Genomic DNA, 230,686 nt, shown 5'->3' on the forward strand with positions numbered 1-230,686 from the left:
AACGCGATTGGGCGTGCGGAAGGCCAATCTGCACAGCAGGTGCTGGATAATCCACTGATTCGTAAAACCAAAGCATGGCAAAATAATCATATTATTTATCTCGATTCTGCCTCGCTCTATATTGCAGGTGGTGTGCAGAGTTATACGCAGCTGATGGATAAAATTAGCACTGTGTTGGATAAACAAGCGACAGCGCAGTAATTTTCACTAATGAAAAATCTTAGTTTTATTACAGGCTTGGTGATTTTACTGGGCCTGATGATATGCAGCCTATTTATCGGTGCCGGGAATGTCACTTTGGCTGATGTTTGGTCCGATCCGGATATGCGCGATATTTTTGTGATAAGCCGTGTGCCTCGAACATTGGCTTTGGTCTTGGCGGGCAGCGCGATGAGTGTTGCTGGCCTTATCATGCAGATGCTGACTCAAAACCGTTTTGTTGAACCCTCGATTGCCGGTACCACCCAGTCTGCCAGCCTTGGCTTATTACTGATCATGGTGTTTTACCCAGCAGCGCCCGTCATGGTCAAAATGTTGGTGGCGACGGTATTTGCCATGGGTGGCACGGCGCTCTTCATGCTGTTGCTGGCCCGAATGAGAATGAAGTCGGCGCTCATGGTCCCACTGACCGGTATTATGCTGGGGGCGGTATTTAGTGCAGTAACGACTTTTCTGGCTATGGAATTTGATCTTCTGCAATCACTGGGCAGTTGGGAATCGGGCGATTTCTCGGGTGTATTACAGGGGCGTTATGAGTTGCTGTGGATAGTTGGGGCACTGACGCTAATTGCCTGCCTGATTGCAGACCGTTTTACCGTTGCTGGAATGGGGCGAGATTTCTCGGTCAATGTAGGCCTCAATTATCAACGCGTTATGCTGATGGGGATGTCGATTATTGCCATCATTAGTGGCGTGGTGGTGGTGGTAATTGGTGTGCTGCCTTTCTTGGGGTTGATTGTGCCTAATATTGTCAGCATGGCGATGGGCGACAATTTGCGCCGCACCATTCCTTGGGTCGCGCTATGTGGTGGAGCGCTGGTGGTTTTATGCGACATTATTGGTCGGTTAATCAGCTACCCATTTGAAATACCGGCCAGCGTAATTCTGGGCGCAATTGGCGCATTCGTTTTCCTATTATTAATTGTTAGGGCAAAACGCCATGCAGGCTGATGAATATTCTCCAACAAGCTCTCTCCCACACGAGAAAAGCAAAACGCTAAGCCTACCGGCAAAGCGGCTATGGTTATTATGCTTTATTGCTCTTAGTGCGATAATTCTCTTCATGACCATTAATCTCAGGGGCAATATCCACTATGTTCTGGTACATCGTGGCCTTATTTTAGCCACCATGTTATTGGTCGCATTTGCCGCCGGTATCGCCACGGTTTTATTCCAAACCGTCACAAATAACCGTATTTTGACTCCCTCTGTCATGGGGCTTGAAGCGCTATTTATTCTGATACAAACGCTGCTGATATTTTTTGTCGATGCTGATGGATTCAGGGTCTTGGGTATCACCGGTAAGTTTCTCTGTGAATCAGCATTACTATTGCTGTTCTCGGCGTTTCTATACCGCTGGCTACTGATGGGCGTAGGTATCAATTTGCACAAGGTGCTATTGGTTGGTTTGGTGTGCGGCACCTTGTTCCGCAGTTTATCCAGTCTAATGCAACGTTTACTCTCTCCGGGGGAATTTGCCATATTACAGGGCAGGGTATTTGCCACCTTTACGCGAGCCGCACCTGAAATTATCGCGCTCTCCACTGGGATAATCGTTATCGTGGGCATTGCTGTTTGGCGCATGCGCCATTGTCTCGATATTATCGCGCTGGGTAGAAATACCGCGGTTAATCTGGGTGTTGCCTATCAGAAAAAGATCACTATTATTTTGCTGCTTGTTTCATTGCTGGTGGCTATCTCAACTGCACTTGTCGGGCCATTAACATTTTTAGGTCTACTGATCGCTAATCTGGCTTACCCTATTGTGGGCTCATTCCGACATCAATATTTGTTGCCCGGTGTTTTTCTGCTGGGAGCAATTACGTTAGTTGGCGGGCAATTAATTCTCGAACGTTTACTGAACATGTCGGGAACGCTGTCAGTGGTTATTGAGTTTGTTGGCGGCGCGCTGTTTATTTATCTTTTAATAAAAAAGGCTCCGGTGTGATTGAAATAACTGATGTTAATAAAAAATACCAGGATACTTTGGTACTCGATAATATAAATGAGCAGATTCCTTCGGGTGGAATTACCTCAATTATTGGGCCGAATGGTGCCGGAAAGTCTACGTTATTGTCGATTATGAGCCGTTTACTCACGCCCGATCTTGGGAGTGTGATGTTTAATGGGCTGGATGTGGCGAAAACTTCCGGGGATAAACTGGCCACTATCCTGTCTGTTTTGCGCCAGGAGAATCATTTCACCAGTCGGTTGACTGTCTCGGATTTGGTCGGGTTTGGGCGCTATCCTTATTCAAAAGGTAGGCTTAATGCTAATGATCGCCAACATATTGATGCGGCCATGGAGTTTCTCAATTTAATGCCGCTGAAAGATAGGTATCTTGATGAGCTCTCTGGCGGGCAACGACAACGTGCTTATGTTGCCATGGTGCTGTGCCAGGATACGAACTATATCCTGCTGGATGAGCCATTAAATAATCTGGATATGAAGCACTGTGTCGCGATGATGAAACAATTGCGGCGTGCGGCAGATGAACTGAACAAAACCATCATACTGGTGATTCACGATATCAACTTCGCTTCTGCTTATTCCGACCATATTATTGCGATGAAAGATGGCGCGGTTATTTATCGCGGGGCACCAGAAAAGATAATGCAGCCGGATATTCTGGAAGAGATTTTTGATCTAAAAATCAGAATAGAAAAAGTGCAAGACCAGCATATTGCGATTTACTACCGCTGAGATATTAAACTGTGATTTCCCGGTATTCACGGCAGATGAATGGGCTACGAATACCGGGAAAGATTAGATTGGCGCGTATTCGCCGGTGCCTTCTGGCCAAGGTGTCAGCAGGTCATAACCTGACTCCGTCACCGCAATGGTGTGTTCCCATTGCGCCGAAAGCGAGCGGTCTTTGGTGACGACTGTCCAACCGTCGGAGAGAACGCTGGTTGCTGCTTTACCGGCATTAATCATTGGCTCAATAGTAAAAATCATCCCTGCCTTGAGGCTCATCCCCACCCCTGGCGTTCCATAGTGCAATATCTGTGGATCGGTATGATATTCCTGCCCAACCCCATGACCACAATATTCCCGCACGACGGAAAACCCAGCGCTCTCTGCCACGTGTTGAATGGCGGCACCTATATCCCCAAGCGTTGCTCCTGGTCGAACGACCTTAATACCGGCAACCATGGATAAATAGGTGATATCTACCAAACGTTTAGCTCTGACTGATGGCTCCCCAACAAAGTACATTCTGCTGGTGTCGCCATACCAACCATCTTTTATAATGGCCACATCGATATTAACAATGTCACCATTTTTGAGTTTTTTGTCAGATGGAATCCCGTGGCAAACCACATGATTGACAGAGGTACAAACAGTACGGGTATAGCCGTGATAGCCAATGTTCGCAGGAATAACCTTGAGTACGTTCACAATGTAATCGTGGCATAGGCGGTCAATTTCATCTGTTGTGATGCCGGCCTGCACATAGGGCGTGATCATCTCCAACACTTTAGCAGCGGCCTGGCCAGCGGCACGAGCCATTTCAATCTCTGCTGCCGAGTGGATTTTTACTGATATCATTGTGCGTTCTCTTTTTTATCAAGCTTATGGGTTTCACTTTGGATGATTCTGGCAATATCAGCTCCGCCCTGTAATTCAGCATTTACCAAGGCTCGGGCAAGCTCATGGTGACTCAATTGGGGATATAGCTCAGCCAGCATACCCATTTTAAGCCAATGCTCAGCCTGTGCATTAATTGACCGACTCATGGCATTACTGGCGATGCGAAGGTTCTCATGCATCAGGTCGGAGATTTTAACAATGCCCATAACACACCTATACGAAACATATATGTTATGTATATTGCCATAGACGAAAATAAAATACACCTACTCAGAACAATAACGGCGACTACTCGCTTGTTCTCGTCAGGATAAGAGGGCAATCACTATTTCTGGTCAACTTTTGGCATAAAAATAAGCTGTTACGTGAGAATTTGATCTATGATCGAGAGCGCGGCCCTCTAATTATTGATTGGGGGGACAGTTCATATAGGAGAACTTTATGTCTCATATGCCATTAATCAAACCCCCTTCGACTCATTCTGAAGGCTGCCTCTGCCATAGCCCAGCGTTCGTGCGTATTAATACCGTATTTTCCCAGAAAGCAGCCCAATCAGCCCCTATCACTGCGGCAACTGTTGCGGCGGCAATACCCGGAGCGAAAGCACAAAAAAGAGATGTCGCTGCCAATGCTGTGAGGGTGATTGCGTTTATTAATGTTCGTATTTTTGATGGTGTTTCAGACCACTTGCGCGATGGATTGCGGGTATTAATTGAAGGCAACAAGATCAAGTCGGTGGAGCCGGTTGATACAGAGTTTCCGCCGGATGTGGAGCTGATTGATGGTGGTGGCGGTGTACTGATGCCGGGGCTGATTGATGCACATTGGCACGCCATTATGGCTCGTCCCTCAATGATGACCGCGATGACGGCAGATTTTAACTATATTCAGGCACTGGCCATTGCTGAGGCAGATGCCACCTTGATGCGCGGCTTCACCACGGTACGTGATATGGGGGGGCCAGTCTTTGGGCTAAAACGCGCCATTGATGAACAAATTGCTAAAGGGCCGCGCATCTTCCCGTCCGGAGCATTTATTACCCAAACTGGTGGGCATGGTGATTTTCGCCTGATTGGCGAGTTGCCCCATACACCATCGGACCCTCTGAGCTACGCCGAACGTGTTGGTATGACTGCGATTGCCGATGGTGCTGATCAGGTGTTATTACGGGCCAGAGAGCAATTGATGCGTGGGGCATCACAGCTTAAATATATGGCAGGTGGGGGGGTGGCCTCCATGTATGACTCAATCAGTGTGACCGAAGGGTCAGTGCCGGAGATCCAGGCGGCGGTGACTGCAGCCGATAACTGGGGCACCTACGTCACGGTTCATGCCTATACCGCTCGGGCTGTCACCATGGCCATCAAAGGCGGCGTTAAATGTATTGAACACGGTCAATTAGTCGATGAAGAAACGGTTCAATTGATGGCCGAAAAAGGTATCTGGTGGAGCTTGCAACCTTTCCTGGATGATGAGGATGCCGTGCCGATGGCAAGTCCTGCCTCACGTGCCAAGCAGCTCGAAATGGTCTCCGGCACCGATAATGCTTACATGCTGGCGAAGAAATACCACATCAAGACTGCCTGGGGCACTGATACACTGTTTGATGCGCGATTAGCTACCCGGCAGGGCGCGCAATTAGCCAAGCTGACCCGCTGGTATTCACCGATTGAGGTTCTCAAAATGGCGACCAGTGTTAACGCCGAACTTTGTGCCTTCTCTGGTCCAAGAAACCCTTACCCCGGTAAGTTAGGGGTGGTGGAAAATGGTGCGCTAGCGGACTTGATTCTGGTTGACGGTGACCCTCTGAATGATATCCAACTTATTGCTCATCCAGAGACTGCATTCCGGGTAATCATGAAGGATGGCCAAATATTCAAAAACACGTTAGGAAGCCACAGTTGATTTTTTTCAAAAGGTTAAGCTGCGCAAATCTAAGCTCATGGCGTGGATCATGGGTTCTGTTATTAGCGATGACTCTGAGTGGTTGTACACGCTCAGAGGCTCCCTCTTTTGCATTATTGGGCTCCTATTTCCCTTCCTGGCTGGCTTGCGCATTTATCGGGGTTATCGCGGCGGTGGTTGCACGCGTCCTGTTTATTCGTGTTGGTATTGATGAGGTGCTGCCATGGCGGCTGTTGGTCTATGTCTGCCTGGCGCTAGCTGTGGCATTTATCTGTTCCTTACTCCTATTTGCGCGATAAATTATGAAGATGAATAAGCTACAAGGGAGTGGAGGGAAGCGGCAATTGGCGCTGATTGTCGCCGGGCTGATTGTGGTCGCAGCGGTGATATCAGGCTGGCTTTCAGTGCGGCAAACCACATTGAACCCATTGGCGGAAGATGCGGAACTGGGGGCTAGTGTGGTACATGTCTCCAGCTCAGTTCCCGGTCGTATTATCTCGCTGAATGTGGAGGAAAACAGCAAAGTTCAGCGTGGTGACCTGCTGTTTTCTATCGAGCCGGATCTCTATCGTTTTCGGGTCGAACAGGCACAGGCTGAGCTAAAAATGGCGCAAGCTGCCCAAGATACTCAGCAAAGGACAGTCGTAGCCGAACAGTCAAATGCCGCCATCACCGATGAGCAAATTGTACGGGCGAGGGCCAATCTTAAGCTAGCGACGCAAACATTGGCGCGGCTACAACCTCTGTTGCCGAAAGGTTATGTGACGGTGCAACAGGTAGACGATGCGGCGACGGCGAAACACGATGCCGAGGTCAGTTTAAATCAAGCATTGAAACAGTCTCTTGCAGCAGAAGCTTTGGTGAGCACTACTGCCGCTTCTGAAGCGCTGGTAGTTGCTCGTCGTGCCGCGCTTGCTATTGCAGAACGGGAGTTGGCGAACACGCAAATACGCGCCCCTCATGATGGGCGGGTGGTGGGGTTAACTGTCTCTGCCGGGGAGTTTGTCATCCCGGATCAGGCCATTTTTACTCTCATCAATACTGAGCATTGGCACGCGTCGGCATTTTTCCGTGAAACAGAATTGAAGAATATTAGCGTGGGTGACTGTGCCACTGTGTATGTTATGGCAGACCGTCAGCGTGCGATTCAGGGGCGGGTCGAGGGGATTGGCTGGGGAGTGAGTTCAGAGGATTTGCTCAATATTCCACGTGGGTTACCTTATGTGCCAAAGTCGCTAAATTGGGTCCGTGTAGTACAACGTTTTCCGGTACGTATCAGTCTGGATAATCCACCGGAAGAACTGATGCGTGTTGGTGCTACTGCTGTAGTTGTCGTGCGAAATGACGATGGTTGCTGACGGTACACTTGACGGTATGCTCCGTCAGGCAAAAGCCGATCTGGCCTTTTTCCCTGGGCGATTTGCCATGGCATGGCGGGTTGCGGTGTTATGTGCCTTGATGGCCATGGTTGCCATGGTTTATGGCATCCCGGAATCCGCAATTAGCTGTTATCTCATTATCTTCGTCATGAAACCGGATGGCGTAGAGAGCATGGTGATGGCTATTGCTATCACGGTATTGGTTTCGCTGGTTGTCGGGCTGGTGTTTCTGCTTATCCATTTCACATTGGAAGCCGCACCACTGCGCATGGCGGCATTGATCGTCAGCTCGTTTCTGTTTCTCTATCTCGGTTCGGCGAGCAAACTTGGCCCGGCAGGCAGCATTATTGCACTGGTCATCGCTTTTGTAATGACCTTGCTCAGTGATATTCCCATGGGTGAAGTAGCAACGCGTGGGCTGCTATATGCTTGGCTAATGGCTGTTGCCCCCATGCTGTTAATTGTTGGTTTTAACCTTTTTCTTGGCCGAGCCCCGCAGCGGTTATTACGTGCCAGTTTGTCAGAGCGTTTATTGGTGGTCGGCGAGGCATTACGACAGCCCGATGCCGCTAATATGGCTAAGGTGGCAGACCTGCTAGAGGAAGGGCAAAGTGAGCATCAGCAGCGGGCGCTTTTCGTGCGTATTTTTCATCTGCGCCCCTCGGCGGAGGCACACTGGCTCGAAAGTGCGGTAAAAAGCAGCTATCGACTGCTGCTGGCAACCTCGGTTTTACCTGCCACCACCCCAGAAAATGTGCGGCTTGAACTGGCGGCTTATTGCACCGGTGCAGGCGAGGCGATTGCTGCGGGTCATCTTACCGTTGTTCCACAGTTTACTGCTGAGAATGGGGGGGATGAAATTGCTGAAATCAGAAACGCGCTAATAGCATTGTCTGATGCAGATAATGGGCCAGATCCTGATGCGCCCAAAGACTCATTCTTTGCAGCTGATGCACTCACCAATCCGGTTCATCAGCGTTTCGCACTGAAGACCACCGCCGCAGCCCTGATTTGCTACCTGGTTTACACCGCTTTGGATTGGCAGGATATTCATACCGCCATGATCACCTGCTATGTTGCGGCATTGGGGACTACCGGTGAGACTGTGCATAAACTGGTGCTGCGCATTATCGGTTGCCTGATTGGAGCCTTAATGGGGGTGCTGGCGATCGTTTTCATCATTCCATATATGAATGAGATTGGGCAATTGATGGCGCTGGTGTTTGGCGGCGTGATATTGGCCGCATGGGTATCGTGCGGCAATGAACGTATCGCTTATGCCGGTGTGCAGATAGGGCTGGCTTTCCTCCTGACGGTATTGCAAGGTTTCGGGCCGAGCACTGATATGGGCGTGGCACTCGACAGGGTGCTCGGCATACTGCTGGGTAATATGGTGGTGTATTTAATCTTCACCCGCTGGTGGCCGGTGGCGATTGCCGATACTGTGCGCATGCGAATTAGCAAGGCATTGGCAGGGCTGGCAAATTTGGCAGAGCTGCCATCTCATGCTCGCCCTGCAGCACTGAGAGAAGCCACCACTGTTGAAGCTGAGGTTACCGGCGCGCGCGAAGAGCTGGCGCTGGTCCCTTTTGAGCCAAAACAATTACGTCCCTCGCGTGAAGAGTGCGTGCGACTACAGGCAATATTGGCGGAAATCGGCAGATTAGGCCCTGCTCTGTATTTATCGAGCCAAAAATCTCCGTCAGATGCTGAGCAACTGCATCGCCTCTCGGCAAGTGGCGACGTTAGCCTGTTTTCTGAACAACAAACGCTGCATAGTGACTCTTTATGGCATGAGTCATCGCCGATTGAGATGACAATTCAACAGCGTATAAAGCGACTTGAGGAACTTCTGGGAACTTGATGACATGATGACACACGTGGTACTGACGGCCCGGATAGCCAAAATAAGTCTGACTTGCGCGGTAATAAGTCTGAGCATGCTGATAGCCGGTTGTGCTACCGACCGCTTAGACCTCGCACCCACCTCCTACTCTACCCCTTGGGTACCTGATGGGAATGCCGGAGCCTCTGTCGGCACCAGCAATTTTTCAGTGCCATCGAATCCGTTAGTGGCAGAGCTGCCGCAGTCTGCGGCAATAAAAAGTGAGCATACTTACTCATTGCCAGAGCTTATCGATATTGCCCAGAATCAGAATCCTGATACTCGCATTGCCTGGCAGCAGGCGCGACAGGCCGCACTTGCCGTGGGCATGGGCGAGGCGGTATTCCTACCGATAATTTCAGCGAGTGTTATTGGGGGTTACCAGAGCACTAGCACCCCTTTACCTTATGCTATTGGCGGTGAGAAGGATCTCAAAACCTCAGGAAGTGCTGTTGTCCCTGCACTGGCATTACAGTGGCTTATCTTTGATTTCGGGCAGCGTAGCGCATTGCTTGAAGCTGCTAAACAGACTTCTTATGCGGCCAATGTGAGTTTTAATGGCATGCACCAGAAGCTGATTTACGATGTTACCCGCACCTATTTCCAATATGGTGCTGCGCAAACTCAGACTCAAATCGCCGAGCAGACACTGAATAACAGTCTGAAGATTCAAGATGCCGCGCAGGAGCGTAGGAAAAATGGTATCGCCACGTCAGTAGAAGTCGCTCTGGCACAACAGCAAGTCGCACAATCGGAACTACGCCGAGTCGTGGCAAAAGGCACTGAACGTGACGCCTATCAGGCATTGCTTGGTGCGATGGGGGTTTCACCCACTTTGGCGATTAAGGTCAGCTATGCTAAGGCTCGGGTCCTACCCGATGTTGCCAGCCCTCCAACAGAAAGGATGATTCGTCTGGCCCTGTCCCAGCGGCCAGATGTGCTCGCCAGTTACGCAGCAGTTGAAGCGGCCACCGCCGGGGTCAAAGCTGTAGAGGCTGACTTTTTACCGAAGGTCTATCTTGCCGGGGCTGTGGCTGGGGGCGATGGGCGCTTCGATATTCAAGGTCTACCGGGAATCAGCCAGCAAACTTCATCCTCCAGCATTTTAGTCGGTGTCAGTGTTCCGATTTATGATGGTGGAATACGCGCCGCAAGGGTCAAAGAAGCCGAGTCGCGTGCGGCGGTTGCTGCTGAAGGATTTAAGAAAACGCAGGAATTGGCAGTGCGTGAAATCGTGGTCGCAGCTGATACTTTGCAATCTGCACTTGAATCCAATCAGGCAGCATTAAATCTGGTGAAAACCTCGTTTATTGCCTATGACGCCGCACTGGAATCTTACCGCAATGGTGTCGGTACCATCACAGTGGCAAACGAAGCTGCCAATGGTCTATTAAATGCTCAGCAAATGAGTACCGATGCACACGCCGCCTCGTTAGTTGCCGCCGCTAATTTGGCTTTTGTCATGGGTAAAATGACAAATTCTGCAGTGAACTGAAAATATATTCATATGCTAATTATTCATCGTTTCACTTTAATTGGAATTGAAGCGATGAATTGAAGCTTGATGGCAGGGTTATCTGGTTGGCTAGATTTTATTTATAGTTTTTTAAACTGATAATTATGATTTATTCATCCAAAATAAATCGTAATTGATGGTTTTATCCGTTATTTCTTCTGGTTTTTTATTTTCAAAAGTAGACTATTTGGTGATGTTCAATCAATTGTACCGAACAATGGTCTGACCTATTAGTAAGCTATCTTCATATTATTGTAAATTAACTGATTCATTACGATAATGGATATGCCATTTCCCACTTATATTTGTCACTATAAATCTCCGTTTCAAATCACATTTTTTAAAAAAATATTGTAGGACGAATCCTACAATTAATTTCCTACAGTATCACTTTAGATTTAATGATATTTTTTTCTCCCTTTAATAACAGCGCGTTATTGTGCTGATTCAAGAAAATTCTTATATATCAATGTGATGATCTGTTTCTAATTGTTTTTTAATTTTTACATATTGTTACATTTAAGTAATTGGTGTTGGGTGGCTAATGTTTCTAAACTGCCGCCGCTGGGTATTTAATTGATGTGCTAATGTGTGCGAAAAATACCTGCCAGAGACTGTTTTATGCCATCCGGTGAATGGGTAAGGTTATCTACGAACAATTATTTTCTTATTTCATACACCCGAGTTGTCGGTGAATTGTGGATATTGAACCAGACAGCGTAGATTATTTTTACACATCTTCTCAGGAATGGATTTTCTAAGTTTCCTTCACTCAATAAGGAACGTTGATGTCCTCTTCAAGCTTCCAGAATGAAATACCCAAAGCGCGCGTTAATATTAAATTAGATCTTCACACTGGCGGGGCTCAGAAGAAAGTTGAGCTGCCTTTGAAATTGTTGGTGATGGGGGATTATAGCAATGGTCAGGAACAGCGCCCACTGTCTGAGCGTGACAAGCTTAGTATTAACAAAAACAATTTCAACAGTGTTCTGGCTGAGTTCCAACCGAGCCTGAAATTAGCTGTGCCAGACACTCTCGCCGGGGATAACACGGATACAGCAGTGTCACTGACCTTCCGAGATATGAAAGATTTCGAACCAGAAAGCGTGGCGCGTCAAATTCCGCAATTAAGGGCTTTGTTGGCGATGCGTAATCTGCTGCGTGACCTTAAGTCTAATCTTCTGGACAACTCTACCTTCCGTCGTGAGCTGGAAAACATTCTCAAAGACGATGCATTGAGTGATGAACTTCGCGCGGAATTGGCGGCATTGGCCCCGAAAGACTGTTAATCATTGGATTGGATAGAAAAGGAACATGCTGATGTCTGTACAGGAAAATACTGCGCAAACTAGTGCTACGACGGTATTAGAAAAAAATAGCCCATCCACTCAAGGGGTTTATGCCTCACTGTTTGAAAAAATCAATCTTAACCCAGTATCATCACTGACCGAGCTTGATGCTTTCCAGAACAATGATGCACTGGCAGAAGCTACAACTGACGAACGTGTTACTGCTGCGGTCAGTGTCTTTTTAGACTTACTGAAACAGTCGTCTAGAAAAGTAGAAAAACTGGATAAAACTTTACTGGATGGCCACATTGCCGCACTGGATGACCAAATTAGTCGCCAGCTAGATGCGGTCATGCATCATCCCGATTTCCAACGTGTAGAGTCCGGCTGGCGTGGCCTGAAGTTCTTGGTTGACCGTACTGATTTTCGTCAGAATGTCAAAATTGAACTGTTGGACGTGTCAAAAGAAGACTTACGTCAGGACTTCGAAGATTGCCCGGAAATTGTCCAGAGTGGCTTATATCGTCACACCTATATTCAGGAATATGACACTCCGGGTGGTGAGCCAATCGGTTCGGTTATTTCCAACTATGAGTTTGATGCTGGCCCGCAAGATATAGCGCTATTACGCAACATTTCTAAAGTTTCTGCTGCGGCGCATATGCCATTTATCGCTTCAGTTGGCCCTAAATTCTTCCTCAAAGATTCCATGGAAGAAGTGGCAGCCATTAAAGATATCGGTAACTACTTTGACCGTGCCGAATATATTAAGTGGAAATCGTTCCGCGACTCTGACGATGCACGCTATATCGGCTTGACCATGCCGCGTGTATTAGGTCGTCTGCCTTATGGCCCTGATACTGTGCCAGTACGTAGTTTTAACTACGTCGAAGAAGTGAAAGGCCCGGATCATGAAAAATATCTGTGGGCGAATGCTTCTTTTGCCTTTGCAGCCAATATGGTGAAAAGCTTCATCAAAAATGGTTGGTGCGTGCAGATTCGAGGCCCACAAGCTGGTGGTGCCGTGACTGATTTGCCTATTCACTTGTACGATTTGGGCACCGGTAATCAGGTGAAAATCCCTTCAGAAGTGATGATCCCAGAAACCCGCGAGTTTGAATTTGCCAATCTGGGCTTTATCCCACTGTCGTACTACAAAAACCGTGATTACTCTTGCTTCTTCTCGGCTAACTCTACCCAGAAGCCTGCATTGTATGAAACGGCGGATGCGACAGCCAATAGCCGTATCAATGCCCGTCTGCCGTATATCTTCTTGTTGTCACGTATTGCTCACTACCTGAAGTTGATCCAACGCGAAAATATCGGTACCACCAAAGACCGCCGTTTGTTGGAGCTGGAACTGAACAACTGGGTGCGCAGTCTGGTCACTGAAATGACTGATCCGGGTGATGATTTACAGGCTTCTCATCCACTGCGTGATGCAAAAGTCACCGTAGAAGATATTGAAGACAACCCAGGTTTCTTCCGCGTCAAACTGTATGCCGTACCGCACTTCCAGGTTGAAGGTATGGACGTCAATCTGTCGCTAGTTTCGCAGATGCCGAAGGCTAAAGCTTAAGGCAGGAAGCACGATGAAGATTTATCGTCCTTTGTGGAACGATGGGGCCTTTTTGGCCCCGCAACAATTCCAGCAGCAGGCTCGTTGGGATGCTTATGTGGCAGACAGCGTGGCACATATGGCACTGGCATCTCCATGGGGAGTTATTGATGCGGCCTTCGACAAGGGGTCGTTGGCGCTTTCTCGTTTGAATGTACTTAAACTGGTGGTTCGCTTTCCTGATGGCACGCTAATTGATTCTGAACGGGCAGATAACCTGCCTCCTGCCTGCGATTTGTCTGCCGTTTCAGATCGTGACGCCGTGGACGTGGTGCTGGCATTACCGCTGCTGTCGGCTAACGGTGGCAATCTGGATGATGGGCAAGACAGCGCGCGCCCTCGCCGCTGGCAACAGGAGTGGGTTACCGTACAGGAGCTTGCCGGCCATGAGCGTACCGAGCTGGCGATCATGCGCCACGCAGTCACACTGCGTTTTGCTCACCAGGAGAACAGCGCCTATCTGACCTGTCCGGTGGTGCGGTTGATACGCAATGCCCAAGGGCTGTGGATGCAGGATGAGAATTTTATCCCACCGATGCTGTCATTGGCGGCAAGTCAGATTGTGTTGACGGAGCTGGGGGATCTCATTCACCGTCTGCAGGCTCGTCGACGTCGCTTGATGGCAATGCGGCGTGAAAGTAACGAGCGGATGGCCGATTTCTCGGTAGCTGATGTGTCGCTATTTTGGTTGCTGAATGCGCTAAACAGTGCCGAGCCAGTATTAGTGGAGTTGTATCAGGCACCTTCGCGCCATCCCGAACTGTTCTACCGCGAACTTGTCCGCCTTGCCGGTAGCCTGCTGACATTCTCCCTTGAGCATAAAGCTGAAGACATTCCACTTTATCAGCATGACCTACCGGAGCAGGTTTTCCCGCCGCTGTTCACCTTGCTTGAGGCTCTGCTCGAAGCCAGTCTGCCATCCCGTATGGTGGCGATTGAGCTGACTCACGAGGGCCAATTCTGGACCGGTTCTTTGCACGATGCTCGACTGCGTGAAGGGGCTGATTTCTATCTCTCTGTTCGCTCTTCGATCCCCAACCATCTGCTGCAAACCCAGTTCCCGCTGTTGTGTAAAGCCGGTAGCGTGGAGGATGTGTCAGATGTGGTCAATGTGGCACTCAACGGTGTGGCGATGAAACCTCTGTCTCACGTTCCTGCTGCTATCCCGCTACGTTTAGAGAATCAGTACTTCGCCCTTGATCTCAAGGGGGCAGCTGCGCAAGCCATGTTGGATGCGGGTAACTGTGCTTTTTACACCCCAGGTTCGCTGGGTGATATCAAACTCGAACTGTTTGCGGTGCTGCGCTCATGAGCAAAATAAATACATCTGTGGTTGATGCAGTTTTTTATCCCTGCTGGCTGATGGTTAGCCAGTTGCGTAATGGCCAGGAAATTGAAGACGGTGAGGCTTTGTATCGCCGTGCCTGTGAGTGGATTGATGGCGCACGTGAGACGCTGTCACATGCCGGTTTTAGCGAAATTAGCTGTGACCATATGTTGTATACCCAATGCGCGTTACTGGATGAAAGTGTTCTGAACCGCCAGAAGCAGGACAGCGGCTATACCAAATGGCTGAAAAACCCACTTCAGGCTCGCTACTTCAATACCCTGAATGCAGGTGAGGAATTGTGGGAACGGATCCGCACTGTGTTACAGGAGCCAGCACCGGATACCGCAGTGCTGACCTGCTTTTACCGTGCATTGACCCTGGGATTTGCCGGTCGCTATCGTGAACAGGGAGACGAGCGTAGAGAAGATGTGGTGCGTAAGTTGAGTTTGTTGGTGCCACCGTTTGCCTCTTCACAGGACACACCGCTGGTCTCGCGCTCACTGCGTCTACGATCCGGGCGCAAGACTTATTGGGTTTCCTGGGCCGCTGGCGTGGTAATACTGGTCGCATTGTGGTTTACGTTATCCAGCCAGCTTGCGCATATGGTGTCTCAACTGACAGGGATACATTAGCGGATGCGTGGATTAACACAGTTACTCCTGCTATTGCTGGGTACATGCCTGACACTGTGGCTGATCCTGGGTTTTTGGCCGCTGGGAACGGGTAGCCGTGTAGCTCTGAGTATATTGGTTGCCATTCTCAGCGGTGGTGTGGGTTATTTCCAGTGGCGTAAGCACAACCGCCATAAAGTGGCTCACGAGTCCATTGCAGATTCAACGCTGCCACCTGAAGATTTTCAGGGCGCGGTCGTGCTGGTTTGCGGTGATAGCAATGCCCTGTTTTCCTCCTCAGCTGCTTTTCGCGAAACTCATCAAGGTTGGTATCTGGCGGTGAAAATGCCAGAACAACTGCCCATATTTGCACAATATCTGGCGGCGGAACGTCCGGCACTGATTGCACAGATCTCTGTGTTACTGGCCATCGTGCCAGAGCAGCATCAGGATCTGGACGATTTTTCACAATCGCTGCGTGCCTGGCAACGGGCTATCGTGCAGTGCAAAGGATGGCTTGCGGGGATCCCACCTGTCTGGCTGGGCACCTGGCTTTCGCCGCCAGTGATTTCATCAACGCAGGCAGAGCGTTGGTACATGGTGACTCCGGGGCAGAAAGGTATTCAGGTTCAGGAAGTGGGGGCAGGGATGATGCCACTGGTTGAATGGAGCCGGCATCAAGATTCCGGTAACGGTCAGGAAAGATTGAGCTCGGTATTATGGATGGAAAGTCTTCTCTCCTGGCTTGATGAACATGTGCTGAGCATCCTGACACAACGGCAAGGGGATGTGCCTCCACTGATTCCATGCGCATGGGGTTGCTGTTTTACCCCGGTGACGGGGCGTCAGGACAATCTGTGGCAGACATACATTCGTAGCCTCACCACTCTGACCCCGGTGGCTATCCCAGAGCAAAATGACCTGCCGTTGCCAGAAGTGTTACTGCCTTATCTGCCCCGTCGTCGTGGTGTTTCTCGTCTGATGCAAACTTGGCAGATGGCGGGCATGTTATGTGGGGTATTTTTATTATTTGCCCTGCTGGCCTCTTTTATTAATAACCAGCGTCTGGTCCAGAGTGTGGGCGATCATTTGTCACTGTATAACCGACTTACCGGTACGCCACACGCCCCTAAGACTCTGGCTCAGCAACAACTGCGTACGGATGCACGCCTGTTGGATGACTGGTTACGCAGTGGTGCACCGATGCGCTTGTCACTGGGTCTGTATCAGGGCCTACGGCTTAGAGCTCCGCTTGAAATTGCAATCAATAGCTGGACACCACCACCGCCACCAGCACCGGTTATTAACAACATTATTCAGGGGCCAAAAACGCTGCGTCTGGATAGCCTGTCACTATTCGATGTGGGTCAATCAATACTCAAATCGGGTTCCACCAAAGTGCTTATCAATGCGCTGGTCGGGATTAAGGCCAAACCTGGTTGGTTGATCGTGGTTGCGGGTCACACCGATATCACGGGTGATAGTCAGTCCAACCAGATTTTGTCACTTAAGCGGGCGGAATCGGTACGCAATTGGATGCGCGATACCGGAGATATTCCGGAAAGTTGCTTTGCCGTACAGGGTTATGGCGAGAGTCGCCCGCTGAAATCTAACGATACGGAAGCGGGCCGTGCGCTCAACCGCCGTGTCGAAATCAGTCTGGTACCTCAGGCCGATGCCTGTCGCCTGCCAGGCATAAAAACAGCGTCACAGGATGAAAGTGACGTATCAACTCAAGAAATGGAGAAGTAAACCATGGCAATTCCAGTTTATCTGTGGCTGAAAGATGACGGCGGTGCGGACATTAAAGGCTCCGTCGACGTTAAAGATCGTGAAGGCAGCATCGAGATCGTGGCACAGGAACACAACCTGTATATCCCGACGGACAACAACACCGGCAAGTTGACAGGGACCCGTATTCATACCCCATTCCTGTTCACCAAAGAAATCGACTCTTCCAGCCCGTATTTGTATAAGGCTGTAACCACCGGTCAGACCCTGAAATCTGCGGAATTTAAATGGTACCGCATTAATGATGCAGGCCAGGAAGTTGAGTATTTCAACACCAAGCTTGAGAACGTGAAACTGGTGAAAGTTGCGCCGAAGATGCATGACATCAAAGATCCAGCTAAAGAGAAACACAATCACCTCGAAGCGATTGAACTGCGTTACGAAAAAATCACCTGGACTTACAAAGACGGCAACATCATTCATTCCGATTCTTGGAACGAACGTACTACCGCGTAATACCTGCAGCAGACGGTTTGCCGTCTGCTGTTTTTGTTTTTGCTGAGTCACTGTACGCGGTGGTTCAGCAAAAATTAACAACCCTTTGATGACCTTATGGGCCTCGGTTTCCTTATTTAGGATATGGCTATGGGCGGTAGCGTGCCTGACAGGGTAAATGACACACAAGGAAGAGAGTTTATGACAACGCATTCAGCACACTTATTACGTCGGTTAAATCCCTATTGCGCGCAGGCACTGGCCGGTGCTGCAACCCTGTGTCAAACCCGTGCCCATGCCGAGATCACCGTCGAACACTGGTTGTTGAAATTGCTGGAGCAGGGCGAAGGTGATATCACGGTGATTGCCCGTCGTTATGAGTGGGACATGGACAGCCTGTGGCAGGGGTTGCTGGCCCATCTGGATACTTTGCCGCGCACGGTGCAGGGCAAACCCCAGTTGTCAGCCGCGTTGCAGCAATTAATCAAAAGTGCCTGGCTGGATGCCTCGTTGCAGGAGAACGCCGATACCGTGCGTTCCGTTCATCTGCAGGCAGCGCTGATTGCCACGCCGTCATTATTAGCCGCCGATGCCGCCTGGCCATTGCTCAGCCTGAGCACCACCCAGTTACACCGCCTGTTACCGCTGCTGGACAACCAATCCGACGAACGTCCCGAGGTTCAGCAGGCGGCGGCGCTGGCAGACAGCCCGCTTAATCTGACCGATGAGGCAGCGATTACCCCCTCTGCCAGCGGCCAGCCGCAACTCAATGACGCTCTGCAAGCAGCGTTGGATAAATTCACTCTGGATGTTACCGCCAAAGCTAAAACTGGGCAGATTGACCCGGTATTTGGCCGCGATAATGAAATCCGCCAGATGGTGGATATCTTGTCGCGACGGCGTAAGAACAACCCCATTTTGGTGGGTGAACCGGGAGTAGGAAAAACGGCACTGGTTGAAGGTCTGGCATTGCGTATCGCCGAAGGCAATGTGCCGGATAGCCTAAAAGCTGTCAGCCTACGCACGCTTGACCTTGGCTTGTTGCAAGCGGGAGCTGGGGTGAAGGGGGAGTTTGAGCAACGCCTGAAAAATGTTATCGAAGCGGTGCAACAATCACCGACGCCGGTGCTGCTGTTTATCGATGAAGCCCACACCATCATCGGGGCCGGTAATCAGGCGGGTGGCGCTGATGCCGCTAATCTATTAAAGCCAGCACTGGCACGCGGTGAATTACGCACTATTGCCGCGACCACCTGGTCGGAATATAAGCAGTATTTTGAGCGCGATGCTGCATTGGAGCGCCGCTTCCAGATTGTTAAAGTCGACGAGCCGGATGACGACATGGCCTGCCTAATGTTGCGTGGCCTGAAGTCCCGTTATGCCCAACATCATGGTGTCCACATTACTGATGAGGCGGTGAAAGCAGCGGTCAGCCTGTCACGCCGTTACATCACGGGTCGCCAACTGCCAGATAAAGCAGTTGATTTACTGGATACGGCCAGTGCTCGCGTGCGCATGAGCCTTGATACTTTACCGGAAGCGTTAACCCGGCTGAAGGCGCAGATTAGCGCATTAGAGATGGAGCAACAGGCTCTGCTGGAAGACATTGCCCTCGGCAACCTTCTTAATTCTGATCGTCTGGGGCAAATTGAACAGCAAACAGCAAGTTTAGGTGAACAACTGACGGTGCTGGAGAATCAGTACATTGAGGAAAAAAACCTGACGCAACAACTGTTGGAAACCCGTCATGACATCAGCCGTCAGGCTGAGATCAATGCACTGCAACAGCAATTGAGTGAGTTGCAAGGCAGTACGCCATTGCTATCACTGGATGTCGATGTGCGTACTGTTGCCACTGTCATCGCTGATTGGACGGGGGTCCCCTTGGGCAGTTTGCTAAAAGATGAGCAAACTAACCTGCTCTCCCTGGAGAATCATTTAGCCACTCGAGTCGTAGGCCAGGATGCCGCATTGAAAGATATGGCCCAGCGGCTACGGGCAGCTAAAACCGGCTTAACCGCAGACAATGGCCCGCTGGGTGTCTTCTTGTTGGTTGGCCCAAGTGGTGTAGGGAAAACCGAGACGGCACTGGCGCTGGCCGACACACTGTTCGGTGGTGAGAAATCACTGATTACCATCAATCTGTCCGAATATCAGGAAGCACATACCGTTTCCCAACTTAAAGGCTCGCCACCGGGTTATGTCGGCTATGGGCAGGGTGGGATTTTAACCGAGGCAGTGCGCAAGCGACCTTATAGTGTGGTGCTCTTGGATGAAGTTGAGAAAGCCCATCGCGATGTGCTGAATGTGTTCTATCAAGTGTTTGATCGTGGTTTTATGCGCGACGGCGAAGGACGTGAAATCGATTTTCGCAACACGGTGATTTTGATGACTGCCAATCTGGGCAGCGACCACATCATGCAGTTATTAGACGAACAACCGCAATCTACCGATAGCGATCTGCAAGAAATGCTGCGTCCGATCCTGCGTGATCACTTCCAACCCGCACTGCTGGCCCGCTTCCAGACCTTGATCTACCGTCCACTGAATGCCGTGGCATTGAGAACCATCGTCGAAATGAAGCTAGCACAGGTGGCTAAACGCCTGCATAAACATTATGGCCTGCAATGTACGCTGGGTGACAGCCTGTATAACACCTTGGTTGCTGCCTGTTTATTGCCAGACACCGGGGCACGCAATATTGATAGCTTGCTCAATCAACAGATTTTACCGGTGCTGAGTCAACAACTGTTGCAACGGATGTCGGAACAAACACGTACCACGTCACTGACCTTGGGCTGGGATGAAGAAGAAGGGATTGTGCTGGAGTTTGGTGATTAAGGACTCAATGTTACCTAACTAAGAAAATGCTCATCTCTAAAAAAAGCGGAAACGTAGCAAGTGCGGCTAGTCTATTGCTAGGGAGAATTATACCTATGGATACGGTTGAAGAACTTAACGGTACTTATTTTTTTAATGGATTAAATAACCTGACGGCTTATGAGTTGCTGTTTTGGATATTAGTGGATGAAACTGAAAATCAACTGGGCATCAAAGATATCATTGGTGTGGCTTTTATAATTCTCGGTAATAATAGTGTCGACGTACCCGGAAAACCCAATACAGCAACGAAGGGGACATCGCATGCATCACTCTTTTTTCGCAAGCATCTTAGCTACAAATTCAAAAAGCGCATCTTACCAACACTGACAAAAAAATCTTTTTCATTAAGCGGGGTCAGAGTGTTTTGGGTTAATAATCTGGGGGCATTTGCAGGAAGAGCGGTTCCCGTTTTAGGGTGGATTATATTGGCGACGGATGTTGCCACGATAAGTTTCAAAACCGTCAGCAAATATAACACCATCGCGCGGCCGGAGGATAAAATCTGGTGAACATGACAATTGAAGACAAGGTCAGAGAGTTTGTCAAAAGCGAGTTACCGTTGGTGACTAGTTTATTCATGAAAAAAATTGATATTGACGATGATACCCCCTTACAGAATTTGCATGAAGCAGATGATATCGCTGAAATGGCGGAAAGATTTTTCTCACATTTTAATGTTCAGCCTGCCGGATTTTCCCTTAATAGCTATTACCCTTGGAAGGTGAAATCCGTATTTTCACGAAGAGCCATTAATCAAAACAAAATACCATTAACGGTGGGGATGTTTATTGAATCAGCCAAGGCCGGGTATTGGCTATATAACTGAACTGAATAATTTAAATAATAATCTCCCCTTCAAAATAAACCTGTCGGCTGTTAACTGGCTATGCGGTGTGCAAACCCATGGAATACAGGTTGTTACACGGAGTAAAACCCATGAGTATCATTGATACACTTCAAAACACGCTATCAGCCATCACCAAAACCACACTAAATCGTTACCGCCTTGATATTCCTTCTTGCCAGTCTCCTCTGGATGTGGAGGATTTTGTGGGGACGGAAGCATTGAGTGAATTGTATTGCTACACAGTCCACTTCACCAGTACAGACAAAGACATTGATGCCAGCCAGTTGCTACGCAAATCAGCCAGTCTGACGATGGGGACGGGTTTGCTACAGAACCTCTCGGAGCAGAAGGTAGTGCATGGGGTAGTGACGAGTTTTGAGCGGATCAGTGGCTCAAAAGACCAGGCAGTATACCAGATAACGCTGTCACCATTTCTGGCACTGCTGCGCAATCAGTTCCGCACGCACCGTTTCTTTGTCAACAAATCGGTACCCGAAGTGGTAGAGCAGATACTTCAGGATCATGGTTTTAAAGACTGGGAATATGAGTTTGTTCTGAAGCAGATCTATCCAAAACGTGAGCAAATAAACCAGTATCAGGAAAGTGATCTGGAATTCATTGAACGATTGCTTTCAGAGGTGGGGATATTTTACCTCTTCACCTTGCAGTCGGACACTCAGACTGAAGTGGTCCATTTTGCTGATAAGCAGAGTGCCTATGAGTTTGGAAAAACACTATCATTGAACAGCCCGTCAGGGATGAGTGACAGTGGTGCATTGTCTGTTTGGGACGTGAGTGTGCAGCACAATGTGGTACAGGCCAATGTGACCACCAAAGATTACAATCATCGTGAAGCTCAGAAAGTCCTTCAGTCTGCCAAGGTAGATATGACTCGTGGCGAGAGTGACGAGGTGACTTATGGCGAAGTGTATCATTACAAACCTCGTCATCTGGATACCGGTGATAAAACAGATCCCACTGCTGAAACAGCCAACTTCTTGGCACGCCTCGACCATGAACGTTTTTTATCGGCACAGACAACCATTGTCGGCTTGGGCAATGATGCTACCCTCAGCCCTGGGCAAGTGCTGACGATAACCGAAACCGCCATCGTTCCGACGCTCCCTACAGCTATGAACAACGGTCTTCTTATTACCGGCACCTTCTTCAGTGCCAGCCGCAAAGATGCATTAGTGGTGAACTGGATGGCAGTCCCATACAGTGAAACCCTGTGCTGGCGTCCGGCATTGCTTCCACGCCCGAAAGTCAGTGGCACCATGATGGCACGGGTGACCAGTGCCAAGTCGAACGATATCTATGCTTGGCAGGATACCTCCGGTTTGTATCGGGTGAAATTTGATGCGGATCAGGACGACAAAGCACAAGGTCAGGAGAGCATGCCGGTGCGACTCGCCAAACCTTATGGTGGCGATGTGTACGGCATTCACTTCCCACTGATACAGGGCACCGAAGTGGCTATCGCGTTTCACGACGGTGACCCGGACCGCCCATACATCGCTCATGCCCTGCACGATTCACGCCATACCGACCATGTAACCGAAAAAAATAACACCCGCAACGTGATCCGTACCCCTGCTTTCAACAAGCTGCGTATGGAAGACAAACGTGGCGAAGAGCATATCAAACTCAGCACCGAGTACGGCGGTAAAACCCAGTTGAACTTGGGGCATAACGTGGATGCTCAGCGAGTTCTCCGCGGTGAAGGTGCCGAGCTACGAACGGATGACTGGGTAGCTGTACGAGGGGGCAAAGGGGTGTTTATCAGTGCGGATAAACAGCCGTCTGCTGGGGGGGAGATGCTGGATATGAGTGAGGCGTTGGGTCAGTTACAACAAGCGCAAAGTCTGGCGGAATCTCTGAGCAGTGCAGCAGAAACAGCGAAGGCAGAGCTTGCCGACCTGCAAACGCAGAAAGCTTTATTGAGTGAAGCACTGAATGAGCTGAAGAAATCTGTATTACTGCTGTCTGCTCCTGAAGGGATAGCACAGGTAACACCGAAAACACTGCAGCTGTCAGCCGGAGAAAACATCACGGCGACGAGTGGAGGTAATACAGATTTCAGTATCATGAAAAAACTGACCGTGGCTGCGGGAGAGCGAATAAGTCTGTATGCCCAGAAGTTGGGGATAAAACTTTTTGCCAGCAAAGGGAGAGTGGAGATCCAGGCGCAGGGTGATGAGATGACACTGGACGCGCTGAAAGATATCCGGATTAGTAGCAGTGAAGGGAAAATCATCATCAGTGCGAAGAAGGAAATCATACTGACAAGCGGCGGGGGTTATATCCGCATAGCCGATGGAACTGTGGAGTGTGCAGCACCGGATAAAATAATAGAGCGCGGCGCGGTGTGGCAGAAGTTTGGTGGGCAAAGTATCAGCCAGGCGGCTCAAAAATGGGAAAGCGCCGATTTTGCGATCACACCTGAAGTCCGCTGGCCATACAGTGATTCTCCTGTCGCCGGACAGATTATCAAGTTAGTGAGTGGAGATGGAACTGTACAGACACTCACCACGGCCTCTTCCGGAAGCGCACCGAAGCAATCGGGTGTGAATATTGATTCGCTGAAAGCTTATTTACAGAATAAGGAATAAGAGATGAATGATGCGTTAGGAAATAACATTGCGGCGCAAAGTTATGATGACAGTGGTCGACAAAATTACACGGTAATAACTGACGATAAGGGAAAAGATGTAAAAGCCACCATTTACAAAACACCTGACAGGGTTATTCCGGTGATTTTTTTGCCGGGTGTAATGGGGAGTAATTTGATGGACCAATCTGGTAAGCCTATATGGCGATTAGATAGCTTAGCTGGCACAGCTTGGGATTGGGTATCGGTAGGGGCAAAAAAAAGGAAAGATTTACTTTCGCCAGAAAGAACATTTGTAGACTCAGGAGGGAAAATAGAGCCAGAGTACGAAAGTGAAGTTAAACAATTTGGCACTCGCAGGGATAGAGGGTGGGGAGAAGTGGGGTATGTGAGCTACGGTCAGTTTTTACCCTGGCTTCAGGGTGCGTTAAATGATCATGATTTAATGGAAAAAAATAAAAAAAACAATAATGGTCATCTAACTCTACGTGAACAGCTGCAGAACAAAAATCTAAATGCTGAGATTGGAGAGGAAAATCTCACTAAGGACGATATCGAACTTAGTTATAAATATTTATTTCCCGTCCATGTAGTGGGTTACAACTGGCTACAGTCAAATGAAAAATCAGCAACAGTCCTAAAAGAACGAGTAAATTCAATTGTTAGTGGGTATAGCGCCCAAAATATGCTATGTGAAAAAGTTATTATTATTACTCACTCTATGGGGGGCTTTGTTGCACGTCACTATTCTGAGAACGCAGCTGGAAAAGATAATATTCTGGGAATTGTTCATGGTGTGATGCCTACACTCGGGTCACCAATGACCTATAAAAGAATGAAAGCAGGCGAAGCAGGTAATGTAGGGCGTGTTATTGGTAGCTCAGGCTCCGAAATGACTGCTGTTTTAGCACAATCACCAGGACCCTTACAGCTCTTGCCTGGCATAAGTTATGGACTGGGATGGTTGCAGATAGAGGGGGTATCAGGTGGATTACCAAAAAGTGATCCTTTCAAAGAGATATATAGCCAGAGAACTCCTTGGTGGGCTTTATGTGAAGATCGACTAATAAATCCAAATAATAAAAAAGCCTCAGATAGTGATTGGAACAATTACATTCAGTTGTTAATACAAGATGTTAAGAGCTTTATTGAAAAGTTAGACGGGAAATTTCATAAAAATACATATGCTTTTTATGGTAATGATGGTGAGAAATACCCCTCATATGAGACTCTTTACTGGAAGGATAAGGCCGGTGGCTATTATGATAAAAACAAAGATATATCAGAAATAGCTTATAGTGGAGTAATAAAAGATCCATATAATTATGAAATAAAAAATTATCGCACTGCTAAAATGCAGATTGGTTTGGAAAAAAATATATGGAGAGAAAAAACTTATATAATCGCCCCCCCTAAAGATGCAGGCGATGGTACTGTTCCAATTAAAGGGGCGAAATTCGTTAATGATGGATTACACGGAATGTTAGGTGTAGGAGTTGATCATGAGGGAGCATTTAAAAATACTGACACAGAGAATTCACGACTATTCACTCTTCGTTCTATAATAAAAATATCTCAAGATGTGAGTAAAACTACTTTGGCCTACAATAAATGAAAATAAAAAACAACATACTAATTTATACATTAGTAGCTTTGGTTTTAGCCGGCTTTGTATTATGGTTCATGTATGGTAAAACATCCTCTTTTTTTAAAGTAAAGCTAACCGATAAAGAACAGGTAAACATGGATAATTTATTGAGTAATTTACAAACAAGATGTATTGGTCGGTATTTGATCGATTTGCCATCATCATATAGTAATTCTGGTAATGATCTAATAAAAATTAAAAACAGTAAAATAATAACTAATCGAATCTATCAACCAGCATTTGAGCAATATATACGGTTACGCGAACAAGAACTTCTTGCGACAAAAAGTACATCTAACATCGATATGCCCTACCTGAAAAATACTTACCAATTACCACATGGGCTTAAAGGCATTATTTTTGAAAGAGTTGAAAACCCAAATGTCGATGATGCCTTTAGGATGTTAGAGGCATATTTATACAGTAATGGAGTGCTTATAAAAATTGAGATCAAGCTAACAAATGGTATGGCGGACCGCTATAAAAGTGATCGTAGCTCATATCCTACTGTTTATACAGACACAACATCTGAACGGATGTCAGAGCTGAATGATCTACTGGTAAGGATCCAAGGTAGGAATGAGAATGTAATCCCGACTATGGCAGGAAGTTGTATCCCAAATGCTTTTATTGCTGATAATAAAAGCGATCAAGAGAGTATAGATACTCTGTATAAAAGCAGCAATACCAGCCAGTTACGGTTTGGTGTGTCAATAAATAATTACATTCAAGAAAATGATAGTTTATTAGACCGCAGTGGGGAAATTGAGCATAATCTCTTATCAAATGATGGTTATATATTACGAAAGGGAATGCGCAAGATTAACAAACTAGATACTGAAGAGTTACTTGCAGTAGGGAAATACTCGTCAAATGATAATCAGCGCTATGATTTTATACTCATCACCAATGAAAAAGTCGGTGGAATTAAAAAACCTGTATTTAGCTTGGAACTGCTTAATGATGAATTAACGCCATCACCTTATAGTCAGAATGAAATAGTCAATTTCTGGGATGCTATAAGCCAGACGTTAAGAGTCAGGCCCGGAGCGTTCTTGGATGAGTAATTGTCTCATTAAATGCAGAAATAACTAAGGAGAAAGGAATGCCAGGACTAGTTTGCTTAGGTGATGCTACTACCCATGGGGGAAAGGTGATCACAGCGTCATCCACCATGTTTATTAATGGAGTGCAGGTTGCATTAGTCGGTGATTTAGTTTCTTGTCCCATACAAGGGCATGGAAATAATAAAATTATTGAAGGATCACCCACTGAGACGGAAGAAGGAATTTCTGTTGTAGTGAATAACTGTCAGTGTGCTTGTGGTTGTCGAGTTATTAGTTCTCATCCTGAAAATAGTATCGAGTCATAATTATGGGATGGTCTATTCCTAAAATCCCTGAGCAATCGGTATTACCTCCGCCTCGTTATAGCTTGTGGATAATTACTTTAGTCATCATGTTGATAATGGGGGCAGGATTAGCTTTATTTATTGGCCGTTTTTCGACATATATTCCGATACTCCTTTATGGTGTATTACCAGCCCTGCTGTTGTGGTTTTGTATCTTCGGGGTAATACTTAACCGTTATGAACAGTCAGGTGCATCTGCGTTTGCCTGGCATGAAGAATCACAAAAAACGAAGTCGCAATGGCAGCAATGGAGTCGAAAGCAGCTCGCTATTGTGGGGAATGTTTTATTGACCCCAGAGATTGACGGTATTAGCTCAATTATGGGGGAGCAAGCTAAAATCCCTATGTATCCTCAAAAGGCCCGCCCGTTATCGGGAGACCAACAGACTTTACCATCACGATTAAATGAGATTGATAATAAGCTCGAAAGTCAGTCTTCAGGTTATCGTCATCATTTACATACCATATATGTATTACACTCTTCAGCACTTCATCGTGAAACAGTTCAAACTTCTATTTTCGGCCAGTGGGATCTTTTACCTGAATTTGTCTCTTCTCTTGAAGAAATCAATGAATTAAATATTGAAACTGAAATCGAGGGCATGATTTTAATTTTGTGCTTACAAAACTGGCCTAATAACATACAGCAAAAATCCAGTGAACTTATTTCAGCGCAACTGATTAGCTCACCAGAATTTATTAACGCACATGGTTATCCCGTTTTGGCAGGGCTAGGAAGGCTAATGCCATTAGCCCCCGGAAATCTGTCAGATGATCTAAATATGCTTTTTGATTACAACAAATTAGATTTTAATGAATTAGAGCATGTTTGGTTTTCGGGTGATACAGAGAATACCGCGGTGAATATCGCTTTATATGCAGATTCTCATGATTGGATATTACCTAAAAAGAAACCTGTTCATTATATTGATCTGACTTTCGGCCCTCCAGGAGAACTTATTTTGGGTCTGTCTTTGAGCATGATGGTAGAAGCAGCAAGAAAAACCTCACAAAACCAACTGATTATTTATCAAAAGCCACAATCTTCTGGTTGGATGTGTCTCATTACGAAGGAGCTATTTTCATGAACCAAGAGAAAGGATCTCGACCACTACGCTATGGTTTTTGGGGATATCTTCTTCTGATTATTGGTTTGGCCGGGGTTAGTGCTCTGCTCTTGATAGTTTTCCAGCGCCAACTGGTAGATAGAGGCGTGTTGATCTCTACTGCCTGGCTAATATGGGGGGGGATTTTTTCGGCTCTTCTGATGGGGCTTATTGGGATGGCATTTTGGTGGCGATGGAAACAAAGCATAAGGCAAATTGCGTTTAAACCAAAACTACCGACGAAACAAGAAACGGAAGCAATAAATAAAACCTCATCCAACAGTAATTTAACGTCTGATATTAAAACAAGCCTCCAGCAGCAATATGGCCATTTCTGGCCCCGCAAAGTGCGCATTCTCTTACTCACCGGCAGTGCGGCTGATGTTGAACAGCTCACCCCCGGCCTGACATCGCAATACTGGCAGGAAGACAGTGGCACTGTACTGTTGTGGGGGGGGGAACTGGGTGCGCAGGCCGATAGTGCATGGCTGGGTGCTCTGCGTAAATTGCGCCGTCGTCCGCTGGATGGCGTCGTCTGGGTCACCTCTGCTTTAGCCCGTAGCCCCCAATTGGGTCAGGAAAACGGCAAAACAACACTTTCCACTGATATGATGGACAGCGTGGCGCAGGCGTTTGCTTCACGCTATGCACTCCTCGGCTGGCGGTTGCCGCTGTATGTCTGGTCACTGCATGCCGATGATGGTGCCGAGCGCATCACGCAATCAGTCGGCTGTTTACTGCCTGCGGGTTGTAAGGCTGACGAACTGAGAGCACAGCTTGTTGGGTTGGTTCCGTCCTTGATTGAGCAGGGCACGCAACAGATTAGCAGCAACACCCAGCACCCATTTTTGTTGCAACTGGCCGATCAGTTAGCACGTCAGCCGGATTCTGTCGTAGCCCCTCTTGCGACGCTGCTGAATCCCTATCGTCCCTCACCGCTGGCGGGGATTATCTTCAGTCCGACATCTGTCAATGCAAAGCGCAGCGTGAAGCACCATTGGGGCAAGGATAATCGCTGGGATGTGTTGATTGACTCACTGTCGTCATTACCCACTGGCTTGGCCGCGAAAAAGTTGGGCTTCGCCTGGCGTAAAACACTGGGAATGACGGTTGCAGGCATTATGGTGCTGTGGGGCGCGGGAATGGTAATGTCATTCCTGGTCAATCGCGACACCATTAATACCAGTGATTCTCAGGTGAAACTGGCAGCTAACGTGCAGCAGCCCCTGCCAGCGCGTCTTCAGGCACAACTGGAACTGCAACATACACTGGACCGGCTTCAATACCGCCAACGGCAAGGTGCCCCCTGGTTCAGCCGGTTTGGTCTGAGTCAAAACGATGCTTTGCTGGCTGCACTTTGGCCTCACTATCAGGCCAGCGCCACCCCCCTATTGCGTGATGCAGCCGCCCGTCACCTTGAAGAACAACTCAACACCATGGCGCAGCTTCCCCCCGATTCTCCGTTACGTGACACGTTGGTGAAACCCGCTTATGACCAGTTAAAACTCTATCTGATGTTGGCTCGTCCGGAAAAAATGGATGCAGCATGGTTTAGCACCACGCTGCTCCGCGACTGGCCACAGCGCAATGGTGTGCCGGATAGTACCTGGCAGGGCATTGGCCCGGCTCTACTGGATTTTTATGCCCGAAATCTGTCGCTGCATCCTGCCTGGCGTCTGAAGTTGGATGAAAACTTGGTCCATCAGGTGCGTACCCGGCTGATCAGTCAGATGGGAGCCCGCAACAGTGAATCATCGCTCTACCAGAAGATGTTGGCTCAGGTCGCGCACCAGTATGCTGATTTGCGTTTGTCCGACATGACTGGCGATACCGATGCTGAGCGGATCTTTACCACCGATGCCGTCGTGCCGGGGATGTTTACCCGTAAAGCCTGGGATGACGCTGTAAAACCGGCGATTGAAAAAGTGGTCAGCGAGCGTCGGGAAGAGATGGACTGGGTGCTGAGTGACAGCAAAAATGCCGTGTTGCAGCAGGATTCTCCTGAAGCACTGCAGGCACGCCTGAAAGCGCGCTATTTTGCTGACTTCTCCACCAGTTGGCTCGACTTCCTCAACAGTCTGCACTGGCAACAGGCACAGACGCTGTCGGACTCTATCGACCAGCTCACCCTGATGGCTGACGTGCGTCAGTCCCCTTTGGTGGCACTCATGAACACTTTGAGTATACAGGGGAAAACCGGGCAAACCGGTGAGGCATTGTCGGACTCGCTGGTGAAATCAGCCAAGAATCTATTAAACCGAGAGGATCAGCCTGCTATTGATCAGCAAGCCGGTGCTCAAGGACCGCTGGATGCTACTTTCGGACCCGTGCTGGCATTGATGGACATAAAAGGTGGACAGGGTACTACCAACCTCAGTCTGCCAACCTTCCTGACCCGAGTCACTCAGGTACGTCTCAAGCTTCAGCAGGTGGTGAATGCCGCTGACCCTCAGGCCATGACACAAACTCTTGCCCAGACGGTATTTCAGGGCAAGGCGGTCGATCTGACCGAAACTCGTGATTACGGCAGTCTGGTCGCAGCCAGCCTTGGTCAGGAATGGAGTGGGTTTGGGCAGACCGTGTTTGTTCAGCCGATGGAACAGGCATGGCAGCAAGTATTAACGCCCGCAGCCCAGAGCCTGAATGCCCAGTGGCAGGCCTCTATTGTTGATGATTGGAACAGCACTTTCGGCGGGCGTTATCCCTTAAAAAATACCAGCAGTGAGGTATCACTCCCATTACTGGCGCGTTACCTCAACAGCGACAGCGGGCGGATCGCTCGCTTCCTGCAAACTCGGCTCAATGGTGTGCTGCATAAAGAGGGCAGCCATTGGGTGCCGGACAGCATTAATGCTCAGGGACTGACGTTCAACCCCGCGTTCCTAAAGGCCGTGGACCAGTTAAGTTACCTATCTGACATCGTGTTTGCCGACGGTGAAGCGGGAATTCGCTTTGAACTGCGTCCGGGTACTGCCAAGGACGTGATGCAAACCGACCTGGTGATCGACAGTCAGAAGCTCAGCTATTACAACCAATTGCCCGTTTGGAAGCGTTTCATCTGGCCCAATGACACCGAAGCACCGGGTGCCAGCCTGAGCTGGATAAGCACTCAGGCTGGTACCCGGCAGTTTGCCGATCACCCCGGAGCTTGGGGGTGGATTCGTTTACTGGAGAAAGCTCAGGTGACACCGTATCAGGGAGTGAACAGCAGTTTTAATCTCACGTGGAAAGCCCCTGATGGCAGACCGCTGAACTACACCCTACGGACCGAAGCCGGAGACGGTCCGCTGGCCTTACTGAAACTGCGCAACTTTGTGTTACCGGCACAAATATTCAGTGTGGATGCAACAAACAGTGTTCAGCGACCGGATACTACAACAGGAGAGGGCGACTGATGGCGACGTTGCACACATTACTCAATGCCTGCCATGCCGAACAGCAAGCACTTTCGCAACAGGTACAGCAACAGATCACTCTCTGGGATAAATGGCTGCTGCCGATTGCGCCGGATTCTCCGGTGGGTGATGACCCCGGTTACGACGATGATTTCCAGCAGATGCGTGAAGAGGTCAACAAACTGTCCGGCGCAGACACGAGTTTGGTCTGTGCACTGGCGGAAAAACTGCTGACGGGAGCATGTAAGGATGTGCGCGTTGCGACGTACTATATCTGGGCGCGACTGCACATCGATGGTGAAGCCGGGTTAGCGGATGGCCTGGCTCTACTGGCCGGATTGATCCAACGCTTTGGCGATGAACTGCATCCGCAACGTGGTAACAGCCGCAAACTAGCACTGGAATGGCTGGCGGGTAACCGGGTGCTGGACAGCCTGTCACTCTACCCGGAAGTGGCCAAGGCTGACTTTGAACGCATCGTGGGGGCGCTGGCGTTAACCGAAGACGGAGTGAGTTGCTGGGATGAGCCCATCCGTCCTCAGCTCGGTGGTCTTTATACCGCGCTGGAAAATAGACTGATGCAGTCCGGCGGCCCTGATGCCGTCATTCCACAAAACAGCAGTTCCTCCCGTCACGTGGCCCCTGATACTCCAGCCTTGAAAGCCGTCACCTCTGGGCGTGATTTACTCGATCAGGCAAAACTGCTGGCGGCTTTTTTGCGCGACCAGCCAAATGGCTGGCTGTCGGGCCATCATCTGATGAAAAGTATTCGTTTAGACACATTACATGAATTGCCGCCGCTGGCTGCTGATGGATGTACCCGTCTGGCCCCGCCAAAGCCAGAGAACCGTGCACTGCTGAAACGTCTTTATTTGCAACAAAGCTGGCTGGAATTGCTGGAGCAAACTGACATCCTGTTTGCGCAGGGCGTCAATCACCTGTGGCTGGATCTTCAGTGGTATACCCATCAGGCACTGATGAAAACGGGGGCACCGTATGAGCGCTGGGCTGACATCATTAAGCAGGACCTGAATGGCCTGCTGACCCGCCTGCCGGGGCTCGAAGGGCTAGCATTCAATGACGGTACCCCGTTCGCCGACGAAGTGACACTGCACTGGATAAACCAGCAGGTTATGGCAGCAGAAAGTTGGGGCAGTGAACCCGCCGCCTCCGCCAGCACCGTGGGTGATGACGATATTTTGCAACTGGAGCCGGAAGCGCTGGTACAGGCCGACAGTGAAGGTGTGGAAGCCGCGTTAAACTGGCTGCAGAACCGTCCAAATGCTCGCACGCCTCGCCATCAATGGCTGATCCGCCTGCTGATGGCTCGGGTGGCCGAGCAGTACGGCAAGAACGATATGGCATTGCATTTGCTGGGTGAACTGGAGGGCAACGCAATCCAGATGACGCTGACACAATGGGAGCCGGAACTGTTGTTTGAAGTGAAAGCCCGTCGCCTGAAACTGCTGCGAATGAAAGCCAGCCGGACAGAGTCGGACAAATCGCGTCTGTATAGCGAGATGGAAAACCTGCTCGCCGGATTAGTTGCCCTCGATCCGGCAAGGGCTGCAGTCCTGTGCGGTTAATTGATAACCCTATCCTGATAAAAAGAAAACGATGAAAGACCTGACCCTGCGTTATTACGACGCTGAAATGCGTTATCTGCGCGATGCAGCCAAAGAGTTTGCCCAAACTCACCCTGACCGGGCGGCCATGTTAGATCTGGATAAACCCGGTGCGGCTGATCCTTACGTTGAGCGTCTGTTTGAAGGTTTTGCCTTCTCCATGGGGCGACTACGTGAAAAAATTGACGACGACCTGCCGGAGTTCACCGAAGGGTTGGTGAGCATGCTGTGGCCACACTATCTGCGCACCATTCCCTCGCTGTCGGTGGTGGCGCTGACCCCGGATGTTCCGGCGATGAAAATGGCCGAAACCGTACCTGCAGGCATGGAGGTTTATTCACGGCCAATTGGGCCAAAAAACACCGTCTGTCAGTACCGAACCACCCGCGATATGGCACTCAACCCACTCGCCGTCTCAACAGTTGTGATGGCGACGGAGCCCGATGGCCGCTCTGTATTGCGTCTGCGGCTGGCATGCAGCCCGCAGGCTGACTGGTCGCAGGTGGACTTGCATCGTCTGTGTTTTTATCTGGCGGGAGAGGCGTCGGTCAGCAGTGCGTTACATCTGGCACTGACTCGGCGTCAGGCCGCACTTTATTTACGTTTGCCCAATCAGGCCGACCGGATAAAGCTGGATGGCTGGTTTTCACCCGGTGGTTTTGCAGACGAAGATCTGCTGTGGCCCAAAGGCGACAGTGCATTTAGTGGCTATCAGTTATTGCTGGAATATTTCACTTTCCGCGAGAAGTTTATGTTCGTGCACCTAAATGGACTGGATACGGTGACGTTGCCTGCGGGGATTGCCTGGTTTGATATCGAAGTGGTATTTGACAGCCAGTGGCAAAGTGACCTCCCGGTAAGGAATGACGCGCTTCACTTGCATTGTGTTCCAGTGATTAACCTGTTTTCTCTGGAAGCTGACCCGTTGACCATCAATGGGCTAGAAAGTGAGTATATGCTGCGCCCGCGGCGCCTGCAGGATGGGCACACCGAAATTTACTCCGTGGACACGGTGACCGGTTCGCAACGGACATCCGATGCCACCTATGTTCCTTTTACCAGTTTTCGCCATCGCGGCGGAATGCAGCGACGTCATGCGCCGGAACGTTATTACCATACCCGCGTAAAACGGGGAGTGACCGGATTGCATGATACCTGGTTGCTCCTTGGAGGCCAGCAGTGGGAAGCGGACAGACTGTTCAATCGCGAGGCGGTATCGCTGAAAATTACCGGTACCAATGGCCAGCTACCGCGCAAAGCATTACAGAGCACGTTGTTGGACCGTTGCGAAGCGGTGTTACAGACATCGCTGAAAGTGCGCAATCTCTGTAAGCCTACGCTACCGTCTTATCCTCCGGCGGAAGACCACTTTCAGTGGCGGGTACTGAGTCACCTAGGTTCAAGCTATCTCAACCTGATGAGCAGCGCACAAGTGCTGCGTGGGACGCTGGAGCTATACAACTGGCAGGGGGATGAACTGAATAACCGGCGTCTTGACGCCATTCAACATGTGCAGCACCACCAGACTCAGCGTTTTGAAAAGGGCTTTCTGCTGCGAGGCATCGACATTGAAGTGACATTGGATGGCAACGGTTTTACCGGTGAGGGTGACATTCATCTTTTCGGGGAGATGCTCAACCGTTTCTTTGCCCTTTACGCTGACATCCATTTGTTTAATCAACTCACCCTTATCGTCCAGCCTGCCGGGAAATGTATCCGATGGAAAGAGAATCACAATCAGCGTCTGCCCGGCTAATCGAACAACTGCGCGATAAACTGCCCTATACCCAGTTTTATCGCTTCTGTCAGTTACTGGAACAAAGCCAGCCGGATGCTCCTCCGCTGGGTAGCCACTGGCAGGTGAGGCATGACCCGGTTCGTTTTCGTCCGCATCCGGGCATGGGTTTTCCGGCCAGTGAATTTAAACGGGTGGAGATACCCGAACATGCACACCTTCCGCCGACCATTCGCACTACCTTTATGGGGCTGTATGGTGTGGAGTCACCACTGCCTACTGCGTATATCGACGATATAACCCAGCGCAGGGAAGGGTATGAGGCGGTCAGCGATTTTCTGGATATTTTCAATCACCGGTTGATCACTCAGTACTACCGTATCTGGCGTAAGTACTCTTATCCGGCCAGTTTTTCTCCCGGCGGTACGGATAAAACCTCTCAGTATCTGTTGAGCCTCTGTGGTCTGGGTATTGAGGGATGTGCACAGAATATCGCCACGCCGGTATCCCGCTTTCTGGCACTAACCGGCATGATGCGCCTGCCCACGCGAACCAGTGAGGGCATAATTGCGCTGGTTCAGTTACTGGCACCGGAAACAGAGGCCCGCGTGATAGCGCATGATCGCTGCCGTATCCCCTTGCGCAATCCACTGGCACTGAGTGCGCGCCACCCCGTCAGCATGAGTAATAGCCCGGTGATGGGCAGTCATGCTGTGGATGTTAATAGTCAGATATTACTGCGACTGAAGACGGATAACCCCGATGAAGCTAGAGCGTGGCTACCTGGTGGGCAGTTACACACGGACTTTCTGGCGTTATTGCAGGTGTATCTTGGGTCGCGGCTGAATGTGCGTTTACAGCTGTCTGTCTTACGCTCGTTGTTGCCTGATGCCCAACTTTCCTGTCAGCCGAACAGTACGGGTATTCTGTTAGGTCGAACCTCCGTGATGCGAACACAGCGCGCCACTGTGACGACACCAACTGATATTGAAATAATCACGATTAATCTGGGCCGCTATCAGCGTGTTCAGGAAAATTTTCACCGAAGGGAAACCGATGAACATGGCGATTATCGCTGGTAAAACACGTTTTGCATTACTGATGCTGGTGATGATATCTACTCTGAGTGGGTGTGGACTGACCCAGAAAGTGAGTGACAGCACCGTTGCCATGACAAAATCCATTTTTTATAAGCAGGTGAAAACACTGCATCTGGATATACAGGCACGGGACGCGGTAAACAACAATGCGACAGGCGCTCCGCTGGCCACGGTGGTGCGTATCTATCAGCTACATGATCGTAAAACGTTTGATGGCACCGATTATCCCTCTTTATTTGCCGAGGACAGCCATGCCATCAAAGCTGATCTGGTTGCCGAGAAAGACATCCGTATTCGTCCAGGCGCTGCTGTGTCCATTGATATGCCAATGGACGAAAAAGCGCAGTATGTGGCGGTGGTAGGTATGTTTCTGGCTCCCGATATTGCTAACAACACCTGGCGGGTGGTGTTGAGCCGTGATGATCTCGACCCCGATAAGGCTCGTCAGATTGAACTGAATAATCATGGGATGACACTGTTACCTTTGAAGGATAAGTAATATGTCCCAGCCTTCTCTCTATGAAATGCTGTTCGGTAACGTAGCTGGTGGCCTTGATCTCGATCAGGTGAACGAAACTCATCAGGGAATTCTATCGGTGGTCGACAATATGCAGCGCATTCTTAACTGCCGTGCTGGTACGCTCAGCCATCTGCCAGATTACGGCCTACCAGACATGAGCAAAATTCTGCAGGGGATGCCCGGCACCGCGCATTCACTGCTGACCACGCTATCTAACACATTGCTAAAATATGAGCCACGGCTGAAAAGTCTCAACGTTGTGCTGCTGCCGCAATCCTCTCCGGGGCATTTGGAGTATGGGATTGATGCCGAGCTGAAAGAGTATGGGTTGGTGCACTTTGGTACAGTGTTTATGCCAGAAGGCCGAGTGTTGATACGTCATCTTAAACAACAAAATTATCTCAATCCGGACGAGCCCTTTTAACGCCGGTTCAGGGAAGACAATCTCATGATATTGAATACTGAACGTTCGCTGAAAACTGGCGGTGACCCGCGCCACCTGGCTGAATTTAGCGCCTTACGTGACGAAATCGGCAAGCTACATCACCCTGCTCGCCCGGATGTTAATTGGGGACGAGTGGAGCATTTGTGTTTGGCACTGTTCCGCCAGAATGGGGTTGAGTTACAGACCACTGTTGATTTTACTCTGGCTCGGACTCATCTTGCGGGATTAGCAGGATTGTGTGAGGGGCTTGAGCTACTGGCGGGATTACTCTCCCATCAATGGACTGCATTGTGGCCACCGCAAACACATGCCCGGGTTGAGTTGTTGGCGTGGTTGAGTGACCGGTTGCAGCAAGTCTGGCGGACAATGACACCGTGCTACGGTGATTTGGCGCTGATTTACCGGGCAGAACGAGCTCTGGAACAGTTGTGTACTCAGCTGCAAACGCTGGAGCTTAAACACCTGAGTAAATTGGACGGTGTTCGTTTGATGTTGCATAACACCGCACTGCGTTTGGAAAGTGCCGAGGTAGCCTCTGATAGTTCCGACCGATCAAATATACCCGCGCGGCATGCTGGTATATCAGACCCACAATCTCAATCCGAACCGATATTTCCTCCGATGGCGGCCAGTGAGCCACTGGTTTATATCGTCAATGAGCCTGTCATCCCACGAGTTCAGGTCGCTTTGCCTGTGCCTCCTGCGCCTGCGGCCCCACGCTGGAATGCTAAGCACGGTTTTGTTGCTGGTTTATCATTGATGGCGGTGCTGGTGGCAGGCGGTTTCTTTATCTGGCAATCGGTATCATCCAGTCCGTTACAGGAGGCGTTGCTGGCCAGCTCTGCCCCTTTACCTGTGCCTCTGTCCAACAAATCAATCGATGAATTGAAAAAATACACTTCGGATAAAACATTGGCTGCTTTGGCTGAGCCTGTATTGCAGGGAACAGGTTCACAATTAGAGCAGCTAACACTGCTGCCACCATTGTGGTCACAGGCGCAAGGCGATGGATTGTTGTCACAGGCACAACAACTTTGGCCGGCCAGTCAAGAGGTCAAGCGGCTGAATTCTTTGTGGCAACAACAGCGAGAAGCCGCTGCTGCGCCCGTGGCTGAGTTGGAGCAATTTGCACTGGCACAAGAACGTTTACGACAACTTGCGGAACGTCTGAATGGGTTGGATGAGAAAAAAGGGCGTTACATGACAGTTTCTGAACTTAAATCAGTGGTATTTGCGATTCAACAACCGCTGGAAAAGACATTGCCACTGGAAGAGCTGCTGCGGCAGTATCAGGCACAATCCACAATAGGGCAAACTCCGCCCTCGGCACTGCGCCAACAGATAGATAGCCGGTTTACTCAGCTATTGAACCGCTATGCACTGATAGCTGACTCCGCAGATACACACTTAGTCACTCACTCATCACGAGATTAGTATTTGGTAATTATGTAACCAAAACTGGCTATCCGTTCTTTTTCTGCCGCTAGGAATGTTTAAATTCCGCAAAACAAAAAAACCAGCTTAATAGCTGGTTTTTTTGTTTTCTGGGGCTAGGATTATAATCTTTCACTATTTTGGCGTCTGCACAGATAGGACCATACTGCTAGTCTGTTAAGAGTGTCGGATTGACCGTGACAAAAAATACTTAATGCTGCATTGTAGAAAATGAAGATGACTATAATCCGCGGGACTATATCTTTTGCACATAATCTTGCTGTGCTGTATATATTTTCGTTCATTGCTGCGTTAAATATAAGACCATTCTTGGGTTATTATTTATTGAATAGAAAAAGCATATTATGTTATGCACTGAAGACTTTGTTATTGATTTGATAATCTAATGTTTTGTATTTTTAATTAAAAAACATTAGCGTGTTAATTGGTTTTTTAATGCATTGAACCCAATATTTGTGATTGAACATAAAATTTATACATTTAATTCACTCAGGGTAATTAGCTAATATGGCGCGACAATATGAAAGATATAACTAAAAAATACATTATCAACGATCTATGTATCCGTAAATTAATAGTTACAAAGAACAATAAACTGGTTGAACCTGTCTTGTTGGTATTAAAAACCACTATAACAATGTTTGATAGCATAAAAGATCGTGATATAAAGGCCTTGTACTACAGAATTTCGCTATCGGTTAAGGTTCGTTTAACTTTGTTTAACTTTTTTAATTTCGTTTATATTACGTTTAACATCACTAGTATGTTGTCTAAAACGCGTAATAGTAACAGAAAAAAGTATAGGAACAGCTCCTTATAAAGGATCAGTGAGGATATATATGAAAGGCGTGGCAATTACAATACTAATGCTAAGTACGGCTCTGATGGGTTGTACAACAAAAGCGAAGACAGAATCAGAACAACAGACAGCCGCTATCATTAAAAAAAGCACTAACGATCAGTGCGTCAATAACTTCTCTATGGTTAAAAAACTGAATGCGAATGATTTCGCTGTATTCAGAGGGCAATTTGATAAGATTAACGATATGTATGCATTCTTGGAGCAAAATAGGAATATCCTTGACAATGATCCTAAGCAGCTTATTTCGTTAGAACTAGATTCAAAACTGAAAATGGTGTGTGCCAGAGTTAGAAACACTGCTTTCAACGAAGTACAAAATAAAGTGAATTATCTTTCTCGTATTTAGTATTTTTGTGTTATGACATCTTGACCCGTTTAATCTGTTTGTACCTAATAGTGCTTATTTTCTATTGTTTTATTTTCAATGCACTTTATCGTTGCTTTAGATAAGCGGGTTTATTAGCTATTCTTATACGGAAAGATAATTAATTTTACGAGTAATTAGAGCTGTTTGGCTGGCTAAACAGCTTGTTCATTATTCGTGCGCGTTATTAAATCACACTTTTAGTGACATACCTACTTTAGGCCACAAGGATAGGTCAAACTCATCACGTGTATCGTACTGATGTTATTGGCCTTTTTGTTGCTAACGCAATGACTCTATATCTGCATCATTAGGGTTATATTGCCCATTAAAAATCGGAACTTTGAATTTATTATGAACGGTTTCTATTCATATAAATCATTTATGCGGATGGTCGCGCTAAATACTCTATTAGTGCAATTAATGCTGCCAATTGTGATTGCGTTTACCCCACTTATTTCTGCATCTGCTCGTGCTAATGAATTAGATGAGCAGATGGCGAGAATGCGCTCGTCGGGTATTCTGACGGAACCGAATACCACGGAACCTAAACGTGGCGGACAGTCCGCACCTATCTTATCTGAAAACCCATTTTTTGCGCCTTCTTTACCGTCAGAGGCTCCCTTGAATGGTTCAACGACGCCTCTTTTTGCACCGGAAGAGACATCTAAAAGTATCACTGAATTACCCGATTTAGGCAGTATTCAGAATGATATCGACGTGAACAATAAGCTTCCCGTAACAGAGGATAATGTTGCCAGTGCTGCGACTCAGCTTTGGGGCATTATGGGTAACGATAATAGCAGCCGAGCGGCAGAAAGTGCCGTCACTGGCGTTGCTGCTGGTTTGGCCTCACAGGCAGCAGCTGACTGGCTAGGTCAGTATGGTAATGCCAGAGTGCAACTCAATTCGAACAGTATCGGTAATGCCGATGTGCTGATCCCGTTAACTGAAACGCAAAATAATCTGTTATTTGGTCAGTTAGGTGTGCGTTACAACGGGGAAAGAACGACCAATAACGTCGGCCTTGGGGTGCGAAGCTTCACCGACAGTTGGATGTTTGGTGTTAACACTTTTTATGACTATGACCTGACTGGCAAAAATAGTCGTTTGGGGGTGGGCGGTGAAGCTTGGACCGACAACCTTAAATTCTCTGCTAATGGTTATTTCCGGTTGACTGACTGGCATCAGTCGGTGCTGGCTGATATGGAAGATTATAACGAACGTCCGGCGAATGGTTTTGATGTCCGCGCAGAGGCTTATCTACCTAGCTACCCACAACTGGGTGGCCGTTTAATGTATGAAAAATATTTTGGCAAAGGTGTCGCCCTGAATTCTGGTAGCACGAGCCCTGACGATTTGGGCGATTCCCCTTCGGCTTTCACTGTGGGGCTCAATTACACACCAATTCCACTATTTACTGTCGATGTGGCACATAAGAAAGGTCAAAATACCAATAACGAATTACAACTTGGCCTGAACTTTAATTACCGTTTTGGGGTGCCCTGGGTCGATCAAATTAATAAGAATGCAGTTGGCTTGATGCGCAGCCTAATGGGCAGCCGCTATGATATTGTTGATCGCAATTACAATATCGTCATGCAATATGAGAAACAGGATTTAATCAAGCTGACATTGCCAGAAACACTGGCTGCTTATGCGATTACCAATCTCTCGTTAACAGGCAATATCACTGCTAAATATGGCGCAGAGAGAATGGAATGGAGTGCTCCGGCATTAATGGCTGCTGGGGGATCAATAATACCGCTGACCATGGAGTCCGCGTCTGTCACTCTTCCGCCTTATCAACAAGTTCAAACCGCTAACAGCTATCAGATCAGTGCTGTTGCTTATGATGTGCGCGGTAATCGCTCTAATACAGCAACCACTACCCTCGTGGTGCAAGAGTCGCCGCAACAAATTTCCCTCACCCTCAGTGGTGGCAGTAATACCGCGGTTGCCGATGGTAATGCTCCGGTAAGTTATATCGCGACCGTGGTTGATACGAGTGGCACGGTAGCAACTCCATTAGCAGGGATGAATATCGCGTTTGATTCCACCGTGGGTAATGTGTTGACCCCAAATGCGGTTACGGATAATCAGGGCAAAGCGAATATTACTATCAAAAGTACGCTCGCCGGTGGCGGGCATATCCACGGTGTATTGGATAACGGTAACCGTGCGCAAGCGCCGTTGATATTTATTGCCGATAGCAGTACGGCAGAGATAGTGAGTGGCAACCTAACGGTCACAACTGACAACGCCACTGCAAATGGCAGTGACAGTAATGCGGTGCAGGTTTTGGTCACAGATGCGAATGGCAATCCTGTCTCTAACGAGATGGTCAGCTTCAGTGTGGATAATGGCAATCTGGCTAATCCGAATGCAAACACGGGCCCAGATGGTATCGCCACGATGACGTTGACCAACACTGCGGCGGGTACCACGGTGGTAACGGCGACGGTAAATGGTAGTAATGTCAGTGAGAACACCACCTTTAAGGCAGATGCGACTACGGCCGAGATTGCAGACACAGATTTCACCATCGCCAGCGGCGCGGTAGCTAATGGCAGTGCCACCAATGCACTGAGTGCTACGGTGAAAGATGCCGGGGGCAATACCGTGCCGAATGTCAGTGTCACTTTTGCAGTGACCGGTGGCGCGACTTTTGCGGGCGGTACTCAGACCAGTTTGACGGTAACTACCGACAATAGTGGGGTGGCGACAGCCAGGCTAGTGAGTCTGGTAGCCGGTGATCACCCGGTCACGGCCACCGTGGGGACGAACACTACGGCGGCGAAGAATTCGACCTTTATTGCCGATGAAACCACCGCGGTGATTGCCGCGACCGACTTTACCGTTGCCAGTGGCGCGGTAGCCAATAGCACTGCCACCAACGCGTTGAGTGCCACGGTGAAAGATGCCGGGGGCAATACTGTACCGAATATCAGCGTCACTTTTGCGGTAACCGGCGGGGCGACCTTTGCGGGCGGTACTCAGACCAGTCTGGCGGTAATTACCGACAACAACGGCGTGGCGACAGCCAATCTGGTGAGTCTGGTAGCTGGCGATCACCCGGTTACTGCCACCGTCGGGACCAATACCACCGCGGCGAAGAACGCGACCTTTATTGCCGATGAAACCACCGCGGTGATTGCCGCGACCGACTTTACCGTTGCCAGCGGAGCCGTGGCTGATAATAGTGCCACTAATGCGTTGAGTGGCACAGTGAAAGACAGTCATGGCAATACCGTGCCGAATGTCAGTGTCACTTTTGCGGTAACCGGCGGGGCGACCTTTGCGGGTGGCACCTCAACCAGTCTGACGGTGACTACCGACAATAGTGGGGTGGCGACAGCCAGGCTAGTGAGTCTGGTAGCCGGTGATCACCCGGTCACGGCCACCGTGGGGACCAATACCACGGCAGCGAAGAATTCGACCTTTATTGCCGATGAAACCACCGCCGTGATTGCGGCGACAGACTTTACCGTTGCCAGTGGCGCGGTAGCTGATAATAGTGCCACTAATGCGTTGAGTGCCACAGTGAAAGACAGCCATGGCAATACCGTGCCGAACGTCAGCGTCACTTTTGCGGTAACCGGCGGGGCGACCTTTGCGGGCGGCACCTTAACCAGTCTGGCGGTAACTACCGACAATAGTGGGGTGGCGACAGCCAGTCTGGTGAGTCTGGTAGCCGGTGATCACCCGGTCACGGTCACCGTAGGGACCAACACTACGGCGGCGAAGAACGCGACCTTTATTGCCGATGAAACCACCGCGGTGATTGCCGCGACTGACTTTACCGTTGCCAGTGGAGCCGTGGCTGATAATAGTGCCACTAATGCACTGAGTGCCACGGTGAAAGATGCCGGGGGCAATACCGTGCCGAATATCAGCGTCACTTTTGCGGTAACCGGCGGGGCGACCTTTGCGGGGGGCACCCAGACCAGTCTGGCGGTGACGACTGACAACAACGGCGTGGCGACAGCCAATCTGGTGAGTCTGGTGGCGGGCGATCACCCTGTCACAGCGACGGTGGGAACCCACACTACGGCGGCGAAGAATTCGGCCTTTATTGCCGATGAAACCACCGCGGTCATTGCGGCGACCGACTTTACCGTTGCCAGCGGAGCCGTGGCTGATAATAGTGCCACTAATGCACTGAGTGCCACAGTGAAGGACAGTCATGGCAATACCGTGCCGAACGTCAGTGTCACTTTTGCAGTAACCGGTGGGGCGACTTTTGCGGGTGGCACCTCAACCAGTCTGGCGGTGACTACTGACAACAACGGGGTGGCGACAGCCAGTCTGGTGAGTTTGGTGGCGGGCGATCACCCGGTCACGGCCACCGTCGGGACCAACACCACCGCGGCGAAGAACTCGACCTTTATTGCCGATGAAACCACCGCGGTGATTGCGGAGACCGATTTCACCGTTGCCAGCGGAGCCGTGGCTGATAATAGTGCCACTAACGCACTAAGTGCCACGGTGAAAGACAGTCATGGCAATACCGTGCCGAATGTCAGTGTTACCTTTGCAGTAACCGGCGGGGCGACCTTTGCGGGCGGCACCCAGACCAGTCTGGCGGTGACTACTGACAACAACGGCGTGGCGACAGCCAATCTGGTGAGTCTGGTGGCGGGTGACCATCCTGTCACAGCGACGGTGGGAACCAATACTACGGCGGCGAAGAATTCGGCCTTTATTGCGGATGAAACCACCGCGGTGATTGCCGCGACTGACTTTACTGTCGCCAGTGGCGCGGTAGCTGATAATAGTGCCACCAATGCGTTAAGTGCCACAGTGAAAGATGCCGGGGGCAATACCGTGTCGAACGTCAGTGTCACCTTTGCGGTAACCGGCGGGGCGACTTTTGTTGGCGGTACCCAAACCAGTCTGGCGGTAACTACCGACAATATTGGGGTGGCGACAGCCAATCTGGTGAGCCTGGTGGCGGGCGATCATCCGGTCACGGTCACCGTGGGGACGAACACTACGGCGGCGAAGAATTCGACCTTTATTGCCGATGAAACCACCGCGGTGATTGCGGCGACCGACTTTACCGTTGCCAGCGGAGCCGTGGCTGATAATAGTGCCACTAATGCACTAAGTGCCACGGTGAAAGACAGTCATGGCAATACCGTGCCGAACGTCAGTGTTACCTTTGCGGTAACCGGCGGGGCGACCTTTGCGGGTGGCACTCAGACCAGTTTGACGGCAACCACTAACAACAACGGCATAGCAACCGCTGAGCTGGTGAGTCTGGTGGCCGGTGATCACCCGGTCACGGCGACAGTGGGAACCCACACTACGGCAGCGAAGAACTCGACCTTTATTGCCGATGAAACCACCGCGGTGATTGCGGCGACCGACTTTACCGTCGCCAGTGGCGCGGTAGCTGATAATAGTGCCACTAACGCACTAAGTGCCACGGTGAAAGACAGTCATGGCAATACCGTGCCGAATGTCAGTGTTACCTTTGCGGTAACCGGTGGGGCGACCTTTGCGGGTGGCACCTCAACCAGTCTGACGGTGACGACTGACAACAACGGCATAGCAACCGCCAATCTGGTGAGTCTGGTGGCGGGCGACCACCCGGTCACGGCGACTTTGGGAACCAATACTACGGCGGCGAAGAACGCGACCTTTATCCCGGATGAGGCTACCGCGGTCATTGCGGCGACAGACTTCGCCGTTGCCAGCGGAGCCGTGGCTGATAATAGTGCCACTAACGCGCTAAGTGCCACAGTGAAAGATGCCGGGGGCAATACCGTGCCGAATATCAGTGTCACTTTTGCAGTGACCGGCGGGGCGACCTTTGCGGGCGGCACCGATACCAGTCTGATAGCAACCACTGACAACAACGGCATAGCAACCGCCGAGCTGGTGAGTCTGGTGGCCGGCGATCATCCGGTTACGGCCACCGTGGGGAGCAACACCACGGCGGCGAAGAACGCGACCTTTATTGCTGATGAAACCACTGCCGTGATTGCGGCGACCGACTTTACCGTTGCCAGCGGAGCCGTGGCTGATAATAGCGCTACCAATGCGTTGAGTGCCACGGTGAAAGATGCCGGGGGCAATACCGTGCCGAACGTCAGTGTCACTTTTGCGGTAACCGGCGGGGCGACCTTTGCGGGCGGCACCTCAACTAGTCTGGCGGTGACGACTGACAACAACGGCGTGGCGACAGCCAATCTGGTGAGTCTGGTGGCCGGTGATCATCCGGTTACGGCCACCGTGGGCACTAATACCACCGCGGCGAAGAACTCGACCTTTATTGCCGATGAAACCACCGCGGTCATTGCCGCGACTGACTTTACTGTCGCCAGCGGAGCTGTAGCCAGTGGTACTGCCACCAACGCGTTAAGTGCCACGGTGAAAGATGCCGGGGGCAATACCGTGCCAAATATCAGTGTCACTTTTGTGGTGACCGGCGGGGCGACCTTTGCGGGCGGCACCCAGACCAGTCTGGCGGTGACTACTGATAACAACGGCGTGGCGACAGCCAATCTGGTGAGCCTGGTGGCCGGCGATCATCCGGTTACGGCCACCGTGGGGACCAATACCACGGCGGCGAAGAACTCGACCTTTATCGCAGGGGATATCAGTGGTGATAATTCCACCTTATTCATTGATAAAAATATTATCCCGGCTGATGGTAGTTCATCGTTAGTTATCACATTTACCGCTAGAGATGAACACAACAATCTGGTTCAAGGGGCTAATGTTAGATTTGATATAAATGGTATCGATAGTGGTGTAACTCTGGGGCAAGTTAATGAGACTCAAGGTATCTATACGGCAACTTTAATCTCTACTAAAAAAGGTCTCGGTAATATATCCGTCTCTAATGACAATATTGTCATTGATGATATGGCGGCCTTACCCTTTGGAGTCTATAGGCCAACCCTGGAAATTTCGGTTAATTAATATTGGAAAATGGTTTATTGCCCTAAATGTTAATGGAAGTTACATCTTCTACAGGGAGATAATAGCAGGGACGCTATAATCTCTTTATCGAGGATGTTTATAACCACATAAATAAAGGATTCGTTTAAAATGAAAAAAGTAGTGCCAATTATATTGTTAAGTTTATTTTCTTTATTCTCATCAAAAACCATGGCGTTAAATTGTACGGGGGTCGGTGACGTTGTTATTGATTCCGTAGTGTTAGATAAGATGGTTTATCTCTCTAACTCTGAAAATGGAGATGTTATTTGGGAATCTGATGTCTTTACCCGAAATATCACTTGTACCTCTAGTATTACTGAGCCAGTGTATATATATGCTTATCCTAAAATGGCCTCTGAAACACTCCCCGATAATGTAGAAATGGGGTTATTTTTTGATGGTCATGACTTGGGAACGATGGATGCAACCGGAGATGTGACGAGTCGCAGGACAAATACGGGCTGGACTGTAAATGGGGGTACCCCACTCGTCAAAAATGGTGTCACATTTCAGACGTATTTAAAGAAAACAGGGGATATAAATACTGCTGGTGTAACCAATATTACCCTTTTTCAATTAGATGGCGAAGGTGGACTTAATACAATGCCTACTGCAAAGAACTATAAATTTGTAATTTCGGGTTGGAATAATGTTGGAACCTTAGATTGTCGTGAAAATATTACCGGTGGCTCTTTCTCTGTTACTTCTGAAACAGATCAAGTTGTTGCTGGTACTGCCAGTTCTCAAATTAATCATCCGACTATAGCTGTTACATGTACAGGTGATGCCTCCTCTCTTAGCATGACAAAATCGATTTCAGGACGATTAGATCTCTTGGGTTCTGGTGGTTCGTTCTCAACGAATAAAGAGGGGCTGACACTCAGTATGTTTTATGAAGGGACAGAATTAAGACCTAATGATGATATTATTGTTGATATTCCTGTTTCTTCCGGAAGTGGTAGCAAGGTTTTCAGCTTTGATGTGAAACCTGCATTATCAGTTCTTCAGCTTAATAATCCAAGCTGGCTTTTCTCTGATTCAGATGAGGCGATTAGTGCGACTATTCCGTTCTCATTTACGCCAACACGAGTGAATTTAAATTAACTAATCAAAGATGGGATTTTCCTCTTTATACATAGCATATTGATGCCTGAAAGCTTTGTTTCATGATTTTTAGTGCAGAGTATTAACTGACAGGTGTCAATATAATAAGAAATACTCAATACTATTGAGAATAATTTCATGAAGAGAGTGGAGCCTTTATTTTTTGGTGTTTTTTGGTTTTCATGGCTGTTTTGTTTTATTTCACTGATCAGTGTTGAGTTTATCCCTGATTTTGTTATCTATCTGTACTCAGTTTATTTTGGGGTTGTTTTTTTTGAAGATATTCATGGGCCTTTGATCGCCATTTTATTGTGGTCATCATTCTTTCTAACCATCGCCATTATGATGTTGATCTATTTGTTTTTTAAACGTAACAATGACGCTCAATTCTAAAGCTTAGTAAGGATTTATTTTAAATATCAATAGGGATTATTATATGGAAGAGAAAAAAATCATTATTCAACATGCCTGTCAATTTACTCGTTTCAGTATGAAAGATATTTTAAGCAATGAGTTAGCTATGGAGCCAGTTAATATTGTGGATCATGCGGAATCACTAAATGATGTTTATGATAATTTGGTTCGCTTCCCCTCTACTCATATGGTCGTTTTAAGTTTGTACGGTTGCGATTATTGTTACACTAATGCCTTTAGCTTAATTATCAATTGGTTGCAAGATAACCGAGCAACTTGTCGCGTCGTTATCATCGCCGATATATCTTATATCCGGCTATTAGAGCACTATTTTTATGGCATCGATCTTATTTATACCATGATTGCGCAAGCAGCCCCGATTAGCCACTTTGTCGATCGGTTAACACATGTCTTTTTCCAGACCACTCCAACCAAACGTTTTTTTTATCGTAAGCGCCATCTGCCACTATCGAAACGAGAACAAACAGTAATGGGATTATTGCTGCAAGGAAACTCAAATAATAACATTGCGACTATCTTGCAGTTAAGCAACAAAACCGTCAGTTACTATAAGAGAAGTGCTTTAAGTAAGCTGGGAATTCCTTCTTTACAGCCCATGTTAATCTTACCCATCAGTCGGGTAGTGCATTAATAAAATCAATTAAGCAGCAAACTGACTTTGTTCCAAGTTTGGTATTCCAGTAACCCTTTGAGGATAAATCTTCGGTGTGAAAATAATTCTATTTGACCCAACACCGCACGATGTTGGGTCTGTGCTGGAGTAGGATATTTAACTCGTACAGTGACTAACCATGCGCCAGTTGCCACTCAATACCCGAGTTTCTCCTGTTACCTTGACCAAACCAACACTACGAATATCATCGCTTGAAGCTCCAACCCGTATATCAAATTCACCGGGTTCCACCACGCGCTGGCCATCTCGACGTGTAAAGCTGAGCATATCTGTGGGAATGTGGAATGTTAATCGAGCTGATTCCCCCGGAGCCAGATAAACTCGCTGAAAAGCTTTTAGCTCTTGTACCGGACGAACCATTGAAGCCACTTTATCACGCACATACAACTGCACAACTTCACTACCTGCCCATGTACCGCTGTTGGTCACAGTCAGGCTGACTTTCACCTCCCCCCCTTCATTAACCACCTCATGACTGAGCTGTTCTAACTGCCCATAATCGAATTCCGTCCAGGTTTTACCGTAACCAAACGGATACCGCGCCCCAAAATGGAAAGCAAACGGCGTACCACCGCTTTTCAACTTATGGTTGTAGTAATACGGCATGGCACCGGCGCTTTTGGGTACAGATAGCACCAGTCGTCCACCGGGCTCGGCTTTGCCGGTCAAGACATCGGCAATAGCGTGCCCACCTTCCTGCCCTGGAGCCCAGGCCATCAGCAATGCTGCAACGTGATCTTCCTGCCCGCCGAGGTTATAAGGACGCCCACCGGTCACCACCACCACCACCGGCTTGCCGGTAGCCACCAGTTCATCGAGTAGTTGCTGTTGGACACCTGGCAGTGACAAACTATCTGTATCCGAACCTTCCCCAACCGTGCCACTTTGGAATAGACCTGCAAGATCCCCCACGCACAGAACGACCACATCACTGTGGTTGGCAAGGTGCACAGCTTCTGGGATCAGACTGGTGTCTGTTGAAACCGGCGAGCTTTGCATTGGTTTGTTGCTACTGTCGCCGGGGAATACCGGTGCACCCGCCATACGTTTCTCAATAATATGGCAGCCTTTCGCGTAGTGAACATTATCGTTACCAAGCTGTTCACGCATCGCTTGTAGCGGGGTAGTAACCTGAGTGGTTTGCTCCAACATGTCGCTGATGATCAAATGTACCGGGAAACTGTAGCCACTCAGCAGGGCCAAAGGGTCATCAGCTGTCGGGCCAATAACCGCTACCTGCGGCAGGTTTTTTAGCGGCAGAATGCCATTATTTTCCAGCAGTGTTATTGAACGAGTTGCCACATCACGGGCGATTTGACGGGTGGTGGCGCTTTGCAGTTCAATTGTATTTTCATCGGCATAAGGATGTTCAAACAGGCCGAGGTTGAATTTTTCTTTCAGTACGCGGCTAACGATTTCATCGATTTTCGCCATACTGATCAGGCCGCGATCGACGGCTTCACGTAAATGACGGGCACAGTCGTCTTTTGGCAGTTCCACATCCAGACCAGCATTAAAAGCCAGTGCTGCCGATTGCGCAGCATCATGCGACACACCATGATGCTGATGCAGCAAACTAACGCCGCCGTAATCGGCCACGATAATTCCATCAAAGCCCCATTGCTCACGCAACACCGTGGTCAGTAGGAATGAATCCGAATGGCCCGGCTGGTTATCAATATCATGATAAGCAGGCATCACCGAGCCAGCATTCGCCAGTTTTACTGCCATTTCGAATGGCAACAGAAAGGTGTCGTTGAGTTCGCAAAAACCGAGATGTACCGGCGCATGATTACGCGCGCCTTCACTAAAGGAATGGCCAACATAATGTTTGAGGGTTGCCAGTAAGTCTCGCTTCTTCCCTTGCAGGCCTTTCACATAATGTGTCGCCATCATCCCGACCAGCCATGGGTCCTCCCCAAATGTCTCTTCAGTACGTCCCCAGCGGACATCGCGGGAAACATCGAGCACCGGGGCAAGCCCTTGATGACATCCAGTTGAGCGGGCTTCCTGCCCGATGGCCGCCGCGGCGCGCTCCACAAGCTCTAGATCCCATGTTGAACCATAGTTTAGTGAGGAAGGAAATAGCGTGGCATCTTTACATAATAATCCTACCAGACACTCTTCGTGGAATAGCGCCGGGATCCCTAAGCGCGTCTCTTCAATGAGCGTTCGCTGCAATTTATTCGCGGCACGCACACCTTCTTGGGCATCAACAATATGTGTTCCCAACGGGCGAGTAATTTGCCCGATACCCAGTTTTATACGTTCCTGTAGAGAGGACTGTGCGCCAGCACCGGAAAACTCATCACTCAAATCGGTGCGCTCTTTATGCAGCCCATCAGCGGAAAGTATCAGCCAGAAAGCATGCATCTGGGCGAACTTTTCTTCATCGGTCATGCGCGACAACAGGTCGGCAACTCGTTCACTAATTGGGTATTGGGCATCCTTATAAATAACAGTCATATATTACTCCTGTGTTGCAGGGGTCAGAGACGGCGCATCATTGCGGCTTTGGCGCTTAACGGCCAGTTCGTTGGCAATATTTGTGACCAGGCGGCTATTCAATTTATAAGCAAACAGCAACAAGGCCATGGCGACAAATAGTGCTGAAGGGATAAGCGTGAATAAGACGTTAATGGTGGTCAGAACACTGGCTGATTGAGAAATCTCGCCTGGGACATAGTTCACCAGACCCAGTACCCAGCCGACGACAGCTCCACCCAATGCCAGGCCAAATTTAATGGCGAACAGTGCGGTAGAAAATACTAGCCCATCCAACCGACGGCCGGTACGGTGCTCTTCGTAGTCCACGACGTCAGAGAACATTGTCCACTGTAGCGGTGTAGTCAGGTTCTGAATAAAGCTAAAGACAATATTAACGGCTAAAATAACCCATACAGATGAAGGGGGAATAAAGAATATCGCGCTGGCAAAAAACACGAAACTCACGATAGTCCATTGATAGGCTCGCACCCGGTCAAATTTTCCTAGTAGGCGTTCAGAAAGTAATGCTCCCAAGAGAGAGGCCACCATGCCGGATACAATAAACATGAACACTAAATCCGGGCGTAAAAGAACATATTTTACGTAGTACATTGTCGCGGAGCCGCGAGTCACTACCGCGGTTAACAGCAGGATATTGAACAGGAAAACAATGCGCCACTGACTATTTTTCGTCAGCAGTTTTAAATCACCCAGCATTGAGCCTGAAGTATCATTACGTGGAGAATATCGCTCTCGAGTCATGGCAAAGCAGCAGTAAAATAACACCACGCCAAGCAGCCCCATCAGGCTCATGGCATAGAAATAACCTTTTTGCGCATTACCGTTTCCTAACCAGTCCACCAGTGGCAGGGCAATCACGGTAACAATCAAACCACCAATAAATGACAGTGCAAAGCGCCAAGATTGAATCGAATGCCGCTCACGCGGATTCAAAGTTAGCGCGCCGGGCATGGCACAATAGGGGACATTAATTGCCGAATAGACCAGACTGAGCAGGCTGTATGTGACACAGGCATAAATAATTTTCGCTGTGGGCCCAACATCTGGTACATAAAAGGTAATCAAGCAACTGACGCCGAAAGGAATAGCAAACCATAATAGCCACGGACGGAAACGACCATGCTTAGTTTGGGTGCGATCGACCATCGCGCCAATACAGGGATCAATAAAGGCATCCACCACCCGCACCAGTAAAAACATGGTGCCCATAATCGCTGCTGGCAACCCAAATACATCGGTGTAGAAATAGGCTAAAAACAGTGTGGCAGTTTGCCAGACCAGAGCGCTTGCCATATCGCCCAGGCCATAACCTATTTTATCTTTAGTACTGAGTACAAAGGCGGTATTCATTGTTGTTTCCTTTTTTGCCAGAACAAAAAAACAGATTATTCATCCCATCCGCGCAACATATTTCACGGCGTTTTTTCGTGCCAGAACCAGCACATGCTTAAAAATAGACAATGATGAAAACACTCAGTCTAATATCCTGGATATGGCAGTGGAACAGCAATTTCTAGGCGTTTTTTCATAGCGGATAATACTGGATTTATGATTAGAACCTTGTGAGGCTAATATTATTTTATTCTGTTTGTCATAGTAGGGTTTTAACGGATTTTTTGCTTTGTTATTTGTATAATGAATGCCTTTAAATTCATAAAAATAAGTCATTCTATCGCTCCAGAAATGAATGAAATCAAACAAAAATATTACGATCCAGAATCATGTTGGACTTCCCGTAGTGGTGAAGGAATTCTGTAATTTCACTCAGGAGTTATGGAATTTAACAAGTGTGAGTTATGTCTAAAAAGTGATGTGTCTGGGGAAGGGGTAGACAACAGTTCATTTTAAAAAGAACAATGCAATGAAGGGGAGTTTATGTGGTAACGGAACAGAGCGAGATATCATCTCTAAGAGATGCATTGGGGGCCGCCAGTCTGTAGATACATAGTTGTTAAACTAACAACTATGAGTGAGTGTTTTAGTTCTAATGCTCATATATATTCGCCAACGCATTTATAAAAGGGAATTTACTATAGGTCAACTCCATTCACATAATTTTCGCAATACACAGTAAGATATTAATAATGGCTTTTATAGCGAACAACCAGCACAAGCAATGTTGCAACATATTTCACAACAATCAATTTCCTCAGAGGCAGGGGATTCAACTGTTATTGGCACGGGTGATAAATCACTAGGATTATTTAAATTCACATCCTGACTAAAAGCACAAAATGATGATATCATTAACGCGATAACTATAATGATTCTTTGCATAAAACCTCCATAACTCCGTTGTGGTGTGGTACGAAAAATACGCGAGCGATATCAATGAGTAGAAAATAAAGTATCAGATTATTGAAATAAAAATCAATGTGTTATATCGACCTGGAACTTTCCTATTTTATATGTAAATACCCTTTTATAAATGCCTTGATAATAATGTGATCGTTAATGATTTCCTTGTAAATTTAAACGTCCAGATAAGTTGAGTATTATTGTCGTTAACTATATCCCCAGAGGGTATTACTATCTCCATTGATAATCACGATATGCGCGGTGGAACATCTATAATTAGTATTATGATTAAAGACTATTATTTTTAATTGTCAAATTTACGAATAATATTAATTATTTTAATTTAAATAAGTAAGCATGATTAATAATTTGCAACTTAATTAATTATTTAATTTTTTGGGTGAGTGAAAATGCTAATAAAATTAGCGTTTTCACAGCAGTCCATCCCTTAGGCTGAAGTGTATCTGATGAACTGTGTTTTTAGTCTTTAATAGCTTTAACTTGGAGTAAAAATTTCCTTAATGTGATTCTGCTCTGCCTGATAAAAAGAGTAATACAGTCTGTTATGGCAGTGTTAATGATGTAAATATCGGATTGCAATACAGCGAATATAGTATCCAGTATCGTTTTTTAGGCCGTTTATCATGATGATAATGTATCAGTGATGGTTAATCCGGAGGCGAATGTAACCAAGGTTGTATTTAATTTAATCGTGGCCTAAAAGATTGTATCTATTCCACAACTCAATAAAAGTCGAATAATTGTAAAGCACATTTGAGCACTAATAAATATTTTTATCAATATAAGAGCGTTTATCAGAACCTGGCGGTAGTTCCGTTTTCACTATCCGAACATATTCATTCTCGACGATATCCAGCATGTACAGAATTTGCTGGGTATCCAAACCTGTAGTCAACGATAGAATACATTGAAGACACTCAAAATGAGACTCAGAGTATTCATTATTGCGGTAATTAACTGATAAACCTGATTTTAACGAAAATATGCTCTGTAAGAATATTCTTACATCAAGTTCGCTTCCATTCCGATGTACGTCCATCCCTGATTGTTGTCTAATCACACCAATAAAATAAATTGATCTGTATCATTTTTCGGCGAAGTGAAAAAGCTGGATTTACATAATGAGATTGATAGCTGAGTCTTAAATTAAACTTACACTCTGGATATTCTACAGATGAAAAAGCAACTGGCCGGCCTGGCTGTTTTATCTTCTCTGATGTTGGGGATGACCGCAGCACATGCGGCACCACCGACCATTGAGTTAAAAGTTAAGGGAAAATTAGGTGTTCCCACCTGTAATGTGATGGCACCAGATGATGGTATTTATGATTTAAGTTAGATTTCAGCGACCCATATTAAAGCGGGTGTGGCAACCACGGCATTAACATCAATTTAAAAGACCTGGACTATTACCTTCGACGCTTAATTGTCTTCTATATTAATCACTTGGATGCACTATTATCGATAAGTGACCTGTTCATTCTATTTAGGATTTCTTAGTGGCACGTAAGCCCTCACTTCTTTATACCATGTGCCTACTTTTCCTTTTCCCTGTCATGGCAGTTTCTGCGACAAAAAAGGGCGCGGCGGCATTCGATATAAAAACCCTGGAAGGGTTGGGCTACTCCGCAGACTTAGCTGAGTTTTTCAGCAAACAGGATAAGTTCTTACCGGGCCAGCATGATGTCACCCTTATTATCAATGCCAATAAAACCTATCGTACTGAAGCCAGTTTTAACAGTGAGGGGCAACTGTGTGCCGACCGAAAGCTGTTAATGACATTAAAATTACATCACAAAGACAGTGGCGACAGTTGTGAAAATATTGAAACTTTGTGGCCCGGTGTCGCCGTAAAGTTGTTTCCTGGGCAATTCCGGATTGAAATGACACTACCGCAGGAGGCCTTTGACCCTGAGCTGGAAAGCAGTGATTACCAGCGGGGAGGGTATGCCGTATTGCTAAATTATAATTTATTCGGACAGCGGATAGAAAGTAACAATGATGACCTGAATTTATTCCAGGGGCAGTTTGAACCTGGTATTAACTTTAATAACTGGGTGCTGCGTAATCGCGGATCCTATACCTATAACCAGGGTATCGGCCATTATGATAATCAGGAAACCTATGCACTACGTGCCGTCGAATCACTAAAATCAGTGGTGCAACTGGGCGAATTTGGTCTGGTCGGCAATACCTATTCTGGTCTGCCAGTGGTCGGGGCTCAGTTATATTCCGATAATGCCCAGTTGAATAATACCCAGTTGACAGTGCCTATTGAAGGGATTGCCAACACCAATGCGACCATTGAAATTCGCCAGCGTGGGCGCGTGATTTATCGCACCGTGGTAGCTCCCGGCCCATTCTCGTTATCCAATATCAGTAACTTCTCCAGCGGCGTGCCGACGGACGTTAATGTGATTGAAGAAGACGGTACTCAGCAGAATTTCACGGTATCGAATGCCCTCGACCCTAATTTTGAGCAGCAGGCCACGACCTACCAATTAGCAATAGGTCGCTACCGGGACAACTTGGATAACGGTGAAAGTGATTCACCGCTACTGGCATCGGGTGAGTGGTCTTTCAGTCCGATAAATTCATTACGCACCACATCCGCCGGTTTGCTTTCCGCTGATTATCAAAATATCAGTATGCAAAATCTCTACAGCGGATTGGAGAATGCCTGGTTTTCTGGGGTTGCCAGTTACAGTAATACTAAAAGTGCCGGGCAGGGTTACCAGCTCAGTGTGCAAAATCAGGTCGCTATTAACGGAAATCTGAGTGCATCGCTGTCTACGGTATATGACTCAGTCAATTACTGGTCACCGGATAATGCCCTGAGTAATGGCAATAATCTGGAGACGCTGACGAATGGCAAGTTGAAGAATGCGACGTCTGCGGCACTGACTTGGGCCCACCCACGCTGGGGCGCATTTTCTTACGTTTTGTCTAATAATATGTATTATCAGGCAGAGAACAGTGTTTCCCATACAGTCTCTGTCAGCGAACAATTTGGTCGGGTAACGACGACGCTAAGTATTCAGTCAACATCGCAGGGCCAAAATGCAGCCTATTTTGGTCTCAGCATGCCATTGGGTAAAGGGTCACTCAGTGGACGGATGCAGCGTAACAACGGCAATATGACATTAGGTAGCACTTATCAAGGCACCTGGGATGACAATAAAGGGTACTCGGTGGGTATCACTGGCAGTGATAATCAGCGACGTGTGAATGGTGCGATGAATATAAAAACCGCTTATTCGCAATTGTCAGGCGGGGTTTCTCAAGCGACAAACAATAGCCGCTCGGCGTACCTTTCTTCTAGTGGTTCAATGGCTTATGCCAACAATACCTTTGCGACGTCAGCATCGGCTATTGGCGATACCTTTGCGGTAGTGAATGTGCCGAGCCAGTCCAATTTACGTGTGTCTTCACCGAGCAGTGGCATGGCGATAACGGATTATGCCGGCACCGCTTTATTGCCTTCTGTGATACCTTACACGGCATCAAAAGCCCAGATAAGCACCAAGACATTACCACTGAATATCCGGCTTAATAGTACCAGTGCCGATTTGATGATGACCCGGGGTACAGTCGCAACCCGTGATTTTGAAGCGACTGAAACTCGCCAGTTGTTATTGACTATCCTTGACAGTAACCGGGAGCCGATGCCTGTGGGTGCTAACGTGCTGGATGCTCAGGGAAAATTCCTGGGAACGATTATTGGGGATGGTAATTTTATGCTGGAAAACAAAACGATTGGGGCCATGCTACGTGTTAAGGCAACCAACCGGGGTGAGTGTGTTGTCAGTTATGTTGAGCCTGAGAAGTTTGACCCGGATACATTGTATGAAGTGGTTGATGCGGTATGTCATTAAGGTCAATAGAATTCCTAATATTGTCCGGTAAGCCGCTATTTTAGACAGAGGATGAGTGATGAAAAATACCATGACCAACAGTTTTAGTGTGAAGACGATGACGGAATATCCCCTGATGTTTAACCGTATGATATCGTTTTTTGTTTTCAATTTACTGGTGCTGTTAAGCTGCTGGAGTATGGCATCTTATGCATCTTTCAAATTAGAAAGTACCACCGTCATATTAAAAGAAAGTGAGGGGCGTGCGGCTTTTACCATTGATAACACCTCGGCTAACCCTATTTTACTGGTCACAAAACTGATTGATATTGATGGGAAAAGTACCAGTAAGCAGATCTTGATTTCACCGCCGGTGACACGTATTGATGCCGGGCAAAGTCAGCAAGTCAACTTTGTGTTGAAAAAAGGCACAGCGTTGGACAGTGAGGTATTGCTCAAAGCGGCATTTGAAGGTGTCGAACAGGTACCGGGGAATTCGACCGTCATGCCTATTCGCCAGGAAATTGGATTTCTTATCCAGCCGAGTTCTGTGCCACAAATTAAAAGCCCTTGGGAAGAATTGGCTTTCTCCGTATCAGGGAGTAATTTGACCATTAAGAACCCTGGCAAGCATGTGGTCCGCCTTGGCCCACAGGTGATTCTAGTCCCAAGTGGTGAAGTGGTCGCCCTGGGCAACCCGTATATTATGCCGGGCACCAGTAAACAATTCACGATTAAGTCCTCACCGACATCGGTGAAAGTCATCCCCTTGAGCCGCTATGGTTTTGTGCAGGCAGAAGTCATTATTCCCGTCTCGCGCTAGTTATTATTATTTTTATACTCAGAGGGCATCAAGAAACGATGCTTCTGAGTATGACGTCAATACCCCCTCCCCAAAAAACGGAACTAGTAGGAATAAAGTTGTAGGAATATTCTTACATCAAGTCCGCTTCCAGTCTGATGTACGGCCGCCCCCGATTATAGTTTAATCGCCCCCAATAAAATAACTTGATATAGATCATTTTTTAGTGAAATCCGAAAGTTGGGTTTACATCAAGCTATTGATAGATAAACGTTAAATTAAACTTATACTCTGGATATTCAACACATGAAAAAGCAACTGGTTGGTCTGACCGTATTATCTTCTCTGGTTTTGGGTATGACGGCTGCCCATGCAGAAGCACCAACTGCTGAATTAAAAGTTATCGGTACTCTGACGGTACCAAGCTGCACGATTGTTGCTCCAGACGAAGGGGTTTATGATTTTGGTAAACTCTCTTCATCCCTGATTAAGTCGGGTGTAGCAGTTACTCCGCTGACGGCGATGACAAAAACCTGGACGGTTAACTGTGATGCAGATACTTATCTGAACTTCACGCCAGTGGATAACCGCGCAGCATCTGCCAGTGCAGTAGCAACCACTAACTTCGGTATGGGTAACGTGAATGGCACCGGTAAAATCGGTTACTACACTGCAGTGATTAAGAACGGTACCGTAGATGGTAAAGCGTCTAACCTGTTCTCTTCAGCATCAGCGACCTTTACTGCTACCACCACCGCCAACCTGACTACCGGTCTGCGTACCGGTTGGTCATCTGCGGCTAGCACCCAGAGCACTGGTAAAGTGTTCGTGGCTGATATTACTGTGAGCCCAGTACTGGCCGGTACCACCACCATGGGTGGCCCAATTACTGAAGATGCAGAGATTGATGGCTCAATGACCATGAACTTCGCTTTCGGTATCTAATTAGCGCGAATATCAATTGACAGAATAAGGGCTGAATAATATATCAGCCCTTATTTTTAAATATATTTCTAGATGATTGCTTGTGGTTTTTTAATTATCAGGATTAGTGTCATTTTATGAAAATGCACATGGCTCAACTCATTACTCTGGCTTCTTTAATACTTTCTGTTGCGGCGCAGGCGGCAACACCAACGACAGAATTAAAGGTTAAAGGGATTATTGGTACGCCAAGCTGTACAGTGAATGCACCGGATGGCGGCATCTATAATATTGGTGAAGTGTCATCGACTAATATAAAAGCGGGCGTGGCCACCACGGTGCTGCCCTCAATAAGCAAAACCTGGACAGTGACTTGTGACAGCCAGACGTTTCTGAGTTTAACGGCATACGATAACCGTAAAGCGTCCTCCAGTGACAGCACAAGTATTCACAGTTTTGGTTTGGGTTTTGTGAATGGTAGCGGAAAAATTGGCTTCTATAGAACCACCATGAATAATGCCACAGTTGATGGCGTGAGTAGCTTTTTGTACTTTATTGATGCAAATAATGTACTCCAGGGAGGGCATACACTGGAAACATTAACGAATAACTTTCGTTTTGGTTGGTCTGAAACTACCACGACTGCAAAATCGGGCAAAATCTTCAGTGCTGACTTTACAGTAATTCCGACACTGGCGGGTGCGGCGACGATGGGGGGAGCCATCACCGAGAATATCAATATTGACGGTTCAACGACCATGAACTTTGCGTTTGCTATTTAGTCCGATAAGAATTTGACTCATACTTAAATATATTAATAACAGTGCTTCCTCTGGCTGTTATTAATTGCTTACTCTCTGTTGTATCCCACCCTAACATCACACTCTTATTTCATAAAGTGACTTTCTATACCGTAAGTCACGAGTGACTAAAAATACAATCCATTGAGTTCAATAGTAAAATAATCAACACCATCGGTTGCCGCTTTCTTGGCAAAATCTAACTGCTGAGTTCGGTTGTATTGCCCTGTTTGCCACCGCAGGGCCTCCAAATGGTATCACTTGTAAGTCATGGTAAAACTCATCATGGTATTGGCCGTGCCGGGGTTCAATCTGGACTCTGTTTGATAATACCGTGCTTTAAGCGGGATTTTGTAGTTCCCGCCAGTCGTACCGCTGTATGACGTAAGCTGCGTTGGTTTAGCAAATGGGAAGGGATTCCCCATCCCATCAAGTAGTTGCACACCAATGCCACTGGCCGTTGAACTGTTGTCCAGCGCCACAACGGATGATGCAGCATTCAGTATTGGTGTGATAGCGTCAATCTGGTAGGTAATGGTGTTAATGCCTGCCGGGCAATTGTTCAGCGCGATATCAAAACCCACCGCCGCACTAAAGGATCCCATGCCCGCCAGTTCCGACGCATCGTGTGTCCCCAGCTTCACTAACACATCTGGTGTGGTGCAACTCAGAACGGTGACACGCGTTGAAGTTATGTTGATCGTGTTGACCAGTGTTGTACTCCATTCCTCATTAATAAACATCGGTGCCTTTACTACGGTCATCGAGTTGACAGTCCCCGCACTTATCGGGCCGGTTTTGACCAGAATGGCACGAAGCTGCCCACCATTAGGCAGTAAGTACGCTGAGTTACAGGCAATACCCTGTCGAATACCAACAGGGAACCATCTCGCCTGCCAGCCACACCCATTGGCATATCCCTTGGAACCTATAGCGATACCGACACCCGCCAGATTGGTATTGAACACAGTGTAGGTCGTGCCCTCATCAGAAATAGTCAGCCCCGACGAGGGCAACATATCTGATATAAAACCGATACCGATACTTTCCTGTACAGTAGAAGAACAGGTGAACCAGTTGGGCGTAGCTGGTGTCATCGCCCAGGAGCTTAATAGTGTCCCAACGGCGGCATCACTTGGCACCGTGACCATCGCTGGCATTGGTATCGTGATAGTCTGCGGATTACCGGTACAGGTGGTCAGCGCTAGTGCACGAGGTGATAAGACCATTAGGGTGGTCCCACACAAAATTAGCAGTAACGCCAGTGCTGAGGGAACATAACCTCTGGCTGAGTTTCTCATTATCATCAATCCCCATACTGTCGACTGAAACATCAGCCAACGTAAAAAGTTAAATAAAATGTCTGGCATGGTTTAAAACGTATTCAGTTATCACGCGCTTTATCTCACTTTTATGCATTTAGCTCTGAGGCACACACGTCGAGGTAAACTGCATCATTCCTGTTATTTTGGTATTGGCCTGCTGTGGCGGCAAAATATAGCTGAGGTAACATTGTTGCCCAGCGCCTTCGCCCCAGCTCACCTGTAAACGACCTCGGGTTTCACTCACGCGTGCATAAACCTGTCCGGCCTGCCCGACAGACCCCACCACCTGGCCTTTCATATCCAGCACATCCGAACCAAAGGGGACGGGTTCGCCATCAGATTGCGTGGTATTAACCAATATCGGATAGCCCTGGGTACTCTTATATTTCACCATCACCACTGCACCGGCATGCGGAGCCACTTTCTGGCTGGTTGACTCCAGCTCGACGTCATAAGAAGTCCCTTTCGGATCGATAGTGATCTCATTCATCTGATACGCATTGAGATATGGCACCACCGCATAGCCCCGCGAATCAACTTTCACGCCAGAGTAAGAAGATACTTCAGCCCCTTCGGCGCCTTTGGCTTCCACAACTGCAAAGGTCTCACTGCTGTATGGCGTTAACGTTACGCCACCAGGGTGGGCAATCATGCTGCCGGAGATACCGACAGCGCCACTTTGATAACTACTGCCCCCGCCATAAGATGCCGTGCTGGTGGCACGGTCTCCACGATACTGACCATTCACACTGCCACTGGCACCCGAACCACCATTACTGTTCATGGCGGTGGCACCATAACTGAACTGGTTTTGTTCGCCTGCACTGCCTGAAACCGCGGCCTGTTCGCCCCAGTTCCCTTGACCATTACGGTTCATTTCCAGGCGCATTTGCGGCACATTACGTTGGTCATTACGGCCTAAAGGGAAACTTATACTGACCAGATAGGTATTTTGCATATCGCCAAATCCGGTGCGACTGCGGTTAATACTGGCCCCGTAGGTCATGCTTTTGTAGTTATTGCTGTAACCGACCTGATACTGTTGGTCACTGCCCTCTTTGTTCCAGTAATCCTGTAACGAGCCACTGATGTACATCTGACCCCAATCTTCAGGTAATCCCTGAGCCGCGGTGACGGTTAAACGATTTTTTGCCCGATAAATGAGGTCGGCATCGTTGCCTTGGCGCTCCGCATCTATCGTCTGCATCGCCGTGGCAAAATCCAGATAGCCCTGAGTGGAGAAACGGTGCGCCGCCACACTCAGGTTGCTGTTGGTTTCAGCCACCACTTTGCTGTAGCTGACCTGATAGCTCTGGCCACTTTCGGTCCCTTCCCGCAGATGGGTATTGGCTTGTGTCACATCAAATGCGACCGCCCCAATCGGGGTACTGAATGCCGTCCCAAGCTGTATGGCATAATAATCTTCACTGACCTGTGTGCCGGTATAACCCGTAATACGATTACTCAGACCACGTTGATAGGTCCCTTGATATAATCCCGGCGTAAAAGACAGTGCATTGTTACGTACTTGACCGGCGGTCAGGCTGTAGCGCTGCGAACCAGGGCGAAGTAACTGCGCCACGGCGGCAAAAGGTACTTGAAAATTCTGAGTGCTACCGTCGGCTTCACGCACGGTCACATCAAGATTGCCGCCATAGCCGGTTGGGTAGAGGTCATCGATGATAAATTCACCTGGTGCGACCGTGGTTTCATATAACACCTGGCCACTCTGGCGGATAGTTACCAGCGCATTGGTGCGTGCTATGCCACGCACTTCGGGGGCATAACCGCGTAGAGACTCAGGCAACATGCGGTCATCGGTGCTAAATTGCACGCCGGTAAACGGCACTGTGTCGAATAACTGCCCAGGCGTATTGGACTCCCCCAGCAGCACACGGCCCTGCGCGGCTGGGATATCCCGCTGCACATAGCTATTAATACTGGTGTATTTGCTTTCGCCGTTTTCCTGCCAGTTATAAGAACCGTTATGACGGAAATACCATGAACCCAAATTGAGCCCGGTGTTAATTCCCGCAAAAGCCGAGTTAAATGTCTGCCCGTTTGATGAACTGCTGTAGCCATTGAGTGAGTAACCCAACATCCCTGATGTTACGCCACTATCCCACAACGCTGGGCTCACCGTGCCGCGAGCGGTACGGAGTAACAGGGCCTGAGGGATGGCAATATCTAGCCGTTGTTCACCGTTGTCAAACACAGCTGACGTTTCAGGAATAAGCGACTGTAAGTCGACACAACCTTGCTCTTTTTTCAACGGTGCCAAAGACTCTGCAGGTAAAGCTTCCGTCTTGATATTAAGGCTGGCAATCAGAGATGAAGATAAACAGGCATACACACTTTTATCGTCGCGAGCCTTAAACTCCACATTCTCATTGCCAATAAGCGAATTATTTAAATAAACATCAGCCCGGTAAACGCCAGGAAGCACACTATTGCCGGCCGAAAAACGACTTAAATCTACACCACTGCCACTATGAGCAGTATTTAAGAAAGCATTATCAAATTCAGCAAGTTGAGGCTGGTTGATTTTGGGGGTAGCGTTGACTTCAGTTTTTTCAGAGCGATCAACAGCACAAGCCAGCGGTGATAAAAAGGCCGAAATAAGTGCAGCCGCCAGCGGAGTTAAAAAACTCACTCGATAAGACAGATCTACAGAAGACATTATTGTAGAGCGTTTCATTATTTATTTATTCCGTAGAGTATTCCCATCTTCGGACCCCCACGATATAAGCGCGGTTATCTGCTGACGTTTCTTATAACTTAATAGAAAATAATATTTGTCAGGGTTTGATAGCCTGACTCAGTTTATTCACTGCGCCGTAATCATTAACAAATTCAATATCAACTGTGGATACCGAACTATTATCTGGTAATGCAAATGTCATTGAATCATTAGGACTTATCATTTGTCCTTCAATTCGTGATGGCTTACCACCAATATTCACCCCTACGGTTACCAGCGAAATATGAAAAGGTGTAGAGTTAGTGGCTTTAAGTCCACCAGAGACTTTCGTCCAGACTAATGATTTTGCGGCATCATTAGGATTTCCTATCAACCCTTGGGGACGGAAAAATAATTTAATACGTGACCGATAAGCCATCTGTAAATAGTTTTGCTTACTGTTAGTATCAGCTTTAGCCGGTATTTCTAATACGTTAAGCCAAAAAACAGATTCTCTATCTTTTGGTAATGTCGTGCCAGTATAGCTAATACGTAATGTCTGACTTTTATTTGGCTCAACCCGGTTAATTGGCGGAGTAAGAACAAAAGGAACTTTTAATGTTTCTGGGCGAGCATTCACATCACCATTATCAATCCAGCTTTGTAATACTACAGGGCCACTGCCCATGTTAGTGACTTTTACCGTCACTTCCTTTTGGTTCTCAGGATATATAACCCGGGTTCCGCTGATCACTACACTAGCCTGAACAGAGTATCCAGTGAGTAATATTAAAAATAAGCCTGAAAATAGTGTAAAGGCCTTTCGATGAATGATGCTCATGGCAACCTCATAAGAGAGTAAAGAAGATATAGCTATCCTCATATTTTAGTTCTTGCCGTCAAAAAGGGCAGAGTTCTGCCCTTAATATTCTAGGTTTATTTGTTAATGCTTATTTGTACTGAATAGAGTAAACCACGTTACTGATAACAGTACCCGGAGTAGTTGCACTGTTAGCATAATATTGAACCGCATACGGCAGTGTTGCAGAGCCTGAGCTTGCATCAATATAGGTTGTGCTGGTTGCCTGGCTGCTGTTGCCAGCTTTAATTGAGGCCATTGCGTTAGATGCATCCAGTAATTCAAGGCTAACACCACTCGCAGTACCACTCATGTTTTTCAAGTGGCCGGTCACCACATCCACACTTGAACCCGCTTCAAAGAAAGCAGACACAGTCTTCAGCGTGCCATTACAGTTGCTCAGCGCCATATTAAAACCGGTGCTACCTGCAACCTGATTCGCCGCAGTCAGTTGGCTGGTGCTTACTGTTGGTAATATGACAGTCGCGTCTGCGCCCTGACCATCTACAGAGATATCACAGGTAGATGCTGTTAGTTCACCACTAAAATTAATGGTACCGGTAGAGGCTGCTTGAGCGAAATTAACAGAACCGAATACGGTTGCCAGAGCGACGATGATCGCTAACTTTTTCATATATACTCCTAACGTTTTAATTGAGTTATTTAAATATAAACTCAAATGGTGGTTTAATATTCACATGATGTGAGTGGTTTTCATAAAAATATAAAATAAAACCATTTAGTAGAATGGTAATATCATTATATTATTTATGGTTAATTTAATGCATCAATGTATTAATCATTTCCATTAATTTATCGACAGGTTGGCCTGATATATATTAATGATGAGTAAGAATACAATTTGAAATCAGAAATGCTACTTCCCTGAAGGCTGAGAACGTGTTTTTTAAATGTATCTCACTTTAATTTCTGCCTTATGATGAAAAAAATCATAAGTGTGCTTGCTAAATTGTTTGAGAATCATATGAGATGTTTCTTGGCTTGGGAAGTGACCATTTCTGTTGTGAATGATGCTTTTTTTAAACTTAGATTTGAATTTTCATTGAATAACAATGCGATGCTAGCATGTATGGATTAGTGCAACATAATAAAAAATATTAAAAACTGTTTTATTTTTTATTACAGATTTTTGTGTTCGGAACTAAGATTTTGCGTGTAAGAAGTTTCATTTATTTTTAGGGAATTATGGAATTATTTAGTGAGTATATTGATAATACCTCTCTAGCAAAAAAAAACAGAATATTACTCAGGTTTTGATTAACGAAGATACAGAATCAGCAAAAGAGCACAACGGCCTTCGTCTGACAAAGGTGCTATCACTTTCGATAGTTGGATTATACTTAACTATCTAGTCTTAAAAAATGATGTGAGTCAGTATGCTATGAATCGATTACCGAAATTAAGCCAATTGGAGGCGTTTCAGGCAGTAATAAACCATGGAAGTTTTCGTGCGGCGGCAGAGGCGTTAAATCAAACTCAGCCGGCACTGACCCGATCAATAAGAGAACTGGAAACAACATTGGGTGTTCCTCTATTGGTGAGAGGGGCTAAAGGGGTTGTTCTTACCGAGATGGGGAGAGTCTTCAGACCCAGAATGCAATTGATCCTGAATGAGATACAGCGGGCCACCGATGAAATAGAACAGATTCACTTATCTTCAAGCGGGACTGTCACACTCGGGTGTTCCTATTTACTTTCCTTCTCTATTCTCCCTGATGTAATAACAAAATTTCAGAACAAGTATCCACAAGTCAACATCATCATGACCGAAGGACAATTGTCAGAGTTGTTGCCTGACTTGCGTATTGGTCAGATGGATTTTTTTATTGGTATCGTTAACCCACATATATCACTTGGTAGTTTTATTGAGAAACCACTCATGACGTCGGAATTTTGTGTCGTCGCAGCTAAAGATCACCCACTTGCAATGTGTACTTCATTAGCAGAGTTGAAGGAAGCCAAGTGGTATCTACCAAAGGCTAGTGCAGGATATTACAGTGATATGAATAAATTTGTCTTTCCTAATGGTCGGGGCCAGTCAAGTTCTCTAATGATTGGTGACTCAACAATATTGGGTGAACGACTTATTCTTAATGAAGGGTACTTAACTATCGCGCCAAAAGAATTACTAAATGTTCCCTATCTTAAAGACCGGTTGTGTTCTATTCCGATTAAAGAGTCATTTCCTCAGGGGCATTATAGTTTTATTCACAACCAGCATGTGTCACTAACCCCAATGGCACAACGTTTAGTCAATGAAATTTTTCTGGCATTCGGAGAAACAGTAAATTTGCAATAAAAGGATGACGTAAAATGGCTCTGTCACATTAACAGAATAGTGTCAGTAAAATAGGTGCTGTCTGTTTTTTTACTCAGCCTGGTAGTGCTGATTTCCTCTTCTATTTTGTCGATATTGAGTGTGGCCCATGCTGCCGCTACTTTTATCGATAGTCATTACCTCAGATTCATCCTGGTACCGAATGGCCTCGCGGAAGAAAAGCAGAGCGGTTGGCGGTCAATAGTAAATCCATATTCTGGCTGTTGGGACTCATAGCCCGCCACGTTTTACCACCAATGACTAATTTGCGATGCTGAATTGTTCTACTTTCTCTCTGCCATTGGGAACTGATGATTTCAAAGCATACATATATGATATATCATATATGTAATGTAACTGTATCGAGGCAAAAGATGCTACAACCTGTACAGCTTTTCAAAATCCTGTCAGATGAAACCCGGCTGGCTATCATCATGCTTCTCAAAGAGTCCGGGGAATTATGCGTCTGTGATATCTGCGGGGCTACCTCGGAGTCACAGCCTAAAGTATCACGCCATATGGCGATATTACGTGAGGCAGAGCTGGTTCTAGACCGTCGGGAAGGTAAATGGATTCACTACCGACTTTCTCCGCATATGCCTGCGTGGGCAGCTGAAGTAATTGCAACGACCTGGCAGTGCCTGCGGGAAGATGTTCGCGGATGGTTGACACAATCAGCGACCACGCCTTGTTAGCTTACTCGTAAATATATATCTTTAATCATATGTTATGGAGTCTGAAATGTTCCTGGCAGGAAGCATCTTTTTACTAACCCTGATTCTGGTCATCTGGCAGCCTAAAGGTCTTGGCATTGGCTGGAGCGCGAGTATTGGTGCCGTGTTGGCGCTGGTCTGTGGTGTAATTCACGTCAATGACATTCCGGTAGTCTGGAATATTGTCTGGAACGCCACCGCGACGTTTATCGCCGTGATAATCATCAGCCTGTTGCTTGACGAGTCGGGCTTCTTTGAATGGGCTGCTCTGCATGTTTCTCGCTGGGGCAATGGGCGCGGGCGTTTGCTTTTCACCTGGATTGTATTGCTGGGTGCGACTGTTGCAGCCTTGTTCGCCAACGATGGTGCGGCTCTCATCCTGACGCCGATAGTTATTGCCATGTTGCTCGCGCTGGGCTTTAGCAAAGGAACAACCCTGGCCTTTGTTATGGCAGCCGGGTTTATCGCAGATACAGCCAGTCTGCCGCTTATCGTTTCAAACTTGGTGAATATTGTCTCTGCTGACTTCTTCGGGCTCGGTTTTACGGAATATGCTTCGATCATGATTCCGGTTGATATTGCTGCCATTACAGCCACATTGGTCGTGTTGCACCTCTTTTTCCGCAAGGATATCCCCGCTACCTATGACATAGCACTGCTGAAATCACCCGGCAGTGCCATTAAAGATCCTGCCACGTTTAAAGCGGGCTGGATTGTCCTTGTGTTGCTGCTCGTTGGTTTCTTTGTGCTTGAGCCGTTGGGAATTCCCGTCAGTGCGATTGCTGCAACTGGTGCCGTTGCCCTGTTTGCCGTGGCGAAAAGAGGTCATTCCATAAATACCGGGAAAGTATTACGGGGGGCACCTTGGCAGATCGTTATCTTCTCGTTGGGGATGTACCTGGTGGTCTACGGCCTGCGCAATGCAGGGCTTACGGAGTATCTTTCCGGTGTGCTGAATGTTCTGGCAGATCACGGATTATGGGCGGCAACGTTTGGAACCGGCTTCCTGACGGCATTTCTGTCGTCAGTCATGAACAATATGCCCACAGTACTGATTGGCGCTTTGTCGATTGACGGAAGCACGGCTTCCGGGGTCATCAAAGAGGCGATGGTATATGCCAATGTCATTGGTTGCGATTTAGGACCTAAAATCACGCCGATTGGCAGTCTGGCGACACTACTGTGGCTACATGTGCTTTCACAGAAAAATATGACTATCACCTGGGGATATTACTTCCGCACCGGCATTATCATGACCCTACCCGTGCTATTTGTCACTCTGGCCGCACTGGCGTTGCGGCTCTCTGTCACTTTGTAATGAGATACCGATATGAGCAACATAACCATCTATCACAACCCGGCCTGCGGTACTTCACGTAACACGCTGGAGATGATCCGCAACAGCGGCAACGAACCGACGATTATTTATTATCTCGATACCCCGCCGTCTCATGATGAATTGGTAAAACTTATTACAGATATGGGAATGACAGCGCGTGCGTTGCTGCGTAAGAACGTTGAACCTTATGAGCAGCTTGGTCTTGCTGATGAGCAGTTTACTGATGAACAACTGATTGGATTTATGTTGCAGCATCCAATTTTGATCAATCGCCCAATCGTTGTCACCCCGCTCGGTACCCGGTTGTGTCGTCCTTCAGAGGTGGTGCTGGATATCCTTCCGGAGCTGCAGAAAGGGGTATTTACGAAAGAAGATGGTGAAAAAGTGACAGATGAAGCAGGGAGGCGGCTTAAACAATAGTTCAGAAAAAGAAGCTCTGTTTCAGAGGAAACTAATCAGTGATGTGGATAAGACTATTGCTGAAAAGACAATTTAGAAATACCTAGAACCCCAAAAGAGTCCGCAATACATGGACTCTTTTCGTCGGGTCTTGTTGATATCTATCCCAGATAACTGCTTGCTGTTCTGGCGTGTAGTCAATGCGCGTTCTTTGTTTGATGGCCACGTCATTCTTATTTTATTTTTTTCCTAAACATTACCCCATTATCGTGCCAGTTCTAACAGTCTGAGTTTGGTTTTAATGCGTTTTTTAAATTTGATAATAATAGTTATAAATAATCACCGTTATTACTTGGCTTTTTATTGTCTATATTAGATGGGTCGACATGTGTCATTACATTTAAAACATGATGATTATCTAATACAGCATTTCTGGCTGTAACTGCAATGTCATGTCCTTCCTTTACCGATAAATTACCATCAATTTCTAAATGAACATCAACAATAACCAAGTCACCCATTTTTCTTGTCTTCAGATCATGAATACCGTCAACACCGGGCGTAGCCAATAACGTTGTTTTTATTTTTTCTTCAGTTTCAATGTCTACAGCCCTGTCCATTAAGTCGTGTAGTGAGTCGGACATAAATGAGTAACCCATCTTGGTCACAATCAGACCAACGATCAGCGCGGCAACTGGATCAAGGAATTTAAAACCTAATAAGTTACCAATAATCCCAAGAGAAACAACCAAAGACGAAGCAGCATCAGAACGTGCATGCCAAGCATTGGCAACTAGCATGCTGGATTTAACACGGGTAGCAACAGCCAACATATAGCGAAAAAGAAGCTCTTTGAAAACCAGAGCAGCTAAGGCCACCCAAAGTGCAATGATATGCACTTGAGGGATCGCCTCGGGGTGTTGGATTTTATTTGCTGCCGACCACAGCATCCCGATACCGACAATGAGTAATATTGCCCCCAAAATTAATGATGCGCCATTTTCGTAACGGTGGTGACCGTAATGGTGGTCATCATCGGGATCTTTTTTACTTTTGTGATTTGCAATAAGTACAACAAAGTCTGCCACTAAATCAGATAAAGAATGAATACCATCGGCTATAAGCCCTTGAGACCCAGAGAATATTCCGGTAATTACCTGCCCTAATGTCAGGAAGCAATTAACAAGTACACTTATCCAGGTGCTTTTTCGGGCTGCACGAAAACGTTCATGAGAATTATTATTAATATCATCGACAACTTTATTTTCTTGCAATTTGACACTCCAGATAACAGCTGACCGCAAATACTAATCAGATGATTAATATTATGAATTACTGCAAATAATCCAGTTTTAGGACTGGGATTGCTGTCCAGCGGAGTCGCTAATCCTCTTAATCTTTATTTATTCTGTTATTTTAATCGTGAAATGTAAATACTGAATCAGCTTAAGTTTTTCTTAAGCATCCATCATTACACTCCTTATTATCAGTACAAGGAGTGATTATGAACATGAATATTCAGGCACCTTACCAGTTGTTATTTTCTCAGAATGAGCAAGAAGAAAACGAACTGCGTCAATATATTCAGCGGGAATATAGACGTGAGTTCAATGCCACTATACCTCATTTTCTACCACATTTATTAGGACTGCATCGTGCTGATGGTGTCCTCGTGGGTGCCTGTGGCCTGAATAGTGGTGATTCAGGGTCACTCTATCTTGAGCGTTATTTGGACGCACCTATTGAGTCAGTTATTGCAATGCAAACAGGGCATTCGGTTTTACGTAGTCGTTTGGTTGAAATAGGTAACTTTGCTTGTTCGGAATCAGGAAATGCGCGAATTATGTTTGCGGCTATTTGCCGGTTGTTATGTGAGAACCAGCTTGATTACGTGGTGTTTACCGGCACCCGAAAATTACGCAATATTTTTCACCGATTAAATTTAAACCCACTAGAGCTTGCTCCTGCTCTGGCAAATCGTCTCGGCGAAGATGCTTTGGCATGGGGAGAATACTACCAGAGCCAGCCTTGTGTGATGGTTAGCGATTTAAATCAGGGCCGCCAAATTCTAAGTAAAACCAGCTTGTTACTTTCTTTGTTTGCGCCAATGCCCAGTATTTTTACATTTCAAATGAGAACACAACGATGATCCTTTTTGAACACTTAGCAAAAATGGCGATACAAGACCCTCTACGCCCTGCGCTGTGTGACAGTCATCAGGTGATTAACTACGGTGAATTACTACCAAAAATAGAGATGTTGGCAGAAAGACTCCGCCAGCAGAAAATAGCGCGACTCGCACTCTTGCTGGATAACGGCATTGATTGGGCTATTATCGATTTGGCTTGCGCATTAGCTCATATCGTTATTATACCAGTGCCCATTTTTTTCAGTAATGAACAGCAGAATTGGCTATTTGAGAGTAGCGGTGCGGATGCTCTGATTGGCCCCGCGCGTGCGGGTTGGGTCACAACCAAATCATTTGAATACGAACTGCAACGTCGTCAACCGGTATCTGTGCCCGAATTACGACCTCATACCGCAAAAATCACTTATACATCAGGAACCACGGGTCACCCCAAAGGGGTATGTCTGAGTTGGGAGCATATGATGCAAGTCAGCCTTTCGCTTATCGACAGGGTGGCGCCTGCCAACGTTCAACAGCATCTGACACTGCTGCCCCTTTCGACATTACTTGAAAACATTACCGGACTTTATGTCCCACTGCTAAGTGGCGCGTGTAGCCGTGTACCACCTCTTGCTGAAGTAGGCTTTACCGGTTCTAGCCAATTCTCTTATCAAATCTTTGCCCAAGCCATTCAACAGTGGCGTCCACACAGCTTGGTACTGGTTCCCGAACTATTACGTTTGTTGGTGATGTTGTGTGCCATAAACCCAGACCTGGCACAGAGTTTACGTTTTATTGCTGTTGGCGGTGGCAAGGTTGCAACGGATTTAGTGGCTAAATCACATCAATTAGGATTACCCGTTTATGAAGGATATGGGTTATCAGAATGTGGTTCGGTGGTTGCCCTGAATACGCAGGGAAGTATGTTGCCAGGCTCAGTGGGTAAGCCATTATCGCATTGTCAGATAAGCATCGCGCAAGATGGAGAAATTCTGATTTCTGGTTCAACCATGCTTGGCTATTTGGGCGAGCCAGCACCGGCACTTGCTCAAGCGACTGGCGATTTGGGGTATTTTGATAACCAGGGTTTCCTGCATATTACTGGCCGTAAAAAGAATGTTCAGATTACGGCGTTTGGTCGGAATTTCTCACCTGAATGGGTTGAAGCTGAAGCACAAGTTTTTCCAGCAATTTCTCGTATCGTCATCTTTGGTGATGGGTTAAGTGCCAATGTTGCCTTGATCCAACCGACACCGGGTTATGAAAATAGCCTTGCAGATCAAATATCTCAACTTAATAGCCGGTTGCCTGATTACGCGCAGGTTCACCACTATCTTCTAGCCCAACTAAGTGTAGAGAACGGGTTATTAACCAATAACGGGCGTCCAAAAAGGCAGCAAATCCTGTCGGAATATCACACCCGAATCCACCAATTAATTGCCGGGGATATTGTATGAATTTTTATCAACAATTACAGCATGATACTGCGGTGGATAGAGAAACGCTTCTTTCTGCACCGGTTATAGAGGCTTGTCGCAGTGGCAATATTAATGCCGAAATGTATATCGCCTTTTTGACCCAGGCCTTCTATCACGTTAGTCACACAGTCCCTTTATTGATGACGGCAGGTGGTCGGATGAACTCAGAGTATGAGTGGGTTCGCGGTGCTATTGCTGAATATATTGATGAAGAATATGGGCACCAGGAATGGATACTAAATGATATTCGCACTTGCGGTGGCAATGTGCAGGCCGTACGTGATGGTCAGCCGGTATTGGCGATAGAGTTAATGCTCGCCTTTCTCTACGATCATGTATCACGCCTAAACCCTATGGGTATTTTTGGTATGGTGCAGGTCCTGGAAGGGACCAGTGTTGCTATTGCAACCACGGTAGCCCAACAACTTAAACAAGGCTTGGGGTTGCCAGAAAAAGCGATGAGCTACCTCCGTTCACACGGCGAACTGGATAAAGAACACCTGGTTTTTTTTGAATCACTAATGAATAAGGTTGAAAAAATTGACGATCGGGCAGCGATTATTCACTCCGCCAAGGTGGTTTATCAGCTTTATGGGGATATGCTGCGTGGCCTGATGGGGCAACCGCAATGAAACTCAATAATAGCCGTATTCTACTGACCGGAGCCAGTGGCGGTATTGGTTGGGCACTGGCTCATGCATTGGCGAGGCAGGGCGCTTGTTTGATATTGCACGGACGCAATGAAATTGCTCTTACACAGCTTTTGAATACCTTACCCAATCCCGAGGATCATCAATTATGGGTCGCCGATCTTTGTGACTCAGCGGTATTGGCAAAACAGATTGAGGTACTTAGGGATCAACCCAGTATTGATATTTTAATCAATAATGCTGGTACCAATCACTTTGCGTGGCTTGAGGATCAAAGTGAGCAACAAATAGTACAGCAGTTATCACTGAATATTCAGGCGCCGATATTACTGACTCGAGCTTTGCTACCTTATATTAGTAAGCCCGGCATTATTATGAATATTGGTTCCAGCTTGGGTAGTATTGGTTATGCCGGATATAGCGTGTATTGCGCCAGTAAATTCGCCTTACGTGGTTTCAGTGAGGCGCTGGCCCGGGAATTAAGCGGTTCGGCCATCAATGTTCTCTATTTTGCGCCTCGAGCTACACAAACCACGCTTAATTCAACAGCTGTTTATGCCATGAATGCAGAATTAGGGACAAAAAGTGATAGTGCCGAATTTGTGGCTAAACAGGCGGTTATTGCACTTAATAAAAAAATAGCACGGCGATGGCTGGGATGGCCGGAGCAGTTCTTGGTCAAATTAAATGCAATTCTCCCCAGCGTTGTTGATAAAGCTCTCGCTAAGCAACACGCTATTATTGCCCGCCATGCTCATGCTTACAGTGATAAGAAGGATTCATAATGAAGACGTTAATATTATTATTCACTGTTCTTGGTAGTACTGAGGTTTATGCCCAGAGTGAATTGGCCGATATCCAAAATCAATGGGCTGTTTGCCAATATCAGGTGGCGGCAAAACAGAAAGAGTCCTGCCTGGAAAAACTCAGTACCGTGGCAGATAAAGCCAGTTCAGCCAACGGGTCACGTGCTGATCTATTAATTTGGTCAGCCATTATTAAAAGCAGTTGGGCAGGGGAGAAGGGGGGGCTGGGAGCATTGGATTTGGTTAAGGATGCGAAAGTTAAGCTGGAGCTGGCAATAAAACTCGATGCTAATGCGTTGGATGGATCTGCTTATACCAGCCTCGGAACCCTTTATTATCAAGTTCCCGGTTGGCCTATTGGTTTTGGTGATAAAAAACAAGCCGAACTGTTGTTAAAAAAAGCATTACAGGTGAACCCAACAGGTATAGATCCCAACTATTTCTATGGCGATTTTCTATTGGATCAAGGGCGCAAAGCGGATGCAAAAGTCTATTTACAAAAAGCACTAACTGCCCCAGTACGTTCAGGCAGAGAATTGGCAGATAAAGGCCGGCATCAGGATATTCAACAGCGGCTTGATAAACTCTGAAGTTTTACTCTAAAAGGCAGCGCTACGATGCACAGAGAACGGCATAGTATAGAAAAGATAGGCTGGCTCCGGGCTGCGGTTCTTGGTGCAAATGACGGGATTGTCTCTACCGCAAGTTTGTTATTGGGGGTCGCGTCAGCCAATGCAACACATCAGAGTATTCTTTTGACCGGCATTGCAGGTCTGGTTGCAGGTGCGATGTCGATGGCAACCGGGGAATATGTTTCTGTCTCTTCCCAGTCAGATACAGAAAAGGCCGCATTGGCGGAAGAGCAAGCGGAGCTGAACTCTGATTTCCAAGGTGAATATCGTGAGTTAACCTCGATTTATGTCCATCGTGGCCTTGATCTGGCACTGGCTAGGCAAGTGGCGGAAAAACTGATGAGTCATGATGCGTTAGGTGCTCACGCACGTGATGAACTGGGGATATCTGAAATCACCACCGCCCGCCCATTACAAGCGGCCTGGGCTTCTGCAATGAGTTTTTCTGCGGGCGCAATATTGCCCTTGTTGGTCGCGTTCATTGTCTCGGCTGACTGGGCAATTTCCGCTATTAGCCTATCAGCATTGACTTCTTTGGCTGTTCTGGGGGGGATTGCGGCGAAAGCAGGCGGAGCACCAATATGGCCAGGTATTCTTCGGATTACCTTCTGGAGTGCACTTGCTATGGGGGTATCATCGGGTGTTGGCATGCTATTTGGTTCGGTCACAAGCTGAAACCACAGTAGGACGGATCGAATAAATAGCCTTGATAATAGAGTTTTTTTATTTCAGTAGCTTAATGTTTACTTAATGTAATCGGTATAAATTGAAATATAAAAATTCAGAGGGTATGTCATGAACAAGAAATTTTCACCTAACCAAATTTTATTCCATTGGGTTATTTTTATTTTAGTTGTACTCACTTATGCCGCAATGGAATTGAAAGGATTTGCCGCCAAAGGCAGTGATATCCGTGAATTGATGATGACCCTGCATTATACGTTCGGAGTTAGCGTAATGATTTTAATGTTGGTCCGTATTATTCTAAAAATGACACATAAAGATCCTGATATCACTCCTACTCCTCCACGCTGGCAACTGGTTCTTTCAAAAGCCGTTCATGGAGTTTTATATCTTTTATTTATTAGTTTGCCATTCCTTGGTGTTTTGTCTCTGTATTATGGTCACGTCGAATGGTCATTTTTCTCGTATGCGATGCCAGTGGCAAGTGCTGAAAATAGTGTTATGCAGCATGATTTAAAAGAAATCCATGAATTTATTGCCAATGCGGGTTATTTCATTGTCGGTTTGCACGCTGCGGCAGCAATATTTCATCACTATATTATGCGCGACAATACATTGGTCAGAATTCTGCCAGGAAAACACTAAGTTATATAAAAGAGATTGTTGGGTAATCGATATTTATTCCTCTACTGCGGATATTCTTAAGCTGAATATCTGACAATTATTTTTGACAACAACCCGCTATTAATCTATTTATCGAGCACTCTTCTCCTCTACACTGTTTGCTGGTACTGCTCATTCGGTATCAGCTATTCATTCCCCAGAGAACACGTCAGCGTCCATCTAATTTCACCACCGTAATCCCTTTCGTCACTCTTTACTTAAAATTGTACAATTATTATTTTCTTGTACAACTTTACATAAATCCACTATGGTTAATCTATGGCTGTTTCAGGCAAGGTAAGTGTCATGGCGTTATATAGCATCAGTGAGGTTGCACAGCTTTGCGGTATTAACCCGGTAACATTGCGTGCCTGGCAACGGCGTTATGGCCTGTTAAAGCCTCAACGTACTGAAGGCGGACATCGACAGTTCAATGATGACGACATTAAACGTATCCGCAGTATTCTCCGCTGGATAGAACGCGGTGTGCCGGTTAGCCAGATTAAACCTCTACTCGACGGCGGCACGGTGCCTGATGACAGCACTAATTGGGTAACGCTCCAACAACAGTTGCTGGCTCTGATTCAGGCTCCTGCACCGCATAAACTCCGTAGCCGTATCTTTGAATTAGGACGCGAATATCCACCTCAGGCTCTGATTGAATATGTGCTAAGACCATTGCGTTCACAGCTTAAGAATGACCACCAATTGCTGCAGATGCTGTGTAGCCTGCTGGATGGGGTGATCATTGAGTATGCGACTTTTTGTATGCTCGGTGCACGTAAGAAGCCAGGGGAAAATGTATTGCTCTTGGGATGGGGAAATACCGATCCTACCGAGTTGTGGATGGCCGCCATCGTTCTGGCGAAAAACGATATGCATATCGATGTCTTGCCGGGATCGTTGGAATATCCACAGTTGGCAATGTTTAAGGCCGAGCGCTACTTCCTCTGCACTGATGGGGTGCTTAATACTGCCAAACGGCGGCAATTAACAGCTTGGTGCGATGCTGGTTTGAACATTACGCTTATCGATAACCATACTCCGCTAATCGTTGCTTCGGAGCACCACCATGAGTAACGCTGAAGCACTATTGGCTCGTTTTTCGCAATTCTATACCACACTGGATATAGCACGTCTGGCCAACTTATCTGATGTTTATCATCGCGATATTTACTTTGTCGATCCCGTCGGAGAACATCAGGGGTTAAGTTCACTTGAAGCTTATTTTCAGTTACTTATCAGTAATTTAAGTACCTGTAGCTTTACCCTTACGGACATCCAGCACCATGAGCAACAAGCCACTGTGTGCTGGCATATGACTTATTCCCATCCACGCCTACGCCGTGGCAGTTTGCTCAGTTTAGAGGGTATCAGCCAGCTACGTTTTGCTGAACAGCGAGTTATCTATCAGCGCGATTACTACGACCTGGGTGCGATGCTTTATGAACATATACCGCTGCTCGGCGGGGTTGTTGTCAAATTGAAGAAGAGGCTGAGAGCATGAAGCACGTGGTGATCACCGGGGCCACTTCCGGCATTGGTCAGCAACTGGCACTTGATTATGCCGCCGAGGGCTGGCTGGTGACCGCCTGTGGACGTGATGAAACTCGACTGATAGCACTTGGTGTGCATCACCCCACTATTGTAACGCGACGTTTCGATATAACCGATTTGTCTGAGACTCGCAAAGCTTTAGCGGACTGCTCGGCCGACCTGGTGATTTTATGTGCCGGAACCTGTGAATACCTTGATAACGGTGTCGTAGAGGCTGAGCGAGTTGCACGGGTGCTTAATACTAATTTTCTCGGGCCGATCAATTGTTTAGATGCTCTGTTACCACAGCTGTCGTCTGGGAGTCGGATCGCACTAGTGGGGTCAACAGCCAGCATGCTCCCTATGCCGCGGGCAGAAGCCTATGGAGCCTCAAAAGCGGCTCTTGCCTATTTTGCCCGTAGCCTGGCAGTGGATTTGGCAAAATCGGGTATTAATGTATCGCTGATATTACCTGGTTTTGTTGCCACACCGCTGACGGATCGCAATGATTTTGCCATGCCGATGATAATCACTTCTAAGCAGGCTTCGCACTATATTCGTTCTGGTCTGGCAAAAGGAGCGGCGGAAATTGCTTTTCCCCCACTGTTCGCCGCGCTGCTACGACTGGCAGGTCTACTTCCACAAGCTCTACAACGCTGGCTTGCCAAGCGTTTGGTGAGGTAATCCAATGAGAATTGCCATTATCGGTAGCGGGATTTCCGGTCTGACTTGTGCATGGAAATTAGCTAAAAAACATCAGGTTACACTGTTTGAAGCCAATGATTATCCCGGTGGGCATACCGCGACTGTAGATGTCACGTCGGAAGGGCGCAGCTACGCTATCGATACCGGATTTATTGTCTATAACGAGCGAACCTATCCGCAATTTATTGCTCTATTGGCTGAATTGGGCATCAGTGGCCAAGCCACAGAGATGAGCTTCTCGGTTACGCATCCACGTAGTGGACTGGAATATAACGGCCATACGCTTAATACTCTGTTTGCTCAGCGCCGTAACCTGCTGAATCCACGCTTTTATCGCCTTCTGGCAGAAATTGTACGCTTCAATCGCCAATGTAAGAAAAACCTGGCGAATGGCAGTGTTGTAACGCAAACGGTGGACGATTTTCTGCACCAAGAAGGTTTTTCCCACTATTTTTCTCAGCATTACTTGTTACCGATGGGGGCAGCTATCTGGTCTTCCTCCATGACTGACATGCGCCAGTTTCCATTTGCACTGTTTTTGCGTTTTTTCGATCACCATGGCCTATTGGACATCACCAACCGCCCACAGTGGTTTGTGGTGCCCGGCGGCTCGCGTGAGTATGTGCGCCGTATGTTGGCCGTGCTGGCAGATTGCATGACGCTGCACCTGAATACGCCAATCCAACGAGTTGAACGCCAATCACAAGGGGTGACACTTCATAGCTCCTTGGGGCAACAACATTTTGAACAGGTGATTTTTGCCTGCCATGCCGATCAGGCATTGTGTCTTCTGGCCGATGCCAGTCCGCAGGAACAAGGGGTTTTAGCTCAGTTGGGCTATCAAGCGAATGATGTCATTCTGCATACCGATATTCGCCTGCTGCCTCGCCAGCGCCGTGCCTGGGCCAGTTGGAATTATCGCTTACCTGTCAGCGACGAGCATGCAGAGAGCCAGCTCGCCAGCGTGACTTACAACATGAATATTCTGCAAGGCTTGGATGCGCCACAGACTTTTTGCGTCACACTCAACCCGCAACAACCGATTGAACCGGCGCTTATTCTGCGCCGCTTTAGTTACCATCACCCGGTATTCAATCAGACGACTGTACTGGCACAACAGCAGCGTTCGCTGATAAACGGGCAGCGCAATACTTGGTTCTGTGGGGCTTATTGGTATAACGGATTCCACGAGGATGGAGTACGCAGTGCGCTGGACGTCACGCAGGTTTTGTTGCAGGAGAACGCTACATGAATAGCGCCCTTTATGTTGGACATGTGCGCCATCGCCGTTTTAGTCCAGTTCAACACAGTTTTGATTATCGAATCTTTATGCCGCTGATTGATCTTGACGAACTGGCGCTGCTACCTGCTCAGGGCATTGCTTTGGAACGTTTTTCCCCTGCGTCGTTTTATCGTGGCGATTATCTGGGAGGTGGCGATATCAAGCATAAAGCCCAGGAACGTATTGCCGAATTGACCGGTGAAAGATTGGATGGTCGCGTTATGCTGCTGTGCCAGTTGCGCTATCTAGGGTGTTACTTCAATCCCGTCAACTTTTACTATTTATATAACAGTGATGACCAACTGCGCTGGTTGCTGGCCGAAGTCCGTAACACTCCGTGGAATGAACGCCATACCTACGCGGTGAATCCAGAGGGTACCTCAACCGTCGATAAAGTTTTTCATGTGTCACCGTTTAACCCGATGGACATGACCTACCACTGGCGGCTCTCAAGCCCCGCACAGCGGCTGCGCATTCATATTGAAAATCACCGCGCCTGTCGAGAATTTGACGCCACATTACTGCTTTATCGACACCCTCTTACGCGGGCAACGTTGCGCAGACAGTTATGGCTCCTGCCTTTAATGACACTGAAAACTGCCGCTGCCATTTACTGGCAGGCACTGAAATTATGGCTGAAACGTACACCCATTTACCCTCACCCCGCCGCTGGCGGCAAGGATAAACGATGAGTTCCTCAGAATACACCCTCGCCGACAGCACCCCTTTTTCGGGGCACAATAAAGGTGCACGTCGCATTATTTTTACCCTGCTACAACAGTTGCAAGGGGGAGGCTTATTACTGCGTGAAGTCGGTGTCGGTGAAATCCAGTTTGGTGATGCTCAGGCCCCCCTACAGGCTGAAATCGAGGTTGATGACCCACGGGTTTACCGCCGAATACTGTTGGGCGGCAGTATCGCTGGTGGAGAAAGCTACATTGACGGTTATTGGAATAGCCCTGACCTGACCCGCGTGCTTCAGTTGCTGGCCAGTAACATGCAGTTAGTCGATAAACTGGAGGCTCGTCTAAGTTGGCTGACTGCCCCCTGGCATCGGCTGGTGCACCTGTTGCGCGATAATAACCGGCGGCAGGTACGGCGCAATATTGCCGCACATTATGATCTGGGTAACTCGTTTTATCAGCAGTTTCTCGACAGTGAAATGCTCTACTCCAGCGCGTTGTACCGCGAAACACCGATGACGCTGGAACAGGCGCAACAGGCCAAAATGCGCCGTTTGTGCGAACAACTGGATTTACAACCGGAAGATCATCTGCTGGAGATTGGTACTGGCTGGGGAGCGTTGGCGGAATTTGCGGCGCGAGAGTATGGCTGCCGTGTCACCACCACGACTATCTCGCGGGAGCAGTACGATTATGCCCAGCAGCGTATTAAGCAAGCCGGATTAGGGGAGCGCGTGACACTACTGTTTGAGGATTACCGTGAGCTGAAGGGGCAATATGACAAACTGGTCTCGGTCGAAATGATCGAAGCGGTGGGTAAACGCTTTTTGCCTTTATTTATAAAACGGTGCCAGCAGTTACTCAAACCTAAAGGCAAAATGGTGTTACAGGCGATCACTATTACCGACCAGCGTTATCAGCAATACAGCAGCAATGTGGATTTTATCCAGCGATACGTCTTCCCTGGGGGCTTTTTGCCTTCCATAACCGCGCTGTGCAATACCCTCACGCGGCACAGTGATCTGGTGGTGTGTGATCTGTTTGATATGGGGCGAGATTATGCCCGTACGCTGCAAGAATGGCGTGAGCGTTTTGAGCAGAACTGGCCAGTATTACACCATCAAGGATTTGACGAGCGTTTTCAGCGCCAGTGGCGATTTTACCTGTGCTATTGCGAAGCCGGTTTTCTGGCGCGCTCGATCAGTACCGTACAACTAAGTGCTGAACGCCGATGAAGCCGGGCGATAATTTTATTGTCGTCCACTATCAGACTTAAGTATCCGGTTGGTTGCAGACCGTTGAGAGGTATCTGATGAATATCAAAAGTCTATTACTGGCTTTGCTGTTTTTACTGGCTGGGTGCAGTGCCGATATCAATGACTATCAAAACAATAAACCTACTTTCGATTTGTTTGGCTACTTCAGCGGCGAAACGCGCGCCTGGGGGATGTTGCAGAATTATCAGAATAAACAGACTCGCCGTTTTGAGGTGGTGATCCAAGGAGATGTTGTCGGCAATACCCTGACGCTCAACGAGAAGTTTGTTTTTGATGATGGCGAGCACCAGACTCGTATCTGGCGCATCATCAAAAAGGCGGATGGCAGTTATCAGGGGACGGCGGGGGATATCATCGGCGTGGCTCAGGGTTATACCGCGGGTAATGCTTTCAACTGGCGTTATGATATGGATGTGAAAACAGATAACGGCAGCATAAAACTGCACTTTGATGACTGGCTATATCGCCAGGACTATACCCATTTGTTCAACCAGACATCACTGCGCAAATTTGGTGTTGAAGTTGCCAAAGTGACACTGTTCTTTGAAAAGAAAAGCTAATGTCTATTGGCGGGCTTATTAGTTCTGCCCAATCTTATCGCTAGGTTATCAAATCCCCAGTTCATAGCTACTATGGGGAGAGTGATGAGGCGATATCAACAGGCTCGGCGAACCATAGAGGAACCTTTGCGAGCGCAGTTCCACAATGGAAGGTCTGGTTCGATACCAAAAATTGAGTCGGTCATCTTGTTTATCTTTTAAATTCAATTTTTAGAGGTATTGTGATTAACATTGATTTATTCCATCATTGATAGTGTTAGTTATGAGCATGTGAATCTGTAAGGTGTTATGGCATAAGAAAAAAATCTAATAGAGGACACTGTTGAATCTTTGATCATGTCCGAGTCAAATCAATGACTGGAGTGTTGACGATGATTAAGCCAGATATACCTACGAATGAAATTCTGCGGCAGTTAACCTTGGATTCGCTGTCTGTATTGGGCGCTACTGGTGTGGCAAACCTCGATCAGGTAACTCGCCTTGCAGCTAAATTTTTTGGTGTGGAAATTGCTTTAGTCTCTCTAATTGACCGTGATCGTCAGTGGTTTTTGTCGCGCGTTGGATTAGAGGCGCAAGAGACAGCAAGAGATATCTCTTTTTGTGGACATGCTATTTTGCAGTCGGGGACTTTTATTGTCCCAGATACACTGACAGATCTGCGTTTCAGTGATAATCCGCTCGTTACGGGATACCCCAATATTCGATTTTATGCCGGACAACCGTTGTTATCCCTTAAAGGCTTGCCAATGGGGACTTTGTGTCTGATTGCTCACCAACCGAGAGCTTTTTCGCCACAAGATATTGCTGACTTATGTGATTTCTCTGCAATTGTTGAAGAGTACTTACACTGCGTTGAGCGAAAAAAATACACAGCGAATTTAGAGTCTAATCTGAAGTGCAGTGAATCATTATTTGAACAAACTTTTTCTCAGGCTGCGGTTGGGATGGCCCTGGTTGCCCTTAATGGTTACTGGCTAAGAGGTAACTCGCAACTTTGTGAAATATTACGTTATTCTGAACATGAATTACTCGCACTGACCTTCCAAGATATTACGCATCCAGATGATCTGGATGCTGATTTAAAACTGCTACATCAATTATTGGCGGGCAGTATTCCATCCTATTCAATGGAAAAACGCTTTTTTCGCTCAGACAGAAAGACTGTCTGGGTGCAAATGTCTGTGGCATTGAGTCGCCAATCTGATGGTTCTCCCCATCATTTCATTACAGTAATTGTCGATATTACTGAACGTAAAGATGTTGAGGTGGCTCTGTATGCTTTGCAGGATGAACTTGAGGATAGAATAGAGCTAAGAACCAAAGAGTTAAATACTGTAGTTGATAAACTCAATCTTGAAATTGAGAGCAGGGCTATGGCGCAAAGTTTACTCAATGCAGAAAAGGAACGTTTACGCGCAATTACAGATAATATGCCAGCATTAATTAGCCAGGTTGATGCTAACGAAGTCTATCTGTTTGCCAATAATACTTTTATGAAGTGGTTTGGTTTTGATGAGGCAACACTTAAAAACATGCATCTTAGTGACTTTATGGGAGAAAAAGCCTATGACACTGCTAAGCCAATGATTGAGAAAGTATTAAATGGGCATACCGTCAGTTTTGAAAATGAACTCCGCCCGTATTTTGGTCTGATGATGGTTCGCACCACGTTAGTACCTTGTGACAATGGCGGTTTCTATATTCTGTCTATGGATATTAGCGAGCTTAAAGCACTGCAACAACGTTCAGACTATGAAGCCAATCACGATATACTCACAGGGTTGCCTAATCGTCGGGCTTTTTTATACCAGTTGGCATCAAGTATTAAGAACAATACCACGGCGGGTCAGCACATAGCGTTGTTATTCCTCGACCTAGATGACTTCAAAAAAATCAATGATACTAAAGGCCATGATTTCGGTGATTTGGTGTTAATGACTGTTGCTGATATTTTGTCTGAGAAGTTAATGTCCAAGGGCTACCTGGCCCGACTGGGGGGGGATGAGTTTACCGTGATTCTCTCAAATCTGTCTGACCCCGAGGCCCAGGTAAAGCAAGTCTGTGAAGATGTATTATCGCAATTATCAACAGTAGTGCGTGTTGGTGATACCGATATGCATTTATCCATCAGTATTGGTGCAACGATTTCCTCGGGTAGCGAGGCTGCGGGCAATGAATTGTTAGCACATGCAGATATGGCTATGTATCGTGCAAAATTAGCAGGAAAAGGTTCGTATTCAATTTATTAATATTTTTGTACAGTGACGTGACTGTTGTTGACGAGTCAATAACAGTGATGACTAGCCTCTAAGGAGGCATCGTGATTATTGGTAACATATATGCATGGCCCATGAGCAGGTTGATTTCAATCAGTCATAACAACTCATTTCTCATGCCAATATTAATAATCTTGATCTGAGTGTTTCCAATGACCAGTTGAAAACAGCCATGATGCATGTGCCGGATGGACGTATTCACTTACGTAATCTCTTCATGCCTCCTTATTTCAATCTTACGATGTCATCGTAACTGATTCCCAATGTGCTCGGCCCATCATGCTGGAACGAGTCATTCTGGTAACCCCGAGAAAAGTGATGCCAATATTATCAGTTGGTAGCCTGAAAAATAGACAGTGTAATTCAGGCTACTTTCTCGTCATTAATACGATACAACCCTTTTAATAACAGCGCTTAGCATTAATTTTGCAAGCAAGTAATGAGCGAGGGAATTGCCGGCGACAACTCTCTTTCTTGAGCTGTGTTTAGGTGTAACACGTAGAGCAGCTGCAATGCTGCTACCTGGGTATTTGACCAGTAAAATCCTTCGCCAAGACTTGCATTCCCGGAAGGCCACCCGTGCACTGTTTCAAATTGGCCGAGTGGCGTGGTAGCTTGAAGACTAATCAACTGGATTAATGTCGGCACATATACACTGCCGCCGCACAGCTGAGTAGCAGCGAAGGTATACTCGTATCGTCCCCAACTCTCATTATTGATGGTTATTGCTGACCCACCGGGCCACTCTGTCTGGAGTATAGGCCGTTTGTAGGTCCGGCTGTTCGCAATCACGGTTTCCGACATGTGGCCATACATATTTGCCAGAGGCGTGTCTGGGCTGGTCACAATGGCAAATATCACGTCCGTAGAGGCGGTTGTCGTCCCAGAAGTGGCTGTAATGGTAGTTTTTACACCCAGCCCGCCCGGTTGAGTCACCGCTATAGTCACTGTGCCATCGGGGCCGGTGACAAATAACCCTCCAAGATTGGTATTATCCAGCAACAATGGACCGCTGGTGCCTGTCCAGCCACCAGTGTTACCTTGGCGATCAACGGTAGCGGATGCCGCGAAACTGATGAAAGCGCCCGAAACAGGATTACCCCCACTGTCTCTGGCCGTTACCGTCATATTGATGACTCCTCCTTCTACATACGCCGTATTTTTATCAAGGGTTATTTCCAGCGGGTTTGTTGGCGGCACAGTGTCCACGACCAGTGCATATTCAGTTGTGTAGATCTGTGCCCCTGCCGTGGTCGGCAACCCTGTCACGCTGCTGATTGTCAGCGGTGCACTTACTGTCAGTGCTAACGTCTCGCCAGAGAAGTTGTTTCCCAACGGCGCAGCCAACTGGGCCGCCGTCAGCGCCGTTCCGTTGTGTGTCCAGGTTAGCGTAGCACCAGGGAAATCGAGTTGCTCACTCAACCCGCTATCACCGTCCGCATCCTGCAAGACCGGGTTCGTGATATCGGGTGAAACACTGAACTGATTGGGTATCAATGCTTGCCCCAGCGTGGCATTGTCTGTCACCAGCGTCGCTCCATCTGGGAGCAATGCCTGCAACGTTACCGTCCCCGTTGGCGCACGGCCCTGTATTTGTCCAGTATTATCACTCAGTACCGCCCATCCCGGAGTGACTGCCAGCCCCACCCAGATCACTAGCAGTAGTAGAGTCTCCTTCAGCCCGCGGTAATCTGGCCGGGTCTTTGTCTTTCTCATTTCAGTGTCCTTTTCTTGTCCTGACTCAGCACCCGCTTCTGCGGGGACTCAGGCAGATCCTGTCATCGATGACAGTCAACCGTCCTGAATACGGGCAGGAAAACCTGCCCATGAGGGGGGTGGGGCCATACCCTGGGATTAGTTGTAATCCACTGCTAAATTGAAGCCCTGCACGCCGTCTGCCGAGCCCGTTAGCACGGTACCTACTATATTCGTCGGTACAGTGAAGTTGCCGTTGCTCACGCTGGTGTCAAAACCGGTCCCCGGAGCAACTGTGCCCGTAGTCGCACTGGTGCCCACCAGACGCCAGTTATAAGTGACGTTGGCGGTCAGGTCCGCACCGGACACGCTGTCCGTCAGCCTGAACACATAGGACTCACCCACGCTCAGATTAGCTGTCGAGCCAATCAGGTTGGTGGTGAAGGTTGCGTCGCTGGCGAGGTAAATGCCCGGCGTGACGCCCGCGTTCGATCCGGTACCTGGAGCAACAGGCCCTGGCAGTGTCGCCGTTGGGTTCCCCGGTCCGGCAACACCGGTGTCCGCGACTGTTATCGTCTGCCCTGCTATCGGGTCACCCGATGCCGAATACTCCTGTATCACTACCTTTATCGCATTCGCACCAATGGCTGCACCTGGGATGGTCAGCACACTGGTTCCTGATGTTCCCCCGGTTGACGGGGTGTTCACAATACCGCCTGTAATCAGTGTGTCTGCACCACTATTGACGTAATACCAGCTCACATGCGTGGTCGATGCGTCGGCATCTCCGTCATTGTCGAAATAGCCATAGGTTAGGGTCACGGTATCGCCGGTAGCCAGCGTGGTACCGGTGGCGTTGCTGCTCAGGTCAATGGCATGGACTGCGTTGTTGGACGGTGCAATTAGTTCCGGAGCTGTTCCCTGAATAGTGCCGGTTGGGAGAGTTAGTACCGCATAGGCGCTGCCCATGGTGTAGCCGGCAATCGCCAGAGCCAGCACCAGTTTTTTCAGTGTGAAGGTCTTTGTACTGTGCATTGTTCTCTGTTTCCTTGGTTAGTCATCAATGATGATGGGGAGTATTACTCTGTTACGAGTCGTCACTGCCCCGGTCAGATGGTCTGTTAAAATCCGACGTCTAGTTAAAGTTCACCTTGAGGGTGAAGCCCTGGTCACCTGGGGTCGCACCGGAGCTGGACGCACTGTTAACCGGCACGGTGTAGGTGTCGCCGGTCGCCCCTGCAATGGCGTGGTTGCTCAGTGTTACCACGGTACTGCTGCCATTCGCTGTGGTGTTGCTGCCGTCCAGTTGCCACTGAATACTGCTCAGGGTGGTCGTCAGGTTGGTTTCACCCGTATCCCACACACCGTTGTTGTTGCTGTCATTCCAGGCTCGGAAGATATAGGTCGCCCCCACCTGCGGGTGAGTACCGGAACGGGCATAATCGATGGCCCCGCTGCCGGCAGCCGGTGAATCAGACTGCAGGAAGATACCGCCGGCTACATCAGCACCCGGTGCCACCGGCCCTGGTAGTGTGGGAGTTCCTCCCCCGCCGAGGCTGGTGTCGGCAACACTAATCGTGGATCCACTGACCGGGTCACCCGTGGCTGAATATTCCTGTAGGGTGACGCTGATGGCGGATGCCCCTATCGCACCGGCTGGCAAGGTAATGGTCGAGGTGCCAGTCCCCCCCGATGTCGCCGCCGGGGCATTCACCGGCGTAATGGTTACGGGTAAACCGCTGCCGGCATCAATGTAAAGCCAGACCACAGTGGTGAGTGAGTTATCTAGGTCACCGTCACTGTCGTTGTATTTATAGGTCATCACCAGCGTGTCCCCGGTGGTCAGTCTGTCCGGGCTCGCATAAGTCCCGCTGAAGTCCACCGCGGCAACAGCATTATTGGATGGAGCACTCAGGACCGGCGCACTCCCTTGGACCGACGCCGTGGCCGCGGTGCTGGCAGCTTGAGCGGCACTGAATGAAGTGCCCGTGATGGCCAGTGCCAGTGCCAGTTTCTTTAGCGTAAAATTCATTTTCATCCGTTATCTTTTCCTCTCTATCTGTCTGTTGTACTGCTTGGTGCGAAGCCAGCGTAAATTGATGAGTGTGACGCTTTGGTCTACCAGTTCACCTTCAGACCAAACCCCTGATCGCCACAGGCCACACCGCTGTTGCTGCTGCCATTGGTACGTGGCGTAAACTGATAACCCGTCACCCCGGTATCATGGTTGTTCAGGGTGATGGCGCAGCCCGCCGTATTGGTGCCATCCAGCGCCCAGTGCACCTCTGTTGCCGGAATAGTGGCCGTAATGTCGGTATTGGCTGCATCAAACAGCTTCACGGTATAGACCACCCCGACTTGGGGATGGGCTCCACTGGTCAGCAGGTCGACCCCAGATGGGTCCTGAATTTCAGCTCTGGTGACCAGTGTGGGGCCACTACTGGTAAAGCTGACTGTCTGCGGTGCAGTCACTCCGTAGACTCCCAGATCGGCCTGGACCAGGAAGGTTCCCAGCTGGGTGCTGACCAGTTCTGCCACGTAGTGGTTGATGCCACTGCGCACCTCAGTCTGAACCTGCACCATCTGAACGCAGGGCTGCGGGAGGCCCAACGCATCCACCGGACAGGAGCTTCCTGGGGCAACCCATGCCACCGGTGTCCCGCTGGTCGCATCGATCACTTGCCAGACAGGTTGTAGCTGCGGGTCATTGATCAGTTGTCCTAGGTGGTCTTCAAGGTGGGCCGCCAGCACAATGGCATCGGTCGCCAGACCGGAGGCAGGTACACTACCAGCACTCTCCAGCACCAACTGCCCAAGCCGTTGCTGTCCGACCATAATGTCCACCGGGTTCGAGGTCGCCTGACGGCCTCTCTCGTCCACCACGGTGAGCGCCAGTTGATAACGGTTCGTTGCCGCCGGTGCCGGGTTCCAGGCCGGCAGAGTAATTTGCCAGCCCTGATGATTATCGACACCCGCCGTCGCCAACAGGGCCAGCGGCACTGTGTCACCCTGCCAGCTCACACTGGCAATCGGGTATTTGCCGTTGACCAACGGTTGCATCAGATACACATCACCCTCCAGCAAAGTGGCCGGTACCGCGGCTAAGTCCAGCATCAACAAACCGGCCTTTTCCTTGTACTCCAGAACAATGTCGTAATTACGGTCAACCCGGTCGTAGCGACTGCCCATCAGTGAACGCATGGCGGCCACATTGTCCGGGTCGAGCTGTTTGCTCAGGGCAGTGCCTATCTGGTAGTTCATTTGCAGGTCAACCTGTGCTTCCTTCTGCCCCTGCTGGCCTTCCTTGTGGCTCACTTTTAACGTGGTCAGCGGGAATGGGGTGTAATCCAGTCCCAGCGTGACGGCTCGCGGGTCTTTTTGCAGATGCTCTTTGCCGAACAGGGCCACTTCATCGCCGTAGTACTGCTCATAGACCACGGATGCCCCCAGATGTGGATAAGCTGGCAGGTAACCTTGTAGCCGGACATCAAACCCTTTGGCCGGACGTTCCAGATAGTCATCAAAATCTTTGGAATCTTTCCAGCCGGAGAGGGGGTGATAGAAGTTGGTCGCCAACCGGAGTGACTCGGTCCACAGCTCCGCACCTAGCCCCAGACGGCTGTGATTGCGGCTGAAGTCCTGGTCAAGAAAGGTGTTGTAACCCAGCAGCCAGTTGCCCTTATCCCAGCGCAGGCCAGCACCAAAGTTGCCAATAGTGCGGCTGTCCTGGTCATGAATACCAACCTGTGAGAAGGCCACCATGGCGTCGTTTTCATACCAGGGGGTAAATAGAGAGAAGGTGCTTTTACTGAAATCCCCGTGGTCATCCACGGCAATGCTGACCTGTGCCTGGCCGAATTTTCCCAGTAAGTCTTGTGCCTGCTGCTGCAATGGGTTAATGGCTTGGGATTTTGCCCAGCTCCCAGCCTGATTTTTGACCTGGTCCTGCGTCATACCATTCCAGTCCTGCGCGCCTACGTTTTGTAGGGTTCCTGCCACCTTCATTGCATCGGTATCTGGCTGGGATACTGGATCGTTGCCCATCCCCAATTCGGGCAGATTATTGGCAAGGGGGGCCACGACTGAGGCATCGACGGGGAACAGAGGTGAGTCTGCGGGAAGTAGCAGGCTTTCGCCCACCTCTAAGGTATCGCGCTGGTCGAGGCTGCCGTGATTGAGACGGCGCAGTTCAGTCACTTGTATCCCGCTTTGCAGAGCGAGTTGGTAGAGGCTGGTTGGTTTTTCCACGGTGTAAATACGAGAGGATGATGCCGCGGCATGTCCGGGCACGGGTAGGAACCCCAGAGTTAACATGCCACTTCCTGCCAGCAATGAGGCAATAACAGAAAGTCGGAAGGTTTTTATCATTGATTCATTCCTTTGACTAATAGTGTGAGCCCTGCACCTTGGATTAAATAAGGGCCGCAATACCTAAATATTAGGTAGAGGCAATGATTGTCTATTAACAACTTTTTGTTCAGTGTCAGACTTTGAAAGTAAAAATAGCCGAATCTTCCTAAGTTAATAATCAGTAATGTCTGGGCTGAATATTATTTCTCTGAATTTAAATTCAATCTTATAAGATAAATCTCAAATCAATAAATACAGGTTGTAATGATGAAAAATTTACACTGCGAAGTCGTGTAAATAGCATGCAAAAGGTCCATTTGTTTTTTTGTCTCAATTATTTCCATAAGTCGATTTTTTATATTAAACACGATATTAAAGGTCTGGGTTACATTTATTATTCGATTTATCAAGCTAAAAATACAACTTTAAATAAAATAAAATATCATAAAAATAATAACCTCTAATTAATGATGCTGTTTTATTTGAAAAAGCCAGTTCAATCAATTGGTGGGGTGGTTATTTTCGGGTTTTTATTTTTATGCAAAAAATATGATATTAATCAATAAAAGAAAATGACCAATAATATCTTTATTAAAGTAGCGATTTTATTAAATTTTAGGAGTGACAAATGTGAGGGAAAAGTTATTTACTAGTAATATATTGCTTCTCTAACTTACCAACTGATAAAGGGTATATAGTCCAATGGGGTGAAGACGCAGGCTAAACGTGTGGTGAGTATTTTAAAAGTCGATTATCGAACCCTTGTGTACATTGCATGCTGATTACCGATTGAAATGGTTCCTTTTAGACTGTGGCTAAAATGTAGTTGTAATGGTTGATTGTCAGATATTGACTAATAACATCATCGAGCATTAATTTTTGTATATAATTGATTTTTATAATAATTAATGTTTTACCTTTCTAGGGGCTAGTGTATCTCCGATCTGGATGTTTTGTAGTTCAAACCTCTTCAGACAGTATTTACAGCGGCCTGGAAAACGGAGTGACAATTCCCAGATAACGCGACGGGACTCATGGCAATGTGGACAAATTATCTGAATTTTCGCCGTCGATACATCTAAATATCAAAGAACACACCAGTGTTAAATCATGTCTCATAACCCTATAAACGCTGGTACTGAACCCTGACTTCAGTTTTTAATGTATATCAATAAAGACTCTTTGTGGGAGCTGGCTGTATATTATTTTCGTCGAAAAAAATGGCGAATTGACCAACACACCTTTTGAAATTAAGGAGGCAATGATTAAGGGGGGGTATTGTGCCTGATTTTGATTTCAGCGTGGCTTAATACAATATATTTCGCCAAAGTCAGATATTTCCTACAAATAAAAATCCTTTGCCTATGGTCAGTTTGAAGTAACGGGGCTATTATTTTTTGGAAATAATATTATTGTCGTGTATTAGATCTTATGAGTGGGTATTTATATTCTAATAATAATATTTTAAATATAGTCAGGCTAGGTTAATTCTTCATAAAAATGATGATTTAGATATGAGTAATTAATTTTTTGTTTAAATAGAGTGATTCTTTTGCCAGTCCATCTTACTGATGTTTCCTTGTGGAAATATAATTACATCATCAATGTTGAGAGCATCCCCGCAATGAGTAAATAGCCCAATAAATATTCTGCGGCGTTTGTCTGAGAAACAGAATTAAGATGCCAGTATGTGCTGATTAAGATATTAGAATGTTATTTAGATCACGGTGTGCGCAACAATGCTGCCAACTGATTGCTATCGTGACGAAGGTATCTGACCGGTTATCCCTTGAAATACTGGAATCAGAGCAATCCCGTATTGATACATTGACTGTGGAACTGGAAGAAACTGAAATGCATGATGACGAGAATGATATGTAGCCACTCACTCAATAGTGCTCAAGGTATTCTCTTAAACACTATTGAGGGAGAGGGCGAGAGGTTATTCGGTTTCAAACCAGTCGGTGTTTTGCAGGGCAATAGGAGTGATGGAATAGATCATTTCCTGTAAGTGCTCATGAATAGCACGCTCGGCGGCATCCGGATCCTGTGCCTTTAAGGCTTCAAAGATATGGTAATGCTGCTGGATCAGCCTCTCTGGTGGCGATACTTCACTCAGGCTGAGGAAACGAACCCGATCCATAGTGGCTTTGATGGTTTCGATGGTTTCCCAGGCTAGGGTACAGTTGGCCATTTGGGTCAGTAACTGATGAAACTCATCGTCCAATGCCAAAAATTCTCTGATTTGATTGTTCTGAGACGCCAGCTTTTGGCGATGCAGGTTATGCTCCAATATCATTAATTGCTGTGCGGTGATATTGATGGCGACGCGGCGTACGATCGCGCATTCCACTGCTTGGCGAATGAAACGACCGTCGGCCACCCGTTTGGCAGAAATCTTCATCACAAAAGTGCCACGCTGCGGCAAGATCTGCACCAGACCGGCCTCCGCCAGCTTGATAAATGCTTCGCGCACTGGCTGGCGTGACACACTAAAACGGGTAGCGATTTCTTTTTCGGAAAGTAGTGTGCCCGGTGGGATCGTGCAATCGACAATATCTGTACGCAGAAAACGATAGATTTGCTGATTAACAGGTACGTTGTTGGTGAGGCTGTACGATTCAGACATGGCAACAGTCAATTAAAAAGAATAAGTTCGAATGTCACCATACTAGCAGATTATCCTTCGATAACGGATGGATAAATCCACCCGTATCCAGAGATGTGAGAGCGTTAGCGTGCCAACACTTTAGCCACTGTTGATCTGGCTCCGTACGCTAACAGTGCCAGATAAGCCTGGGTTACGGCACTAACGAACGTTTGATTATCCGGGAGGTCACGGCCAAAGACTGAATCCATTTGTAATAACGCCTGTACTCGAGCTTCCCCTTCAGTGCTAGCTGCTACTAAGTGTGCAATTTCTTCGCGTAAAGGATCACTTATCTCTATAGGCTGGCCTTGCTCATCCTTGCCACTTACGTAGCGCATCCAACCAGCAACACCCAGAGCCAGACAGGCGAAATCACTGCCGTTGGCCAGATGCCAACGGATCGAGTCCAGCATACGCTGAGGCAACTTTTGTGTGCCGTCCATGGCGATTTGCCAGGTTCGGTGCTTCAGCGCCGTATTGCGATAGCGTGCCAGTAGGGAATCTGCATATTTTTCCAGGTCGGTACCTGGGGTATTCAGTGTGGGAGCTTGTTCCGCCAACATCAGATGGCGAGCGGCTTTGACATAGTGCTCATCTTGCATGCAGTCACTGATATGCTGATAGCCGGCCAAATAACCAAGATAGGCCAGAAAAGAATGGCTGCCATTTAGCATACGCAACTTCATCTCTTCAAAAGGCAACACATTACTGACCAGTTCAGCCCCAGCCTTTTCCCAAGCAGGGCGACCGGCAACAAAATTATCTTCAATTACCCATTGGCGGAATGGCTCGCAGGTTACGGCAACAGGATCTCGCACACCGGTTTGCCGTGCGACTTGCGCCAACGAATCTGTGGTAACGGCCGGAACAATGCGATCGACCATAGTGGAAGGGAAGGTAACATTGGCTTCAATCCATATCGCCAGAGCCGGATCGATCGCTTTGGCATAGGCGGTGATCACGTTGCGTGTCACATGACCATTTTCTGGCATATTGTCGCAAGACATCACGCTGAAGGCTGGTCGCCCCGCAGCCTTGCGCTGTGCCAACGCTGCCACAATGACTCCAACGGCAGATTGAGGCCGCTGCGGATTAGCCAGATCCTGGACAATCAAAGGATGTTCCAACTGCAGTTGACCTGTCGCGGGAGAGTGGCAATAGCCTTTTTCGGTTATCGTCATGGAAACTATCGCGACTTCTGGCTGAAGCAAGGCTTGGAGTATGGCTTCCAACCCATCGGTTTGTATATGGAGTGCCTGCGTGATCACGCCTATAACCCGGCACTGCCAGGCATCGGCTGACATTTCAGCCACACTATAGAGATAGTCTTGCTGTTTGAAGTCGGCAATTTGCTGTTCGCCGCCGATCAGGTTTATTTCACAATATCCCCAGTCGCTACCCTGATTTTGTGCCAGGATATCGGCGTACACGGCCTGATGAGCGCGATGAAAGGCCCCGAATCCTAGATGAACCAGGCGAGGGATTAGTTTGCTGCGATCGTATTGAGGGAGTATGGCATTGGCCGATAATAGCTTGGTGTTCATGTTAAAACTCATTGTGTGGTGTATTGAGTTGCCGCAGCACAGTGTCTGCGGCAAGGGGCCTAAACCGCTGTTTGAGGGTTAATACCGGCTTACGCTTTTGGCGACTGGCAGCGCTTCGCTTTCAGCCGCGTCTTCAACTACGCTCAAATCGCGATCTCTCACTTCAGGCATTAATACCGCAGCCAATAAACCGATAGTGGAATAAACAATCATCATTATCGCAATTGGCCACCAGGAATCGGTGATATTGCAGAAGATACCAGCCAATACCGGACCAAAACCAACGGCGACCAAACCACCAGCCTCTTTGGAAATGGCCATGCGGGTAAAGCGGTTACGCGAACCAAACATTTCTGCCATGGTGATATTCTCTAGCGCAAACAACCCGAGCACCGCGACGTTATGGATAATAATGATGGAGGCCATAATCACGCTAACTTCGTTACTCTTATCCACAATCATCGAAATCATTGGGTAAGCCAGAATAATGGCCGAGATATTAACCAGAATATAAGGTATTCGACGACCGATCTTATCGGAGATCCAACCGAGTAACGGAATGGTGATAAAGCCAATGGCGGAGCTGATCATTAAGGCATCCGTTGGGATCGCTTTTTCAAACAGCAGGGTTTGCACTAGATAACCGGCCAGGAAGGTTTGGATCAAACCAGAGTTACCAGCCTGACCAAAACGCAGCCCAGTCGCCAACCAGAAAGATTTGCTACTGAACATTGCGGAAAGCGAATGGGTATTATCAGCCACTGCGCTATCGTCATTAACTTTTTCAAATACTGGGCTTTCTTTCAGATTCAGTCGCAGCCAGATGGCGAAGATCATCACAACAACGCTAGCCAGGAAAGGTACGCGCCAACCCCAGTCTATAAGCTCCTCTTTCGACAGGAAGAAGAACATGATGGCCCAAATGGCAGTGGCGGACAGGGTGCCACAGTTGGTGCCCATAGCCACCAGTGAGGAGATAATTCCACGCTTACCCGTAGGCGCATATTCTGCCAACATAGTCCCAGCTCCGGATATTTCTGCTCCGGCCCCCAATCCCTGGATAATACGCAATAGCACCAGGAGTAACGGGGCGAAGATACCGATTTGCGCATAGGTTGGCAGCACACCGATTAAAGTAGTGCAGATACCCATCATGGTGATGGTAATAAACAGCACTTTCTTACGACCGATGGTGTCCCCCATGCGACCAAAGAAAAACGCACCAACGATCCGGGCGATATAGCCTGCACCGTATGTGCCCATCGCCAGGATTAATGCCATGGCGGCGGATTGTTCCGGGAAAAATATTTCATGAAAAACTAATGCTGCACCTAGTGAATAAAGCTGAAAATCCATAAATTCTAGCGCGGTGCCCAGCCAGCCGGAAACGGCTGCTTTGACCAAATCTGAAGTGCTTCTTTCCGGCTGGATGGGGCTAATTTGTGTATTTATCATTATTCTGTTCTCTGCAATTTGTTGTTGTAAGTACAGCAAAGATTGGGTTCAGAGGCCCGGTGTCGTTCAGGTAGCTGACCTGGCTGCAACCTGAACGCTGTCGGTTTAGAATTTCAATAGGACCTTACAGCACTGTTTTTGGTCTTTTTCAAAAATCTCCATTGCATCCAGTACTTGTGCATAGGCAAACTGATGCGTAATCAATTTCTTCGGGTGTATCTTGTGATTTGTCATCCAGTCAATCACTTGCGGGAAGCGATTACTGTTCAGACGTGAGCTGTAAATGGTGATTTCTTTGCTGGTAATGGCCTGCTGACTGAGTACACAGGGATCAGCAGAAAAACCCATAATGCCGATACGCGCCGCTGGAGACGCCAGTCCGATGGCCTCAGGCAGGATTGCCGGGTGGCAGGCCGCGTCGATAATTAACGTTGGCCGAATACCCCTATCTTTCAGTTCGCTCGCTAAATCGAGATTACTGTTGTTGATCACCTGATCGGCACCGTTAGCAGTTGCCATCGCCAGACGTTCATCAATGCGGTCCACCGCAATAATCTCTTTTACGCCGTAAACGCCGCGTAGCGCCTGAATTGAAGTCAGGCCCATTGGCCCGGCACCATAGACCAAAGCAACGTCCAACGGACCGGGATCCATCTGGTTACAGATATTGGCGGCGATGGTAAAGGGCTCGACCATCGTGGCTTCACTATCGGGGATACTGTCAGGTACCTGATGGGCATTTTTAGCCGGTAGCGTCAAATATTCACTGAAACCGCCATCACGGTGTACGCCAATAACTTCCAGTTCGGTACAAACATTAGGTCGTCCTACCGAGCATGGATAACAGTGGCCACAGCTGACCACCGGATCGCCGACGACACGCTCACCGATACGTGACGGATCCACGCCTTCACCGGTGGCATCAATGTGTCCAAAGAACTCATGACCAATCACTCGTGGGTATTTAGCGAAGGGATTATGGCCGTGGTAAATATGCACGTCAGAGCCACAAATCCCAGCACTTGAGACGCGGATACGGACCTCCCCTTGCAGTGGTTGTGGCACAGGACGATCTTCAATGACCAGTTTATCTGGCTGTTGAACCATTACGCTTTTCATCTTTTTCTCTCCAGTTACCAGTTCCATAAGGTGCCATCTTCTAGGCGTGCCACCGGCAGGTAGGCCGGATCATAGGGATATTTAGCGGCCAGTTTTTCGTCGAACTCGATGCCCAACCCCGGTTTTTCACCTGGATGCATATAGCCGTTGTCGAACGTCCAGTTGTGTGGGAATACCTCTAGCATTTGCTCGGAGTAACCCATGTATTCCTGTACGCCAAAGTTCGGCACCCACAAATCAAAGTGCAGGGCAGCCGCCATGCAGATTGGTGAGAGATCAGAAGGGCCGTGCGAGCCAGTACGCACCTGATATAGTGAGGCGAAATCGGCAATGCGGCGCATCCCGGTAATGCCGCCGGCATGGGTGATAGTGGTGCGGATATAGTCGATCAGTTGTTCTTCAATCAGTTGTTTGCAGTCCCAGATACTGTTGAATACTTCGCCGACGGCGATTGGCGTCACGGTGTGTTGGCGGATCAGACGGAAGCATTCTTGGTTTTCTGCCGGTGTAGGATCTTCCATCCAGAACAGACGATATTGTTCGACACTCTTGCCAAAACGGGCGGCTTCAATCGGTGTTAGGCGATGGTGCATGTCGTGCAGCAAATGTTCATCAAAACCAAATTTGTCACGTACGGCCTCAAAAAGTTTGGGGGTGAAATCGAGATATTTCTCTGTTGACCACAGCTGTTCTTCCGGCCAATTACCTTTAGTGGCGGGTTCATACGCCTGCCCTTTTCCTTTGGCCATGCCATAGGTGGTTTTCATCCCCGGCACGCCACATTGCACTCGGATCGCTTTGAATCCCATTTCCTGATGTTTGGCGTAATCGTCCAGCACTTCATCTATTGAATGACCCGTCGTGTGGCAATAAACCATCACGCCGGTGCGTGAAGCGCCGCCCAGTAGTTGATACAACGGCATATTGGCCGCTTTGGCTTTAATGTCCCATAGCGCCATATCCACAGCAGAGATGGCAGACATAGTGACCGGGCCACGCCGCCAGTAAGCTCCTTTGTAGAAAAACTGCCAGATATCTTCAATTTGATGTGCATTACGGCCGACCAACTGCGGGCAGACATGGTCTTTCAAATAAGACGCCACCGGTAGTTCGCGGCCATTTAGTGTGGCATCGCCGATACCCGTGAGCCCGCTGTCGGTGGTGATCTTTAAGGTAACGAAGTTTCTTCCTGGGCAACTGACAAACACTTCGGCTTTAACAATTCTCATGGCATCCACATCCTGCTATTGCTGATAACGTATGAGCGGAAAATAACCCTGAACCAACTACCATACAAGTATGATTTGTGAAACTTGCCAACAGAGATCACAGTTATCAGTAGATAGAAGACAAGGAATTGCAGTTAAAGAGTGGGGGAAAAGTGGGGGAACATTAGTCGGCCCGTATCTGGGCATCATGCTGATCAACTAAGTCGAAAGGTAAGCAGCGCTGTGGCTCGACACTATTAAAGAAGAGTAGATGAATGCCATTATATTTGTTTGGATACCATCTCACGTGAGTATCTCGGTAAATCGGATATTCTTACACCACCGGACTTCTCATGGTTATTGCTGCAGGGTATCTTAGCCGTGTTGAGACATTAACAGACGTTGAAGTGTGCGGCATGACTGATCCACTGCATTTTACGACCGATGATAATAAAAGCTGGATGAATGGGACGCACGGTAGGGCTCACTTAAGAACCCGTATTCGTGGTGACTAATGGTATGTGATTATCGGCAGCCGGTGAGCATATGCGCGGAATTCGTTACTCTGATGCCCCATAAACTGTAACCCAGTAATATGGTAGCCGAGCTCACAATGAGACTCGGTGAAATCACGCTGTCATTTTCAGAAGGCAACTACCATCTATTTAGTTAACCGATTATTATTAATCACTTTACTGTCAATCGAGAGGCCTGCGTAACCACTATCCTTGATATCATTGACGGTAAGACGTCCCTCAACATCAACACGTAAATGATGCACCTTACTGAAGGTACCAGGAGCACTTAAACTTACACCTGTCCATGCAAATTTTGAGTAATACTCGCTCAATTTTTTCTCCTGACTAGCCATAAACGCAGGGAGAGGTGACAGATCGACCCTATCAAGAGAAATCAAGTAGTCATTAATATCGAATTTTGATGGGTCACCCATAACTTTGATCTCTACCAGGCGAGGTTTATTAAACTCACCGGTTTTGTTATCCATACGCATATTTAACAATTTCCTTGGGTCCTCCGGATTTTGGTAAGAGACCGTACAGTTTGTCATTATGCCTTGTGGCCTACCAGCCTTGCGGGGATCAATCTCACCGCCAGAAGCGAAAGATGCTCTTATAGTTGAAACTTTTGCCTTATCGCCGAGTTTTTCTTTAACTTTATTAAAACAAATATCTATTCCATCTCGCAGAGAATATTTATAGTTCTCTACTGCGTCATTAGCATATAAGGGAAAATGCAGTAACATTGTCATACCTAGAGCGATGGATAATCTGCTCAATTTGGCCGAACTTGGCATGGATAAACCTCGTGAATTTTAATTATGTAAAGGTGTATGAAACTAAAGTTGCTTTTAATTTAAACAGTAAAGTAATATTTTTCCATCATTAAATTAGGATTATAATATTATTTGAGTAATCAAACCTACAAATTATAAGTAATCTTTCTGTTTTATTATGGGAATCACTCATGTTAAATAAATTTATCGCATTTTTAATGCTGTTTTAGCTTCGTTATTTCTCAATGAAAATATCATAAATTTATGAATTTAATGATAAAAATATTTTATATTGCCATTCTGCACTGAATCAATAATAAAAGTGACCATGTTGCATTATGACATTATCGAGTAACATAATTTTATTATTCCCTGCCATACTTATATTACCACTGCGTTAATTATCACGTTCGGATCGATATCCTCCCCTCGCTGATATAAGTGTCATATCGTTTAAAAATAGGTGGTTCCATTGAGTTTATACGTCAAAGACTGACGCTATAAGATATTTCTTGAAAATGGCAAGATATACCTTATAGGCTGTAAGTAATAACGGAATCAATATTGTTAGCATGCCGTGTATATTATTATGTGTATAGAGTTGTATTCGAATGATAATGTTTTAAATATATTAATGGTAGGTTAGCTTTTCATTAAAAATGATGATTCATGAACGATGAGTTGATTTTTATTTAAAATGAAGGCGGCCATAATCGCTCGCTCGATTCCCAAGACCAACTTCGCACCCAAAGTAATCGCTATATCATGCCACTGGTACGGTGATATCGCCGGCCGGTTACGGTAACAGCAAAACCCGAACAGAATCCCGACAGTCGGGCTACAGCACTGGCGTCTATAGCACCTGGTATGCCGACAATGTCAATAAAACCGGCCTATTTGTCGATAACTGGGCGCAATACTGTTGGTTCAATAACCCAGTTAATGGTCAGAATTTGAATACCGAAAAGTATAAGTCCAAGGGGATGACCACATCAGTAGAAAGCGGTTATACCTTCAAGGTGGGCCAGTTACTTTATGCGGCAGAACCTGCTACGTCAGAATCTGCAGGGGATGAGTTAGTCCCCTGCAGAGTAATTTGCTGGCAAATTAGGCCATCAAAACAAAGGTAATTGGCCCATAACACTGCTATAGAAAAGCATTCGCCCGACCAGTTCACCGGAAACTACCGCAATGCCAGCCAGTAATCCTACTGCGGGCGAGAAACGCGTTCCGCTACGCAATAAGGTGAACAGTGCGGCGCTGACCAATATGCCGGCACAAAGTTGCCACCACAGCAGTAGGCCAGCCGCACTGGCCTCGGCAATCTGATAGCGACCAATCAGTGCTCCGATAACCAGCAAAATACCGAGCAGTATTCCGTAGCGAATAATACGCGGTACTACCAGACCACAAACATTAAGCACAATCCCCAAGGTGGTAAAGCCAAGTAGCACCGGAGTGCCGAGAAATGCCAACTGGGTAAAAGGGGCATGCCACAGCGAGTGACCCACCATTTGAGAGTATATCTGCGCCGAAGCTAAGATTGCCCCAGTACCCACGACCACACTGAGCAACCCTAGTACCGAAATGAGTGCTGTTTGCTGCGGTCGCCGCCAACAAGTGAGCAACCACAGCAACATGCATCCATTCAATAGCACGAAGGCAACGGCTTCGCGGCTGAGCCAGGAATGGTTGATGCCGAGTATTGCCCGATAAGCTCCTGCAGGGCTGCCAAGGTGTGCAAGAGATAGTGAGGAACCGAGAACCTCAATTAACCACAATGCCAACGCCAGAGTTTTAAACTGCTGCAGCGACAATCCAGCCTTATCCGATTGGACGGTGCTGAGTCGATACAAGGTGAGTGCCAACACGCCACCGATACCCCATTGGCTCAGCACAGTGAAAAATACCAATGGAAGTTCATATTGATCCATAATGCCTCCTTATTTGTCCGCCGGAATGATAACGACATTCGGGCCGCTGATACGATGATCCGGCAGGTGATAGCGAGCTTCCAGACTGGCCCAGTCAGTGGTATGCCGTTTTCTCAGTTCTTCGATTTCACCGAATAACAGTACGCCAGCCGGACAAGACTCAACACAGCGGGGGAGCAGACCTTCATCTAGCCGTTCTGCACACAAATTGCACTTGCTGGTTTTCCCTTCCTGCGGATCGAATACCGGGGCGTTATAAGGGCAGGCCATGATGCACATGCGGCAACCGATGCACTTGTCATGATCCTGCACCACGATGCCATCAGGCCGCTTGCTATAAGTGTTTGCAGGGCAGACTTTCATACATTGCGGGTCATCACAGTGGTTGCATGACATGGATATAAACCCACCGGTGTTGGGGTTATCGGTGTTGTACTCACGCACCCGTCGCCACAGTACTCCCGGAGGGGTATTGTTTTCAGATTTACATGCCATTGAGCAGGTTTTGCAGCCGTAGCAGCGTTTGATGTCGATCAGAAAGCCATATTGTTTAGACATTGATTATCCCTCCGCTCTCACGTCAACCAGCGTGCTGTTACAGCAGTGACCGATACCCAAGACCTCGAACTGATCGTTAGTAATGTGGCTACTGCTACCTCCCTGCTGTTCCCACCAACCGTTATCTAGCGAGACCACTCCTTGCTTGATCTGAGTGGTGACAACGGCAATAGCCCGATGCTCACCGCGATCGTTGAAGGTGATTGCCCAGTCGCCATGGCGGATACTGCGCCGCTGGGCGTCCTGTGGATGGATCATGACATTAGGTTGGTCGCGCTGTACCTCAAGTATCCATTCGTTCATTCCATGGCTGGAGTGCACGCTGCGTGCCAGCTTGCGCTGTACTGCCATCAGCGGGTATTTCTGTGCCAACTCTGGCGAACCTTTGACCGACTCTTTGACCTGAAGATAAGTCACCAACGGGGGGAAATCCTGCTTTTGCCATTCTTCAATAAAGAAGTGCGCTTTTTTGGTTGGTGTGCGGAATATCCCGTCCTTGAACGGGATCCAATCGCCTTCAACTGGGCGGACTGGTCCTTTTCTTAACTGCTCCAAGGTGATTCCTGACCCTTGTAGGCAGGTGTTGATATAGTGCTCAATCGGCTGATTGAAGACGTCACCGAAACCAAAACGTTCTGCCAGTCGGGCAAAGATCCAGTAGTCGGGCTTGGCTTCACCTGGCGGTTCTACGGCTTTTTCCATCAACTGTACATAGTGGCTGCGCACCCCTGCCATCAGACTGACATCCTCGAAAATAGTGGTGACGGGAAGCACCAGATCGGCATAGAGCGCGGTAGAACTCATCAGATTATCAGCGACCACGACAAAGGGGACTTTCTGCAATGCCTTACGTACCTGATTGGTATTCGGGAGTTGGGTCATCACGCCCATTGTCATGATCCACCAGAACTGAATGGGATGAGGTTTATCATTGACAATCCACTCGCCGACTTTGGACACGGGGATTGGAGTAATTTTCTTGGCATTGGGGGCTGGTGGAATAATTGGACTAAACTTCGCCATCTGTCTTGCGCCACCGGCATCGCAAACGCCAGCGCCTCGCTTGCCAATATTACCGGTCAGCAGAGCAAGGTAGAACTGACTGGCAGCGACGTAGGTGCCGAATTCAGTACGTTGGGCACCGGACATATTCTGGATAATCATCGCCGGTGCATTGCTAGCATAATCTCGAGCCAGGCGCAGAATGGTACCCACAGGAATATCAGTTTCCGCAGCAACGCGCTCCACTGGCCAAGCTGCTGCTTGCTGATAGATTTGCTCAAACACGGTACTGTAGCCACTGTTGACCGGAAGCTGGTGCTGGAATAGCGCAGGTTCAATTCCTGGGCTGTCATGGCGTACCAGCTTCTGACTGATTACATCAAAGACTAAATAGCTGTTGGCGTCCTGTGGATCCGCGCGCATCTGTTGGTTATCTGGTGTTACCAGATAGACCGCTCCGGTATGTTGACGCAGGAATGTAGCGTCAATGCGTTGCTCCTCGATGATGATTTTCATCATGCCCAGTGCCAGTGCAGTATCGGTACCCGGAACAATAGGGATCCATTCATCCGCTTTGGCAGCGGTTTCACTGAAACGCGGGTCGATAACTACAATACGTGCGCCATTTTCCTGCGCCTTGATGTAGTTTTTGTAATAGGCGTGCATAGTCACCGCCGGGTTGTTACCCCAGCAGATAATGTAGCGGCTATCGGCAATGGTATCGCGGGTGTCAGCATAACGAAGCCCGAGCATCGGCATCATTGCCGCCGTGACAGCCGAACAACACAGTGAACCCGCCTGTTTGGTTGAGCCGCCAAGATAATCGAAGAAAGCTTTGCCCATGTCGTTTTTGATTGAATCCATATTACCGGCATGGGTCGAAATCAGCAGACCTTCATTGCCATGACTGGCCATAGTGGAGCGAATATTCTTTTCAATTAAATCGAGTGCTTCGTCCCAGGATATGGGCTTGAATCTTCCTTCTCCTTTCTCTCCGACACGCAGCAAAGGCGTGGTAATACGCTTCTTGTGATATACCCATTTGGTCCGGCTGATACCCCGCAGGCAACATTTCACGTTGAAGTCTTTACTGGACTCAATTTTAATCAGTTTATCCTGGTAGACATAGGCGGTTAGGTTACAGTGCAGACACTCCATAGCGCAGGTTGAACGGAAGGTTTTATAGTCCGAAAGTTGTAGACGCACCCGAGGAAGTGGGGTGCTTTGTCCGGGTGCCAGGGAAAAGGCGCAGGGAGAGATGGTAGCAAGCCCCACCACACCAAGTCCTTTCAACAGTGTTCGGCGATTAAGCCGGAGTAACGAGAGATCATCCATTAGTAATCCTCTTTATAATTTTATATTTATGTGGTGCGACATCACTGGTGTTCACAATGAGTAAACCAAGTTCACCTAATGTGGATCTTGAAGAAAATCAAATTAACGATTAATAGGTAGAGGAAAATTCTACTAATGAGAGGTGAGTAGAAGAAATTCACCCGTTGAAGGTGTAGCGGAGTAAACGCACATGCAGGTTTGATGTCTCTGAAGCAGTAAAAATGTTAAATTAATCTCAGAAATTAATAAGACAATTGGGATGAGAACGTGACAGAGGCACAAGGTATAAATTCGGTCGATATTGCGGTTTCTGTTCTGGAGAGTGTCACGGCGCTGGGCGGAACTGCGCGTGCTGCGGATATCGCGCGCATGAGTGGTCTGTCGAAAAGTCGGTTACATAAGTATTTGGTTTCTCTCTGCCGCTGCCAAATGTTGTATCAGGACCGCGCCACAAGTCGCTATTCCCTTGGCAGTAAATTACTGGCGCTGGCCTCAGTGGCAGAAAAGCAAAATACACTGCTGACCATTATCAATAATGCCCTCTGCGAACTGCGCGATGAGCTCAATTACTCTACCGGGCTAGTTATTCGTCAGGGTGAGCACCTGCTATTGACCAACTATAATCGTAGCTATAAGAATATCGACATCGACTACCTTGGTAATACTCCGGTGCCTTTGTGCTCTAGTGCAGCAGGTTGGGTATTCATGGCATTTGATTCTTCTCTTGCAGTGCAGCCCAATGTCGATCCCGCAGCACTGGAAAAAGTGCGGCGGCAGGGATACGCAGTGCGCTATCACGCGACCGAGGGGATACCCGGAGCACGGGCCATTTCATGCCCTATCTTCAGCCAGAGCAGGAAACTACTTGGAGCAGCAACGACGATGGGATTCATTCCCGCTGAAGAGACTGAAATTGTGCGTTTAGCCAGTTGCCTTACGGCCAAAGTACGTGCTCTTCAGTTGTAGGTTTAGATAGTCAACAAGCGTGGGATATTGGGTACGATTTTTGGCTATTTTAGTTTCCATCAGGCCATTATCGTGGGTTCCTCCACTCTTTCTTTGACGGGCACTGTTGCAAAAATCTTGCTGTGGGAATCCGATACCGGCTTTTCTCTGACGTAGCGTTATATGGATCCGTTCAACAGTTGGTATTTTCAGCGAACTATTATCCTTTGTACCGAGCAGTTGATAGCCAGGGTTGGGTTGAAGCAGGTGTTGGGTTATTTACGCAATTCGGAGCAGTCGTAGCGCATCATCACAAATAACGCAGCTGGGTGTGAGCGTTGTTGCAACGACATGGGGATGTAGAACCCTGCTAGGTGAAATACCACTACATATCGATGAGAGTGTTGACAGTTTGCGGGATATTCTAGAGCAAGAGTTGATGTAGTATATTGAAGTGTGAGGGATTATTGAGCCTTGCTGATTTGACGCTAGAGGAAACTTTGTGTAACCATAACGCGTAAAAAAGTCCACTTAATTTAACAAGTGAGCTAATTGATTGCTAACTACTTTTACAATTCAGATGGCGAAATTACGAGCGTATCGTATTCCTACCCAATCACCTGCTTGTTAAGATTGATGTTCAGTCACAATAACAAACAAGCTTAAATATGGTGCCCGGACTCGGAATCGAACCAAGGACACGGGGATTTTCAATCCCCTGCTCTACCGACTGAGCTATCCGGGCAACGGGGCGCATTAAACCGTATTGGCACCAAATCGTCAATGAGTTTCTCATATATTGGCGATCGGTTGCTCTCTTTTCATGCGAAAATAGCTAAAAAACTGTTGAGATGAATGTTTTTTGCTGCAATTCAAAGTTTCATCTGCTTGATATATAGATTTTTTATTTTTCAGGTTGTTAAATAACAATGGCTTAGATATTCACTAAATATGCATTTTTATTGAGTTGTAAGGGTTGAATAGCCTCCAAAAACATGCAATTATTGCGCAAATTTAGCGTTATTATTCATTCCTCTAGTCCATATCATTTCAAGAGTTTAAGCCGGAGGCGGTTATGGCAGTTTTACACTATCCAATGCATATCAAACGCCTCAAGTGCCATTTCCACTGTATTACTTCTGCTCAGTCTCTTATCCCCTCCATGCGGTAAGGCTACTCGTTGCTCACTGTTAGGCATTATTAAAAGTAGAGCTGCTGCTCTGATTTTACTGATGTTTATTGGTCGATGCTGAGACCCGTTCACTTATTCATTCAGGTTGCGACTTTGGCTGGGAAAAGTGCGCGTTAAAGATATCAATTTACCGGCATCACATAAGTTCCCAATATTGTGTGATGTCATCTATATGCCAAAGTGGCAGCCTCATACCTGACCGTTTGAGAGTAAGTGACATGACACAGTTAAAAATAGCAACAAGTGCTCGTTTGGCTTCTTATGTAGAAAGCCAGCGAGGAGTGGTATACCTCAATCAGACTGATTTTACCGATGTTGCCGCAGTGGTGATGTCGGTTGAAGATGCGAATATCGGTCTATTGTCAAAGCTGCATGATTTGGGCTTTGCTATCCCTACTTTTGTTGCGGTCACCGCTGAACAGACGGTATCAGCAGATTATTTGCCCCTGATTAAGGGGGTCATCACTCTTGGGGAAGCAAATAAAGCGTTTTACAACGCGCAGATAGAAGCTGCCGCCAGTGAGTATCAAAAAAATCTATTACCACCTTTTTTCTCAACATTAAAAAAATATGTTGAGATGCAAAACTCAACCTTTGCATGCCCTGGGCACCAAGGTGGGGAATTCTTCCGTAAGCATCCGGCTGGCCGTCAATTTTTTGAATTCTATGGCGAGACAATCTTCCGCTCAGATATGTGCAATGCCGATGTCAAACTAGGCGATTTACTGATTCATGAAGGAGCGGCAAAAGAGGCACAAAAATATGCGGCGAAGGTCTTCAATGCGGATAAAACCTATTTTGTTCTGAATGGAACTTCATCGGCCAATAAAGTAGTGACCAACGCCTTGTTAACTCGTGGTGATTTGGTGTTATTTGATCGTAATAACCATAAATCCAACCACCATGGTGCTTTGATTCAAGCTGGTGCAACGCCCGTCTATTTGGAAACTGCTCGTAACCCATTTGGATTTATTGGTGGTATTGATGCCCACTGTTTTGATGAGCGTTACTTACGTCAACAGTTGCGCGAAGTTGCGCCTGAACGTGCAAATGATGCTCGGCCATTCAGATTAGCGATAATCCAATTAGGTACCTATGACGGTACGGTATATAACGCGCGTCAGGTAGTTGATAGTATTGGTCATTTATGTGATTACATTTTGTTTGATTCTGCCTGGGTAGGTTACGAGCAATTTATTCCGATGATGAAAGATTTCTCGCCGCTCCTATTGGAATTAAATGAAAATGATCCTGGGATTATTGTGACTCAGTCGGTGCACAAGCAACAGGCTGGCTTTTCACAGACCTCACAGGTGCATAAAAAAGATAACCATATCAAAGGACAAAAGCGCCACTGTAACCATAAGCGTTTTAATAATGCGTTTATGTTGCACGCCTCGACCAGCCCATTTTATCCATTATTTGCGGCTCTGGATGTCAATGCCAAAATACACTCTGGTGACAGTGGCCGACGCATGTGGATGGATTGTGTAAAACTCGGTATTGAGACTCGTAAATTATTATTAGCACGCTGCTCAATGGTTCGGCCATTTATTCCACCGATGGTAGGCAGTAAAAATTGGCAAGATTACGATACTGAGATTATTGCTAATGATGCTCGCTTCTTTAATTTTGTACCTAATGAACGTTGGCACGGATTTGAAGGCTATAACCAAGATCAGTATCTGGTTGATCCTTGTAAACTATTGCTGACGACACCGGGCATTGATGCCAACAGTGGCCAATACACCCAATTTGGTGTGCCAGCAGCAATATTGGCAACCTTCTTGCGTGAGAATGGTATTGTGCCGGAAAAATGTGATCTTAACTCGATCCTGTTCCTACTGACCCCGGCAGAAAATCCAGCCAAAATGGCACATCTGGTTGATATGTTGGCTCAATTTGAGCGCTATATCGAACAAGATGCACTGTTGTGTGATGTATTACCGACCATCTACCGGAAGAATGAAGGGCGCTATCGCGGCTATACTTTGCGCCAGTTATGCCAAGAGATGCATGACCTGTATGTCAGTTATGATGTTAAGCAATTACAAAAAGATATGTTCAGAAAAGAAGGTTTCCCACCGGTTGTCATGAATCCGCAAGATGCCAATATCCAGTTTGTTCGCGATAATATTGAACTGATTCCTATTGCAGAGGCTGAAGGGCGCATTGCTGCCGAAGGGGCTTTACCTTATCCACCGGGGGTGCTGTGTGTGGTGCCAGGTGAAGTATGGGGTGGGGCAGTGCAGCGTTATTTCTTGGCGTTAGAAGAAGGTATCAACTTATTACCCGGCTTTTCACCAGAACTGCAGGGTGTTTATATTGAAAAAGGTGATGTTGAGTGGCGGCGTATTTTTGGTTACGTCATCAAGTGACTTGAATAAAAAAGACAGCTGACGAGGATATCGGCTGTCTCAATATAAAGATGACTATGGAGTTTATCAGTAACCGAAATAGCGTGCCAGCAAGACAGTGCCGGAAATCAGCAATAAGATATTTATTATGCGAATGAGTTGATCGCGGCTAAGTCCCAAACTGATTTTATTGGCAACCGCCAACCCGACTAACATTCCCGGAACCAGCAGTAATACCATCCATAGAATCGACAAGTCCATATAGACCCCAGCCAGAGTAAATAAAATGACTCTGGTTAGGGTGCTAAGGCCGATAAGGGTCGTCTGAGTGATTCGCAAATTGTCTTTGCTGGCTATCCGCCCGGATAAATAGATGGCATAGATAAACCCGCCACTGCCAAATAATGCGCTAAAGATACCGCCAATTAAGCCAAAAGGAATGGCCGCCGTAGGCTTGAATTGCCCTTGGGGTTTGCGTCGACTAAGGGCGTAAACCGCATATACAATGACAAAAATACCTAATGCTAATAGCAAAATATCGGGCCGGGTGCGCAGTAGTACAGTCGCGCCAATCAAGCTGCCAATAATCATTAAGGGCACTAGTCGTTTGAGCTCTGCAATATCTGCATGGCGACTATGGCGTGCCACATTAGTAATGGCGGCAAACATGTCGACAATTGCCAGTAGTGGAACAATTTTAGCCACGGGAATAAATAGTGCTAACACTGGGCTAGCTATTAGCGCGGAGCCAAATCCGGTAAGGCCAAAGATAATATAGGCGATGACCATAGTGGAGAAGATTACCACCATTTCGAAAACGGTAAGTCCGAAGTCCATTTATTCAGTCTGCCGGTGTAGGTAATGAGATTATGACTATAGCGCTTTATTGAGAATGATTATTATTAAAGTGAGCTAATTGCAAAAAATGGCACAGCGAACTGTGCCATTTTAATATTACTCAGCAGTACCAACAAAATTAGTGGCGGCGATAGCTTTTCTGCGCGCTATTCACTTTCACCAGATAACGGCGAGACTCACCGGACGGATGTTTAGTGGTTAGCGTTTGGAATACATCCCCTGGAGCCATATTATTGATAATATTCACCGCTTGGTTCTTATCGCTGGAGAATACCCGCAACACGCTGCCTGCCCCGCCATTATAAGAGGTAATGACAGCATAGCGTCGTGAGGTCGCATTTTGAATGCCGCCCAAATAGGTATTTTGCAAGATTGCCAGATAAGCAGTGCCAGCATCAATATTATTTGCAGGATCAAATAGATAGCTACGGCTTGGTTGGCCGCTTTTGCCTTTCAATTTGAAGACATCTCGCCCGGCAGTATGCTGAACAACCTGCATTAGACCCAGTGCATCAGAGCCGCTCACGGCATATGGGTTAAAGCTCGATTCTGTTTGCATAATAGCCAAAATCAATGACTCTTCCACCCCATATCTCTCGGCGGATTGCCGTACCAGTGGCAGATATTTATGAGCGCGTTTATCCAAATGGTTCGGTACTAATTGCAAGGTTACTGACCAGATAACATGCAATCCAGACGTGCGTTTCTGCATTTTGGTTTGCAATAAATAATCGGCGAAATGTGCTGCTCGCCATTCCCAGCGAATAGGTTGGCCATTGTTATCCAGCACCTGTCCGTACAGGAAAGGCTCTTTACTGATCTGAATATCGTTAGCATCAGAGTAGAGGTCGATCGAGCCGGGATCATCACCCATCAACAATGTAGTAATAATTGCCTGACGCAAGTGAGCCGCCGGATCGGTCGTTGCAATAGTTTCAACCGTAATGGTACCGGCATCAAAGTTAATATGGCTGCGAGTTTGATATTGATCCGTATACTTCACGTAATCTTTTGGACCCGCGATTAAGACTTCTTTTAATCCCCAAATATTTTCAATGTTATGGGCAAATTGGCCCATTAAAATCTCAAAACCGTTAGTGTCTTTGATAAAGGCTTCGTTTTCTGCCTGATTTTTATTGCCTGAGCAAGACACTAATAGTGGTGCAATTACCAGCAAAGCTAAAATTTTCTTCATCTTAAAAGCCATATATTGATGAAAAATATCCCTGTCATACTTCAAGTCGCCTGCGCGTTGTCTCTCCTTCACTCACTTCAGCCACTTATTGATATAAACTCCTGAAGATTCGCTCTGGTGCCGCTTTCCTGCAATTTGAATTATTTAGGTGATAACAGCGGGGCCAAGAGGGCCCCGTGTAGTTACTTACTCGGCGGAGTGTAACCTGCAATGTGAACATCTTGCCCCTCGAACAAGAAATTAACCATTTCCTGTTCCAGCAATTTGCGGTCTTCTACATTCATCATGCTGAGCTTCTTCTCATTAATCAGCATGGTTTGTTTAGTTATCCATTGTGACCAAGCTTCTTTTGAGATTTCGTTATAGATACGTTTGCCGATTTCACCCGGATATAGCTGAAAATCTTGTCCTTCAGCATCCTTCTTTAAAAACGTGCAAAAAATCGTTCTGCTCATGCTTAATCCTCTCCAAATAACGCTGTTTGGGTAGACGGTTGGGTGCCCACTGATTACTTTGCTAGCGGTTGTTTTGCTAACTGGTGCAATAAGCGCTCAACTGGGGCAGCCAAGCCTACCGAAGGTGGCTGTGCTAAGTTATACCAGAGACCTGCGCCATCATCCATGCATCCACGGTTTGATGCAGTATCCAGCCACATCGGGACAATATCCAAATGGAAGTGACTGAAGGTATGGCGAAAAGCCGTTAACTGCTGCAAGTCGCTTGGGGCAAGGCCCCGCTGCTGTAACCAATTATTCAGTTCTTCTTGCTCTGCAAATTGTGGGAAGCAGAATAACCCGCCCCATAACCCCACGGGCGGGCGCTGGTCGAGCCACACTTGCGAGTCATTCTGCATCAATAGGAAATAGGCCGTTTTCTCCGGTATGGTTTGCTTGGGTTTTTTACCCGGATAGCTCGCCCAACTGTGGTTGGCATAAGCAAGACAGCCGAGATTCAGCGGGCAAAGCTCACACTTGGGTTTAGAGCGAGTACAGACGATAGCGCCTAAATCCATCATTGCTTGATTGAACTGGCCAACACCTTTGGCGGGAGTGATATCTTCGCTGATCTGCCATAAACGGCCTTCGACATCTTTTTTACCGGGCCATCCTTCAACGGCATAGCAACGAGCCAATACTCGCTTAACATTGCCATCTAAAATAGGGAAATGTTGCCCCAATGAGAGCGATAAAATTGCCCCTGCAGTTGAGCGGCCAATTCCGGGCAGCGCGAGTATTTCATCAAACGTTGTAGGGAACTCGCCCTGATGGCGCTCTACCACTGTCTGAGCTGCTTTATGTAGATTCCTGGCGCGAGCGTAATAACCCAGCCCGGTCCATAAATGCAAAACCTCATCCAGCGGTGCCGCAGCCAGAGCTCGAATATCAGGGAAATGCTGCATAAAACGTTGGAAATAAGGGATAACGGTCGCAACCTGCGTTTGTTGCAACATCACCTCTGACAGCCAGACTTGATAAGGTGTTTTATCCAACTGCCATGGCAGTGTTTTGCGACCAAAGCGTTGGTACCACTCCAGCACCTGGTGCGCGAATTGTTGCGCTTGCATCATAAGCAGGTATCGATATCCGGCAGATTAATAAATTAGGGCTGGATTGCAGCATAGAGTTTGGTGGCTGTAAACCGGAACTTTCCGCCTTTCCCCTTTGTACTTGAAACCACAGCAGTGTTAGCCGCTTTCACACCGGAATTGTTGTCTTATGGGGATATATCCATTATTTACAGCTTAATTTTGTACTTATGACGTCCATAGTTGATAAACTGGCGTATCTTTGCATAATGCGCGTTCGTATACGCAACCAACAGACAGAAAGCACCATGATAAATGACGTCATATCTCCGGAATTTGATGAAAACGGCCGTGCCATGCGCCGTATTCGTAGTTTTGTCCGCCGTCAGGGGCGCCTGACCAAGGGCCAACAGCTGGCGCTCGATAACTACTGGCCGGTGATGGGCGTAGAATATCAGGCAACTCCTGTTGATTTCACGGCCTTGTTTGGCCGTGAAGCCCCGGTAGTATTAGAAATTGGGTTTGGCATGGGAACGTCGCTGGTCACTATGGCGGCCAGTAACCCTCAGCAGAATTTTCTTGGGATAGAAGTTCACTCTCCTGGGGTGGGTGCTTGCCTGGGCTCGGCTCACGAAGCAGGGCTAAGTAACCTGCGGGTTATGTGCCATGATGCAGTTGAAGTGCTGGAAAATATGATCCCGGATGCTTCATTGGATATGGTTCAACTGTTTTTCCCTGACCCATGGCACAAAGCACGTCATAATAAACGTCGTATCGTTCAAGCACCTTTTGTCGAATTAGTAAAAAGTAAATTAAAAGTGGGTGGCGTGTTCCATATGGCGACCGACTGGCAGCACTATGCGGAACATATGCTGGAAGTGATGTCCGGTGCGAACGGATACCGCAACCTTTCAGAACAGAATGATTATGTTCCTCGTCCGGATTCGCGTCCGCTGACAAAATTTGAATTACGTGGCCAGCGTCTGGGACATGGCGTTTGGGATCTGATGTTTGAGAGGAAAGAATAATGGCTAAGAATCGTAGTCGTCGTTTACGCAAAAAAATGCATATCGACGAGTTTCAAGAGTTAGGTTTTTCTGTACAGTGGACCTTCCCTGAAGGGACCAGTGTTGACGTGATTGATAAAACTGTCGATGATTTTATCGATGAAGTCATTGAAGCTAACGGCCTGGCATTTGATGGTAGTGGCTATATGCAGTGGGAAGGTTTGATTTGCCTGCAAGAGATCGGTCACTGCACCGAAGAGCACCGTGCGTTGGTGACTAAATGGCTGGAAGCTCGCAAATTGAAGAATGTAGAAACCACTGAGCTGTTTGATATCTGGTGGGATTGATCTTCCGTTTTAACGGCAGATAATCAATAAGGGCGCCTAAGCAGGCGCCTTTGTTTTTATCGGGTGCAGTTAGCGATAGCGATTACTGGTGATTTTTGGGGAGTATCGTTGTGACAACAGGCTTAGGTTTGGCAACGGGTTTAGATAACGCTTTGCTAGCAGATATCTTGCAGCAGGTGCGTCCGCTGATTGGTCAGGGGAAAGTTGCTGATTATATTCCGGCCTTGGCTGAAGTCTCAGCAGATAAACTGGGTATTGCGGTTTGTATGCTGGATGGCACGATATTTCAGGCTGGAGATGCCGAAGAGCGCTTCTCTATCCAATCAATTTCGAAGGTATTAAGTCTAACCTTGGCTTTATCCCGTTATCCTGAACAGGATGTATGGCAACGGGTGGGCAAAGAGCCCTCCGGTCAGCCCTTTAACTCATTGGTTCAGCTAGAGTTAGAAAAGGGTAAACCCCGTAATCCATTTATCAATCCAGGGGCGCTAGTGGTATGCGATATGTTGCAAAGCCGCTTGAGTGCCCCGAAACAGCGGATGCTGGAAGTCGTGCGCCAACTGGTGAATGACGATAGCATCAGCTACGATCCTCGCGTGGCTCGCTCGGAATTTGAACATTCAGACCGTAACGCTGCTATTGCCTATCTGATGAAGTCTTTTGGTAATTTCAATAATGACGTATTGACGGTACTGCAAACCTATTTCCATTATTGCGCTATGCGCATGAACTGTGTCGAACTGGCTCGCTGTTTTGTCTATCTGGCTAACCAGGGGCGCAGTATTGGTGGTCATGAACCGCTGATTACACCAATACAGGCACGGCAAATCAATGCGCTGATGATTACCAGCGGCATGTACGATGGAGCGGGTGAATTTGCCTTCCGCGTAGGTATGCCGGGTAAATCGGGTGTCGGTGGTGGGATTATTGCTATTGTGCCCGATGAGCTCTGTATTGCGGTTTGGTCACCGGAGTTAGACCACGCAGGGAACTCTTTGGCTGGAACTGCTGCCTTAGAACGACTGGCTCAGCGGATTGGCCGCTCCATCTTTTAGGATAGCTCCCCTTCATATCGAAGATAAATTCTGGCAGGGTGGGGATTAGCACGTTATAAATAGCGATAGAGTCATAGAAATATTAAATGGCACAGCTTGTTAGGAGTTTTATGTTACCTAAAATGAAAGCATTACGAACGGTGGGTCTGGCGGTATTTATGCTGACGGCTTGGCAGGCGCAAGCGGACTACCAGTGCAGTGTAAAGCCGCAGGATGATGTGATTATCAGCCCTCAATCGGTGCAAGTAGTCGGAGCCAGTGGCAATTTGCAGATTTCACCCGATGGTGATGTTACTCGCAACGGTCAGGTGTTGACGCTGACCGATGCGCAGCGCCAGCAGGCTTTCCGCTACCAGACAGCTTTGCGTAAAGACCTGCCATGGATAGATCAGGGCGCGCAGCAGCGTCTCGAAAAAGCGCGGGTGTCGTTGGATAAAGTCATCGTTCAGCAACTGGGGAGCAGCAGTAATGTGCGTAACCGGCTGACAACCCTAAATGACCAGCTTAAGCAGCAAATGAGCCGCATTATTGAGAAACGTAGTGATGGCTTAACCTTTCATCATCAGGCCATTGATCAGGTCGAAAAAGATGGTCGTCAGTTGGTACAGCAAAGCATGGGCGGTGTACTGCAAGATAGTCTGAATGAGATGGGTGTTAAGCAGGCAACCAGTGGCAGTGGAGGGAATAATCCATTGCAGGCCATTATGGGTAATTTGGGTGGGTTACAGCAAGCTATCCAAAATGAATGGAATAATCAGGAACAGGACTTCCAGCAGTTTGGGCACGAGGTATGTGGGCGTGTGACTGCGCTGGAACAGCAACGCAAAGATTTACTTAAAGCATTAAATTAGTCTAATGCTGCGGTTATAGCAGGTTCAGGCCTAAGAGGGTGCCTGAACCTGCTATTTTACTGCTTAGATTTATAAAAACAGTTCTAACAGTGAGTTAAGGAATAATTTACCTTTCTCGGTAATCTGCCAGTATTGCTCTGTTTCGATTAAATATTCTTTCGCTAATGCTTCATCCAACTGCGGGCGAATGGTGCTTTCAGCTAACCCGGTAAAATGGGTGAAATCAGCACGTGGCGCAGCTTCCAACAAACGAAAACGGTTCATAAAGAACTCGAAAGGCCGATCGGCGGTTTCTACTTCGTATTGTTTATCCAGATATTTACCCTGCATAAAACCACGAGGGTGCTTAGTCTTTATGGTGCGCAAAATCCGCCCGTCACTAAAGGTGATTTTACCGTGTGCACCGCAACCAATCCCCAGATAATCGCCAAAGCGCCAATAGTTAAGATTGTGCTGACATTGGTAGCCCGGTTTGGCATAGGCCGAGGTTTCATATTGTTGATACCCAGCGGCACTGAGTAACTGATGACCTTGCTGGAAAATGTCCCACAGTGCATCGTCATCCGGCAGTGTCGGTGGGCGTGAACTGAAACCGGTGTTTGGCTCAATAGTCAGTTGATACCAAGACAGATGGGGAGGGTTCAATGCAATAGCCTGACGTAAATCGTCCAGCGCTTCTTCCAATGATTGGTCAGGCAAACCGTGCATCAGATCCAAATTGAAACTGCGCAGGTTGAGTGAAGTTGCCAGTTCCGCCGCACGTTTTGCTTCTTCAGGCCCATGTATCCGCCCCAAACGCGTTAATTTCTCGGCGCTAAAGCTTTGAACACCAATAGAAATACGATTGATACCGGCACGTTGATAGCCGCTAAAGCGATCCGCTTCAACCGCGCCGGGGTTGGCTTCCATGGTGATTTCAGCATCAAGAGCCACAGGTAATCTGGCACGAACACCATCAAGCAATTGCTGCATGGCTTCGGCACTGAGCAAACTTGGTGTACCGCCGCCAATAAAAATGGTGCTTATCTCCCGGCCATCAACCAGAGAAACATCGGCATCAAGATCCGCTAGCAAGTGCTCTACATATTCCTGATGGGGCACATCACCTTTCAGTGCATGAGAATTAAAGTCACAGTAAGGGCATTTTTGCACACACCAAGGAATGTGAATGTAGAGACTGAGCGGAGGTAATTTAAGCATTGCGCAGTGCATCCAACATCAGTTTCAGCGCCTGACCACGATGGGAAACGGCGTGTTTCTCTTCGCGAGTTAACTCTGCGGCGGTTTTACCCAGTTCAGGGACATAGAAAATAGGGTCATAACCAAACCCAGCAGCACCGGCAGGTTGGTGAGCAATCACACCCGGCCATTGACCATGGAACACCAGCGGGGTTGGGTCTTCTGCATGGCGCATGTAGACCAGCACACAGTGGAATTGTGCACCACGTTGCTCATCTGGAATATCTTTTAATGCGACGAGTAGCTTCTCAAGATTCTCTTGGTCACTGGCATCAATGCCAGCATAGCGGGCAGAATAGATTCCCGGCGCGCCACCTAATGCGTCGACGGCCAAACCTGAGTCATCGGCGATAGCGGGTAAGCCAGTAGTTTGTGCCGCATGGCGCGCTTTTAATATGGCGTTCTCGATAAACGTTAAGCCTGTCTCTTCGGCAGACTCAACACCCAGTTCGGTTTGCGCGACGACATCTAAACCAAAATCGGCCAGCAAGTTTGCCAGCTCACGCACTTTGCCGGGGTTACCGGTGGCTAATACTATTTTTTGCATGGAAGGGTCCTGAATTTCATTTGGCTGACCATCAGTCACCCAATGCTAGCGGGAAGTTTCTGTTACTTGAGCAGTGCCGCAACTTCTGGCGGGATCTGTTGCGGGTTAACGATTTTGAGCTGTTTATGCCGCCCCAACTCGCCTTTTTCGATAATCACCTGGCTTTTCGCTACCCTAAACTGTTTAGCGATAAATTTGACCAAATGGGCATTGGCCTGACCATCAACGGGTGGGGCAGTAATGGCGACTTTCAGTTCATCGCCATGTAAACCGACTATCTGATCACGGCTGGCTTTCGGCTGAATATATAGCCTGAGTGCCAGCCCGTCCAGCAAGGGTATTACTGGACTCACAGCACGAACCAAAGCTCACCCAGCAAATCCATACCTAAATAATTGATCAGATACAGAATAAGAATAACCACCATTGCCGAGAAATCGATGCCGCCCATGGCGGGTAAAATACGGCGAATGGGTGCCATTAAAGGTTCAGTTAGCTGATGTAGCAGATAGTCCATTGGGCTGCGGCCCTGGCTGATCCAACTCATTAATGCACGAATAATCATTACCCAGAAAATCAGGTAACCGGCAGCCTTCACCAACGAAATCACACCGAACAGCAAATTGTACAAGCTGACTGACATTGAACCGCTCTGAATCAATACGAGCAGCGGATATTTAATTGTCATCAACAGGAATGCCAACAGTAAGGATGCACTGTCGATTGGCCCCAGTGAGGGGATAATCCGACGTAATGGGCCAACAATTGGCTGTGTTATCTTCACCACAAATTGTGAGAATGGGTTGTAAAAATCGCTGTGAACCCACTGCATCCAGATGCGCAACAGCAGTACCATCACATACAGGTCAATGACCGTTTTGGCCAAAAAAGTCAGCGTTAGCATGAGTTGCTTTCGTCCTTATCCTTAATAATTTTTGGGTATACGTATAAATGGAAATATATTCGCATACTTATAGACCCCTATCTTAACGAGAAAGTGACCGGGGCAGTGTCGGATTTTGTAAATTTTTGCTGCCGCTAGAACAGCTTTTCCATCTCTTTTGCTCGCACAATAGCAGCTTGCATGGCGCTGGCAACGGTTTCTGACAAATGTTGTTCCTTAAACACTCTTATTGCCTCCGCGGTTGTTCCTCCTTTGGAGGTTACCTGCTCACGCAGAGTTGAGAGTGGCAATTGCGGGTTGGCTTCTACCAATGCTGTCGCTCCAGAGGCGGCTTGTTGCACCAACAGACGGGCGGTTTCACTATCAAAACCTAGCCGCTCAGCCTCTTGTTGCATTGCTTCCATAAACAGAAAGAAATAAGCCGGAGCACTGCCTGCAGCGGCAATGACACTATTGATGCCGTTTTCGTCATTCACCCAACAAACTTTACCAACTGAGCTCATCAGTGAAGCGGTAAAGTCACGATCTACCTGCGAAACTTGTGCTGGGGCATAAAGGCCACTCATGCCTTTCCCCACCAGTGACGGGGTATTGGGCATTATGCGTACCAGATTGAGGCTATTACTCCCCAATAGCGCATAGAAACGTTCAACTTGTACTCCGGCAGCAATGGACAGCACCAGTTTACCGCTGAAATCGACATTTTCTTGTAATGGCTGGCATACCGCCGCCATTAGTTGAGGTTTCACCGCCAATACTACCACTTCAGCCTTTTGTGCCTGGGCAATATTATCATCACTGCTGATGACACCAAACTCAGCAGCCAGAGCATCACGGTTTTTACCAGAAGGTGCGCAAACGCTGATCATTGTTGCTGGGTAACCACCGGCAACCAAACCGGCGATAATCGCGCGAGCCATATTGCCCGCGCCAATGAATGTTATGTTGCGATGCTGCATTGAATAATTTCTCCTTTACCCTTCGAACTTGAAGCCACCGCGGCGTTAGCGGCTCTCACTCACCCGAATCACTTACCTGTGTAAGCTCATCGGGATGAGCTCGCTGGCTGCCTTGCTGTGACTCCAATAACTTTGGGTAACCTATTTATGTACTTGAAGCCACAGTGGCGTTAGCGGACCAAAAACGGCTCAAATTACATTGGATGTTTACGCGCGGGAGCCGAAAATAGCGGTACCAATACGCACTAATGTACTGCCGGCAGCAATGGCTGCTGCCATATCATCCGTCATACCCATGGAAAGCGTATCCATCTGAGGGTAGCAGGCTTTTAAAGTCAAGAAAGCCTGATTCATTTGCTCAAATACTGCCAGTTGCCGCTGATAATCTGTTTCTGGCGCAGGAATAGCCATTAGCCCGCGTAAATGCAGGTGAGGTAATTGACTAATACTGGCTGCGAGTGCGGGCAACTCCGCTAAAGCAATACCTGATTTACTTTGCTCATCACAGATATTGACTTGAATCAGTACGTTCAGCGCGGGCATATTGTTTGGGCGTTGAGCACTCAAACGTTGGGCAATTTTGAGTCTGTCGACGGTATGACACCAGGCAAAATTTTCTGCCACTAATCTGCTTTTATTGGACTGTAGTGGGCCAATAAAGTGCCACTCAAGCTTGGTTGCATGGGGGGTATCAGCAAAATAGTGGATTTTATCCACCCCTTCCTGCACATAGTTTTCACCAAAGGCGAATTGCCCGGCAGCGATGGCTTCTTCTATAGCGGTCACAGGTTTGGTTTTACTGACTGCAAGCAATGTCACTTCTTCTGGAGAACGTGCGCAATTGTGTGCAGCGGTTGCGATTTGCGTTCTGACATCCTGTAGATTTTGCTCAATTGTGCTCATATGGACCCAGGAGTTTGATATGGATTTCACCTGTCTGAATGACAAAAATACCGACTCGGCTAACCCTGTATTTAGCGATATTTTCGCTAAAAGCATTGATTTAGAAAACCCTGAACATGTCGATGATAACTTCACTGAACAGGATTTCGAAAATAAGGTGGCAGCTAGTGTAAATCATAATGCATCGGATCTGCATCTTTGTACCGGTTATCACCCGGTATTACGTATTGAGGGAGAATTGAAAACCTTCAACCATTGGCCACGAGTCAGTGCCGCTTGGCTCCATGGGCTAAGTCGACATTTGTTAAGTGAGGTGCAACAAAATCGATTACGGAATATAGGGCAGGTTGATTGTGCGGGTACCACTCTTGCGGGGCAGCGGCTACGGGCGAATGTTTTTCAGCAACAGCAAGGGTTATCGATGGCTTTTCGTATTATTTCAGCTACTTGTCCATTGCTGGATGAGTTGGATGTTCCGCCCATTATTCATCAGCTTATTGAGCAAGAGAATGGGCTAATTTTGGTGACGGGTGCGACAGGCTGCGGTAAATCCACCACCTTAAGTGCGATGATAAATGCTATCAATCAGAAACAAGCGCGCCACATCCTCACATTAGAAGATCCGATCGAGTTTATTCATAGCAGCAGATCTAGTTTGATCCAACAGCGGGAGCTCGGTCGCCATACCGACTCTTTTAGCAGTGCCTTGCGTGGGGCATTGCGACAAGATCCAGACATCATTTTGCTGGGAGAACTAAGGGATCAGGAGACTATTCGACTGGCCCTGACAGCTGCTGAAACTGGGCACCTGGTCTTAGCGACACTACATACTCGCACGGCAACTCAGGCCATAGATCGGCTGGTTGATGTATTTCCAGCAGCCGAGAAAATGGTGATTCAGGCGCAATTGGCTGCCAGCTTGCGTGGGGTAATTGCACAAAAACTGTGTACTAAAGCAGAGGGTGGCCGTATTGCAGTATTTGAAATACTCACACAAACCACTGCGTCCAGTCATTTGATTCGTGAAGGTAAAACCTATCAATTACCTACCGTGATACAAACTGGTGGGCAATGGGGGATGCAAACTTTTGAGCAGGGCATGGCACAGCGGCAACAGCAAGGAGTATTTGCTACTGGACATGGGACAACAGATGGGTAATTGGGGCGGACAATCCGCCGGAAGCTAACTTTCATCCTGCTTGCGCTAGCGGTGCTGAATAGAAAAAGCCGCTAACAGAGTCGCGGCCTCAAGTACAAAAAACAGGTTGCCCAAAATCATTGGAGTCACAGCAAGGCAGCCAGCGAACTCATCTCGATGAGCTTACACAGGTAAGTGAGCGCCGCTAACACCGTTGTGACTTCAAGGTCGAAGGGCAGGGATCTGCTGAGTAATGCAGTGAATATTACCGCCCCCCAACAGGATCTCACGGGCAGGAACACCGACAATCGCATAGTCAGGGAACATCTGCTGTAACAGATCTTGTGCCAGCCCATCAGTACGGCTATCGAGCAGTGGGTAAATAATCTGCTGATTGCTGATCAGAAAGTTGACATAAGACCCAGCCAGCCGCTCACCGGCGGTACGGGGCACAGCATCGCTGGATAACACATCGAAGGTCTCTGCTTCGGTGTTATACAGCGGGCCTGGTGCAGGTAGCTTCCAGATTTTCAGCTGGCGGCCTTTGGCATCGACGGCATTGGATAGCACTTCAAAAGCCGCCATAGAACGTGCGTATTGCGGATCTTGCTGATCATCAGTCCAATGCAATGCCACTTCACCTGGGCGTACAAAGCAGCACATATTATCGATGTGACCATCCGTCTCATCGTTATAAACACCATCTTGTAGCCAGATAAAATGTGTGACGCCAAGGTATTCACGCAGCAACTGTTCAATTTGTGCTTGATTCAAATGTGGGTTGCGGTTGGGATTGAGCAAACATTCAGCAGTGGTGAGTAAGGTACCTTCACCATCGGTATGAATGGAACCTCCTTCCAGCACCAGTGGCGCGCTGTAATGGGCATTATTCAGGAAGTCACTGACGTGAACCGCAACTTTCTCGTCTTGCTGCCAGTCACTGTATAAACCGCCGTTAAGGCCGCCCCAGGCATTAAATTGCCAGTCAACAGCGCGGCGTTCACCTGCCTTGTTGATGACCATGGTTGGGCCGGTATCGCGCATCCAGGCATCATCACTGGCCATTTCCACCAGTGTGACATTGGCCGGTAGAGTGGCTTTTGCCTGTGTCATAAATTCGGCTGGCACGCCCATAAACACCGGCGTAGTGCGGCTGATGGCCTCTGCAACTTTGGCAAATGTCTGCTGTGCAGGGATCCCTTTACCGCGCCAGTTATCCTGGCGATATGGCCACAGCATCCAGACGGCATCCTGCTTGGCCCATTCGGCCGGCATAAAGAAACCATCCTGCAGTGGTGTACCAGACAGTGCCGGTGAACCTTGTAAAACCTTGTCTTGTGCCGACATAAATTATCTCCGGGTCTTGCCGTCAGAAGTAGCTAATGCTTGATACATTTCTGGGCGGCGGTCGCGGAATAAGCCCCATGAAGCACGCTGTGCAGCGATTTCCTGCAAATCAAATTCGTGCACCAAGACAGTTTCATCAGTTTTGTTGGCCTGAGCCAACAGAGCACCGGTTTGATCAGCAATAAAGGAAGATCCATAGAAGGTCATTTCCAGACCATCGATAAATTTGCTCTTCTCGGTACCAATGCGGTTAGAGGCAATCACTGGCACCAGATTTGCCGCAGCGTGGCCTTGCTGAACGCGAGTCCAGTGCGGTTGGCTGTCGATGTCAGGATAGGCTGGTTCAGAGCCAATAGCCGTGGGGTAGAAGATAACCTCCGCACCAAGGAGGGCCAGGCTACGAGCTGTTTCTGGGAACCACTGATCCCAACAGATGCCCACACCTACTTTAGCGTAGCGAGTCTGCCAAACTTTAAAACCGGTATCACCTGGGATAAAGAATTGTTTTTCTTGATAAGCTGGGCCATTAGGAATGTGAGTTTTACGGTAGACATCCATCACTGAACCATCGGCATCAATCATCACCAACGAGTTATAATAAGCATTGTTGGCTTTCTCAAAGAAACTCAGTGGCAGTACCACTTCCAGCTCTGCTGCCAGCTTGGAAAAGTGTTGGATCAACGGGCTATTATCCAGCTCTTGGGCCAGTGCATAATGTTCCGGGCTTTGATCAATACAGAAATAAGGTGCGGCAAACAGCTCCTGAATCAAGATTATCTGTGCGCCTTTGGCATGCGCCTGACGTACCAGTTTCTCGGCATTTTCAATGTTCTTAGGCAGGTCCCAGGAACAGGCCATTTGAGTCGCAGCAACAGTTACTTTTGTCATGAGAAAACCTCAATAAATGTAAAAAACACCCACGTGGGGTGCGCAATATTTTGAGCCGCTGATTGGCATTTACCTACAGAACTTGGTGTTGCGGGTAGGCGGCAAACAAACGACAAATGGGTTGTAAACTGATTTGAACAGCGCTTGCGCTGGTCTTATAAGGCTCATAATCCTGATGCGCTTTTCAGGTAAATGCAGGAAGCTAACAACCCCCACAGCTTCAAGTACGAAAGATATAAACCTAGTATACAATTCCACGGGCTTGGGTGCCATGCTATGCAGGGATTGTCGGTTCAGACCGCAGAAATAGAAAGTGGAAAAGGGCAGGTAATAATATCAATTAACCTCTATCAACCTGCCTGTTCATCAAACCAACTTTCCAGAATGATAACGGCGGAAGCTGCATCGACACTGCCTTTGTCCAAAGCACGATACCCTCCACTGTCGAACAAATTGGCGCGCGCTTCAACAGTGCTGAGACGTTCATCCTGTAAGGCTATCTGTACACCAAACCGGCCATGCAGGCGGTTAGCAAATCGACGAGCGCGCGCAGTTAACGGCTGCTCGGTGCCATCCATATTCAAAGGTAGCCCGACAACGACTAAATCCGGTTGCCACTCTTTCAGCAGTTTTTCGACCTTTTGCCAATCCGGAGTGCCATCTTGAGCTTTAAATGATGTCAGCGCTCTGGCCGTGCCAGTCACTTCCTGACCAATGGCCACACCGATACTTTTAGTCCCAAAATCAAAGGCAACAATCGTGCGATTAGCCATCAGGCGTGTCCTGCTTGCGGAGCAATGTTAAAGATATTGATGCCCAATTTATTGGCTGCGGCTTGCCAACGTTCGGCAATAGGTGTGTGAAACAGAATTTGGGTATCTGCCTCAATGGTTAACCAAGCGTTATCCAGTAATTCTTGTTCTAACTGCCCATGTTGCCAACCAGCATAACCAAGTGCTACCAGCAGATTCTTAGGCTGTTCCGGTGTTCCTAACGTCTCCAACACATCTTTGGAGGTGGTTATCATGGTGTCTGATGAAATAGGAATACTGGAGCCGAAACCTTCCCGTGGCGAGTGCAGGATAAACCCGCGATCCTCTGCCAGTGGGCCACCTGCCAATACCGGTTTATCCAGTCGAATTGCCGGGTCTCGTGGTGATGGGTTAATTTTCAGCTTTTTCAGCACCGTCTCTACGGTGAACTGTTCCATTGGTTTGTTAATCACCAAACCCATCGCACCCTCTTCGTTATGCTCACAGATATAGATAACCGAGCGCATAAATTGAGGGTCCTGCAGTGAAGGCATAGCTATAAGAAAATGATGCTGTAAATTCATTATATTATATAGGGGATTCGCTGAGTTAAGGAATGAACTGATGCCAGTATGCGGATAAATGAGGATAAAGTCACGGGGGGAGCGCTCAGAGAAACGCCACTCCCGCTTTTATTGCTGGGTAAGCTTAGAAGCTGTAACTGATACCGACATTCATGGTCACTGGAGAAGAGATATTCTTGCCTTTGGCGAATTTCACTTCAGAAGTCACTGAAACATTCTTGCTCACCTGGGCATTCATCCCTAGTCCTACATTGGCGCGAGTACCGGACAGATCATTACCAAACTGCTCGTTGTTAATCACCATCTTGTTACCTTTAACCCATTCCTGTTCTACCGACACAGTAGTGTAAGGCTTGATAATAGCACCATTTTTTAGATTGATTTGGTAACCGGTATTCACCCCAATAGTGCCGATAACTGAACGGTTGCTTTTACTTTGTGCCTGCATTCCGTTGGATAACTTATAGTCATCTTTAAAACCATTGAATCCACTGATACCCGCGTAAGGCGTCACGGTTAATGCACCGCGCTCAATATTTTTACCTGCTTTTACAGCCAGACCTAAACCGGCAAATTTTGATGTTCCTTTGGCGTTATCAGTACCTTGCATGGCTACATTGACATCTTGGCTGAACTGGTTACCTTTCAGCACGCCATTAACGAAATAACCGTTACGGTGCTGATAAAGGGCATAAGCGCCTAAGGAATAGCTATCCACTTTGCCAGAGCTTTGATAATCCGTTTTAATTGATGAATTGCTGTGACTAAAAAATCCACCAAAAGTTAATGCTCCATTATCCATCTCGGCGGTTTTATCCGCTCCTAATGTCACGCCGTTTAAGGTCTGGTCGAAGTTGGTCGCAGTGCCATTAACCTTAAAGTTATTGTTCAGGTAAGTCAGCCAAATGCCATCTTCATGAGAGAAGGTGGTCAGTCGGTCTAAACGGTTATTCACTGAACTTAGCTCGGCATTAAAAATGACCGGGCTGGTGTTCGCCACCGCCAGAACACCCGCGGTGCTTGGTGCCAGTTTGCTAGTATTAGCCACTAATTTGAAGGTGCCGTTACCGTTATCCACCAGGTTATATTGATAGTTACCTTGGCTGGTGGCGCGATTTAGCTTAAAACTGGCGCTGCTGCCAAGACCTGTTTGGACTACGTTCAGGTTAGTTGGTGTGGTGCCACTGTCCTGAATTTCAATATCGAAGCTGCCGTCAGCTTTACCTGTTACCTTAATAGGTGCGCCGGTGGCATTGTTCAGGGTGTTCAGTTTAAAGTTACCTTTGCCGCTCAGTGTGCCCATTTGCAGTTGGGTATTGTTGGCCGTCTGGGTTAAATCGACAGTCCCGCCATCCAGTACGACTGACTTAAAACTATGTTGCGTCCCTTGTGGAACTGCTGCTGCACGGGCGGTACTGCGTTTAGTGCGCAGTCCCGTGGCTTCTTCCTGTTCAGCGGCAAAGAATGTCATCTGCCCGGCTAGAATCAGGTCGGTATTGGCGGTATTCGCCCCGGAAACCATATTGATAATACTGTTTTTGTCAGCGTTCAACACACCAGATACCATCGCAGTGTTCGCGATGTTCAGTGCGGATTCATGCAGTTCTACATTATTTAACGTGCCGAAAGCTTTAACCATGCCACGGGTTGCTTTTAAGTTACTGGCCTGAGCACCGTTCAGTAAATCAAAGGAGCCGCCGTGCATAGTTAGCGAGTTAATAACACCGCCATCAGCAGCAATGATTTTACCGGCGCTAAGCATGTTGCTGGCAGTACCACCATTCACCACTACGGCCTCACCGTTTTGGCCAATATTGGCATTAACGGAGAGAGCATCATTGCCATTGACGATAAGAGTACCGCCTGCAAGAACATTTGTTCCCGTGTCGATACCGGCTTCGTTATATAGCATGCCTGATACCTGAGTGTTGCTCATTTTAGCATTTTTACTATTAAGCATCGCCATCGCACGGGTATTAAGCGTCATATCCGTGGTCTTGGCCTGGTCAGTGATCAGCACCCCTGGATTCAGAGTGTAAGGGTCGATGGTGTAATCACCACTATACAGGGTGACTTCATTACCATTAATCACAGCATTTTCAGAGATGGCGGTTCCGGCCAGAATATATGTGCCGTCAGCCATGACGATAGTGCCGATATCAGTACCAGAGTCATTCGTCAGGGTGCCATTTTCAACCAGGGTATTTTCCGCCAGAGAATCAGCTTCCAGTTCCACTTTACCGTCGTCAGTGATAACACTGCCTTTGGCTGCACCACCGGCTAGCACCTTTTGGGTGCCGCCGTTAATTTGAGCACCCAGCGTGCTAGCATCTTTAGCGACGGTTAAAGCTTCATTCTTCGCGGCGGATAAATCGATTTCATCTTGCTCTGTAGCAACCATGCTGCCGATTGCTTTCTCCAGATCGCGTTGCACCTTTAATGCGGCGTTTCTTGCTGCTTGAGCATCAACGAATGTTTGCGCATAATTATTTTTTTCGCTCTCTGCTACTTTGAATGCGCTTTCCGCTTTGCTGCGCTCAGCTACACTATCAACCACTTTGTTACTTGTGGCTTTATAATCGGCATTGATTGTCTCTCTGTGCTGTAATTTATTGCTCTTCTCTTCTTCAAGTGTAATGAGTTGTTTGCTTGACTCTTCCAGCAAGGCTTGGGCTTCTTTTTGAGCCAACTGCGCTAATGCGATCTCTTTTTGGGCTTGTTCAATGGTTGAGCTGTGCTTGATAATTGCATTGCTATGTAACTTTTTATCCGCTGCGGCAGCATCAATCTCTTCCTGTGCCTTTCCCATCAGCCGGTTTGTCTTTGTTATCGTTGCTTTTGCTTTACTGGATGTATCAACTGCTTGCATCATTTGTGTTCGATATGACTCTTTTTCAGCGCTATCAGTTGTGGCTTTTAATTTTGCCAGATAATCCGCTTGATCAATTTCTGCTTGCTGGCGAGTATTTTCCGCATGTTGTAAAGCTAACTGTAGCTGTGCCATCTCGGCAGTTTTTGTACTTAGGGTCTCTTCAACTTTTTGTAATTTGCCGTCTGTTGCTGCTTTCGCCTTCGTACTCGCATCCAAAGGCATTCCCGCGATATGGAGTTGGCTATCCGCGCTGTTTTTAGCCCGTTGAGCTGAAGTTATCGCTTGCTCTGTGGCTGATTTTTTTTCGTTTAAGGCCGAAATGCGACTATTAATGTCGGTTAATGATGCCAAGTGATGAGCTAATTGGGCATTTGCCTCATTTTCTAACTGACTGGCTTTGTCTAGTTGTTGTTGCTTCTCCTTTATCTCCACATCCAGGCCATCAGCCTTTGCCTTTATACCTGCAAATTTCTTGATTGCTGATTGAGCTTGTTTCTTCGCTGTTTCCACTTCTTTGGTGATATTAACCATGGATTCTGCAAGGTCCTGTTCTGCTATGGTTACGATATTAACATTACCGTTATTAGCTATAGGTATATCTGCAGTGGCAAAAGCATTACCGGAAACTAAATAAGAGACAATAAGTGATAATGGTAATGCACGGGTACGCAATACAGTTTGCTTTTTCATGGTTTCGTTTAATCCTGATTTAAAAGTATCGAATATAATAGGGAGGATTGCTTAACAATCGATGCAGCAAAGATATCGGTTAAAAACACCCCTCTCAACACGTCGATAACGTGCTACAAATTATGGTTTTTGTATTTAATATTTTTTTAATATTTTTTTTAAGGATTAATTCTGTTTAATAACGTCATGATTATTCGTGATGTATTTTCTTAATTTGTTGTTTTTATGTGTTTATTTTTCTTGTTTGTCTGCGGGTGAGTGTGTTGTTGGCTTTGAAGGAGAAAAGTGTCCTTTTCATTTTAGTTTTACCGCTATATAAAATTAAAAGAACATTAAAAATGATATTTAAAATATAATCTTTGAGGTTTTATCGTTGGCTCGGTCATTTTTCTTAATGAAACCGAGAATATTTCCTAGAAATAATAATGGTCAATTTGTCTTTTTTTATATTGAATATTTCAATGAAAATATAAGTAGGGTGTTTTTTCTTAATTGAATCTAGAATATTTCCTAGAAAGAAAATTCAGCTTTATGCCGATATTTCGATGCTTGCTATGCTTCAAATTACAGAGGAAGGGGGAAGAACCCGAATCACTTACCGAAGTCAGTTCATCGGGATTTTTCTACAACTTCAATTTCTTTGGGGATTGTATTACGCTTTTTCGTTAGCCAAACGAACTTCAATAGCATCCATTAGCATGCCGGTAATAGAAACATCCGGGAAGGCGGCTTCAATCTCGCGTATGCACGTTGGGCTGGTGACGTTAATTTCAGTTAAGCGATCGCCAATAATATCCAACCCAACAAAAATCAGGCCTTTTTGCTTTAGCACGGGAGCGACGGCACGGGCAATTTTCCAGTCACTTTCACTGAGTGGACGAGCTTCACCGCGGCCACCAGCAGCCAGATTACCACGGGTTTCACCTTGAGCCGGGATACGAGCCAGGCAGTAAGGCACTGGCTCACCATCAACCACCAACACGCGTTTATCGCCCTCTTTAATGGCGGGCAGGAAGTTCTGTGCCATGCAGAAGCGGCTACCCAGTTCGGTCAGGGTCTCAATGATAACGGATAGATTAGGGTCATCTTGCTTCACGCGGAATATCGACGTACCACCCATACCATCCAAAGGTTTAAGGATGATGTCGCCATGTTCCTGATGGAATTTGCGGATATGCTCTTTACTGCGGCTCACCAGTGTATCTGGCGTCAGATCTGAGAACCATGCGGTAAATAGCTTCTCGTTACAGTCGCGCAGACTCTGTGGTTTATTCACCACCAGCGTACCTTTATCTTCCGCACGTTCCAGAATATAAGTGGCATAGATGAATTCAGTATCAAACGGGGGATCTTTGCGCATCAAAATGACATCAAGGTCATGCAGTGGCAAATCTTGCTCAGCACCAAAACTGAACCAGCTCTCTTTGTCTTGTTTCACACTCAGTAGGCGGGTTCGGGCGCGACCATCGCCACCACGCAGATAGAGGTCCCCCATCTCCATATAGTGCAGTTCCCAACCACGGCGCTGTGCTTCCAACAGCATAGCGAAGCTGGAGTCTTTCTTGATATTAATGGACGAGATTGGGTCCATTACGATGCCGAGCTTGATCATTCTTTTCTCCTAATGGGAACGAAATTTATCCCAGATCGCCAAATCGCACCTGCAAAGCAGTGATTGCGGTAAGGGCTGTAGTTTCGGTACGCAGAACGCGCGGACCTAGCAGGATATCAGTAAATCCAAGGCGCGAGGTCATGGCAATTTCATCGGCAGAAAGGCCGCCTTCCGGGCCAATCAGCAAACGTACTTTATTGAGTGATGCGGGAAGGGTATTAATACTGTTGCTAGCACGTGGGTGCAGGTTCAGTTTCAGACTGTCATCTTGTTCCGCACACCAGTCAGAAAGCTGCATGGCTTCCCGAATTTCTGGCACAGTATTGCGTCCACATTGCTCACAGGCGGCGATGGCAATCTTCTGCCACTGCTGAATTTTTTTCGCCAGACGTTCGCCATCCAGCTTAACGCCACAGCGCTCAGAGAACAGCGGGGTAATCACGTTGACACCCAGTTCAATAGACTTTTGAACGGTAAACTCCATTTTTTCCCCACGGGAAATCACCTGGCCTAAATGCAGATTCAAGGGAGATTCGCGATCTTCTGGTTGTCCTTCAGCCAGCCGGACTGTCAGGTTTTTTTTATCGACCCGAATGATTTCAGCCGCGAAAACCTGATTACTGCCATCAAATAATTGCAGACTTTGCCCTTCGCCCATACGCAGTACGCGGCCCACGTGATTGGCCGCTTCGTCGCTCAGCGTCAGTTCGGTATTGGCCTGCAAAGGCTGCGGATGATAAATGCGGGGTATGCGCATGAGTTACGTCCCGAAACGAAAATATTGACCAGTATACTAGATTAGCCTTTTTGCTGCTGGCAAGCCTGTTGTACATAAGGGTTATGATTCCCTTGTACTTTTGCCACTCGCTCATCACGTTGGCACTCCCATTGAGTGACAGGAAACTGGCGATTCCATACTTCAAACAGTTTGCTTTGCTGGCTGGAAAGCCGCAATTGATATTGATCGCGCATATAGAAATAGGTGCGAGCTATCGCTCCACGCGCACGAGCTGGTGGTTCTGCCAGTTTGTTTTTGAAGTCGACCTTCATCTCACACTGACCATATTGGCCGTTGCCACCATTCCATTGGGAATACATGAAGTTATTACGGTCACCATTAACTTCACCAATAGCCGGTTGCAGATTATGCAAATCAGTTTCTATCTGGCGATAGACGGGATCTTTAGTGCAATTCTTGCGGCCACCTTGCTGCCAGCATTGACGTTGGTGACCAAATTGCCAGGCCGGAACCACATGCTCCCATTCAATACGTGCTGCGCGCAGGGCATTTTTTCTCGCTTGATAACCGCAACTTTCCAGGTTCGGAATTCCTTTTTTACCTTGCCAGTCAATCTTGCAACCACAATAAAAGCTACCGGGCGCATCTTGGTTAATTTTTACAGCGACTGCTTTGGCTTGGGAAAAGTTATTAATACTTTGGCTGTAGCCAGGTAACGCCAGCAGTAGGGGGGATAAAACCAGCAAGAACAGAAGATTGCGTAACATATCTCAAAACAGCCTAGTGATGAAAAGCAGGCAGGTTATAGATAATGATTATGGATATCAAGTTAACGTGCTGTTTTATAACAAGTAACGATAATTACTAACAGTTTTATAAAGCAATAAATTGCAGCTTTTCGCCACATTGTCGGCAGCGATATTCGCTCTCGCCGCGCTGCACTTTATTGTGGCGACGAATGGTTAAAGCGTGCTGCTGGCATTTACATTGATAATTGAAAGTCTTACTGCGTACTGAAGTCACTTCAAATTGATGCGTACGGCTCGCCGGAACTTGCAGCACGTGCTCCATCATCCAACGCCACTCTCTACCATGGGGGGCAACACGACCAAACTGGCGATAAACTAGCAAATGTGCCAGTTCATGGGGCACCACTTCATCAATAAAAGGCTGCTGATTCTCTAGTAATAACACGGGATTGAGGCGAATCTCGAAGGATTGCAGATAGGCACTGCCCGCGCTGGTACCACGTTGATGATAGTTGATTTTCGGCTCCGGATAGTCGGTACCAAGATGCTGATTCGCCAGCTGCAATTTATGGCGCAGACAGCGCATAACCGCTTGCTGTAACGCGATGGGGATTCTTAATGAACTCATATTGCGGAAGAATAAAACGGCAGATACCCAGATGCAAGCCGGTAGACCGGACTATTTTTAGTGGATCATTATGTAAAAAGATATAATATAAAAATATATAATGAAATTGAATATCAGAGAACCAAATGAATGACGATAAAAAGTTCAGCATAGATTTAATGAGGCAGGCGGCGGGGCAAGCTTGTGACGTACTGCGGATATTGGCAAATGAAGATCGATTGCTCTTGTTATGCCAATTGAGTCAGGGAGAAAAAGCGGTTGGCGAGTTGGAGGCCGCATTAGGTATTCATCAGCCAACACTCTCGCAGCAGCTTAGTGTGTTACGCAGTGATGGATTGGTGAACACTCGCCGAGAGGGAAAACGAATATTTTATTCAATCGCCGACAGTAAAGTATTGGCTCTGTTAGAAATCCTTTATCGACTTTACTGCCCACAAGAGAAGGAGGGTGCATGACTATCGATTGGGCTAACTTTACCCCTTATAGCGCGTTAGCGGGTGGGGCAATATTGGGTGTTGCTGTGGTCATTTTATGGCTCTGGAATGGCCGTATTGCGGGTATTAGTGGCATCTTGGGAGGATTGTTACCGCCAAAACGCGGAGGGGATAATACTTGGCGTGCGGCTTTCATCATTGGCTTGATTATTTCGCCTCTGATTTATTCACTCTTTGCTGCGCTGCCGGTTATCCAGATTGATGCCGATTTTCCCATGTTGATATTGGCAGGATTACTGGTGGGCATTGGAACGCGCTATGGCGCCGGCTGCACCAGTGGCCATGGTGTCTGTGGGCTGGCGCGCTTTTCACCGCGCTCACTGGTCGCGACGCTCAGTTTTATGTTCACCGGTTTTGTCACTGTATGGCTGGTTCGCCATCTATTTGCTTAGCCAATAGACTAACTTAGGAAGGGAATATGAATTTACTTTTCTCATTGATGGCTGGGCTGATTTTTGGGCTAGGTTTGATTATTGCGGGCATGGCTAATCCAGCTAAGGTGCTTGGCTTTCTCGATATTCGTGGGGCGTGGGACCCATCGTTGGCATTGGTGATGGTTGCGGCAGTGGTAGTGGCCACCATAGGCTTTACTTGGGCCAAAAAGCGTAAAACCAGTTTACTTGGACAACCTATTCAATTACCGACTGCGGCAAACATTGATAAGCGATTAATTGGTGGTAGCTTATTATTCGGTATCGGCTGGGGGCTGGCGGGGATATGCCCTGGACCTGCCTTGGTATTACTGGGGGCCGGGATGTATAAGGGTGTCGTTTTTGTTGCCGCTATGCTGGCAGGAATGGTCATATTCAGTGCCATTGAGCGTCAACGTCGCCATAAATAGGTTCAGTTGCAGTGAATATTAGCGATAAAAAAACCCCGCAGTGCGGGGTTTATGCTATTTGAATTTCGTGGCTAAAACTTATTTTAGGCCAGCCGCATCACGCAACAATGCGGCTTTGTCGGTTTTTTCCCAAGGGAAATTTTCACGACCAAAGTGACCATAAGCTGCGGTTTCGCGATAGATCGGATGCAGCAGATCCAGCATTTTGATCAAGCCATATGGGCGCAAATCAAAGAACTCACGCACCAAGGCAGTCAGTTGATCTGCAGGGATCTTCTCGGTGCCGAATGCTTCTACCATGATGGAGGTCGGTTCTGCCACGCCAATGGCGTAAGAGACCTGAATCTCACAACGATCAGCCAAACCAGCAGCCACAATATTCTTAGCAACATAACGGGCTGCATAAGCCGCTGAACGGTCAACTTTGGATGGATCTTTACCAGAGAATGCGCCGCCACCATGGCGCGCCATGCCGCCGTAGGTATCAACGATAATTTTACGACCAGTCAGACCACAGTCACCCATTGGACCACCGATAACAAAACGGCCAGTCGGGTTGATAAAGTATTTAGTGGCAGACGTAATCCACTCGGCAGGCAGAACCGGCTTGATGATTTCTTCCATCACCGCTTCATGTAAATCTTTCTGATTGATATCTTCTGAATGCTGAGTTGACAGTACTACTGCATCAATACCCACAATTTTGCCATCGTCATACTGGAACGTGACCTGGCTTTTTGCATCCGGGCGCAGCCATGGCAAGGTACCATTTTTACGCACAGCAGCCTGACGCTCAACCAAACGGTGAGCATAAGTAATCGGCGCTGGCATCAATACGCTGGTTTCGTTGGTCGCATAGCCGAACATCAAACCTTGGTCGCCCGCACCTTGCTCCAGTGGATCTGCGCGGTCAACACCTTGGTTGATATCAGGAGATTGTTTGCCAATCGCACTTAAGACGGCACAAGAATTAGCGTCAAAACCCATCTCAGAATTAACATAACCGATTTCGCGCACAGTACGACGGGTGATCTCTTCGATATCAACCCATGCGTTAGTGGTTACCTCACCGCCAACCAATACCATACCCGTTTTGACATAGGTCTCGCAGGCAACACGTGCTTTAGGGTCTTGTTCAAGAATTGCGTCAAGTACCGCATCTGAAATCTGGTCAGCAATTTTATCAGGATGCCCTTCAGAAACCGACTCTGACGTAAATAGGTGTTTAGCCATTATTTTCTTTACCTTGAATACAAGTGAAAAGTCACTGCATAGCATTAAGGACAGGCAACAGAAACCCAAATTTGAACCAGTTTCATGCTGTGTTGTGCCTTACAATGCCCCTTTAGGCAAAGCCTTTAGCAGTCTATCTATCAAGAAGCCTGTTGTGTTTACAGCGCAATAGGCATTCTAGCAATTAAAGTGTATGGATGTATTAACATCTGGACGTCTATTTTAGGTCAGCTCTTGCTATTAATGCCAGCCCTTTTTGCATCAAGATATTTCTCACTTTGATTGTCATTTGATTTATTTACCGCTTGATACAGTTACAGGCCATTTTCATTTTGCATTTTGCCCGCGTTATAGGTATAAACTGCGCGCGCAGCTTGTTTGATACACAATGATGAAGATGGCCGAAGATGACATTAGCTCATTGTTAGATTTTCAGTGTTTTGTACTTGGTGATGAGCTCTCAATATTTAAGGGACGTCATTACAGATGAGCACTAAAATGGCAGCGTCATCGAACTGTTACCAAAATGAGCTATTTTCTATTTATATTAAGTCTCGTCCGTTCATCTTGAACGGCTTGCGTGGAGGTGGTTGGATTAATGATCCGTTGTCTACTGGTTGCTGCACATCAACAGCTGCGTCGTTCTGACGTTCAATCTCCCCTTGCAACCTTCCTTTCTTGTACGCCATCAACCCGATGTTATACCCACATGGGTGCAACTCAGGATTCGCGGGCGGGTTAATCACTGCCTGAAGCACTGGATCTGACTGGCCTGACGACTTTGCGGCTAATCCGATTCACAAAATCTCAATACGTATTTACAGTCAAACGTATTCTTCATTTAAACGTGTTTTACCCTGTTGGGTAATGAATAGCTGAGTGATAAACCGCTCGTGAGTCGCGCTTTTTAGCGTAATATCCTGCCAAGTTGGCATTCACGCGGGTTGTCCTTGCTGGTTGTAGCTGCGATAGTGGCTGACTTTATCGTCAGTATCGCATTAGAGGCGAATTATGTCTGATGATAACTTGATTGACCGTCCGTCAGCTGCGGGCGCACATGTTTCTTTACGCTCCATGCAGGAGGTTGCCATGAATGATCGTAATGCCAGCAAGATGCTGAGCACGTATAACGTCGCCTACTGGGGTGGCAACTATTATGACGTCAATGAACTGGGTCATATCAGTGTCTGCCCGGATCCTGATGTTCGTGAGGCTCGTGTTGATCTGGCACAACTGGTCAAAAGAATGCAGCTTGAGCAGGGGCAACGTTTGCCTGCACTATTCTGTTTTCCACAAATCTTGCAGCATCGCCTGCGCTCAATTAATGGTGCATTTAAACGTGCGCGTGAGTCGTTTGGTTATGAGGGCGATTATTTCTTGGTTTACCCGATTAAAGTAAACCAACATCGCCGGGTTATTGAGTCTCTGGTTAATTCCGGGGAGCCTTTGGGGCTGGAAGCGGGTTCTAAAGCAGAAATGATGGCGGTTCTGGCGCATGCCGGTATGACCCGCTCAGTTATCGTCTGTAATGGTTATAAAGACCGTGAATATATCCGTCTGGCATTGATCGGCGAAAAACTGGGCCATAAGGTTTATCTGGTTATCGAAAAGATGTCAGAAATCAAAATGGTACTGGAAGAAGCCGAGCGCTTGAATGTTGTGCCACGCTTGGGCGTCCGTGCACGTCTGGCCTCACAAGGTTCCGGTAAATGGCAGGCCAGCGGTGGCGAGAAATCTAAATTTGGCTTGTCTGCGACTCAGGTATTGCAGTTGGTTGACATGCTACGTGAAGCCAATAGTTTGGAAAGCTTGCAATTATTGCATTTCCATTTGGGTTCTCAACTTTCTAATATCCGTGATATCTCTACCGGCGTGCGCGAATCTGCCCGTTTCTATGTCGAACTACACAAACTGGGTGTCAATATTCAGTGTTTCGATGTGGGTGGTGGTCTAGGGGTCGATTACGAAGGGACGCGCTCCCAATCAGATTGCTCAGTTAACTATGGCCTAAATGAATATGCCAACAACGTTATCTGGGGGATCGGTGATGCTTGTAATGAACACGGTTTGCCGCATCCAACCGTCATTACCGAGTCTGGCCGCGCCGTCACCGCACACCACACTGTGCTGGTTTCCAATGTTATCGGCGTAGAACGCAATGAGTTCAACGAGCCACAACCACCGGCTGCTGATGCGCCGCGTGCACTGGAAAGCTTGTGGGACACCTGGTTGGAAATGCAAGAGCCAGAAAATCGCCGCTCACTACGCGAATGGCTGCACGATAGCCAGATGGATTTGCACGATGTCCATACTCAGTATGCTCACGGTATGTTGGAACTGACACAACGCGCTTGGGCTGAAGAGCTATACCTGAGTATCTGTAATGAGATCCAAAAGCAGTTGGATCCGAGCAACCGAGCACACCGGCCAATTATTGATGAGCTGCAAGAACGTATGGCTGATAAGCTGTATGTCAATTTCTCGCTGTTCCAGTCAATGCCGGATGCATGGGGTATCGACCAGCTCTTCCCGGTCTTGCCACTCGAAGGGCTAGATAAGCCACCAGAGCGTCGTGCCGTCTTGTTGGACATCACTTGTGATTCTGATGGCACCATCGACCATTATATTGATGGTGATGGGGTAGCAACCACCATGCCAATGCCGCCATATGATGCAGAGAACCCACCGTTGTTGGGCTTCTTTATGGTTGGGGCCTATCAGGAAATTTTGGGCAATATGCACAACCTGTTTGGTGATACCGCCGCTGTTGATGTGTATGTTTTCCCTGATGGCACGGTTGAATTTGAACAAACTGACGAAGGCGATACCGTCGCAGATATGCTGGAATATGTTCAGTTGAATCCAGAGAAATTACTGAAACAGTTCCACGATCAAGTGAAAGAAACCGATCTGGATACTGAGCTACAAGCTCAGTTTATGGAAGAGTTTGAGTCTGGTTTGTATGGCTACACTTATCTCGAAGATGAATAACCACTAGCGTCTGACTCAATTTCGATTAAAGGGCAAACTTCGGTTTGCCCTTTTTGTTTATATCACCGCTGGCGATTAACTGAATATGACGCACACTCATAGTAGTGATTTCGATCTTTGACATGTTTGCATGTGGGGAGTGCTTCTATGGGATGGGTCAGCGTATGCAAAGCATCGTACGTTAAACCAGACTCGCCTTTTTCGGCGAGTGTAGGGGATAAGCGTATTGGCATTTATGTTATTGATAGTGAATATTTCGCGATGGACGATGTTTGTCCTCACGCCAATGCATTGCTTAGTCCGGGCTTTTTTGATGAAGGCACCATTGAATGTTTATTACACGGTGCCGTATTTGATGTGAAAACCGGTAAATGCCTGCGGGAGCCGGGAGATCGCGATTTGCAAACTTATCCAGTACGGCTTGATGCCGGGCAGATTCAGGTCAATCTGACTGAAAGCTAAAGTAGGGCCGAAGTAAAAAATGCCTGCGTTGGAGCAGGCACAGCCAATATATACTGATTCAGTTTACTGGCCGCTAGCAATACGCTGGCGGATATGGTCAGCCCGGGCCTGTGAGGACGGATGATCATCAAACATGCTGCTGGTGCGACCAGCGTCCATGGTTGCCAGTTTTTCGAAGCTGGTGACTAAACCTTGTGGGTCAATACCCTGTTTTTTCAGTAAGTCGAAGGAGTAATCATCGGCTTCACTTTCTTGTTTCTGGGAGAACTGGGCGTTAACCAGTTTCTCGCCAATATCTGCCAACTGGGACTGAGAAAGCTGACCAGTAATGCCGCCCGCGGATGCAGCCGCAGTGCGCAGGGCGGTTGTACCATAAGCCACTTGCATCGCTTTACGGGTATGCCCTAATGCGACATGGCCCATCTCATGGCCGAGCACCGCTTCCACTTCATTGTCTGTCATCATATCCATTAGGCCGCTATATACACGAATACAGCCATTTGCCATCGCCCAGGCATTAACATCTTTCGTGATGTAAACCTTATAGTTGGCTGGCGTGCCATTGATATTATCACCTAATGCGGTTGAGATTTTTGCCAGCCGTTTACCGTAGGCGCTATCAGCGGAAGCTACCTGGGCTTTCTGATCCATTTCCACGCAAGATTTTTCACTGAGGCTTTTTACATCAGCATCACTCAGGGTTGCTGCTTGAAATGCCTGAGCACCAGACTGCATTAAGCCATCGGCATTCATATTTTGGCAGCCGCTAAGCAGTGCCGTAAGGCTCAGTGCAATCATCGAGGTACGAATTTTCATAACACTTTTTTCCTGTGGTTATGCCATTTTTATCATTGGATGAGTCAGTTCTATAAATGAGGACAACTTATTAATTGTGATTATCAATTCATGGTTATCGGCTTATAACCATTTTCACATTCTCACCATCTATTGCATTAATAGCTGTTGAAACGACGGCGGTTGTTCTACTCTGTCGGCAATAGGTCTTGCCTGAAAATGTTATTGCAAAGTAGGGTTTGTACTGGCCCTGTTTGCAAAAACGAGCACTTGTGGCCATCGAGCGTTTAACTCGCTCATTGTGTGGCTAAAAACGTTGCGAGGTTAACGTGCCTTGGACGTTACCGCTATAGCTTTATTCTGAAAATCAGCAGATTCCATTAGTCATTAATATGGAAGTTATAGCTCATTTGGTTTTAGTGATTGCCGTTTCAATGCTGAGTCTGAGAAAATGGTAAACTTGAACGCTTTTTTAATCCGACCTGGAGTAAAACATGTCCTCTCGTAAAGAGCTTGCCAACGCGATCCGCGCACTAAGCATGGACGCAGTGCAAAAAGCGAATTCCGGCCACCCCGGCGCCCCTATGGGTATGGCAGATATTGCCGAAGTTCTGTGGCGTGATTACCTGAACCATAATCCAACCAATCCACACTGGGCTGATCGCGACCGTTTCGTCTTGTCGAATGGTCACGGCTCCATGTTGATCTATAGCTTGCTGCACCTTACTGGCTATGATCTGCCAATGGAAGAACTGAAAAACTTCCGCCAACTGCATTCTAAAACGCCAGGTCACCCTGAATATGGTTATACCGCAGGCGTAGAAACAACCACTGGCCCGCTGGGTCAGGGTATCGCCAATGCCGTGGGCTTTGCGATTGCAGAACGCACTCTGGCCGCGCAGTTTAACCGCTCAGGCCATGATATTGTTGATCACCATACCTATGCCTTTATGGGTGACGGTTGCATGATGGAAGGTATCTCGCACGAGGTTTGTTCTCTGGCGGGTACCATGAAGTTGGGTAAGTTGACCGCTTTCTATGATGACAACGGTATCTCCATCGACGGTCATGTTGAAGGTTGGTTCACTGATGATACTGCTGCCCGTTTCGAAGCTTACGGCTGGCATGTGGTTCGTGGTGTTGATGGCCATAACGCTGATTCCATCAAAGCTGCCATTGAAGAAGCCCACAAAGTTACCGACAAACCATCTTTGCTGATGTGCAAAACCATTATCGGTTTTGGTTCACCGAAAAAAGCCGGTACCCATGACTCTCATGGTGCACCACTAGGTGCTGATGAAGTTGCTGCAACCCGTGAAGCATTGGGCTGGAAATACCCGGCATTTGAAATCCCACAAGATATTTATGCTGCATGGGATGCCAAAGAAGCGGGTCAGGCTAAAGAAGCGGCCTGGAACGAGAAGTTCGCCGCTTATGCTAAAGCGTATCCAGAACTGGCTGCTGAATTCAAACGTCGCGTAAGCGGTGAACTGCCAGCTAATTGGGCGACTGAATCCAAGAAATTCATCGAAGAATTGCAAGCAAACCCTGCCAAGATTGCCAGCCGCAAAGCGTCACAAAATGCGCTGGAAGCTTTCGGTAAGGTACTGCCTGAATTCCTGGGCGGCTCAGCTGACTTGGCACCGAGTAATCTGACTATCTGGTCTGGCTCTAAGTCATTAGGCGATGATCTGGCGGGTAACTACATTCACTACGGTGTCCGTGAGTTTGGTATGTCTGCCATCATGAATGGCATTGCCCTGCACGGCGGTTTCATTCCTTACGGCGCAACCTTCCTGATGTTTGTGGAATATGCCCGTAACGCAGTGCGCATGGCTGCACTGATGAAAATCCGCAGTATCTTTGTTTACACCCATGACTCTATCGGTCTGGGCGAAGATGGCCCAACCCATCAGCCCGTTGAGCAGATGGCAAGCTTGCGTGTGACGCCAAACATGAGCACTTGGCGCCCATGTGACCAGGTTGAGTCTGCAGTAGCATGGCAGTATGCACTGGAACGTAAAGATGGCCCAAGTGCACTGATCTTCTCTCGTCAGAACCTGGCACAACAGCCACGTACTGCTGAGCAGTTAGCGAACATTTCTAAAGGCGCTTACGTGCTGAAAGATTGTGCTAGTCAGCCAGAATTAATCTTTATTGCAACTGGCTCTGAAGTTGAACTGGCAGTAGCTGCTGCGGATCAACTGACAGCTGCTGGCCGTAAAGTGCGTGTTGTGTCCATGCCATCAACTGATGCATTCGACAAGCAAGATGCTGCTTACCGTGAATCTGTATTGCCATCAGCCGTTAGCGCTCGTGTTGCTGTTGAAGCCGGTATTGCCGATTACTGGTACAAATATGTTGGCCTGAATGGCGCTGTTGTGGGCATGACTACCTTCGGTGAGTCTGCTCCAGCGGAATTGCTGTTCAAAGAGTTTGGTTTCACCGTAGAAAATGTGGTGGCGAAAGCTCAGGCGTTGTTGAAATAAACTACAACGCTACCAACCCATGCTATGGCTTTAAGTAAGAAGCGATAGTCGGGTGTAAATGGTGATGATAATCCCGGTAATACACCTGTTAAAAGACTGCTTCGGCAGTCTTTTTTTTCGCCAATTGATGGATGAATTGTGCCCTTTAACAGGCAAATATTCCCTTTATGATTAGTTTGGTTTATTCTGGCTGAAGCGTTTCAGTCATGATTCAATTTCTACTTCAGTTCAATTCTCTGAGGAAAATGCCGGGAGTATTCTGGCTGAATTGTGATAAGACGATTAACATCTTAGGGTGCGCTGAAGTACGCTATGGGGTTGCATGATAATAACCAGAAACAGGAAGTAGCATGACAATCCGCATAGCGATAAATGGCTTTGGCCGAATTGGCCGTAGTGTTTTACGTGCATTGTATGAATCAGGTCGCCGGGCAGAAATTTCAGTGGTTGCGATTAACGAGTTAGCTAATGCAGAAGGGATGGCCCATTTGTTGAAGTATGACTCCAGCCATGGGCGGTTTGCTTGGGATGTTCGTCAGGAATGTGACAAATTATACGTCGGGGACGATATTATCCGGCTGATACATCAGCCAGAAGTTGAGCAGTTACCCTGGGGTGAGTTAGGAATTGATGTTGTTCTGGATTGTAGCGGTGTGTATGGCAGCCGTGCAGATGGCGAGGCGCATTTAGCCTCCGGTGCTAAAAAGGTACTGTTTGCCCATCCCGGTGGCCACGATTTAGATGCTACGGTGGTTTATGGGGTTAATCATCAGGATTTACAGGCAGAGCATCGAATTGTTTCCAACGCTTCCTGTACCACCAACTGTATTATTCCTATTATTCAGTTGTTGGATGTGGCTTATGGCATCGAGTCTGGCACTGTCACCACCATTCATTCATCAATGAATGACCAGCCGGTTATTGATGCTTATCATCAGGATTTACGTCGTACCCGAGCAGCAAGTCAGTCAATTATCCCGGTTGATACTAAACTGGCGGCAGGGATTACCCGTATTTTTCCGAAGTTTTGCGACAGGTTTGAAGCTATCTCGGTACGGGTGCCTACAATCAATGTCACAGCGATAGATTTAAGTGTTAGCGTGACAAGCCCGGTTGGCGTGGTTGAGGTTAACCAGCTTTTGCAAAAGGCAGCAAGAGGTTCATTTCGTGGTATAGTTGACTATACGGAATTACCATTGGTGTCGACGGATTTTAACCATGATCCGCACAGTGCGATTGTCGATTGTACTCAGACGCGGGTCAGTGGGCAGCACCTGATTAAGACGTTGGTATGGTGCGATAACGAATGGGGTTTCGCCAATAGAATGTTGGATACGACATTGGCGATGGCCAAAAGTGGTTTCTAGTATGGCATGTTAACGTACTGTTTTTCCGTGGTTTATTGCGGTTGTTTCAGTGTTGATGTGCAGCTTATGCAACTTTAAAGAGAATCAACAAGAGGATTCACCATGTCTGTAATTAAGATGACCGATCTGGATCTGGCTGGTAAGCGTGTGCTGATCCGTGCGGATCTCAATGTTCCGGTAAAAGATGGCAAAGTGACTTCTGATGCGCGTATCCGTGCATCTCTGCCAACAATTGAGATGGCACTGAAGCAAGGCGCTAAAGTAATGGTTACCTCTCACCTGGGTCGCCCGACCGAAGGCGAGTACAACGAAGAGTTCTCCTTGCTGCCAGTGGTTAACTACCTGAAAGACAAATTGTCTGCTCCGGTACGTCTGGCGAAAGATTATCTGGATGGCGTTGAGATTGCAGCTGGCGAGTTAGTTGTTTTGGAAAACGTTCGCTTTAACAAAGGCGAAAAGAAAGACGACGAAACGCTGTCCAAGAAATATGCCGCACTGTGTGATGTGTATGTAATGGATGCTTTTGGTACCGCTCACCGTGCGCAAGCTTCTACTCACGGTGTCGGTAAATTTGCCCCTATCGCCTGTGCCGGCCCGCTGTTGTCAGCCGAGCTGGAAGCCTTGGGTAAAGCACTGGGTAATCCAGCGCGTCCAATGGTGGCTATCGTTGGTGGTTCTAAAGTTTCCACCAAACTGACCGTGCTGGGTGCGTTGTCTAAAATTGCAGACCAACTGATTGTTGGTGGCGGTATCGCTAATACCTTCGTTGCCGCTCAAGGCAATAATGTCGGTAAATCTCTGTATGAAGCAGACCTGATTCCAGAAGCTAAACGTCTGCTGGAAACTTGCGATATCCCAGTTCCTACCGATGTTCGTGTTGCTACCGAGTTCTCTGAAACTGCGGCTGCGACACTGAAACCTGCTAACCAAATCAAAGATGATGAGCAAATTCTGGATCTGGGCGACGAATCTGCGGAACGTCTGGCTGAGATCTTGAAAAATGCCAAAACCATTCTGTGGAATGGCCCAGTTGGTGTGTTCGAGTTCCCTAACTTCCGTAAAGGGACCGAGATCGTGGCTCGCGCCATCGCAGAGAGCGAAGCATTCTCTATCGCCGGCGGTGGTGACACTCTGGCAGCAATCGACTTGTTCGGTATCGCTGACCAAATCTCTTACATCTCTACCGGCGGCGGCGCTTTCCTTGAGTTCGTAGAAGGGAAAAAACTGCCAGCGGTCGTGATGCTGGAAGAGCGCGCTAAGCAGTAATTTAGATAACGGGGGGCGAGAGCCGCCCGTTTCGCTTTTCACTCATCGCCTGCGGGCTTTGAGTTGTGCGAAAACCGATTTACATTTAGGGCCTATCCTCCCGGATAGCTGCTATCTTCAGTCGACGAAACAGGACAACGTACATGTCTAAAATTTTTGATTTCGTAAAACCAGGTGTCATCACAGGTGATGACGTGCAGAAAGTGTTCGCAGTAGCCAAAGAAAACAACTTTGCTCTGCCAGCAGTTAACTGTGTCGGCACCGACTCTATCAACGCAGTGCTGGAAACAGCAGCCAAAGTGCGTGCGCCAGTTATCGTTCAGTTCTCTAACGGTGGTGCAGCATTCATCGCAGGTAAAGGCGTGAAAACTGACGTGCCACAAGGCGCGGCAATTCTGGGCGCTATCTCTGGTGCACACCATGTACACCAGATGGCTGAGCACTATGGTGTTCCAGTCATTCTGCATACCGACCATTGCGCTAAGAAATTGCTGCCATGGTTAGACGGCTTGTTGGATGCTGGCGAGAAACACTTTGCTGCAACCGGCAAACCACTGTTCTCTTCTCACATGATCGACCTGTCTGAAGAGTCCCTGGAAGAAAACATCGAAATCTGTAGCAAATACCTGACTCGTATGTCAAAAATCGGTATGACGCTGGAAATCGAACTGGGTTGTACTGGTGGTGAAGAAGATGGCGTAGACAACAGCCATATGGACGCATCTTCTCTGTATACTCAGCCGCAAGACGTTGATTATGCTTACGAAAAACTGAACGCAATCAGCCCACGTTTCACTATCGCTGCTTCTTTCGGTAACGTACATGGTGTTTACAAACCAGGTAACGTGAAACTGACCCCAACTATTCTGCGTGATTCTCAGGATTATGTTTCTAAGAAACACAATCTGCCGCACAACAGCCTGAACTTTGTGTTCCATGGCGGTTCAGGTTCTACTGCTGCTGAAATCAAAGAAGCCGTAAGCTACGGCGTAGTTAAAATGAATATCGACACCGATACCCAATGGGCAACATGGGAAGGTATTCTGAGCTACTACAAGAAGAACGAAGGCTATCTGCAAGGCCAACTGGGTAACCCAGAAGGTGCTGACAAGCCGAACAAGAAATACTACGACCCACGTGTGTGGCTGCGTTCTGCCCAGACCAGCATGATCACCCGTCTGGAATTGGCATTCAAAGAACTGAACGCAGTCGACGTACTGTAATTCAGCTTAGCTTTGAAGACCTAAAAGGCCCTACGGGGCCTTTTTTCGCTTTGTGAGTGATTGAAAACGGTTTATGTTGGCTCGTCTTTACGCCAGATCGGCTTGTTAAGCTGCGTCGCCAAATCAATTAATACATCCATCTGCTCGTCTGTCTGCACCATCCGCGGCCCACCTTGTTCACGCAGGGCTTTAATTATTGACTCCAGGCTCAGTGATGATTTTGGGTTGATCAATTCCATTGCGGCAATAAGTTGCCCGGTACGGCCAACACCGGCGCTACAATGAATTACTGGTAAAGTTTTACATTCAGCTTCAACGGCTTGACTCCCCTGTTTTTTGAAACTATCAAGTGCCCGCAGGTGTAGCTGTGTAACCTCTTGGGCCAATGTTTGTATGGTGTTTTTGTCGAAAGCGGTATGGTCTTGCCAGTTTTTAACATGAGCGATATTTATTGGTATTGTTTTATTTTTGGCATCTTTCAATTTCATTTCATAGCAATCAATATCAATCTTATCTACCAGCTTTGATATCCAGTTTTTCTTAGTTCCTTCCTGACTGAAATAATCTGGATGCGGTAATGGATATTTGTGAAATGAATTATCCAGCATATTGTTATCAGCAATAATGACGACTAAAGTTACGCGTTTTTCTGCCAGCATTGCTTTAAAATCGCTGACGCCAGAAGCCGTAGGATATTGGCTACGTATCACTCCCTTATCTGTTCCTAGCTGTATATGGTTAGCGGGTAGAGCAATATTGTTGGGTGCCATGATAGCGGTTTCTATCGGTGTGGTTATGTCGGAATATCTTTGATTCTCCTTGTTTATTATTTGGTTTCTGTCATTCCATATTAAGCTCTGCTGATGGGAGTTAAGCGAATCTAGTAGATTTTGGGCGTCTGTTTTGGGCTGGTTATCTTTAATAGGATTCAGGTTGAGGGGAAGGTGGAATGGTTTAATTTTAGGCATGGATTTTTTCTCAATGAGTGAACAGGATGGCCTAACTCCCTCATGCTAAATCTCTCCAGCTAATGTTTATTCTATAAATACTCTATTTTTTCTATGAGCTGAAACTAGCTAATATTGCTTCAAGCAAGAGTAGTGATATTTATTTATTACTATCAAAATTGGCAACACATCCTATTGTTCGTTACCCTAAACAGGCATGACTACCCTATTAGTCATCAATTGGTGGTAAATTTTGCGTAATCTCCCCTGTGGGAACTTTTTTGTGGATGGTTAAAATGGAAGAACTAAACGTAGTTGATAGTATCAATGACGCCAGTACTTGGTTTATTGATAATCAGGATTTACTGATTCAATATGCCGTTAATCTTGTTGCGGCGCTGTTGATCCTGATTGTCGGTTCGATCATTGCCAAGGTTGTATCTCGCATGCTTGGCCGGGTCATGAAATTACGTGGTATTGATATCACGGTTGCAGATTTTCTGGCAGCGATGGTGCGCTACAGTATTCTGGCCTTTACCATTGTGGCGGTGCTTGGCCGTCTTGGTGTGCAAACCGCCTCGGTGATTGCAGTTATCGGTGCCGCTGGCTTGGCCGTCGGTTTGGCGCTGCAAGGTTCTCTGTCCAACTTTGCTGCAGGCGTATTGCTGGTGGCCTTCCGTCCGTTTAAAGCGGGTGAGTATGTCGATCTGGGCGGTGTCGCCGGTACTGTGGTGCAGGTGCAGATTTTCTCAACCACTCTGCGCACCGTAGATGATAAAATCATCGTGGTGCCAAATGGTAAAATTATTGCCAACAACATCATCAATACCAGCCGCGAACCGAATCGCCGTACAGATATGGTTGTTGGTGTGGCTTATGATGCTGATATTGATGTGGTAAAAAAAGTATTGGGTGACATCATTGCCGCTGATTCACGCATCATGCACGACAAAGGGGTGACGATACGTCTGAATGAGATGGCACCTTCATCATTGAATTTCACCGTGCGTGTCTGGACCACCAACGGTGACGCAATGGACGTGTATTGGGATCTGATGGAGAATTTCAAACGCGCGCTGGATGCTAATAAAATTGGTATTCCTTACCCGCAGATGGATGTGCATTTGCATCAGGTAACCCCCGCAGAATCTAATACAGCAGCATGAAATAAATAATAGCGATACGGGCTGCTATTGGGCCCGTTTCTCTCCTTTTCTTCTCATCCATCTGGCTCTATTTTCTAATTATAAGTTTTACTTATAGTTGATAAGAAATATCAATTTCCTCTGATGGTAATCTCCCCGTAATATGCTGCTCATTGCTTTCCTATTCCCTCGGTCAATACTGAGGATTATTTAAAGGTAACAGTATGTTAGCTATTTATTTGCAAGGTTTTGCTCTCAGTGCTGCGATGATTTTGCCCCTAGGACCGCAAAATGCCTTTGTGATGAATCAGGGAATTAAGCGGCAGCACCATTTAATGAGCGCCGGGCTTTGTGCTCTCAGTGACATCATCTTGATTTGCGCTGGTATTTTTGGTGGCAGCGCTTTATTGAGCCGCTCGCCATTACTGCTAGCACTGGTAACTTGGGGCGGGGTGGCATTCCTATTGTGGTATGGCTGGGGAGCCGTCGTGGCTGCCTGGCGTGGGGATAATATCTCCGCCTCTGCTGTCGCAGGTGCTCAAGGGCGCTGGCGTATCATCGTGACACTATTGGCAGTCACCTGGCTTAATCCACATGTTTATCTCGATACTTTTGTGGTGCTGGGGAGTCTCGGCGGTCAGCTATTGCCTGATGTGCGACCCTGGTTTGCGTTCGGTGCTGTAAGCGCCTCTGTTACATGGTTTTTTGCATTGGCGCTACTGGCTGCATGGTTATCACCGTGGTTAAACCGCCCAACTTCGCAGCGAGTGATTAATCTGCTGGTAGGTGGCGTGATGTGGTTTATTGCTTTCCAGTTAGCGAGTCAGGGATTAAATCTGTGAGTTTTTATCATTAATCTGAATCCCATGGCTCCTAAGATATGCTACGGTTGATATGTTAATTTGGGTTATTGACGGCAAATTAATCATGTTGCCAATGAGAGTCAAGTGAGTGTAATTAACTGCAAATATATTTGTGACTAATTTAATTCACTGGTTATCTAACCGCAGCAGACTTATTTGTCATGCATATTTTAGGAGGCTCCGTGAAGTTGAAGACATTGGCTTTGGCCGCAATGATGGGATTAGGGACGTTACCTTTGGCGCTACAAGTTCAAGCTGCCGAAGTGCCAGAAGGGCCGCATGTTGTCACCTCCGGTACTGCCAGTGTGGATGCGACCCCGGATATTGCTACTATCGCAATTGAAGTCAGCGTATCTGCCAAAGATGCCGCAGATGCCAAAAAACAGGCAGATACCCGCGTGGCGCAATATTTTGATTTCCTGCGTAAAAGTGGCATTGATAAGAAAGACATCAATGCGGCTAATATCCGTACTCAACCTGAATACGATTACCAGAAAACCGGTGAAGCAGTATTGAAAGGCTACCGTGCGGTGCGTCAGGTTCAGGTCACACTGCGCCAGCTCGATAAATTGAATGAATTACTGGATGGGGCGCTAAAATCGGGTCTTAATGAGATTCGTGCCGTAGAGCTTGGTGTGGCTAATCCAGAGACTTACCGTGAACAAGCACGTAAAAAGGCCATCGATAACGCGATTAGCCAGGCAGGTTCTCTGGCCGAAGGATTTAAGGTCAAACTGGGGCCGGTGTACAGCATTCGCTATCATGTGGCTAACTACCAGCCAATGCCGGTAGCGCGTATGTTTAAGAGTGCCGAAGCTGCACCGGCAATGGATGCTGCTCAAACTTACGAACAGCAAACCATCCATTTTGATGATCAGGTTGATGTGGTGTTTGAGCTACAAACCAGCACCAGCACTCCAGCCGCTGCTAAATAAGCTAGTCTTGCCGTAAAACCTGACGCCCGTAAGATAACAGGGCGTCAGTGACCTTTCTCATTGTTCGGCTTTCTGGCGCAAATCGGTGCCAGAACAGCATCCGCCGTTGCAATAGCCCTGGCGTCAAATTAATCAGCTCACCGGATGCCAACTCTTTTTCGATTTGCAGATGCGGGATCATACAGCAAGTGGTGCCTTGTCTTGCCAACTGCACAAAGGCTTCCGACGAGTTAACGATATGGCAGGGCACACTGCCCGGCGATAAATCAAAATTCTGCTGCAAAAACGCCTGATGCATATCATCCAAATGGTCAAAAGCAACTGCCGGTGCTTTCAACAATGCCGAGCGCGTGACGCCATTGGGAAAATACCGTTCAGCGAAGGGCTTAGATGCCACAAACAGATAATCCAGCGCCCCCAATTGGTCGACCAAACAGCTCGGCAGGGGTTGAGGTTGGATACTGACTGCGCCCACGACTTCGCCGCGACGTAGCCGCTCTTGTGTTCGGGTTTCATCTTCAACTTGCAGGTTGAGCCGAATCGGTGAGTCTGCCAGTACCGGTTTCAATGCTGGCAGCAGCCAGGTCGCCAAACTGTCGGCATTGACCGCCAATGACAGCAATAGCGGAGTATCGCCGCCACTATCATTACCGAGCCACTCTTCCTCCAGCAGTTCAACCTGATGCAGTAGTGCGAGCAGTTTCTGCCCTTGTTCGGTCGGGCGAGGTGGCACAGTGCGCACCAGCAGTGGCTGACCGAACAGGTTCTCTAACTGCTTAATGCGTTGAGATACCGCCGATTGGGTGATACAGAGTTTTTGTGCCGCGCGTTCAAAGCCGCGTTCACGGATCACCGCGTCCAGCGCTTGTAGCGTACGGTAGTCTGGGCGTTTCATCGGAGTCATCTCTCCAAATATTAAGTTAATAAGGCACTATGCCACATTTTGATCATTTTTCTATGTTTGAATACCTCGGTACCCATCATAAATAAACCGGCATAACTGTGATCTTGCTAGAATTAACCGTGCTCCAAATGGGCTTTATTGCGACGATTTTTGGCGTATATGCTCTATAATGACCTCAGGTTTTCTTTCATATCAAGGCGCGAACATACCATGACTCAGGATGAACTTAAAAAAGCAGTGGGCTGGGCAGCATTAGATTATGTTAAACCCGGCACTATTGTTGGGGTTGGCACCGGCTCAACCGCAGCGCATTTTATTGATGCGCTTGGCTCTATCAAAGGTCAAATTGAAGGGGCAGTTTCTAGCTCTGACGCCTCAACCGCCAAGCTGAAAAGTTACGGTATTCAGGTCTTTGATTGCAATGAAGTCGATGTGCTGGATATCTATGTTGATGGTGCTGATGAAATTAACGGTCAGATGCAGATGATTAAAGGCGGTGGTGCAGCATTGACCCGCGAAAAAATTATTGCGGCCATTGCCCGTAAGTTTATTTGTATCGCTGATGCATCCAAGCAAGTTGATGTATTGGGGAGATTTCCGCTGCCGGTAGAAGTTATCCCTATGGCCCGTTCTTATGTTGCCCGCGAGTTGGTTAAGTTGGGTGGCCTACCAGAATATCGCCAAAATGTTCTGACGGATAACGGCAATGTTATTTTGGATGTCCATAATCTGACGATTTTGGATGCCATTGCACTAGAAAACAAAATTAATGGTATCGCCGGTGTTGTTACGGTAGGGCTTTTTGCCAACCGCGGTGCTGATGTGGCACTGATTGGTACCGCCGACGGCGTTAAGACCGTCGTTCTTAAGTGAACGGATAAACCTTGTTCAGGGTGTGGTTGATTGACTCACCCTGATAATTTTTGCCTTTAAATATCTTTTCTTAAAATGGTCAAATTTGGTGATATATATCACATTTACTCATTTCGTTTTCTTAACCTGCCACTAACTCTCTCCTCACCAGTTTTTTATTCCAGAAATTAACATTTGCACTGTTTGTTATGCTGATAGGTAAGCAATCGTTTGTATTGCTGCTCGCGTAATATTTGTTATGTTGGCTGGGTGCTGACCGGATTCATTCGATATCGGCAGCCACATCTGAAGTCTGAAAATAGGGTCGGGGACATGGCAAAAGTATCACTGGAGAAAGACAGAATTAAGTTTCTGTTAGTGGAAGGGGTGCACCAGAGCACGGTTGATAATCTGCGTGCAGCCGGTTATAGCAATATTGAATATCATAAAGGTGCCTTAGACACCGAGTCACTGAAAGAGTCTATTCGTGATGCTCACTTCGTCGGGATTCGATCGCGCACGCATCTGTCCGAAGAAGTTTTTGCTGCAGCAGAAAAATTGGTTGCAGTAGGTTGTTTCTGTATCGGTACCAATCAGGTTGATTTAGCTGCGGCCACCAAACGTGGTGTGCCGGTATTCAATGCACCTTTCTCCAATACCCGTTCGGTAGCCGAAATGGTACTGGGTGAGTTACTGCTGATGTTCCGTGGCATTCCCTCCGCTAACGCCAAAGCACATCGTGGTGAGTGGAATAAGCTGGCGGTAGGCTCCTATGAAGCCCGTGGCAAGAAACTGGGTATCATTGGCTATGGTCATATCGGTACTCAGTTGGGTATTCTGGCTGAAAGTGTCGGTATGAAAGTATTCTTCTACGACATCGAAAATAAGTTGTCGTTAGGGAATGCACAGCAGGTTCGCCATCTGTCCGATTTACTGAATATGAGTGATGTGATTAGCCTGCATGTGCCGGAAAATCACTCCACTAAAAATATGATTGGCCCTGAGCAGTTGGCACTGATGAAGCCGGGCGCGATGCTGATTAACGCCTCGCGTGGTACCGTAGTTGATATCCCTGCGCTGTGTGATGCATTGGCCAGTAATCATTTGGCTGGTGCGGCCATTGACGTTTTCCCTGAAGAGCCAGCAACCAATAAAGACCCGTTCAATTCACCTTTGTGCGAGTTTGATAATGTGTTATTGACTCCGCATATTGGTGGTTCCACTCAGGAAGCACAGGAAAATATCGGTGATGAAGTCGCCGGTAAACTGGCGAAATATTCTGACAACGGTTCAACGCTGTCGGCGGTTAACTTCCCGGAAGTTTCACTGCCAGCTCATGGCGATAATACCCGCCGCTTGCTGCATATCCATGAGAACCGCCCAGGCATTCTGACCAGCATCAACAAGATTTTTGCTGAGCAGAACGTCAACATCGCCGCGCAGTATCTGCAAACCAGCGCTGAAATCGGTTATGTCGTTATCGATGTTGAAACTGATGATGCGGAAAATGCAGAAAAAGCATTGCAGGCAATGAAGGCTATTCCAGGAACGATTCGCGCACGTTTGCTTTACTAATCTACTCTTTGATTTTGGCGTTTGCGGCTTGGCTGCAACGTCAATGTCATGTGGTGTATAAGTTCTTAAGAAATGGCTAAGCACCCGCTATCGCGAGATTTCGGGTGTTTTTTTATATCAAAAACTTTTACTCACCAGCGCCACACTTTTTCCGGCGTCACTATCTCCGGCAGCGGCACGTCCCAATGTTCACTCGGTAGATACTCTATGCGTTGGCAATCATGGGCCAGACCAATAGGATAGGGACCGCCATGCTGCCAGTGCTGTAGCGTACGGTCATAGAACCCTCCACCCATTCCCAAACGTTGCCCATGGTGGTCAAACGCGACTAGCGGGGTTATCACCACATCTAGCTGGTTTAAGGGCAAAACGTCGCGCACATCTAATTGAGGTTGAAGGATTTTCAGGCGATTACGAATCAGGTGACTATCGGGGCGATAGTTGAGAAATAACAGATTACCGAAGCTAAAAGGATGAAGAACAGGGAGGTAAACCCGTTTTTTCTGCTGCCACAATAACTCGATAAGTGGGCCGGTATCCAGTTCTCCATCAAAAGAGAGGAATACCGCAACAGTATTGGCTTGCTGAATTTTATTATGGGAAGCGATGTGTTTGGCGGCGAGATGTGCAGAATGTTGTTGTTGTTCAGGAGTCAACAGACGCCGACGCTCACGAATTTCACTGCGAATTTTTTGCCGCTCAAGGGCGTGTTGCGGATTCAAAGGCATATCATTGACTTATACCCGTTATACTTCAAGTTGCATGTGCGTTGGCTACGTTCAGTCACCCAAATCACTTACTCATGTAGGCTCACCGGGACTCACTTACGTGCTGCCTTCCTGAAACTCGAATTATTTAGGGTGTGAAAACATGCAGGTTGAGACAAGTGAGTAGAAAACGGCCTATATCAAAACGAACGTAATAACCAAAAGTACCGGTTGTACGATAAGAAAGGGATCTCCGAGATGCCGCCGCAGGCTGTAACCCTTGAACCCATGGTTCAAGGTGAACGCAGCGTCGCAACCTTAAGGCTTCTCGGCGGACCGAGCATGCGCACCAGTTACGGAGGCACTACATTCTGTTGGTATTAATTATCGGCTCAGGGGACTGACCCGCTGACAAACACCTCAGAGAAATTCTTTACTCACTACTGAATCTATCATTCAACAGCGATTTATTCAAACTGTGCATCCTGACGTTCAGAGATGCGACCTTGTTCAAGCAATGCCTGTTCAATGGTCTGTTGTAGCATCCGTATACGTTGCTCCATATTGGAGGCATAGTCACGGGTTTTCAATCTTTCCTGAGCCAATTCGTGACATACGTTCAATGCCGCGATGAAAACTAACTGCTCAGTATTGGTGACTCTAGTGCGAACTTTCAGATCTTGCAACCGTTGGTTAAGATCTTCTGCTGCCATGTTCAACGCATCTTGTTGTTCTGGCGGACAATTAACTCTTAACGAGCGACCAAAAATTTGAATATCTACCGGTTGTGCAGACATGCGACCTTCCTGACTAATTTCGCGCCAGCCCTGAAAAACAGAGGCAAATTGCTTGTAGCTGCAAAGCGGGCGTCACTATATATACCTCGATACCAAGATACAACCCTTTATCCCCATCATCCTTCAAATTGCAGTTGTACTGGCTATTCTCAATCACCCGAATCACTTACCGATGTAAGTTTATGCAGATTCTCGCGTTTGCCGCCTTCCTGCATCTTGAGATCTATAGGCTATATAGCGTTGCGTTTTCTGGTATAGCGACCTTTCTTGGTGGTAGCATAACACGAACTTATCCTGCCAACGATGACCAATACGCATGTCTATAGAGAATACATTACCAACTTACCAATCACTTGCCCTGGCATTAAACCAGCAAGCAGTGGCATTAACCCCTGCCGAAATGCACGGCCTAATCAGTGGCATGCTCTGCGGTGGCAGTAAAGACAATGGCTGGCGCACATTGGTGCATGACTTGACCAACGAGGGTGTGGCTTTCTCACAATCATTGGATTTGCCGTTACAACAGTTACATGAAGCAACACAAGAAGCACTGGAAAACGAAGGTTTTATGTTCCAGTTGCTGATCCCTGAAGGGGAAGAAATTACGGTTTTTGACCGTGCTGATGCATTATCGGGTTGGGTAAACCATTTCCTGCTAGGACTTGGGATGTTACAGCCTAAACTGGCACAAGTGAAAGATGAAGTGGGTGAGGCCATTGATGATTTGCGTAATATCGCTCAGCTAGGATATGACGAAGATGAAGATCAGGAAGAGCTAGCCCAATCGTTGGAAGAAGTTATCGAATATGTGCGTGTCGCGGCTATCTTATGCCATATCGAATTTACTCAAGAGAAACCGACAGCCCCAGAAATTCGTAAGCCGACATTACACTAAACGAACCAATGTTATGTTTTGAATGATGAAAACCGGATATTTCAGGAGGGTGTAATGACTCAGCAAGAATACCAGAATCGTCGTCAGGCGCTGTTGGCGAAGATGGCCCCAGGCAGTGCTGCCATTATTTTTGCCGCACCAGAGGCCACACGCAGCGCGGATTCTGAATATCCTTATCGTCAAAATAGCGATTTTAGTTATCTGACCGGCTTCAATGAACCGCAAGCCGTGCTGATTCTGGTGAAAAGTGATGAGACCCACAACCACAGTGTGCTGTTTAACCGGGTGCGGGATTTAACCGCAGAAATCTGGTTTGGTCGCCGCTTAGGACAAGAGGCCGCTCCCGCTAAGTTGGGGGTCGATCGTGCCTTACCTTTTGACGAAATCGACGAACAACTCTATTTGCTGCTTAATCGGCTTGATGTGATTTATCACGCGCAGGGCCAGTATGATTATGCTGATAAAATTGTGTTCGCCGCACTGGAAAGATTGCGTAACGGTTTTCGTAAAAATCTACGTGCACCAGCAACGCTAACTGACTGGCGTCCATGGTTGCATGACATGCGTCTGTTTAAGTCAGAAGAAGAAATCGCGGTGCTGCGCCGCGCCGGTGAAATCAGCGCGATGGCTCATACCCGTGCGATGGAAAGATGCCGCCCGGGTATGTTTGAGTACCAACTGGAAGGGGAAATTCTGCATGAATTTACTCGCCATGGTGCGCGCTATCCGGCGTATAACACCATCGTTGGAGGCGGCGAAAACGGCTGCATTTTGCATTACACCGAAAATGAGTGTGAACTGCGTGATGGCGATCTGGTACTGATTGATGCGGGTTGTGAATATCAAGGTTATGCCGGTGATATCACACGCACTTTCCCGGTTAACGGCAAGTTCACCCCGGCACAGCGGGAGATTTACGACATTGTGCTGGCATCCATCAATAAATCACTCGAATTGTACCGGCCGGGTACCAGCATCCGCGAAGTTACAGCACAGGTAGTCCGCATTATGATTACCGGTCTGGTTGATTTGGGCATCCTGAAAGGTGATGTTGAGCAACTCGTTACTGAACAGGCGCATCGGCCATTCTTTATGCATGGCTTGAGTCACTGGCTGGGGTTGGATGTACATGATGTCGGCGATTATACCAATAGCGATCGTGGGCGTATTCTTGAACCCGGCATGGTGCTGACCATTGAGCCTGGCCTGTATATTGCGCCGGATGCCGATGTTCCGCCACAATATCGCGGCATTGGCATCCGCATTGAAGATGATATCGTGATTACTGCCGACGGTAACGAAAATCTGACCGCCAGTGTGGTGAAAGATCCCGATGCTATTGAAGCACTTATGGCAGCGGCGAGATAACCAATGAGCGTGATAATTGTCGGTGGCGGTATGGCCGGTGCGACACTGGCGCTGGCTATCTCATCCCTTACGAAAGGGGCGGTGCCAGTGGCACTGGTTGAAGCCCAACGACCCGATAGCCAGCAGCATCCGGGCTTTGATGCCAGAGCCATCGCACTGGCACACGGGACATGTCAGCAACTCGATAGCATTGGTGTCTGGTCAGCACTGGCAGATTGCGCGACCGCCATTAAACATGTTCACGTCAGTGATAGTGGTCATTCCGGCTTTGTGAATTTACAGGCGCAAGATTATCGCGTTCCGGCGTTAGGGCAGGTAATTGAGTTGTTTGATGCCGGAAAACGGCTGTTTGCTTTGTTACAAAAAGCACCGGGGGTAACTCTGCATTGCCCGGCAAAAGTGGTTGATGTGGTTCGTACTGCGGAATCAGCCAGTGTAACACTGGATAACGGCCAACAACTGAGCGCCAAATTGTTGGTGGCGGCAGATGGGTCTCATTCTGCTTTAGCTCAGGCGTGCAATATTCAGTGGCAGCAGCAGGATTATCAACAGATTGCTGTGATTGCCAATGTCACTACCTCTGAACTGCCCAATGGCCGGGCCTTTGAGCGTTTTACTCGCAATGGGCCACTGGCATTGCTGCCGATGTCACAAGGGCGCAGCTCGCTGGTCTGGTGCCATGCGAAAGAAGATAAACAGCAGGTTGATAGTTGGGATGATGGCCGTTTTATAGCAGAACTACAGCGAGCTTTTGGCTGGCGCTTGGGGAGAATTCTGCATGCGGGTAAGCGTCATAGCTATCCACTGCAATTACTGACCGCCTCACGCCACGTTAGTCACCGTCTGGCACTAGTGGGTAATGCGGCCCAAACACTGCATCCGATTGCCGGTCAGGGGTTTAATCTTGGCCTGCGCGATGTGATGTCATTGGCTGAGACTATTGCACAAGCTGGCAAAGATCCCGGTAGCTATGAGGTACTCAGCCAATATCAACAGCGGCGTCAGCAAGATCAACAGGCAACTATCGGAGTGACTGATGGGTTAATTCGTTTGTTTGCCAATCGCTATGGGCCGCTGGTGGTTGGGCGCAATCTTGCTCTGATGTCAATGGAATGCATCCCTACCATTCGTGATGCTTTTGCAAGGCGGACTTTGGGCTGGGTTAAGCGCTAAATTAGTATTTATTATGGGAATGTATTTGAATGCAGTCATATGACATAGCTATAGTTGGCGGCGGTATGGTCGGCCTCGCACTGGCTTGCGGCTTACAAGGTAGTGGTCTGCGTATTGCCATTCTGGAGCATCAACCCGCTCAGGAGCCGCTGTTAGCTCCAGTTACCGGTGAATTGGCACTACGAGTCTCGGCGATCAATGCAGCCAGTGAGCGCTTACTGCAAAAAATTGGCGTGTGGGAAAGCATCTTAGCACTGCGCGCCAGTCCCTATAGTGGCATGGCCGTGTGGGATAAAGACAGTTTTGGCAAAATTGCATTCCATGCTGATGAATACGGGTTCAGCCACCTCGGACATATTATTGAAAATCAAGTTATCCAGCAGGCATTGTGGCAGCGAGCCAGCCAACTGGCAGATGTAACTCTGTTGGCACCGGCTAGCCTCAAACAAGTAGCTTGGGGCGAAAGTGAGGCTTTTATCACCTTAACCGATGATCGTATGCTCAGCGCTAAGCTGGTGGTTGGCGCCGATGGTGCTAACTCTTGGTTACGTCAACATGCCGATATTCCGCTGACATTTTGGGATTATGCCCATCATGCTTTGGTGGCAACGATTCGCACCGAAGAAGTCCATCAGGCCACGGCACGCCAAGTATTTCACGGTGACGGTATTTTGGCTTTCCTGCCATTTAATGACCCTCATCTCAGCTCGATTGTTTGGTCCGTCTCCCCTGAGCGAGCTGCTGAATTAGTTGCGCTACCAGCAGAGCAATTTAACCGCGAGTTAGGGATGGCCTTTGATATGCGACTGGGCCAATGTCAGCTCGAAAGTGAGCGACAAACCTTCCCGCTGACCGGGCGCTATGCACGTAGCTTTGCAGCCCATCGGTTGGCTCTGGTGGGGGATGCTGCCCATACCGTCCATCCGTTGGCTGGGCAAGGGGTTAATCTGGGTTTTATGGATGCCGCCGAATTAGTTTCTGAACTTCGACGTTTACAGCGTCAGGGGAAAGATATCGGCCAGCATCTCTATCTGCGCCGTTATGAACGCCGCCGTAAGCACAGTGCCGCCGTTATGCTGGCCAGTATGCAGGGGTTCCGTGATCTGTTTGCTGGCAGCAACCCCGCTAAAAAGCTGTTGCGTGATATTGGGTTAACACTGGCAGATAACTTGCCGGGAGTGAAGCCGCAGTTAGTGCGCCAAGCGATGGGGTTAAATGATTTACCCGATTGGTTAGCTGAGTAGTCTTGTGACTCGCTAAATCTCTTCTCAGTTGAAATAATCTAATTTCAGTACGGTTTTCGCATTAGTTTTTTTCACAGATAACCAAAGCCTGAAAAGTTGAATCCGACAGGGTTTTGGTTATTTAGTTATATAATATCGCTGTTTTTACTGTCTAATTGTTAATTATGTGCCTTTGTGCGCAGTTTTGCAGTGAAAAACTCTGCACAATACCCCTGCCTTTCGTCGTCTTAAAGCATGCTATTGCCTATTTTAGCTTATGGTTACCTGATGAATTCAGTGATAACGTTGGGCGAAAGGTATCGTTTGCGTAGCGGTGTTTATGCCCGTCATTCTTCAAATTGCAGGTGTGTTGGCTGCCTTTGTTCACCCCAGTCACTTACCGAGGTAAGTGACTGGGAATCCCTTAGTTGCCGCCTACCTGCAATTGGAATTATTTTGGGTTTATGTCTTTTAAAGCACTGATATAACGCACTCATTGACATGTAATACCCAAAGTGAAGGGAAAAAAATGGCTAAGCAGACCCCACTGTATGAGCAACACGTGGCGTGCGGTGCGCGCATGGTAGATTTTCATGGCTGGATGATGCCATTGCATTATGGTTCCCAAATCGACGAACACCATGTCGTACGCACCGATGCCGGTATGTTCGATGTCTCACATATGACGATTGTCGATTTACACGGTGCCCGTACCCGTGAATTCCTACGCTATCTGCTAGCCAATGATGTCGCCAAACTGACCCAACCGGGCAAAGCCCTTTACACCGGGATGCTGAATGCCTCCGGCGGTGTTATCGACGATTTGATTGTTTACTTCCTGCGCGAAGACTATTTCCGCTTAGTGGTTAACTCCGCCACCCGCGATAAAGACCTGGACTGGATAACTCAGCATGCTGCGCCTTATCAGGTTGAAGTTACTGTGCGTGACGATCTGGCGCTGGTCGCAGTGCAAGGACCTGAAGCACAAAAGAAAGTAGCTACCTTGTTGACTCCTGAGCAACAACAAGCAATAGCAGGTATGAAACCATTCTTTGGTATTCAAGCTGATGATTTGTTTATTGCCACTACCGGCTATACCGGTGAAGCCGGTTACGAAATCGCCTTACCCAAAGAGCGCGTAGTTGAGTTTTGGCAACAGCTGCTGGCTGCCGGTGTGAAACCAGCCGGTCTTGGCGCGCGTGACACTTTGCGTCTGGAAGCCGGCATGAACCTCTATGGCCAGGAAATGGATGAAAGTATTTCTCCCCTTGCCGCCAACATGGGCTGGACAGTGGCTTGGTTGCCAGAGGACCGGCAGTTTATCGGCCGTGAAGCACTGGAACAGCAACGAGCCAAGGGTACAGAGCAACTGGTTGGCTTGATCATGACGGAAAAGGGCGTATTACGTAATGAGTTGCCCGTGCACTTTTCTGATGCTTCGGGCAATCAACATGTGGGCGTGATAACCAGCGGTTCTTTCTCACCAACACTGGGTTTCAGTATTGCATTGGCCCGTGTCCCTGCGGGGATAGGTGAAAGTGCTGTGGTACAAATCCGTAACCGTGAAATGCCAGTGCGGGTCACAAAACCGGGTTTTGTGCGAGCGGGTAAGCCGGTCGCGCTGTAAATTTATTTGTCATTATTCCGAATTATACGAGCCTCACTTTTTGGCTCTACGCTTTTAAGGAGCAGCAATGAGCAATGTACCAGCAGAATTAAAATATGCGTCATCTCATGAGTGGGTTCGTGCTGATGGTAATGGCGTCTATAGCGTCGGGATCACTGAACATGCGCAAGAATTATTGGGCGATATGGTGTTTGTCGATTTACCCGACGTCGGGAGCGAAGTTTCCGCCGGTAGCGATTGTGCTGTTGCCGAGTCAGTAAAAGCGGCTTCTGACATTTATGCCCCGATCAGTGGCGAAATCATCGCAGTGAATACCGAGCTGGAAAGCTCGCCAGAGCTGGTGAACAGCGCGCCTTATACCGATGGCTGGTTGTTCAGCATTAAAGCCTCTGATGAAGGCGAGCTGGCAAATCTGTTAGATGCCGAGGCTTATTTAGCATCTATCGAAGAGTAAATAAAGTTAGGGCATATTTTATTTGCCATTTTGAACTTGGGCAGTGCTTTTGAACGCCTGTCAAGGCGGCCCGCATGGTTGAACGGAGCGAGCAATCCTCACCGACTCATAATTTATAAGGTCATGGTGTGGGCTCCGGTTCTTGTGCGCTGTCCGAGTCCAAATTGTCTGCAACAATTATGCCCTATGAAATAAGCCCAGCTTCCCGTCCCATGCTCTATTCAGGAATTTGTAGCAAATGACTCAGAATCTCAGCCAGCTTGAACATAACGATGCTTTTATTCAGCGCCATATCGGCTCTTCAACTGAACAACAGCAACAGATGTTGGCCGCCGTTGGTGCCAGCTCGTTAAGTACTTTAATTCAGCAGATTGTGCCTAAAGATATCCAGTTGCCAAGCCCGCCGCCAGTGGGTGACGCTGCCACGGAGCATCAGGCACTGGCGGAGCTTAAAGGCATTGCTAGCCAGAATCAGCGCTATAAATCTTATATTGGCATGGGCTACAGCCCGGTACTGACGCCACCTGTTATCCTGCGCAATATGCTGGAAAATCCTGGCTGGTACACCGCTTATACCCCATATCAGCCTGAAGTTTCTCAAGGTCGCCTTGAGGCTCTGCTGAACTTCCAGCAATTGACTCAAGATCTGACGGGGCTAGATTTGGCATCTGCTTCTTTGCTGGATGAAGCCACTGCTGCGGCAGAATCCATGGCGCTGGCTAAGCGCGCCAGTAAGCTAAAAGATGCGAATCGTTTCTTCGTTGCCGATGACGTGCATCCACAAACTCTGGATGTGGTACGTACCCGCGCGGAAACCTTTGGTTTTGAAGTGATTGTTGATAGCGCCGAAAAAGTGCTGGAGCTGGAAGGCGTTTTCGGTGTGCTGCTGCAACAAGTGGGCACCACGGGCGAACTGCATGACTATTCAGCACTGCTGTCTGAGCTGAAAAAACGCAAAATCATTACCAGCGTTGCTGCCGATATCATGGCCTTGGTGCTATTGACTGCGCCGGGCAAACAGGGCGCTGACGTGGTATTTGGCTCTGCTCAACGTTTTGGTGTACCCATGGGCTACGGCGGCCCACATGCCGCCTTCTTTGCTTGTCGCGACGAATTTAAACGTTCGATGCCGGGCCGGATTATCGGTGTGTCTCGCGATGCTGCTGGTAATACTGCGCTGCGCATGGCGATGCAAACCCGTGAGCAACATATTCGCCGCGAAAAAGCTAACTCCAATATTTGTACTTCGCAGGTGCTGCTAGCCAATATCGCCAGCCTGTATGCTGTTTATCACGGCCCACAGGGCTTGCAGCGGATTGCTGGCCGCATTCATCGTATGACGGATATCCTGGCCGCGGGCTTACAACAAGCCGGTCTTACCCTGCGTTTCCAGCACTGGTTTGATACTCTAACTGTCGATGTTAAAGATAAAGCGGCGGTACTGGCTCGTGCATTGAGCTTTGGTATTAACCTGCGCACTGATATTCATGGCGCAGTAGGGATCACGCTGGATGAAACCACCTCTCGTGAAGATATCCAGACTTTGTTTGCCCTATTAGCCGGTGATAACCATGGTTTGGATATTGACCAACTCGATGCCAAAGTGAGCCAAAATAGCCAATCCATTCAGTCAACGATGCTGCGCCAAGATCCTATTCTGACTCACCCGGTATTTAATCGTTACCACAGCGAAACTGAAATGATGCGTTATATGCATCGTTTAGAGCGCAAAGATTTGGCACTGAATCAGGCGATGATCCCGCTGGGCTCTTGCACCATGAAGCTAAATGCTGCTGCTGAGATGATCCCAATCACTTGGCCAGAATTTGCTGAATTGCACCCATTCTGCCCGCCGGAGCAAGCAGCTGGTTATCAGCAGATGATTGGTCAACTGTCACAGTGGTTGGTGCAACTGACCGGTTATGATGCCGTCTGTATGCAGCCAAACTCAGGTGCACAAGGCGAGTATGCCGGTTTACTGGCTATCCGCCGTTACCATGAAAGCCGCAATCAGGCGAACCGCCATATTTGCTTAATTCCAAGCTCAGCCCACGGCACTAACCCGGCGTCTGCCCAGATGGCTGGTATGTCCGTAGTGGTGGTGGCTTGTGATAAACAAGGCAATATCGACTTGCACGATTTGCGCCAAAAAGCGGGTGAAGCGGGTGACGAACTGTCTTGTATTATGGTGACTTACCCGTCAACTCACGGTGTGTACGAAGAAACTATCCGTGAAGTTTGTCAGATCGTTCATCAGTTTGGCGGTCAGGTTTACCTTGATGGCGCGAACATGAATGCCCAGGTGGGGATTACCACTCCGGGTTATATCGGCGCGGATGTTTCACACCTCAACTTACATAAAACTTTCTGTATCCCACACGGCGGTGGCGGCCCAGGCATGGGGCCAATTGGTGTTAAAGCACATTTGGCACCTTTTGTTCCGGGTCATAGTGTGGTGCAGATTGATGGCATGACCACCCAACAAGGCGCGGTTTCTGCGGCACCTTTTGGCAGTGCGTCAATCTTGCCAATCAGCTGGATGTATATCCGTATGATGGGGGCTGATGGCCTAAAACAGGCCAGTCAGGTGGCAATTTTGAATGCCAACTACATTGCTACTCGCCTGAAAGGGGCCTATCCGGTGCTGTATACCGGTCATGATGGCCGGGTGGCGCATGAATGTATTCTGGATATTCGCCCACTAAAAGAAGCGACGGGTATCAACGAAATGGATATCGCCAAGCGCTTAATTGATTTCGGTTTCCATGCACCGACCATGTCCTTCCCGGTTGCTGGTACCTTGATGGTGGAGCCGACTGAATCTGAAAGCAAAGCTGAGCTGGACAGGTTTATCGACGCAATGCTGGCTATTCGCGCTGAAATCGAGAAAGTGGCACGAGGTGAATGGCCGTTGGAAGATAACCCGCTAGTCAATGCACCTCATACTCAGGCTGAGCTGGTGGGTGAGTGGCAGCATCCTTACAGCCGCGAATTGGCCGTATTCCCGATAGCGGGAGTGATGGAGAATAAATATTGGCCAAGCGTGAAACGTCTGGATGATGTGTACGGCGACCGTAATTTGTTCTGCTCATGTGTCCCTATTAGTGATTATGAATAATACGCGCCGTTGATATATATAGCGCATACCATGTGTTGTAAATAATAGAGGGCCGCACAAGCGGCCCTTTTGTTTTATTGGTATTCCCGTTATCAATGGCTACTCTTACTCTTCAAATTTGAAAACAGACTCACGGCTGAATTAGGAGCAAGGATATGCATAAAAAAGTCGCACTAGTGACAGGGGGCAGCCGAGGGATTGGGCGCGCCACAGCATTACTGTTGGCAAAACACGGTTATCGAGTGGCAGTCAATTATATTAATGATGAGCAGGCTGCCCGGCAGGTAGTAGCCGAAATCGCCGCTGCGTGAGGGTTGGCAGTGGCCTTACAAGCGGATATCGCCGATGAGGCTCAGGTTATCGCGCTATTTGAAAAGCTTGAAGCACAACTAGGGCCAATCACGGCGCTGGTCAATAATGCAGGGATTCTATTCACACAATCGACTATTGAAGGGCTCACGGCTGAGCGCATAAATCGGGTGTTAGCCACTAACGTAACGGGCTATTTTTTATGCAGCCGCGAGGCGGTCAAACGTATGGCATTGCGTCACGGTGGCAATGGTGGCGTGATTGTTAATGTCTCTTCTGCTGCGGCCCGTTTGGGGGCTCCTGGCGAATATTTGGACTATGCCGCCTCTAAAGGCGCGATTGATACCTTGACCACGGGTTTGTCGCTGGAAGTGGCGGATCAAGGTATCAGAGTGAATGGCGTGCGGCCGGGTTTGATTTATACCGATATACATGCCAGTGGCGGTGAGCCAGGGCGAGTTGATCGCGTAAAAAGTTCACTGCCAATGAAACGTGGAGGCTATCCGCAAGAAGTGGCAGAAGCTATTGTCTGGTTGCTATCCGACAATGCTTCTTATGTCACCGGCAGTGTGCTGGACTTGGCGGGTGGGAAATAAACAACGGCAATATTTTGCTACTTTAGCCAGCCTTTTTGCTGTGCCGCCTGCAACTGTGGCAATAAATGCTGCCAAATCTCGGGGTAGCATTCTGCCACCAATTGGTTTCTATCAATCACTTGTTGCAACCGAATACCATTTTCTATCCAACTTTGCCCCTCGGTATGCAGGTTAATCAGCATGGGTAAAATGCGATCCAGCACTGTCGCAAAGCGGGCATCGGCGGTTTCTTCGGCTTCATACTCATCCCACAGCTGAATAAATTGTTTACCTAAGCTTGGGGGCAACAGGCCAAATAAGCGTTTGGCCGCAGCCACTTCTTGTTCATGAATCGCCGCTCTGGCCGCCAAATCGTAAACAATGACATCACCGGTATCGATTTCGACAATATCGTGCAGCAGGGCCATTTTTATCACGCGATTGATATCGACGTCCGGGCCAGCATAGGGCGCAAGACTCATGGCGGCCACCGCAAAATGCCAACTGTGTTCAGCCGAGTTTTCCTGACGCAGGCTGGCAATCACTTTGGTTCGCCGTTGTATATCTTTCAGCTTATCGATTTCCATCAGAAACTGGATAGTCTCTGTTAGTGAGCCAAAATCCAGAACTTTTGACGACATAGTTAATCCTATTATTCTTTGTTGTTATTGATGCAGCAGCAGTGTTCGCTGTACGGACTTACCTAAATCACTGAGCTCAATATATAACGAGTTACATGTACTGACAGAATATTTAAGCTTACACGTGTACACTGGAATCATTCTCAGTTAACCTGAGTGCGGCATTTTTGTGCAATCATTGTGCTCAGCGGATGAGATAACTATTCATATTCAGGATAATTAGTATTGAAGAATAAATTAGCAACACCGACGGCTCCGGTTACCTCCGCAGTTGCCACCACGCCGGCTTATCCATGGGCTGAGGAAATAGCTAATAGCATCAGCCACGGTATTGGGGTGGTTTTTGGTATTATTGGCTTGGTTCTGCTCTTGGTTCAGGCGGTAGACAGTGGGGCCGATACCAAGGCGTTGACCAGCTATAGCCTGTATGGCGGCAGTATTATTTTGCTGTTTCTGGCATCAACCTTGTATCACGCGGTTCCACACCCTAAGGCGAAACTGTGGCTACAAAAGTTTGACCATTGTGCCATTTATATTCTGATCGCTGGCACTTACACGCCCTTTCTTTTGGTGGGGCTAGATTCCCCTTTGGCGCGAGGTTTGATGACAGTCATCTGGGGGCTGGCACTGGTTGGGGTGATATTTAAACTGGCTTTCGCTCACCGCTTTGAAGTGCTCTCGTTGGTGACTTACCTGACAATGGGCTGGTTGTCCCTAATTGTGATTTATCAGTTGGCAGTCAAACTTGAAATTGGCGGGTTGGCTCTACTGGCGATAGGAGGATTGCTCTATACGCTGGGGGTAATTTTCTATGCTTCTAAACGTATTCGCTTTGGTCATGCGATTTGGCATGGGTTTGTCCTTGGCGGTAGTGTTTGCCATTTTATGGCGATTTACCTGTATGTCTAAAATACCCTTCGTCCTTGAAGCTACAAGGGGTTAGCTGCACTCGCTTACCCGAATCACTGACTTGAGTAAGCTCATCGGGATAAGTTCGCTGGCAGCCTACCTGCAACTGCAATAACTTTGGGTATACTTTGGTGCTTGAAGTCGCAGGGGCCGTCGGTATTCGGAGGCCAGATAACCGGCCTCGCTGAGAGCCAAACGTCTTAATCCAGTGAGTAAGGCAATGGCTGAATACTGAGCACACTTTCTACATCATCGCGCACCCGCAATACACTGTCAGACGCCAGATCGTTATTTAATATCGCTTGAACCCACACGGTGCCATTACTGAGCTGAATAGCAGCCAGTACAGTGCCAGTTCGGCGCCAGTTCTCACCTAATTGCCACTCTAAATCTTCGCCAGCTGCGGGGACACGGTTGGCGTTACCGGCCAACCAATAGAGTGCACGCTTGTTGGCACCACGGTATTTTGCTCTGGCAACCATTTCCTGCCCGGTGTAACAGCCCTTGCTGAAGCTGATGCCATTCAATGCCTGAATGTTTGTTGCTTGCGGAATAAATTGCGCACTGCTATCGGCATCAATAATGGGGAAACCGGCTTCGATATCTAGTGCCAGCCACTGTTTGCTGTTGTTCAGCTGTGCGCTGTCAGCCAGTTTTTCCACTATTTGTTGTGCTTGCTCAGAGTCTGTCACTATGAGAAAACGCTCGGTAGGCAGCGAAAAATGCAGCAGCGTGCTATTACCTTGCTGTATAACCGGATGTTCGGCATTGGGCAATTCAGCGAAGATTGGCGTCAATGCGGCTTGGGCCTGATCGCCAGCAACACCCAGCAAAACTGCATCAGGTTGCGCGGAAATCACTACCTTAGAGAACACCGCATATTTCTTTAATTCGCTTAATTGGTTATCGAGCACACTACGACGCTCGATAAATGCCAAACCTTCACCACGATAAAATAGCCTTAGGTTGCTCCACATCTTGCCTTTGGCATCACAATGGGCGCAAAGCACATGTTGATCAGTGGGCAGGGCATCAATATCTGCCGTGACTTGCCCTTGCAGATATTTGACTCGGTCAGCGCCGGTTAACGTCACCAAAGCCCAGTCATCCAGAGACATCAAGGTTAATGGCAGCTCGGAAGAGGCGAGCAGTGGTCGTGCAGCAAATGGAGTGTTATTGGCCATGGTTTACCTGCATATCAAGAAGGTGCTGTGACTGATGTCCCAATGGTAAAATAGCCGGGTAGCTTTGCAAGCAGTTATTCGATCGATTTACCATTATTATCCCCATATCTGAATTAACCATTATCTGAGGTACAATAGTCTTATACACTGAATTGGGCGACTGCCAGATTCGGACAATATCCTTCATTGAGGAGTCAATCAGGACATGGAAATCGATAATAAAGCCCGTATTCACTGGGCGTGCCGTCGGGGTATGCGGGAATTGGATATCTCTATCATGCCGTTTTTCGAATATGAATATGATGGTTTAAGTGACAATGAGAAGCAGGTCTTTATTCGTCTACTTGAGTGTGATGATCCAGACTTATTTAATTGGTTGATGAATCACGGGGAGCCGCAGGATAGCGAACTGCGTCAAATGGTCAAATTGATTCAAGCACGAAATAAAGCCCGTGGCCCAGTGGCGATGTGACCTGCGGGTATCCTGGCACACTCAACTCTTCTCTTTATTGGCTCATGGCGTCTTAGTCATACTGACATTAGTCGCACCTTGGCCTCAGGGCTATACCGCACTTTGGTTGGTATTACTGACGTTAGTGGTTTTTGAGTGTATCCGCAGCCAGAAAAATATTCGGTCCTGTCAGGGCGAGATTCGGCTGAAACCCGGCAATGTAGTGCTATGGAAAAGACATGAATGGATTATCATTAAACAGCCATGGATTACCCGTTATGGCGTGTTATTAAGTCTGCAACAGACTGGGAGTCGCTCGGCCCGCAACCGTTTATGGCTGGCGGCTGATAGCATGTCGGAAGAGGAGTGGCGGCAACTGTGCGTACTGCTGCGTCATGCCTTTGGCTCTGATGAGGGGATTCATTAATGAAGCCCTTAATCTGGTTAGTGGAAGATGAGCCGAGCATTGCCGACACGCTGATTTATACCTTAGAAAGTGAAGGTTTTACCCTCCGGTGGTTTGACCGGGGGGAACCTGCTCTTGCCGCGCTGGCCAATGGCCCGCCAGCTTTGGCGATAGTGGATGTTGGCTTGCCAGACATCAATGGTTTTGATCTGTGCCGCCGCTTGTTGGCACAGGTTCCAGAGCTGCCGGTGGTCTTTTTGACAGCCCGCAGCGAAGAGCTGGACCGAATCATCGGTCTGGAAATTGGTGCTGACGACTATATTGCGAAGCCTTTCTCTCCACGTGAAGTGAGTGCCAGAGTGCGCACAGTATTACGGCGCTTACAGAAATCACAAACAGTAGTGACATCCACTGCTTTGCATCAATTTGGTCATTTCACTCTGGATGAGGCGGGGGCGCGAGTCACTTATCATCAGCAGGTTTTATGGCTAACCCGTTATGAGTATTTGCTGCTGAAGACCTTATTACTGGCCCCAGAGCGTGTATTCTCGCGCCAGCAATTGATGGATATTGTTTGGGCGCAGGCAGAAGAGAGCCAAGACCGTACTGTTGATACCCACATTAAAACCCTACGCTCAAAGCTGCGCACGGCTTGCGATGAAGAATCACCTATCCGCACGCACCGCGGGCTGGGCTATAGCCTAACATATCGAATATGAGCAACGACTGATGAAGATAGGTGTGCGCTTATTGCTGGGTTACTTTCTGATAGTTGCCATCGCGGGTTACTTTGTCATTCGTATTTTCGTGCAAGAGGTAAAGCCCGGCGTGCGGCGAGCCACTGAAGGTACACTGGTTGATACTGCCACTTTGCTGGCCCAGTTTGCTCGTCAAGATATGTTGCAGGATAAGGTCGCGGGGGGGCAGTTGGCTCAAGCCTTTGCATCACTAAATCTACGCCCCATTGGTGCGAGTATTGAGGGCATCCGCAAGGATCGTAATGAATATCGTGTTTATCTAACCGATGCTGATGGGCGGGTAATCTTTGATTCATCGGGTAAAGCTGTGGGGCAGGACTATTCACGCTGGAATGATGTGTGGCTGACATTGCGCGGGGAATATGGTGCTCGTAGTAGCCGCACGGATCCCAATGATGAGCAAAGCTCTGTTATGTATGTGGCGGCCCCGGTTATCGCAGAGAATAAAATTATTGGTGTGCTCAGTGTGGGCAAACCCAATATTTCCATGGCACCAGTAATAAAACGCAGTGAGCGTAAAATCTTGTTGGCGGGCGGGGTGTTATTGGGGATTGCCCTGCTGATCGGTTTAGGATTTGTGTGGTGGATTAACCGGGCTATCGGCAAGCTGGTCGATTATGCCGAGCGAGTTTCTGAGGGGCAAGTTGTGGCATTACCCGCCATGGGGAGCAGCGAACTGAATGATTTGGCCCGAGCATTGGAAAGCATGCGTCTTAAATTAGACGGAAAAGCCTACATTGAGCAATATGTTCACACCCTGACCCATGAATTAAAAAGCCCGTTGGCGGCGATCACCGGCGCGGCGGAGTTATTACGCGAATCCCCACCACCGGCTACAGCCCAGCGTTTTTTACTTAATATTGAACAGCAAAGTGCGCGCATCAAACAATTGGTGGATAAAATGCTGATACAGGCTCGGCTAGAGAGCCGGGTTGATTTGCAGCTTTCTCCCTTAGAGATAAGCAGCATTGTGAAGCAAGCAATTAGCGCCAAAGAGGCCCAAGCCACCAGTAGGGGCATTAACTTGCAGCTAATTTGTGCCGATAGCGCAATATTAACGGGGGATGGATTATTGCTGAGCCAGGCATTGACCAATCTGATTGATAATGCACTGGACTTCACTGCTGCTGATGGTGAGGTGACAGTGACTGGTCAGCGGCAAGCTGATCAGTATCGGATAACGGTTGAAGACAATGGCAGCGGCATTCCCGATTATGCGCAAGAGAAGATTTTTGACCGTTTTTATTCACTACCTCGGACCAATAGCCCAAAAAGTACCGGTTTGGGGCTAAATTTTGTGCGTGAGGTGGCGGCTATTCACCAAGGGAATATTTCCCTTGAAAATCGCCAGCCGCACGGGGTTCGTGCATGTTTGACTCTGCCGTTAGATATCATCTAATTCACCGACTTCACTTTCACTTCACATAACCTCATTCTCCTTTCACTTCACCCCCTTAAGCTGCTCTCCTGACCTTAAAAGGAGTGAAAATCATGTTCAAATCCGTACTGTTTTGGAAAATCGCCACACTGCTGGGGTTAATTCTGTTGATGATGATTCCAAAAGAAATGTTGTTGAATGTTATTAATGAACGCAGTGGTTACCGGGAGAGTGTGATCGACAAAGTGAGCGACAGTACCAGCCGGGCACAAAAGATCCTTGGCCCGCTGATTGTGGTGCCATACAGCGAATGGGTTGAAACTGAAGTTGATGGCAAGAAACAGGGACAGCGGGTCAGCCGCCACCGCTACTTACTGCCTGAAGTCATGACGATAACTGGTTCACCTAATGTTGAAGTTCGCCAATTGGGCATTTATAAAGCTCAGGTATATCAAGGGGAGCTCTATTTCCACGCGCAATTTGAGCCTTTTTCGCTCGATGATTTAGATCGTGAGGGCATTATTATCGGCACACCATCACTGGTGCTGGCACTGAGTGACTCACGGGGGATCCAGCAGATCTCTCCTTTAAGTCTGGGGAACTCAAAAATTAATTTCGAACCAGGGGCTTTCTTGGGGCGCTCAGGGCAGGGAGTACATGTACCGCTAACATTAGCGCAGATTCAGCAGGGCAAATTCGATACCGATTTTAAACTCACATTGACGGGCACCAATAGCCTATCCGTCATCCCGGTAGGGCGTAGCAGCGAACTGACCTTACAAAGCAACTGGCCGCATCCTAATTTTGTCGGTGAGTTTTTACCCATGCAGCGCAAAGTTGATGAAAATGGTTTCCGCGCGCATTGGAGCAGCAACTGGCTGGCTAACAACATGAACATTCAATTTGCCAGTGACAATGCGCGTTTTAATTTTGACGATCTACCGGCTTTCACCACCAGCTTGATTGAACCGGTCGATCACTACCAACTAACCGAGCGGGCGATTAAATACGCTATTTTGTTTATCGGTCTGACATTCTTTAGCTTCTTCTTGTTCGAGAGCCTGACGTCACTGCGCGTGCATCCGATCCAGTATCTGTTAGTCGGTGCGGCACTGGTGTTGTTCTATCTGATGTTACTGGCATTCTCGGAGCATCTTGGTTTCACCCTAGCGTATATTATTGCCAGCCTGAGTTGCAGTCTGTTGATTGCTATTTATCTGAGTGCGGTACTGGGGGGATGGCTACGCGGGGCGTTATTTGCTGGTGGCTTGTTATTGCTGTACGGCGTTTTGTTTGGTCTGCTGCAATCAGAGGACAATGCACTGTTATTAGGGGCTAGTTTATTGTTTATTATTCTGGCTGCAGTCATGTTACTGACAAGACAGTTGGATTGGTATCAGGTGGCACATCCACAGCGTTTTACTGCCCAGAAAAACACGGAATCAACCGAGATTGAACCTAAGGCCGAAGAGATGGCGATCGACGTGGTACCGGCCGGGGGCGGCTCACAAGATTCATTCCGCTTATGGAAGTAGACCTAATATAGCATTAATAAAAACGGGCACAGCAGTTGCCCGTTTATTTGACTAAAGCAGAGCATCCATCTCAAGCAGAATTTGCTCACACCACTGTTCAATGCGCTCTTCACTTAAGTCATATTGATTGACCTCATCCAATGCCAGACCAACAAAGTGTTTGCCATCAGCACTGAGCGGCTTCGGGCTGGTAAACTCAAACCCGTCGATAGGCCAAAAACCAATAAATTTGACCCCTAATGGTGCAATATGGTCATGCAACATGCCTAGCGCATCAAGGAACCATTCGCTATAACCGAATTGATCACCCATACCATACATGGCAACAATCTTTCCCTTGAGATTAAGCTGTGTCAGTTGTGGCCAGATAGCTTCCCAATCTTCCTGTAACTCACCGAAATCCCAGGTAGGAATGCCCAGAATCAGAATGGAGTACTCTTCCATCAGGCGGGGGCTGGCATCTTTCACATTATGTAAATCAACCAAATCTTCGCCGAGAATATCGCGGATTTTTTCTGCCACCATTTCGGTATAACAGGTGCTGGAGCCGTAAAAGAGACCAATCTTCATGATGTATAGCCATAGCATTACTAATAAGGAATAGCATCGAGTGTACCAGATTTGTTTCGTCATCAGGCATAATGGCCGCTGAGTTCAATCAAAGAGAGAAACAGTCATGCAACAGCAAAATAACCCGCTGATTGAACAGTTTCTTGATGCCCTGTGGCTGGAACGTAATCTGGCGGAGAATACACTGGCCTCATATCGCTTGGATTTACATGCGCTGAGTGGATGGTTAGAACACCACGGCAGCGATTTATTGCGCGCCGGTTCGCAGGACTTGCAGTCCTTTCTTGCCGAGCGCATTGAGGGCGGTTATAAAGCCACCAGTTCAGCTCGCTTACTCAGTGCTATGCGGCGGTTATTTCAATATTTATACCGCGAAAAATTACGTGAAGATGACCCAACGGCGCTACTTTCATCGCCCAAATTACCACAACGACTGCCCAAAGATTTAAGTGAGGCACAGGTTGACGCGTTGCTCAATTCGCCCAATGTTGATATCCCGCTGGAGTTGCGTGATAAAGCTATGTTGGAAGTGCTCTATGCCACTGGTTTGCGGGTGTCGGAGTTGGTTGGGTTGACCATCAGTGATGTCAGTTTACGCCAAGGAGTGGTACGGGTTATTGGTAAAGGAAATAAGGAACGGTTGGTACCCTTGGGGGAAGAGGCCGTGTACTGGATTGAGAATTATATGGAGCACGGGCGTCCATGGCTTATCAACGGTCAGTCATTGGATGTACTGTTTCCCAGTAATCGCAGCCAACAAATGACTCGACAGACTTTCTGGCATCGAATCAAACACTATGCGATCCTTGCCGGTATTGATAGTGAACGGCTTTCGCCCCACGTATTACGGCATGCTTTCGCCACGCATCTGTTGAACCACGGTGCGGACCTACGTGTGGTGCAAATGTTACTGGGCCACAGTGACCTGTCGACAACCCAGATTTATACCCATGTAGCGACTGAACGTTTGAAGCAGCTACATCAACAGCATCATCCGCGTGCATAATTGCGATACGGAAAGATATAGGATTTATAAATGAAAAAAAGTTTATTGCTGCTGCCGATATTAATCGCTGCATTCGCTGGGCTGGCTCATGCTCAAGATGCCGCAATCCAACAAACATTGAAAAAATTAGATATTCAGCAAGCTGATATCCAACCATCACCAATCCCTGGGTTGAGCACGGTGATGACAGAAAGTGGCGTGCTTTATATCTCAGAGGACGGTAAACATCTGTTGCAAGGGCCGCTATATGACGTCAGTGGCAGCCAGCCTGTAAATGTGACCAACCAGATGTTGGTGAAAAAATTGGAAGCATTAAGTGGCGAAATGATCGTGTATAAAGCGCCGCAGGAAAAACACGTTGTTACCGTGTTTACCGATATCACTTGTGGTTATTGCCATAAATTGCACGAACAAATGAAAGATTATAACGCGCTGGGTATTACCGTGCGCTATTTGGCATTCCCGCGTCAGGGTTTAAGTTCTCAGGCAGAAAAAGACATGCGCTCTATCTGGTGTATGGCTGACCGCAACAAAGCCTTCGACGATGCGATGAAAGGTGTCGATATCTCTCCGGCAACCTGTAAAACGGATATCAGTAAGCATTATCAACTAGGTGTACAGTTTGGTATTCAAGGAACGCCAGCTATTGTGCTGCAAGATGGCACTATCGTTCCTGGGTATTTGAAGCCGGAAGAAATGCTACAGATGCTAAATAAGCATCAGGCCTCAGTAAAAGCGGCGGGTTAATCTTCCGTGACATTGAAAACTCAACTCCGCCGTCGTGATCCGGCGGACGATAGCCATTTGCCTGCACAGTTACACCCATTATTGCGCCGTCTTTATGCCAGCCGAGGGGTGAAAAATGCCGAGGAATTGGAGCGCGGGGTAAAAGGTTTATTGGCCTGGCAGCAACTCGATGGCATTGATGCCGGGGTCACGTTGTTGCAACAAGCATTGGCCGACCGGCGGCGTATCGTGATTGTCGGTGACTTTGATGCGGATGGCGCAACCAGCACCGCTCTGGCAGTCCTTGCCTTGCGTAGCATGGGCGGCAGTAATATTGATTATCTGGTGCCAAATCGCTTTGAAGATGGTTATGGGCTTAGCCCTGAAGTTGTTGAGCAAGTTGCGGCGCGCGGCGCGGAGCTGATCGTGACTGTCGATAACGGTATATCTTCCCATGCGGGAGTAGATTTGGCGCATGCCAAGGGTATCCAAGTATTGGTTACCGACCACCATTTGCCGGGTGAAACCTTGCCAGTGGCAGAAGCCATTATTAACCCGAATTTGGTTGGATGTGATTTTCTCTCTAAATCACTGGCCGGAGTGGGGGTCACTTTTTATCTAATGCTGGCATTACGCGCCCGTCTTAGGGATTGCGGTTGGTTTGAGCTGCGTACTTTGGCTGTGCCCAATTTGGCTGAGTTACTGGATTTAGTGGCGCTGGGTACTGTGGCGGATGTCGTGCCGCTGGATGCAAATAACCGGATTTTGGTGCATCAAGGTCTCAGTCGAATCCGTGCAGGGAAATGCCGCCCTGGCATTCGTGCATTACTGGAAGTTGCCAACCGTGATGCGCGCCAATTGACAGCGAGTGACCTCGGTTTCTCTCTCGGCCCTCGGCTCAATGCTGCTGGGCGCCTGGACGATATGTCCATTGGCGTCGCACTGTTGCTCAGTGATGATATTGCTCAGGCGAGAGCGCTGGCAATCGATCTTGATGCGCTAAACCAGACGCGCCGTGAGATAGAGCAGGGAATGCAGGTTGAAGCCTTGCAACTGTGTGACCAACTGGAACGTACCTGCACTGAGTTACCCTATGGTATTGCTATGTATCATCCGGAATGGCATCAAGGCGTCGTGGGGATTTTAGCCTCGCGTATTAAGGAACGTTTTCATCGACCGGTCATTGCTTTTGCACCTGCGGGCGACGGTTTACTGAAAGGCTCGGGGCGTAGTGTCGCGGGTTTACATATGCGCGATGCTCTTGAGCGCCTTGATACCTTAAACCCAGGGTTGATGCTGAAATTTGGCGGTCATGCCATGGCCGCAGGGTTATCGCTTGAGCAGGATAAGTTCGATGAGTTTCGCCAGCGTTTTGCAGATTTAGTTGGTGAATGGATGGATGCCTCGCAGCTAGAAGGTGTTATCTGGTCAGATGGCGAGCTGAAAGGTAATGAGTTATCGCTGGAAACAGCAGAGCTACTGCGCGATGGCGGCCCGTGGGGGCAATCTTTCCCAGAACCGACATTTGATGGTAAATTCCGCATTTTGCAGCAACGACTGGTGGGGGAACGCCACCTGAAGCTGATGGTCGAGCCAATGAACGGCGGTCCTCTGCTGGATGGCATTGCGTTTAATATTGATACCACTTTATGGCCAGACAGCAGTGTACGTGAGGTTAAGCTAGCTTATAAACTCGATATTAATGAGTATCGCGGTAATCGTAGTGTTCAGTTATTAATTCAGCACTTGTGGCCTTATTAGCTAATAATTCGGGTGAATGAGAGCAGCTAACATAGTTGTAGCGTCAAGTAAGCAGAATAAGGCGCTACAAATATAGTCAACGTGCTATAAACCGTCGTTGAGATCCGTTAGAATTATCGGTTCTAATGACATTCCGTCATCTACGACTCAACGTAAGACTTTAAACCATGTTTGAAATAAACCCGGTAAAAAACCGAATTCAGGACCTGTCTGATCGGACAGATGTTCTCAGGGGGTATCTTTGACTATGATGCCAAGAAAGAGCGACTGGAAGAAGTAAACGCCGAGCTGGAACAGCCCGACGTCTGGAATGAACCTGAGCGCGCCCAAGCGCTGGGTAAAGAGCGTTCCGCGCTGGAAGAAATTGTCACTACTATTGATCAACTTGATCAAGGTATGGAAGACGTTTCTGGCTTGCTGGAATTAGCCATTGAAGCAGACGATGAAGAGACTTTTAACGAGGCTGTTGCTGAGTTAGATATCCTTGATGGCAAGCTGGGCCAGCTTGAATTCCGCCGCATGTTCTCGGGTGAATACGACAGCGCTAACTGCTACCTGGACCTGCAAGCCGGTTCTGGTGGGACAGAAGCTCAGGACTGGGCCAGCATGTTGCTGCGTATGTACCTGCGCTGGGCTGAAGCCAAAGGTTTCAAAACCGAAATCATTGAAGAGTCTGATGGTGATGTTGCTGGCCTTAAGTCTGCCACCATTAAGATTATTGGCGATTATGCGTTTGGTTGGTTACGTACTGAAACTGGCGTACATCGCCTGGTACGTAAAAGCCCGTTTGACTCCGGTGGTCGTCGCCATACCTCGTTTAGTTCTGCCTTTGTCTACCCCGAAGTTGATGACGACATTGATATCGAAATCAACCCGGCGGATCTACGTATTGACGTATATCGCGCATCAGGTGCGGGCGGTCAGCACGTAAACAAAACGGAATCTGCGGTACGTATCACCCATATTCCAACCAATATTGTGACTCAGTGCCAGAATGACCGTTCACAGCATAAAAACAAAGATCAAGCGATGAAGCAGCTGAAAGCGAAGCTGTATGAGTTTGAGATGCAAAAGAAAAATGCTGACAAACAAGTTCTGGAAGACAACAAGTCAGACATCGGTTGGGGTAGCCAGATCCGTTCTTATGTTCTGGATGACTCCCGTATCAAAGATTTGCGTACTGGTGTGGAAACGCGCAATACGCAAGCGGTACTGGATGGTGATCTGGACAAATTCATTGAAGCAAGTTTGAAAGCCGGGCTATGAGGAACTGAGATGTCAGAGCAAAAACCACAAGTCGCTGAGCAAGCGCAAGAGCTCAATAGTGAGTTACAAGCTCGTCGGGAGAAACTGGCTGCATTGCGGGAGAAGGGGATAGCTTTCCCTAATGATTTCCGTCGTGAGCACCTTTCTGACCAGTTGCATGCTGAGTACGACAGCAAAGAGAATGAAGAATTAGAAGCGCTGAATATCGAAGTGACTGTGGCTGGCCGTATGATGACCCGTCGTATCATGGGTAAAGCCTCATTCGTGACACTGCAAGATGTCGGCGGCAAGATTCAGTTGTACGTTTCCCGTGATGATCTGCCGGAAGGCGTTTATAACGAAGAATTCAAAAAGTGGGATCTGGGCGATATCCTGGGTGCGCGTGGTAAGTTGTTTAAGACCAAAACGGGTGAGCTATCTATCCACTGTAGCGAGCTGCGTTTGTTGACCAAAGCATTACGCCCACTGCCGGATAAATTCCACGGTCTGGCTGATCAGGAAACGCGCTATCGCCAACGTTATCTGGATCTGATCGCTAACGACGAATCTCGCCATACATTTAAAGTTCGCTCACAAGTGATGTCAGGTATCCGTCGCTTCATGGTGGAAAAAGGCTTCATGGAAGTCGAAACACCAATGATGCAAGTGATCCCCGGCGGGGCTTCTGCACGTCCGTTTGTGACTCATCACAATGCGCTGGATATTGATATGTATCTGCGTATCGCGCCAGAACTGTATCTGAAACGCCTGGTTGTCGGCGGTTTCGAACGTGTGTTCGAAATCAACCGTAACTTCCGTAATGAAGGTGTTTCACCGCGCCATAACCCAGAGTTCACTATGATGGAACTCTATATGGCTTATGCGGATTACAAAGATTTGATCGTGCTGACCGAAGAGCTGTTCCGTACACTGACAGAAACCGTGTTGGGTAGCTGTGTGGTGCAGTATGGCGAGCAGACATTCGATTTTGGTAAGCCTTTTGCCAAATTGACTATGAAAGAAGCTATTTGCAAATATCGTCCTGAAACCAATGTGGCTGATTTAGACGATATGGATAAAGCTCTGGCTATTGCGGAGTCATTGGGTATTAAGGTCGAGAAGAGCTGGGGCTTGGGCCGTGTTCAATGTGAGATCTTTGAAGAGACCGCAGAGAGCCACCTGATTCAGCCAACCTTTATCACTGAATACCCAGCAGAAGTCTCTCCACTGGCTCGCCGTAATGATGATAATCCGTTTATCACTGACCGCTTTGAGTTCTTCATCGGTGGCCGTGAGATTGGTAACGGCTTCTCCGAGCTAAATGATGCTGAAGACCAGGCACAACGTTTTGCTGACCAAGTGAGCGCCAAAGAAGCCGGTGATGACGAAGCGATGTTCTATGATGAAGACTATGTGACTGCACTGGAACATGGTCTGCCGCCAACAGCCGGTCTAGGCATTGGTATTGACCGTATGGTGATGTTGTTTACCAACAGCCACACCATCCGCGATGTTATCTTGTTCCCGGCTATGCGCCCGGTAAAATAAGAAACTGTGGTTAACGGTAAATCTATCGGGGCGCTACGGCGCCCTTTTTACTGAGCAAAATATTTCCATAAAAACAGCAGCTGTTATGCCTAATTTAATCTAATTGCTTAAAATACCGGCGCTTAGACTATATCTTCGCTTGCCCACGTCAAAGAACCGGTTATAATGCAAACCGCACACCGAAGCGGGTGTAGTTCAATGGTAGAACGAGAGCTTCCCAAGCTCTATACGAGGGTTCGATTCCCTTCACCCGCTCCAATCTAACGTCTCGCAGTATCTTCCCAACTATATCAAACCCAGTAAATCCACACTTCTCAGGCTAATCTAGTTATTCCTATATACCTGTCCGTCTATTGAAATCTACTTATAGCGGTGGGATATATGGCGGGATTAAATTGTACTCACCTACAAGGTACCCCAGATGAAGCTAAACGCTCGGCAGAATACAGCATGGCAAGCCTATCAGTGAGATGACTCTCAATGTACTAAACCGACGTATCGGTTATGGCGGTAGGCCATCGGCCACGGTTTTCGCCACACAATGAGTACTATCTTGCATGAGCAGGGTTTTAATACTGCGTGGATAGAAACACAACTGGCGCACGTCGATAAAAACAGTATTCGCGGTACCTATAATCACGCCCAATATCTGGATGGCCGCAGAGAAATACTGCAATGGTATGCCGATCAATCATTATCAAGAGTTTAAGTGAGCTACCTGATGGAATCCTTCTATGTTGCTCCCACGCTTCAACTAATGAAGGACTCACACCAACAAGTTGTGCAAAGTCTTTTTGCCTGTACCCAATTTTCTTTCTGATTTCTTTTACATCAGGGATAGCAACTTCAGTGACTCTGCCTGCTTTTAATTCATCATGGCTAATCGCTACAGCCTGTTTCGCAGATGTCATTAAATCATTGAAAAAATCACTCATGCCGCACTCCCTTTGAATTGTATTATCACATCTTTGAATTGCTGTTTCTCACTACTGGATGGAGGCTAATTTTTCAATTAATACCAGAAAACTAATATTCCATTGAATTAATTAGTTTTTTCTATGTTATCTCTGGTTGGCCCTAGTTTTGACTCGCCACTAGTTGATGCGTTGACCGAGCTGGGGTTCTGTGAGTGTTGCTGGAGCGCTGATGTAAAACTAAATGCCTCAATTCATGGGCAGCATCGAATCGGCTGCGTTCTGGTGTTTTCATCGTATTTAGCAAGACAAAGGGTTTACCATTTGTCCAAAAAGAGAATGCATCGACCTCAACACAATTTTCAGCCAAGGAAAATACTTTCACACCTTTAGGTTCAATTAGATGAACCATGTTTGTTATTGATATTTCCCTTTGTCCCTATTGTTCCCGCACGATATGTGCAGCCGTTTCCGGTTCCGAATAGTCATCAAAGCTACAGTCAGTAATTTGAGCTTGTGGAGGTTCAAACTGGCTGTTTAACCAATTTGAAACCTCTTGAGCTAGCTTACTTGCTGTAATGGCTGAATCACGCTTTTGGGCGCTATTAAATACTTATCCAGCCTAAATCATCTCTAATGGTCGAGGTAGAGATAATGCATCCAACTTGTCATCCGTAGTAGTACTTTTCGCATTACCGAAACATGGGTGAAATGGTCGGAGTAAACTGCCACCTGAGCAAAAATACCATCGGGTAATGTGTCAATTTCACTGCTTGGAGCCAGTTCAATAACCACCAGCACTCCGTCAGTACCGGGTATAATATTCAGTGATTGTAGTGTGCCCTGAGCTTGATATGCTCCGCCCGGCACAACAGGAATGATGGTTGTCAGTTTTCCAGGAAATACCTGTCCGGGTAAGGCATTAAAAACTACTTCAGCTTCATCGCCAGCTTCGAGCCGCAACAGCGAATTTTGTCTGAATTGGGCGATAATCTGTCGTTTCTGTTCTGGAATAAAAACCATCACTGGACGCAATGGCAGTGCTGCGGCGTAAGTTCCGGGGCGGATCAATACCTGAGTGGCATAGCCGTTGCTGGGCGCACGAACGACGGTTTGGTCAATATTATATTTCGCTTCGGTTAGCTGAGCTCTGAGGCTAACAATTTGAGATTGTTCTCCATTTAGCACGCTATCTACCTGACTTTTAATTTGTGCCTGTTCAGCAACGGAGGCTTTCACTAATGCATCTTGCGCCAGATAGTTCTGCCGGGCGTTATCAATATCACTTTCAGAAAAGGGGTTTACCTGGGCTCTACTCCCTCTAAGATAACGCTGGTAGTCTTTGGATAATCTGTCCCGTTCTGCGCTGAGATGCGATGTATTTGCTATTGCTTCGTCTAATTGCCCTTGAAGCGCCTGCGCATTATGGATGGCAGTCACCAGATCTGCCTGTAATCTGTCAACACGGGCTTGATAACGGGTCGGGTCGATTTTAAAAAGGATGTCACCTTTTTTCATTAGTGCATTTTGTTTATTTGTTACTTCAGTGACAATACCGGTAACCTGAGGTGTTATTGGAATAGAGATAACGGCTTTTTGTGCCAGAAACGTATATGGATGGTTATAATTCATTAATAAAATAAGCGTGGCGACTAAAACAACCCCTCCTAATGCCGCAGTGGGTATTGTCCATTTATTTACTGGTATTTTAAAGATCTTAAATACACCCCATGCAAACGCGACGTACGTCAGGATAATGAGTAAATCCATGATGTTACTCCAGTGGTGGGATGGTAGTAGTGCTCTGTTTTTGCTCCAGTTCTGTTACGCGTTGCTGCAACTGTACAAATGATGCCTCTTGATTTTGCATACCCCAACCACGCTCCTCTCGGTACAACGTCGCCCATATCCATAAAAATGGCCAGATAACATGCAGGGTAAATAGACTCACCCAACCTGCGACGTGAATGGCATCGGCATGCGGGTGATTACGAGCTTTGGCGATTAGATACGGAATATCATGAAGAATAATAATCCCGTAGAAGATGATGAGAGCGACAACAATAAGCACCCCCAGCGCGAAATAATTTAGAAACATAGGTGCCTCTACTTGAGAATGTGGTGCTCAATGATAAAGATAGACGATAATTATTCTCGCTGTAATATTACTTGTTGGTAAAATTAGGTATAAATCGAAATGTAGTGAATCCAGGGCGATTAACTGTATTCTGTTCTCATGCCAAATATTTATCGGTATTCCTATGTTGATAGCTTACTTAGATGCATTAAATATTTTGAGTACGCCGGTTTGGGTTGTGTTACCCAAAAATCAGGAAATACTCTTTGCCAACAAGGAAGCCCAGAAAACTGCAGGTGATTGTTCATTATCACTCATGCGCAATGGGCGGTTTTCAGCACATGCGCAGCAACAGTTGAGCGCTTATCTCCCCGCATTAGCCGACGGCGATCAAATTGTTGAGATTTGGACGATTCAGTCGGAAAAAAATGCCTTTCCCTTGAGCTGCCAGCTTTCTCTCACTCAACTAGAGCATTACGGTGATGTGATTGTTTTTGAAGGGTTGTATATTTCAGACACTTTACTGACTCAACCTAATGTCGGGCAGCTATGCTCAACACCTTATTTTCGTGATGAGCAGGGTTTTTACGAGCAGTTTTTCAGTACCAATACCGCCCCAATGCTACTTATTGATCCCTCAAGGGAGGGACAAATTGTTGATGCTAATCAGGCGGCAACACGTTTCTATGGTTATTCTCGCGATGAGATGTGCATGAAGCACACTTGGGAAATTAACACTATGGGGAAGGATGTTTTGCCTGTCATGAATGAGGTTGCCAAATTACCGGGAGGCCATAAACCCCTTAATTTTATTCATAAATTATCTGATGGGAATATGCGTCATGTCCAAACCTATGCTGGGCCGGTAGAGTTGGATGGTATCCGATTGATGCTGTGTATTATTCACGATATTACGGAGCAAAAACGTCTTGAGCAGGCTTTGGAACATGCAGCCTTACGTGATCCTCTGACAGATTTAGGCAATCGGCGTCAGTTCTTTCCTTTGGTTGAACAGGCTCATGCCCAGAGCCAACGTTATGGTCAGAATTTTAGTTTGATTTTATTGGATGTTGACCATTTTAAATCTATTAATGACCAGCTTGGACATCATAAGGGTGATGAGGTACTGATTTTATTAGCCAGAACCTTAGAGTCTATTATCCGTGAGTGCGATATTGTTTTCCGCTGGGGAGGCGAGGAGTTTGTCATTCTTCTGCCTTTAACTGATCTGAATGGAGCATTACAGGTAGCTGAATCTATTAGAGAAACTATCCAGATGATATGCCAACCTAATTTGCCGCAACTTACGGTCAGTCTGGGAGTTGCACAACATCAAGTCGGTGAAGATACCGATAGTTTATTCAAGCGTATGGATGAAGCTCTTTACCGAGCTAAAGCATCAGGCCGCAACAGAGTGCTGGCGGCCTAGATTGAGTCAACGTGAAGTATTACAGCGGCAAATTATCCAGTGGTTTTACCTCGCGCAGTACAAATGTCGTTTGCATCTCTTTAATCCCCGATAGTCGGCGAATGACTGACATCGCGAAAGTGGAGAAGCTGTCGAGATCTTCTGCCACCACTTGCAGCAAAAAATCAGCATCTCCCGCCACGGCATAGCAGGCAATCACCGGTTTTAATGCGCCAACCTGCATTTCAAACAGCTTTGATTCCTCTTCACTGTGACTATCAATTTTCACCCGAATAAAAGCCAAAATCCCTAAACCAATCTTGCGCCGATCAATATTGGCTTGATAGCCGGTGATGATGCCGCTTTCTTCAAGTTGCTTTACTCGCCGCCAGCATGGGGAGGTGGCCATGCCCACTTTATCGGCCAGTTCCTGGTTGGTCATGCGACCTGAGCGCTGTAATTGCTTTAAGATTTTTATATCTGCCGGAGCTATTAGTGATGATGGCATTTTCTACCTTTTTATTATTCAAATTAGGTATGGATTACCAATATTAGCGGAATGAAGGTGATAAAAGAAAGCACTTACCGGCGCAAGTGGGATATTCTATTTTGTACATATTAGCGGCAAAAAAGGCACTGGCTGTGGCAGAACAAATGCGGATCGCGATTATTGTTAACCCCGAACTTCCTGTTGGCTTAATTGCCAATACCACCGGCGCAGTGGGGATTGGCTTAGCGGCGAAATTCCCACAATTGGCGGGTATGACGTTATCTGATGCGGCGGGAAAAGAAATTGATGTCAGTTCAAAATTACCGGTACCTATTTTACAGGCGAATGCTTCACAGATGAGGGAGGTGCTGCTAAAAGCATTAGCGCTCACCGACGAGCGGGCGATAGTCCCTTTCCCAGCTTTTGCGCGCGCAATGCACAGTTTTCAGGATTATGAAGTGGCTTTCCCGCTACGCTCTCTTATTGATGAGCAGTTAGATGGTTTGGGGTTGGTTGGACCGGAGAAATGGGTGCGTTCATTAACTGGCTCATTAAAACTGCTGCGCTAGTGAATCGAACTGACATATTTATGTATGCAAGAATATGCGGGCTATGAAAAGTAGCCCGCATTGTTTACGGGTTAAGCCAATTGGCTCAGTTGCATTGTGTGGCTCGCAACACCATTAATATATAACTCACGATGCTCATTTTCTGGCAACTTCATGGTTAATTCTTGCCATGCCGGTTGGTAGCTCCCGGTACGACTAAAGGTGATATCAATGCGGTGGTTATCGGTCGTGACCTGCCAACGCAGCCATAATGCATGGCCTTGCTGCCAGCGGTGACTTTCGCCATCGTCTTCGAACAACATCCCACTGGATTGCCCGCCACCCTTGGTGGGGTAAAGTGCCAACTCGCGCTGAGAGTCCTGTTCGGCATTCACGAAGGCGATGCGCCGTGATAGCGGCAGTGCAGCACCGGCCCGTACCAAGAGAGGCAAGCGCTCGAGTGGTGCATCTAACACCACAGTCTGCCCGCCGCTGTACCACTGCCCAGTATGGAAACAGTACCAACCGACATGATTATCCGGTAAATAAACCTGACGCTGACGTTGCGCCGGTTCAACCACACTGGCGACCAGTAAGTCACGGCCTAGCATAAAGTCGTCATTTTCTTTAAATGTGCTGCCATCATGTTCATGATCGAGAAACGTTGGGCGCAACATCGGCTCGTCGTCATGGGTAGCTTGCCATTGTAACGTGTAGAAATAAGGTAGTAGCCGGTAACGTAGCACCATGGCATCGCGGATCATGGGCGTGGCGGCTGGATACATCCAAGGTTCATTGACGGTGTTGTCGTCATTCCATGAGTGAATAGTAAACCGTGGATGCATAACACCATTTTGTACCCAGCGGATAAACAGCTCGGCTTCTGGTTTATCACCAGAAAAACCGCCGACATCATGACCCAGGTTGTACAGGCCAGACAAGCTCATGCCCAACCCCATGCGGATGTTATAGCGCAGGGTTTGCCAACTGGTGCGGTTGTCACCACTCCAGGTCTGGGCATAACGCTGCATCCCGGCGCAACCAGAACGTGATATTAGATATGGGCGTATATCTGGAGCGAATGACTGTTGAGCTTCCATTGAGGCCCGCATCATCAGCAATGGCATCACCGGCCTGATGTGTTTAATGGCGATGGATTCACCAAATCCATTGCAGCGTGCTTCACCGTCCCACACTTCGTATTCGTTATTGTCATTCCAAGTGGAGCCAATCCCCATTTCCAACAGCTGTTTAGTGACATTCTCTTGCCACCAATCAACGGTCGCCGGGTTGGTAAAATCAAGATGAGAGCCTTCGTCATCCCAAAATGAAGAGCGCTCAGGCAGCCCGGTTTCGCCGTCGCGGATAAAGAGCCCACGCTCGGCAACATGCTGATATTGCGGATGATCCTGCAATAGACAAGGTTTGATATTGGCGGCCAGTTTGATCCCAGCTTGCAAGAACGCCTGACTCATCACCTTCGGCTGTGGCACTTTGTCGTAGTTCCAATTAAAGACATAGCGCTTGTTTTTGATGGAAGTATAGCCGGACGAAAGTTGGAAAGAGTCGCAGGGAATATCATGCTGCTGGCATAAAGTAATAAATTTTTGCAGTTGCACCTGTGCATCGGGGGCATCGGTGTAATGCATCGTCGAGCCGCTATAGCCGAGGCTCCATTTAGGGCCAAACTGTGTTTTACCCGTCAGACGAACAAAAGCTTTGGTCACATCCAACACTTTTGGGCCGAGAAACAGATAGTAATCAAGGTCACCCGCTTCGGCCTGGTAGCGGCGATAAGCCAGATGGTAATTATCAATCTCGTTACCCAAATCCAGCCAGCAACTGCTTAAGTTGTCATAAAATAGGCCAAAGCTGACATCATCACGGCGGGTGATGGTAAAAGGAATATGCTTATACAGTGGGTCAGTGCTGGCGGCGTTGTAGCCCATTGCATCTAAATTGCGCATCTCAAAGCGACGGCCCGCGCGGTTGAGATCCCCGGCTTTTTCCCCCAAGCCATAATATTGCTCATTAGGATAACGGCGCTGATAGTGAGCAATCGCTTCGCCTTGCGGGCTGAGTAGATAAGCGCTGGTGGGGCGATCGGCTGCGAGTGGTTGCCATTCGCCCTGCAGGTTTTTATATTCCCATTCCAGATAGAGCGGCTGGTGAATGGTGACTCGCAAGCAATCAGTGGTCACTATCAATTGCTGCGGGTGGCGCTCTAACTGATAGCCCGGTACAGAAAAACCCTCCAGACTTAGGCGGTCACGCCCAGACCAAGGCACATCGCCTTGCGGTGCAATGCTCCAGGTGCGATTCAGTGCCAACTCGCCATTGCGTTTAATCAGCACCCGACAGAGGTTTGGCTCTAATACATACAGACAAAAATTATGTCGGCCATCGACCAATAATTCCAGATGGTCAGGATACTCATTTACTAACTGCCAGTTTTTTAATGTTTTCATCACAGCTCATCTTTTTTCTGGCAACAGCGCGGGTGGTGCGCTGTTGCTGGGTTAATAGCATCAGGCAGCCGATTGTTTCTTATTACGGAACTCTGCAAACAAGGCAATCAGGAATACGGCCCCAATCAAATCGAAGAAGCCCATGGCAATAAACAGTGGGTTAAAGCCGATGGTGTCGGAAACCGCGCCGATCAATAAAGTAAATAAGAAACTGGCGATCCAGGCAGAAGAACCGCGCAGTCCGTTAACTGTGGCCACCTGATTTTTATCAAAGGATTCAACGACTAATGCGCTTAACATGCAGGAGATCACCTGATGTCCGAAGCCGCCGATGGAGATCAACGCAATCGCCAGATAGGGGTCTTTGGTGATAGCGACGAAGGCCAGTGAAATCATCATGAAAGCACCGGTGACAGAGCTGGCAACCACTGAGTTGACGCGGCTGCAACCAAACCATTTTTGATAGAGTTTGGTTAAGTAGCCACTGGCAACACTACCAATATCCGCCGCCAGGAAGGGTAGCCAGGCAAACATAGCGATCTGTTTCAAGTCCATGCCACGTTCGGTCGCCAGATAAAGAGGAACCCAGAAGCTAAATACTGCCCATGCCGGTTCCGCCAGAAATGCAGGGATAGCAATGCCGTAGAATTTCTTATTTTTACTGAGGATAGACAGTGATTTAAGGAATGGAAGCCGTGGCAGCACTGGCTCATTGTCCTGATGAATCAGTTCAAATTCTTCTTTGCTCAGATTGGGATGGGTATCGGGTGAATGATAAAAACGCCACCATAGCAACACCCAAATCATGGCTAAGGCTCCTGAGAATAAAAATGCGCCTTGCCAGCCGAGGGCCACATGAGCCAGTACAATAATGGGGGGAGCCAACATGGCGCCGATAGAGAAGCCAACCCCTGCCCAGCCAGCAGCAATAGGGCGCTCTTTTTTCGGGAACCAGTCAGAAATCGCCTTGGCATTTGCTGGCGTCGCGGCGGCTTCGGCACTGCCCATGAAGAAACGCAGCACGGCCAATTGGAACCAAGTTCCCGCGCCAGCATGCATCATACACACCACGACCCAAACACTGGCGCAAATCAGGAACCCCATCTTTAAACCGATGACGTCAATTAGCCAGCCACAAAGTGGTTGAAACACGGTATAAGCCAGCTGAAATGATGCCACAATCCACGAATATTGTTCTGTGGTCATATTCAGGCTGGTTTTTAGTTCTGGGGCCAGAATACCCAGAGAGTTGCGGGTAATATAGTTAACCGTGACCCCCAACAGAAATAGCGCCAGCATCCACCAACGTAATGATTTTATTTTCCGCCGCCCGACAACTTTAGCAGATTGATTAATCTCAACACTCATCCCAGCCTCCTGGCGTTAGTCGGCAGTAAATTAACCGGACCAACTTATTGTTTTGGTATGATCTATTTTCGGTTATTAAGATTATGCTGAGTTTTATTGTGACTCAGTTCACATTAAACTGTGGCAATAAAACATATTCAATTGATATTATTATCATTTTTATATTTAACCATAATTAACCGGACTGATAAGTTTTTAAAATTGGTTTACCAAAACAAGGTAACTAGCTTAAATTGGCTTTAACATGCGTTTTTTTGAAAGAATTTTCATAAGCTGAGTAATATTTCAGCATTTATATTAAGTAAGCCCCTAAATAAGCTATTTTCTGGCTATGAAAATTTTTTCATTTGCTAATTTGAGAGAGATCACAAAATGAATGGAAAGCTAAAAATACAAGAAATAGCTAATCAGACGGGCCTTTCAATTAGCACGGTATCCAGAGTATTAGCCGGTAAAGCTAACACCAGCGCGAAAGCAAAACAGCAGGTTATGGCTTATGCCCAGTCACAGGGAATTTTGCAGAGTTTGTCCAGCGGGCGGCTCATGCTCAATAATATTATGGTGTTTGCGCCACACCGGGCGTTTGATGTACGAACTGATATTTTTTACTACAAAGTTATTCAGGGGATTACCGAAGCGGTCAGCCAACATGAAGTGATGATTCGCTACTGTGGATTATCTGAGACTCACAGTGATATCTCGCTGTTTCTGGAAAAAATAACCAATCCGCAGACGGAAGCTGCAATCATTATTGGTATTGATGATCCACGTATCCATACATTAGCGGCAGGGGTGCATAAGCCGTCAGTGTTAATCAATTGCCGCGACAAAGAGATGTCGTTGGATAGTGTTTCTCCTGACCACCAATTGATTGGGGAGTTTTCTGCCAACTACCTGATACAGCAGGGGCATCGGCGTATTCTGACATTGCAGTGTTTGCGACGTAACACGATGGAGCTGCGGCTGGTGGGAATCAAAGAGGCATTTGCTAGCAATAATATGAGTTTTGATGATAACCAGCAGCTGCTCACCACCCATGGTTTTGGTGCCGAAGAAGCAGAACAGGCAATAACCGCCTATATCACGGCCTGTGAAGATAAAAGCCAACTGCCTACGGCCATTTTAGCCGGAGGGGACTATATGGCTGTTGGTGCGGTTAATGCACTGAATAAGTTGAAAATTAACGTGCCAGATAGCATTTCAGTAATGAGTATGGATGGCTTTAATTTAGCACAAATCCATGATGTGCCACTGACGGCGGTGCATGTCCCACGTGATGAGTTGGGGGCCGAAGCTATTCAATTGTTGCAGCGGCGTTTATTGCGCCCCGATGCCCCTTTCAGTAATACCCTCTTGCAAGGCAAGCTGGTGGTGCGCTCCTCGGTAAAGCAGGTTAATCAAAAGAGAATGATGCCGGCGGCCAATAAACCCAGTGACCAGTTATATGATTAACATCAGTGATTCAGCCACAAATGCGGCGGTACCATTAAATGAGCTGGGTAAGCTATAGTTTAGGGTTATGGGTTCCCGCACTAAAAGGGAATAGAGATATGCATTGATGGGTTTTATATAAGCCAGATGGCATATTTGTCATTTTTCAAACTGCAGGTGTATTGGCAGCGCTCAATCTTGCCGCCGTCCTGCACCTTGAAATTTATTGTGTGTAACACATTGAATTTAAGGATATTTACGCATGGAATTTAAAGACTATTATGCTGTGATGGGAGTGGAGCCAACCGCCCCCCTTAAAGAGATTAAAACAGCCTATCGTAGGCTAGCCCGTAGATACCACCCTGATGTGAGCTCTGAAGCTGACGCTGAAAGTAAGTTTAAGGAAGTTGCCGAAGCTTACGAAGTCTTAAAAGATACTGAACGGCGCGCCGAATATGATGAACTAAGATTGCACCGTAATGACCCTCACTTTGGCCAACGGCAGGCAGCCTATAATACAGGGGGGCAGCAATGGCACAGCAGTGCTGGCGGCGGCGCTCACGACTTTTCTGACTTCTTTGAATCTTTTTTTGGCAACCGTGGCGCGGCAGCTGGACACACCTCCCATCGTGCTTCTCAAGGGGTCCGCGGCCAAGATCTTGAGATGGAGTTACCCATCTTTTTAGAAGAAACCTTAGCTGAGCAAACGCGTTCGATATCTTACAAGATACCGACTCTTGATGCGTCGGGCCGAGTGGGTGGCGAAACATCTAAAACACTGAAAGTAAAAATTCCTGCGGGTGTGGGCGATGGTGAACGCATTCGTCTTAAAGGTCAGGGGGCTCCGGGTTTTGCCGGGGGCGCTAATGGTGATTTATTCCTGGTTATTCGCATTGCACCACATCCATTATTTGATGTTGATGGGCAAAATTTACAAATCGTGGTGCCGTTAGCCCCATGGGAAGCGGCCTTGGGTGCGAGTATCGAGATGCCGACATTGACGGGGAAAATCACCCTGACTATTCCGGCAGGCAGCCAAACGGGTCAGCGATTGCGCATTAAAGGCAAAGGTCTGGTCAGTAAAAAAGGCACCGGCGATCTGTATGCGGTCCTTAAAGTGATGATGCCACCGAAACCGGACGAGAAAATGCGGGCACTTTGGCAACAGTTGTCAGAACAAGCGGCATTTAATCCTCGGGCTGGATGGGAGTAACAGATTATGGCTGAAATAGAAATCACCTACACTGTGACTGAATTATGCCAGTCAACAGGGATGATGCAGGATGAACTGGTCGAGGTCGTTGAACTCGGTGTGATTGTGCCGTTAGAGCCCACAGATACGGTTTGGATTTTTGACGTGGATGCATTGAGCTGCCTAAAACGCGCTCAGCGCTTGCAACATGAGTTGGATCTGGATTGGTCTGGTGTGGCGATGACCTTGACGCTGCTGGAGCGAATTGAGCAGCTAAAGAAAGAAAACGAGCAATTGCGCAGGCAACTTGACCGTTTTGTGCAGACATCTTAATGGTAATGATGCGGGTTGGTGCTCATTGAGCCCAACCCGGCACTGTACTTATCTGATAGCGAGTACACAACCGATATCACTGACAATATGTCTTAATTCAGGAATGGGTGGGAAATTCCCGGTTCCTAAACTCGTGAGCCATCCAACAGCGTACCGATATCATCGGTTCTAGGAATAATAGGGAGAGTTTTTTGGACTTGAGTCATGTGTCCTTTTCGCGATGGCACGATCAAGTTGTTTGATACCCACCACCGTCACATTAATCACTGTTTCACCGGGTAAGGGCGTCGGCTCAGAAAACTGAAAAAACAGTGTGTTACCTAGCATCTTAACAATTGCAGTTCTCATCAACTCGCCTCATTGTCGTGTACCCGTTAGAAATATCCCTCAATTTGCATCTAATTTATTTTTAAGACAATATGCTCAATAAGTGACTGATTTGCTGTCAATCATATCTCTTAAAGACTAGTGACTCCGCCATCGACTCGTAATTCTGTTCCGACAACAAAACTGGATTCATCTGAGGCCAGAAAGACGGCAGCATGAGCCAGCTCTGCTGGTGTTCCCATCCGCTTGATGGGCACCAACTGGCGGATTTTCTCTGTCAGCTTCTCTTGTTCGCACCCTGACAAACCCAGTTTCTGCAGCGCTGGAGTCTGTGTTGGCCCAGGGCTTAATCCATTCACCCGAATTCCTCTTTCAGCCCATTCTCCCGATAACGTGCGCGCAAGTGACAGCAGCCCTGCCTTACTGGCAGCATAAACACTGCTTTGAGGTAAACCAATATGCACACTGGCCGAACCGCAAAGAATCACCGAGGCAGGGTTAGCCAGTAGAGGTAACAGTGACTGCAATAGGAAAAAAGGCCCTTTCAGGTTGGTGGATAGCACGCGATCAAAACTCGATTCATCCCACTCATCTATCGGCTGGTGAGTGACATCACCAGCATTGATATAAACGATATCCAGGCGCGGCCAGTTCTGGGTCAGTTTGGCGGCAAGTTGAGATTGGTCGATAACATTGCTGGCGTCACTTTTTAGCAGCAAGACCCCACCCCCTAACTCAGTTTGCACAGCGTGCAAAGCGGCTGTATTTCTACCGGTGATGGCAACTGTTGCACCTTCGGCAAGGAACTGGCGGGCTGTTTCTAGCCCAATACCGCTGGTTCCTCCGGTAATTAATGCATATTTATCTTTTAAACGATTCATGATGGACATTCCTTTAATTGCAGCGGAAGACCATTTTTAATACAAAAGTATCTAAAGTATAGTAGGTACCAATTTGATACTAATGATGCAACAGGAAAGCAATGACAACCTATAAGCCCCTCGGCCCTAAAAATAAATCAGCCCCTACATCTGACGAAGCAATAGCAGCAGATAAATGTCCGATGGTGCAATTTGTTGAGCTTATTGCTGGCAAGTGGGCTATTCCAATTCTCTATCGCCTAATTGTGACGGCTGCACCCATCCGATTTGGTGAGTTACAACGAGCAATTAAACCTATCACTCAAAAAGAGCTCACTCGACAACTGCGAGCTTTCGAACAACGAGGTTTGCTTGAGCGCAGGGTCTATGCCGAGGTTCCACCTCGTGTTGAATATGAAATTACGGCATTGGGTAAAACATTGCGACCAACACTGGATTCATTGGCGCAATGGATGAGAATTCATCATAAAGATCTTACTAGCCGTCTGTAATACTAATTACCGTAACCTAAGGAAAAGGCTGATTTTTTACTGCCAGATAAATTGTAGTCGCGTAATACAAGCGATATGTACTACATTTAAAAGGCTGCTCATTAATTATGCAGTATCAAATGGCAATAATAGTTTCAAGGAGAGTGTATGAGTAAGATAACGGGTTGTTGTCCGGAAGAGAACCATCCTAATAGCCGAAGGAACGTGCTTAAAGCTGCTCTTGGCATCACTGCTGCGGGGGTAATAGGTGGGATTGGATTGGGATTGCCTCAAATATCCTATGCAGCGGCCCTGACGCAAGCAGAGAGGGATAAATTAACACCAGATCAAATCGTTGAAGGAATGAAGCAGGGTAACAAACGGTTTATTTCTGGAAAAATGCAGCAACATGATTATCTGGCCCAAAAGAGAAGCAGCGCCGACGGCCAATTCCCAGCGGCAGTTATTCTCAGCTGCATTGATTCCCGCGCACCAGCAGAAATTGTACTAGATACCGGGATAGGTGAAACATTCAATGCTCGAATTGCCGGTAATATCTCTAATGACGATTTATTAGGTAGCTTGGAGTTTGCGTGTGCAGCAGCAGGAGCAAAAGTTATCTTGGTTATGGGGCATACGGCCTGTGGCGCGATAAAAGGTGCCATTGATAACGTTGAACTTGGTAATTTGACGGGTCTTCTCAATAAAATTAAACCAGCAATTGAGATGACTCAGTTTGATGGTGAGAAAAGCAGTAAAAATGAACGTTATGTCGATGCTGTAGCAAAAAATAATGTGAAGCACACTATTGATGAGATACGTAAAAATAGTGAAATAATTAATAAATTAGAGAAAGAAGGAAAAATAAAAATAGTCGGTAGCATGTACAACTTAAATGGTGGGGAAGTCGAGTTCTTTATGTAATTGCTCACCTTTTTTCTATTCCTCTTGAGTTTTCTCAAGGGGAATAGCGGTCATTGGTTTTCTTGGCAACATTAATTTATTTATCCTATTCTCTTTTTTATTGACATCTCTCTCTTGGTCGCAATTAAATTTTATGGTTATATGATTAAAGCAAAGCTTATGCAACAAGATAGTCATGTATATATAGTTATTAAAATGTACTCTATCACTAATGCAAGTTATATAATTAAAGAAACCAGAATTACGTGTTTAGATAAATGGGGAGTGTAAATGTTATTATTCTGTGTAATTGGTAAATATCTTGATTAGTTATTATTAAATAATATTTATTCCTTGAATTTTTCAATTATTATTGTATGTTGAACCTGTGACTACTCATAGTTTATGAGATGAATTAACTAATTAATAAATATTCTAAATAGAACTGTTGTTTTCATTGGTTTGACTTATTAATTCATGATGAATAGTATATTTAAATAACGTATTACTTCACTTTGTTATTATGCAGCATGGCTGTTTGATTTATGTGGGATTTTGAGTGTGTTTTTATAGATCAAAAATATTTTTTAAACATGAAATATTATTAAAAAATATAATTTGATTGGTTTTATTCATTAAGTAAACGCGATAATAGTCACTTGTTCTCTTATCACATCTGCTATGTGATTTGTTTTTATTAACTGAGTGAATATATTTGTAGGGGTTATCTATGTATGTCGATACAGTCTCTGTTGTTTCTGGTAGTAAATTTATTGATATTAATGGAAAAGGAGTGATTGATTATGAAAAAGAGATATCACTGGATTGTTGTATGAATAAAATACATTTCCATTCTAAAAAATTAACTATTGATATTAATGAAAAGCAAAAGAGATTGGTTATGTGTTTGTTTAATTATGTAAATAGAAAACAAGACATTATCAAGGTTGTATGGTATGAAAATCATAAAAGTATTTCTGATAATAACTATCATCAGTTAATACACAAGTTTAGAGTGCATTTAAAAAATGCGGGTATACCTGATGGTATAGTGAAAACAATAAATAGATATGGGCTCAGACTGGATTCGGGAATATTAAATACAATGGTTTCAAATAAGATGAGCGATAGGTTTATTGGTTACTAGAAATAGGTGGCTGTCCACTCTATTATTCATATCAAAATTTCTCTACATGAGAGGTAAGGGTGTTATCATTTTTCACCAGGATAGTAATAACACCCTATGAGATGTTAGTTAAAAATAAAATATATATACTAGATATAGTCATAATAACATGTGTTATATATCAGTTTTATATAGGGCTTATAGCAATAATATATGAAGAAGAGAGGCCAATTCCGCTACTATATGAGTCTGAATATACTGAAGATGATAACTTAACGCAGAGAGTAAAATGGCTGGAGGAAATTAAGCAGATTGATTTTTTTAGAGCAAGTGTCAGTGATGCAACAATAGATGAAGATAACAAAGTAATTACTGATATGGCTAGTGCACCTAGCTATACTGGCAACTTAAAGCTAGCGGGTATTCTGAAACATACGGATGAATCAAAGTCTATTGCAATCCTGAGTATTAATGGAGAGCAAAATATCTACTTTACCCATGATATAATAGAAGATATTAATATAGTAATAGTCATGATTTTAGTGGACAGAATTATAATTAGTGAAAAAAACTTGTATTACACATTAGTTATCCAATAATTAATTCACCCTGATTGATACAGCAAGGGGAGATTTATGAACGGTAATAAAATTTTATATTTAATCTTTTTTATGAAGGGTGAATATTTTTTTAGAGTTAACATAATTAATGCAAAATTATTAATGATGTTGTTAGTGGTTATATTGTCAGCAGAAGTGAATGGAGCTGGGTTTTCTGTTTCGTTCAGAGATGCTGATATAAAAGAGTTTATTAATACAGTAAGTAAAAATATTAATAAAACTATAATTATAGACCCCAAGGTTCAAGGCTTAGTAAGTATTCGTAGTTACGAGTTATTAGATGAAGATAAGTATTATCAATTTTTTTTGAATGTACTTGATGTTTATGGCTATACAGTCGTTGAAATGCCTAACAATATTTTAAAGGTAATCCCCTCAAAGCGTGCAAAAAGTTCAGTTGCTCCGATGCTAAAGGATTTAAATGAAGCTCAGGGTGATGAGCTCGTCAATAGATTTTTTAAACTTAAACATATATCAGCTAAGAATTTGGCCCCATTATTACGACAATTAAATGATAATTCTGAGTCAGGGAATATTATCCATTATGATCCTTCAAACACAATATTAATCACAGGGCGTGCGGCAGTGGTTAATCGCTTGCATTCCATTATTAGTGCATTTGATCTACCAGGAGAGTCAGATATTGAACTCTACAAATTAAGTTATGCAACAGCATCGGATGTTGTTAAATTAATCAATCAGATAATCAATCCAGCCACTGCAAATAGACAGGAAATATTCAATTCAGGAAAAATAATTGCTGATGATAGAACCAACTCAGTATTAGTGAGTGGTGATAATCATACAAGAAAAAAATCCATTCAAATGATTAAGGAACTTGATCAGCAACGAGATAGCTATGGTAATACTAAAGTAATCTACATGAAGTATGCACAAGCATCAAAATTGTTGGATGTCTTAAATGGTGTAAGTCACGGATTTCATAATGATAAAAAATCCATGGGGAGAAGTAGTAACGATAACGTTTCTATCAAGGCGCATGATCAGACAAATTCTTTAGTTATTACTGCTGCGCCTAAAATAATGAAAGAATTAGATCAGGTTATCGAAAAGTTAGATATCAGGCGTGCTCAGGTGTTAGTGGAAGCGATTATAGTTGAGACTCAGAATGGTGAAGGACTCAATCTGGGGGTTCAGTGGGCTAATAAATTTCATGGTGGAGTGAATTTCCTCCAAAATCCTGAAAGTGTAAAAAATAAGAATGGTAGTGAAAATATAGTACCAAAACTAATTACTGGATTAACCGCAGGTTTTTACAAAGGAAATTGGGATGGCCTATTTACTGCGTTAGCAACTAATTTAAATAATAATATTCTTGCGACACCCAGTATCGTTACACTGGATAACATGGAGGCTGAGTTCAATGTAGGCCAAGAGGTTCCTATATTAACATCAACACAAACAACAACAACAGATAAAGTATATAACTCCATTTCAAGACAATCCGTTGGTGTTATGTTAAAAGTCAAACCGCAGATAAATAAAGGAGACTCAGTATTACTGGAGATCAGGCAAGAGGTCTCAAGTGTTGCTGACAGTTCTGATATTAATACGCATAATTTAGGGTCGGTCTTTAATAAAAGGATTGTTAATAATGCCGTTCTGGTTAAAAGTGGTGAAACAGTTGTTGTTGGAGGGCTTTTAGATAAAAAAGTCAATAAAACCATCAATAAAGTACCTCTCCTCGGAGATATCCCTTTCATAGGTGCTTTGTTTAGACAGAGTAAAGAAAAGGTAGAGAAAAGTAATCTTATATTATTTATTAAGCCAACAATACTCAGAGAGACAAGTGACTATACGCAGGTCACAACAGATAAATATACTGCATACAATAACATGTACTCTACTGATGATCTTGAGATGCCACCTATTGATGCCCTAAACGATAGATTAAATAATAATGAATTTGATTTTATCAAAAAAGACATAATTGATTTTTATGAAGCAGTAGGAATAACATATGATTGAAAATAAAACTCAGCCTCTGCCACTAACATTTAGTTGGTCAAGAGATAATGGTGTTATTTTATTCCCTATTGAACATGGTTACCAGCTTATCTGCCGGAACTCTGCTTCTCTTGAGGCAATACTTGAAGCTAATCGAGTCGGAAATCAACCGGATGATCTCAATTTTGTCACTGATGATGAATTTGAGAGTAACCTGGCATTTGTTTATCAAAAAAGCTCGACGCAGTCACATAAAATAATGAGTACTATCAGTGACGAAATAGCGATCTATTCATTTAGCGGTGAAATTCCCGTCAGTGAAGATTTACTGGATACTGACAATGAAGCACCTGTAATAAAATTAATCAATACAATTTTAGCTGAAGCAGTTAAAGAATTAGCTTCAGATATACATATAGACTCTTTTGATAAAAAAATGATTATAAGATTTCGTATTGATGGTGTGTTAAAAAACATCCTGGAGATACATCGAAAAGTCGCGCTATTATTAGTTTCTAGAATTAAAATTATGGCTAAATTAGATATTGCAGAAAAAAGAATTCCACAGGATGGTCGTATCACTCTTAATTTAGCCGGAAGAGCTTTAGATGTCCGTGTTTCAGTATTACCGGTTAATCATGGCGAGCGTGTAGTGATGCGGTTGTTAGATAAAAACAGTTTAAAACTTGACCTAAGGTATCTGGGGATGTCACACAAAAATTGCGACTCTATGAATGCATTAATGCATAAACCACATGGTATCGTTTTAGTTGTTGGCCCTACTGGTGCAGGGAAAAGCACCACGCTCTACGCAGCTTTGATGGCAATAGACGCACAAGAAAAAAATATTATGACGGTTGAGGATCCGATTGAGTTCGATATAGATGGAATATCTCAGACACAGGTAAATTCAAAGATAGATATGACTTTTGCACGTAGTTTGAGAGCAATACTACGACAAGATCCTGATGTTATTCTTATTGGTGAAATCCGAGATACAGAGACGGCCCAGATAGCAGTTCAAGCATCATTGACAGGGCACTTGGTATTATCAACCTTACATGCAAATAGTGCTGTTGGTGCGGTAACAAGACTTAAAGATATGGGTATTGAACCTTTCATGCTCTCAAGCTCATTGCTGGCCGTTTTATCTCAACGATTAGTGCGTCGATTATGTACTGAGTGCCGATTGGAATATTCATGTGTACAAGATGTATTACAAGAAATGAGCACAAACTATCGAGTGCCTTTGCATGGTAACGGATACAGTGCTGTAGGTTGTGGCAAATGTAATGTAACTGGATATCGAGGGCGAGTCGCATTACATGAACTGATGATTATTAATAACAAGGTGCGAGAAGGCATTTATAAAGGGAAAAGTGAAATAGATTTGATCAAACATGCAGAAGGGTATATACGCAGTATTGAACATGATGGTATTGATAAGGTTATTGCCGGGTTAACAACAATAGAGGAAGTAAAACGAATACATCTAGAGGATAAGTATGCCTGTATTTAACTATGCAGCTATAAATAATCAAGGGGTGAAAATAAAAGGCAGTGTCGATGCGGAAAATATGTTAGCAGCCAGACATACTCTTTATCAACAGAATCTCTGTATACTAAATGTAAGAGTCAAACGAGTAAGCCTAACGACTCGAGTAACTAAATATTTTAACAGAGTTAGTAGGGTAGATCTTGTTTTAATGACTCGGCAAATGTCTATTTTAGTTAATGCAGCAATACCATTAGTAGAGGTTCTGGAAATAGTTGAAAAGCAAAGTGTGAAGGGTAATGTTAAGAATATGATTCATGAGATAAGAAATAAAGTAATTGAGGGGCATTCATTTTCAGATTCACTCTTGTTATATTCAAATGTATTTAATACGCTATATCGAGCTATGATTACAGCTGGAGAGGTATCTGGTCATTTAGATATAGTATTGTCAAAATTAGCAGAGCATATTGAACAAACATACAGGGTACAAAAGAAAATAATACAATCATTAATTTATCCGGGCTTTTTAATTTTAATATCTATAGGTGTAATAGTTGTACTTTTATCTGTTGTAATACCTAGCCTCATTGAGCAATTTTCTTTTTATGAACAAGCATTACCATTATCAACCCGAGTTCTTATGGTATCTAGTTACTGGGTTAAGGATAATGCCTTATTTTATATTTTCATTTCCTTTCTATTTTTTGTTTTATTTAATTTATCATTAAGGATAAATAAAGTTAATTTTTTTATTGATGGGTGTTGCTTAAAAATACCTGTTATAGGTAAAGTGATTTCCCAGTTAAACATATCTCGTTATCTAAGAATGATGGCAATTCTAAGCTCTAATGGCATCAGCTTAATTAAAGCAATGAAAATTAGCAATACGGCTTTAACTAACCAATATATTAAAAAGCAACTATTAAATTCGATAAAATTAGTTAGTGAGGGTGACAGTCTTTCATCATCTTTAGCTAGCTGTCGGGGGTTCTCTCCAATGATTTTGCATCTAATCTCATCAGGTGAGCGCAGTGGAAAATTGGATACTATATTAGAAAGAATAACTTTTATTCAAGAACAAGATTTAATTGGTCAGATAGATATATTTATAACATTACTAGAGCCAATAATAATGATTCTCATGGCCGGGTTTATTTTTTTTATTGTTTTGGCAATATTCCAACCAATATTGGAAATGAATAATTTAATTTTGTGATTATTATTTAAGAGGCTGTATGTTAAATCTTAAAAAAGGCGGTTTTACATTATTAGAAGTCATGGTTATTGTTATCATTTTAGGTCTCCTTGCTAGTTTGACAATACCTAGCCTGATGTCTAATAAAAATAGGGCTGATCGACAGAAAGTACTAAGTGATATTGCGGCTATAGAAAATGCATTGGATATGTATAAGTTAGACAATGGTTATTATCCTACAGAGGAACAAGGCATTAAAGCTCTTGTCATTAAACCAATGGAACATCCTACTCCCCAAATTTATCCTTATAATGGCTATATTCGTAGATTACCGAAAGATCCATGGAACAACTCTTATCAGATGAATAATCCCGGACAACATGAAGAGCTTGATATATTTTCTGCAGGACCCGATAGAGTGATAGATACTGACGATGATATAGGCAATTGGTCGGCATCATTAATAGAAAATGAAATAGACAATTCTTTGTGACAGCTAGAGCTATCAATCTAATGAAGAGAGATAACTCATCAAGCTTTGCGGGTTTCACATTATTGGAAGTAATGTTGTCAATGGCTATTTTTGCTATCGCCGGTATCAGTATGGTAAAAATCATTGGTGAACAATTAATACGAAGCAAAGTTTTAGAAGATAAGATTATAGCCTCTTGGGTAGCAGATAATATTTTGACGGAAATTAATATTAAAAGAATAGAACAAGCAGAACAATGGGTAAAAGGAAGTGAGTTGATGATGAATAAACTATGGTATTGGCAATCAAAAGAAACAAAGATTGGGGAAGTTAGCATTGTTACAGTGGAAGTTCGTGGTCAGGTATATAGTAAAAATCCTGATATTATCCTAGAAGGATATCGATATATTAATGAATAAATGTTCATGCTCTGGTTTTACTTTATTAGAGACATTACTTGCAATCACTATTTTCACGTTGATGAGTTTAGCTATATATCAATCTCTAATAATCGTTGTCAAAGGAAGTGATGCAGTTAAAAAGAAAGCAAAACAAATTAATGAGCTAAACGCAGTTATTAATATATTAGAGAGTAATATTTCGCATGCAATAGTATCTTCTCATTTGATAGATGAGAAAGTATCAGGTCGTAACTTTAGATTCGGTAAGTCATTACTGGAAAGTGACGATTTTGGGATCTGCTTTTTTTTAAACACTCACACAGATCCTTATGATTATATCAAATCAGAAATGGTCGGCTTCAGGCTAAGAAATAGATACATAGAAAAACTGAATTATGACCTAGATGAAAATAGCCCAAGAGTATCAAAAATTATCGGAGATGTTACTGGGTTCCGAATCCGAATATATCAAGAACCAGCAGGGTTAAACGAATGGAATGAAAAAAAATCCTTGCCTAAAGCGGTAGAGGTTATTATTGAGTTAGGCAATCAGGGACGCGTTAGGCGAGTCATTACGTTGCTAAACAATACTTCTTAAGCAGGATAGGGATGGTGGAACAGCGTGGCATAGCTCTATTGTTAGTATTATGTATTCTGTTACTTATGAGTGGCATAGTAACAATGTCATCTTACTATTGGTCAGATATTTATTATATAGCTGGAGAAATAAAAAAGAGTAATTCTAAACGATGGCTGTTATTAGGTGTAGAGGATATTTTTTTAAAGAGGATGACTAAAGTAATATCAAATAATAAATTAACAAATGATATTTTACCTTTCATTATCTCTTCATCTGACTTTATGGAAATTAATGATAATTATATTAACTTTAGCTTCATAGAACAAATTAACTGTTTTAATATTAATGCTCTTCAATATTCAACTGTCAATGACAGACCATTAAATATAATTTACCCTTGGTTGGTTTTTAAAAATATCTTGCAGCTAAAAAATACAACAGAGATATCAATAAATAATATGGATTTAAATGACAACTATTATTTTTATGAAAATAATAAAATTAATGAGTCACATATGATATCTGTATTCCCTGACTTATTGGCAAATGAGTTACTCAAAAGTGATAAGTTTTATTTCGATATGTCATCTATTTTTTGTTCTAGAAACGACGATAAGTTATTAATTAACATAAATATGCTAGAGGTTAAGCATAGTAGACTAATACAGGCCATTTTGTTGAATGTGATTAATGATTCTGTTATTAGTGCTGCTATATTATCCAAACCAGTTAATGGTTGGAGTAGTGTTAAAGAATTCTTTGATTTTATTATAAGTAACTCAGATGTCGTAACTGAAGATGTACATAAGCTAAGAGATATTATAGCGTATAATTTTACACATGATGAATACTATTTCTCATCAATATTTAGAACTAATGCTAATGCTGGATATTATCAACTGATAAGTCTATTTAGAATAAAAAATAGCGAGGTGGTTATTTTAGAACGGAGGTTTTCTATCGGTGAATGATTTCCAAGATCGCATTTCTCCAAAAAATAAACTCATCATTAGACTAGGTTGTCATGCTGATGAACCCATATATTGGTATTTAAAGTTAAGAGGGCGGAAGGGTTTTCAGTCTGGAAAATTAAATAACTCTATGGAATTAAAAGATATCTGTAACTTGTCTCATTGTGATGTGACTATCTTAGTGTCCACCAGTTTTATTATTTATAGGAAAGTAGAACTACATAAGAAAAAAATAATAAGGAATTTAAAATACCTTAAGTTTTCTTTTGAAAAAACGATTATTGGTAATATAGATAATTTTCATACTGTTATTTTAAAATATGATAAAAATTTTTGCTATGTTGCTGCGGTTGAACATGAATTAATGAGTTGCTGGCTGAAATGGCTAGATAATGCCGGTATATCTATTAGTCTTATGATTCCTGATGTACTAACTTTACCTTTTAGTGAGGATAAATGCTCATTGTTAAAACTGGATAGTCAATGGTTGATAAGAAATGGTGAGTACTCAGGTTTTTCCATTAAGGAAAGTATTTTTGATAAAATACATCTGGTAAAGGACAAAAACTTGTCAACAAACAGAGTTAATTATATATCGGAGCAACAAAAAAAAGCACACTTAATAAATTTTTGCGATGCGTTAAGCATAATGGCAGAAAACATTAATAAAGATGGTGTCAATTTTCTTAGTGGAAAGTATTCTCGCTATAGAGAGCGGAAGAGTGGTTTTTTTTCCTCCTTTAGGACTATTAGCTTTGGTTTTTTATTATCTATCGGTATGATTTTTAATTTGTTATATAATAAAAAAATGGTGGAGCGTGATATTGATATACTAAATGAAATTTCACTAAGCTTCTATGCGCGCTACCCATCGCTGAAACAGCTTGATTTAGATAGTCATGATTTAAATTATTATAATAACTCATTGAATGATGATTTTGATTTTATTAAAACTTTACATACTTCAAGTGTGTTTATTAAAAATTTAAGTAATCCAATAAATAGAATTAACTTCAGCAATAATGATGGGGCTATTGTTTTTAATTTAGATGAGGTAGAGAGGGGAATGCTAGAAAATGAACTAGACGAGTTGAACGTAGAGGGAGTGACAGTTTCTAAATTCACTCATGATGATAAAACATATGACATGGTTTTTAAATATTAGTTATGAAATTTAAAATATCCATTCTGAGATTTATTTTAAATAATCGGTGGGCTATATTTATTAGCATCCTATTTATTTCAGCTGCGTACTGTTCTCTGAAGTTTTCATTGGAGAATAAATATCTACTAAGAAAATATTCTAAACTAGAAAATAATATAAACTATCATTCGGCTGTTGCAGAGAGGCTAAAACTGAGGGCAGTTTCTTTTTATGATAGAAAAAACATCTCAATAAAAGAAATTGAAAATAGGATTGCATTATTTTTTAATGAAAATGATATTTCTTCTAAGCTCTATCTGCTAGAGCAAGATTCTGTTTTAGTGAAAATTGAAAGTGCTAAATTGTTCAAACTATTAGATGTGCTATTTTTATTGTCTAGTGATAAGACGATTATAATTAGTAAGGTCGATATAAGTATCAGTAAGAATCTAGGTTATGTTTCTGGTGAGATTATTTTACAATTATCACAAGGTATATGATAAAACTATGCTTGATATATATGTCTTTTTTCGTATTCTATTCTACGTTGTTCTTGGGTTCTGCGTCGGCAGTTTTTTAAATGTCATCATATATCGTCTTCCCATTATGTTATCCAGTGCTGTATCCAAAAAAATGATCGGTGATAGCCATATTGGATGTCATAAATTTAGACGTAGGTTTGATTTGTGTTTCCCAAACTCGTTCTGCCCACATTGCTATTGTCCAATCCCATTAAAATATAATATACCTTTATTCGGCTGGTTGTTTTTACGTGGTACGAGCCAGTGCTGTCACAGGAAGATAAATCCTAGATACGTCATTATAGAGATCATTACGGCTTTGTTAACTCTTGCTGTAAGTTATTTCTCTTCAGATGATTACGTTATGATTGCTAGCCTCGTGTTAATTTGGGGGTTGATTGCATTAACTTTCATTGACCTCGATTGTTATCTACTTCCTGATAATATTACATTACCATTATTATGGATTGGGCTACTAATTAATATAAATGATACTTTTTCACCTCTGTCTTTCTCTGTTGTTGGTGCTGCTGCAGGTTACATATTTTTATGGTTTCCATACTTCTTATTTAAAGTTTTCAAAGGTATTGATGGCATGGGATATGGTGATTTTAAATTGATGGCTGCGCTGGGGGCTTGGTTCGGTGTTGCGGCAATACCTTTTCTGATATTACTATCTTCCTGTCTGGGTATTATAAGTTATATCTTTATATATTATTTCTCAAATAATAAATTAAAACATATTGCTTTTGGTCCATACATTGCACTATCTGGTGGTATTTATCTGTTTTTTGGTGACCAAATTACGTTCTTGTTTTAGTAATAAAATTATTTAGGATACTTTCAAACTCGCTACATTTAATATCATGCTCTACTTTATGTGCTTTTATTCCTTGGTATCTGGCTTGGGTTCTATTTGATATTACCATGTGAAATTTTGATGATAATGTGATGTTGTTATTTTTTATCATTCTTACGGCACTTTTAACTATTTCTTCTTCATTGGGTAACCCTTCAATATGGCACATGTCCTTTAAAAAACGAATGCTAGATGTGAGTGCAGTGATTTGTTCTATTATGTTTTTTTCGATTACATTATTTTTATTGTTTAGCTGACATCCAAAAATGATGGGTGCTATAAATAATATTACCTTTGCTTTTTTCAATGTTATTTATCCTCTGTGGTCGTTTAATTTAATGTTTTATAAATTATATCTTATAAACAAGGTTTCAATGATGAACGTTTTTTGTTACTAACCTAATTTTATTGATAGATTTTAATCTTAACATCTGATTCTTTTTATTTGTTATTGAGTTTTTATGATATTTATCACTTTTGGTTTTACTCATGTTTTTTGACTAAGGAAGCTAATGTTATTTCTGTTAACTTCTTAGGGGGACGTTTATGAATGTGAGAGTTAAAAATGGATGAAATAACCATTGGGAATATTATATTTTTCCCACAAAAAAGAACCATTAATAATAAAGGTAGGTTTGTAAAAATAAGGAATAAAGAATCTGAAGTGTTGCTTTTTCTTTGTAATAATTACCCTGCCGCTCTCTCTCGTGAGGAAATAGAGCAAAAGGTGTGGGAAGGTAGTTATGTGACTGATAATACGCTTACGCAAACTATTAGCAATTTGCGTCATGCTTTGGATGATAAAGGACATGAGTTAGTGATGACTATCCCTAAAAAAGGCTATTGCATTGGTATTAAGCCTAAGTTTGTTTTAAATGATCCTTCATGCAATTTATCACTTTCTGATGAGAGTTTATCTGATGAACTGGTCAATGAAAATACAATCTTAGCCTCTACATCTATTGGGCTAATTTATAAAATAACCATATTGTCGCTATTTTTTATTTTCTTGTTTTTTTCCTTTAAAATAACCTCATGTTATTATCAGGTAAGGATTATCGATACCGGGATGTTACCTATATTGGTTAATTTGGATAAAACGAGTGATAAAGATTTTTTGTCTATTTACAATAAACCACCTTATGTTTTTTTGAAGAAGCAAAAAAATGAAGAGTACACTGTCTGTAAATATAAAATGGGTGGGCTAACATGCGAAAAAAAATAACAAAATATATGTTGTTAAGTATTGTTTTAGGGCTGGTGCTAGGGGGCGGTATAGGACGAGTCTATTATTATATTCATCCAATGAGTGATATTGAGGGGTACTGGGAGGTAAATTATGACTTTAGTCATTTAAATGAAAATTATCATGTTCATTCTAGAGTTAGCATTATAAATAGAGAAATAAATTCATCAGCTGATGTTTATGATGATGCTAATTATATAAAGGCTAGGCGTAATATTGTCTTTGATATTGTAGATGTTGACCAAAACATTTTTATCGGAAAAATATCATCTTTATCAATGGTCAATAATAGCGATCGTTATTTATATGATTTTTTAAACACACCTTATTCAGTGAGCCGCCCTATATTTTATAAACTGAACGAAAATACTATTTTGATGGAGCAGTCTCAAGGGCATCCTGTTAATAGTTTTCGGGTGTTGACTCGTGTTGAGATATAAATATTCTCAGGGTTAATGTAATTAAAGTGAAATTTTTACTGTACCATTTTTACTTTATGAAGCAGTAGAGGCTTATTTTCATATTGAAATAAATTTGTCATATTGGGTCGCTAATGTTGATATCTCAATCATAACCAAGTGTAAAAACAATGTTTTCTCGTGTTTATCTTTCTGTTATGAAACTCATGTTTAATGTTAAATCTATATATTCATTTACCAATGGGAAATTTGGTATATTGTTTGGCCTTATTCTAGTTATTAGTCTTTTTTCTCTGTTACAGCTGTTTTCTATCAGTTTTCTGTCTCATATATTGGATAGTACAAAAGTTAATGTTGAGAAAACACATCAGAGCCATCAGCAAGAAGTATTAATGGACCGGGCCAGGATGGAGTTATTAATCGCCAGCGATAAACTCAATCGGGCAGGAATCTATTATATGGAAGATAAAGAGACCGGTTCCGAAGGGAGTTGGCATAGCCTTTTAAGTGAAGCATTACAGTCTTTGCTGCGCTCACAAGATGATTTTCATCAGCTAGAGCGACTTTCTGCTCAAGATAAGCGTCCAGAACTCGTGGCACTCAAGGAGAGTTATCAGCAGTTGTATCAGGGATTAACTGAAGTTGGGCAAGGGCTGGAAAAGAACAACAGTATCGATGCCTTTTTTGAAGTTCCTATTCAAGGCTTTCAGAGTGATTTTACTGAAAAGTATTACCATTATTTGCAGGAAAGCGAAAAAAATCGGACGGTCATGGATGCTCAACTACTTTCTTCACTCTCCTGTGCAAAGCAAGCAGTTATTATCGCCTTGGTGATATTACTGGGTCTGGCTTTCTCTGTTTGGTTGGCGGTGACTCGCTGGGTTATTCGGCCGCTAAATTATCTTATTTCGCAAATACACGTTATTGCCGCGGGTGACTTATCACGTCAAATTGGCCACAACGCTTTTACCAGCCGTGAAGTTCATCAACTGGCTGACAGCATAAGCCAGATGCAGCAAGGGTTGGTGACATTGGTCAGCCAGGTACGTGGTGGTGTCGACGTTATTCTGGCGGGGGTTAATCAAATAGCCGCCGACAACCATCGTATTTCTGAACAAACGCAGTCACAGACCCAATCACTGGCAGCCACTACACTGAATATGAGCCAGCTGACTGTGCGTGTGAAACAGAATTCACTGAGCGCAGATCAGGCTAATCATTTAGCAAATGAAGCAAAAGATATCGCCAGCCACGGCGGGGATATGATGTCTCGCGTGGTCAATTCGATGGCTGATATCTCTACTGGCTCGCAAGAGATAGCCGAAATTATCACCTTGATAGAATCAGTCGCCTTTCAAACCAATATCTTGGCCTTAAACGCCGCTATCGAAGCTGCTCACGCGGGTGAACATGGGCGTGGATTTTCGGTGGTAGCGCGCGAAGTCGGAATACTCGCCCACCAAAGCGGTAATTCTGCTCTGAACATTAAGCGTCTTATCGATAACTCCGCGAAATATATATCTGCGGGGGCCGGTTTAGTGGGGCGTTCTGGAGATAACTTACGCGCAATTATTGATGCAGTCGTTAAGGTGACTGATTTGATGGCGGAAATATCTGCCGCTTCACACGAGCAAAGTCAGGGAATAGAGGATATTTCTGTGCGGGTAGGGATAATTAATGAGGTAACAAAATTGAATGCTGAGTTAGTTGAACAATCTACTCGCGCATCTGAAGTGTTACAGCAGCAAATTTTCCAACTTAACCAGTCGGTGGCCCGTTTTTGCTTACCTGGCGCTGTGCGACCTCCCCAAGATATTCATGAGGAGGTCTTTATCAGTATTTAACGTGCCATGCTATTTTTTAAAAAACGACTCCAGCCCGATGGATCTCCATAATATTCGCTTGCTGGCAGGGTAGTTAGTTTTCCCTGTTTATCTTGCAATACAAATGTGGGAAAGCCGTGCCCATGCACTTTTGCCAGTAATGCGCGGCTTTGTGCAATGTGCTGGCTGGATGTTATTAGTGCAGCATTGAAAGCAGTAATAAATGCCTCAGGATCCAAGCCAATATCGACAGCAAGTTCAGTTAATACTGGCGTATCGGCAATGCGACGGCCTTCGACATAGTGAGCTTGCTGAATGCGATGGAGCATGGTAACACCACACCCAGCCAGCTCTTCTGCTGCCAGAATAGCTGCAATTGGTGGCGTGGAGTCCATAATGGCTGAGGTATCATTCAGCAAACCATTATAATAGCCGTCACCAAAAGTTTGCCCGGTTAACTGGGCAATGCGCTGGTCATGCGGCATAACATAGCCACGCCACTGGCTGTCTATCTGGCGACGATTTGCTCCAGACATCATCCCGCCACCATGTAATACCAATGTCAGGCCAGGAATATCTTGCGCAGCTTGTATAAGTGGCGCGGCGCCATAACACCAACCACATAATGGATCAAAAATGTAATGCAACGTGCTGCTGGACATGGTGTTTTCCTCAATTTTTTCCTGACCGGATAATCTGTATTACTTTATTGTTGTCGCTGCTATTGCGGCCACTTCATTTCGTTCTTCAGTACTTTGGCACTCAATTCCAAGCTAGATTCATCTTTCAGCTCTGGATAATGTTTTTTCATAGCAGCAATCAGTTCAGCGGAATCTTTTGCTTTAGGAATCTCTGCATTTAGCGTCGTTAAATAGTTTTGAGTAAAGGTAACTGAAGCCAATGTTTGTGGCGCATTATCCAGAAAATGTCCCGGTACCACAGTGACAGGTTTCAATGCCTTGATTTTTTCCAGCGTCGTTAGCCAGTGTTGGCGTGATTCTGCTGTTTGGGTGTCTGCTACCCATAAATGAATATTACCGGAGACCGCAACACCACCAACCACGGCTTTCAGTGAAGGGATCCAGACAAATGTCTTTTCTGGTGATGGGCCATCCAAGCCTTCAACTTCGACTTTCTGTCCATCAATAGTAAAGCTCTTACCTTGCAGTTCTTGCGGAACAATCACGCGAGTGGGGGCATTTTCCTTCAAGATTGGGGCCCAATAAGCCATTTTCCCCTCTTTAGTCGCTTTAATTTCTTCAATAGTTTGTGGGGTTGCGATGACTTTAGCTTGTGGGAACGCGCGAGTAATGACATCCAGACCAAAATAAAAATCAGGGTCTGCCTGGCTGATATAGATAGTGGTCAGCTTCTTACCACTTTGTTGGATTTTCTTCACCAAAGCTTCAGCATCATTACGTTGGAATTGTGCATCAATCAGCGCAACCTCAGTTTTGCCACTGATGATTTCTGATGATACCGGGAAGATGCTTTTTTCACCGGGATTGTAGACTTCCATTTTCAACTGCTCAGCGGCGTTAGCCGTTGATACTGCTGCAAAAGTAGCTAAACCGGCAAAGGTCATTGGTAAGAGTGTTTTAGTTAACATGTTTGTTTTCCTGGTAGTGACTGGGTATGGGTTAGATAATAGATTGCATGAATCGATAGAAAAACCTGATAATAGGCAATTATTTGTTGCTTAAATCGAGCTAATCATGGATAGGATCACCGCCGCTGAAGTCTTTGTCGCCATTGTTGAACGCGGCAGTATGATTGCTGCCGCTGATGCTTTAGAGATGTCACGGGCAATGGTGACGCGCTATCTGGCTCAGATGGAGCAGTGGGCAGGGGCGCGTTTATTACACCGAACAACCCGTAAACTGAGTTTGACCCATGCTGGAGAGGCTACGCTTGAGCGCTGCCGTCGTATGCTTGAGTTTGCCCAAGATATGGATTTAGTTGAGGGGCAGGAAGATGGCGAGCTACGTGGATTATTGCGTATCAGTTGCTCTCAGTCTCTTGGGCAAAGTGCATTGGCAATTGCCGTCGCTGGCTATCTGCACCGTTATCCGCAGGTGGCCGTTGATTTACAGATGAATAATCGCACGGTTAATTTAGTGGAAGAGCGTATTGATTTGGCATTGCGTATCACCAATGACTTAGACCCTAACTTGATCGCGCGCCCACTTGCTACTTGTCATTCCGTGGTCTGTGCTGCACCAAGCTATCTCTCTGCCAAAGGAACGCCCAAAGATCCCCATGATCTGGCGGTACATAACTGCCTGACATACTCCTATTTCGGCAAAAGTTTGTGGCACTTTGATCAACAGGGCGTGAAATCATCCGTCGCTGTTGGGGGGAATTTAAGCGCTAACGAATCGGTGGTTTTGCTCAGCGGAGCATTGGAGGGGGCCGGTATTACTTTGCAACCCAGCTACTCCGCCGCACCCTATATTGCCAGTGGACAGCTTGTTAAGTTATTGCCTGATTATCAGCCGCAGTCGATGGGTATTTATGGTATTTATACTTCCCGGCGGCAAATGCCAGCGACGTTGAGGACGATGTTAGATTATTTGGTGGAGTGGTTTGCCACTCATCCCCTGCCGACTTGAAGCTGTTGTCGTGTCGTTACATTCTCAAACATATTTTTATTATTAATGATGCGGCTAAATCATTTTTTATTTCATTAGGTTATCGCTTAAATGAAGATAGGGTTACTTATCAGGCTAGTTATAACTCTGTTCATTACTAGTTATTATTCATCAACTCATGCTATTTCTAGCGGGTAAGTTTAGAGATTAAATAATTATAAATAATAGGGTTATTGCTGGGTGACTCGGCAATTGGCTCCATTCTTTTTGCCTCATTTCTACTCACTACCGTGTGCCAGTTAATTAATTATGACTGGCAACAATTTGTCTGCCTGTTACCTAAACGGGCTGATATTGTCTGACTGGGAGCTTGTATTATGCCTGTTGCATTGCTGGCATTAGCACTGAGTGCTTTTGCTATTGGTACCACCGAATTTGTTATTATGGGATTGCTGCCTCAAGTGGCGGGTGATTTGCAAATCACTATTCCTACCGCCGGTTGGTTGATCAGTGGCTATGCGCTGGGAGTGGCTATTGGCGCACCTATCATGGCGGTGCTAACCGCCAAATTGCCACGTAGAAAAACATTATTGCTATTAATGGTGATCTTTATCATCGGCAATTTAATGTGTGCATTGGCTTATAGCTATGATTTCCTGATGTTGGCCAGAGTCATTACCGCACTGTGTCATGGGGCGTTCTTTGGTATTGGTGCCGTGGTTGCAGCTAATCTGGTCGCACCAAATCGTCGTGCTTCTGCGGTGGCGCTGATGTTCACCGGCCTGACACTGGCCAATGTGCTGGGTGTACCGCTGGGAACAGCTTTAGGGCAAGCTTTCGGCTGGCGCTCCACATTTTGGGTGGTTGCGGTGATTGGCCTGTTCTCACTGGCGGCGCTCTATAGCAAGCTGCCTTCTTCTCAGAATGAGGCTCCCACCGAGCTACGTAAAGAGATTGCCGCGCTGCGCGGTGGGGGTATCTGGCTATCTTTGTTGATGACAGTCTTTTTTGCCGCCGCTATGTTTGCTCTCTTTACTTATATCGCGCCGATTCTGACCGAAGTGACCCAGGTATCTGAGCACGGTGTCAGTTGGACATTGCTGTTGATGGGCGTGGGGTTGACCTTGGGGAATATTGTTGGCGGGCGGCTGGCCGATTGGCGTTTGCCGGTTAGCCTCACCATGACATTTTTGTTGATCGCGCTGTTATCCGCTCTATTTAGTTGGACAAGTCATTCATTATTGGCTGCGGAAGTGACTCTATTTTTGTGGTCTGCGGCGGCATTCTCCGCAGTGCCTGCATTACAAATCAACGTGGTGACTTACGGTAAGAAAGCCCCTAATTTAGTTTCGACCTTGAATATTGCAGCCTTTAACGTCGGTAATGCATTAGGTGCCTGGGTGGGGGGCGTGGTGATTACCCAAGGATTAGGACTGACGGCAGTACCACTGGCTGCCGCCGTACTGGCCGTTATTGGTTTGCTGCTGTGCCTGTTTACTTTCTCTCGGGCGCAGGCCGGTAAGGTCAAAACGGCTTAATGAGCTAAAACAGATCAATATTGTGGGGCAATCACCGCGGTTAGACGTTGTTGGAAGGTGATTGCCTGCTGTTTTAAGTGCTCAATAAAAGTATCGACCAACGTTGATGATGGGCGGTGAATGGGTTTTATCAAGCTAATAGTAAAAGGAATTTCTACACTAAATGGTCGGACACAGACACCTTCACCCGCCCCTTTGCTGATGTAATCCAATGCTGTTAGTGGGTTAACGATGGAGACCCCGACACCTTCCCGTACCATGGCGCAAACTGATGCTGCACTATGCGTTTCCAGCACCAATCGTCGATTAATCCCTTGTTCGGTAAACAGATTATCCAGCAACTGACGATAACTGTCGGTGACTGACAAGCTGATAAAATTCTCGCCTTGGAAATCTTGCGGTGTCAGCACCGTTTTGTGTTGCAACGGATGGTCATTGGGCAAGACACAAACTTCATTCACCGTCATCAGTGTGTGGCGCACTGTGCCAGCCGGAGTGTGGGTATTCTCAGTCAAACCCAGGTCGTGGCGCTGAGCTGAGAGCCACTCTTCTAATAGCGGTGATTCCTGCGGGATAACGCTCAGACTGACTTCTGGGTAGCGATCAATAAAAGGTCTGCATACACCGGGTAGCAATGATTGAGAAAACACTGGCAAGCAAGCAATAGAAAGCTGCGCATGTTGAAATTGGCGAATCCCCTCAGCGGCCTGCTTGATGCGATCAAGCCCGTAATAAGAGCGCTGTACCTCTTCAAATAAACGCAAACCTTGTACGGTGGGATAAAGGCGGCCACGTACACGGTCAAACAGTTTTAGTTGAACCAATTGCTCAAAGCGCGCTAGCTCACGGCTAACGGTGGGTTGTGATGTTTGCAGCAATAATGCGGCTTCGGTGAGATTTCCGGTGGTCATCACTGCATGAAAAATTTCGATTTGTCGTAAGGAAATTGCGGGCATTATTGTGCTCCTACGGTGGCGACAGAATCATCTAACCCATATCATAAATGAATAGACTAAGGGTAAATAGATATTTTCCAAGCAGGCACTGAGTTGCTAATAATTGACCTATCAGCGAAATCCCTTCTTTCGCCCAATATTTTGATGACTCACTATTAGGAAAGACCTATGCCACATGCGCTTAACGACCTATCTTCGGCACTGACTGCCCAAAATCTGATTGCTTTGCCTGAGCGTTTTGGCTGCCCGGTATGGGCCTATGATGGTGATATTATCACGCAAAAAATCAATCAATTACGGAGTTTTGATGTCATCCGTTTTGCGCAGAAAGCCTGCTCGAATATTCATATTCTAGGTTTGATGCGCAACCAAGGGGTCAAGGTGGACTCCGTTTCCTTGGGCGAGATTGAGCGCGCATTACAGGCCGGTTTCCAACCAGGGCAGGAACCTGCTGAAATTGTCTTCACGGCGGATTTACTGGATCAGGCGACATTATTGCGGGTGACAGAATTACACATTCCAGTGAATGCCGGTTCAATCGACATGCTGGAGCAGTTGGGGCAGCATGCGCCCGGCCATCCAGTTTGGCTGCGGGTCAATCCGGGTTTTGGTCATGGGCACAGCCAGAAAACCAATACCGGCGGTGAAAACAGCAAACATGGTATCTGGCACGAAGATCTCCCTCTGGCTATCAAAAAAATTGAGCAATATGGTTTAACACTAGTCGGTATTCATATGCATATTGGTTCTGGTGTTGATTACCAGCATCTGGAACAAGTCTGTGATGCCATGGTGCAGCAGGTTATTGATCTTGGGCAGGATATCAGCGCTATTTCTGCCGGGGGTGGGTTATCGATCCCCTACCAATTTGGTGATGATGAGATTGATACCGAGCATTATTATGGTTTATGGAATAGCGCCAGAGAGCGGATCGCCGCACATTTGGGCCATCCGGTCAGTCTTGAAATCGAACCAGGACGTTTTTTGATGGCGGAATCTGGTGTGTTAATCGCACAGGTTCGGGCAGTGAAAGATATGGGTCGTCGGCACTATGTTTTGGTCGATGCTGGTTTTAACGATCTGATGCGCCCGGCGATGTACGGCAGTTATCACCACATCTCATTGTTACCTGCGGATGGGCGATCACTGGCTGACGAACCATTGATTGAAACTGTGGTGGCAGGGCCGCTGTGTGAGTCAGGTGATGTGTTTACCCAAGAAGCGGGGGGTGGGTTGGAGACTCGCGCTTTGCCAATGGCTAAAATTGGTGACTATTTAGTCTTCCACGATACCGGAGCCTATGGTGCATCAATGTCTTCTAACTACAACAGCCGCCCACTATTACCGGAAGTGTTGTTTGAGCAGGGTCAACCGCGTTTGATCCGCCGGCGGCAAACCATCGAAGAATTGATTGCATTAGAACAGTTTTAATTTTTATCCGGCTGATAGCCTGCCACTGAGAATCAACAGTGGCAGGCTATGTTCAGTACCCACTTCTTTAGCAGTAATATGGTCCCGGTACCACAGACTCTCGTAGTTTCAGCTCGCCGGTAAAGGGGGTCAGTGGCAACACTTTTTTCCCTGCAATCAATCTCAGAGCTTGAGTAATCGCGGCTTCAATCATTGCATCAATAGGAAGATAAACTGTTGATAGTGAAGGCTGTAAGTAAGGCGCTGTTGGCTCGTCATCAAAGCCAAATAACGAAACATCTTCTGGCAGCTTTTTCCCCGCCTGACTGAGGGCTTTCATCGCCCCAATTGCCATATCATCATTATAGATAAACAGGGCGCTGAACTTAATATTGCGCGCCAATAAGGTTTGGCAACCTTTATAGCCATCGGGCACGCCGTTCTCGCCGTGGGCAATCAACTCATCATTGAGAGGAATGCCGTGACGGGTTAATGCTTGCTGATAACCAGCAAGGCGCGATTGCGCCGTGGAGGTGGCAATGGGCCCGGTGATGCAGGCAATATCACGATGCCCTTGTTCAATCAGATAGTTAACTGCGTTGAATGCTGCTTGTTGCTGCTCAAAGAACACGCAATGTTCACGCGCTTGCGGTAAATCACGGTTGATCACCATCAATGGGGTGGGCACGTTGGCAAGCAACTGCATTAAATCTGCTTCCGACATTGAACGCGTATAAAGAATAATAGCGTCACAACGGCGGTCGGCCAGCAGTTGAACAGCTTGTTGTTCACCTTCCGGTGTATCGTGCCCATCCGTCACAATCAGATGTTTACCACTGGCTTCAATCAGTTTTGCGGCCTGATGGAGCAGGCGGCCAAAATAGGGGCCTTCAAAGTTGGAAACCACTAAACCTATGCTGTTGGAGCTTTTATTTGCCAGTGACTGAGCCAGGAAGTTAGGGCGATAACCCAACTCATCCATAGCTTTAAACACCGCTTCGCGGGTGCTTTCCTTAACCTGTCCGGTGCCATTAAGCACCCTGGATACAGTCGCCTTGGACACTCCTGCGCGCAAAGAGACATCCAACATGGTAATCATCAATTGTAGACCTCTGGCTGGGGACGGTTCTTTGGGTGTAACTGCCGGATATAGCGGCAGTTTAGCATAGCGCGGATGGGTTGTTATTCTTTGTTAATAGCCGGTTTTAGTCATCAGTCAATGTTTGCGGACTGGCGACAGAATGACGACGTACCAGTGTTGGGCTAAACATATTCGTGACTTCCGGTAGTGGCGTTTTATTTGCCAGTGCCAATGCCAACTCTGCCGCTTGTGTTGCCATCGCGACAACCGGATAGCGGATCGTGGTCAGCCGAGGGCGAAGATAACGCGAGATTAGCACGTCATCAAAACCGATTAGCGAAATTTCCTGTGGAACCTCGATGCTGTTGTCACTGAGCACGGAGAGTGCCCCTGCAGCCATCGGGTCGTTATAGCAGGTGACCGCAGTGAAATGCTTACCGCGGCCAAGTAAGTCGGTCATGGCTTGTTCACCACCGATTTCATCTGGCGAACCGTAGGAAACTAAGCGGTCGTCGACGGCGATGCCAAATTCTTCTAATGCATCGAGATAACCCTGTAGACGATCAGCGGCGTCTGAAATTTCATGGTTGGAGCAAATAATTGCGATCCGCTTATGCCCCTGCTGGATGAGATGGCGTGTTGCTAACCAGGCACCATAACGATCATCGAGTGCGACACAGCGCGTTTCGAAACCGGGTAACGTGCGGTTAATCAACACCATACCGGGGATCTGTTTCATTAATGATGTTAATTCTTCATCAGATAACTTTTTTGCATGGACCACCAAGGCGGCGCAACGATGACGAATGAGTTGTTCGATAGCTTGACGTTCTTTTTCGGCATCATGGTAACCGTTTCCAATCAATAAAAAATTACCCGTGGCATAAGCCACTTGCTCAACAGCTTTGACCATTGACCCAAAGAAAGGGTCTGAAACATCAGAAACAATCATGCCAACCGTTTCGGTTGATTGCTGAGCTAGTGCCCGTGCATTGGCATTGGGGTGGTATTGTAACTGTTCCATGGCGTTGGATACCGCCTGTCGTGATGCTTCACTGGCATTAGGCGAATTATTGATAACACGAGATACCGTTGCGACGGAAACACCCGCCAACTTGGCAACATCCTTAATAGTGGCCATTTTTCTTCCAGAGATTTTCAGGGTAATCGCTTACATCACTCAGTTTTGCGGAAAACAGGACGCTCCGCAAGGGGGGATGATCGCAACTTGATGAGAAAAAATCAAAGAACATGAAAATAGGAATAATACCTGTAGAGGCTAGGCCTCTTGTATTCGCTTTAGTACAAAATGGCACTGTTTAGTAAAAATTGTGCTTTGGTCTTATTGTTAGGTGAATGTTATTTTTACTTTCTATTTATTTGCCTGAGATAGCCATGTCCATCATCCGTTACCCCCAGCTTGCCCATTGGGGCGCTTATACCGCAGTCGTTGAAGATGGCAAGCTGATCCGTTGTGAGCCATTTGCTGACGATCCTAACCCTTCCCCCTTATTAGACTCCATTACGCCAATGGTTTATTCCGATAAACGTATCCGTAAACCGGCGATTCGTCGTTCATGGTTACAGCAACGGGAAAAAAGTGATCGTACCCTGCGTGGGCGGGAAGATTTTGTTGAAGTGGACTGGGATGTCGCGCTGGATTTAGTGGCTGAAGAGAATCGCCGGGTGAGAGACAGATATGGCCCTTCAGGGCTGTTTACTGGTTCTTATGGCTGGTCCTCTGCTGGGCGTTTACATCACGCGCGTTCATTAGTCCGGCGTTTTTATTTCTCTGGCGGTGGAGGTGTTGATCAACTGGGTAACTACAGTTGGGGGTCTGCACAATTCTTCTTGCCCTATGTGATAGGGACTTTTAGCCCACTGACCGGCCGGGTGACCTCTTGGCCAAGTGTGGTTGATCATTGTGAACTGTTTATCGCTTTTGGTGGGCTGGCACTAAAAAATGCTCAAGTTTCCTCTGGTGGCTCGGCGGAGCATTCATTAAAACCTTGGTTGGAGAAGCTGGCACAGAAGGGCACACCGGTTATTAACATCAGCCCGATGCGGGATGACTGCCCAGCGTTTGTCAATGCGGAATGGATACCCATTCGTCCAAATACCGATGTCGCACTGATGTTGGCGCTAGCTTATGAAATTCAGCGTGTTGAGGGGCAGGACGAGGCTTTCCTGGCGACCCACTGCGTGGGTTATGAGCAGTTAGCTGATTACATTCGTGGGGTGAATGACGGCATAGCGAAAACACCAGACTGGGCCAGTGATATTACCGGTATTCCTGCAGCCAGAATTACGCTGCTGGCGCAACAGCTTGTAGGGGTGCGCAGCTTTATGACCTGCTCTTACTCCGTTCAGCGAGCACATCGTGGCGAACAGCCTTATTGGATGGTTATTGCTTTGTCAGCCATGTTAGGGCAGGTGGGATTGCCAGGTGGCGGCTTCTCATTTGGTCACGGTTCAATGAACGGCGTGGGGAACCCGCGCATAGATACTCCAGGGCCAAGTATGCCAGTGGGGAAAAATCCCTCCGGGCTGGCTATTCCGGTGGCGCGAATTTGTGACATGTTGCTCCAGCCGGGGCAGCCTTATCAGTTTCAGGGCGAAAATCATACTTACCCAGATATTCATTTAGTGCATTGGGCTGGCGGTAATCCTTTCCACCATCATCAGCAACTGAACCGGCTGGTAGAGGGGTGGCAAAAGCCTGATACCGTGATTGTGCAGGATATCTGGTGGACACCTGCGGCTAAAATGGCGGATATCGTACTGCCAGTAACCAGTTCACTGGAGCGCAATGATATTGGTGGTTCGTCTCGAGATCGCTATGTATTGGCGATGCATCAGGCTATTGCGCCGCAACATCAGGCGCGGAACGATTTTGATATTTTTGCCGATCTGGCTGAAAGATTGGGTTATCGCGAAGCTTTCACTGAGAATCGGGATGAGATGGCGTGGATCCGGCAGATTTATCAAGATTGTGGTGTGGCACAGCAGCCACATGGGGTCGACTGGCCTGACTTTGACCAGTTCTGGCAACGTGGTCATGTAGATTTACCGGCCCCACAGAAAGAATTTGTCTTTTTTGATGCTTTCCGCGATGACCCTCATGCCAACCCGCTGCAAACGCCAAGTGGCAAAATAGAGCTGTTCAGTGAAAAAATTGCCAGTTATCAATATGAGGACTTTGCCCCTCATGCTGAATGGAAGCCACCGATTGAATGGTTGGGGTCACCGCAGGCTGAGCAATGGCCGCTACATTTGATCTCTATCCAGCCAGAGGATCGTCTGCACAGTCAGCTTGATCCGGCCCCTTTGGCACAAGGCAATAAAACCGCCGGTCGTGAAACTCTCTATATGCATCCACAAGATGCCGCCAGACGAGAGATTACTGATGGCTGCGAGGTGAAAGTCAGTAACTTACGTGGCCATTGTTTGGCGGGGGTTCGTATCACGGAGGGTGTTACCCGTGGTGTGGTGATAATGGCCACCGGTGCTTGGTTTGATCCCGGCTTTGGTAACAAACAACATAAAGTCGAACAATCCGGTAATCCCAATGTTCTGACATTGGATATCGGTACGTCTCGTTTGACGCAAGGCCCGAACGCCATGAGCTGTTTAGTTGAGGTCGCGCTGAGTTAGTTGGCTGCAGTATGTACAGCAATGAATTACAAACCTATTCGGCTTACTGACAATGTTCACTACTGGTTACACTTTGCACGCAAATGTTGCGATTGCGTACTGGCTGTAGTTTCACAGAAACAGATACAGTAGTCATCCCAGAGGTATTAATTGGTGAGTAATCAACATACGCTGTGTGTTAAAAGCCAGTTTTTTATTTGCACCGACCTACGCAGATGCGTAGGTTTTTTTTTATTTGTTTTTCCCCTCCCATTATCAGTGTGCTCTTACATAAAAACCCACCAGAATTATAGTATCCTGTTTACACCTTTCTTATTCATTGTTCATTGGCTTATAGGGAAATAGACATGGTTTATCGCGCACTACGTGCTCTTTTTCGTGGGTTATTTCGTGTCACCATTGATGGTGTCACTGACCAGTTTTCACATCAAAAACTGATTATGACGCCAAATCATGTTTCTTTCCTGGATGGGGCTTTATTAGCGCTGTTTCTGCCGATAAAACCGGTGTTTGCTGTCTATTCCAGCATTACTGAAAGCTGGTATATGCGCTGGTTGAAACCTTATGTCGACTTTGTGGCACTTGATCCGACCAAGCCTATGGCAATCAAACACTTGGTCAGAATGGTGGAGCAGGGTCGACCGATCGTCATCTTCCCTGAGGGACGCATCACCGTGTCCGGCTCATTGATGAAAATCTATGATGGTGCCGCATTTATTGCTGCTAAATCAGGTGCAACGGTGGTTCCTATCCGTTTAGAAGGCCCTGAGTTTACCCACTTTGGGCGGCTTGGTGATGTACTAAAAGTTCGCTGGTTCCCGAAAATCAGTATTCATGTGCTCCCCGCAACTACGTTACCCATGCCACAAGCTCCGCGAGCCCGTGATCGCCGCGTGCTGGCTGGTGAGCGCTTACATGCCATTATGATGGCGGCGCGGATGGCGGTTCAGCCAAAGGAAACCCTGTTTGAAGCTTTGTTGTCGGCGCAAACCCGCTACGGGCGCTTTCAACCTTGCATCGAAGATATTTCATTTAAAGAAGATAACTATCAAACCTTGCTGAAGAAAACTCTGGGTGTCAGCCGTATTTTGCAGCGTTTTACCGCACCGGGGGAGCATGTTGGAATGTTGCTACCGAATGCGACTATCACCGCCGCCGCAATTTTTGGTGCCTCGGTACGTGGCCGTATTCCTGCTCTGCTTAATTACACCTCCGGTGCCAAAGGTCTGAAAAGTGCGATCACTGCGGCCTCATTGAAAACTATCGTTACGTCGCGCCAATTCCTGGAAAAAGGCAAGTTGACACATTTGCCTGAACAGGTGACTGAGGCCAACTGGGTCTATCTGGAAGATTTAAAAGACACGGTCACTTTAGCGGATAAGTTATGGATTTTATTCCATTTATATTTTCCGCGCCGGGCAATGATGCCCCAGCAGGCGGATGACAGTGCCTTGATTTTGTTTACTTCTGGCTCAGAAGGTAATCCTAAAGGGGTAGTACACTCACACGCCAGCCTATTGGCGAATGTTGAACAGATCCGCACCATTGCCGACTTCACGCCACGCGATCGTTTTATGTCGTCACTGCCGCTGTTTCATGCTTTTGGCCTGACGGTGGGTTTATTCACCCCATTAATGACTGGTAGCCGCGTATTTCTTTACCCTAGTCCACTGCATTACCGTGTGGTGCCTGAGCTGGTGTATGACCGCAACTGTACGGTGTTGTTTGGTACCTCAACCTTCCTGGGTAATTATGCCCGCTTTGCCCATCCGTATGATTTTGCTCGCTTGCGCTACGTGGTTGCCGGGGCTGAAAAGTTAGCTGACAGCACCAAACAGATTTGGCAGGACAAATTTGGCATTCGTATCCTGGAAGGTTATGGCGTGACTGAATGCGCACCGGTAGTGGCGATTAACGTGCCGATGGCCGCTAAAGTGAATACGGTGGGCCGCATCTTGCCGGGTATGGAGCCCAGATTAATTCAAATCCCCGGTATTGAGCAGGGGGGGCGCTTGCAATTGCGCGGCCCGAATATTATGCGCGGCTACCTGCGGGTAGAAAACCCCGGTGTACTGGAACAGCCATCAGCAGAGAATGCGCAGGGCGAACTCGAAGCTGGTTGGTATGACACGGGAGATATTGTGGCCATTGATGAAGAAGGTTTCTGCGCTATCCGTGGCCGCATGAAGCGTTTTGCTAAATTAGCCGGAGAGATGGTCTCACTAGAGAGTGTTGAACAGTTGGCACTGCGCATCTCGCCGGAAGGGCAACATGCCGCGGCAACGAAAGCAGATAGTGCAAAAGGGGAAGCTCTGGTGCTGTTTACCACTGACAGTGAGATAACACGCGAGCAACTCATTAAAGTCGCACGGGAAAGCGGGGTGCCTGAACTGGCCGTGCCGCGTGATATTCGGTTAGTGAAAGCTTTACCTCTGCTCGGAAGTGGTAAACCTGACTTTGTTACGTTAAGCAAAATGGCCGCAGATCCGGAGATGAGCGTATGAGTCAGCAAGCTTTAGCAGAGAAACCGTTATTATCGAGAGGAATGATTGCGGTGCTTTGTGCGCAGTTTTTCTCGGCTTTTGGTGACAATGCGCTGCTTTTCGCCACGTTGGCATTAATTAAGCAGCAGTTATATCCCGACTGGAGCCAACCTATTTTACAAATGGCTTTCGTGGCGACCTATATCATTTTGGCTCCGTTTGTCGGGCAATTTGCCGATAGTTTTGCCAAAGGGCGGGTAATGATGGTGGCGAACGGCTTGAAACTGGCTGGTGCACTGGTTATCTGTTTTGGTTTCAATCCCTTCTTGGGTTATAGCCTGGTCGGTGTAGGAGCTGCGGCTTATTCACCAGCCAAATATGGCATCTTGGGTGAAATTACTTCCGGTGATCAGTTGGTTAAAGCCAATGGTATGATGGAAGCTTCAACCATCGCGGCTATCTTACTGGGTTCAGTTGCGGGGGGCGTGCTGGCCGATTGGCATCTGGTGGTGGCTTTGGGGGTTTGTGCACTGGTTTATGCTATTGCCGTGGTGGCTAATATGTTTATTCCACGATTAGCGGCAGCCCGGTCAGGTCACTCATGGCGGCCAACAGCAATGACTGGCAGCTTTTTTGCCGCTTGTCGAATTTTGTGGCGCGATGGTGAAACTCGCTTCTCACTGGCGGGGACCAGCCTGTTTTGGGGCGCGGGCGTCACATTACGCTTCCTATTGGTGCTGTGGGTGCCGATCGCTTTGGGGATTACCGATAATGCCACTCCGACATTATTAAATGCCATGGTGGCCATTGGGATTGTATTGGGGGCCGGTGCTGCTGCGCGTTTTGTCACACTGAAAACCGTGAAGCGTTGTTTACCAGCAGGGGTGCTGATTGGCGTGGTCGTGGCTATTTTTGCTCTGCAACACAGCATGCCGATGGCTTATTTATTGTTGATTATTATCGGGATTTTGGGGGGCTTTTTTGTGGTTCCTCTCAATGCCCTATTGCAAGAACGCGGTAAACAGAGTGTCGGCGCGGGTAACGCCATCGCGGTACAAAATCTGGGAGAAAATACCGCCATGCTGTTGATGTTGGGGTTGTTCTCGGTTGTGGTGAAACTTGGTGTGCCGGTCATCGCGGTCGGTGTCGGTTTCGGAGTAGTATTTGCCTTGGCGATAGCATTACTGTGGGGTTGGCAGTGGCGGCAACTGCGCCGTAAAACGGCTGAATGACACAATAATAAAAGGCCGCAGTAGCGGCCTTTTTGCGGATTAAACTTGAGTAGAATTAAGGCGCAGGGAAGGTAAAACGGGTATGAATCTCTTCCAATGCATTCAATACTTCCTGACTCAACACCACGTTCTGGCTATCAATATTACTTTTCAGTTGCTCCAGTGTGGTGGCGCCCAACAATGTGCTGGCAACAAAAGGTTGTTGGCGTACGAAAGCCAATGCCATTTGCGCCGGGTCCAGTCCATGACGTTTCGCTAGCGCGACATATTCGGCTATCGCTAACTGGGCTTGTGGCCCGGTATAACGAGTAAAACGGCTGAATAAGGTATTGCGTGCCCCTGCCGGCTGTGCGCCATTGAGGTATTTACCGCTCAAGGTTCCGAATGCCAAACTGGAATAAGCCAGCAGTTCAACTCCTTCATGCTGGCTAATCTCGGCCAGACCGACTTCAAAGCTACGGTTTAGTAAACTGTAGGGGTTTTGAATGGAAACAATACGCGGTAAATCGTGCTTTTCTGCCAATTGCAGATAGCGCATAACACCCCAAGGAGTTTCATTAGAGACACCGATATAACGGATTTTACCGGCCCGCACCTGTTCATTCAGGGCTTCCAGTGTCTCAAGCAAGGTGACAACTGCGGTTTGCTCACTATAGCGATAATTTAACTTACCAAAACAGTTGGTTTCCCGTTGTGGCCAATGTAGCTGGTAAAGATCAAGATAATCGGTATTGAGACGTTTAAGACTCTCATCTAGCGCGGCGCGGATATTTTTCCGGTCCAGTGCCATATTCGGGCGAATAGGTTTATCGCTCCCGCGTGATGGCCCAGAGACTTTGCTGGCTAAAATAATTTTGTCGCGACTACCGCGAGCCTTTATCCAGCTACCAATATATTGTTCAGTTAATCCTTGGGTTTCTGGTTTTGGTGGTACGGGATACATTTCTGCGGTATCGATCAAGTTAACACCGGCTGCAACGGCATAATCCAGTTGAGCATGGGCATCGGCTTCACTGTTTTGCTCACCAAAAGTCATGGTGCCAAGACCCAGCAGGCTTACTTCTAATGAACTGTGGGGAATACGATGATATTGCATTGCCGACCTTCCTTAATGTCTGAAATTATCAGGCCATACCCTGCGTTCTCGACGTTGCAACGCCAATTATTTGGGGTATATGTCAAACCCGCCTTATCCGACTATAACGAAGCGTTGCGGCAGGGGGAAGAGGACAAGACAAAAGTACAAAAAAAAGGGAAGGATGGGTGCGGCTGACCGCACCCGAAAAGTATTATGCTTATTTATTGGTTGGCTTATTTTTTTTCCCGCGCATGAGATTCAGGGTTTCAACACCCATTGAGAAGAACATGGCGAAATAAATGTAACCTTTTGGAATGTGAATCTGGAAGCTTTCCAACATCAGCGTGAAGCCGACCAGAATCAGGAAAGACAACGCCAACATTTTGACTGATGGGTGGCGGTTAACAAATTCACCGATCGGTCTGGCAGCAAACATCATTACACCCACTGATATGATGACAGCCGCCATCATAATAAATAGATGATCTGACAGCCCAACTGCGGTTATCACCGAGTCCAGGCTAAAGATGATGTCCAGTAGCATGATTTGCACGATGGCGGCGAAGAAAGAACTCACATTACTGGTGTGCTCAGTATCGCTACCCTCAATAGTCTCATGAATTTCTTTACTGGCTTTCCAAATCAGGAATAACCCCCCCAACAGCAGAATTAGATCCCGCATGGAGATACCGTGACCTGCCACAGTAAATAGCGGTTCCGTCAGGCGGATAACCCAGGCAATAGAGGCAAGCAGCGCCAGACGCATTAACATCGCACCGGCCAAACCCAAACGGCGGGCTTTGTTCTGTTGTGCTTTAGGTAATTTTGCTACCACCAAAGAAAGGAAAATTATATTGTCTATCCCAAGAACGATCTCAAGGATAGTTAATGTGCCTAGCGCCAACCAGGCATTTGGATCGGCAACCCATTCAAACATTGTGCCCATACACCTTACAGAAACATAAAAATACAATTATACGCTTTTATTTATTAATCGGAACATATCCGCCGTAATTGGTGTGGCAATTGAGGTCGCCCATGAACGAATCCATAATTACAACAAAAAGTGGCGCGCTAGCATCGGGCCGGTAAAGGTTTTTTTCAGATAGAAACCGCGAGGCAGCGTCATGATGGGCTGTCCTTGCTCACCGATAGCTTCGGTTAAGGCTCGGCTATTGGCTGCTTTAGGCCGCAGTTGCAATACTTCACCATGACGGGCGGTGATAGTTTCGACTTTACCCAAAACGATAAGATCCATTAACTCTTCCCAGTCACGGCGTAGCAATTCTTCCTCTTCTTCGTTTGGGCTCCACAACAAGGGCGCGCCAACTCTGCGCTCTGCTAAAGGGATTTGTCGTTCACCTTCAACAGGAACCCACAGCACTCTGGTCAGCTTATGCCGCACATGACTGCTTTCCCAGGTAATACCGCTATTACCTGTGAGTGGCGCGACACAAACGAAGGTCGTTTCCAGTGGTTTGCCCTGAGCGCTAATAGGAATGGTTTTCAGCTCGATACCAATATCAGCAAAGTCTTGTTCCGGTTTGCTGCCAGCACTGGCTCCCAGATAGAACTCCAGTAGCATGCCGACCCAACCTTTGACGCGCTTTAAGTCTGCCGGGATAACCCACTGTGCTCTGGTGGCCAATTCGCCAAGGGTAAAACCTGACAAGGCTTGAGCTCGTTGAAAAAGTTGATGTTCATCAGTAGGCGGTGCCGGGGGCAATGAATAAACAGACATGGGTGGAAACCTGCTAAAGTCGGTTAAAAAACAAGCTGAAATAAAAGTGACTGTGGATGTATTGTTGTCCAGCACGGCAGAAATGAATAATAGCATGATTTAAAGGAAGTTTTCTTTCCTTCCGCTTAGCAAATACTTTTATTCTAACTATCTTGTGCACCTACTGACCGTAATAATGAACAGGATCTTACACCTATTTATCCACAGATTTATGGGATAACCTCAGTAAATCACGATCACTGGTTCAATTTACAGGCTTGACGGCAGGTTTTTTTGCGAGTTTTGCTCTTTTTTGCATAACTTTACCTCATTATCTGTGGGTAAAAACGACATTGATGGATCTTTAGCCAGCGCCAGATCCAAAACGGATATAGATCACATTTTTGGGTGGTGAATACCTGTGGGAAACCTGTTATTTCGTTGAAATTAATCATTTATTTTTTTCGATATTTTTGACGTATAATTACGTTAAAATGAGTTGTACCTGCTTTTCCCTAGAGTTCTGCACACCTATATCCACAGAAAAAGTGAATAAAATCGTGCCCGCACCCCCTAGGGTGTTTATAACTTTGCTAATATCTGTGAGTTATCCCAAAGTTATCAGGTTCCGCTGGCGGATAAGCAGTGGTTTACCGCCTGTTGCTAGTGTGAAACAATCAGAGCATCTTTGAGTTTTAAGCTTATCGAGGTAGTCCGGTGATCGATGATGATGGCTACCGCCCGAACGTGGGTATCGTAATTTGTAATCGGCAGGGAGAAGTGTTGTGGGCCAGGCGTTACGGTCAGCACTCTTGGCAGTTTCCTCAAGGGGGGATAAACCCCGGTGAAACACCAGAGCAGGCAATGTATCGCGAACTTTTTGAAGAAGTAGGACTTAACAAAAAGGATGTCCGAATTCTGGCTTCAACCCGTAACTGGTTACGTTACAAATTACCGAAACGTTTGGTGCGTTGGGATACAAAGCCGGTATGCATCGGCCAAAAACAGCGATGGTTTCTACTACAGTTAATGTGTAATGAAGCCGATATAAACATGCAGCGTAGCAGTACCCCGGAGTTTGATGGCTGGCGCTGGGTCAGTTATTGGTATCCGGTGCGTCAGGTGGTGTCTTTTAAACGTGATGTTTATCGTCGTGTCATGAAAGAGTTTGCGCCAACCGTAATGCCTGTGCAGGAGGCTACTCCACCACGGGTACCGCCCGCTTATCGCCGTAAAAGAGGTTAAGTTAAGCCGATCATGCTCACGCGTTTGCGAGAAATAGTTGAGAAAGTGGCGATGGCAACCAGCCTAACCGATGCGTTAGAGCTGTTGGTCAATGAAACCTGTCTGGCGATGGACACGGAAGTCTGCTCGATTTATCTGGCAGACAATGACCGCCGTTGTTATTACCTGATGGCGACACGGGGTTTGAAAAAACCTCGTGGTCGCACTATTACCCTGGCTTTTGACGAGGGTATCGTCGGGCTGGTAGGGCGTCTGGCCGAGCCAATTAACTTGGCGGATGCTCAAAGTCACCCCAGTTTTAAATATGTTCCGCAAGTTAAAGAGGATCGCTTCCGGGCGTTTCTCGGGGTTCCTATTATCTATCGCCGCCAGTTGCTCGGCGTGCTGGTGGTTCAACAGCGTGAGCATCGTCAGTTTGATGAGAGCGAAGAGTCGTTCATGGTCACGCTGGCGACACAACTGGCAGGCATCCTGTCTCAATCTCAGCTTAATGCGATTTTTGGCCAATACCGCCAAACTCGCATCCGCGCACTGGCTGCGGCTCCTGGTGTTGCTGTCGCCGAAGGTTGGCAGGATACATCGCAACCCTCCCTTGATTTGGTTTACGAAGCCTCGACACTCGATCCTGTTCTGGAACGTGAGCGTCTAACGCAGGCATTGGAAGAGGCTGCAGCTGAATTCCGTCGTTTTAGTAAGCGCTTTGCCGCCAGCTCGCAAAAAGAGAGTGCGGCGATTTTCGATCTCTATTCCCACTTGCTAAATGATGCCCGCCTAAAACGCGAGCTTTTCGCTCAAATTGATGCCGGTTCGGTGGCGGAGTGGGCGGTTAAGCAGGTGGTTGAACAATTTGCCGCGCAATTCGCCAGCCTGCAAGACACTTACATGCGTGAGCGCGCCAGTGACTTGCGCGCCTTGGGTCAGCGCTTATTGTTCCATCTCGATGACAGCACCTCCGGGGCCAGTCAATGGCCGGAGCGTTTTATTCTGGTTGCTGATGAGCTCACTGCCACGCTACTGGCTGAAGTACCACAGGATCGCCTAGCGGGTGTGGTGGTGCGTGACGGTGCTGCTAACTCTCATGCCGCCATTTTAGTGCGCGCCATGGGGATCCCGACGGTCATGGGTGCTGACATTCAACCCGCGCTGCTAAATCAGCGGCTATTGATTGTTGATGGCTATCGTGGCGAGGTGCTGGTTGATCCCGAACCCGTGCTGGTCAAAGAGTATCAGCGGCTGGTTACTGAAGAGATCGAATTGAGTAAGCTGGCGGAAGATGACGTTGAACAACCTGCGGCGCTGAAAAGTGGTGAGCGGATTCAAGTCATGCTCAATGCCGGTCTTAGCCCGGAACATGAACAATTGCTAGGTGGGCGAGTTGATGGTGTTGGTCTGTACCGCACCGAAATTCCTTTTATGCTACAAAGCGGCTTCCCATCCGAAGAAGAACAAGTTGCACAGTATCAAGGCATGCTACAGCTTTATCCGAATAAACCGGTCACGCTGAGAACACTGGATATTGGTGCAGATAAACAGTTGCCTTATATGCCTATTAGCGAAGAGAACCCTTGTCTGGGCTGGCGCGGTATTCGTGTCACGCTGGATCAGCCAGAGATCTTTTTGATCCAAGTGAGAGCGATGCTCCGAGCCAATGCTGGCACCGGTAATTTGGGGATCTTATTGCCGATGATCACCAGTCTTGAAGAAGTTGATGAGGCAAAACGTCTGATTGACCGCGCCGGGCGCGAAGTGCAGGAAGTGTTAGGTTATGAATTACCGCAGCCAAAACTGGGGGTAATGATTGAAGTTCCTGCCATGATTTTCATGCTGCCTTATCTGAAATCTCGGGTAGATTTTATCTCGGTTGGTACTAACGATTTGACGCAATATCTGTTGGCCGTCGATCGCAACAATACCCACGTTGCCTCACTGTATGACAGTTTGCACCCGGCGATGCTGCAAGTGCTGAACCACATTTTGACTCAGGCAACACAATCAGGGTTACAGGTGAGTTTATGTGGTGAAATGGCCGGTGATCCCATGGGCGCGTTGCTGCTGGTGGGGTTGGGTTATCGCAATCTCAGTATGAATGGTCGCAGCGTGGCGCGAATAAAATACCTGCTACGTAATATCGAGTTAGCGGATGCACAAGCATTGGCTGAGCGAGTGCTAACGGCCCAAATGACCACGGATGTGCGTCATTTGACGGCGGCATTTATGGAGCGTAGAGGGTTGGGCGGGTTAATCCGTGGTGGGAAATAACCCTTATTCTTTGATCTTGGCGCTGTAGCGTTGTTAGCTGCTCTTGCT

At 46.8% G+C, this 230,686-nt stretch carries 198 protein-coding genes, 2 tRNA genes, 1 other RNA gene and 4 pseudogenes (1 of these 205 only partly in view); 135 read left to right on the top strand and 70 right to left on the bottom strand.

Translation table 11 applies throughout. The annotated features are described in order from the left end of the window. The 4 genes in view from DJ58_RS13590 to DJ58_RS13575 are tightly spaced (at most 9 nt apart) and all read left to right on the top strand, a layout consistent with a single transcriptional unit that may run on beyond the window. Nucleotides 1–201, top strand: partial view of a siderophore ABC transporter substrate-binding protein gene (locus DJ58_RS13590; RefSeq protein ID WP_004711837.1) — the final stretch only. 753 nt of this gene lie to the left of the window's left edge; the window shows 201 of its 954 coding nt (coding positions 754–954); its start codon lies beyond the left edge, outside the window; it ends in the stop codon at nucleotides 199–201. 9 nt (nucleotides 202–210) lie between these two features. Beyond that, complete coding sequence (locus tag DJ58_RS13585; protein WP_004711835.1) at nucleotides 211–1,170, top strand: ABC transporter permease; 960 nt, start codon at nucleotides 211–213, stop codon at nucleotides 1,168–1,170. Next, the gene (locus tag DJ58_RS13580) at nucleotides 1,160–2,167 is read left to right on the top strand and encodes an iron chelate uptake ABC transporter family permease subunit (RefSeq protein WP_032911756.1); all 1,008 of its coding nucleotides are present in this window, start codon (nucleotides 1,160–1,162) and stop codon (nucleotides 2,165–2,167) included. Before DJ58_RS13585 ends, DJ58_RS13580 begins: the two co-directional genes overlap by 11 nt. Beyond that, nucleotides 2,164–2,922, top strand: coding sequence for an iron ABC transporter ATP-binding protein (locus tag DJ58_RS13575; RefSeq protein WP_032911755.1), 759 nt, complete (start codon nucleotides 2,164–2,166; stop codon nucleotides 2,920–2,922). The genes DJ58_RS13580 and DJ58_RS13575 overlap by 4 nt, the downstream gene beginning before the upstream one ends. A gap of 63 nt (nucleotides 2,923–2,985) precedes the next feature. Here DJ58_RS13575 and map read toward each other — a convergent pair whose 3' ends face one another. Continuing rightward, nucleotides 2,986–3,771, bottom strand: a complete 786-nt coding sequence (map, locus tag DJ58_RS13570; RefSeq protein ID WP_032911754.1) for a type I methionyl aminopeptidase — start codon at nucleotides 3,769–3,771, stop codon at nucleotides 2,986–2,988. After that, the gene (locus DJ58_RS13565; protein WP_004711825.1) at nucleotides 3,768–4,019 is read right to left on the bottom strand and encodes a ParD-like family protein; all 252 of its coding nucleotides are present in this window, start codon (nucleotides 4,017–4,019) and stop codon (nucleotides 3,768–3,770) included. Before DJ58_RS13565 ends, map begins: the two co-directional genes overlap by 4 nt. A gap of 235 nt (nucleotides 4,020–4,254) precedes the next feature. On the opposite strand from DJ58_RS13565, the gene DJ58_RS13560 reads away from it, so the two are divergent. The 30 genes from DJ58_RS13560 (at nucleotide 4,255) to DJ58_RS13410 (ending at nucleotide 48,703) form a co-directional block, all read left to right on the top strand. After that, on the top strand, nucleotides 4,255–5,718 hold the full coding sequence (locus DJ58_RS13560; protein WP_032911753.1) for a metal-dependent hydrolase family protein: 1,464 nt from the start codon (nucleotides 4,255–4,257) through the stop codon (nucleotides 5,716–5,718). A gap of 68 nt (nucleotides 5,719–5,786) precedes the next feature. Continuing rightward, nucleotides 5,787–6,017 (top strand): YtcA family lipoprotein, encoded by a 231-nt coding sequence (locus DJ58_RS0121720; RefSeq protein WP_050132396.1) that lies wholly within the window; start codon nucleotides 5,787–5,789, stop codon nucleotides 6,015–6,017. A 9-nt stretch (nucleotides 6,018–6,026) separates the two neighbouring features. Continuing rightward, complete coding sequence (gene mdtN / locus DJ58_RS13555) at nucleotides 6,027–7,076, top strand: multidrug transporter subunit MdtN (protein ID WP_032911765.1); 1,050 nt, start codon at nucleotides 6,027–6,029, stop codon at nucleotides 7,074–7,076. Next, nucleotides 7,060–8,961, top strand: coding sequence for an FUSC family protein (locus tag DJ58_RS13550; protein ID WP_032911752.1), 1,902 nt, complete (start codon nucleotides 7,060–7,062; stop codon nucleotides 8,959–8,961). Before mdtN ends, DJ58_RS13550 begins: the two co-directional genes overlap by 17 nt. Before the next feature lie 4 nt (nucleotides 8,962–8,965). Then, nucleotides 8,966–10,477 (top strand): TolC family protein, encoded by a 1,512-nt coding sequence (locus tag DJ58_RS13545; protein WP_004711818.1) that lies wholly within the window; start codon nucleotides 8,966–8,968, stop codon nucleotides 10,475–10,477. A gap of 809 nt (nucleotides 10,478–11,286) precedes the next feature. Further along, nucleotides 11,287–11,787: a type VI secretion system contractile sheath small subunit gene (tssB, locus tag DJ58_RS13540; RefSeq protein WP_004711817.1), complete on the top strand. Its 501-nt coding sequence runs from the start codon at nucleotides 11,287–11,289 to the stop codon at nucleotides 11,785–11,787. Nucleotides 11,788–11,812: 25 nt separating this feature from the next. Beyond that, on the top strand, nucleotides 11,813–13,366 hold the full coding sequence (tssC, locus tag DJ58_RS13535; RefSeq protein WP_004711816.1) for a type VI secretion system contractile sheath large subunit: 1,554 nt from the start codon (nucleotides 11,813–11,815) through the stop codon (nucleotides 13,364–13,366). 13 nt (nucleotides 13,367–13,379) lie between these two features. Then, on the top strand, nucleotides 13,380–14,717 hold the full coding sequence (gene tssK / locus DJ58_RS13530; protein ID WP_004711815.1) for a type VI secretion system baseplate subunit TssK: 1,338 nt from the start codon (nucleotides 13,380–13,382) through the stop codon (nucleotides 14,715–14,717). Beyond that, nucleotides 14,714–15,367 (top strand): type VI secretion system protein TssL, short form, encoded by a 654-nt coding sequence (tssL, locus tag DJ58_RS13525; RefSeq protein WP_071985051.1) that lies wholly within the window; start codon nucleotides 14,714–14,716, stop codon nucleotides 15,365–15,367. The genes tssK and tssL overlap by 4 nt, the downstream gene beginning before the upstream one ends. Before the next feature lie 3 nt (nucleotides 15,368–15,370). Continuing rightward, the gene (locus tag DJ58_RS13520) at nucleotides 15,371–17,098 is read left to right on the top strand and encodes an OmpA family protein (protein ID WP_004711813.1); all 1,728 of its coding nucleotides are present in this window, start codon (nucleotides 15,371–15,373) and stop codon (nucleotides 17,096–17,098) included. A gap of 3 nt (nucleotides 17,099–17,101) precedes the next feature. Further along, complete coding sequence (gene hcp, locus DJ58_RS13515) at nucleotides 17,102–17,593, top strand: type VI secretion system effector Hcp (protein ID WP_004711812.1); 492 nt, start codon at nucleotides 17,102–17,104, stop codon at nucleotides 17,591–17,593. Nucleotides 17,594–17,773: 180 nt separating this feature from the next. Further along, nucleotides 17,774–20,413 carry a type VI secretion system ATPase TssH gene (tssH, locus tag DJ58_RS13510; protein WP_032911751.1) on the top strand — a complete coding sequence of 880 codons (2,640 nt, stop codon included), beginning with the start codon at nucleotides 17,774–17,776 and terminating at the stop codon, nucleotides 20,411–20,413. A 95-nt stretch (nucleotides 20,414–20,508) separates the two neighbouring features. Next, nucleotides 20,509–20,964 carry an STM2901 family protein gene (locus DJ58_RS13505; protein ID WP_004711810.1) on the top strand — a complete coding sequence of 152 codons (456 nt, stop codon included), beginning with the start codon at nucleotides 20,509–20,511 and terminating at the stop codon, nucleotides 20,962–20,964. Between the two features lie 2 nt (nucleotides 20,965–20,966). After that, nucleotides 20,967–21,281: a DUF1493 family protein gene (locus DJ58_RS13500; protein ID WP_080544673.1), complete on the top strand. Its 315-nt coding sequence runs from the start codon at nucleotides 20,967–20,969 to the stop codon at nucleotides 21,279–21,281. Between the two features lie 110 nt (nucleotides 21,282–21,391). Continuing rightward, nucleotides 21,392–23,914, top strand: coding sequence for a type VI secretion system Vgr family protein (locus DJ58_RS13495; protein WP_004711806.1), 2,523 nt, complete (start codon nucleotides 21,392–21,394; stop codon nucleotides 23,912–23,914). Between the two features lie 3 nt (nucleotides 23,915–23,917). After that, complete coding sequence (locus DJ58_RS13490; RefSeq protein ID WP_004711805.1) at nucleotides 23,918–25,528, top strand: esterase/lipase family protein; 1,611 nt, start codon at nucleotides 23,918–23,920, stop codon at nucleotides 25,526–25,528. After that, nucleotides 25,525–26,628 carry a T6SS immunity protein Tli4 family protein gene (locus DJ58_RS13485; protein WP_226977645.1) on the top strand — a complete coding sequence of 368 codons (1,104 nt, stop codon included), beginning with the start codon at nucleotides 25,525–25,527 and terminating at the stop codon, nucleotides 26,626–26,628. Before DJ58_RS13490 ends, DJ58_RS13485 begins: the two co-directional genes overlap by 4 nt. Nucleotides 26,629–26,666: 38 nt before the next feature. Beyond that, nucleotides 26,667–26,933: a PAAR domain-containing protein gene (locus DJ58_RS13480; RefSeq protein ID WP_032911749.1), complete on the top strand. Its 267-nt coding sequence runs from the start codon at nucleotides 26,667–26,669 to the stop codon at nucleotides 26,931–26,933. Nucleotides 26,934–26,935: 2 nt separating this feature from the next. Further along, nucleotides 26,936–28,060, top strand: a complete 1,125-nt coding sequence (locus DJ58_RS13475; protein ID WP_004711801.1) for a hypothetical protein — start codon at nucleotides 26,936–26,938, stop codon at nucleotides 28,058–28,060. A 179-nt stretch (nucleotides 28,061–28,239) separates the two neighbouring features. Beyond that, nucleotides 28,240–31,473 (top strand): ImcF-related family protein, encoded by a 3,234-nt coding sequence (locus tag DJ58_RS13470; RefSeq protein WP_004711799.1) that lies wholly within the window; start codon nucleotides 28,240–28,242, stop codon nucleotides 31,471–31,473. Further along, nucleotides 31,473–33,059: a type VI secretion system protein TssA gene (gene tssA, locus DJ58_RS13465; RefSeq protein WP_032911748.1), complete on the top strand. Its 1,587-nt coding sequence runs from the start codon at nucleotides 31,473–31,475 to the stop codon at nucleotides 33,057–33,059. The genes DJ58_RS13470 and tssA overlap by 1 nt, the downstream gene beginning before the upstream one ends. Before the next feature lie 31 nt (nucleotides 33,060–33,090). Beyond that, on the top strand, nucleotides 33,091–34,854 hold the full coding sequence (gene tssF / locus DJ58_RS13460; protein ID WP_004711797.1) for a type VI secretion system baseplate subunit TssF: 1,764 nt from the start codon (nucleotides 33,091–33,093) through the stop codon (nucleotides 34,852–34,854). Further along, nucleotides 34,818–35,915: a type VI secretion system baseplate subunit TssG gene (tssG, locus tag DJ58_RS13455; RefSeq protein ID WP_172460449.1), complete on the top strand. Its 1,098-nt coding sequence runs from the start codon at nucleotides 34,818–34,820 to the stop codon at nucleotides 35,913–35,915. Before tssF ends, tssG begins: the two co-directional genes overlap by 37 nt. After that, a complete protein-coding gene (tssJ, locus tag DJ58_RS13450; RefSeq protein ID WP_279624985.1) occupies nucleotides 35,896–36,432 on the top strand; it encodes a type VI secretion system lipoprotein TssJ in 537 nt (178 codons plus the stop codon). Before tssG ends, tssJ begins: the two co-directional genes overlap by 20 nt. A 1-nt stretch (nucleotide 36,433) precedes the next feature. After that, entirely contained in the window at nucleotides 36,434–36,877 is a 444-nt protein-coding gene (gene tssE / locus DJ58_RS13445; RefSeq protein WP_004711790.1) for a type VI secretion system baseplate subunit TssE, read from the top strand. A gap of 24 nt (nucleotides 36,878–36,901) precedes the next feature. Continuing rightward, a complete protein-coding gene (locus DJ58_RS13440) occupies nucleotides 36,902–38,332 on the top strand; it encodes a VasL domain-containing protein (protein ID WP_004711789.1) in 1,431 nt (476 codons plus the stop codon). An 860-nt stretch (nucleotides 38,333–39,192) separates the two neighbouring features. Continuing rightward, a complete protein-coding gene (locus DJ58_RS13430) occupies nucleotides 39,193–39,561 on the top strand; it encodes a hypothetical protein (protein WP_032911743.1) in 369 nt (122 codons plus the stop codon). Between the two features lie 372 nt (nucleotides 39,562–39,933). Continuing rightward, the gene (locus tag DJ58_RS13425) at nucleotides 39,934–46,512 is read left to right on the top strand and encodes an Ig-like domain-containing protein (protein ID WP_098906694.1); all 6,579 of its coding nucleotides are present in this window, start codon (nucleotides 39,934–39,936) and stop codon (nucleotides 46,510–46,512) included. A 129-nt stretch (nucleotides 46,513–46,641) separates the two neighbouring features. Further along, entirely contained in the window at nucleotides 46,642–47,637 is a 996-nt protein-coding gene (locus tag DJ58_RS13420) for a hypothetical protein (RefSeq protein ID WP_004706911.1), read from the top strand. Nucleotides 47,638–48,073: 436 nt separating this feature from the next. Further along, the gene (locus DJ58_RS13410; protein ID WP_004706909.1) at nucleotides 48,074–48,703 is read left to right on the top strand and encodes a LuxR C-terminal-related transcriptional regulator; all 630 of its coding nucleotides are present in this window, start codon (nucleotides 48,074–48,076) and stop codon (nucleotides 48,701–48,703) included. Nucleotides 48,704–48,841: 138 nt separating this feature from the next. Here DJ58_RS13410 and DJ58_RS13405 read toward each other — a convergent pair whose 3' ends face one another. Together DJ58_RS13405 and DJ58_RS13400 are read right to left on the bottom strand one after the other, a co-directional pair. Beyond that, a complete protein-coding gene (locus DJ58_RS13405) occupies nucleotides 48,842–51,211 on the bottom strand; it encodes a glycoside hydrolase family 3 N-terminal domain-containing protein (RefSeq protein ID WP_004706908.1) in 2,370 nt (789 codons plus the stop codon). A gap of 3 nt (nucleotides 51,212–51,214) precedes the next feature. Further along, entirely contained in the window at nucleotides 51,215–52,603 is a 1,389-nt protein-coding gene (locus DJ58_RS13400; protein ID WP_004706907.1) for an MFS transporter, read from the bottom strand. Nucleotides 52,604–54,746: 2,143 nt separating this feature from the next. Here DJ58_RS13400 and DJ58_RS23115 point away from each other — a divergent pair. The 5 genes from DJ58_RS23115 to DJ58_RS13380 all read left to right on the top strand — a co-directional run bounded on the left by DJ58_RS23115 (nucleotide 54,747) and on the right by DJ58_RS13380 (nucleotide 59,934). Then, nucleotides 54,747–54,911, top strand: a complete 165-nt coding sequence (locus DJ58_RS23115; RefSeq protein WP_004706904.1) for a hypothetical protein — start codon at nucleotides 54,747–54,749, stop codon at nucleotides 54,909–54,911. Between the two features lie 190 nt (nucleotides 54,912–55,101). After that, nucleotides 55,102–57,447: a fimbria/pilus outer membrane usher protein gene (locus tag DJ58_RS13395; protein WP_032910350.1), complete on the top strand. Its 2,346-nt coding sequence runs from the start codon at nucleotides 55,102–55,104 to the stop codon at nucleotides 57,445–57,447. Nucleotides 57,448–57,517: 70 nt separating this feature from the next. Continuing rightward, entirely contained in the window at nucleotides 57,518–58,249 is a 732-nt protein-coding gene (locus DJ58_RS13390) for a fimbria/pilus chaperone family protein (protein WP_370447130.1), read from the top strand. A 285-nt stretch (nucleotides 58,250–58,534) separates the two neighbouring features. Next, nucleotides 58,535–59,173 carry a DUF1120 domain-containing protein gene (locus DJ58_RS13385; protein ID WP_004706901.1) on the top strand — a complete coding sequence of 213 codons (639 nt, stop codon included), beginning with the start codon at nucleotides 58,535–58,537 and terminating at the stop codon, nucleotides 59,171–59,173. Between the two features lie 128 nt (nucleotides 59,174–59,301). Beyond that, nucleotides 59,302–59,934 (top strand): DUF1120 domain-containing protein, encoded by a 633-nt coding sequence (locus tag DJ58_RS13380; protein ID WP_004706900.1) that lies wholly within the window; start codon nucleotides 59,302–59,304, stop codon nucleotides 59,932–59,934. Between the two features lie 275 nt (nucleotides 59,935–60,209). Here the strand turns inward: DJ58_RS13380 and DJ58_RS23740 are convergent, their stop codons facing one another. From DJ58_RS23740 to DJ58_RS13360, 4 genes are all read right to left on the bottom strand, one after another. Then, nucleotides 60,210–61,253, bottom strand: a complete 1,044-nt coding sequence (locus tag DJ58_RS23740; RefSeq protein ID WP_050413877.1) for a fimbrial protein — start codon at nucleotides 61,251–61,253, stop codon at nucleotides 60,210–60,212. 118 nt (nucleotides 61,254–61,371) lie between these two features. Next, nucleotides 61,372–63,975 carry a fimbria/pilus outer membrane usher protein gene (locus DJ58_RS13370; RefSeq protein ID WP_032910328.1) on the bottom strand — a complete coding sequence of 868 codons (2,604 nt, stop codon included), beginning with the start codon at nucleotides 63,973–63,975 and terminating at the stop codon, nucleotides 61,372–61,374. Between the two features lie 100 nt (nucleotides 63,976–64,075). Beyond that, a complete protein-coding gene (locus tag DJ58_RS13365) occupies nucleotides 64,076–64,798 on the bottom strand; it encodes a fimbrial biogenesis chaperone (protein WP_032910327.1) in 723 nt (240 codons plus the stop codon). 109 nt (nucleotides 64,799–64,907) lie between these two features. Continuing rightward, entirely contained in the window at nucleotides 64,908–65,450 is a 543-nt protein-coding gene (locus DJ58_RS13360; RefSeq protein WP_004706895.1) for a fimbrial protein, read from the bottom strand. Between the two features lie 768 nt (nucleotides 65,451–66,218). Here DJ58_RS13360 and DJ58_RS13355 point away from each other — a divergent pair. The 4 genes from DJ58_RS13355 (at nucleotide 66,219) to arsC (ending at nucleotide 69,626) form a co-directional block, all read left to right on the top strand. Then, nucleotides 66,219–67,136: a LysR substrate-binding domain-containing protein gene (locus DJ58_RS13355; RefSeq protein WP_004706894.1), complete on the top strand. Its 918-nt coding sequence runs from the start codon at nucleotides 66,219–66,221 to the stop codon at nucleotides 67,134–67,136. Nucleotides 67,137–67,528: 392 nt separating this feature from the next. Then, nucleotides 67,529–67,849, top strand: coding sequence for a transcriptional regulator (locus tag DJ58_RS13350; RefSeq protein ID WP_032910326.1), 321 nt, complete (start codon nucleotides 67,529–67,531; stop codon nucleotides 67,847–67,849). A 46-nt stretch (nucleotides 67,850–67,895) separates the two neighbouring features. Continuing rightward, on the top strand, nucleotides 67,896–69,185 hold the full coding sequence (locus tag DJ58_RS13345) for an arsenic transporter (RefSeq protein ID WP_032910325.1): 1,290 nt from the start codon (nucleotides 67,896–67,898) through the stop codon (nucleotides 69,183–69,185). A gap of 12 nt (nucleotides 69,186–69,197) precedes the next feature. Further along, nucleotides 69,198–69,626, top strand: a complete 429-nt coding sequence (gene arsC, locus DJ58_RS13340) for a glutaredoxin-dependent arsenate reductase (RefSeq protein WP_032910324.1) — start codon at nucleotides 69,198–69,200, stop codon at nucleotides 69,624–69,626. Between the two features lie 308 nt (nucleotides 69,627–69,934). On the opposite strand, the gene DJ58_RS13335 is transcribed toward arsC, so the two are convergent. Beyond that, nucleotides 69,935–70,879 (bottom strand): cation diffusion facilitator family transporter, encoded by a 945-nt coding sequence (locus tag DJ58_RS13335; protein ID WP_004706890.1) that lies wholly within the window; start codon nucleotides 70,877–70,879, stop codon nucleotides 69,935–69,937. Between the two features lie 230 nt (nucleotides 70,880–71,109). Here DJ58_RS13335 and DJ58_RS13330 point away from each other — a divergent pair, with 230 nt between their 5' ends. From DJ58_RS13330 to DJ58_RS23875, 16 genes and pseudogenes are all read left to right on the top strand, one after another. Next, nucleotides 71,110–71,754 (top strand): thermostable hemolysin, encoded by a 645-nt coding sequence (locus DJ58_RS13330; RefSeq protein WP_004706889.1) that lies wholly within the window; start codon nucleotides 71,110–71,112, stop codon nucleotides 71,752–71,754. Next, complete coding sequence (locus DJ58_RS13325) at nucleotides 71,751–73,190, top strand: AMP-dependent synthetase/ligase (protein ID WP_032910322.1); 1,440 nt, start codon at nucleotides 71,751–71,753, stop codon at nucleotides 73,188–73,190. The genes DJ58_RS13330 and DJ58_RS13325 overlap by 4 nt, the downstream gene beginning before the upstream one ends. Further along, nucleotides 73,187–73,843, top strand: a complete 657-nt coding sequence (locus DJ58_RS13320; RefSeq protein ID WP_050413876.1) for an iron-containing redox enzyme family protein — start codon at nucleotides 73,187–73,189, stop codon at nucleotides 73,841–73,843. The genes DJ58_RS13325 and DJ58_RS13320 overlap by 4 nt, the downstream gene beginning before the upstream one ends. Further along, on the top strand, nucleotides 73,840–74,646 hold the full coding sequence (locus tag DJ58_RS13315; RefSeq protein ID WP_032910321.1) for an SDR family oxidoreductase: 807 nt from the start codon (nucleotides 73,840–73,842) through the stop codon (nucleotides 74,644–74,646). The genes DJ58_RS13320 and DJ58_RS13315 overlap by 4 nt, the downstream gene beginning before the upstream one ends. Continuing rightward, nucleotides 74,646–75,257, top strand: a complete 612-nt coding sequence (locus DJ58_RS13310; protein WP_172460448.1) for a tetratricopeptide repeat protein — start codon at nucleotides 74,646–74,648, stop codon at nucleotides 75,255–75,257. The genes DJ58_RS13315 and DJ58_RS13310 overlap by 1 nt, the downstream gene beginning before the upstream one ends. A gap of 27 nt (nucleotides 75,258–75,284) precedes the next feature. Then, complete coding sequence (locus DJ58_RS13305) at nucleotides 75,285–75,974, top strand: VIT1/CCC1 transporter family protein (protein ID WP_032910319.1); 690 nt, start codon at nucleotides 75,285–75,287, stop codon at nucleotides 75,972–75,974. A 120-nt stretch (nucleotides 75,975–76,094) separates the two neighbouring features. Further along, nucleotides 76,095–76,628 (top strand): cytochrome b, encoded by a 534-nt coding sequence (locus DJ58_RS13300; protein ID WP_004706884.1) that lies wholly within the window; start codon nucleotides 76,095–76,097, stop codon nucleotides 76,626–76,628. Nucleotides 76,629–76,952: 324 nt separating this feature from the next. After that, nucleotides 76,953–77,726, top strand: coding sequence for a MerR family transcriptional regulator (locus DJ58_RS13295; protein ID WP_032910318.1), 774 nt, complete (start codon nucleotides 76,953–76,955; stop codon nucleotides 77,724–77,726). Further along, complete coding sequence (locus DJ58_RS13290) at nucleotides 77,719–78,153, top strand: nuclear transport factor 2 family protein (protein ID WP_050413875.1); 435 nt, start codon at nucleotides 77,719–77,721, stop codon at nucleotides 78,151–78,153. Before DJ58_RS13295 ends, DJ58_RS13290 begins: the two co-directional genes overlap by 8 nt. Beyond that, nucleotides 78,150–78,866, top strand: coding sequence for an SDR family NAD(P)-dependent oxidoreductase (locus DJ58_RS13285; RefSeq protein ID WP_032910316.1), 717 nt, complete (start codon nucleotides 78,150–78,152; stop codon nucleotides 78,864–78,866). Before DJ58_RS13290 ends, DJ58_RS13285 begins: the two co-directional genes overlap by 4 nt. Nucleotides 78,867–78,870: 4 nt before the next feature. Then, entirely contained in the window at nucleotides 78,871–80,139 is a 1,269-nt protein-coding gene (locus DJ58_RS13280) for an NAD(P)/FAD-dependent oxidoreductase (protein ID WP_004706880.1), read from the top strand. Then, nucleotides 80,136–80,861: a DUF1365 domain-containing protein gene (locus tag DJ58_RS13275; RefSeq protein WP_032910315.1), complete on the top strand. Its 726-nt coding sequence runs from the start codon at nucleotides 80,136–80,138 to the stop codon at nucleotides 80,859–80,861. Before DJ58_RS13280 ends, DJ58_RS13275 begins: the two co-directional genes overlap by 4 nt. Next, entirely contained in the window at nucleotides 80,858–82,087 is a 1,230-nt protein-coding gene (locus tag DJ58_RS13270) for an SAM-dependent methyltransferase (RefSeq protein ID WP_032910314.1), read from the top strand. Before DJ58_RS13275 ends, DJ58_RS13270 begins: the two co-directional genes overlap by 4 nt. Nucleotides 82,088–82,164: 77 nt before the next feature. Next, nucleotides 82,165–82,689 (top strand): DUF3833 domain-containing protein, encoded by a 525-nt coding sequence (locus DJ58_RS13265; RefSeq protein ID WP_004706877.1) that lies wholly within the window; start codon nucleotides 82,165–82,167, stop codon nucleotides 82,687–82,689. Nucleotides 82,690–83,060: 371 nt separating this feature from the next. After that, on the top strand, nucleotides 83,061–84,938 hold the full coding sequence (locus DJ58_RS13260; RefSeq protein WP_032910313.1) for a diguanylate cyclase domain-containing protein: 1,878 nt from the start codon (nucleotides 83,061–83,063) through the stop codon (nucleotides 84,936–84,938). A gap of 151 nt (nucleotides 84,939–85,089) precedes the next feature. After that, a pseudogene (locus DJ58_RS23875) lies at nucleotides 85,090–85,260 on the top strand (ParA family protein); the annotation flags it as partial. Nucleotides 85,261–85,385: 125 nt separating this feature from the next. Here the strand turns inward: DJ58_RS23875 and DJ58_RS13255 are convergent. The 4 genes from DJ58_RS13255 to DJ58_RS13240 all read right to left on the bottom strand — a co-directional run bounded on the left by DJ58_RS13255 (nucleotide 85,386) and on the right by DJ58_RS13240 (nucleotide 91,028). Beyond that, nucleotides 85,386–86,681: an adhesion domain-containing protein gene (locus DJ58_RS13255; RefSeq protein ID WP_032910312.1), complete on the bottom strand. Its 1,296-nt coding sequence runs from the start codon at nucleotides 86,679–86,681 to the stop codon at nucleotides 85,386–85,388. 138 nt (nucleotides 86,682–86,819) lie between these two features. Continuing rightward, a complete protein-coding gene (locus tag DJ58_RS13250) occupies nucleotides 86,820–87,695 on the bottom strand; it encodes a SinI family autotransporter-associated protein (RefSeq protein ID WP_004706874.1) in 876 nt (291 codons plus the stop codon). Nucleotides 87,696–87,795: 100 nt separating this feature from the next. Then, nucleotides 87,796–88,698, bottom strand: a complete 903-nt coding sequence (locus DJ58_RS13245; protein WP_004706873.1) for a SinI family autotransporter-associated protein — start codon at nucleotides 88,696–88,698, stop codon at nucleotides 87,796–87,798. 80 nt (nucleotides 88,699–88,778) lie between these two features. Beyond that, nucleotides 88,779–91,028: an inverse autotransporter beta domain-containing protein gene (locus tag DJ58_RS13240; protein ID WP_004706872.1), complete on the bottom strand. Its 2,250-nt coding sequence runs from the start codon at nucleotides 91,026–91,028 to the stop codon at nucleotides 88,779–88,781. Between the two features lie 1,692 nt (nucleotides 91,029–92,720). Between DJ58_RS13240 and DJ58_RS23380 the strand changes: the two genes are divergently transcribed. Then, a complete protein-coding gene (locus DJ58_RS23380) occupies nucleotides 92,721–92,891 on the top strand; it encodes a hypothetical protein (RefSeq protein ID WP_153802876.1) in 171 nt (56 codons plus the stop codon). Between the two features lie 61 nt (nucleotides 92,892–92,952). Here DJ58_RS23380 and DJ58_RS13235 read toward each other — a convergent pair whose 3' ends face one another. The 5 genes from DJ58_RS13235 to manD all read right to left on the bottom strand — a co-directional run bounded on the left by DJ58_RS13235 (nucleotide 92,953) and on the right by manD (nucleotide 99,007). Further along, nucleotides 92,953–93,639 (bottom strand): GntR family transcriptional regulator, encoded by a 687-nt coding sequence (locus DJ58_RS13235; protein WP_032910310.1) that lies wholly within the window; start codon nucleotides 93,637–93,639, stop codon nucleotides 92,953–92,955. 104 nt (nucleotides 93,640–93,743) lie between these two features. Beyond that, on the bottom strand, nucleotides 93,744–95,204 hold the full coding sequence (locus tag DJ58_RS13230; RefSeq protein WP_032910308.1) for a mannitol dehydrogenase family protein: 1,461 nt from the start codon (nucleotides 95,202–95,204) through the stop codon (nucleotides 93,744–93,746). Between the two features lie 78 nt (nucleotides 95,205–95,282). Continuing rightward, nucleotides 95,283–96,659 (bottom strand): MFS transporter, encoded by a 1,377-nt coding sequence (locus DJ58_RS13225; RefSeq protein ID WP_177426617.1) that lies wholly within the window; start codon nucleotides 96,657–96,659, stop codon nucleotides 95,283–95,285. Nucleotides 96,660–96,764: 105 nt separating this feature from the next. Continuing rightward, nucleotides 96,765–97,778: a Zn-dependent oxidoreductase gene (locus DJ58_RS13220; RefSeq protein WP_032910306.1), complete on the bottom strand. Its 1,014-nt coding sequence runs from the start codon at nucleotides 97,776–97,778 to the stop codon at nucleotides 96,765–96,767. Between the two features lie 14 nt (nucleotides 97,779–97,792). Then, nucleotides 97,793–99,007 carry a D-mannonate dehydratase ManD gene (gene manD, locus DJ58_RS13215; RefSeq protein WP_032910304.1) on the bottom strand — a complete coding sequence of 405 codons (1,215 nt, stop codon included), beginning with the start codon at nucleotides 99,005–99,007 and terminating at the stop codon, nucleotides 97,793–97,795. A 332-nt stretch (nucleotides 99,008–99,339) separates the two neighbouring features. Between manD and DJ58_RS23385 the strand changes: the two genes are divergently transcribed. Beyond that, nucleotides 99,340–99,501: a hypothetical protein gene (locus tag DJ58_RS23385; protein ID WP_004706864.1), complete on the top strand. Its 162-nt coding sequence runs from the start codon at nucleotides 99,340–99,342 to the stop codon at nucleotides 99,499–99,501. A 146-nt stretch (nucleotides 99,502–99,647) separates the two neighbouring features. On the opposite strand, the gene DJ58_RS13210 is transcribed toward DJ58_RS23385, so the two are convergent. Further along, the gene (locus DJ58_RS13210) at nucleotides 99,648–100,301 is read right to left on the bottom strand and encodes a hypothetical protein (RefSeq protein WP_004706863.1); all 654 of its coding nucleotides are present in this window, start codon (nucleotides 100,299–100,301) and stop codon (nucleotides 99,648–99,650) included. A 675-nt stretch (nucleotides 100,302–100,976) separates the two neighbouring features. On the opposite strand from DJ58_RS13210, the pseudogene DJ58_RS22630 reads away from it, so the two are divergent. Beyond that, nucleotides 100,977–101,308, top strand: a pseudogene (locus tag DJ58_RS22630) (autotransporter outer membrane beta-barrel domain-containing protein); the annotation flags it as partial. A gap of 87 nt (nucleotides 101,309–101,395) precedes the next feature. Here the strand turns inward: DJ58_RS22630 and DJ58_RS13205 are convergent. Genes DJ58_RS13205 through DJ58_RS13195 form a run of 3 tightly spaced genes read right to left on the bottom strand, consistent with a single transcriptional unit; the run spans nucleotide 101,396 to nucleotide 105,109 of the window. Next, on the bottom strand, nucleotides 101,396–102,214 hold the full coding sequence (locus DJ58_RS13205; RefSeq protein ID WP_004706862.1) for a dimethyl sulfoxide reductase anchor subunit family protein: 819 nt from the start codon (nucleotides 102,212–102,214) through the stop codon (nucleotides 101,396–101,398). A gap of 9 nt (nucleotides 102,215–102,223) precedes the next feature. Continuing rightward, a complete protein-coding gene (locus DJ58_RS13200) occupies nucleotides 102,224–102,772 on the bottom strand; it encodes a 4Fe-4S dicluster domain-containing protein (RefSeq protein ID WP_004706861.1) in 549 nt (182 codons plus the stop codon). A gap of 3 nt (nucleotides 102,773–102,775) precedes the next feature. Then, nucleotides 102,776–105,109 (bottom strand): molybdopterin-containing oxidoreductase family protein, encoded by a 2,334-nt coding sequence (locus DJ58_RS13195; RefSeq protein ID WP_032910302.1) that lies wholly within the window; start codon nucleotides 105,107–105,109, stop codon nucleotides 102,776–102,778. A gap of 267 nt (nucleotides 105,110–105,376) precedes the next feature. Between DJ58_RS13195 and DJ58_RS13190 the strand changes: the two genes are divergently transcribed. Then, nucleotides 105,377–106,075, top strand: coding sequence for an IclR family transcriptional regulator (locus tag DJ58_RS13190; protein ID WP_004706859.1), 699 nt, complete (start codon nucleotides 105,377–105,379; stop codon nucleotides 106,073–106,075). 648 nt (nucleotides 106,076–106,723) lie between these two features. Here DJ58_RS13190 and DJ58_RS13185 read toward each other — a convergent pair. Beyond that, nucleotides 106,724–106,799, bottom strand: a tRNA-Phe gene (locus tag DJ58_RS13185). A 665-nt stretch (nucleotides 106,800–107,464) separates the two neighbouring features. On the opposite strand from DJ58_RS13185, the gene speF reads away from it, so the two are divergent. Further along, nucleotides 107,465–109,624, top strand: coding sequence for an ornithine decarboxylase SpeF (speF, locus tag DJ58_RS13180; RefSeq protein ID WP_004706855.1), 2,160 nt, complete (start codon nucleotides 107,465–107,467; stop codon nucleotides 109,622–109,624). 66 nt (nucleotides 109,625–109,690) lie between these two features. Here the strand turns inward: speF and DJ58_RS13175 are convergent, their stop codons facing one another. The 4 genes from DJ58_RS13175 to mutY form a co-directional block, all read right to left on the bottom strand. Beyond that, nucleotides 109,691–110,440, bottom strand: a complete 750-nt coding sequence (locus tag DJ58_RS13175; protein ID WP_032910301.1) for a sulfite exporter TauE/SafE family protein — start codon at nucleotides 110,438–110,440, stop codon at nucleotides 109,691–109,693. A gap of 139 nt (nucleotides 110,441–110,579) precedes the next feature. After that, a complete protein-coding gene (mltC, locus tag DJ58_RS13170) occupies nucleotides 110,580–111,656 on the bottom strand; it encodes a membrane-bound lytic murein transglycosylase MltC (protein ID WP_032910345.1) in 1,077 nt (358 codons plus the stop codon). Between the two features lie 182 nt (nucleotides 111,657–111,838). Beyond that, on the bottom strand, nucleotides 111,839–112,111 hold the full coding sequence (locus DJ58_RS13165) for an oxidative damage protection protein (protein ID WP_004706852.1): 273 nt from the start codon (nucleotides 112,109–112,111) through the stop codon (nucleotides 111,839–111,841). Between the two features lie 53 nt (nucleotides 112,112–112,164). Then, nucleotides 112,165–113,223 carry an A/G-specific adenine glycosylase gene (gene mutY, locus DJ58_RS13160; RefSeq protein ID WP_004706851.1) on the bottom strand — a complete coding sequence of 353 codons (1,059 nt, stop codon included), beginning with the start codon at nucleotides 113,221–113,223 and terminating at the stop codon, nucleotides 112,165–112,167. 266 nt (nucleotides 113,224–113,489) lie between these two features. On the opposite strand from mutY, the gene trmB reads away from it, so the two are divergent. The 4 genes from trmB (at nucleotide 113,490) to DJ58_RS13140 (ending at nucleotide 116,441) form a co-directional block, all read left to right on the top strand. Then, the gene (trmB, locus tag DJ58_RS13155) at nucleotides 113,490–114,209 is read left to right on the top strand and encodes a tRNA (guanosine(46)-N7)-methyltransferase TrmB (RefSeq protein WP_004706850.1); all 720 of its coding nucleotides are present in this window, start codon (nucleotides 113,490–113,492) and stop codon (nucleotides 114,207–114,209) included. Next, complete coding sequence (locus DJ58_RS13150; RefSeq protein ID WP_032910300.1) at nucleotides 114,209–114,535, top strand: YggL family protein; 327 nt, start codon at nucleotides 114,209–114,211, stop codon at nucleotides 114,533–114,535. Before trmB ends, DJ58_RS13150 begins: the two co-directional genes overlap by 1 nt. 128 nt (nucleotides 114,536–114,663) lie before the next feature. Then, nucleotides 114,664–115,590 carry a glutaminase B gene (gene glsB, locus DJ58_RS13145; protein ID WP_032910343.1) on the top strand — a complete coding sequence of 309 codons (927 nt, stop codon included), beginning with the start codon at nucleotides 114,664–114,666 and terminating at the stop codon, nucleotides 115,588–115,590. A gap of 110 nt (nucleotides 115,591–115,700) precedes the next feature. Beyond that, nucleotides 115,701–116,441, top strand: a complete 741-nt coding sequence (locus tag DJ58_RS13140) for a YggN family protein (RefSeq protein ID WP_004706848.1) — start codon at nucleotides 115,701–115,703, stop codon at nucleotides 116,439–116,441. Nucleotides 116,442–116,510: 69 nt separating this feature from the next. Here DJ58_RS13140 and hemW read toward each other — a convergent pair whose 3' ends face one another. The 6 genes from hemW to DJ58_RS13110 form a co-directional block, all read right to left on the bottom strand. Further along, entirely contained in the window at nucleotides 116,511–117,641 is a 1,131-nt protein-coding gene (gene hemW, locus DJ58_RS13135) for a radical SAM family heme chaperone HemW (protein WP_032910299.1), read from the bottom strand. Then, nucleotides 117,634–118,227, bottom strand: coding sequence for an XTP/dITP diphosphatase (locus tag DJ58_RS13130; RefSeq protein ID WP_032910298.1), 594 nt, complete (start codon nucleotides 118,225–118,227; stop codon nucleotides 117,634–117,636). Before DJ58_RS13130 ends, hemW begins: the two co-directional genes overlap by 8 nt. A 62-nt stretch (nucleotides 118,228–118,289) precedes the next feature. Next, the gene (gene yggU / locus DJ58_RS13125; protein WP_032910297.1) at nucleotides 118,290–118,580 is read right to left on the bottom strand and encodes a DUF167 family protein YggU; all 291 of its coding nucleotides are present in this window, start codon (nucleotides 118,578–118,580) and stop codon (nucleotides 118,290–118,292) included. Next, nucleotides 118,577–119,131: a YggT family protein gene (locus tag DJ58_RS13120; RefSeq protein ID WP_004706844.1), complete on the bottom strand. Its 555-nt coding sequence runs from the start codon at nucleotides 119,129–119,131 to the stop codon at nucleotides 118,577–118,579. Before DJ58_RS13120 ends, yggU begins: the two co-directional genes overlap by 4 nt. Nucleotides 119,132–119,265: 134 nt before the next feature. Continuing rightward, entirely contained in the window at nucleotides 119,266–120,090 is an 825-nt protein-coding gene (proC, locus tag DJ58_RS13115; RefSeq protein ID WP_004706843.1) for a pyrroline-5-carboxylate reductase, read from the bottom strand. Nucleotides 120,091–120,297: 207 nt separating this feature from the next. Then, nucleotides 120,298–120,993 carry a YggS family pyridoxal phosphate-dependent enzyme gene (locus tag DJ58_RS13110; protein WP_032910295.1) on the bottom strand — a complete coding sequence of 232 codons (696 nt, stop codon included), beginning with the start codon at nucleotides 120,991–120,993 and terminating at the stop codon, nucleotides 120,298–120,300. Between the two features lie 19 nt (nucleotides 120,994–121,012). On the opposite strand from DJ58_RS13110, the gene DJ58_RS13105 reads away from it, so the two are divergent. Next, the gene (locus tag DJ58_RS13105) at nucleotides 121,013–122,152 is read left to right on the top strand and encodes a type IV pilus twitching motility protein PilT (protein WP_004706841.1); all 1,140 of its coding nucleotides are present in this window, start codon (nucleotides 121,013–121,015) and stop codon (nucleotides 122,150–122,152) included. 201 nt (nucleotides 122,153–122,353) lie between these two features. On the opposite strand, the gene aguA is transcribed toward DJ58_RS13105, so the two are convergent. The 9 genes from aguA to DJ58_RS13060 form a co-directional block, all read right to left on the bottom strand. Continuing rightward, nucleotides 122,354–123,478, bottom strand: coding sequence for an agmatine deiminase (gene aguA, locus DJ58_RS13100; RefSeq protein WP_004706840.1), 1,125 nt, complete (start codon nucleotides 123,476–123,478; stop codon nucleotides 122,354–122,356). A gap of 3 nt (nucleotides 123,479–123,481) precedes the next feature. After that, entirely contained in the window at nucleotides 123,482–124,366 is an 885-nt protein-coding gene (aguB, locus tag DJ58_RS13095; protein ID WP_004706839.1) for an N-carbamoylputrescine amidase, read from the bottom strand. Between the two features lie 350 nt (nucleotides 124,367–124,716). After that, the gene (gene ruvX / locus DJ58_RS13090) at nucleotides 124,717–125,139 is read right to left on the bottom strand and encodes a Holliday junction resolvase RuvX (RefSeq protein WP_005157116.1); all 423 of its coding nucleotides are present in this window, start codon (nucleotides 125,137–125,139) and stop codon (nucleotides 124,717–124,719) included. Then, a complete protein-coding gene (locus DJ58_RS13085; RefSeq protein ID WP_004706838.1) occupies nucleotides 125,139–125,702 on the bottom strand; it encodes a YqgE/AlgH family protein in 564 nt (187 codons plus the stop codon). Before DJ58_RS13085 ends, ruvX begins: the two co-directional genes overlap by 1 nt. A 124-nt stretch (nucleotides 125,703–125,826) precedes the next feature. Continuing rightward, on the bottom strand, nucleotides 125,827–129,264 hold the full coding sequence (locus DJ58_RS13080; RefSeq protein ID WP_004706837.1) for an autotransporter outer membrane beta-barrel domain-containing protein: 3,438 nt from the start codon (nucleotides 129,262–129,264) through the stop codon (nucleotides 125,827–125,829). Between the two features lie 652 nt (nucleotides 129,265–129,916). Continuing rightward, nucleotides 129,917–130,876, bottom strand: coding sequence for a glutathione synthase (gshB, locus tag DJ58_RS13075; RefSeq protein ID WP_032910294.1), 960 nt, complete (start codon nucleotides 130,874–130,876; stop codon nucleotides 129,917–129,919). A 25-nt stretch (nucleotides 130,877–130,901) separates the two neighbouring features. Further along, a complete protein-coding gene (gene rsmE / locus DJ58_RS13070) occupies nucleotides 130,902–131,633 on the bottom strand; it encodes a 16S rRNA (uracil(1498)-N(3))-methyltransferase (protein ID WP_004706834.1) in 732 nt (243 codons plus the stop codon). Nucleotides 131,634–131,674: 41 nt separating this feature from the next. After that, nucleotides 131,675–132,382: a deoxyribonuclease I gene (endA, locus tag DJ58_RS13065; RefSeq protein WP_004706833.1), complete on the bottom strand. Its 708-nt coding sequence runs from the start codon at nucleotides 132,380–132,382 to the stop codon at nucleotides 131,675–131,677. A gap of 106 nt (nucleotides 132,383–132,488) precedes the next feature. Continuing rightward, nucleotides 132,489–132,992: a SprT family zinc-dependent metalloprotease gene (locus DJ58_RS13060; protein ID WP_004706832.1), complete on the bottom strand. Its 504-nt coding sequence runs from the start codon at nucleotides 132,990–132,992 to the stop codon at nucleotides 132,489–132,491. Between the two features lie 125 nt (nucleotides 132,993–133,117). Here DJ58_RS13060 and DJ58_RS13055 point away from each other — a divergent pair, with 125 nt between their 5' ends. The 3 genes from DJ58_RS13055 to DJ58_RS13045 are packed head-to-tail and all read left to right on the top strand — an operon-like array spanning nucleotide 133,118 to nucleotide 134,327. After that, a complete protein-coding gene (locus tag DJ58_RS13055) occupies nucleotides 133,118–133,447 on the top strand; it encodes an ArsR/SmtB family transcription factor (RefSeq protein WP_004706831.1) in 330 nt (109 codons plus the stop codon). After that, nucleotides 133,444–133,878, top strand: coding sequence for a YeeE/YedE family protein (locus tag DJ58_RS13050; protein ID WP_032910292.1), 435 nt, complete (start codon nucleotides 133,444–133,446; stop codon nucleotides 133,876–133,878). Before DJ58_RS13055 ends, DJ58_RS13050 begins: the two co-directional genes overlap by 4 nt. Before the next feature lie 26 nt (nucleotides 133,879–133,904). Next, nucleotides 133,905–134,327, top strand: coding sequence for a DUF6691 family protein (locus DJ58_RS13045; RefSeq protein WP_004706829.1), 423 nt, complete (start codon nucleotides 133,905–133,907; stop codon nucleotides 134,325–134,327). Nucleotides 134,328–134,405: 78 nt separating this feature from the next. On the opposite strand, the gene metK is transcribed toward DJ58_RS13045, so the two are convergent. Beyond that, nucleotides 134,406–135,560 (bottom strand): methionine adenosyltransferase, encoded by a 1,155-nt coding sequence (gene metK / locus DJ58_RS13040; protein WP_004706828.1) that lies wholly within the window; start codon nucleotides 135,558–135,560, stop codon nucleotides 134,406–134,408. Nucleotides 135,561–136,158: 598 nt separating this feature from the next. On the opposite strand from metK, the gene DJ58_RS24125 reads away from it, so the two are divergent. The 3 genes from DJ58_RS24125 (at nucleotide 136,159) to DJ58_RS13030 (ending at nucleotide 139,013) form a co-directional block, all read left to right on the top strand. Beyond that, nucleotides 136,159–136,302: a hypothetical protein gene (locus tag DJ58_RS24125; RefSeq protein ID WP_155409025.1), complete on the top strand. Its 144-nt coding sequence runs from the start codon at nucleotides 136,159–136,161 to the stop codon at nucleotides 136,300–136,302. 269 nt (nucleotides 136,303–136,571) lie between these two features. After that, entirely contained in the window at nucleotides 136,572–138,551 is a 1,980-nt protein-coding gene (speA, locus tag DJ58_RS13035) for a biosynthetic arginine decarboxylase (RefSeq protein WP_004706827.1), read from the top strand. 147 nt (nucleotides 138,552–138,698) lie between these two features. Then, nucleotides 138,699–139,013 (top strand): non-heme iron oxygenase ferredoxin subunit, encoded by a 315-nt coding sequence (locus DJ58_RS13030; RefSeq protein ID WP_032910291.1) that lies wholly within the window; start codon nucleotides 138,699–138,701, stop codon nucleotides 139,011–139,013. A 63-nt stretch (nucleotides 139,014–139,076) separates the two neighbouring features. Here DJ58_RS13030 and loiP read toward each other — a convergent pair whose 3' ends face one another. Further along, nucleotides 139,077–139,829, bottom strand: a complete 753-nt coding sequence (gene loiP, locus DJ58_RS13025; RefSeq protein ID WP_004706825.1) for a metalloprotease LoiP — start codon at nucleotides 139,827–139,829, stop codon at nucleotides 139,077–139,079. A 473-nt stretch (nucleotides 139,830–140,302) separates the two neighbouring features. Here loiP and tkt point away from each other — a divergent pair, with 473 nt between their 5' ends. The 4 genes from tkt to fbaA all read left to right on the top strand — a co-directional run bounded on the left by tkt (nucleotide 140,303) and on the right by fbaA (nucleotide 146,153). Further along, a complete protein-coding gene (gene tkt / locus DJ58_RS13020; RefSeq protein ID WP_032910290.1) occupies nucleotides 140,303–142,297 on the top strand; it encodes a transketolase in 1,995 nt (664 codons plus the stop codon). A 350-nt stretch (nucleotides 142,298–142,647) separates the two neighbouring features. Beyond that, nucleotides 142,648–143,664 carry an erythrose-4-phosphate dehydrogenase gene (gene epd, locus DJ58_RS13015; protein WP_004706823.1) on the top strand — a complete coding sequence of 339 codons (1,017 nt, stop codon included), beginning with the start codon at nucleotides 142,648–142,650 and terminating at the stop codon, nucleotides 143,662–143,664. 102 nt (nucleotides 143,665–143,766) lie between these two features. Next, nucleotides 143,767–144,930, top strand: coding sequence for a phosphoglycerate kinase (pgk, locus tag DJ58_RS13010; protein WP_032910289.1), 1,164 nt, complete (start codon nucleotides 143,767–143,769; stop codon nucleotides 144,928–144,930). A 143-nt stretch (nucleotides 144,931–145,073) separates the two neighbouring features. After that, nucleotides 145,074–146,153, top strand: a complete 1,080-nt coding sequence (gene fbaA, locus DJ58_RS13005) for a class II fructose-bisphosphate aldolase (RefSeq protein WP_004706821.1) — start codon at nucleotides 145,074–145,076, stop codon at nucleotides 146,151–146,153. Between the two features lie 71 nt (nucleotides 146,154–146,224). On the opposite strand, the gene DJ58_RS13000 is transcribed toward fbaA, so the two are convergent. Further along, nucleotides 146,225–147,121, bottom strand: a complete 897-nt coding sequence (locus DJ58_RS13000) for a protein-tyrosine phosphatase family protein (RefSeq protein ID WP_032910288.1) — start codon at nucleotides 147,119–147,121, stop codon at nucleotides 146,225–146,227. 275 nt (nucleotides 147,122–147,396) lie between these two features. Here DJ58_RS13000 and mscS point away from each other — a divergent pair, with 275 nt between their 5' ends. From mscS to DJ58_RS12985, 3 genes are all read left to right on the top strand, one after another. Beyond that, nucleotides 147,397–148,266, top strand: coding sequence for a small-conductance mechanosensitive channel MscS (gene mscS, locus DJ58_RS12995; RefSeq protein WP_032910287.1), 870 nt, complete (start codon nucleotides 147,397–147,399; stop codon nucleotides 148,264–148,266). Between the two features lie 203 nt (nucleotides 148,267–148,469). Beyond that, on the top strand, nucleotides 148,470–149,087 hold the full coding sequence (gene argO, locus DJ58_RS12990) for an arginine exporter ArgO (RefSeq protein ID WP_004706818.1): 618 nt from the start codon (nucleotides 148,470–148,472) through the stop codon (nucleotides 149,085–149,087). Nucleotides 149,088–149,290: 203 nt separating this feature from the next. Next, nucleotides 149,291–150,043, top strand: coding sequence for an oxidative stress defense protein (locus DJ58_RS12985; protein WP_004706817.1), 753 nt, complete (start codon nucleotides 149,291–149,293; stop codon nucleotides 150,041–150,043). A 1-nt stretch (nucleotide 150,044) separates the two neighbouring features. Here the strand turns inward: DJ58_RS12985 and DJ58_RS12980 are convergent, their stop codons facing one another. Beyond that, nucleotides 150,045–150,938 (bottom strand): LysR family transcriptional regulator ArgP, encoded by an 894-nt coding sequence (locus DJ58_RS12980; RefSeq protein WP_004706816.1) that lies wholly within the window; start codon nucleotides 150,936–150,938, stop codon nucleotides 150,045–150,047. Nucleotides 150,939–151,157: 219 nt separating this feature from the next. Between DJ58_RS12980 and rpiA the strand changes: the two genes are divergently transcribed. Next, nucleotides 151,158–151,820, top strand: a complete 663-nt coding sequence (rpiA, locus tag DJ58_RS12975) for a ribose-5-phosphate isomerase RpiA (protein WP_004706815.1) — start codon at nucleotides 151,158–151,160, stop codon at nucleotides 151,818–151,820. A gap of 312 nt (nucleotides 151,821–152,132) precedes the next feature. Further along, nucleotides 152,133–153,374 (top strand): phosphoglycerate dehydrogenase, encoded by a 1,242-nt coding sequence (gene serA / locus DJ58_RS12970; protein WP_004706814.1) that lies wholly within the window; start codon nucleotides 152,133–152,135, stop codon nucleotides 153,372–153,374. Between the two features lie 131 nt (nucleotides 153,375–153,505). On the opposite strand, the gene DJ58_RS12965 is transcribed toward serA, so the two are convergent. The 3 genes from DJ58_RS12965 to zapA form a co-directional block, all read right to left on the bottom strand. After that, on the bottom strand, nucleotides 153,506–154,102 hold the full coding sequence (locus tag DJ58_RS12965; protein ID WP_004706813.1) for a 5-formyltetrahydrofolate cyclo-ligase: 597 nt from the start codon (nucleotides 154,100–154,102) through the stop codon (nucleotides 153,506–153,508). 225 nt (nucleotides 154,103–154,327) lie between these two features. Then, a non-coding RNA gene (ssrS, locus tag DJ58_RS22645) (6S RNA) lies at nucleotides 154,328–154,511 on the bottom strand. Between the two features lie 37 nt (nucleotides 154,512–154,548). Beyond that, the gene (gene zapA / locus DJ58_RS12960) at nucleotides 154,549–154,878 is read right to left on the bottom strand and encodes a cell division protein ZapA (RefSeq protein ID WP_004706812.1); all 330 of its coding nucleotides are present in this window, start codon (nucleotides 154,876–154,878) and stop codon (nucleotides 154,549–154,551) included. Between the two features lie 316 nt (nucleotides 154,879–155,194). Between zapA and DJ58_RS12955 the strand changes: the two genes are divergently transcribed. The 8 genes and pseudogenes from DJ58_RS12955 to DJ58_RS0121730 all read left to right on the top strand — a co-directional run bounded on the left by DJ58_RS12955 (nucleotide 155,195) and on the right by DJ58_RS0121730 (nucleotide 165,641). Beyond that, complete coding sequence (locus DJ58_RS12955; protein WP_004706810.1) at nucleotides 155,195–155,773, top strand: YecA/YgfB family protein; 579 nt, start codon at nucleotides 155,195–155,197, stop codon at nucleotides 155,771–155,773. Nucleotides 155,774–155,827: 54 nt separating this feature from the next. Continuing rightward, nucleotides 155,828–157,141 (top strand): Xaa-Pro aminopeptidase, encoded by a 1,314-nt coding sequence (gene pepP / locus DJ58_RS12950; RefSeq protein ID WP_032910285.1) that lies wholly within the window; start codon nucleotides 155,828–155,830, stop codon nucleotides 157,139–157,141. 3 nt (nucleotides 157,142–157,144) lie between these two features. Next, entirely contained in the window at nucleotides 157,145–158,314 is a 1,170-nt protein-coding gene (gene ubiH, locus DJ58_RS12945) for a 2-octaprenyl-6-methoxyphenyl hydroxylase (protein WP_004706808.1), read from the top strand. A 29-nt stretch (nucleotides 158,315–158,343) separates the two neighbouring features. After that, nucleotides 158,344–159,558 (top strand): FAD-dependent 2-octaprenylphenol hydroxylase, encoded by a 1,215-nt coding sequence (gene ubiI, locus DJ58_RS12940; protein WP_004706807.1) that lies wholly within the window; start codon nucleotides 158,344–158,346, stop codon nucleotides 159,556–159,558. A 508-nt stretch (nucleotides 159,559–160,066) separates the two neighbouring features. After that, on the top strand, nucleotides 160,067–161,164 hold the full coding sequence (gene gcvT, locus DJ58_RS12935) for a glycine cleavage system aminomethyltransferase GcvT (protein WP_004706805.1): 1,098 nt from the start codon (nucleotides 160,067–160,069) through the stop codon (nucleotides 161,162–161,164). Between the two features lie 67 nt (nucleotides 161,165–161,231). Next, nucleotides 161,232–161,618, top strand: coding sequence for a glycine cleavage system protein GcvH (gcvH, locus tag DJ58_RS12930; protein ID WP_004706804.1), 387 nt, complete (start codon nucleotides 161,232–161,234; stop codon nucleotides 161,616–161,618). Between the two features lie 238 nt (nucleotides 161,619–161,856). Beyond that, the gene (gene gcvP / locus DJ58_RS12925) at nucleotides 161,857–164,736 is read left to right on the top strand and encodes an aminomethyl-transferring glycine dehydrogenase (protein WP_004706803.1); all 2,880 of its coding nucleotides are present in this window, start codon (nucleotides 161,857–161,859) and stop codon (nucleotides 164,734–164,736) included. Between the two features lie 155 nt (nucleotides 164,737–164,891). Next, nucleotides 164,892–165,641 (top strand): annotated as a pseudogene (locus DJ58_RS0121730) (SDR family oxidoreductase). Between the two features lie 17 nt (nucleotides 165,642–165,658). Here the strand turns inward: DJ58_RS0121730 and DJ58_RS12920 are convergent. Then, nucleotides 165,659–166,261 (bottom strand): HD domain-containing protein, encoded by a 603-nt coding sequence (locus DJ58_RS12920; RefSeq protein ID WP_004706800.1) that lies wholly within the window; start codon nucleotides 166,259–166,261, stop codon nucleotides 165,659–165,661. 225 nt (nucleotides 166,262–166,486) lie between these two features. Here DJ58_RS12920 and trhA point away from each other — a divergent pair, with 225 nt between their 5' ends. Further along, entirely contained in the window at nucleotides 166,487–167,170 is a 684-nt protein-coding gene (trhA, locus tag DJ58_RS12915) for a PAQR family membrane homeostasis protein TrhA (RefSeq protein ID WP_004706799.1), read from the top strand. A gap of 200 nt (nucleotides 167,171–167,370) precedes the next feature. On the opposite strand, the gene ygfZ is transcribed toward trhA, so the two are convergent. Then, a complete protein-coding gene (gene ygfZ, locus DJ58_RS12910; RefSeq protein WP_004706798.1) occupies nucleotides 167,371–168,354 on the bottom strand; it encodes a tRNA-modifying protein YgfZ in 984 nt (327 codons plus the stop codon). Between the two features lie 205 nt (nucleotides 168,355–168,559). Here ygfZ and sdhE point away from each other — a divergent pair, with 205 nt between their 5' ends. The 5 genes from sdhE (at nucleotide 168,560) to creD (ending at nucleotide 172,882) form a co-directional block, all read left to right on the top strand. Next, nucleotides 168,560–168,826 carry an FAD assembly factor SdhE gene (gene sdhE, locus DJ58_RS12905; protein ID WP_004706797.1) on the top strand — a complete coding sequence of 89 codons (267 nt, stop codon included), beginning with the start codon at nucleotides 168,560–168,562 and terminating at the stop codon, nucleotides 168,824–168,826. After that, nucleotides 168,807–169,232 carry a protein YgfX gene (locus DJ58_RS12900; RefSeq protein WP_032910283.1) on the top strand — a complete coding sequence of 142 codons (426 nt, stop codon included), beginning with the start codon at nucleotides 168,807–168,809 and terminating at the stop codon, nucleotides 169,230–169,232. Before sdhE ends, DJ58_RS12900 begins: the two co-directional genes overlap by 20 nt. Further along, the gene (gene creB / locus DJ58_RS12895) at nucleotides 169,232–169,930 is read left to right on the top strand and encodes a two-component system response regulator CreB (protein ID WP_004706796.1); all 699 of its coding nucleotides are present in this window, start codon (nucleotides 169,232–169,234) and stop codon (nucleotides 169,928–169,930) included. The genes DJ58_RS12900 and creB overlap by 1 nt, the downstream gene beginning before the upstream one ends. A gap of 10 nt (nucleotides 169,931–169,940) precedes the next feature. Further along, on the top strand, nucleotides 169,941–171,368 hold the full coding sequence (gene creC, locus DJ58_RS12890; protein ID WP_004706795.1) for a two-component system sensor histidine kinase CreC: 1,428 nt from the start codon (nucleotides 169,941–169,943) through the stop codon (nucleotides 171,366–171,368). Between the two features lie 92 nt (nucleotides 171,369–171,460). Further along, nucleotides 171,461–172,882, top strand: coding sequence for a cell envelope integrity protein CreD (gene creD, locus DJ58_RS12885; RefSeq protein WP_032910280.1), 1,422 nt, complete (start codon nucleotides 171,461–171,463; stop codon nucleotides 172,880–172,882). Between the two features lie 51 nt (nucleotides 172,883–172,933). Here the strand turns inward: creD and fldB are convergent, their stop codons facing one another. Then, nucleotides 172,934–173,452, bottom strand: coding sequence for a flavodoxin FldB (fldB, locus tag DJ58_RS12880; RefSeq protein ID WP_032910279.1), 519 nt, complete (start codon nucleotides 173,450–173,452; stop codon nucleotides 172,934–172,936). A gap of 106 nt (nucleotides 173,453–173,558) precedes the next feature. On the opposite strand from fldB, the gene xerD reads away from it, so the two are divergent. The 7 genes and pseudogenes from xerD to DJ58_RS22650 all read left to right on the top strand — a co-directional run. Continuing rightward, entirely contained in the window at nucleotides 173,559–174,458 is a 900-nt protein-coding gene (gene xerD / locus DJ58_RS12875; protein WP_004706788.1) for a site-specific tyrosine recombinase XerD, read from the top strand. A gap of 30 nt (nucleotides 174,459–174,488) precedes the next feature. Beyond that, complete coding sequence (gene dsbC / locus DJ58_RS12870) at nucleotides 174,489–175,205, top strand: bifunctional protein-disulfide isomerase/oxidoreductase DsbC (protein ID WP_004706787.1); 717 nt, start codon at nucleotides 174,489–174,491, stop codon at nucleotides 175,203–175,205. A gap of 6 nt (nucleotides 175,206–175,211) precedes the next feature. Next, complete coding sequence (gene recJ, locus DJ58_RS12865) at nucleotides 175,212–176,945, top strand: single-stranded-DNA-specific exonuclease RecJ (RefSeq protein ID WP_004706786.1); 1,734 nt, start codon at nucleotides 175,212–175,214, stop codon at nucleotides 176,943–176,945. Nucleotides 176,946–177,112: 167 nt separating this feature from the next. Continuing rightward, nucleotides 177,113–178,211, top strand: a protein-coding gene (prfB, locus tag DJ58_RS12860; protein ID WP_098906695.1) for a peptide chain release factor 2 whose coding sequence is annotated in 2 segments (ribosomal slippage) — nucleotides 177,113–177,187 and nucleotides 177,189–178,211 — 1,098 coding nt in all. Because the reading frame shifts where the segments join, the coding sequence is not laid out codon by codon here. Between the two features lie 9 nt (nucleotides 178,212–178,220). Continuing rightward, nucleotides 178,221–179,738, top strand: coding sequence for a lysine--tRNA ligase (lysS, locus tag DJ58_RS12855; protein ID WP_004706784.1), 1,518 nt, complete (start codon nucleotides 178,221–178,223; stop codon nucleotides 179,736–179,738). A gap of 184 nt (nucleotides 179,739–179,922) precedes the next feature. Continuing rightward, nucleotides 179,923–179,996 (top strand) — tRNA-Gly (locus DJ58_RS12850). Nucleotides 179,997–180,175: 179 nt separating this feature from the next. Continuing rightward, nucleotides 180,176–180,426: pseudogene (locus DJ58_RS22650) on the top strand (tyrosine-type recombinase/integrase); the annotation flags it as partial. Here DJ58_RS22650 and nadS read toward each other — a convergent pair. From nadS to DJ58_RS12840, 4 genes are all read right to left on the bottom strand, one after another. Beyond that, entirely contained in the window at nucleotides 180,308–180,673 is a 366-nt protein-coding gene (gene nadS, locus DJ58_RS24035) for a NadS family protein (RefSeq protein ID WP_319016452.1), read from the bottom strand. The pseudogene DJ58_RS22650 and the gene nadS sit on opposite strands and share 119 nt — an antisense overlap. A 142-nt stretch (nucleotides 180,674–180,815) precedes the next feature. Beyond that, the gene (locus tag DJ58_RS23880) at nucleotides 180,816–181,064 is read right to left on the bottom strand and encodes an ImmA/IrrE family metallo-endopeptidase (RefSeq protein ID WP_226977647.1); all 249 of its coding nucleotides are present in this window, start codon (nucleotides 181,062–181,064) and stop codon (nucleotides 180,816–180,818) included. A gap of 221 nt (nucleotides 181,065–181,285) precedes the next feature. After that, nucleotides 181,286–182,422 (bottom strand): HlyD family secretion protein, encoded by a 1,137-nt coding sequence (locus DJ58_RS12845; protein ID WP_004706782.1) that lies wholly within the window; start codon nucleotides 182,420–182,422, stop codon nucleotides 181,286–181,288. Between the two features lie 4 nt (nucleotides 182,423–182,426). Continuing rightward, nucleotides 182,427–182,750 carry a DUF3302 domain-containing protein gene (locus tag DJ58_RS12840; RefSeq protein WP_004706781.1) on the bottom strand — a complete coding sequence of 108 codons (324 nt, stop codon included), beginning with the start codon at nucleotides 182,748–182,750 and terminating at the stop codon, nucleotides 182,427–182,429. Nucleotides 182,751–182,913: 163 nt separating this feature from the next. Here DJ58_RS12840 and DJ58_RS12835 point away from each other — a divergent pair, with 163 nt between their 5' ends. Continuing rightward, entirely contained in the window at nucleotides 182,914–184,158 is a 1,245-nt protein-coding gene (locus DJ58_RS12835; protein WP_004706780.1) for a sensor domain-containing diguanylate cyclase, read from the top strand. A 19-nt stretch (nucleotides 184,159–184,177) separates the two neighbouring features. Here the strand turns inward: DJ58_RS12835 and DJ58_RS12830 are convergent, their stop codons facing one another. After that, entirely contained in the window at nucleotides 184,178–184,645 is a 468-nt protein-coding gene (locus DJ58_RS12830; protein WP_004706779.1) for an Lrp/AsnC family transcriptional regulator, read from the bottom strand. Between the two features lie 128 nt (nucleotides 184,646–184,773). On the opposite strand from DJ58_RS12830, the gene DJ58_RS12825 reads away from it, so the two are divergent. Next, complete coding sequence (locus tag DJ58_RS12825) at nucleotides 184,774–185,196, top strand: DUF2000 domain-containing protein (protein WP_161598501.1); 423 nt, start codon at nucleotides 184,774–184,776, stop codon at nucleotides 185,194–185,196. A 71-nt stretch (nucleotides 185,197–185,267) separates the two neighbouring features. Here the strand turns inward: DJ58_RS12825 and DJ58_RS12820 are convergent, their stop codons facing one another. After that, nucleotides 185,268–187,643: a glycoside hydrolase family 31 protein gene (locus DJ58_RS12820; protein ID WP_004706777.1), complete on the bottom strand. Its 2,376-nt coding sequence runs from the start codon at nucleotides 187,641–187,643 to the stop codon at nucleotides 185,268–185,270. A 60-nt stretch (nucleotides 187,644–187,703) separates the two neighbouring features. Beyond that, nucleotides 187,704–189,011 carry an MFS transporter gene (locus DJ58_RS12815; RefSeq protein WP_004706776.1) on the bottom strand — a complete coding sequence of 436 codons (1,308 nt, stop codon included), beginning with the start codon at nucleotides 189,009–189,011 and terminating at the stop codon, nucleotides 187,704–187,706. Nucleotides 189,012–189,383: 372 nt separating this feature from the next. Here DJ58_RS12815 and DJ58_RS12810 point away from each other — a divergent pair, with 372 nt between their 5' ends. The 3 genes from DJ58_RS12810 (at nucleotide 189,384) to cbpM (ending at nucleotide 191,967) form a co-directional block, all read left to right on the top strand. Then, entirely contained in the window at nucleotides 189,384–190,463 is a 1,080-nt protein-coding gene (locus DJ58_RS12810) for a LacI family DNA-binding transcriptional regulator (protein ID WP_004706774.1), read from the top strand. Nucleotides 190,464–190,704: 241 nt separating this feature from the next. After that, the gene (cbpA, locus tag DJ58_RS12805; protein ID WP_004706773.1) at nucleotides 190,705–191,655 is read left to right on the top strand and encodes a curved DNA-binding protein; all 951 of its coding nucleotides are present in this window, start codon (nucleotides 190,705–190,707) and stop codon (nucleotides 191,653–191,655) included. Nucleotides 191,656–191,661: 6 nt separating this feature from the next. Then, entirely contained in the window at nucleotides 191,662–191,967 is a 306-nt protein-coding gene (gene cbpM, locus DJ58_RS12800) for a chaperone modulator CbpM (protein ID WP_004706772.1), read from the top strand. A 168-nt stretch (nucleotides 191,968–192,135) separates the two neighbouring features. Here cbpM and DJ58_RS23390 read toward each other — a convergent pair whose 3' ends face one another. After that, nucleotides 192,136–192,315 carry a hypothetical protein gene (locus DJ58_RS23390; protein ID WP_032910276.1) on the bottom strand — a complete coding sequence of 60 codons (180 nt, stop codon included), beginning with the start codon at nucleotides 192,313–192,315 and terminating at the stop codon, nucleotides 192,136–192,138. A 110-nt stretch (nucleotides 192,316–192,425) separates the two neighbouring features. Continuing rightward, on the bottom strand, nucleotides 192,426–193,175 hold the full coding sequence (locus DJ58_RS12795; RefSeq protein ID WP_032910275.1) for an SDR family oxidoreductase: 750 nt from the start codon (nucleotides 193,173–193,175) through the stop codon (nucleotides 192,426–192,428). A 101-nt stretch (nucleotides 193,176–193,276) separates the two neighbouring features. Here DJ58_RS12795 and DJ58_RS0121745 point away from each other — a divergent pair, with 101 nt between their 5' ends. The 14 genes from DJ58_RS0121745 (at nucleotide 193,277) to DJ58_RS12735 (ending at nucleotide 205,864) form a co-directional block, all read left to right on the top strand. Beyond that, nucleotides 193,277–193,666: a winged helix-turn-helix transcriptional regulator gene (locus tag DJ58_RS0121745; RefSeq protein WP_004706769.1), complete on the top strand. Its 390-nt coding sequence runs from the start codon at nucleotides 193,277–193,279 to the stop codon at nucleotides 193,664–193,666. Between the two features lie 147 nt (nucleotides 193,667–193,813). Next, nucleotides 193,814–194,569, top strand: coding sequence for a carbonic anhydrase (locus tag DJ58_RS12790; protein ID WP_032910273.1), 756 nt, complete (start codon nucleotides 193,814–193,816; stop codon nucleotides 194,567–194,569). Between the two features lie 709 nt (nucleotides 194,570–195,278). Beyond that, nucleotides 195,279–195,695: a winged helix-turn-helix domain-containing protein gene (locus tag DJ58_RS12785; RefSeq protein ID WP_004706766.1), complete on the top strand. Its 417-nt coding sequence runs from the start codon at nucleotides 195,279–195,281 to the stop codon at nucleotides 195,693–195,695. 59 nt (nucleotides 195,696–195,754) lie between these two features. After that, the gene (locus DJ58_RS12780) at nucleotides 195,755–196,273 is read left to right on the top strand and encodes a type II secretion system protein N (protein WP_032910272.1); all 519 of its coding nucleotides are present in this window, start codon (nucleotides 195,755–195,757) and stop codon (nucleotides 196,271–196,273) included. A 123-nt stretch (nucleotides 196,274–196,396) separates the two neighbouring features. Then, nucleotides 196,397–198,283, top strand: coding sequence for a type II secretion system secretin GspD (gene gspD / locus DJ58_RS12775; RefSeq protein WP_226977663.1), 1,887 nt, complete (start codon nucleotides 196,397–196,399; stop codon nucleotides 198,281–198,283). Then, nucleotides 198,276–199,781 carry a type II secretion system ATPase GspE gene (gspE, locus tag DJ58_RS12770; protein ID WP_032910271.1) on the top strand — a complete coding sequence of 502 codons (1,506 nt, stop codon included), beginning with the start codon at nucleotides 198,276–198,278 and terminating at the stop codon, nucleotides 199,779–199,781. Before gspD ends, gspE begins: the two co-directional genes overlap by 8 nt. Continuing rightward, a complete protein-coding gene (locus DJ58_RS12765; protein ID WP_032913228.1) occupies nucleotides 199,768–200,976 on the top strand; it encodes a type II secretion system F family protein in 1,209 nt (402 codons plus the stop codon). The genes gspE and DJ58_RS12765 overlap by 14 nt, the downstream gene beginning before the upstream one ends. A gap of 19 nt (nucleotides 200,977–200,995) precedes the next feature. Further along, nucleotides 200,996–201,448, top strand: coding sequence for a type II secretion system major pseudopilin GspG (gene gspG / locus DJ58_RS12760; protein ID WP_004706761.1), 453 nt, complete (start codon nucleotides 200,996–200,998; stop codon nucleotides 201,446–201,448). A gap of 20 nt (nucleotides 201,449–201,468) precedes the next feature. Then, on the top strand, nucleotides 201,469–201,846 hold the full coding sequence (gspI, locus tag DJ58_RS12755) for a type II secretion system minor pseudopilin GspI (protein WP_004706760.1): 378 nt from the start codon (nucleotides 201,469–201,471) through the stop codon (nucleotides 201,844–201,846). Beyond that, nucleotides 201,839–202,426, top strand: coding sequence for a type II secretion system minor pseudopilin GspJ (gene gspJ, locus DJ58_RS12750; protein WP_032910270.1), 588 nt, complete (start codon nucleotides 201,839–201,841; stop codon nucleotides 202,424–202,426). The genes gspI and gspJ overlap by 8 nt, the downstream gene beginning before the upstream one ends. Nucleotides 202,427–202,437: 11 nt before the next feature. After that, nucleotides 202,438–203,379, top strand: a complete 942-nt coding sequence (locus tag DJ58_RS22195) for a hypothetical protein (protein WP_004706758.1) — start codon at nucleotides 202,438–202,440, stop codon at nucleotides 203,377–203,379. After that, a complete protein-coding gene (gene gspL, locus DJ58_RS12745) occupies nucleotides 203,372–204,544 on the top strand; it encodes a type II secretion system protein GspL (protein ID WP_050504535.1) in 1,173 nt (390 codons plus the stop codon). Before DJ58_RS22195 ends, gspL begins: the two co-directional genes overlap by 8 nt. Before the next feature lie 107 nt (nucleotides 204,545–204,651). Continuing rightward, entirely contained in the window at nucleotides 204,652–205,023 is a 372-nt protein-coding gene (locus DJ58_RS12740) for a hypothetical protein (protein ID WP_004706755.1), read from the top strand. A gap of 7 nt (nucleotides 205,024–205,030) precedes the next feature. Continuing rightward, the gene (locus tag DJ58_RS12735; RefSeq protein ID WP_004706754.1) at nucleotides 205,031–205,864 is read left to right on the top strand and encodes a prepilin peptidase; all 834 of its coding nucleotides are present in this window, start codon (nucleotides 205,031–205,033) and stop codon (nucleotides 205,862–205,864) included. Here the strand turns inward: DJ58_RS12735 and gspS are convergent. Beyond that, the gene (gene gspS, locus DJ58_RS12730) at nucleotides 205,848–206,210 is read right to left on the bottom strand and encodes a type II secretion system pilot lipoprotein GspS (protein WP_161598500.1); all 363 of its coding nucleotides are present in this window, start codon (nucleotides 206,208–206,210) and stop codon (nucleotides 205,848–205,850) included. The genes DJ58_RS12735 and gspS overlap by 17 nt on opposite strands. Nucleotides 206,211–206,468: 258 nt before the next feature. On the opposite strand from gspS, the gene DJ58_RS12725 reads away from it, so the two are divergent. The 3 genes from DJ58_RS12725 to DJ58_RS12715 all read left to right on the top strand — a co-directional run bounded on the left by DJ58_RS12725 (nucleotide 206,469) and on the right by DJ58_RS12715 (nucleotide 209,412). Next, entirely contained in the window at nucleotides 206,469–207,128 is a 660-nt protein-coding gene (locus tag DJ58_RS12725; RefSeq protein WP_004706753.1) for a winged helix-turn-helix domain-containing protein, read from the top strand. Next, entirely contained in the window at nucleotides 207,113–207,589 is a 477-nt protein-coding gene (locus tag DJ58_RS12720; protein ID WP_032910267.1) for a hypothetical protein, read from the top strand. Before DJ58_RS12725 ends, DJ58_RS12720 begins: the two co-directional genes overlap by 16 nt. 149 nt (nucleotides 207,590–207,738) lie before the next feature. After that, complete coding sequence (locus DJ58_RS12715) at nucleotides 207,739–209,412, top strand: methyl-accepting chemotaxis protein (RefSeq protein WP_032910266.1); 1,674 nt, start codon at nucleotides 207,739–207,741, stop codon at nucleotides 209,410–209,412. Here the strand turns inward: DJ58_RS12715 and DJ58_RS12710 are convergent. Then, nucleotides 209,409–210,053: a DsbA family protein gene (locus DJ58_RS12710; protein WP_032910264.1), complete on the bottom strand. Its 645-nt coding sequence runs from the start codon at nucleotides 210,051–210,053 to the stop codon at nucleotides 209,409–209,411. The two genes, DJ58_RS12715 and DJ58_RS12710, sit on opposite strands and share 4 nt — an antisense overlap. A 59-nt stretch (nucleotides 210,054–210,112) precedes the next feature. Next, entirely contained in the window at nucleotides 210,113–211,000 is an 888-nt protein-coding gene (locus DJ58_RS12705) for an MBL fold metallo-hydrolase (protein ID WP_032910262.1), read from the bottom strand. A 106-nt stretch (nucleotides 211,001–211,106) separates the two neighbouring features. Between DJ58_RS12705 and DJ58_RS12700 the strand changes: the two genes are divergently transcribed. Continuing rightward, nucleotides 211,107–212,003 carry a LysR family transcriptional regulator gene (locus tag DJ58_RS12700; RefSeq protein WP_004706749.1) on the top strand — a complete coding sequence of 299 codons (897 nt, stop codon included), beginning with the start codon at nucleotides 211,107–211,109 and terminating at the stop codon, nucleotides 212,001–212,003. A gap of 356 nt (nucleotides 212,004–212,359) precedes the next feature. After that, nucleotides 212,360–213,520, top strand: coding sequence for an MFS transporter (locus tag DJ58_RS12695; RefSeq protein ID WP_004706747.1), 1,161 nt, complete (start codon nucleotides 212,360–212,362; stop codon nucleotides 213,518–213,520). 14 nt (nucleotides 213,521–213,534) lie between these two features. Here the strand turns inward: DJ58_RS12695 and DJ58_RS12690 are convergent, their stop codons facing one another. Next, nucleotides 213,535–214,476 (bottom strand): LysR family transcriptional regulator, encoded by a 942-nt coding sequence (locus DJ58_RS12690; RefSeq protein ID WP_032910260.1) that lies wholly within the window; start codon nucleotides 214,474–214,476, stop codon nucleotides 213,535–213,537. Between the two features lie 168 nt (nucleotides 214,477–214,644). Between DJ58_RS12690 and lysA the strand changes: the two genes are divergently transcribed. Beyond that, nucleotides 214,645–215,907 carry a diaminopimelate decarboxylase gene (gene lysA / locus DJ58_RS12685; RefSeq protein WP_004706745.1) on the top strand — a complete coding sequence of 421 codons (1,263 nt, stop codon included), beginning with the start codon at nucleotides 214,645–214,647 and terminating at the stop codon, nucleotides 215,905–215,907. Nucleotides 215,908–215,974: 67 nt separating this feature from the next. Here the strand turns inward: lysA and DJ58_RS12680 are convergent, their stop codons facing one another. Beyond that, nucleotides 215,975–216,985, bottom strand: a complete 1,011-nt coding sequence (locus tag DJ58_RS12680) for a LacI family DNA-binding transcriptional regulator (RefSeq protein ID WP_004706744.1) — start codon at nucleotides 216,983–216,985, stop codon at nucleotides 215,975–215,977. 106 nt (nucleotides 216,986–217,091) lie between these two features. Continuing rightward, nucleotides 217,092–218,108, bottom strand: coding sequence for an HTH-type transcriptional regulator GalR (gene galR / locus DJ58_RS12675; RefSeq protein WP_004706743.1), 1,017 nt, complete (start codon nucleotides 218,106–218,108; stop codon nucleotides 217,092–217,094). A 254-nt stretch (nucleotides 218,109–218,362) separates the two neighbouring features. Here galR and DJ58_RS12670 point away from each other — a divergent pair, with 254 nt between their 5' ends. The 3 genes from DJ58_RS12670 (at nucleotide 218,363) to lplT (ending at nucleotide 224,336) form a co-directional block, all read left to right on the top strand. After that, nucleotides 218,363–220,621 (top strand): molybdopterin guanine dinucleotide-containing S/N-oxide reductase, encoded by a 2,259-nt coding sequence (locus DJ58_RS12670; RefSeq protein ID WP_032910258.1) that lies wholly within the window; start codon nucleotides 218,363–218,365, stop codon nucleotides 220,619–220,621. 347 nt (nucleotides 220,622–220,968) lie between these two features. Further along, nucleotides 220,969–223,125: a bifunctional acyl-ACP--phospholipid O-acyltransferase/long-chain-fatty-acid--ACP ligase gene (aas, locus tag DJ58_RS12665; protein WP_004706741.1), complete on the top strand. Its 2,157-nt coding sequence runs from the start codon at nucleotides 220,969–220,971 to the stop codon at nucleotides 223,123–223,125. Further along, the gene (lplT, locus tag DJ58_RS12660; RefSeq protein ID WP_032910256.1) at nucleotides 223,122–224,336 is read left to right on the top strand and encodes a lysophospholipid transporter LplT; all 1,215 of its coding nucleotides are present in this window, start codon (nucleotides 223,122–223,124) and stop codon (nucleotides 224,334–224,336) included. The genes aas and lplT overlap by 4 nt, the downstream gene beginning before the upstream one ends. A gap of 55 nt (nucleotides 224,337–224,391) precedes the next feature. Here the strand turns inward: lplT and DJ58_RS12655 are convergent, their stop codons facing one another. From DJ58_RS12655 to mutH, 3 genes are all read right to left on the bottom strand, one after another. Further along, complete coding sequence (locus tag DJ58_RS12655; RefSeq protein ID WP_004706739.1) at nucleotides 224,392–225,432, bottom strand: NADP(H)-dependent aldo-keto reductase; 1,041 nt, start codon at nucleotides 225,430–225,432, stop codon at nucleotides 224,392–224,394. 199 nt (nucleotides 225,433–225,631) lie between these two features. Beyond that, nucleotides 225,632–226,351 (bottom strand): TerC family protein, encoded by a 720-nt coding sequence (locus DJ58_RS12650; protein WP_032913230.1) that lies wholly within the window; start codon nucleotides 226,349–226,351, stop codon nucleotides 225,632–225,634. Nucleotides 226,352–226,468: 117 nt separating this feature from the next. Next, nucleotides 226,469–227,155 carry a DNA mismatch repair endonuclease MutH gene (gene mutH / locus DJ58_RS12645; RefSeq protein WP_004706737.1) on the bottom strand — a complete coding sequence of 229 codons (687 nt, stop codon included), beginning with the start codon at nucleotides 227,153–227,155 and terminating at the stop codon, nucleotides 226,469–226,471. A 696-nt stretch (nucleotides 227,156–227,851) separates the two neighbouring features. On the opposite strand from mutH, the gene rppH reads away from it, so the two are divergent. Both rppH and ptsP read left to right on the top strand, forming a co-directional pair. Further along, entirely contained in the window at nucleotides 227,852–228,379 is a 528-nt protein-coding gene (rppH, locus tag DJ58_RS12640; protein WP_004706735.1) for an RNA pyrophosphohydrolase, read from the top strand. Nucleotides 228,380–228,391: 12 nt separating this feature from the next. Continuing rightward, complete coding sequence (gene ptsP / locus DJ58_RS12635; RefSeq protein ID WP_004706734.1) at nucleotides 228,392–230,638, top strand: phosphoenolpyruvate--protein phosphotransferase; 2,247 nt, start codon at nucleotides 228,392–228,394, stop codon at nucleotides 230,636–230,638. Nucleotides 230,639–230,686: the final 48 nt, after the last annotated feature.

It is taken from the genome of Yersinia frederiksenii ATCC 33641 (assembly GCF_000754805.1).
Classification (GTDB): Bacteria; Pseudomonadota; Gammaproteobacteria; order Enterobacterales; family Enterobacteriaceae; genus Yersinia; species Yersinia frederiksenii.

Excerpts from the sequence above, each read along its gene's own strand:
- DJ58_RS13585 (WP_004711835.1), top strand. The coding sequence starts at position 211 with ATGAAAAATCTTAGTTTTATTACAGGCTTGGTGATTTTACTGGGCCTG.
- DJ58_RS13580 (WP_032911756.1), top strand. The coding sequence starts at position 1,160 with ATGCAGGCTGATGAATATTCTCCAACAAGCTCTCTCCCACACGAGAAA.
- map (WP_032911754.1), bottom strand. The coding sequence starts at position 3,771 with ATGATATCAGTAAAAATCCACTCGGCAGCAGAGATTGAAATGGCTCGT.
- DJ58_RS13565 (WP_004711825.1), bottom strand. The coding sequence starts at position 4,019 with ATGGGCATTGTTAAAATCTCCGACCTGATGCATGAGAACCTTCGCATC.
- DJ58_RS13560 (WP_032911753.1), top strand. The coding sequence starts at position 4,255 with ATGTCTCATATGCCATTAATCAAACCCCCTTCGACTCATTCTGAAGGC.
- DJ58_RS0121720 (WP_050132396.1), top strand. The coding sequence starts at position 5,787 with ATGACTCTGAGTGGTTGTACACGCTCAGAGGCTCCCTCTTTTGCATTA.
- mdtN (WP_032911765.1), top strand. The coding sequence starts at position 6,027 with ATGAATAAGCTACAAGGGAGTGGAGGGAAGCGGCAATTGGCGCTGATT.
- DJ58_RS13550 (WP_032911752.1), top strand. The coding sequence starts at position 7,060 with ATGACGATGGTTGCTGACGGTACACTTGACGGTATGCTCCGTCAGGCA.
- DJ58_RS13545 (WP_004711818.1), top strand. The coding sequence starts at position 8,966 with ATGATGACACACGTGGTACTGACGGCCCGGATAGCCAAAATAAGTCTG.
- tssB (WP_004711817.1), top strand. The coding sequence starts at position 11,287 with ATGTCCTCTTCAAGCTTCCAGAATGAAATACCCAAAGCGCGCGTTAAT.
- tssC (WP_004711816.1), top strand. The coding sequence starts at position 11,813 with ATGCTGATGTCTGTACAGGAAAATACTGCGCAAACTAGTGCTACGACG.
- tssK (WP_004711815.1), top strand. The coding sequence starts at position 13,380 with ATGAAGATTTATCGTCCTTTGTGGAACGATGGGGCCTTTTTGGCCCCG.
- tssL (WP_071985051.1), top strand. The coding sequence starts at position 14,714 with ATGAGCAAAATAAATACATCTGTGGTTGATGCAGTTTTTTATCCCTGC.
- DJ58_RS13520 (WP_004711813.1), top strand. The coding sequence starts at position 15,371 with ATGCGTGGATTAACACAGTTACTCCTGCTATTGCTGGGTACATGCCTG.
- hcp (WP_004711812.1), top strand. The coding sequence starts at position 17,102 with ATGGCAATTCCAGTTTATCTGTGGCTGAAAGATGACGGCGGTGCGGAC.
- tssH (WP_032911751.1), top strand. The coding sequence starts at position 17,774 with ATGACAACGCATTCAGCACACTTATTACGTCGGTTAAATCCCTATTGC.
- DJ58_RS13505 (WP_004711810.1), top strand. The coding sequence starts at position 20,509 with ATGGATACGGTTGAAGAACTTAACGGTACTTATTTTTTTAATGGATTA.
- DJ58_RS13500 (WP_080544673.1), top strand. The coding sequence starts at position 20,967 with ATGACAATTGAAGACAAGGTCAGAGAGTTTGTCAAAAGCGAGTTACCG.
- DJ58_RS13495 (WP_004711806.1), top strand. The coding sequence starts at position 21,392 with ATGAGTATCATTGATACACTTCAAAACACGCTATCAGCCATCACCAAA.
- DJ58_RS13490 (WP_004711805.1), top strand. The coding sequence starts at position 23,918 with ATGAATGATGCGTTAGGAAATAACATTGCGGCGCAAAGTTATGATGAC.
- DJ58_RS13485 (WP_226977645.1), top strand. The coding sequence starts at position 25,525 with ATGAAAATAAAAAACAACATACTAATTTATACATTAGTAGCTTTGGTT.
- DJ58_RS13480 (WP_032911749.1), top strand. The coding sequence starts at position 26,667 with ATGCCAGGACTAGTTTGCTTAGGTGATGCTACTACCCATGGGGGAAAG.
- DJ58_RS13475 (WP_004711801.1), top strand. The coding sequence starts at position 26,936 with ATGGGATGGTCTATTCCTAAAATCCCTGAGCAATCGGTATTACCTCCG.
- DJ58_RS13470 (WP_004711799.1), top strand. The coding sequence starts at position 28,240 with ATGGGGCTTATTGGGATGGCATTTTGGTGGCGATGGAAACAAAGCATA.
- tssA (WP_032911748.1), top strand. The coding sequence starts at position 31,473 with ATGGCGACGTTGCACACATTACTCAATGCCTGCCATGCCGAACAGCAA.
- tssF (WP_004711797.1), top strand. The coding sequence starts at position 33,091 with ATGAAAGACCTGACCCTGCGTTATTACGACGCTGAAATGCGTTATCTG.
- tssG (WP_172460449.1), top strand. The coding sequence starts at position 34,818 with ATGGAAAGAGAATCACAATCAGCGTCTGCCCGGCTAATCGAACAACTG.
- tssJ (WP_279624985.1), top strand. The coding sequence starts at position 35,896 with ATGGCGATTATCGCTGGTAAAACACGTTTTGCATTACTGATGCTGGTG.
- tssE (WP_004711790.1), top strand. The coding sequence starts at position 36,434 with ATGTCCCAGCCTTCTCTCTATGAAATGCTGTTCGGTAACGTAGCTGGT.
- DJ58_RS13440 (WP_004711789.1), top strand. The coding sequence starts at position 36,902 with ATGATATTGAATACTGAACGTTCGCTGAAAACTGGCGGTGACCCGCGC.
- DJ58_RS13430 (WP_032911743.1), top strand. The coding sequence starts at position 39,193 with ATGAAAGGCGTGGCAATTACAATACTAATGCTAAGTACGGCTCTGATG.
- DJ58_RS13425 (WP_098906694.1), top strand. The coding sequence starts at position 39,934 with ATGAACGGTTTCTATTCATATAAATCATTTATGCGGATGGTCGCGCTA.
- DJ58_RS13420 (WP_004706911.1), top strand. The coding sequence starts at position 46,642 with ATGAAAAAAGTAGTGCCAATTATATTGTTAAGTTTATTTTCTTTATTC.
- DJ58_RS13410 (WP_004706909.1), top strand. The coding sequence starts at position 48,074 with ATGGAAGAGAAAAAAATCATTATTCAACATGCCTGTCAATTTACTCGT.
- DJ58_RS13405 (WP_004706908.1), bottom strand. The coding sequence starts at position 51,211 with ATGACTGTTATTTATAAGGATGCCCAATACCCAATTAGTGAACGAGTT.
- DJ58_RS13400 (WP_004706907.1), bottom strand. The coding sequence starts at position 52,603 with ATGAATACCGCCTTTGTACTCAGTACTAAAGATAAAATAGGTTATGGC.
- DJ58_RS23115 (WP_004706904.1), top strand. The coding sequence starts at position 54,747 with ATGAAAAAGCAACTGGCCGGCCTGGCTGTTTTATCTTCTCTGATGTTG.
- DJ58_RS13395 (WP_032910350.1), top strand. The coding sequence starts at position 55,102 with ATGTGCCTACTTTTCCTTTTCCCTGTCATGGCAGTTTCTGCGACAAAA.
- DJ58_RS13390 (WP_370447130.1), top strand. The coding sequence starts at position 57,518 with ATGACCAACAGTTTTAGTGTGAAGACGATGACGGAATATCCCCTGATG.
- DJ58_RS13385 (WP_004706901.1), top strand. The coding sequence starts at position 58,535 with ATGAAAAAGCAACTGGTTGGTCTGACCGTATTATCTTCTCTGGTTTTG.
- DJ58_RS13380 (WP_004706900.1), top strand. The coding sequence starts at position 59,302 with ATGGCTCAACTCATTACTCTGGCTTCTTTAATACTTTCTGTTGCGGCG.
- DJ58_RS23740 (WP_050413877.1), bottom strand. The coding sequence starts at position 61,253 with ATGAGAAACTCAGCCAGAGGTTATGTTCCCTCAGCACTGGCGTTACTG.
- DJ58_RS13370 (WP_032910328.1), bottom strand. The coding sequence starts at position 63,975 with ATGAAACGCTCTACAATAATGTCTTCTGTAGATCTGTCTTATCGAGTG.
- DJ58_RS13365 (WP_032910327.1), bottom strand. The coding sequence starts at position 64,798 with ATGAGCATCATTCATCGAAAGGCCTTTACACTATTTTCAGGCTTATTT.
- DJ58_RS13360 (WP_004706895.1), bottom strand. The coding sequence starts at position 65,450 with ATGAAAAAGTTAGCGATCATCGTCGCTCTGGCAACCGTATTCGGTTCT.
- DJ58_RS13355 (WP_004706894.1), top strand. The coding sequence starts at position 66,219 with ATGAATCGATTACCGAAATTAAGCCAATTGGAGGCGTTTCAGGCAGTA.
- DJ58_RS13350 (WP_032910326.1), top strand. The coding sequence starts at position 67,529 with ATGCTACAACCTGTACAGCTTTTCAAAATCCTGTCAGATGAAACCCGG.
- DJ58_RS13345 (WP_032910325.1), top strand. The coding sequence starts at position 67,896 with ATGTTCCTGGCAGGAAGCATCTTTTTACTAACCCTGATTCTGGTCATC.
- arsC (WP_032910324.1), top strand. The coding sequence starts at position 69,198 with ATGAGCAACATAACCATCTATCACAACCCGGCCTGCGGTACTTCACGT.
- DJ58_RS13330 (WP_004706889.1), top strand. The coding sequence starts at position 71,110 with ATGAACATGAATATTCAGGCACCTTACCAGTTGTTATTTTCTCAGAAT.
- DJ58_RS13325 (WP_032910322.1), top strand. The coding sequence starts at position 71,751 with ATGATCCTTTTTGAACACTTAGCAAAAATGGCGATACAAGACCCTCTA.
- DJ58_RS13320 (WP_050413876.1), top strand. The coding sequence starts at position 73,187 with ATGAATTTTTATCAACAATTACAGCATGATACTGCGGTGGATAGAGAA.
- DJ58_RS13315 (WP_032910321.1), top strand. The coding sequence starts at position 73,840 with ATGAAACTCAATAATAGCCGTATTCTACTGACCGGAGCCAGTGGCGGT.
- DJ58_RS13310 (WP_172460448.1), top strand. The coding sequence starts at position 74,646 with ATGAAGACGTTAATATTATTATTCACTGTTCTTGGTAGTACTGAGGTT.
- DJ58_RS13305 (WP_032910319.1), top strand. The coding sequence starts at position 75,285 with ATGCACAGAGAACGGCATAGTATAGAAAAGATAGGCTGGCTCCGGGCT.
- DJ58_RS13300 (WP_004706884.1), top strand. The coding sequence starts at position 76,095 with ATGAACAAGAAATTTTCACCTAACCAAATTTTATTCCATTGGGTTATT.
- DJ58_RS13295 (WP_032910318.1), top strand. The coding sequence starts at position 76,953 with ATGGCGTTATATAGCATCAGTGAGGTTGCACAGCTTTGCGGTATTAAC.
- DJ58_RS13290 (WP_050413875.1), top strand. The coding sequence starts at position 77,719 with ATGAGTAACGCTGAAGCACTATTGGCTCGTTTTTCGCAATTCTATACC.
- DJ58_RS13285 (WP_032910316.1), top strand. The coding sequence starts at position 78,150 with ATGAAGCACGTGGTGATCACCGGGGCCACTTCCGGCATTGGTCAGCAA.
- DJ58_RS13280 (WP_004706880.1), top strand. The coding sequence starts at position 78,871 with ATGAGAATTGCCATTATCGGTAGCGGGATTTCCGGTCTGACTTGTGCA.
- DJ58_RS13275 (WP_032910315.1), top strand. The coding sequence starts at position 80,136 with ATGAATAGCGCCCTTTATGTTGGACATGTGCGCCATCGCCGTTTTAGT.
- DJ58_RS13270 (WP_032910314.1), top strand. The coding sequence starts at position 80,858 with ATGAGTTCCTCAGAATACACCCTCGCCGACAGCACCCCTTTTTCGGGG.
- DJ58_RS13265 (WP_004706877.1), top strand. The coding sequence starts at position 82,165 with ATGAATATCAAAAGTCTATTACTGGCTTTGCTGTTTTTACTGGCTGGG.
- DJ58_RS13260 (WP_032910313.1), top strand. The coding sequence starts at position 83,061 with ATGATTAAGCCAGATATACCTACGAATGAAATTCTGCGGCAGTTAACC.
- DJ58_RS13255 (WP_032910312.1), bottom strand. The coding sequence starts at position 86,681 with ATGAGAAAGACAAAGACCCGGCCAGATTACCGCGGGCTGAAGGAGACT.
- DJ58_RS13250 (WP_004706874.1), bottom strand. The coding sequence starts at position 87,695 with ATGCACAGTACAAAGACCTTCACACTGAAAAAACTGGTGCTGGCTCTG.
- DJ58_RS13245 (WP_004706873.1), bottom strand. The coding sequence starts at position 88,698 with ATGAAAATGAATTTTACGCTAAAGAAACTGGCACTGGCACTGGCCATC.
- DJ58_RS13240 (WP_004706872.1), bottom strand. The coding sequence starts at position 91,028 with ATGATAAAAACCTTCCGACTTTCTGTTATTGCCTCATTGCTGGCAGGA.
- DJ58_RS23380 (WP_153802876.1), top strand. The coding sequence starts at position 92,721 with ATGTTATTTAGATCACGGTGTGCGCAACAATGCTGCCAACTGATTGCT.
- DJ58_RS13235 (WP_032910310.1), bottom strand. The coding sequence starts at position 93,639 with ATGTCTGAATCGTACAGCCTCACCAACAACGTACCTGTTAATCAGCAA.
- DJ58_RS13230 (WP_032910308.1), bottom strand. The coding sequence starts at position 95,204 with ATGAACACCAAGCTATTATCGGCCAATGCCATACTCCCTCAATACGAT.
- DJ58_RS13225 (WP_177426617.1), bottom strand. The coding sequence starts at position 96,659 with ATGATAAATACACAAATTAGCCCCATCCAGCCGGAAAGAAGCACTTCA.
- DJ58_RS13220 (WP_032910306.1), bottom strand. The coding sequence starts at position 97,778 with ATGAAAAGCGTAATGGTTCAACAGCCAGATAAACTGGTCATTGAAGAT.
- manD (WP_032910304.1), bottom strand. The coding sequence starts at position 99,007 with ATGAGAATTGTTAAAGCCGAAGTGTTTGTCAGTTGCCCAGGAAGAAAC.
- DJ58_RS23385 (WP_004706864.1), top strand. The coding sequence starts at position 99,340 with ATGGTTATTGCTGCAGGGTATCTTAGCCGTGTTGAGACATTAACAGAC.
- DJ58_RS13210 (WP_004706863.1), bottom strand. The coding sequence starts at position 100,301 with ATGCCAAGTTCGGCCAAATTGAGCAGATTATCCATCGCTCTAGGTATG.
- DJ58_RS13205 (WP_004706862.1), bottom strand. The coding sequence starts at position 102,214 with ATGGATCAATATGAACTTCCATTGGTATTTTTCACTGTGCTGAGCCAA.
- DJ58_RS13200 (WP_004706861.1), bottom strand. The coding sequence starts at position 102,772 with ATGTCTAAACAATATGGCTTTCTGATCGACATCAAACGCTGCTACGGC.
- DJ58_RS13195 (WP_032910302.1), bottom strand. The coding sequence starts at position 105,109 with ATGGATGATCTCTCGTTACTCCGGCTTAATCGCCGAACACTGTTGAAA.
- speF (WP_004706855.1), top strand. The coding sequence starts at position 107,465 with ATGACACAGTTAAAAATAGCAACAAGTGCTCGTTTGGCTTCTTATGTA.
- DJ58_RS13175 (WP_032910301.1), bottom strand. The coding sequence starts at position 110,440 with ATGGACTTCGGACTTACCGTTTTCGAAATGGTGGTAATCTTCTCCACT.
- mltC (WP_032910345.1), bottom strand. The coding sequence starts at position 111,656 with ATGAAGAAAATTTTAGCTTTGCTGGTAATTGCACCACTATTAGTGTCT.
- DJ58_RS13165 (WP_004706852.1), bottom strand. The coding sequence starts at position 112,111 with ATGAGCAGAACGATTTTTTGCACGTTTTTAAAGAAGGATGCTGAAGGA.
- mutY (WP_004706851.1), bottom strand. The coding sequence starts at position 113,223 with ATGATGCAAGCGCAACAATTCGCGCACCAGGTGCTGGAGTGGTACCAA.
- trmB (WP_004706850.1), top strand. The coding sequence starts at position 113,490 with ATGATAAATGACGTCATATCTCCGGAATTTGATGAAAACGGCCGTGCC.
- DJ58_RS13150 (WP_032910300.1), top strand. The coding sequence starts at position 114,209 with ATGGCTAAGAATCGTAGTCGTCGTTTACGCAAAAAAATGCATATCGAC.
- DJ58_RS13140 (WP_004706848.1), top strand. The coding sequence starts at position 115,701 with ATGTTACCTAAAATGAAAGCATTACGAACGGTGGGTCTGGCGGTATTT.
- hemW (WP_032910299.1), bottom strand. The coding sequence starts at position 117,641 with ATGCTTAAATTACCTCCGCTCAGTCTCTACATTCACATTCCTTGGTGT.
- DJ58_RS13130 (WP_032910298.1), bottom strand. The coding sequence starts at position 118,227 with ATGCAAAAAATAGTATTAGCCACCGGTAACCCCGGCAAAGTGCGTGAG.
- DJ58_RS13120 (WP_004706844.1), bottom strand. The coding sequence starts at position 119,131 with ATGCTAACGCTGACTTTTTTGGCCAAAACGGTCATTGACCTGTATGTG.
- proC (WP_004706843.1), bottom strand. The coding sequence starts at position 120,090 with ATGCAGCATCGCAACATAACATTCATTGGCGCGGGCAATATGGCTCGC.
- DJ58_RS13110 (WP_032910295.1), bottom strand. The coding sequence starts at position 120,993 with ATGAGCACAATTGAGCAAAATCTACAGGATGTCAGAACGCAAATCGCA.
- DJ58_RS13105 (WP_004706841.1), top strand. The coding sequence starts at position 121,013 with ATGGATTTCACCTGTCTGAATGACAAAAATACCGACTCGGCTAACCCT.
- aguA (WP_004706840.1), bottom strand. The coding sequence starts at position 123,478 with ATGTCGGCACAAGACAAGGTTTTACAAGGTTCACCGGCACTGTCTGGT.
- aguB (WP_004706839.1), bottom strand. The coding sequence starts at position 124,366 with ATGACAAAAGTAACTGTTGCTGCGACTCAAATGGCCTGTTCCTGGGAC.
- ruvX (WP_005157116.1), bottom strand. The coding sequence starts at position 125,139 with ATGGCTAATCGCACGATTGTTGCCTTTGATTTTGGGACTAAAAGTATC.
- DJ58_RS13085 (WP_004706838.1), bottom strand. The coding sequence starts at position 125,702 with ATGAATTTACAGCATCATTTTCTTATAGCTATGCCTTCACTGCAGGAC.
- DJ58_RS13080 (WP_004706837.1), bottom strand. The coding sequence starts at position 129,264 with ATGAAAAAGCAAACTGTATTGCGTACCCGTGCATTACCATTATCACTT.
- gshB (WP_032910294.1), bottom strand. The coding sequence starts at position 130,876 with ATGATCAAGCTCGGCATCGTAATGGACCCAATCTCGTCCATTAATATC.
- rsmE (WP_004706834.1), bottom strand. The coding sequence starts at position 131,633 with ATGCGCATACCCCGCATTTATCATCCGCAGCCTTTGCAGGCCAATACC.
- endA (WP_004706833.1), bottom strand. The coding sequence starts at position 132,382 with ATGTTACGCAATCTTCTGTTCTTGCTGGTTTTATCCCCCCTACTGCTG.
- DJ58_RS13060 (WP_004706832.1), bottom strand. The coding sequence starts at position 132,992 with ATGAGTTCATTAAGAATCCCCATCGCGTTACAGCAAGCGGTTATGCGC.
- DJ58_RS13055 (WP_004706831.1), top strand. The coding sequence starts at position 133,118 with ATGAATGACGATAAAAAGTTCAGCATAGATTTAATGAGGCAGGCGGCG.
- DJ58_RS13050 (WP_032910292.1), top strand. The coding sequence starts at position 133,444 with ATGACTATCGATTGGGCTAACTTTACCCCTTATAGCGCGTTAGCGGGT.
- DJ58_RS13045 (WP_004706829.1), top strand. The coding sequence starts at position 133,905 with ATGAATTTACTTTTCTCATTGATGGCTGGGCTGATTTTTGGGCTAGGT.
- metK (WP_004706828.1), bottom strand. The coding sequence starts at position 135,560 with ATGGCTAAACACCTATTTACGTCAGAGTCGGTTTCTGAAGGGCATCCT.
- DJ58_RS24125 (WP_155409025.1), top strand. The coding sequence starts at position 136,159 with ATGATCCGTTGTCTACTGGTTGCTGCACATCAACAGCTGCGTCGTTCT.
- speA (WP_004706827.1), top strand. The coding sequence starts at position 136,572 with ATGTCTGATGATAACTTGATTGACCGTCCGTCAGCTGCGGGCGCACAT.
- DJ58_RS13030 (WP_032910291.1), top strand. The coding sequence starts at position 138,699 with ATGGGATGGGTCAGCGTATGCAAAGCATCGTACGTTAAACCAGACTCG.
- loiP (WP_004706825.1), bottom strand. The coding sequence starts at position 139,829 with ATGAAAATTCGTACCTCGATGATTGCACTGAGCCTTACGGCACTGCTT.
- tkt (WP_032910290.1), top strand. The coding sequence starts at position 140,303 with ATGTCCTCTCGTAAAGAGCTTGCCAACGCGATCCGCGCACTAAGCATG.
- epd (WP_004706823.1), top strand. The coding sequence starts at position 142,648 with ATGACAATCCGCATAGCGATAAATGGCTTTGGCCGAATTGGCCGTAGT.
- pgk (WP_032910289.1), top strand. The coding sequence starts at position 143,767 with ATGTCTGTAATTAAGATGACCGATCTGGATCTGGCTGGTAAGCGTGTG.
- fbaA (WP_004706821.1), top strand. The coding sequence starts at position 145,074 with ATGTCTAAAATTTTTGATTTCGTAAAACCAGGTGTCATCACAGGTGAT.
- DJ58_RS13000 (WP_032910288.1), bottom strand. The coding sequence starts at position 147,121 with ATGCCTAAAATTAAACCATTCCACCTTCCCCTCAACCTGAATCCTATT.
- mscS (WP_032910287.1), top strand. The coding sequence starts at position 147,397 with ATGGAAGAACTAAACGTAGTTGATAGTATCAATGACGCCAGTACTTGG.
- argO (WP_004706818.1), top strand. The coding sequence starts at position 148,470 with ATGTTAGCTATTTATTTGCAAGGTTTTGCTCTCAGTGCTGCGATGATT.
- DJ58_RS12980 (WP_004706816.1), bottom strand. The coding sequence starts at position 150,938 with ATGAAACGCCCAGACTACCGTACGCTACAAGCGCTGGACGCGGTGATC.
- rpiA (WP_004706815.1), top strand. The coding sequence starts at position 151,158 with ATGACTCAGGATGAACTTAAAAAAGCAGTGGGCTGGGCAGCATTAGAT.
- serA (WP_004706814.1), top strand. The coding sequence starts at position 152,133 with ATGGCAAAAGTATCACTGGAGAAAGACAGAATTAAGTTTCTGTTAGTG.
- DJ58_RS12965 (WP_004706813.1), bottom strand. The coding sequence starts at position 154,102 with ATGCCTTTGAATCCGCAACACGCCCTTGAGCGGCAAAAAATTCGCAGT.
- zapA (WP_004706812.1), bottom strand. The coding sequence starts at position 154,878 with ATGTCTGCACAACCGGTAGATATTCAAATTTTTGGTCGCTCGTTAAGA.
- DJ58_RS12955 (WP_004706810.1), top strand. The coding sequence starts at position 155,195 with ATGTCTATAGAGAATACATTACCAACTTACCAATCACTTGCCCTGGCA.
- pepP (WP_032910285.1), top strand. The coding sequence starts at position 155,828 with ATGACTCAGCAAGAATACCAGAATCGTCGTCAGGCGCTGTTGGCGAAG.
- ubiH (WP_004706808.1), top strand. The coding sequence starts at position 157,145 with ATGAGCGTGATAATTGTCGGTGGCGGTATGGCCGGTGCGACACTGGCG.
- ubiI (WP_004706807.1), top strand. The coding sequence starts at position 158,344 with ATGCAGTCATATGACATAGCTATAGTTGGCGGCGGTATGGTCGGCCTC.
- gcvT (WP_004706805.1), top strand. The coding sequence starts at position 160,067 with ATGGCTAAGCAGACCCCACTGTATGAGCAACACGTGGCGTGCGGTGCG.
- gcvH (WP_004706804.1), top strand. The coding sequence starts at position 161,232 with ATGAGCAATGTACCAGCAGAATTAAAATATGCGTCATCTCATGAGTGG.
- gcvP (WP_004706803.1), top strand. The coding sequence starts at position 161,857 with ATGACTCAGAATCTCAGCCAGCTTGAACATAACGATGCTTTTATTCAG.
- DJ58_RS12920 (WP_004706800.1), bottom strand. The coding sequence starts at position 166,261 with ATGTCGTCAAAAGTTCTGGATTTTGGCTCACTAACAGAGACTATCCAG.
- ygfZ (WP_004706798.1), bottom strand. The coding sequence starts at position 168,354 with ATGGCCAATAACACTCCATTTGCTGCACGACCACTGCTCGCCTCTTCC.
- sdhE (WP_004706797.1), top strand. The coding sequence starts at position 168,560 with ATGGAAATCGATAATAAAGCCCGTATTCACTGGGCGTGCCGTCGGGGT.
- creB (WP_004706796.1), top strand. The coding sequence starts at position 169,232 with ATGAAGCCCTTAATCTGGTTAGTGGAAGATGAGCCGAGCATTGCCGAC.
- creC (WP_004706795.1), top strand. The coding sequence starts at position 169,941 with ATGAAGATAGGTGTGCGCTTATTGCTGGGTTACTTTCTGATAGTTGCC.
- creD (WP_032910280.1), top strand. The coding sequence starts at position 171,461 with ATGTTCAAATCCGTACTGTTTTGGAAAATCGCCACACTGCTGGGGTTA.
- fldB (WP_032910279.1), bottom strand. The coding sequence starts at position 173,452 with ATGAAGATTGGTCTCTTTTACGGCTCCAGCACCTGTTATACCGAAATG.
- xerD (WP_004706788.1), top strand. The coding sequence starts at position 173,559 with ATGCAACAGCAAAATAACCCGCTGATTGAACAGTTTCTTGATGCCCTG.
- dsbC (WP_004706787.1), top strand. The coding sequence starts at position 174,489 with ATGAAAAAAAGTTTATTGCTGCTGCCGATATTAATCGCTGCATTCGCT.
- lysS (WP_004706784.1), top strand. The coding sequence starts at position 178,221 with ATGTCAGAGCAAAAACCACAAGTCGCTGAGCAAGCGCAAGAGCTCAAT.
- nadS (WP_319016452.1), bottom strand. The coding sequence starts at position 180,673 with ATGAGTGATTTTTTCAATGATTTAATGACATCTGCGAAACAGGCTGTA.
- DJ58_RS23880 (WP_226977647.1), bottom strand. The coding sequence starts at position 181,064 with ATGGTTCATCTAATTGAACCTAAAGGTGTGAAAGTATTTTCCTTGGCT.
- DJ58_RS12845 (WP_004706782.1), bottom strand. The coding sequence starts at position 182,422 with ATGGATTTACTCATTATCCTGACGTACGTCGCGTTTGCATGGGGTGTA.
- DJ58_RS12840 (WP_004706781.1), bottom strand. The coding sequence starts at position 182,750 with ATGTTTCTAAATTATTTCGCGCTGGGGGTGCTTATTGTTGTCGCTCTC.
- DJ58_RS12835 (WP_004706780.1), top strand. The coding sequence starts at position 182,914 with ATGTTGATAGCTTACTTAGATGCATTAAATATTTTGAGTACGCCGGTT.
- DJ58_RS12830 (WP_004706779.1), bottom strand. The coding sequence starts at position 184,645 with ATGCCATCATCACTAATAGCTCCGGCAGATATAAAAATCTTAAAGCAA.
- DJ58_RS12820 (WP_004706777.1), bottom strand. The coding sequence starts at position 187,643 with ATGAAAACATTAAAAAACTGGCAGTTAGTAAATGAGTATCCTGACCAT.
- DJ58_RS12815 (WP_004706776.1), bottom strand. The coding sequence starts at position 189,011 with ATGAGTGTTGAGATTAATCAATCTGCTAAAGTTGTCGGGCGGCGGAAA.
- DJ58_RS12810 (WP_004706774.1), top strand. The coding sequence starts at position 189,384 with ATGAATGGAAAGCTAAAAATACAAGAAATAGCTAATCAGACGGGCCTT.
- cbpA (WP_004706773.1), top strand. The coding sequence starts at position 190,705 with ATGGAATTTAAAGACTATTATGCTGTGATGGGAGTGGAGCCAACCGCC.
- cbpM (WP_004706772.1), top strand. The coding sequence starts at position 191,662 with ATGGCTGAAATAGAAATCACCTACACTGTGACTGAATTATGCCAGTCA.
- DJ58_RS23390 (WP_032910276.1), bottom strand. The coding sequence starts at position 192,315 with ATGAGAACTGCAATTGTTAAGATGCTAGGTAACACACTGTTTTTTCAG.
- DJ58_RS12795 (WP_032910275.1), bottom strand. The coding sequence starts at position 193,175 with ATGAATCGTTTAAAAGATAAATATGCATTAATTACCGGAGGAACCAGC.
- DJ58_RS0121745 (WP_004706769.1), top strand. The coding sequence starts at position 193,277 with ATGACAACCTATAAGCCCCTCGGCCCTAAAAATAAATCAGCCCCTACA.
- DJ58_RS12790 (WP_032910273.1), top strand. The coding sequence starts at position 193,814 with ATGAGTAAGATAACGGGTTGTTGTCCGGAAGAGAACCATCCTAATAGC.
- DJ58_RS12785 (WP_004706766.1), top strand. The coding sequence starts at position 195,279 with ATGTATGTCGATACAGTCTCTGTTGTTTCTGGTAGTAAATTTATTGAT.
- gspD (WP_226977663.1), top strand. The coding sequence starts at position 196,397 with ATGATGTTGTTAGTGGTTATATTGTCAGCAGAAGTGAATGGAGCTGGG.
- gspE (WP_032910271.1), top strand. The coding sequence starts at position 198,276 with ATGATTGAAAATAAAACTCAGCCTCTGCCACTAACATTTAGTTGGTCA.
- DJ58_RS12765 (WP_032913228.1), top strand. The coding sequence starts at position 199,768 with ATGCCTGTATTTAACTATGCAGCTATAAATAATCAAGGGGTGAAAATA.
- gspG (WP_004706761.1), top strand. The coding sequence starts at position 200,996 with ATGTTAAATCTTAAAAAAGGCGGTTTTACATTATTAGAAGTCATGGTT.
- gspI (WP_004706760.1), top strand. The coding sequence starts at position 201,469 with ATGAAGAGAGATAACTCATCAAGCTTTGCGGGTTTCACATTATTGGAA.
- gspJ (WP_032910270.1), top strand. The coding sequence starts at position 201,839 with ATGAATAAATGTTCATGCTCTGGTTTTACTTTATTAGAGACATTACTT.
- DJ58_RS22195 (WP_004706758.1), top strand. The coding sequence starts at position 202,438 with ATGGTGGAACAGCGTGGCATAGCTCTATTGTTAGTATTATGTATTCTG.
- DJ58_RS12735 (WP_004706754.1), top strand. The coding sequence starts at position 205,031 with ATGCTTGATATATATGTCTTTTTTCGTATTCTATTCTACGTTGTTCTT.
- DJ58_RS12725 (WP_004706753.1), top strand. The coding sequence starts at position 206,469 with ATGGATGAAATAACCATTGGGAATATTATATTTTTCCCACAAAAAAGA.
- DJ58_RS12720 (WP_032910267.1), top strand. The coding sequence starts at position 207,113 with ATGCGAAAAAAAATAACAAAATATATGTTGTTAAGTATTGTTTTAGGG.
- DJ58_RS12715 (WP_032910266.1), top strand. The coding sequence starts at position 207,739 with ATGTTTTCTCGTGTTTATCTTTCTGTTATGAAACTCATGTTTAATGTT.
- DJ58_RS12710 (WP_032910264.1), bottom strand. The coding sequence starts at position 210,053 with ATGTCCAGCAGCACGTTGCATTACATTTTTGATCCATTATGTGGTTGG.
- DJ58_RS12705 (WP_032910262.1), bottom strand. The coding sequence starts at position 211,000 with ATGTTAACTAAAACACTCTTACCAATGACCTTTGCCGGTTTAGCTACT.
- DJ58_RS12700 (WP_004706749.1), top strand. The coding sequence starts at position 211,107 with ATGGATAGGATCACCGCCGCTGAAGTCTTTGTCGCCATTGTTGAACGC.
- DJ58_RS12695 (WP_004706747.1), top strand. The coding sequence starts at position 212,360 with ATGCCTGTTGCATTGCTGGCATTAGCACTGAGTGCTTTTGCTATTGGT.
- DJ58_RS12690 (WP_032910260.1), bottom strand. The coding sequence starts at position 214,476 with ATGCCCGCAATTTCCTTACGACAAATCGAAATTTTTCATGCAGTGATG.
- lysA (WP_004706745.1), top strand. The coding sequence starts at position 214,645 with ATGCCACATGCGCTTAACGACCTATCTTCGGCACTGACTGCCCAAAAT.
- DJ58_RS12680 (WP_004706744.1), bottom strand. The coding sequence starts at position 216,985 with ATGATTACCATGTTGGATGTCTCTTTGCGCGCAGGAGTGTCCAAGGCG.
- galR (WP_004706743.1), bottom strand. The coding sequence starts at position 218,108 with ATGGCCACTATTAAGGATGTTGCCAAGTTGGCGGGTGTTTCCGTCGCA.
- DJ58_RS12670 (WP_032910258.1), top strand. The coding sequence starts at position 218,363 with ATGTCCATCATCCGTTACCCCCAGCTTGCCCATTGGGGCGCTTATACC.
- aas (WP_004706741.1), top strand. The coding sequence starts at position 220,969 with ATGGTTTATCGCGCACTACGTGCTCTTTTTCGTGGGTTATTTCGTGTC.
- lplT (WP_032910256.1), top strand. The coding sequence starts at position 223,122 with ATGAGTCAGCAAGCTTTAGCAGAGAAACCGTTATTATCGAGAGGAATG.
- DJ58_RS12655 (WP_004706739.1), bottom strand. The coding sequence starts at position 225,432 with ATGCAATATCATCGTATTCCCCACAGTTCATTAGAAGTAAGCCTGCTG.
- DJ58_RS12650 (WP_032913230.1), bottom strand. The coding sequence starts at position 226,351 with ATGTTTGAATGGGTTGCCGATCCAAATGCCTGGTTGGCGCTAGGCACA.
- mutH (WP_004706737.1), bottom strand. The coding sequence starts at position 227,155 with ATGTCTGTTTATTCATTGCCCCCGGCACCGCCTACTGATGAACATCAA.
- ptsP (WP_004706734.1), top strand. The coding sequence starts at position 228,392 with ATGCTCACGCGTTTGCGAGAAATAGTTGAGAAAGTGGCGATGGCAACC.